The following is a 230,686-nucleotide window of genomic DNA, read 5'->3' as shown; positions in this document are numbered from 1 at the left end:
AAACCCAAATATCACGTCAAGTTGGAGTACTACAGAAGGCCGTTTAACTTTAACGGGTCCAGCTACGTTTGCGGAATTTTCATCTGCTATTGAAAATGTTCTTTTTCAAACTACACAAACATTATTTACACAAGACAGACAAGTTTCTATCAATTTAGGTGATGCTAATTATTTACCGAGTACAGGTCATTATTATTTTTATGTAGCAGATCTTGGTATTACTTGGACAGAAGCTAGAGATGCTGCAGCTAGTTTAAATTATTTTGGATTACAAGGTTACTTGGCTACAATTACTTCTGAAGATGAATCTCAGTTGGCAGGAGAACAAAGCACAGGTACAGGTTGGATAGGAGGTTCTGATCAGCAAAACGAAGGCACTTGGATTTGGGAAACTGGTCCAGAAGCAGGACAAGTATTTTGGCAAGGTGTTGCTAATGGTTCAGCTCAAAATGGAATGTTCGAATTCTGGAATACTAATGAGCCTAACAATTTTAATGAAGAAGATTATGCACATATCACTGATCCATCAATTGGTGTATTGGGCGCATGGAACGATTTAGGTAATACAGGAGATCCAGGTATTAACAACCCTTACCATCCTAAGGGTTATATTGTAGAGTTTGGAGGTATGCCTAATGAAACGGTTATTAATTTATCTACTAGTAGTACTATAATAATGCCTCGAGTTATAAGCAGTGATTTTACGGTTTGTGGCTCTGATTCTGTGATGCTAACCGTTGAAGCCTCTACAGTAGATGTTTCATGGTACGAAACTTCAACATCTATTTCTCCAATACATTCAGGACTAAATTATAACGTTAATATAAATGCAACAACAACCTATTGGCTTTTGCCTGTAGTACAAAGCTGTGCAACTAATATTGTAAGATATCCTTTTACGGTAACAGTAAATCCTAAGCCAGATGTTAATAATGTTACTATTAATCAATGTGAAGATGCTATAATTGATGGTCTTTCCTCTTTCAACCTTAGTGCATATAGTGATGTAATTGTAAATGGTAGTTTAAATAATTTAGAAGTTAACTTTTTTGAAACCATAGATTTATCTATTCCTATAGATGATCAGTTGTATATAAATCAAGTCAATAATCAGATTGTCTATGCACAAGTTTTAAATACAGTTACAAATTGTAGTGAAATAGCTGAAGTACTTTTGGTTGTAAATACAAATACATCTAATAGTGGTACATTAACTGTTTGTGATAACCAAGACGAAACAGGATTAGTTAGTTTTGATTTAACACTAGCTGAAAGTGAAATTTTAAATTCTGAATCTGCAGATGTTATTGTTCTTGGATATTATGAAACACATAACGATGCTTTATTTCAAGAAAACCAATTGAATACCAGTTACACCAATACACAACCGTATAATCAAACTATTTTTGCAAGATTAGCACAAAACGGAAGTTGTTATAGTATTACGGAAGTAAATTTAAAGGTTGACGTTTTGCCAAATCTTTTAGATGACGAAACGGTTTACTATTGCTCAAATACATTTCCTGAAACAATTACGCTTTATGGAGGTGTGGTAAATGATATTTCAAATAACTATTATTACAGTTGGTCTACAGGTGAAACTACGATGACGATTGAAGTCAATGAAGCTGGAAGCTATTCCGTAGAAGTAACAAAACCTTTTGGTTGTACTGCAGAGCGAACTATTATAGTATTGCCATCAGATACGGCGACTTTTGAAACTATTGAAGTCTCAGATTTATCTGAAAACAATGTGGTCTCTGTATTCGTCTCAGGAGATGGAGAATATTTATACGCTTTAAATGATGAGTTTGGTATATATCAAGAATCTATGATTTTTGAAAATGTACCTGCAGGAATTCATTCCGTTTACGTTAAAGATATAAAAGCAGATTGCGGAACGGTATCCATGGCTATTTCTGTCTTAGGCTTTCCAAAATTTTTCACACCTAATGGAGACATGGTTAATGATACGTGGCAGATGAAAGGATTGTCTTCTGAGTTTACTGATTCAATGACTATCGAGGTGTTTAATCGTTACGGTAAATTAGTGGCTATATTAAACTATAATAACCCAAAATGGGATGGTACATATAATGGAGAGGTATTGCCAACAGATGATTACTGGTTTGTTGCTAGACTTTTAGATGGGAGAACATTTAAAGGTCATTTTACGCTTAAACGATAATTTTATAAATTTTTTAAGAAGTTTTATAAGAATTCTAGTTTCTTTGCGTTTAATAACCGCTAACAATCAATCAATCAATCAATCAATCAATCAATCAATCAATCAATCATCATCATGAAGAAACTAATCTTAGTTTTTGCATTTTTATTTGCACTGCAATCATTTTCCCAAGAAAAATCATTCGAAATTACAGGAACACTCAAAGCGTCAGATACAGATATGCCGTTAGAATCGGCAACAATCTATTTGGAGCGTGTCAAAGATAGTGCTGTTGTTACGTATACGATTTCAGATAAAGATGGAAAGTTTAAAATAGAAAGTACAACTTACGATGAGAGTTTAAATTTCTATGTGTCTTATGTTGGCTATGAAACTTATTTTAAGAAAATTAAAATTGATAAAGCACAGATTAATTTAAACACTATCGCTTTAACGCTGAACAATCAATTAGGAGAAGTTTTAGTGAAATCTACAGCACCAATAACCATTAAAAAAGATACTTTAGAGTTTAACGTAAAATCTTTTAAAACTAAGAAAGATGCTAACGTAGAAGATTTACTTAAGCAATTACCAGGAGTAGAAGTAGATGACGAAGGTAATATTACAGTTAATGGTAAAAGTGTAAACAAAATTTTAGTTAACGGAAAACCTTTTTTTGGTGATGATCCTACGATAACAACAAAGAATTTAACAAAGGATATAATTGAGAAAATTCAGATTGTTGACACAAAAACTAAATCTGAAGCTTTTACAGGTGAAGAAGGTGATAAAGAGAATAAAACTATAAATCTTACTATTAAAGAAGAAAACAATAAGGGCATTTTTGGACGTGTATCTGCAGGTGCTGGAACTGACGACCGTTACGAGCTTGCAGGCATGGTAAACTTATTTGATAACGATAGACGTGTAAGTGTACTTGCAGGTGGGAATAATACTAACACACCAGGTTTTAGCTTTGGCGAAATTTCCAAAATGTTTGGTGGTGGAGGCAGTGTATTTTTCGATAGTAATGGTTCTTTTACTATAGATGGTCGTTCTTTTGGAGGAGGAGAAGGGATTACAACATCCCAAAATGCAGGTGTTAACTATGCTGATATTATAGGTGAAAAAACAGATGTGTCTGCAGATTATTTTTTCTCATCTAGTAATTCAGAAAATGAATCCTCAGCTGAACGTGAAACTATTTTGTCGGATTCACGATATTTTACCAATTCAAATTCTATATCAGATAATGATACAGATAATCATTCTTTTAATTTAGAATTCGAAATTGAAACGGATTCTACGTTTCAAATTAACATAGAGCCTACTTTTGGTTATTCTAAATCCCAAACACGATATTCTAGTTACGAAGAAACTTTAGATGAAGATATGCTCTTAACAAATCAATCTAACGTTAACTCAAATGTAGAGCGTTATGTAAAGCGGTTTTCTAATGAAATTTCTATAACTAAGCGATTAGGGAATAGAGGTGCTTTTATCAAGGCTGAATTAGTAACCAGTGTAAACCAACAAGAAAGTGATGATTTTTTAAATTCTAATACAGAGGTTTTTGGTAGTAATCCAGAAATCATAGATAGAAATCAGTTTACTGAAGGAGAAAACAATAGTTACGGAATTTCTACAAAATTATCCTATAGATTACCACTAATAACTAAAAAATTCTTCTTGAATTTAGATTATAAATACGCTAGAGATAAAGATAATAACCGAGAAAGTACTTTTGATTTTAGTAATGGAACACAGGATTTTACGGATTTTAACACCGATTTAAGTACAGATTTTCAATATACAGATTATAGAAATATTCCGTCTGTTGGATTGTCTTATAGAGGCGAAAAATTATCGACAAGTTTCGATTTAGGTTATAATATAAGAACTTTAAAAAATCAAGATTTATTAAGACCAGAATTTAATGTAGAGCGCAATTTTGAAAATATTGAAGCGAATTCTTATATAAGCTATACATTTAGCCCAAAATCTTCTATTTATGCTAATTATTGGTTACAGAATCAGCCGCCAGGATTAAGGCAACTTCAAGCTTACGAAGATGTTTCAAACCCACTTCAAACTATAATTGGTAATCCTAATTTAGAGCCTTCAAATAACCATAGTGTTTATCTCGGATATAATGGGTTTGATTGGCAAAAACGTACAGGCTTTTATGTAGGTGTTAATGCGAGTGTTTCAGATAATCAAGTCGTAGCTAAAACTACAATAGATGAAGAAACGCTGAGGAGAACTACAACTTATGTAAATGTTGATGGTAATTATAATGTTGGTTCTTGGGTAAACTATAATAAAGATTTTAAGGTTGATACCTTAAGAACTATTAAGCTAAAATTGAGGGCAAGTTATAATACGTCAGAACGAATTAATTTTAATAATGATGTGAAATATGCAAGCAAGTCCGATAAGATCACACCAAGACTTGGTATCGATTTTATATGGGATAAAGTATTAGAATTTAAACCCTATTACCAGATAAGTTATACTAATACATCTTATGATATTGAGGCTTTTGAAGATCGAGAATTTACAAGTCATAATGCAGGAGTAAGAACAGCTACTTTTTTACCTAAAAACTTTGAGTGGCGAAATGATATCAATTTTAATTACAATCCAAATGTGGCAGATGGCTTTCAGAAAAGTGCATGGTTTTGGAACTCAACATTAGCTTACAGTATGTTTAAGGATAAAGCCATTATAACATTAAAAGTGTACGATTTGTTAAACCAGAATACCAATGCTAAGCGTATAGCTACTCAAGATTATATTGAAGATAAGCAAAGTACCGTTTTAAGACAGTATTTTATGCTAAGCTTAAGTTATAAGTTTAATAGTTTAGGAAGTAAAGGTGAATCAGATGATGGAGGTGTTATCTTTTTTGATTAGTTCATTTTAAGTTTCAGAGTTTCAGAGTTTCAGAGTTTCAGAGTTTCAGAGTTTCAGAAAGTTAAAAAGTAACTACTGTCTATATTACCAACTTCCTCCAGCTCCACCACCAGAGAAACCGCCTCCGCCGCCGAAACCACCTCCGCCAAAGCTGCCTCCACCACCAAAACTTCCACCTCCAAAACCACCAGATGATCTTCGAGAATAACTTCCACGACCCATATTACTTAAGATAATAGCTTCAAGAAGTCCTCTTTGATTAGATCTATTTCCGCCGCTTCCACCATTTCCGTCTCCTCTAGTTTTAGAAATTACAATAACAAATATGATAAAAATAATGACTAAGAATATAATGACCTGTATTGGTGTACCATTAGAGTTGTTAGTGGTTCTGTTATTTGTATATGCACCACTCAACACATCAATAATTGCGTCTGTGCCTTTGTCTAGACCAGCATAATAATCTCCGTTTCTAAATTCTGGTATAATAATATTACGCGTAAGTTCGCCAACAATACCTGCTGTCAGTCTGTCTTCTACACCATAACCTGGCGAAATCCATATATTACGATCATTTCTAGCTAATAGAATAAATACTCCATTGTCTTCTTCAGCTTGCCCAATTCCCCATTTCTGTCCCCATCTTGGTGTTAGTAAACCAATATTTTCACCTTTCGTTGTTGGTATTATTACAACAATAACCTCTGTTGAAGTACTGTCACTATAATGACGTAGTTTTTCAGAAAGTGCAGTGAATTCTCCTTGTTGTAAAACATGTGTGCTGTCTATAACTGGAGGAATAAATTTTGGTTTTTCAGGTATGTTGTATTGCGCATTAGCAGTAAAGCATAAGCTTAAGAATAATGTGAATACGAGAAGTTTTAAGTTTTGCATTAGCCTTTAGAAATCGTGTTTTCTAATTCATTAGTATCACCATGTAACCAAGGAAAGTGTTTTGCTAATTCATTTCCTGCTTTTTCAATTCCAGTAATTAATCCATTAGCAAAATCCCCTTTTCTGAAATGAGATGAAATAACATCTCGTGTTGTATTCCAAAAGTCCTTATCTACAGCATTATTGATACCAACATCTCCGTAAATCATAAAAGATTTGTTTTCTATAGCAACATAGATAAGAACCCCGTTTTGTTGTTTTGTATTATCCATTTTTAGATAATGAAACACTTCTGTTGTGTGCTCAAAAATGTCTTTTGTACAATTCTTTTCTATATGAACTCGTATTTCACCTGAAGTCTTGTTTTCGGCAAGACGAATAGCTTCAACGATTTTTTCTTCGTCTTTTGCGGTTAGAAAATCTTCTAGTTTAGACATTTGTAATTTTATTAAAAGTCAAATTCTACATCTACTGGTTTTTCAGCTCCTACTTCAGCATCAAAATATGGTTTTTCATCAAAGTTTAAAAAGCCTGCTAAAATGCTGTTTGGAAATGTATTGACGTGTATGTTATAAGGTTTGATCTTTTCATTATAACGTGTTCTTGCGGTTTGAATCGTATTTTCTGTACTAGTTAATTCATCTTGTAATTTTAAGAAATTTTGATTTGTTTTTAAATCAGGATATCTCTCTACAGTAACTAATAGTCTAGATAATGCACTACTTAATCCACCTTGTGCTTGATTGAACTGTTTTAATTGTTCAGGTGTAATATTAGAAGGGTCAATTGTTGTTTTTGTGGCTTCAGATCTTGCTTTAATTACAGCTTCTAAAGTTCCTCTTTCAAAATCTGCAGCACCTTGTACTGTTTTAACTAAGTTTCCGATAAGATCATTTCTACGTTGGTAAGATGTCTGTACATTTCCCCAAGATTCTTTGACGTTTTCGTTTAGTGTTACGGCTGTGTTATTGAAATTTTTGCCCCAAGAGTATAAAGCAAATCCTAAGAGTCCAATTATAATTACAGGAATTAGCCATTTTTTCATAATAGTATAGTTTTAAAGTTGTGTTTTTATTTTAGTTAGTTGTGCTTTTATGCTTTCGAGTTTATTAATAATTTCAAATTTCTCTAAAGCTTGTTTTTTTTCTTCTTTAAGATGTGTTTTTGCTCCTTCTAAAGTAAAACCACGCTCTTTAACCAAATGATAAATGAATTTTAAATTCTTAATATCTTCTGGTGTAAATTTTCGGTTGCCCTTAGCGTTTTTCTTAGGTTTTAAAACGTCGAATTCTTTTTCCCAAAACCGAATCAAGGAGGCATTTACCTTAAAGGCTTTGGCTACTTCGCCAATTCCGTAATAACGTTTTTCTGGTAAGTCTATATGCATCTTAATCGAGTGATTGGTTTTCTAATGATGCTTTTTTAAGCAAAATATCGTATTCTTCGGCAGATAAGTTACCGTAATAAAAATTAATAGGGTTTATGCGTTCTCCATCTTTAAAGACTTCATAATGTAAATGAGGTGCTTCAGAACGGCCTGTACTTCCAACAAAACCAATTAAATCGCCACGTTTTACACGCTGATTTACTTTAACGTTGTACTTGTACATATGTGCATACAATGAAACGTAACCATAACCATGATCTATTCGAATATGATTTCCATAACCTGTAGATCTGTTATCTGCACGTTTAATAACTCCGTCTCCAGAGGCGTAAATTGGTGTGCCACGAGGAGCTGTAAAATCCATACCAAAATGAAATTTCCTAACCTTAGTAAATGGATCAGTTCTGTAACCATAACCAGAAGCCATCCGTGTGAGGTTTACATTATTAATAGGTTGAATAGCTGGTATCGCTTCTAAAAACTTCTCTTTGTCTTCCGCTAGTTTAGCAATTTCATCTAAAGATTTAGATTGTACTACAATGGCTTTTTCTAAGATGTCTAATCGTTTATTACTTTCACTTATTAATTGAGAATTATCAAATCCTTCAAACTTTTTATAACGGTTAATACCGCCAAAACCCGCTCTACGTTGTTCTGTTGGTATGGGATTAGCTTCAAAATAAAGTCTGTAAATGGCATTGTCGCGTTCTTCTACGTTTTCTAAAGCTGCAAAAGCATCGTCTGTACGTTTGTTTATTAATTCAAACTGTAGTTCCATGTTTTGCAATTCTCTAGCCATTTGGCGCTCCTTTGGTGATTCAATATATTGACTAGCAATAAAAAAAGAAAGAAACCCAAAGAGTGCTGCAGCAGTTAAAAACACCGATACATACTTTATAGTTGTCGTTTTTTTACGCTTTATTTTACGGTAAGAAAGCGTTTCGGAATCATAATAATATTTTACTTTAGCCATGTTTGAATTTATGCTATTTTTGCAGAATTACAGACATAATTTCGGTTTGTAATTTATTCGCAAAGCAACCAAAGATAAAAAATTGTTTTGCATTTTTGGTAATTAAATACAAACAAGCTTTAAATTCAGTATATGAAGTCTCAAGACGTACGATCTAAATTTTTAAATTTCTTTGAAGGAAAGCAGCACCTTGTTGTTCCTTCTGCTCCATTGGTCTTAAAAGATGACCCAACGTTAATGTTTGTTAATGCAGGTATGGTGCCTTTCAAAGAATACTTTTTAGGCAATGCAGAACCAAAGAAAAGTAGAATTTCTGACTCACAAAAATGTTTGCGTGTTTCAGGTAAGCATAATGATTTAGAAGAAGTCGGTTATGATACCTATCACCATACCTTGTTTGAAATGTTAGGGAACTGGAGTTTTGGAGATTACTTTAAGGAAGAAGCTATTGCTTGGGCTTGGGAATTGCTTACAGAAGTTTATGCAATAGATAAAGATATCCTTTATGTGACTGTTTTTGAGGGTAGTGATGATGACGATAATCTAGAAATGGATACGGAAGCGTACGATATTTGGAAACAATATATTGCTGAAGATCGCATTCTAAAAGGAAACAAGAAGGATAATTTTTGGGAAATGGGAGATCAAGGGCCTTGTGGACCTTGTAGCGAAATCCATGTCGATATTCGTTCTGCTGAAGAAAAAGCAAAGATTGATGGAAAGACGTTAATCAATATGGATCATCCGCATGTGGTTGAGGTTTGGAATTTGGTTTTTATGGAATACAACCGAAAAGCAAATAGTTCGCTTGAAGCATTACCAAACAAGCATATTGATACAGGAATGGGATTTGAGCGTTTGTGTATGGTTTTGCAAGGTGTACAATCTAATTACGATACCGATGTTTTTACACCGATTATTCGTGAGATTGAAACTATTACAGATAAGACTTATGGTAATAATGACGAGGCAGATATTGCAATCCGTGTTATTTCAGATCACGTTCGTGCTGTTGCATTTTCAATTGCAGATGGTCAATTGCCAAGTAATACAGGAGCAGGATATGTAATTCGTAGAATTTTACGAAGAGCAGTACGCTATGGATTTACGTTCTTAGATAAAAAAGAACCTTTTATATACCGTTTGGTTGATGTGTTGAGTAAGAAAATGGGAGATGCATTCCCTGAATTACGAGCACAAAAAGTGTTAATTGAAAATGTAATTAAAGAAGAAGAAGCTTCTTTTTTAAGAACCTTAGATCAAGGTTTAGTTTTGTTGAATCGTATTGTTGAAGAAACCAAAGGAGATACTGTTTCCGGCGAAAAAGCTTTTGAGTTATATGATACTTACGGTTTTCCTATTGATTTAACCGCTTTAATTTTGTCTGAAAAGAATTTAAAATTAGACGAAAAAGGATTTAAAGAACAATTACAAAAACAGAAAGAAAGATCGCGTTCTGCTAGTGAAACATCTACAGAGGATTGGACAGTTTTAGCAGAAGATGATGTTGAAGAATTTATAGGTTATGATGCCTTAGAAGCTACTGTTAAGATTACGAGATACCGAAAAGTTACGTCTAAAAAGGATGGCGAAATGTATCAATTGGTTTTTAATTTAACACCATTTTATCCAGAAGGAGGAGGTCAAGTTGGAGATAAAGGATCGTTACAAGGTGCACATGGAGATTTAATTTATATTTTAGATACTAAAAAGGAGAATAATGTTATTATCCATTTAAGTAAAAATTTACCAGAGCATCTTAATGAAAGTTTTAAAGCTGTAGTTAATAGTGAACACAGAGCTTTGTCTTCTAGTAATCACTCTGCAACACACTTATTGCATCAAGCATTAAGAACTGTTTTAGGCGAGCATGTAGAACAAAAGGGATCTTTGGTAAAGCCAAAATCATTACGCTTTGATTTTTCGCACTTCGCAAAAGTAACTTCAGAGCAATTACAAGAAATTGAAGATTTTGTAAATGCTAGAATAGAAGGAAAGTTACCCTTAGAAGAACAACGAAATGTTGCAATGGAAAAAGCCATAGAAGAAGGCGCAATGGCTTTATTTGGAGAGAAATATGGAGATACAGTTAGAACGATTCGTTTTGGAAACTCTATGGAACTGTGTGGAGGTATTCATGTAAAGAATACATCTGATATATGGCATTTTAAAATAGTATCTGAAGGTGCTGTTGCTGCAGGTATTAGACGAATTGAAGCAATTACTAATAAAGCGGTTAAAGACTATTATTCTGAGAATAACACAGCTTATCTTGAAATGAAAGCTTTGCTTAATAATGTAAAAACGCCAGTAAAAGCATTAGAGACTCTTCAAAGTGAGAATGCAGAATTAAAGAAGCAGATTGAAGGATTTCTTAAAGATAAAGCTAAGAATATTAAAGGCGAACTTAAAAACGAATTGACGGAAATTAACGGGATTCAGTTTTTAGCTAAAAAAATAGATTTAGATGCATCTGGTGTTAAAGATGTATGCTTTGAGTTAGGAAGTCAGTTTGATAGCTTATTCTTATTGTTTGGTGCAGAAAATGATGGTAAGGCAATTTTGTCGTGTTACATTTCTAAAGAATTAGTAGCGAGTAAAAACTTAAACGCTGGTACTATAGTAAGAGAATTAGGAAAACACATCCAAGGTGGAGGTGGAGGACAACCTTTCTTCGCCACTGCTGGTGGTAAAAATCCTGCTGGAATTGAAGCTGCTTTGGAGGCTGCTAAAGGTTATCTATAATATATATGTTATTCCGCATTTGATGTGGAATCTATTATGAAACTACAAACACAAATACCATTAGTCAAGCAACAGCACAATCAAATAGATTACAACTCTAAATTGTTGTTGCTTGGTTCTTGTTTTTCAGAGAATATTGGAAGTAAGTTTATGTATCATAAATTTCAATCTACAATTAATCCGTTCGGGATTTTATTTCATCCTTTAGCGATAGAACATCTAATTACGCGTTCTATAAATAAAGATTATTATTCTGAAGAAGATTTATACTATCATAACGAACAATGGTTTTGTTTAGATGCACACTCAAAATTAAACAAGACTTCTAAAGTTGAATTACTAAGTGTTTTAAATTCTCAAATTGATGAGACTCACAATAATTTAGTTAATACAAAACATGTTATAATAACTTTAGGAACAAGTTGGGTTTATAGGCATATTGAATCGGATAAGGTTGTTGCTAATTGCCATAAATTACCTCAAAAACAGTTTCTAAAAGAATTACTTTCTGTAGATCAAATTACAGAATCTCTTGAAGCTATTGTCAGCTTAGTAAAAAGTATCAATCCTGAAGTTTCGTTTCTATTTACTGTGTCACCTGTAAGACATATTAAAGACGGCTTTGTAGAAAATACACAAAGTAAATCGCATTTGTTAGCTGCAATTCATCAAGTAGTAGAACCGAGACATCAATTGTATTACTTTCCGTCGTATGAAATTATGATGGATGAATTAAGGGATTATCGTTTCTATAATGTAGATATGCTTCATCCTAGTGAGGTAGCTATCGATTATATTTGGGACAAGTTTAAAATTGTTTGGTTAACGGAAGAAGCTATAAAAACAGCTGAAACTGTAGAAATCATTCAAAAAGGATTACAACACAGACCTTTTAATGCTGCATCAGAAGCGCATCAGAAATTTTTAGAAAATTTAGAATCTAAAATTAAAGTGCTCCAACAACACTATCCTGAAATTTTATTTTAAAGAAATAAGACTTAATATTACTTATTCACCCTTACGCTTTCAGGAACTAAAACCGTATAGTCGCCATTATTTCTAAGTACATCACGTACTATTGAAGACGAAATAAAAGACGTTTTAGCAGCCGTTAACAAAAATACCGTTTCAATTTTAGATAACCTTCGATTGGTATGTGCTATGGCCTTTTCAAATTCAAAATCGGCAGGATTTCGTAAACCTCTCAATATAAATTCGGCATCAATTTTTTCGCAAAAATCAATAGTTAATCCTGTGTAGGTCACTACTTTTACTTTAGGTTCGCCTTTAAAAGCGTCTTCAATAAATGTTTTTCGTTCTTCTAAAGAGAACATGTATTTTTTATCTGCGTTTATACCAATGGCAACCACTACTTCATCAAAGAGTTTAATACCGCGTTTTATAATATCGTAGTGACCGTTAGTTATAGGATCAAAAGATCCTGGGAATATTGCTCTTTTCATGGATGCAGTTTTGCAGTTCCCATAAAGATGGGAAGCTTATTAATTTCAAATATAAGTATTAAATTGTCATGGCATCTTCAATAGCATTGCCAAACAAATCCTTCAAACTTATTCCGGCTTCATCAGCCTGTTTTGGTAAAATGCTGTTTTTAGTTAAGCCAGGTACTGTGTTAACTTCAAGTAGGTAAGGTTCATCATTTTTAAAGATAAATTCACTTCGCGAAAAACCTTTCATCTTTAAAATTTCATAAACCCTTTTGGCTTCAATTCTAACTTTGGTTGCATAATCTTCAGAAATGCGAGCAGGTGTAATTTCTTGCGACTTCCCTAAATATTTAGCTTCGTAATCAAAGAAATCATTTTCAGATACAATTTCGGTTATTGGTAAAACTACGGTTTCACCTTTATAATTAATAACACCAACGGAGACTTCAACACCATCTAAAAATTGTTCAATTATAATTTCGTTATCTTCTTTAAAAGAGTTTTCAATAGCTTCTTTTAATTCTTCTTTTTTATAGACTTTAGATATTCCAAAACTACTTCCTGCTTTATTAGCTTTTACAAAACAAGGTAAGCCTACTTTTGCAACGATGGCATTCTCATCAATTATATCTCCTTGATTAAGCGGATAACTCTCAGCGGTTTTAATACCATAGGGTTTAAGTGTAGAAAGTAAATCGCGTTTATTATAAGTTAATGCAGATTGATACATAGAACAACTCGTTTGCGGCATATCTAACAATTCAAAATAGGCTTGCATGTAACCATCTTCACCAGGAGAACCGTGAATAGCATTAAAAACACAATCAAAATTAATTTTAGTTTCATTTACTAAAACAGAAAAGTCATTTTTATCAATAGGAAATTCTTCGTCCATATCATTAACAAAAACCCATTTGTCTTTAAAAATATGCACACGATAAGCATTGTAAATGTCTTTGTCTAAGGTGTTGTAAACCACGTTACCACTTAAAAGAGAGATTTTGTATTCGCTAGAATAACCTCCCATAATGATTGCTATATTTTTCTTCATTGTATAGTTTGAAAATGTCGTAAAACAAAAGTATCAATTATTTCAATAAACTAAATTACGATATCATACGTATTTTAAATATTCAACGTTATTTTAATGTTAGAATTCCTTAGTTTTGTCAACAATTATTTCGCTCATGAGTTTTGTTAAGTTTCTTACCAGTAAAGTGTTTTTTAAACAATTGGCATTAGCCGTTGTAGCCATTGTGGTGTTGTGTTTTATTGTCCTTAAGTGGTTAAATATGACTACCAATCATGGAGAATTTGTAATTGTACCAGATCTTAAGGGTAAATCTTTAGAGACTGTTGGTATAGAGTTAAAGGATCATGATTTGGCAATGGAGATTCAAGACTCTGCTAATTACAACCCTAAATATCCTAAGTATTCTGTTATAGAGCAAAACCCTATAGCAGGAGCGCAGGTTAAAGAAAACAGAAAAATATATTTAATATTAAACCCTTCAGGTTACCGAAAAGTAGAAGTGCCAAATATTTTAAAACGCACCTTTAGACAAGCCAAGCCACAATTGCAAGCCTTAGAGTTTGAAATTGGTGATATCACCTACAAAGATGCTATTGGTGAGGGTGTTATATCTATGTCTTATAAAGGCAAGACATTAAAACCAGGCACATTATTACCCTTAACATCTAAGATAGACTTAGTATTAGGGAATGGTAAACTATAATTTAAGATAATGCCAAATATTCCTGATATTTCAGAAGAAGAAAACGAACTTTATGAGCACCATGCTTTTAGAGTAGTTAGTGGACAACAACCACTGCGTATCGATAAATATTTAATGAATTTTATTGAAAACGCAACGCGTAATAAAATTCAAGCTGCAGCAAAAGATGGAAGCATTTTTGTGAATGATGTACCTGTAAAATCGAATTACAAAGTAAAACCTAACGATTACATTACAGTTAAGTTTGAGCATCCTCCACACGAAAATCTATTAGTAGCCGAAGATATTCCTATTGATGTGGTTTACGAAGACGATGATTTACTTGTAGTGAATAAACCAGCAGGAATGGTGGTGCATCCAGGACATGGAAATTATTCTGGTACATTAATTAATGCGCTTATTTTTCATATTGAAAATTTACCAAATAACTCTAGTGATAGACCAGGTTTGGTACACCGAATAGATAAAGACACAAGTGGATTGTTAGTGGTTGCTAAAACCGAACAAGCTATGGCACATTTGTCAAGTCAGTTTGCTAAGAAAACGAGTGAACGCGAATATGTTGCCATCGTTTGGGGAAATTTGGAAGACGATGAAGGTACCATTGAAGGGAATATTGGACGTCATCCTAAAAATAGATTACAAAACACGGTTTATATAGACGATTTCGAAGAAAAAGGAAAACCAGCAGTAACACATTATAAAGTTATAGAACGATTAGGTTATGTAACTTTGGTAACTTGTAAGCTTGAAACGGGACGTACACACCAAATCCGTGTACACATGAAGCATATTGGTCACACGCTTTTTAATGATGCACGTTATGGAGGAGAGCGTATCTTAAAAGGAACAACGTTTACTAAGTACAAACAATTTGTAGATAATTGTTTTAAGATTTTACCTAGACAAGCGTTACATGCCAAAACATTAGGTTTTGTGCATCCTACAACAGGAGAATTTATGCAATTTCAATCTGAAGTGCCAGAAGATATGCAGCTATGTATAGAGAAGTGGAGGCATTATGCAAAACACATAGAGCAATAATATCAGAGAAACATTAATATCTGAAAAAGCAGGTATCTTTTAGTTTAAAAATCAATAACCAATATGTAAGCGCTGTTTTATATGTTGGTTTTTTTGATTTCATTTCTTAACGTACTTTCTTATTGCTTTTTAATTACAGCTTACTAAAAGTAAAAAAAAACATGTTATTAGTTATATCAATTGTTTTTAGATATTAAATAGTTATTTCTTATAGTGACATTAATTTTAGTGTTCATTATTATTAGAAACTCTTTTAGATACATTGTATTTTTACAGTAGAAAAAGAAAAATAGTATAACCTTAAACAGATATTCGCTTACAAGTGTATTTGTTATAGAAATAAATTAAGCATAGCATGAAATTAGTATTATCACCAGCAAAATCTTTAGATTACGATACCGAGTTACCAACTTCTAGAATTACAGAAGGTGTTTTTTTAGACGAAGCACAACGTTTAAATAAGCTATTAAAAAAGAAATCGGCAAAGAATTTATCGACGCTCATGCATATATCAGATAATTTAAGTCAGTTAAATTACGAGCGTAACCAAGAGTGGGAATTACCATTTACTGAAGACAATGCAAGGCAAGCCATTTATGCGTTTAGTGGAGATGTGTACAGAGGGTTAGATGCTTATTCTATTGATACTGATAAGCTAGACAAAGTTCAAGATACTGTTCGTATTCTTTCAGGATTATATGGAGTCTTAAAACCATTAGATTTAATACAGCCTTATCGATTAGAAATGGGAACAAAAATGCCAGTTGGTAAAAACAAAAATCTTTACGAGTTTTGGCAAAAGAAAGTGACTAAAGCTTTAAATGATGAAATGGAAGAGGACGAAATTTTCCTCAACTTAGCAAGTCAAGAATATTTTAAAGCTATAGATACTAAGGTCTTAAAAGTGCCTGTAATTAATATCGCTTTTAAAGAATTTAAAAACGACAAGTATAAAATCGTAGCCATTTTCGCCAAATTAGCGAGAGGGTTAATGGCAAGATATATTATTGATACTAATGCAAAAACCTTAGACGATATTAAAGCATTCAATTATGAAAACTATGGGTTTAGTGATGAGTTGTCTTCAGAAACCGAATTGGTTTTTACAAGATAAAATAGATCTATAAATTGCTTAAATTTGAGTTATGTATTACTTACTTATAATTGTCCAAGTGTATTGTTTGTATCATGCTTATAAAAATAGCAAACCTTATTATTGGTATTTCCTTATTTTCTTTGTTCCGGCTATTGGGCCTTTAATTTACATCGTAACTCAGATGTTTAATAAAAATGATGCCGAAAAAATTCAAGAGGAAATAACCTTAGTCCTTAATCCAACGAAACGGATAAAAGATTTAGAAAAGAAGCTTCAATTTATAGATACATATACTAATAGAATAGAATTAGCCGATGCCTATTTCCAGAATAAGGATTTTACTAATGCAATCTTAAATTACAATATTACTTTAGAAGATGCTGTTCAAGATGATTTATACGCACGACAAAATTTGATATTGTGTTATTTTCAGATGAAAGATTATACAGCAGTTATTGAACAAGTAGAATTTATAAAAGCGAAGTCAGAATTTAAGGGATCTAAACAACAATTTTGTTACGGTTTAGCTTTAAGTGAATTGGGTAAAACAGCAGAGGCAGAAGTGCAATTGAAAGCTATAGATAGACCCTATTCCAATTATGCTGAACGTTTAGAATTGGCAAAATTTTATCTAGACAATAACAGAACAGTAGAAGGAAAAGCTTTGTTAGATGAAATTTCTATAGAGTCTCAGCGTTTAACAAAACCTAATAAAAAACTGTATAGAACAACTATTGTCGAGGTTCAGCATCTATTGGCTACGCTTTAATTCTTATTATAAGTCATTTTTAATCCTCACTTCCCCAAGGTGCATCAGGAGTTTCAATAGTTTTAGTTAAATCAAAGTGAACCGCAAACAAACGGTCTGTACCTAAACGACGTAGATTATAAGTCAGGCTTGTTTCATCTATAGTAAACCACCAAATGTTGGTAGAGGCTGCAGGTAATATTTCTGAAGTATGTGCATCTGCAGGAAACATTTGTAAATTAGCTAAACCTTGATTAGAGCTTGTGCCACCATATTGTGTGATTTTATATTCAGTGCCGTCTTCGTGTCTGTGATCGTGTTTCAGGCTGATTATGTTCTCGTCATTCATACTTAAAACCCAAGTACGCGATTTATCATTACCAACAAAGAATGGAATTCTAATAATGTTAGTATCACAAGAGCGTACGTGAATTACTAATTTTTCACCTGTAAATCCATCTCCTTCTTTTCCGCCTTCTATAATTTCGCCTTCATAAGCATTACCACAATGCGCTTCTAATTGCTGCCAAAATTTCTCCGAGCTTGTCTGTTCTTGTGCTAAAATGTGAAATGGTAATATGAGTAAAAAACAGAGTAGTGTTTTCATTTTTGATCATTTTTTTATTCTAGGAACTATTGGATTTATAGTTTATCTGACAGCTAATATACGTAATTATAGCAGTTAGAATATCAGGTTAATAACTTAAGATGATGTTTTTAAAGTTTCGAAATTACGTTATCCTAAGAAGTAGAGTATCTTTTTTATTTAAGTTAAAGACTTACTTAAATTAGTTAACGGTATAGGTTCTATTTATTACTTTAGATAAAAATTAAATCATGAAGAAAACACTCCAAATAGGAAACGGAATTGCTTTTATAGCAACTGTATTTATTAATTATTTGTCTAATACAGGAGCTTTAAATAATACAACTATTGGCGAAGTCTCTAATAGTTACAGATCCTTATTTACACCTGCAGGTTATACGTTTGCTATTTGGGGAATCATTTATTTGTTGCTTTTAAGCTTTGTTGTTTTCCAGAGTAGAAGTTTGTTTATTAAAGTTAAAAATGATGATTTTGTATTAAAAACAGGTTGGTGGTTTATGCTGTCATGTTTATTTAATTCACTTTGGGTGTTTGCCTGGATTTATGAGTATACAGGAGTGTCTTGTCTATTTATCTTTTTACTATTGGGATCATTATTCAAAATTGTGATTAATAACCGTATGGAATTAGATGATAAACCATTTCCTGTTATTGCATTTGTTTGGTGGCCTTTTGTAATCTATTCAGGTTGGGTTACTGTGGCGAGTATTGCAAATGTGTCTACTTATTTAGTGAAAATGGGGTGGGATGGTTTTGGATTGTCTAATATAACTTGGACTATTATCTTAATCCTAGTAGCCGTGGTAATTAATGTAGTAATTACATGGCAACGTAATATGAGAGAATTTGCTCTTGTTGGTGCTTGGGCATTAATAGGTATAGGTAATGCTAATCAGTTAACTAACGAAACAATAATGTATATAGCTTTTCTAAGTGCTGCTGTTTTAATAATTAGTAGTTCTATTCATAGTTTTAAAAATCGAAAAACTAATCCATTAATTAAGTTTAAACAATGGCTGGATACGGAGTATTTATAATATAGTAAGCGTTTTTTTAGAGTCAGGCATAAATTAAATGTAACTTCGCGCCAAATTAAAGGAGTGACCTAAAATAAAAATAGAGTTTGCTTCATAAACTTTATATATGTCATTTAAATCATTAGGCTTATCTGAGCCATTACTAAAAGCAATAAGTAAAAAAGGATACGATACACCATCTCCAATTCAAGCAAAAGCAATTCCACCTGTATTAGAAGGGAAAGATGTTTTAGCATCTGCACAAACAGGGACAGGTAAAACAGCAGGATTTACCTTACCATTATTACATCTTCTTTCTGAGAATACAAATCAAAGACGCAGATCTATAAGAGCTTTAATTTTAACTCCAACACGTGAGTTAGCTGCTCAAGTTTATGCAAATGTTAAAGAATATAGTGAGTTTTTAGATATAAGAAGTACTGTTATTTTTGGAGGTGTAAACCAGAAACCGCAAGTAGCAACTTTAAAACAAGGAGTTGATGTGTTAGTAGCAACACCAGGACGATTAATAGATTTAGAAAATCAAGGTTTGTTATCGTTAAAGCATGTTGAAATATTTGTTTTAGATGAAGCAGACCGTATGTTAGATATGGGATTTTTGCGTGATATAGAACGTGTAATGAAAATTATGCCAAGCAAACGTCAAAATTTGATGTTTTCAGCAACGTTTTCTAAAGATATTAAGAAATTAGCCTATTCTATTCTTAATAATCCTATTCAAGTTGAAGCGACTCCTGAAAATACAGCTGTTGAGGTTATTGAACAAAAAGTATATCGTGTTGCTAAAGGCAAAAAAACAGACTTGATTATTAAACTGATTACGGATGGTAATTGGAAACAAGTTCTAGTTTTTAATAGAACAAAACATGGAGCTAATAAGCTTTGTAAAAAAATGATTAGTTCTGGTATTACAGCCGCAGCTATACATGGTAATAAAAGTCAAGGAGCAAGAACAAAAGCATTAGCCGGATTTAAAAATGGTTCAATTAGAGTTTTAGTGGCTACAGATATTGCAGCTAGAGGTTTAGATATTCCGTTGTTGCCGCATGTTATAAACTTTGAATTACCTAATATTTCTGAGGACTACGTTCATAGAATTGGTAGAACAGGTAGAGCAGGTGCGAGTGGAGAAGCTATTTCTTTAGTAAGTGCAGATGAAACTACATTTCTACGAGATATTGAGAAGTTGATTGATATGAAGATTGAAGTGGAGATTCTTGAAGGTTTCGAACCAGATCCTAATGCTTCAACTGAGCCAATTAAGCCAGGTCAGAATAGAAATCAAGGACGCGGTAGAGGTGCTAATAATAGAAATTCAGGAAAATCTAAAAGCTCTAGTTCAGATCGAAATAAAAGTAAAAGTCGTAATCGAAATAACGATAATAGACGTTAAGTAATGACTTCAGCTTTAAAAGATAAAATCATAGAAGTTTGCGATAAAAAGATTGCTCAGAAAGGTACTAATGTTGGCATTTCATTTTATGCATTTTTTAAAAACAAAAATGATAATCCAGAATTATTGATGGAAGCTGCGACGTGGTGGATTAAAACCCATCAGTTAGATCATTTTGAAAAAGCGGTTAAGATTAAGGAATTGGTGCAAGACTAATTAATTCTGTTGTCATTCCTGCGAAGGCAGGAATCCTCTTAAGTATAAAAATAAAACAGTTTCCTGCTTTCGCAGGAATGACAAATAAAAACGATGTCATCACAACCCAACAACCCACTTCACGGAGTAAAGCTAGAGCAGATTATTACAGAACTGCAAACGCATTATGGTTGGGAATATATGGGTTATCAAATAAACATCCGTTGTTTTACCGATAATCCTTCAGTAAAATCTAGTTTAAAGTTTTTAAGACGAACACCTTGGGCTAGAACCAAGGTAGAGGATCTGTATTTAGACTATTTAAAAAAGAATAATAAATAGCAAATTTTATACTTTTTATTCTATTTGTCTTAAACCTTCATAGACAACAATACCCACACAATTCGCTAAATTTAAACTTCGGATAGCGTCACTATACAACGGAATTTTGAATAATTGCGTTGCATGCTCTTCTAGTAATGGCTTTGGTAAACCTACAGATTCTTTTCCAAAAACTAGGAACATGTTATCTTCAAAGGTAATATCCCAATGCGATTTTGTACCATGACTGGATAAAAACACCATTTTAGCGGCTTTGTTTTTTGAAAAGAAATCTTCTATGTTATCGTAATAAATAACTTCTAGATGTTGCCAGTAATCGAGTCCTGCGCGTTTAAGCCGTTTGTCATCAATTTCAAATCCAAAAGGTTTTACAAGATGTAATGTAGATCCGGTGGCTAATGCCAAACGACCAATGTTACCTGTGTTATTTGGTATTTCGGGTTCTATAAGTACAATGTTAAGCGACATTTTTCTTTGTGATTTTTACAATAATTAGTCTTAGAAGTAAAACAAATGGAAATCCGTGGAGCACAACATCAAACCAATCTTTTATGGTCATGCCGTTTGCTCCTCCTGCTATCCATTTAATTTTACCTAGAATATGTGGTTCAGGAAAAAATGGAGCTAAACCCAATGTTAGGCATAGCAAGATTATTAATCTCCAATCGTTTAATACTTTCATATTATAATATCGATTTTACAAAGTTCTCTGTTGAATTGACACCATTCTTAGTGATATGCTTAATAAAAGCACTCCCAATAATAGCACCTTTTGCATATTGGGTGGCTTGCGTAAATGTTTCATTATCTGAAATACCAAAACCTACAATTTGTGGATTTTTTAATTTCATATCTGCAATTCGCTTAAAATAATTAGTTTGTTCTTCTCCAAAACCAGAACTACTTCCTGTAACACTAGCAGAACTTACCATATAAATAAAGCCGTTAGAAACAGAATCGATATAGCGAATGCGTTCTTCAGACGTTTGTGGAGTAATTAAAAGGACATTGATTAAACCATATTTTTCAAATGTTGATTTATATTCTGAATGATAAACATCAACAGGTAAATCAGGAATAATAAGTCCATCAATACCAACGTCTTGACATTTTTTACAAAATGCTTCAACACCATATTGCAACATAGGATTAAAATAACCCATGATAATTAATGGAATAGAAACCGTTTTTCTAATGTCTTTTAATTGCTCAAATAACAATTCGCTAGTCATTCCATTTTTTAAAGCCTCTGTAGAACTGGCTTGAATAGTTGGCCCATCTGCAAGTGGATCGCTAAAGGGTAACCCTATTTCTAACATATCTACACCACTTTTTTCTAAGCTTTCAATTATAGTAGCAGTATCGTTAGTATTTGGATACCCAGCCGTAAAATATATAGATAATAGTTTGTGGTCTTCGTTTAATTTTTGGTTTATTCTATTCAAAATATATGTTTTTGTTTACCAATTCTGTTGTTTCGGAAAATTCAGAATTTGTTGGTGTAAATGATATTAACTAAGAGAAAATCAGTTGTTTTATTTGAAAAACAAGGACTGATTTACGGTCTGTAAAAATAGAACTTAAAATGCGAATCTCCCAATGTCATTTCAAACTTCTACGACGTTCAAAGGCTATTTTTTAATGAGATAATTATGTATAAAAACCGAAAACTAATATTTAATAACTCCGTTTATAATTATAAACAAATTCCATCGTTATAGATTTAGTAATGAATTATATTTGCTACAACATAAAATCATCAATAAAACACTTATCAAATGATGTTCTTTAAAAGACAATTAATCATCGTTTTTCTTGTAATTTCTTCAATAGGAATGGCGCAAAAATCCGCGATATATACTAACGATTTGCAAGATTATCAAAAGGCATTAACGTTATATAATAATAATCAGTTTAAAGCAGCACAATCTTTATTTGACGATGTAAAGTTAAATACTGAAGATGCAACTGTAGAATCTGATTGCGCTTATTATATAGCCAATTGCGCTGTACGATTAAATCAAAATAATGCCGATAATTTGATCACAGAATTTGTTGAGGACTATCCAACAAGTACTAAGAAAAATACCGCTTTTTTAGATGTTGCAGATTATTATTTTAACAATGGAAAGTATGCCTATGCACGCAAGTGGTACGACAAAGTTGATGAGCGCAATATGGCACAAGCCGAAAAAGAACGTTTTAATTTTAATTATGGATATGCCTTGTATTCGACTAAAGACGAAAAGAAAGCGACTAAGTATTTTAATCGTGTAGTAAATTCTAAAGAATACGGATCGCAAGCGAAGTACTACATTGGTTTTATGGCGTATCAAGGCGATGACTACGATAAAGCAAATGAGTATTTTGATCAAGTTAGTGATAACGAAAAGTACAAAGAGAAGTTATCTTATTATCAGGCCGATTTAAATTTTAAGTTAGGAAAGTTTGAAAAAGCCATAGAATTGGCTGAAGCGCAATTGCCTAAAAGTAATGCCGCTGAAAAATCTGAATTATCTAAAATTATAGGTGAAAGTTATTTTAATCTGGAGCAGTATGCCAAAGCTATTCCGTATTTAAAAGACTATAAAGGCAAAGACAGAAAGTGGAATAATACAGATTATTACCAATTAGGATATGCGTATTACAAACAAAATGATTTTGAAAGTGCGATTTCAGAATTCAATAAAATTATAGGTGGAGATAATCCAGTAGCTCAGAATGCCTATTACCATTTGGGTGAGAGTTATATTAATTTAGAGAAAAAACAAGAAGCATTAAATGCGTTTAGAAATGCATCGCAAATGGATTTTGATTTAAAAATTCAAGAAGATGCGTGGTTAAATTATGCTAAGATTAGTTATGAAATTGGTAACCCATATCAATCCGTTCCACAAGTTTTAACAGGGTACTTGAGCCAGTATCCAAATACAAGTTATAAAGATGAAATTGAAACGTTACTAATCGATTCATACATCACATCTAAAAATTATAAAGAAGCATTAGTGCTTTTAAAAGGTAAAAACAGTTTTGAGCATAAAGCGGCTTATCAAAAAGTAGCCTTTTTTAGAGCTGTAGAATTATACAATGAGAATAAGTATAACGAGGCTTTGTCGCTCTTTAAAGGATCATTAAAAGAACCTAGAGATCCAATTTTTGTTGCTAAAGCCACATTTTGGAAAGCCGAAACGGAATATAATTTAACCAATTATAACGATGCATTAATTGGATTTAAGCAGTTTGATGGTTTTAGTGAATCTTCAAGTTTATCAGAAAATGACCACCTAAATTACAATTTAGCATACACGTATTTTAAGTTGAAAGATTATACGAATGCTTCAAACTATTTTGAGAAATTTATTAAGAATAAGTCGAATGACAAATTGCATCAAAATGATGCGTATTTAAGATTAGCAGATGGTTATTTTGTGTCTAGTAAATATAACGATGCTATTGATGCTTATAAAAAAGCGATTCAGATTAATGAAATCGAATCGGATTATGCAGCGTTTCAAATCGCAATGAGTGAAGGATATTTAAGCAAAGGCTCTTCTAAAATTTCAGCTTTAAAATCTTTTATAAATACGTATCCAAAATCAGCTTTACGAGACGATGCCATGTATGAGTTGGCCAATTCTTATGTAAAATCTAACGATACAGAGAAAGCCATGCAAATGTATGATCGCTTAAATTCTGAATACAAAACAAGTGCCTTTACTTCAAAAGCCTTATTGCGTCAAGGTTTAGTCTATTATAATGGAAATGATAACAATCGTGCATTAACGAAGTTTAAAAAAGTAGCGACTGATTTCCCAGGTTCTGGAGAAGCAGTTCAAGCAGTTTCTACAGTACGTTTAATTTATATCGATTTAGGTCAAGTAGACGAGTATGCAACTTGGGTTAGAACTTTAGATTATGTTGAGATTTCTGATGTAGAATTAGATAACACTACATACTTAGCTGCAGAAAAACCCTATTTAGATAACGATACAGATAAAGCCATTCGTCAGTTTAATAAATATTTGACGCAATTTCCTAAAGGTCTTAGCAGTTTAAAAGCCCATTTCTATTTGGCGCAATTGTATTACAAAAAAGATTTGTATGATAATGCACAACCACATTACAGAGCCGTTGTAGATGACTTAAAATCGGAATATACAGAACAAGCGGTTGTTAAGCTTTGTGAGATTTATTTAAGCAAATCAGATTGGGAAAACGCAGTCCCTGTTTTAAAACGATTGGAAACAGAAGCAGATTACCCTCAGAATGTCATCTACGCACAGTCTAACTTAATGAATGCGTATTACCAAACTGAAGATTACGTTAAAGCAGAGCGTTATGCAGAAAAAGTATTAGAAAACTTAAAATTAGATAACAAGGTTAAGAGTGATGCTAAATTAACGATTGCACGTTCTGCGATTAAAACAGGTAATGAAGCAAAAGCAAAAACAGCTTATGCAGAAGTTGAAAAGATTGCTACAGGAAGTGTTGCTGCAGAAGCCTTATTCTACAATGGTTATTTTAAAAATAAAGAAGGTCAGTACGAAGCTTCGAATACAACTATTCAAAGATTAGCTAAGGATTATGGTAGCTATAAATTGTTTAGTGCAAAAGGATTGGTGGTAATGGCGAAGAATTTTTATGCTTTAGGAGATGCATTTCAAGCGACCTACATATTAGAAAGTGTAATTAGCAACTTCCCAGATTTTACAGAGGTTGTTACTGAAGCACAAGAAGAATTAAACAAAATAAAAGCTGAAGAAGCAAAGACGAATTCTTCAGTTGAAACAGACGACAACTAACAAGTCCCTATGTGGTCACAGAGCTTACTCGAAGTGAAAAATCATCAACCTAATTTAAAGTAATGAAAAAAATAAATAGTCTCATATTTTATATTCCAATAATTGTATTAACAATTCTAGTCATTTCATGTGGAGATGATGACAATAATCAAGGCGAAGAAGATGTGTTTTCGGGTTGCTGTTCTGGATTAACTGCATTTGGAGAAGATGTAGACAATTTAGATCAATCTCAAGGTGACATAATAGCTGATAATATTTTTACGCCAAATGGTGACGGAAACAATGATTATTTTCCAATAGAAAATATAGAATTATATAATAATCATGAAGTTACTATTTATTCTATTGATGATGAGGTTGTGTTTCAAAGTACTGATTATGGTTCAGGTTTTAATAATTTGTTTCCTGTTCAAACTCAAGGTCAGTTTGGAGTAGATGGATTAGCAGATGGAACTTATAAATACAAAATTGTTGTAGAGAATGAGCAAACATTTAAAAAATCAGGTTTCTTTTGTTTATTCACTAATAATCCATCTATTGAACAAAATTTTGCGGAATGTAATCCCTTACAACCAGGGGAATTCGATCAAATATTAACTGGTTTATAGAGTTAGATAGTTTCAATCAAATCAAAATAATACACATGAAAATTAAATATATAATCTTAGTAATTTTCGCTTTAAGTTTAACTTTTAGTAATGCTCAAGAAAAAGATACCATAGCAGACCAAACGGTTAACGTTATAAAACCATATACACCAACAATTTCAGATGCCTTTAAGATTAAAGATAATCCAAAATTGAACGATTCAAATGCCGTTAAGAAAAAGGAAATAAAATACAATATTTTCTCAATCCCTGTGGCATCTACGTTTACACCAGCTAAAGGAAAAGCAGCAACCGTTGATAAAGCCAAAGCGATAAAATTATACGATAATTACGCATCGTTAGGTGTAGGAACTTACACCACTATTTTAGGTGAAGTTTATTTAAACCATGAATTAAGTAGAAACGAAAATGTTGGTGGATATTTCAGTCACCATTCGTCTCAAGGTGGTATTGATGATGTGCTATTGGATGATGATTTTTCAAAAACTAAGTTAAATGCCTATTATAAAAAAAGTGATAGAGATTTTACTTGGCAAGTAGATGGAGGCTTTAATTTATTAACTTATAATTGGTATGGAGTGCCTCAAGATTATTATGCAGAAGATGTCATTAATGATATAGATGCAGGCCAAACGTATAACGACTTTTATGTTGGTGGTAAAATAGATTTTGAAGATGCTATTGTTAAAGATGCAAGTCTTCGTTTTAGACGTTTTGGAGATATTCAAGATTCTGCAGAAAACAGATTAGTCGCTAAGACTAGTTTTGATGTGCCTGTGCAAGATGAAACTATAAATGCAGAATTTTCTATAGATTACATCAGTGGTTCTTTTGATAGGAATTTTAATAATACAAGTGATATTAATTATGGGAATATCACCTTTGGTTTTGCACCATCATACCAAATGTCTCAAGACGATTTAACCTTAGACTTAGGTGTGAAATTAGTCTATCTGAAGGATACTGAATTCAGCGATAGTAAATTTTATATTTATCCTAATATTGAAGCTTCTTACCGTTTAGTAGACGAATTGTTAATTGCTTATGGAGGACTAAAAGGAGGCTTAATTCAGAATTCTTATTATGATTTTGCTAACGAAAATCCATTTGTATCACCATCTTTATTTATCACGCCAACCAATCAGCAATACAAAACATTTTTAGGGATAAAAGGAAAGCTGACTAACACTATTGGTTACAATTTAAAAGCTAATTATTATGCAGAACAAGGTAAAGCAATGTATAAATCAAACACAGCTTCAAATGCACCATTAACAGAATATCAATATGGTAATTCATTTAATGTTGTATATGATGATGTTTCAACAATTTCAATAGCTGGAGAATTAAATGTAGATTTCAATAGAAATTTTACTTTAGGTATAAAAGGAGAATATTTTAGTTACAGTACAGATAATCAAGCTGAGGCTTGGAATATGCCAGATCTTACAGCATCTCTGTTTATAGATTATCAAATTTCTGAACAATGGTTTGCAGGCTCAAGTTTGTTCTTCGTAGGAGAGCGTAAGGATCAGAGAATTTTTGTAGATGAACTTAATTCACTTAATAATGCGGTTTCTACAGTCTCTCTAGAGAGTTATTTTGATATTAATGCACACGTTGGTTATAAAATAAACGATCAGTTATCTGTTTTTGGTAAAGCAAACAACATTGCTAGTCAAAATTATGAACGCTGGATGGATTATCCTGTACAGGGTATTCAAGTTCTTGCAGGAGCAACGTATCAGTTTGATTTTTAAAAAGAATTATAAGGTCATCTTATTGTTATAAATGAAAAGCGTTCCAATTTGGAGCGCTTTTCTTATTTTTACAATGTTCGTCACTTCTAGTAATATCAGTTTTATAAATTCGAATTGACATATTTTTATAGTCAAAACGATAAGAAGGATAGCTAAGATTCACGGATACATAAAAACATAATAGAATCGCCATGAGAAAAAAACTATTCACAATCCTAGCACTAATTACCATTTTTGCTTGTCAAGAAAACAAACAACAAGCTGATTTAATTGTTACAAATGCAAACATATATACGGTTGATGATGCTTTTAGTAAAGCGGAATCATTTGCTGTAAAAGATGGAAAAATAATAGCTGTTGGTACGACCTCTGAAATTGATAATAAATACAAAGCTATAGATACCATTAATGCCGAAGGCAAAACTATTGTTCCCGGATTTATTGATGCTCATTGCCACTTTTTAGGATTAGGTTTTAATCAACAAGCAGTAGATTTAGTTGGGACAAAAAGTTTTGAGGATGTTGTAAAACGTGTTCTAGATTTTCAGAATGAAAGAAATAATAAATTTATTTTAGGAAGAGGTTGGGATCAAAATGATTGGGAAGAAAAAGAATTTCCAAATAAGAAGCTTTTAGATAACTTATATCCAAATACACCAATTGCTTTAACACGTATCGATGGTCATGCTATATTAGCAAATCAAGCCGCTTTAGATTTAGGAAATGTAACCGTAAATAGTAAAATTGAAGGTGGAGAAGTCGTTGTAGAGAATGGTGAACTCACAGGGGTTTTAGTTGATAATGCAGAAATGTTAGTAATGCAACATTGGCCACAACCCACAAGAAACGATGTGACTAATGCTTTATTAGAAGCACAAAAAATATGTTTTGATTTGGGCTTAACTACTGTTGATGATGCCGGATTAAATAAAGAAGCTATTGAACTTATTGATAGTCTTCAGAAATCCGGAGATTTAAAAATGCGTATTTATGCTATGGTGTCCGCGTCTGAGGATAATTTGGATTACTTTTTAGATAAAGGGATTACTAAAACAGATTATCTAAATGTACGCTCATTCAAGTTTTATGCAGATGGTGCCTTAGGATCTCGAGGTGCTATGTTACGAGAATCGTATTCTGATAAACCTGGTCATTTGGGTTTAATGGTTACAGATTTAGAAACTTTAAAAGCATCAGCAGAACGTATTGCCAATTCTGAATTTCAAATGAATACACATGCTATTGGAGATTCTGCAAATCATGCCGTTTTACAAACCTATAATAAAGTCTTATCAGGAAAAGAAGATAGACGTTGGAGAGTAGAGCATGCTCAAATTGTTTCACCTGAAGATTTTGAGCTGTATAAAAATGTAATGCCATCTATACAACCAACACATGCCACAAGCGATATGTATTGGGCAGAAGATAGAGTAGGAGAAGAGCGTATAAAAGGCGCTTATGCATACAAACAACTATTAGAAGCCTACGGAAAAGTCGCTTTAGGAACCGATTTTCCTGTAGAGCGTGTAAGTCCGTTTTTAACCTTTTATGCTGCAGTTGCAAGACAAGATTTAGAAGGATTTCCAGAAGGTGGTTTTCAAATGGAAAATGTTTTAACTAGAGAAGAAACCTTAAAAGGGATGACTATTTGGGCGGCCTATTCTAATTTTGAAGAAGATGAAAAAGGAAGTATTGAAGTTGGAAAGTTGGCAGATTTTATTATCTTAGATCAAGATATTATGACAGTTGCTGCTAAAAAGATTCCTAATATTAAGGTGTTGAAAACTGTTGTAGGTGGAGAGGATCAATAATTTTTAGTAATGATAAAGAAATCTATTTTTATTTTATGTTGTTTTATATGGTGTTCAAATATTGCATTTGCGCAATACGGTTGGACAGAAGCTGTCGTGTATTTAAAAAATGACAAAACGTTAATAGGTTTGGCAACTATTCCTATGATGTCTGATGCTATCAATTTAAAAAAAGAACAACTTAAATTTAGAACTGATAAAAAATCTAAGAAATCTAAATATAAGCCTGAAGAAATTGATAGTATTGTTTTTACAATTACATATAAAGAGCGCGTAAACAAGGAGCGTATTAAAAAAACTAGAGTAGAAACTTTTATTCCTATTTATTTAAATAAGAAACAAACCAAAATGGGTTTTGCAGAATTAATGATAGATGGGCCTTTAAAATTAGTTGGCAGAACAGTAGCAGTGCAATCAGGTGGATCTTGGACGCCTGCAACAGGTGCGCCTAATAGTGTTCCTGTTTACAATCCTGGTTATATGGGAAGTCATAATCAAGTTTTAATTTTAAAAGAAGGCGAAACTCCAAAGATGTTCAATCAGGTGAGTTTAACTAAATCGTTTAGAAAAAGAGCTATGGAATATTTTAGCGACTGTCCTCTGCTTCAAAATAAAATTGATACTAAAGCGTATAAGAAGGAAGATTTACAAGAAATTGTAAAGTTTTATAATTCTAGTTGTCTTTAATAGAGGTTTGCCAAATAATCAAAATGCTCTCCATCCATAACTTTATCACACTTCAAACCAACTGTTAAACACGCTGTTTTCAAGGTTTCAAAATCGAGATATAACCATTTCATAGGGACTTCTTTTTCTCCTTTATAAGACAAGAAATAATCTAATTCACCAGGATAACCTTGGTTAAGATCTAGCCACATGCCACCATCTTCATCTTCATACATATATGATATATCAGAAGAGTCAATTAAAATTTGACCATCAGGATTTAAAAGTGATTTTAAATGCTTCAAATAGGTAGAAACTTCAGATAACTCTTGAAAAATTCCTGTACCATTCATCAATAGCAAAATGGTGTCAAACGTTTCGGTTTCCTCTAAAAGTGGTTTTAATTCCGCATTAAGAATACCACGTTTTTTTGCGACTTCAATCGCACCTTTAGAGTTGTCAATAGCTTTAACTTTTAGGTCTTTATCTTGTAACCATAATGCATGAATTCCTGAACCACAACCAACATCCAAAACATGTCCTTTTGCTAATTTTAAAGCTTTTTGTTCCAATTTAGGCATTTCAGAATATGCTCTAAATAAATAGGGAAGTGGTAAGGCATCTTCATCTGAAATACTAGTTGAAGTAATAAGATCTTCTGTGTAATTTTCGTTTTGGTAGTCTAATAATGCTTTTCCGAAGAGATCTTTATTCATAGTTGGTCGTCAGTTTGCGTGATTTCAATTTTTATCGAAATTGTATCGAGAACTTTAATTAAATTTGTTTTATGCAAGATCAATTAAATAACCTTCCAAAGCTCGCCAAAGATAAGCATAAGGAGAATAAAACCTTTTTTACGAAGCTAAAAAAGAAACCACCAAAGCAGTTAGATTATCTAATGCAAGAATTGCATGAAGAAGAATTTGAACGTACAGATTGTTTAGACTGTGCTAATTGTTGTAAAACAACAGGCCCTTTGTTTACGCCAAAGGATATACAACGTATTGCTAAATTTTTCAAAATGAAAGAGCAGCAGTTTATTGAAACGTATTTGCATTTAGATGACGAGAACGATTATGTGTTGCAATCGGTTCCGTGTACATTTTTAGGAGCAGATAATTATTGTTCTATTTATGATGTTCGCCCAAAAGCTTGCAGTGAATTTCCACATACAGACCGTAAAAAGTTTCAGCAAATCTCTAATTTAACGTTAAAGAATGTTGCTATTTGTCCTGCAGCGTATAATATTGTTGAAGAAATGAAAAAGAGAATTCAGAAGTAAAAGAACAACCTTCGGAATAATTTTTGATACAAATAGGCTTAAAACCATCTTATGAAAAATATTATTATAATTATACTTTTTGTCTTCGGTTCAATTACTGTTTCTAATGCACAAGCATGGATGACAAGTTTAGATGTTGCTCAAGATTTAGCGGCAGTACAGAATAAGATGGTTTTAATGGTCTGGGAAGACACTACAAACTATGAATATCCTGTTTTAGTAAATGACACTAATGGTAGGACTCTTTTAATCGAAAATTTGTTTGAAGACGAAGCTATTAGTCCATTAATTTGGAAACATTTTGTGCCTGTCATTGTAAACGAGGATCAGTATGCCGATTTGTTTTTAAAGATTAAGGGGAAACGAAAACAAAGTTATATAGATAAGTTTAACGATGATTCTATTAAAATTATGGATATCAATGGTAATATTTTAAATAGTTCAACACATTTTGTAAACTATCAAAATATCACTACAATAATTCAAAATTATGGATTAACTACAGAGTTTGTTTCTAATGAATTACAAGGTTATAAAATTAATAAGGATTTTTATTCTACTTATTTTTTAGCTTCTAAATATCTAGATTTTTCTATGTATGTAAAAAAAGACGTAAGAGCAGAAGTTATTAATTTATCTCAGATTTATTTAGAAGAAGCAGAAGAACTTATTTCATTAAATCCAAGTGAAGATCAACTAAAACTATCGCAACGTGCAGTGCTTTTAAAGATTCAGGCCAATTTAATTACCTCAAGTGCTAGAAAAGTATTACGACAATTAAATAGAATGGATGCAGAAAATGTGGAGGAAAATAACTTATCATTTGTAGCTTTCTTATATTACACAGCGTATAGTATTTTAGGTGATGATACTAATGCAGAACAATGGAAGTCTCAAATTTCTTCAGTAAATTTGAAGAAAGCACAATTGCTTATCAACCTTAATTCGTAAAATTATTGGAAAGTATTATCACATATTTCGAAACCATTACTTCGTCTCTTCGAAGTCTTATTTTGGTTGGAAGTTTTACTTTTTTGGTTGTTAAAAGGTGGTTTGCCATTATTTAATTTTAAATATAATAAATGGAAACATGTTATTCCTAATTTGTTTTTTTACACACAGCAAATGTCATTATCTCACTAGACATGCAAAAAAATCATCACCATTATAGATTGCCATATACAGATTCAAACTTTGGAAATATTTTTAGTATTTGGGATCGTATGCTTGGCACCTATTGGTATATGGATCGTGAAAAGTTGATTTATGCTGTTGATGTTTTTCCAGATGAGGTTAAAAACAGTAATATAAAAGAGCTACTTAAACAACCATTTCAAAATTATGATCAACAAACGATTTCTGCAGATAAAGAAAACTAATGCAATTATCGCTTTAATACTACTTTGTATGAGTTGCAGTTCAAATAAACAAATTGATATTCAAGGTCACAGAGGATGCAGAGGTTTGTTGCCAGAGAATTCGTTGCCAGCATTCGAAAAAGCGATTGATATTGGCGTAAATACATTAGAGTTAGATATCGTAATTTCAAAAGACCATAAGGTTGTGGTTTCGCATGAACCTTATATGAATCCTGTAATTTGTTACAATCCAAAAGGTCTAAGCATTCCATATTCATTAGAGCCGCATTATAATTTGTTTAAAATGAATTATGATGAAATTAAACAATTTGATTGTGGCACAAAATTTCACCCAACTTATCCGCAACAAGAAAAACTAAATACTTACAAGCCTTTATTATCTGAAGTTTTTGATATGGCGAAAACGAAGAATTCAGACGTTAAATTTAATATAGAAATCAAATCTGAATCCGATTATTATGGCATTTTTACGCCACAGCCAAAAGCCTATGTAAAATTAGTTTTAGACGAGATTATTAAGAATGATATGCTTACGCGTGTGAACCTTCAATCTTTTGATGTTAAAATCCTTGAAGAAATAAAAAAGCAATCTCCAAAAATGGAAGTCGCTTTACTCATTGACGATAATGAAGCGATTGAAAAGAAACTTAAGTCGTTGTCTTTTAAACCAGAAATTATAAGTCCATATTTTATATTATTAACAGCAGAATCTGTGAATAGTTATCAAGGTAAAGGTTTTCAGGTTATTCCTTGGACTGTAAACGAAGAAGAAGATCTGAAACAAATGATAGCTTGGAATGTCGATGGTATTATTACAGACTACCCAGATGTGCTAATAAAAATTCTTAAGAGTCAGAATAGGATTAATGCGTTAAATACTATAACTAAAGAGTAGTCTAGATAACTTATTTATAAAGTAAATACTTGTTTCTTACTTTTTTATAAGCCTCTAAGTCGTTTTTCCAAGTCGCTTTAATTTCAGCTTCACTCAAACCCGCTTCAATTTGTTTTTGCAATGTTGCAGTTCCTGCATGCGTGGTAAAATTAGCCGTATTAAATACTTTAGTTTTATCAGTGGCATGATTGTATGCATCCATAATATACTTCAACGTAAAATGACGTTCTGCTTGTACTTTAGATAAATCGACGCCATAACAAACTTCATTTTCATGTTTTGGATGTTTAGACCCAAAATTAGGAACAGGAGTATACTTAAAAGTATAATGATTCTTATCTAAAAATGGAGCTCCATAACGCTGAAACTGAAATTCTGTTCCTCTACCAGCATTGATGTTGGTGCCTTCAAACAAGCCTAAACTAGGATATAGCTCAATAGATTGATCGTTTGGTAAATTTGGAGATGGTCTAAGGGCTAAGCTATAAGTTCTATTATGATTATAATGTTCCATTTCAACAATAGTAATATCACAAGCGATTCCATTAGTTAACCACGCTTCACCATTAATCATTTTTGCATACTCGCCAATGGTCATACCATGAACCAAAGGAATAGGATGCATACCTAAAAAACTACTGTGCTTTTTTTCTAAAATAGGACCATCAATATAATTTCCATTTGGATTTGGACGATCTAAAATTAAAAGCTTAATGTTTTGTTCTGCACAAGCTTCCATAATATAATGTAATGTAGAAATGTAAGTGTAAAATCGAACACCAACATCCTGAATATCAAAAATCATGATATCTACATCTTCAAGCTGTGCTTTAGTTGGTTTTTTATGTTTACCATGCAGTGAGTAAATGGCTAAACCCGTTTTAGTGTCTTTACCATCTTTTACCAATTCACCAGCGTCTGCAGTACCTCTAAACCCATGTTCAGGAGAAAATACTTTCTTTATGTCAATATTCAGGCTTAATAATGAATCTACGATATGCGTATAGTTTTCAGCTTTAAAAACTACACTCGTCTGATTAGCAACCACAGCCACACGTTTTCCTTTTAATAAGGGTAAATAGGATGGAGTTCTATTGGCTCCAACAATAATTGGTTTCTCTACTTTGTTCTTTACGTTGTAAACAGTAGAAGTACTGTTGTCTGCTAAGTCCTTAAACTTGGAGCTTCCATCATCTTGCTTCACTCTATTGCCGCATGAAAATGTTACAACACAAATCCCAATTATTATAGAGAATAAAACTGTATTTTTGACAACCTTTAAAAGCATATTTAAGTGTGAATTTCGAGTTATTTATAGCTAAACGTATAATAGGCAATAAAACGTATAAAAGTAGTGTTTCGGCACCAATAATTAAAATTGGTATCGCGGCAATTGCTATTGGCATAATTGTAATGCTAATTGCGATTGCAACTGGTCTAGGGCTGCAACAAAAAATCCGAGATAAAGTCGTTGCATTTAATGGTCATATAGAAATTACTAATTATGACACCAATTCTTCAGATGAATCGCAAGTTCCAATATCTAGAAATCAAAAGTTTTATCCTAATTTCACAGAAGTTGAAGGCATAAAACACATACAAGGAGTAGCTCAAAAGTTTGCAATAATTAGAACTGAAACAGATTTTGAAGGTGTTATAGTTAAAGGAGTCGGAGCTGATTATAACTGGAACTATTTTAAAGAGTTCTTAATAGACGGAAGATTACCGGATTATACGCAAAAGCGAAATGAGGAAATTTTAATCTCTAAATATCTTGCGAATCGGTTAGGTTTTAAAATTGGAGATACATTTCAAACCTTATTTGGAAATCCATTGAATGACAGACCACGTATTCTTAATTATGAAGTTGTAGGTATTTATAATTCTGGTTTTCAGGAATTAGACGAAAAATTCTGTATTGCAGATTTAAGACATATTCAACGTCTTAATAAGTGGGAAGATGACCAAATAGGAAGTTTTGAAGTTTTTATAGATGATTTCTCACAAATTGATGAGAAGACTTTAGAAGTTTATAAGGCCATTCCGTCATTAATGAATGCGACTTCTATTACTAGAAAACATTATGCTATTTTCGAGTGGATTAAGATTTTTGATAACAATACGTATGGCATTATCGCCATTATGATTATTGTCGCAGGTATAAATATGATTACAGCATTGCTAGTTTTAATCCTAGAACGTACAAGCATGATAGGGATTTTAAAAGCACTTGGAAGTTCTAATTGGACCATTAGAAAAGTGTTTCTTTATAACGCGTCTTACTTGGTTGGTTTGGGGTTGCTTTGGGGAAATATAATTGGTTTAGGGTTGCTCTTCGCGCAAAAGTATTTTAAGTTATTTCCATTAAATCCAGATACTTATTATGTAAGCACGGCACCAGTTTATATCAGTTGGGATTATATTGTAATGCTCAATATTGGAACCTTCGTAGCGTGTTTATTAATGCTTCTAATTCCTTCCGTAATTATCTCTAAGATTTCGCCAGTTAAAGCGATTCGGTTTGATTAAAGACCATATTCAGTTTATAATTTAAGATAATATCTCTGTGCTACTTTGAGTAACCGTTTTTGGAATTAGAATTTAACTTTTTAAGGATTTTAATAACACAACATTTAACGTAACTTTGCAATCGCAAAATGAAATTATGGACTACGCAGAAAATATATTAGGTACAATAGGAAATACACCATTAGTGAAAATGAATGCACTAGTGAAAGACTTACCTTGTTTGGTACTCTCTAAATACGAAACTTTTAATCCAGGAAACTCTGTAAAAGACAGAATGGCTCTACAGATGATTGAAGATGCAGAAGCAGATGGTCGTCTTAAACCAGGAGGAACTATTATTGAAGGAACTTCTGGAAATACCGGAATGGGATTAGCATTAGCAGCCATAATAAAAGGTTACAAATGTATTTTTGTAATGGCAGATAAACAGTCTAAAGAGAAAGTAGATATTATGCGTGCAGTAGGCGCAGAGGTTATTGTTTGCCCAACAGCAGTAGAGCCAACAGATCCACGTAGTTACTATTCTGTATCTAAAAGATTAGGTGAAGAAACACCAAATTCTTGGTATGTTAATCAATACGATAATCCTAGTAATGCTAAAGCACATTACCAAAGTACAGGTCCAGAAATCTGGAAACAAACGGATGGTAAAATCACACATTTTGTGGTTGGAGTTGGTACAGGAGGAACTATTTCTGGTGTTGGAAAATACTTAAAAGAACAAAACCCTGATATTAAAATATGGGGAGTAGATACTTATGGTTCTGTATTTAAAAAATATCACGAAACGGGTATTTTCGATGAAGACGAAATCTATCCTTATGTAACAGAAGGTATAGGTGAAGATATTTTACCTAAAAATGTAGATTTCGATATTATTGATGGTTTTACTAAAGTAACCGATAAAGATGCTTGCGTGTACACACAACGTTTGGCAAAAGAAGAAGGGATGTTTTTAGGAAACTCCGCAGGATCTGCTATAAAAGGAGTATTACAATTAAAAGAGCATTTTAAACCAGACGATGTAGTTGTGGTTTTATTTCACGATCATGGTAGTCGTTATGTTGGTAAAATGTTTAATGACGATTGGATGCGAGAAATGGGGTATATAGATTAACAAATAACATTTTATCATTCATAAAAAACAAAAATCCTGATATCACTATCAGGATTTTCTATTTTTCATCATGACCACAGAAACAAAGCAATCTATTTAGGGTTTGGTTTTAATTAACAATCATTAGCCTACCTTTACAAAAAGTAAAACAATTCTATGAATTCTGAAATAAAAGTAAACAAACCAGAACCGATTTCAGTTCCTAAAGAAATAGCAATTTTTAATCGCGAAGCAGATGTTAAATCAACGATTAAAACATTAGAAGCTGGTAATTACGTATTAATCACGGAATTCTATAATAATGGTGCTGTGCTTTTAAAAGAGATACAATATCATCTTAATAAAACGTTCGCTAATAAAACGTTTAAGGAACAACGTGCGTATCGTGCTGCATATCATAAGCTTTCCAATCTTATTGTAATAGAAATTGAAGAACATCAATTAGTAGTAAAAAAATCACCAAATATTGGTTGGTTTAAAAAGTTGTATCCTGATACGTCTGATTTTTTACTCACCTTTCCGCAAGTACAAGGCTTAAATAGTGCTTGGCAATGGTATGAGAACGGAATTACCATACCTGTGTTACGAAACAAGATTCATCCGTTTTATGGAACTTACTTTCCAACACGTTTTGAACATTTAGAATTATTTGATAATTGGTTAAAACGATATTCAGGACCAAAAAAGTCAGCTATCGATGTTGGTTTTGGGAGTGGAGTATTAGCATTGCAAATGATTAAGCATGGGTTTCAAAAAGTCTTTGGGACAGATACCAATCCAAACGCAATTGTTGGTTTAACAGAAGCAATGGGAACCACAAAATTATCTCGTAAAGTCGAATTAGATTTTGGATCACTTTTTGGTAAATGGAGCAAACCATCAGAGCTGATTGTCTTTAATCCACCTTGGTTACCAGAAAAACGAAATATTGAAAATTTAGACGAAGCTATTTACTATAATGACGCCTTGTTTCCTGATTTCTTTAAAGCCGCAAAAGAAATGTTACTGCCAGAAGGAAAGCTAGTACTCATCTTTTCAAATTTGGCGCAAATTACAGGTTTAACTAAATCACATCCTATTGAAGAAGAACTAGCAAAAGGAGGCCGATTTAAATTAGAACGTTGTTTTAATAAAAATGTTAAAAAAGCATCAGACAAAACAAAACGCGACTTAGAGCATCGTAAAAATGAAGAAGTTGAACTTTGGATTTTAACGCATATATAAAAAGGTCTTTTCATTGTAAACGGTGAGAAGCATAAGAATTGTATTTAATATTAAAACAAAAAAAATCCTGATTAATAGTCAGGATTTTTTTTATTAAATGATTTTGCTACAATGAGAAGAAATTTGTTTGATGATGATGCTTTTTAATAATAATAAGCAATTGTGATAAATACCTTTTTTTTGCGATAAGTGTAAGTTTCGTTTTGCTTAAAATGTAAAAGTTTAGTGATTTTTTGAAGATAGTTTACTTTTTTTATTATTAAAATGTAATTATCTCTATTCTTGTGATTTAAAAATATATAGTTTTCGAAATAATGAAAAATTATTATATATTCGTCTAAACGCATATTTCTACGATTATTTGTGTTTGCCCCAACCTAAACTTAACCTATAATGATAGTAGAGCAGTTATCTCTCAAAGATTCAACATGGCATAATAGCATAAACACAATTGAGATTGTACCCAACATAATCTTATTGTTTGTATCTCCGATGTTTAAAGCTAAAACAGAATTAGTTGAGCAATTATTAAAAATGTATCCCAATGTAAATCTCCTTGGTTGTTCTACGGCAGGTGAAATATCAGGAATTACCGTTACTGACGAAACGGTTTCGCTAACTGCAATTAAATTTGAAAAGGTACAGCATCAACTAGAAATAGTTAAAATAGAACATAAAAATCAAAGTTTTAAAGCAGGAGCTAGTTTAGCTCAAAAACTAAAATCCGAAGATTTAAAACATATTCTACTATTTAGTGATGGCCTTAATGTTAATGGAGCAGATTTGGTATCTGGTTTAAGAAGTGTTTTACCGAGTACGAGTATTACAGGCGGATTAGCAGGAGATGGCTATGACTTTAAAGAAACCTTTGTTATTGCTAATAAAGATATAACAGATAAAATTGCTGTAGGTATAGGATTGTATGGCAACGAATTAAAAGTAGGTTATAGTTCTAAAGGTGGTTGGGATAGTTTTGGAATTGAACGTAGAGTTACCAAATCTGATGAAAACGTACTTTATGAATTAGATGGTTTCCCAGCATTAGAATTGTATAAATCTTTTTTAGGTGATAATGCAAAAAAATTACCAAGTTCAGGATTATTATTTCCACTAAATTTAAGGGTAAATGAGAGTGATGCTCCAGTGGTAAGAACTATTTTAGGGGTTAATGAAGCTGAACAAAGTTTAACCTTTGCAGGTAATATTCCTGAAGGTGCTTATGTAAGATTAATGAAAGCTAATGTAGATCGGCTAATAAATGGGGCAGAAGATTCCGCAAAAAAAGCAATTAATGTTACCAAGCAACACACAGAATTAGCAATATTAATAAGCTGCGTTGGACGTCGTTTAGTTTTAAAACAATTAGTAGAAGAAGAGGTAGAAGTTGTTAGAGAAATTATTGGTGAAAAACCAAAAATAACAGGTTTCTATTCTTACGGTGAAATTGCTCCATTCGGTTTGTTTTCACCTTGTGAATTGCATAATCAAACCATGACAATAACAACCTTGTCAGAATGATGAATTCTAATAAACATAGACTTTTAAGAAGACAAATTCGGAAATCCGGATTTGATGACGCAGACTTAGAAAAATTCAAAGATTTTTTTAATGCCGTAAATGAAGCCTACAAGGGCTATGATGATGATGTTAAACATGCTGAAATTATTTTAGAAGAAAGTTCTAATGAACTGTTTAAAGCCAATCAGGCTTTAAAATCTGAGGTGGTTAGAGCAGAATCTGAGTTAAACATTATTGTAGATACAATTGAAGGTGTCATTTTTAAAACCGATATGAGTGGCAATTTTAAATATTTAAATAAAGCTTGTCAAGATTTATTAGGTATATCTGTCGAAGAATCGTTAAATAAAAATTACAGAGATTTATTAAGTGGCATTAATAATGATGAGAATTTAAGACTTCAAAGTTTTTTTGCAGAGTACCATGACGATTTTATAACGTTGTTAAAGTACTTTAAACCAACAGGAGAAAAAGTATGGGTTCAAGTACGTTTAGTGCTTACCTACGATAAAAACGGAATTGCAAATGGTACTATTGGTACTATGGTAGATGTCACGCAACTAAAAGAAACAGAAATTGAATTAAACCAAGCTAATAAAACAAAAGACGAATTTTTATCTACCATGTCTCATGAAATCAGAACACCATTAAATGCAGTTATTGGTATGTCTGATATTTTATTAATGGAAAAATTTTTGCCAGAGCAATTAGAAAATCTTCAAATCTTAAAATATTCTTCTGAGCATTTATTAGCATTAATTAATGATCTGTTAAATCTTAATAAATTTAAATCTAATGAAGTAAAATTGGTTGAAGATGAATTTAATCTTTCAGAACTTATCCAAAATATTCAACTACAATTTAAGCACACAGCAGTTAAGAATAATCTTAATTTTGAAACGATATTAGACAGTTCTATTCCTTCAATTTTAAAAGGTGATAGCTTAAAATTATCTCAAGTATTAAAAAACTTACTGAGTAATGCGTTTAAATTCACGCATATTGGAGGTGTTGTTTTTAAGATTGAATTATTAAGTTCTAACTTAGATAATACAAAAATAAGATTTAGCGTAAAAGATTCTGGTATAGGAGTATCTTACAACAAACAAAAGGATATTTTTAAAAGTTTTGTCCAAGCCAACGATAACACGTCTCAGTTATATGGAGGTTCAGGACTTGGATTGTATATTAGTAAAGAGCTCTTAAATATTCAGTCTACAAGTCTTCAGTTAGATAGTGTAGAAGGGAAAGGATCTCGATTTTGGTTTGATATTTCATTAAAAAATTCTAGTAGCGTAAACACATTAAAACAGAATCAGATATCTAACACAAATTCAATTGCTTTAAAAGTACTTGTGGCAGAGGATAACCAAATCAATGCTTTGGTACTTAAAAAGCTATTTAAAAAATGGGAAATCAACTTTGAAATAGCAAAAAATGGACAAGAGCTTTTAGATATTTATGATCAAAAAGATTTTGATTTAATATTAATGGATTTGCAAATGCCTATATTAAATGGATATGATACCACAAGATTTATCCGAAAAATGAGTGATAAAGGAAAATCTACAATTCCTATTATTGCATTAACGGCTTTTTCTCAATCTGAAGTAAAAGCAAAAACAGAACGTTATAAAATGGATGGTTATTTAAGTAAACCGTTTAATGTTAATGAACTGCATAAGCTTCTTAGTTTTTATAGTGTTATAAAACAAGACGTAGTTTAGCAACTTTTCTCTAAGGATTTAGTATTTTAGAGCATGCAAGAAGATTTTCTTCATTATATCTGGAAACATAAAGCCTTTGATTCTTCTTTGTTAAAAACGACAAAGGACAAAACTATTAGCATCGCCAATTTAGGTATGCACAACCATGATTCGGGTCCAGATTTTTTTAATTCACAATTAAGTATTGGTTCGCAGCTTTGGGCTGGTAATGTTGAGATTCATATAAAATCATCGGATTGGTATGTTCATAATCATGAAACGGATAAAGCTTACGATAATGTAATTCTGCATGTGGTTTGGGAACATGATACTGAAATTTTTAGAAAAGATAATTCCGAAATTCCAACTTTAGAATTAAAGCACTACGTAGATAAAAACTTAATTCACAAGTATCAAAAACTGATGTATTCTAAATCTTGGATTAATTGTGAAACCAACTTTTCTGAAGTAAATGATTTTCTTCTCAATAATTGGTTAGAACGATTATACATTGAACGCTTAGAGCAAAAATCTAAAATAATAGAAGATCTACTAAAAACGTCCAATAACGATTGGGAAGCTGTCTTGTTTAAAATGTTACTAAAGAATTTTGGTCTTAAAGTAAATGGAGATGCTTTTTTAAGCTTAGCAAATTCATTCAGTTTTTCAATTATAAGAAAATTACAAAATGATGTATTAGATGTAGAAGCTTTACTTTTTGGACAATCAGGATTGCTTGCAGGTGATAATGTAGAAGAGCGCTATTTTATAGATTTAAAAGAACGTTATGGGTTTTTAAAACAAAAATTTAAATTAGATAATAAAGGTGTTTTACCTTTACAGTTTTTTAGGTTACGACCACCAAACTTCCCAACGATCCGTTTATCTCAATTTGCTAATTTATATAATCTAGAACAAAACTTATTTTCTAAAGTGATGCGTTTGCAAACCCGAAATCAGTTTCACGAATTTTTTAATAAAGGTGTAACTGAATTTTGGAAGTCGCATTATACATTTCCAAAGACTTCAAAAAAATCAAATAAAATATTAACTAAATCCTTCATTGATTTACTCATTATAAATACGCTTATTCCTTTAAAGTTTAGTTATGCTAAAGCTCAAGGTAAACTAAATGATGATGAAATTTTTCAACTTATTAAAGAAATTAAAATAGAGACTAACAGTATTGTATCTAAATTTTTAGATTTAAAACCTGTAGGTAAAAATGCTTTAAATTCTCAAGCATTATTACAACTAAAACAACAGTATTGCGATAAAAACAAGTGCTTACATTGTGCTGTTGGCAATAGTTTAATCGTGAAAAATTAACTAACTTGCAGTATGAATAGGTCTCACAATCTTCTTTTATATTTTCAAAAACGAGGGTATTACGTTTGTCAACGTATTGCAGATCGTTTGGGTATTAGAGCCAAAATTGTAAGAACTTCTTTTATGTATCTCACCTTTGTAACCGTAGGTTTTGGTTTTGCATTATATTTATTTTTAGCCTTTTGGATGCGCATAAAAGATATAGTGTATACAAAACGCTCTTCGGTTTTCGACTTATAATTACTTTGGTATTAAATGGATAATCCGCTTTTAAGACTCTATAGATCTAAGATTTACACAGCAGTAATGATGTTGGTGTTTCTATTGTGTATTGGTGTTTTAGGTTATAGATTTATCTCAGGATATCTATGGCTAGATGCACTTTACATGACAGTAATAACGGTTACCACTGTTGGTTTTGCAGAGGTTAATCCGTTAGATACACAATCTAAAATTTTTACAATATTTTTAATCTTAGCAAGTGTGGTAATTGTAGGTTATGCAATATCAATAATAACTGAATTTATTTTAAGCAGAAATAATATAGAAGACATAAAACAACGTAAGATGCAGAAGAAAATTGATGCTATGACCAATCATATTATTATTTGTGGTTATGGTCGTAATGGTAAACAGGCAGCAAAAAAGCTAAGTGATTACGGAAAGCCATTTGTCATAGTTGAACGTAATAAAGAGGTTATTGAAAAGTTTCAAGACGATAATATCATCTTTATAGAAGGAAATGCCAACGAAGATGAAATACTCTTTGCTGCAGGAATAGAAAAGGCAAGTACACTAATTTGTGCCTTACCAAATGATGCAGATAATTTATTTATAGTATTATCAGCAAGACAAATTAATTCTCAATTGTCTATAATAAGTAGAGCATCGGAAGAAACCTCATATAATAAATTAAAATTAGCAGGTGCTAACAATGTTATTCTACCAGATAGAATAGGAGGAGACCATATGGCATCTTTGGTAGTGGTTCCAGATTTAGTAGAATTTATAGATAACTTAGGTATTGTAGGAGAGCGAAACATTAATATTGAGGAGATTAAGGTAGAGCAACTTTATAATATGAATGAAGTTAAAACCATAAGAGATTTAGATTTACGTAAAAATACAGGTTGTACCGTTATTGGATTTAAAGATGATAAAGGAGAATACATTGTAAATCCTGAAGCGGATACAGAATTAATTTCTGGCTCAAAAATCATTGTTATCGGTAGGCCAAAGCAAATACAAAAACTGAATTCTCAATATAATATAGAACAGTAAATAAATCCATTTTAACGTCTGAGACTTTAAAAAACCATTTTTTTTTATCATCTTGTCGATCTTAAACCAAAAACTAACTAACAAATTCACTTATGAAGAAATATCTTCTGTCATTTTTTGCCTTACTATTACCATTTTTAAATTTTGCTCAAGATGCCCAAGAGGTTGGGATTGATCAAAAAATTGACAAAGCTTTTGGTAATGCAACAGGATGGTTTGTAGAGGCTGTTTTTTATCAAATTCCATTTACAGATACTATAAGTATTTATTGGGTATTGTTTCCCTTAATATTAGGTGCGCTTTACTTTACATTTTATTTCAATTTCATAAATTTTAGAGGGTTTTTAATCTCTATTAATATTGTAAGAGGTAAGTACGATGATTTAGATCATCATGAATCTTTAGTTGGAGCAGGAGACTCAACACCAGGCGGAGATAATATTGAAACTATTGCTATTGAAAACCATGAAGGAGAAGTATCGCATTTTCAAGCACTAACAGCAGCATTATCTGCAACTGTAGGCTTAGGGAATATTGCAGGTGTTGCTATCGCAGTTTCTATTGGTGGAGCTGGTGCAACATTTTGGATGATTGTTGCAGGTTTCTTAGGAATGGCATCAAAATTTGTAGAATGTACACTAGGTGTAAAATATAGAGATATTGGAGAAGACGGAACCGTTTATGGTGGTCCAATGTATTACTTAACAAAAGGGTTAAAATCTAATGGTCTTGCAGGATTAGGAAAAGTATTAGCTGTGTTATTCGCCATATTTGTTATTGGTGGATCTTTTGGAGGTGGAAACATGTTTCAAGTAAATCAAGCTTTTCAATTAGTTGAAAATATTACAGGTGGAGAACAATCATTCCTACATGGTTATGGTTGGGCATTTGGTTTAGTAATGGCAATCCTAGTGGGTATTGTTATTATTGGAGGTATTAAGAAAATAGCGAAAGTAACAGATAAGATTGTGCCATTTATGGTAGCTATATATGTAGCTGCATCATTATTTGTAATCTTTGCAAAATATGATATGATTGGTAGTGCTTTTGCTGCTATTTGGAATGGAGCATTTAGCCCAGAAGGTATTGCAGGTGGTGCTGTTGGAGTTTTAATTCAAGGATTTAGACGTGCCGCTTTCTCTAATGAAGCAGGTATTGGTTCGGCTTCTATTGCGCATTCTGCAGTAAAAACAAAATATGCAGCAAGTGAAGGTATGGTTGCTCTATTAGAACCATTTATAGATACAGTTGTAGTATGTACAATGACAGCTTTAGTTTTAATTATAACTGGTTTTGTAGATCCGTTAAATCCTCCAGCAAATGATGCACAAGCTATATTATTAACGTCAAGTGCTTTTGAATCTTCTATTTCTTGGTTCCCTTATGTATTAACTGTTGCAGTTGTATTATTTGCATTTAGTTCTATGATATCTTGGTCTTATTACGGATTTCAAGGTTGGACTTATCTGTTTGGTAGATCTAAAAGAACGGAGTATACGTATAAAGTGATTTTTTGTATTTTCGTAATAGTAGGAGCAGCAGCAAGTTTAGATTCTGTTATTGGTTTCTCTGATGCTATGGTATTTGCAATGATGGTACCTAACATGGTTGGATTAATTTTACTAGCACCAAAAGTGAAAGAAGAACTTAACAGGTATATGAAAGCGATTAAAACGAATAAAGCCTAATCTCTTTTATTTAAATTATATAAAATGAATCAAACATGTTATATACCAACTTATTCAAGTAAATGATATAGAGTAAACAGCGTTTGTAGATTTATAAACATTAAATTATAACAATATGAAATCCCATTTCCAGTTTTCTAATAAACAACGGAGTGGGATTTTTTTATTGTTGGCCATTGTGGTTATTATACAATGTCTGTATTTATTCGTTCCTTTTAACGATGAAAGTTCTAATAAGGATATAGCCCTTGCGAATAAAGATCAACTCGATGCGTTTAAAAATGAATTAGATTCTCTTCGTTTAGTAGAAATTGAAAATAGGAAACCTAAAATTTATCCTTTTAACCCAAATTACATTACCGACTATAAAGGCTATACGCTTGGGATGACAAATGAAGAAATAGATAGACTTCATAAATTTAGAACAACCAATAAATGGGTGAATTCTGCAAAAGAGTTTCAGAAGGTCACTGAAGTTTCAGATTCACTTCTGTCTAAAATCTCACCGTATTTTAAGTTTCCAGATTGGGTAACTAATCCAAAACCTAAAAATCAGAGTTATAGTAATTCGTATTCAAATTCCAAAACACCTAAAACCTATGCTCAAAAGATTGATTTAAATACAGCAACAGTAAGTCAATTGAAGAAGGTTTATGGAGTAGGTGAAAAACTTTCAGAACGTATTATCACCTATAGAAATAAATTTAAAGGTGGATTTATATCGGAAGTGCAATTAAGCAGTATATACGGATTGTCACCAGAGGTTATTGAACGTATTAAGAATGATTTTACAGTTAAAACACCAAGAGCTACTAAGAAATTTAATCTTAACACAGCAACTAGAGACGAGTTAGTAACCATTCAATATATAGATTACGAAATTGCTCACAATATTATAGAAGAGCGTACGCTAAGAGAAAGCTTTAAATCTATTGAGGAATTAACAAAAGTTGAAGATTTTCCCATCAAAAAATTAGAGATAATTAAGTTATATTTGCATTTATAACTAATATAACTATATGTCAAATTTGTATTTCACTGAAGAGCACCATTTATTTAGAGAAAGTCTTAGAGATTTCTTACAAAAAGAAGTTGTACCACACATTGATAAGTGGGAAGAGACTGGACATATTGAACGTTTTATATGGAAGAAATTTGGCGATATGGGATATTTTGGTCTCGCTACACCTGAAGCGTATGGCGGACTAGATTTAGATTTATTTTATACAGTAATTTTTCTTGAAGAAATGCAACGCATCAATTCTGGTGGTTTTGCAGCAGCGATGTGGGCACATGCTTATTTAGCCATGACGCATTTAAACAAGGAAGGGAATCATGAGCAAAAAGAAAAATATTTAACACCAAGTGCATTAGGAGATGCTATTGGTTGTTTATGTATAACAGAACCTTTTGGAGGTAGTGATGTCGCAGGAATGCGTTCTACTGCAGTCAAAAAAGGAGACACATATGTAATTAATGGTTCTAAAACCTTTATTACAAATGGTGTTTATAGTGATTACTTAGTAGTTGCAGCTAAAACAAGTCCAGAATTAGGAAACAAAGGAATTAGCATCTTTGTAATGGATAGAGATACTCCTGGTATTTCGGCTACAAAATTAGATAAGTTAGGTTGGAGAGCGTCAGATACTGGAGAAATTGCTTTTGACAATGTGGTAATTCCTGCATCGAACCTAATGGGAGAAGAAGATCAAGGCTTTCCATATATAATGCAACATTTTGCTTTAGAACGTTTAATAATGGGAGTAAATTCTCATGCAAGAGCAGAATATGCTTTAGAATATGCGAAACAATATATGTCTGAAAGAACGGCTTTTGGCAGAACAATAGATAAGTTTCAAGCATTAAGACATACGTATGCAGATTGCGAAACACAAATGGAAATCTGTAAACAGTTTAATTACTATGTCGCTAAGCGATTAGATATGGGAGATTATGTAGTTAAAGAAGCAACCATGTCTAAGTTACAGTCTACTAAAATGGCAGATGATGTTATTTATCAATGTCTTCAGTTTTTAGGAGGATATGGCTATATGGAAGATTACCCTTTAGCACGTATGTCTAGAGATAGTCGTTTAGGTCCAATTGGAGGAGGAACTTCAGAGATACTTAAAGAAATTATTGCTAAAATGGTCATTGATAATAAAGATTACAAGCCAGCAACATAGAAACCAAATAAATAAAGTATTAAGTGTAGGTTTATTTATACAATAATAAGAACTCGTGAATTTTTTCGCGAGTTTTTTGCGTTTTACTGATTTTTAGGGTTAAAAATTAATGATTTATTAACACGCAAACGTTTTCGTAAGTATTTCCGTTTTGCATCCCGTCTTTATTCCTCTAAATTTAGAGATATAACTAATCGCTAATACAAATGAAAAAATTAAAACTTATAGGTAGTGCTTGTTTTCTGCTATTTCTATTTAATTGTAGTCAAGACGAAAATGTTTTTGAAGAAGAATTAAATCAAGAAACACAGCTTAATGTTTCAAGCACCAAGAGAGATGGACTAAAATCTATTGGTTCAGGTGTAATGATGCAAGCTTTTTATTGGGATGTTCCTGCAGGAGGAACATGGTGGAATACAGTAGATACTAAAGTTGCAGATTGGAGTAATGCAGGTATAGATGCTATTTGGTTGCCGCCAATTTCAAAAGCACAAAATGGTCCATTTTCAATGGGTTACGATCCTTTTGATTATTTTGATTTTGGAGAATATGATCAAATGGGAAGTATTGAAACACGTTTTGGTTCTCGAAAGGAATTAACCAATCTGATTGATAATGCACATCAAAATGGACTTAGCGTAATTGCAGATATTGTAATTAACCACAATAGCGGTGGATCTAGTGAAGCTAATACATATACAGGTGGCAATACATGGACAGATTTTAATCCAATGTCTGGCAATTTTTACCGTTCAGCAACAGATTTTCATGCTAATAATGTTCATACTAACGATAGTGGAGCATTTGGGGGTTTTCCAGATTTATGTCACGATCAAACTTATGTTCAGGATTGGTTATGGAAAAACTCCAATAGTGTAGCAAAATATTATAAAGATGTTATAGGTATTGATGGTTGGCGTTTTGATTATGTAAAAGGTTTTGAACCATGGGTTGTAAAAGCTTGGAAAGATGAAGTAGGTGGTTTTTCAGTAGGAGAATTATGGGATAGTAATGTTTCATTGTTAGATTCATGGACAAGTTCTGCAGAAGCTAGTGCTTTTGATTTTGCTTGTTATTACAAAATGAAAGATGCTTTTATGGGCAATGATTTAAGTGCTCTTAATGATAATATGTTATGGAAACAAAATGCATCTAGAGCCGTGACGTTTGTAACTAATCATGATACAGATGAAATTACAAATAATAAAATTTTAGCATATGCTTATATATTAACACATGAAGGTTATCCAACTATTTTTTATAAAGATTATGAAGAATGGCTAAATAAAGATAGCATGAATAATCTTATTTGGATACATAACAACTTAGCGGGAGGTTCTACTAATATATTACACGCAGATAATGATGAGTATGTTGCTAAACGAAATGGTTATAACAATTCAGGACTTGTAGTTTATATTAATAATTCAGATACATGGCAAGAACGTTGGATAGAAACCAACTGGTCTAATACGGTAATTAAAGATTATACAGGAAATTCTAACTGGGAGCCAACAACCCAATCTGGTAAATGGGTAAAAGTACAGGCACCACCAAAAAGTTATTCTGTTTGGTCTGTTAAGTAATTTTTCTCTTTACAAAATTAAAATCCTGCCATTATGCAGGATTTTTTTGTTCAAATTTGAATACTAATAATTATATTTAAAGACAATCAAAGAAACCGAATGAATCTTAAATCCTTTTCAGACTATTTGCTTTTAGAAAAACTATATTCTAAGCATACAGTGGTTGCTTATACTAGAGATATATCAAATTTTCAAGATTTTTTAAATAAACATCATGATTCTGAAAATGTAACTAATGTTGGTTATTCCGAAATAAGACAATGGATAGTAGAATTGGTAGATAGTGATATCTCTAACCGTACAATAAACAGAAAAGTTTCGTCATTAAATACGTACTATAAGTTTTTACTTAAAACAGAAGACATTCAAGTCAATCCTTTAAAACAACATAAAGCTTTAAAAGTAGGGAAGAAAGTACAATTACCTTTCTCTGAACAAGAATTAAGAACCGTACTTGAAAATTCCATAGAGGTAATAGATTTTGAAACAGCCCGAGATCAATTAATAATTGAATTGTTTTATGCTACAGGAATTAGACGTATAGAATTGGTAGATTTGAAATTATTAGATGTAGACAAAAGCAATAATCAGATAAAGGTGTTGGGTAAACGTAAAAAGGAAAGATACATACCTTTAATCGAATCTTTGTCAAAGTCTTTAAATCGCTATTTAGATTATCGAAATAATTTAGCAGTAATTGAAAATCACAACGTGCTCTTTTTAACAAAAAAAGGTCTTAAAATTTACGAAAAACTTGTTTACAGAATAATAAATAGGTATTTTAGTGAAGCATCTACGAAAGCAAAATGCAGCCCTCATGTATTAAGACATTCGTTTGCAACGCACTTATTAAACCAAGGTGCAGATTTAAATGCCGTAAAAGAACTTCTTGGACATACAAGTTTAGCAGCCACACAAGTTTATACTCATAATAGTATAACAGAATTAAAGAAAGTATATGCCAAATCACACCCAAGGAATTTAGGCTAAGTTTACCTAATATAAAGTAACTATTAGATTTCAGCTAATCGTTATACACGTTAAAGCATAATTTAAGAAAAGAGCGAATTCAATATTTAGTTGTAAAAGGAAATGTTGAAAATAAATCGCATAGCACTATAAAAACTAAAAAATATAAATACATGAAAGTAAACACGCAATCCGTAAATTTCACAGCAGATACTACTTTATTAGATTTTATTCAGAAACGAATGGATAAGTTAGATATGTTCTATGATAAAATAATTCAGTCCGATGTGTATTTAAAAGTTGAAAACACAAGTGATAAAGAAAATAAAATTTTTGAAGCGAAAGTAAGCGTACCAGGAGACAGTTTTGTAGTAAAAAAACAATGTAAAACTTTCGAAGAAGGAGCTGATGCCGCTATTGCATCGTTGGGAAGACAAATAAAAAAACGAAAAGAGAAATTAAGATCACATAGTTAGAGTTCATAGTGGGGCTAAGTGTCCTAAAAGATGTTGTATATATGCATAATGCTCTTCTTCAATTATATATGTTACGTCATTATGGCTAAATTGATAGAGAAACAAAGCGTGGAAGCACTCCTTTTTTAGGCAATGAAAAAAAAAGAATAAAATTTTATAAATTTTTTTCAAAAAATGTTTTGATAAGATAAATAAAAGAATACCTTTGCAGTCCGTTAGAAATAGCGGGCTTTTTTATGATCACTTTTTGACCACTAGAAAGTAATAAAAAGCCGATGTAGCTCAGCTGGCTAGAGCAGCTGATTTGTAATCAGCAGGTCGTGGGTTCGAGTCCCTCCATCGGCTCTTTTAGAAGTTGTTTTAGGAATAAAAAAAACTTCTAAATTTTGAAATATTGAATTAAAATTTTGGGGAGATACTCAAGCGGCCAACGAGGGCAGACTGTAAATCTGCTGACTACGTCTTCATAGGTTCGAATCCTATTCTCCCCACAAAATATTTTTAGCGAATTGTCAATAAAAAGTTCTACCTTTGCGGACTTGAATGCTGAAAAAATATTATTCGATAAGTTGAATAATATGATTTGAAATATTGAAACCATTAATTAAAGAGATTTAGTTATAAATGCGAGAGTAGCTCAGTTGGTAGAGCGTCAGCCTTCCAAGCTGAATGTCGCCGGTTCGAACCCGGTCTCTCGCTCTAAAATTTGCGAGTTTACATGCGTGATTTTTACTTCGTAAATCTAACTAATCGGTAATCGTAAATGAAAAGCCGGTGTAGCTCAGGGGTAGAGCGTTTCCTTGGTAAGGAAGAGGTCACGAGTTCAATTCTCGTCATTGGCTCTTTTTTTCTAAGTTACAATTTAGAATAACAATTGAACACAAATATTAAAATTAAGATTTAAAATAAATTAAACATGGCAAAGGCAACTTTTGATCGTTCAAAACCACACTTAAACATTGGTACTATTGGACACGTAGATCACGGTAAAACAACTTTAACTGCTGCTATTACTAAAGTATTAGCTGATGCAGGTTTATCTGAAGCGAAAGATTTCGATCAAATCGATAACGCACCAGAAGAGAAAGAGAGAGGTATAACAATTAATACTTCACACGTAGAATATGCGACTGCAAATCGTCATTACGCTCATGTTGACTGTCCAGGTCACGCGGATTACGTAAAGAACATGGTTACAGGTGCTGCTCAAATGGATGGTGCTATTTTAGTTGTTGCTGCAACAGATGGTCCAATGCCACAAACACGTGAGCACATTCTTTTAGGGCGTCAGGTAGGTATTCCAAGTATGGTTGTATTCATGAATAAAGTGGATATGGTTGATGATGAGGAGTTACTTGAATTAGTTGAAATGGAAATTAGAGATTTGTTATCATTCTACGAGTATGATGGTGATAATGGACCTGTGATTGCTGGTTCTGCTTTAGGTGCCTTAAACGGAGAACAAAAATGGGTTGACACTGTTATGGAATTAATGGCGGCTGTTGATGATTGGATTAAGGAGCCTGTTCGTGATATGGATAAGCCTTTCTTAATGCCTATTGAAGATGTGTTTTCTATTACAGGTCGTGGTACTGTTGCAACTGGTCGTATTGAGACTGGTGTAGCTAACACAGGTGATCCTGTTGATATTATTGGTATGGGTGCTGAGAAATTGACATCTACTATTACGGGTATTGAAATGTTCCGTCAAATATTAGATAGAGGTGAAGCTGGTGATAATGCTGGTATCTTATTAAGAGGTATTGAGAAATCTCAAATCTCTAGAGGTATGGTAATCGTTAAACCTGGTTCTGTAACACCACACTCTAAGTTTAAAGCTGAGGTTTACGTACTTAAAAAAGAAGAAGGTGGACGTCACACTCCATTCCATAACAACTATCGTCCACAGTTCTATGTAAGAACTACAGATGTAACAGGTAATATTATGCTTCCTGACGGGGTTGAAATGGTAATGCCAGGAGATAACTTAACTATTACTGTTGAGTTAATTAACACTATTGCGATGAACGTAGGTTTACGTTTCGCTATCCGTGAAGGTGGTAGAACAGTAGGTGCTGGTCAGGTTACTGAAATTTTAGACTAAACAATATAAGTTAAAATATTTAATTAAGGTGTCTCGTTTCTCGGGACGCCTTGATTATTGTTTACGGGTTTAGCTCAGTTGGTAGAGCACTGGTCTCCAAAACCAGGTGTCGGGAGTTCGAGTCTCTCAACCCGTGCAAAACGTAAAATTGGATTATATTTTAATCCTTAATATAGAAAATAATCAAATGGCAGGTTTAACAACATATATAAAAGAATCGTTTGAAGAGTTGAAAAACAACGTGTCTTGGACACCTTGGCCAGAAGCTCAGAAGTTAACGGTGATTGTAGCAGTTTTTTCAATCATTTTTTCTTTAGCTATTTGGGGAGTTGATACTGTTTTTAGTAAAGCAGTAAAGGCTTATTTTGAAATGATTCACTAACAAATATACAAGAAGAGAATATGTCTGATAAAAAATGGTATGTTGTTAGAGCGGTAAGCGGTCAAGAAAATAAAATCAAATCTTATATTGAAAATGAAATTTCAAGATTAGGATTAAGTGATTTTGTTGATCAGGTTTTAGTACCAACCGAAAAAGTGATTCAAATACGTAACGGAAAGAAAATACAAAAAGAAAAAGTGTATTTCCCGGGTTACATTATGATTCAAGCCAATTTGAGTGGAGAAGTTCCTCACATTATTAAATCTATAACTAATGTTATTGGTTTTCTAGGGGAGACAAAAGGTGGTGATCCTGTACCATTAAGACAATCTGAAATTAATAGAATGTTAGGTAAGGTAGATGAATTATCTGTTGAAGCAGATGCTAATGTAGCAATTCCATTTACTAAAGGTGAAACTGTAAAAGTTATCGATGGTCCATTCAATGGTTTTGATGGTACAATCGAGAAAATTAATGAAGAAAAGCGTAAGCTTGAAGTGATGGTTAAGATTTTCGGAAGAAAAACACCATTAGAATTAAGTTATATGCAAGTAGAGAAAGTTTAATAATTGTTACAATAAAGAGCGTATTACCTAAGCTTCAAAAATAGGTAAGCGTATAAACATTAAGAAATGGCAAAAGAAATAGACAAAGTAGTTAAGCTACAAGTTCGGGGAGGTGCTGCGAATCCATCGCCACCGGTAGGACCCGCTTTAGGTGCCGCTGGAGTTAACATTATGGAGTTCTGTAAGCAGTTTAATGCTAGAACCCAAGATAAAGCCGGTAAAGTTTTACCAGTTGTAATCTCAGTTTACAAAGACAAATCATTTGACTTTGTAATCAAAACTCCTCCAGCAGCAGTACAATTATTAGAAGCGGCCAAAGTAAAGAAAGGATCAGGAGAACCAAACCGACGTAAAGTAGCAAAAGTAACTTGGGATCAAGTTAAAGCAATTGCTGAAGACAAAATGGTAGATTTAAATGCATTCGAAATCGGATCAGCTATGAAAATGGTTGCCGGAACTGCAAGATCGATGGGTATCACTGTTAAAGGAGGAGAAGCTCCAAACTAAAATTTTTTAGAAATGGCAAGATTAACAAAGAAGAAAAAAGAAGCACAAGCAAAGGTAGATAGTAATAAAATTTACTCTTTAGAAGAAGCTTCAGCATTACTAAAAGAAATTACTTATACAAAATTTGATGCTTCTATTGATTTAGCAATTAGATTAGGTGTAGATCCTCGTAAGGCCAATCAAATGGTACGTGGTGTAGTTTCATTACCACACGGTACAGGTAAAGACATGAAGGTTCTTGCTCTTGTTACTCCAGATAAAGAAGAAGAAGCTAAAGCAGCTGGCGCGGATTACGTTGGATTAGATGAGTACTTACAGAAAATTAAAGAAGGTTGGACAGATGTAGACGTTATCGTTACAATGCCTAGCATAATGGGTAAGTTAGGACCATTAGGTAGAGTATTAGGACCTAGAGGTCTTATGCCAAACCCTAAGACAGGAACAGTAACTATGGATGTAGCTAAAGCGGTTGCAGAAGTAAAAGCTGGTAAAATAGATTTTAAAGTAGATAAAACTGGTATTGTACATGCGCCAATTGGTAAAGCATCGTTTAGTACTGATAAAATTATTGGGAATGCTCAAGAATTATTATCTACAATAATGAAGTTGAAACCGACGTCATCAAAAGGTGTTTATGTAAAGAGTATTTACATGTCAAGTACGATGAGTCCAAGTATTTCAATTGATACAAAAATAGGATAGTAGTTAAACTTAGAACATTATGACAAGAGAAGAAAAATCCCAAGTAATTGAAGAGTTGACTAGTCAATTAGCAGATAATTCAAATATCTATTTAACTGATATTTCTGGATTAAATGCAGTAGCAACTTCAAACTTAAGAAGAGCGTGTTTCAAAGCTAACATTAAATTAGCTGTTGTAAAGAATTCACTTTTAGAGAAAGCAATGGAAGCATCGGATAGAGAATTCGGTGATTTACCTACAACTTTAAAAGGAAATACATCAGTAATGTATTCTGAAACTGGTAACGGTCCTGCTAAAGTAATAAAAGAATTTCGTAAAAAATCTGAAAAGCCTTTATTAAAAGGAGCATTTATTGAGGAAACTGTTTACATTGGCGATGATTTATTAGATACTTTAGTTAGTATTAAGTCAAGAGAAGAACTTCTTGGTGATATTATCGGATTATTACAATCACCTGCTAAGAACGTTATTTCTGCACTTAAATCAAGTGGTGGAACTATCGCAGGTATCGTTAAGACCTTATCTGAAAGAGAAGGTTAATAACAGCGCACACACTAGAAAATTATATTATAACACACACACACATTAAAACAATAGAAAAATGGCAGATTTAAAAGATTTCGCAGAACAATTAGTTAACTTAACAGTAAAAGAAGTTAGTGAACTAGCAACTATATTAAAAGATGAGTACGGTATTGAGCCTGCTGCTGCTGCTGCAGTAATGCAAGCTGGACCTGCAGGTGGCGAAGCTGCTGAAGAGCAAACAGAATTTGATGTTATTTTAAAAGCGGCAGGTAGTTCTAAACTAGCTGTAGTAAAATTAGTTAAAGAATTAACTGGTTTAGGTTTAAAAGAAGCAAAAGGATTAGTTGATGATGCACCAAGTGCAATCAAAGAAGCTGTTTCTAAAGATGAAGCTGAAGCTTTAAAAGCTCAATTAGAAGAGGCTGGAGCTGAAGTTGAGCTTAAGTAAGCTTACCTTATCTACAATACATGGTTTAGGTCTAGAGTAATACTCTAAGACCTAAACCCTTTTGTGTATATAAACGTTATATACATTTTTTAGTTTTTATTTAATAAAATCTCGTTCATCAATGTTAGCAAAAAAGGCTGAAAGAATTAATTTCTCTTCTATTGTAAATAGGACAGATTACCCAGACTTTTTGGATATCCAAATTAAATCCTTTCAGGATTTTTTCCAATTAGAAACAAAGTCAGAAGAAAGAGGCACTGAAGGTTTGTACAACACCTTCATGGAGAACTTCCCGATAACAGACACGCGTAATCAATTCGTATTAGAATTTTTAGATTACTTTATTGATCCACCTAGATATTCTATAGAAGAATGTATCGAAAGGGGGTTAACATACAGTGTACCTTTGAAAGCCAGATTGAAATTGTATTGTACGGATCCTGAACATGAGGATTTCGAAACAATCGTTCAAGATGTGTATTTAGGTACTATTCCTTATATGACACCTTCAGGTACATTTTGTATCAATGGAGCAGAACGTGTAGTTGTGTCTCAGTTACACAGATCACCAGGTGTTTTCTTTAGCCAATCTTTTCATGCTAACGGAACAAAGTTGTATTCAGCAAGAGTAATTCCTTTTAAAGGATCTTGGATAGAATTCGCAACGGATATTAATCAGGTAATGTATGCTTACATTGACAGAAAGAAAAAGTTACCTGTTACAACGCTTTTCCGTGCTATCGGATTTGAGCGTGATAAAGACATTTTAGAGATTTTTGATCTTGCAGAAGAAGTAAAGGTTTCAAAATCTGGATTAAAAAAAGTTATTGGTCGTAAACTTGCTGCTCGTGTTCTTAACACATGGCATGAGGATTTCGTTGATGAAGATACTGGTGAAGTTGTATCTATCGAACGTAACGAAATTGTACTTGACCGTGACACTGTTATAGATAAAGACAATATAGAAGAAATTCTTGATGCTGAAGTAAAAACTATTCTTTTACATAAAGAAAGTGCTCAGCAAGGGGATTATGCTATTATTCATAACACATTACAGAAAGATCCAACAAACTCTGAAAAAGAAGCTGTTGAGCACATCTACCGTCAATTACGTAATGCTGAGCCGCCAGATGAGGAGACAGCACGTGGTATTATTGACAAATTATTCTTTTCTGACCAACGTTATTCTCTTGGAGAGGTAGGTCGTTATAGAATGAACAAGAAATTACAGTTAGATATTGGAATGGACAAACAAGTTTTGACCAAATTAGATATCATAACTATTATAAAATATTTAATTGAGCTTATCAATTCTAAAGCTGAAATTGATGATATTGACCACTTATCTAACCGTCGTGTACGTACAGTAGGTGAACAATTATCTTCTCAGTTTGGTGTTGGTTTAGCACGTATGGCACGTACTATTCGTGAACGTATGAACGTTCGTGATAATGAAGTGTTTACTCCTATTGATTTAATTAATGCTAAGACGTTATCGTCTGTAATTAATTCTTTCTTTGGTACAAATCAGTTATCTCAATTTATGGATCAAACGAATCCTCTTGCAGAGATTACGCATAAGCGTCGTCTTTCAGCATTAGGACCAGGTGGTTTATCAAGAGAGCGAGCAGGTTTTGAGGTACGTGATGTTCACTATACACACTACGGACGTCTATGTCCTATTGAAACACCAGAGGGACCAAATATTGGTTTAATTTCTTCTTTATCTTGTTTCGCGAAAGTGAACCCAATGGGATTCATTGAAACGCCTTACCGTAAAGTTGAAAATGGTGTTGTAGATATTAAAAATACACCAATATATCTTAGTGCTGAAGAGGAAGAAGATATGTTAATTGCGCAAGCAACTATCAAAGTTGACGATAACGGAAAAATATTAGAAGACAAGATTATTTCTCGTCAAGAAGGTGATTTCCCAGTTATTGAACCAACAAGTGTAAATTATACAGATGTTGCACCAAACCAAATTGCATCAATTTCTGCGTCGTTAATTCCATTCTTGGAACATGATGATGCCAACCGTGCATTAATGGGATCTAACATGATGCGTCAGGCAGTACCATTATTACGTCCTGAAGCACCAATTGTAGGAACTGGTTTAGAGCGTCAAGTAGCTTCAGATTCTAGAGTATTAATTAATGCCGAAGGAGATGGAACTGTAGAATATGTTGATGCAGAAAAAGTTACTATAAGATACGAACGTACTGAAGACGAAGCTATTGTTAGTTTTGAAAGTGATACTAAAACTTATCCATTAGTAAAGTTTAGAAAAACAAATCAAGGAACGTCTATTAATTTAAAGCCTATCGTTGAGAAAGGTGATAAAGTTGCAAAAGGACAAGTACTTTGTGAAGGTTATGCTACTGAAAATGGTGAACTAGCACTTGGTAGAAATATGAAAGTAGCCTTTATGCCTTGGAAAGGGTATAACTTTGAGGATGCGATTGTAATTTCTGAAAAAGTGGTTAGAGAAGATGTATTTACATCTATTCATATTGATGAATATTCATTAGAAGTAAGAGATACAAAATTAGGAAACGAAGAGTTAACTAATGATATCCCTAATGTTTCTGAAGAAGCAACTAAAGATTTAGATGAAAATGGGATGATTCGCGTTGGTGCTGAAATCAAACCAGGTGATATCTTAATTGGTAAGATTACACCTAAAGGTGAATCTGATCCAACTCCAGAAGAAAAACTTCTTAGAGCGATCTTTGGTGATAAAGCAGGTGATGTAAAAGATGCCTCTTTAAAAGCATCTCCGTCTCTTCATGGTGTTGTTATTAATAAGAAATTATTTGCAAGAGCCGTAAAAGATAAGAGAAAGAGAGCTCAGGATAAAGAAGATATCGAAAAGCTTGAAGATGTTTACGATAACAGATTTGATGATCTTAAAAATGTTCTTGTTGAAAAATTATTTACTATCGTTAACGGTAAAACAGCTCAAGGTATATATAACGATTTAGGAGAAGAAATTATTCCTAAGGGTAAAAAATATACTTTAAAGATGTTAAATGCTGTAGATGATTATACACATTTAACTTCAGGGAAGTGGACAACTGATGACCATACCAATGAACTTGTTGCAGATTTAATCCATAATTATAAAATTAAGGAGAATGATCTTCAAGGTTCATTAAGACGTGAGAAATTTACGGTTTCTGTTGGAGATGAATTACCAGCTGGTATCATTAAATTGGCTAAAGTTTATATTGCTAAAAAGCGTAAGCTTAAAGTAGGTGATAAAATGGCAGGTCGTCACGGTAACAAAGGTATTGTTGCACGTATCGTTCGTCAAGAAGATATGCCTTTCTTAGAAGATGGAACTCCAGTTGATATTGTATTAAATCCACTTGGTGTACCTTCTCGTATGAATATTGGTCAGATCTATGAAACCGTTTTAGGTTGGGCTGGTCAAGATTTAGGTAAGAAATACGCTACTCCAATTTTCGATGGTGCTACTTTAGATCAAATTAATGCATACACTGATGAAGCTGGTATTCCAAGATTTGGACATACTTACCTTTATGATGGTGGAACAGGTGATCGTTTTGATCAACCAGCAACAGTTGGTGTGATTTATATGATTAAACTTGGTCACATGATTGATGATAAGATGCACGCACGTTCTATCGGACCATACTCGTTAATTACACAACAACCATTAGGTGGTAAAGCACAATTTGGTGGACAACGTTTTGGTGAGATGGAAGTATGGGCACTTGAGGCTTATGGAGCATCAAGTACTTTACGTGAGATCTTAACTGTGAAATCAGATGATGTTATTGGTAGAGCTAAAACTTACGAAGCTATCGTGAAGGGTGAGCCAATGCCAGAACCGGGACTTCCAGAATCGTTCAACGTACTTATGCACGAATTGAAAGGTTTAGGTTTAGATATTAGATTAGAGGAATAAAAATAGTAGGCAGTCGTCAGTACATAGTAATCACTATGTACTGAAGACTGAAGACTGAATACTATAAAGAACATGGCAAGAAAACAAGATAAGAATACAGTACAGAAATTTAATAAAATTTCTATTGGTTTAGCATCTCCTGAGTCTGTTTTAGCAGCGTCTCGTGGTGAGGTATTAAAGCCAGAAACTATTAATTATCGAACACATAAACCAGAAAGAGATGGTTTGTTCTGTGAGCGTATTTTTGGTCCTGTAAAGGATTTTGAATGTGCTTGTGGTAAATATAAAAGAATTCGTTACAAAGGTATTGTATGTGACCGTTGTGGTGTAGAAGTAACTGAAAAGAAAGTACGTAGAGATAGAGTAGGACACATTAATCTTGTTGTTCCTGTTGCTCATATCTGGTATTTCCGTTCGTTACCAAATAAAATAGGTTACCTTCTTGGATTACCATCTAAGAAATTAGATATGATAATCTATTACGAGCGTTACGTTGTTATACAACCAGGTATAGCTATGAATGCTGAAGGAGAACCAATTCAAAAAATGGATTTCTTAACTGAAGAAGAGTATTTAACAATATTAGATTCTATTCCTCAAGAAAACCAGTATTTAGATGATACAGATCCTAACAAATTCATCGCTAAGATGGGTGCTGAGTGTCTTATCGATTTATTAGCGCGTATAGATTTAGATCAATTATCTTATGATTTAAGACATAAAGCTAATAACGAAACATCTAAACAACGTAAAACTGAAGCATTAAAACGTTTACAAGTTGTTGAAGCGTTTAGAGATTCAAACTTAGTTAGAGAAAACAGACCAGAATGGATGATCATGAAGGCTGTTCCTGTAATTCCGCCAGAATTAAGACCTTTAGTGCCTTTAGATGGTGGTCGTTTTGCAACGTCAGATTTAAATGATTTATACCGTCGTGTAATTATCCGTAACAACCGTCTTAAAAGATTAGTTGAGATAAAAGCACCAGAAGTTATTTTACGTAACGAAAAACGTATGTTACAAGAATCAGTAGATTCATTGTTTGATAACACACGTAAATCATCTGCAGTTAAAACAGACTCTAACAGACCATTAAAATCGTTATCAGATTCACTTAAGGGTAAGCAAGGACGTTTCCGTCAAAACTTACTTGGTAAGCGTGTAGATTACTCAGCACGTTCTGTAATTGTTGTTGGACCAGAATTGAGATTATTCGAATGTGGTTTACCAAAAGATATGGCTGCAGAGCTTTACAAACCTTTTGTAATTAGAAAACTAATTGAAAGAGGAATTGTAAAAACTGTAAAATCTGCAAAGAAAATTATAGATAGAAAAGAACCTGTAGTTTGGGATATCTTAGAGAATGTTTTAAAAGGACACCCAGTACTTTTAAACCGTGCTCCTACGTTACACAGACTTGGTATTCAGGCTTTCCAACCTAAACTTATTGAAGGTAAAGCAATTCAGTTACACCCATTAGTGTGTACTGCATTTAATGCCGATTTTGATGGAGATCAAATGGCTGTGCATTTACCATTAGGTCCTGAAGCAATTTTGGAATGTCAACTTTTATTGTTGGCTTCACATAACATTCTGAACCCAGCAAATGGTTCTCCTGTTACTGTACCTTCTCAGGATATGGTACTTGGTTTATATTATATGACTAAGTTGCGTAAAACAGATGAAACTTATACTGTTAAAGGTGAAGGTTTAACATTCTATTCTCCAGAAGAAGTAAATATTGCTTATAACGAAAAGAGAGTTGACTTAAATGCAGGAATTAAAGTTAGAACTTTTGACTTTAATGAAGAAGGTGAGTTAACAAAACAAATTATTGAAACTACTGTTGGTCGTGTACTTTTCAACGAAAAAGTTCCAGCAGCAGCAGGTTATATAAATGAAGTATTAACTAAAAAGTCTTTAAGAGAAATCATTCATGGTATTCTTAAAAAGACAAGTGTACCTGAAACGGCAGATTTCCTTGATGAGATTAAAACTCAAGGATATAAATTTGCATTCCAAGGTGGACTATCATTTAGTTTAGGTGATATTATTATTCCAGCAGAGAAGCAAGGAATGATTGATGCTGCTAATAAACAAGTTGATGGTATTATGGGTAACTATAATATGGGACTTATTACTAACAACGAACGTTATAACCAAGTTATTGATATCTGGACATCAACGAATGCAGAATTGACTGAATTGTCAATGAAGCGTATTCGTGAAGATCAGCAAGGATTTAACTCGGTGTTTATGATGCTTGATTCTGGTGCAAGGGGTTCTAAAGAACAAATTCGTCAGTTAACAGGTATGCGTGGATTAATGGCTAAGCCTAAAAAATCTACAGCAGCAGGTGGTGAAATTATTGAAAATCCAATTCTTTCTAACTTTAAGGAAGGACTTTCAATTTTAGAATACTTTATTTCTACTCACGGTGCACGTAAAGGTCTTGCGGATACGGCTCTTAAAACTGCCGATGCAGGTTACTTAACACGTCGTTTAGTAGATGTTTCTCAAGATGTAATTGTTTATGAAGAGGATTGTGGTACACTTAGAGGAATCGAAGTTTCAGCCCTTAAGAAAAACGAAGAAATTGTTGAGAACTTAGAAGCAAGAATCGTTGGTAGAACATCACTTAATGATGTTTATAACCCATTAACTGAAGAGTTATTAGTCGAAGCTGGAGGTCATATTAATGATATTATAGCTAAGAAGATTGGAGATTCTCCTATCGATTCAATAGAAGTACGTTCACCATTATCATGTGAAGCCAAGAAAGGTATCTGTGTTAAATGTTATGGTCGTAACCTTGCTACTGGTAAAATGGTACAAAGAGGTGAAGCTGTTGGTGTTGTAGCGGCTCAATCTATTGGAGAACCAGGAACACAGTTAACATTACGTACATTCCACGTAGGTGGTATTGCAGGTAACATTTCTGAAGAGAATAAATTAACTGTAAAGTTTGATGGTGTTGCTGAGATTGAAGATTTAAAAACAGTTAAATCTAAAGATAAAGAAGGTAATGAGGTAGATGTTGTGATCTCTAGAACTTCTGAATTGAAATTAATTGATTCTAAAACAGGTATTGTTCTAAGTACAAACAACATTCCTTATGGTTCTTTCATCTACGTTAAGAGTGGAAGTAAACTTAAGAAAGGTGCTGTAATTTGTGAATGGGATCCATATAACGGTGTAATTATTTCAGAATTTGCTGGTAAAGTGAAGTATGAAAACATCGAACAAGGGGTTACATACCAAGTTGAAATTGATGAACAAACAGGTTTCCAAGAGAAAGTAATTTCAGAATCTAGAAACAAGAAGTTGATTCCAACATTATTGATTGAAGATTCTAAAGGTGAAACTATCCGTTCTTATAATTTACCAGTTGGAGCTCACATTATGATTGATGATGGAGATAAGATTGATATTGGTAAGATTTTAGTTAAGATACCTCGTAAATCATCTAAAGCTGGTGATATTACTGGTGGTCTTCCTCGTGTAACAGAATTATTTGAAGCACGTAACCCTTCTAATCCTGCTGTTGTAAGTGCGATTGATGGTGTTGTTTCATTTGGTAAAATTAAACGTGGTAACCGTGAAATTATTATCGAATCTAAATTAGGAGATGTAAGGAAATACTTAGTGAAATTGTCTAATCAGATTCTTGTTCAAGAAAATGATTATGTAAAAGCAGGTATGCCTTTATCAGATGGTTCTATTACACCAAATGATATTCTTAATATTAAAGGCCCTTCAGCTGTTCAGCAATACTTAGTAAATGAAGTACAAGAAGTATATCGTTTACAAGGTGTGAAGATTAATGATAAGCACTTCGAAGTTGTTGTTAGACAAATGATGCGTAAAGTTAGAATCATTGATTCTGGTGATACTATTTTCTTAGAAAACCAATTGGTTCATAAATCAGATTTCATTGAAGAAAATGATAAAATTTTCGGAATGAAAGTTGTGGAAGATGCTGGTGATTCTCAGAACATGAAATCAGGTCAGATCGTTTCTGTAAGAGATTTAAGAGATGAAAATTCTAGCTTAAGAAGAGAAGATAAGAATCTTGTAACAGGAAGAGATGCTAGTCCAGCGACTGCAACTCCAATTTTACAAGGTATTACTAGAGCTTCATTACAAACTAAGTCGTTTATATCTGCGGCATCGTTCCAAGAAACTACTAAGGTTCTTAACGAAGCAGCTGTAAATGGTAAAGTAGATTCACTAGAAGGACTTAAAGAAAATGTAATTGTTGGACATAGAATTCCAGCAGGTACAGGTGTTAGAGAATACGAAAACATCATTGTAGGTTCTAGAGAAGAGTTTAACGAAATGATGAAAGCTAAAGAAGAAATGAATTTTAACTAATTCAATTTTTCTTAAGTATATACAATAGAAATAAAAGCCTTCTTGTTATTAAACTTGAAGGCTTTTATATTTTTAAATTTCCTGTAAATCGTTTATTTTACAGGTTTACAACTAGTATTAATTAGACTTCCTTGTAATGATGAAGCATAAATAAATATAACATGGCAGACGAGAAGAATAATCCTAAAAAAGGACAAATCAATATAGAATTAGACGAGAAAATTGCGGAAGGTATTTATTCTAACTTAGCAATTATTAATCACTCTGTATCAGAATTTGTAGTAGATTTTGTGAGTATAATGCCAGGAACTCCAAAAAGTAAAGTAAAGTCTAGAATTATTTTAACACCTCAGCATGCAAAACGTTTATTAAAAGCGTTAGGGGACAATGTAACACGGTTTGAAGCTGCACATGGTGAAATTAAAGATTACGAACAACCACCAATTCCACTTAATTTTGGTCCAACTGGTCAAGCTTAAAAAAGCAAGTTAAAATAAGTGTTTTACTATAGCTTATAATGTGGTGTTCTAAACGTTTATTCGAACAACCACCAATTCCACTTAATTTTGGTCCAACAGGTCAAGCTTAAAAAAGCAAGTTAAAATAAATGTTTTACTATAGCTTATAATGTGGTGTGCTAAACGTTACGTATTAACCTATTCCTGTAAAGTTCAGATCAACAGGTCTAGCTTAGTCGAAATATGGAAACTTATAGTATAACGAAAGTATTAATACTATTGTAGAGTTAAGTGTGTTGCAGTATTTTTAAAAGTATACCAGATAGTAATATCTATGATATGCAATAGCCTTTGAATTATCAATTCAAAGGCTTTTTTATTTTTTTAATGAAGCTTCTTTTTAAGCAACTTCTTTTTTATTCATATGATATTGTAAGGCTCCGGATGGACATTTTTTTATCTGGTCTATAATGGTATTAGTTTGTGCACCTTCTAAGTTAATCCAGGGAATGACTGAACTTCTAAATACATTTGAGAGTTGTTTAGCACAAATACCTGCATTTACACAACTGCGCGGTTTATAGGTTACAGTAATGTCTTGATTACTGAAAACGTTTTCGTTAGTATCCATATTAAGTAGATTAGTTTGGGGTTAATCTTAATTTATTATATAAGCAATTGAGTAAATCTAATAAAAATATCGTTCAAAAACAAAATTCACCGATAAAAAGCGTTATTTTTTAACATTTATTGCTATTATAACTTTGGTTTACTCAAATTCTGAAGTCATATGAAAAACAATATTAGGATACTTTTGCTGTGTCATTTGTAAAGAAAACATAGAGTCAGCTAAAAACACCAATTGGTTTTGCTTATCTCTAGCTAAGAAACGCTGTTTTACTCGAATAAATTCTTTAAACTCGTCACTCTTTTGATTCTTTGTTTCAACCCAACAAGCTTTATGTACGTTCAAGTTTTCGTATGTACATTTTGCTCCATATTCATGTTCTAAACGATACTGAATAACTTCATATTGTAAAGCACCAACAGTACCAATTACTTTCCTACCATTTAAATCTAATGTAAATAACTGTGCAACTCCTTCATCCATTAATTGGTCAATACCCTTATAAAGCTGTTTAGCTTTCATTGGATCTGCATTATTAATATATCTGAAGTGCTCTGGTGAAAAGCTAGGGACTCCTTTATAGTTTAATATTTCACCTTCAGTTAAAGTATCTCCAATTTTAAAACTTCCGGTGTCTTGTAATCCAACAATATCACCTGGATATGAAATATCTACAATCTCTTTCTTTTCAGCAAAAAAGGCATTTGGGCTAGAAAATTTTAACTTTTTATTATTCCTTACGTGAAGATATGGTGTGTTACGTCTAAATTCTCCTGAAACAATTTTTACAAATGCTAATCTATTTCTGTGATTAGGATCCATGTTAGCGTGAATTTTAAAAACAAACCCACTAAATTGTTTCTCGTCTGGTTTTACTAAACGCTCTTCGCTATTCTTTGCTCTTGGCTTTGGTGCTATATCGACGAAACAGTCTAATAATTCTCGCACTCCAAAATTATTTAACGCAGACCCAAAAAACACAGGTTGTTGCTCACCGTTTAAATAATCTTCTTTATTAAATTGAGGATAGATACCTTCTACTAATTCAATTTCTTCTCTTAGTGTGTTTGCTGCTTTTTCGCCTACAAGTTTATCTAACTCTTGTGACGACAAGTCTGAGATCTGAATAGTTTCTTCAATGTCTTTTCTACTATCACCAGAAAATAAATTAATGTTTTTTTCCCAGATATTGTAGATTCCTTTAAAATCGTAACCCATTCCAATAGGGAAACTTAAAGGCACCACTTTTAATCCTAATTTTTGTTCAATTTCATCTAATAAATCAAATGCATCTTTACCCTCGCGATCCATTTTATTGATAAAAACAATCATTGGTATATTTCGCATTCTACAAACTTCAACCAGTTTTTCAGTTTGCTCTTCAACACCTTTTGCAACGTCAATAACTACAATTACACTATCAACAGCTGTTAAAGTTCTAAACGTATCTTCAGCAAAATCCTTATGTCCAGGTGTATCTAAGATATTTATTTTAATACCATTGTATTCAAAGGCTAATACAGAAGTCGCTACAGAGATACCACGTTGGCGTTCAATCTCCATAAAGTCACTTGTCGCTCCTTTCTTTATTTTATTACTTTTTACAGCTCCAGCTTCTTGAATGGCACCACCAAATAAAAGTAGTTTTTCTGTAAGTGTTGTTTTTCCGGCATCTGGATGCGAGATAATTCCAAAGGTTCTTCGTCTGTTTATTTCTTCTAAAAAGCTCATAGGTAGTATTAAAAACGGATTGCAAATATAGTGGTTATAAAAAGATTTTAAACACTTAGAAAATCAAAGTGTTTATTAATTTTTCGTTAAACAAGAATAATATTGGCTGATGTATGTTTTTAGTTGAAATAAAGTTTAGATTACTTACGATTATAAATTGCTATTGCAAATGATTAAATCCTCATTCAATATTTTAAGTGGTTAATTTTTATGAATTCCTTCACTATTATTAAGGTTTAAGATGTTAATTTTGTATTATGACAGAAGAACAAGTCATCTTAGTAGATGAAAATGATAATCAGATTGGTTTAATGCCCAAAATGGAAGCGCATGAGAAAGCACTTTTACATCGTGCATTCTCCGTATTTATATTCAATGATAATAACGAATTGATGCTTCAGCAACGTGCTTCGCATAAATATCATTCGCCAGAATTATGGACTAACACGTGTTGCAGTCATCAACGCGATGGAGAAACCAATATCCAGGCAGGTAAGCGACGATTGCAAGAAGAAATGGGTTTTGTAACTGATTTAGAAGAAAAGACTTCGTTTATCTATAAAGCTCCGTTTGATAATGGATTGACAGAACATGAATTTGATCATGTTATGGTTGGGTATTACAATGATACACCTCATATCAATAAAGATGAAGTGGCATTATGGAAATGGATGTCTCTAGATGCTGTAAAAACAGATATCGCTGAAAATCCACAATTTTACACCGCTTGGTTTATAATTATTTTCGATAAATTTTATGAATTTATAAATATTAATAAATAATGAAAGTTACGGTTCATAGAAAAGCACATTTTAATGCAGCACATAGACTGTATAGAAAAGATTGGAGTTTTGAGAAAAACGAATCTGTTTTCGGGTTGTGTAATAATCCAAATTTTCATGGACATAATTATGAATTAATAGCAAGTGTTACTGGAGACATAGATCCTGAAACAGGTTTTGTAATCGACGTTAAAATACTGAAAGATATTATTAAAACAGAAATTGAAGATGCCTTTGATCATAAGAATCTCAATGTAGAAGTTCCTGAATTTCAAGATTTAAATCCTACAGCAGAAAATATTGCTGTTGTTATATATAATAAAATTAAACCTAAACTCGATTCAAAGTTTCATTTAGAAATCACACTTTATGAAACACCTCGTAATTTTGTTACGTATTCGGGAAATTAATACAAAAATCAAACATGTTATATCCATTAAAATTTGAACCCATTTTGAAAGATAAAATTTGGGGTGGAGAAAAATTAAATCAACATTTTAATAAAGCTTCGGATTCTAAAGATTTAGGTGAGAGTTGGGAGATCAGTACAGTGCCAAATGATGTTTCTGTAATTTCTAATGGGGAATTAAAAGGACAATCACTTCAAGATTTAGTAAATGATTATAAATCGGATCTTTTAGGTGATAAAAACTGGGAACGTTTTGGGAACGAATTTCCTTTACTTATTAAATTTATAGATGCAAAACAAGATTTAAGTATTCAGTTGCATCCCAATGATGAATTGGCAAAAAAACGACACAATTCATTTGGTAAAACAGAAATGTGGTACGTAATGCAAGCAGATAAAGACGCCAATTTAATTGTTGGATTTAATGGAGACGTTGATAAAGAAACCTATCTAAAGCACCTTGAAGATAATACACTAACTAAAATTTTAAATTTTGATACAGTAAAAGAAGGTGATACTTATTTTATTGAAGCAGGAAGAGTTCATGCCATTGGAGCGGGAGTTCTATTGGCAGAAATACAACAAACAAGTGATGTTACATATCGTGTTTACGATTGGGATCGTGTAGATGATAATGGTAACGCACGCGAATTACACAATGACATTGCTATTGATGCTTTTGATTTTGAAATGGAAAATGATTTTAGAATCGATTATCAAAAAGAAAAGAATACGTCTAACAAAATGGTAAGCTGTCCGTTCTTTACAACAAATTTTGTAGAGATAGATTCAGAACTAGACGTTAAAAACACACACGATTCTTTTTTAATCTATATGTGTGTAGATGGTGAGGTTGAAGTTTCTACAGGTGTTTCAAGCGAATATATTTCGAAAGGAGAAACGATATTGATTCCTGCTGAAATTAAAAACTTTACGTTAAAATCAGATTACGGAAAACTTCTAGAAGTGTACGTTTAAAACTTCAGATAAAAATTAATAATGAGAATCAAATAACTAAAAGGATTTAGTACTTTTGCGGTTATTATAAAAAATAATTATCATGTCAAATAAAAGAGATTTAAAAAAAGATATCAACTACGTATTAGGAGATATTATTGAAGCAGTTTACGTTTGGGAATTAGCTCATGCTGAAAAACCAACAAAAGAAAGTGAAGCTGTTATAGATGAAGCTATTGTTACATTTGATGAGTTAATTGCTCGTGTAAATGATAGAGGTGCAGAAAATAAAAAAGCACACTTTAAAGCAATTAATGCTGACCTTGAATCAAAAGGAAGAGATCTTATTGAAAAAATCAATAATTTAAAGTAAATAGATTTGCAGATTTAAAAATCTATTTTAAATTTGCGCCTGCTTACCAAAATTAGTGGTAAGCTTTTTTTGCCGATGTAGCTCAGCTGGCTAGAGCAGCTGATTTGTAATCAGCAGGTCGTGGGTTCGAGTCCCTCCATCGGCTCTTCTTTAAAGCTCTAACTATTTTAAATAGTTAGAGCTTTTTTATTTAGTGGGTATGACTAATTATTAATGAATGTGGTTAACCTAAATTCTATATTTATCTAACAAAAAATCCAATCATATACTGATTGGATTTTTTGTTACTTTATGTTGTAGTAATGTTTAATGCACTTCAAATAGTCTTATAAAAGATTTTACAGGATTGCTATTCTGCAGATTTTCTAGCCGTAATAGCATCGTTCAACTTTTTACCATATAACGAGTTTTTAATTTCGGTACCTAAGCTGTTGTAAATTGAATCTATATAGACTGGATTTATATTATTAGATTGCGTTAAGGCTAAGTAAGGTGCAACTTCACTATCCTTATTATTCATTGCAAATTGAATAGTATAAGCATATTTACGTTTTATAAGTAAATCTGCTAAGTTATTTAATGAATCTAATGCTATACTATCATTGCGCTTTTGAGCCATATAACTCGCTTCGATGATATCTAGATTTTTGTCTTTAAATTTAGTTATAAAGCTTAAATACTCTTCAATAAGCTCTTGTTGTTTAGAGCCTTTTATTTCTGATTCATAATTAAAGCTTTTTAAAGTAGTGCTAATTTCAGTCACTCCTTTATCTGCGAAAAAAGGAATATAATGTTCTTTTCCATCATTTTTAAAGAGTTTTAAATAAAGTAACATTGGTTCTTCGAGGTCTGTATGTAATTCAAATTCAGTTTGACCAGCAATTACTATAGAATCTAAATCTACAATACTAGAATCTCCATCTTTCTGTAGATATACAATTCCTTTTTTCAAGCCTTTAACTTTTCCTTTTAAGGTGAAATTAGCATCGTTTTTCTTACCACAAGAAACGGCAAGTACTATTAAAATAATGAGACTTAAAGCTTTGTTTAATTTTGTCATGTTTGGCTTAATTATTAGGTGCGCAAATATCTTATAATTGTTTTAATCTTGCTAACTAACCGCTGCTAATTCCATTAAAATTGTACATCCAATTGCAGCAATTGTTCCAACAGCATAACCAAAAACAGCCAATAAGACTCCAACAGTTGCTAACGATGGATGAAAAGCAGATGCTACAATAGGAGCAGAGGCTGCACCACCAACATTAGCCTGACTCCCAACAGCTAAAAAGAAATAAGGTGCTTTAATTATTTTAGCAACAAAGATCAGCAGGAATGCATGAATTGTCATCCAAACTACACCAATGGCAATAAGTCCAAGGTTGTCAAAAATCATCATTAAATCCATTTTCATTCCTATGCTAGCAACAAGTATGTAGATAAAAACACTTCCAAATTTACTTGCTCCGGCTCCTTCATAATTTTTGGCTTTTGTATTAGATAACACAATAGCGATAATAGTGGCAACGCTTATCATCCAAAAGAATTTAGATCCTAAAAAAGTAAATATATTCCTAGTGGTTGGTGATTTAATATCTGTTACTATGCCTTCAAATAGTGGAGCTAAATAATTAGCGCTTAAATGCGCGATACTTACTGTGCCAAATGCAATAGCACAAATAACCATAATATCTGTAAGTGATGGGTTTCGTTTTACTTTTTCAGAAAACGTAGACATTTTTTCCTTTAATTCTTCAATAGAAGATGTATCTGCTTTTAACCATTTATTAATTCGGTTTCTTTTTCCGATACCAATGAGTATTATTGCCATCCAAATATTAGCTACGACAATATCAACAAATACCATTCCTCCGTATTTTGCTTGGTTATAACCATAAATTTCTAACATGGCAGTTTGGTTGGCGCCACCACCAATCCAACTTCCGGCAAGAGTTGAAAGTCCTCTCCAAACGGCATCTGGTCCAATGCCTCCAACGGTGTCTGGTGAAACTGTTGAAATTAATAAAATAGCAATTGGTCCTCCAATTACAATTCCTATAGTTCCTGTGAAGAACATCACTAGCGCTTTCCAACCTAAATTAAAAACAGCTTTTAAATCTATACTTAACGTCATGAGAACTAAAGCAGCAGGCAGTAAATACCGACTTGCCACATAATATAAACTAGAACTGTGTTCTGTGAGTACACCATCTTCTGATATGGTTGTCCATTCTGGAGAAATTAAACCTGTAGTGGTTAAAACAGCAGGAACCATGTAAGCCATAAATAAACCAGGAACTATCTTATAGAATTTGGACCAAAAACCTGTTTTAATAGATTCTGTAACAAATACAAAGCCTAAGGCTAACATTAAGAGTCCAAATACAATAGTATCGTCAGTAAAAATTGGAGTGGTATCCATAGATGGTTTTATTTTTGTGTCTGCAAAATACAAAAATTTAAACCTAAAAAAGTGACCGTTTCCGATCACTTTTTTTCTGTTGAATTATCTTTTGGCTTGGGTTGCCGGTTATGTTCTTTTAGATACTGCATTAGCATCCATTCTATCTGGCCGTTAGTACTACGAAATTCATCTGAAGCCCATTTTTCAACGGCTTTCAGCATATCTTCATTCATTCGTAGTGCAAAGGCTTTCTTTTTAGACATTTATTGTTTTCTTAATTAATTTTGTTTTATAGGTCGCTAATACGGCTTTAGCATCGTTTTGTTTTTGTGTACCAATTAAAAGTTTTTTGCCATTTTTTAGTTCTAATTGAATTCCAACATTGCCAGAAACGTTTATAGCTTTTCCTTTAGCTCCATTCCACATTGCTCCACCTTTTAATCCCCAACCACCATATTCGCTAATAGGACTATAGGTTCTAACATAGACTATATTAATTTCATTCCATTTAATAGCTTTAAGCTTCCAATGAAAAGGGAAGAATTGATAATGAATTCCTTCTCCGTCTATTCTAGTGGTTAGTTTAAATACAAATAGTACTCCAAAAGCAAAGATCAAAATTCCTAGGATTGAAAATAATTTATCTAACGAAAAATTTTTAGGGTCTTCAAGGTACGTTTTTAATATAATACCAATAGGCACTAAAATGCTGATTGACATTAGCACAATTAGCCATAATTGATTGAAACGTTGTTCTTCTTTAAAGATTTTCATTATCTATTTTTGTCACGTTCAAAAACTACCGAAGACCAATTCACAGCAATATCCTTAACAACCCAACCTTCACGAGCATATTGATTGAGAAGATCTTCAAAATTTTGAATACGATTTCTGAAGCCTAATTTAGGTGTCACCACTTTATATTCTTTCATAATGTATCATTTTTACGGTCTGTCTTATAAATCACGAAGGCAAATATAAGACCTAATATTGTTCCGATAATTGAACCAAATATTAAACTCGTTGCAATGGTATCTGTTATGGCACCAATTGTGGTGCCTATACTACTTCCAATAGATGCTCCTATCGCTATACTGTAAATCTGTTTTTGATTCATTTTAATGGTTTAAAGTTCCTGTATTTAAAACAGGTGAAGCATCTTTATCACCACAAAGCACAACCATAAGGTTACTTACCATAGCTGCTTTTCGTTCTTCATCTAGATCTATAACATTTTTTTTGCTAAGTTGCTCTATGGCCATTTCTACCATGCTTACAGCACCTTCTACAATTTTATGTCTAGCAGCAACAATTGCTGTAGCTTGTTGGCGTTTTAACATCGCATTTGCAATTTCTTGCGCATAAGCTAAATAACCAATACGTGCTTCTAGGACTTCGATACCAGCAATGGATAAACGCTCGTCTATTTCTTTTTCCAAAGCATTGCTAACTTCATTAACACTAGAACGTAATGTAATATCTTCGTCAACACCTTCGTCTGCAAAATTGTCATAAGGATACATACTTGCTAGTTTTCTAACTGCAGCATCAGTTTGTACACGTACAAAATTTTCGTAATTATCGACATCAAAAGCTGCTTTATAGGTATTATGAACACGCCAAACTAATATAGTACTTATCATAATTGGGTTTCCTAATTTATCATTCACTTTTAGACGTTCACTATCAAAGTTACTCGCTCTTAATGAAATCTTCTTTTTAGTGTAAAAAGGATTCACCCAATAAAAACCATTTTGCTTTATAGTACCAACATATTTTCCAAATAACAATAAAACTCTAGATCCATTTGGTTGTACCATTAAGAATCCGCAGGCTAAGACTATAGCTGCAACAATACCAAATACAGACCAACCAGTTTTTGTTATAGGAATAAGGGCTATGCTTCCAAAGAAGAGTATTATAAATAAAAATAGCATTAAGTAGCCATTTGCTGGAACGATGATTTTTTCTTCTTTCATAATTTAAAATTTAGTTGGTTAACAATCATTAAAATCAATATGATATTAAAATGATATCATAAAGATATACTATATTTTATTAGTATGCAAAAAAATTGTTTTGTTACAGTTTAATGAAATAAATTAAAAAATGAAGTTTGGCACGCCATTTGTAATATACTAAACGTAATGATTAATACGATAGTTACCAAAGCGTAACACACTACAAAATCGTAACATTACGTTGGTTGGTTAGTTAGAAAAAGCATCTCGTGGTTGGGATGCTTTTCATTTTATTTAGTTAGTTTAAAAAAAAGCATCTCCTACTAATAGTTATTAGAAGAGATGCTTTTTTATGCTTAAAAAGAAATTAGAGTGCGTGATTAGAGTTTTATAAAGTCCGTTATGCTTTTAATGAGTACTGGAGAAATTTCTCTAAATGATTCGTTATAAGATTTTGAATTCTCTAAATCACCTCCTTCTATTTCAAAAAGTACGTGATTCATGTTTTCTATAATTACGAGTTTAGCTTCTTCATTAGCCGCTTTTAATAATTCGGCTTCCTTGACAGAAACTTGAAGATCTTTTGTGCCATTAATAATAAGTATAGGCATCTCCAGGTTTTTTAAAATGTCAGTAGGATTGTATGACATCCAATTCATCATAAAAGGTTGAAGATCTGCATTAAATACAGAGCTTAATGCTACAGGAAAATCAGTAGTCGTTTTTCCTTCTTTCAAACTGTTTACAACTCGTTTTGTGTCTTCCGCAAAGATTGGAGCTGTGTTGGTAATTTGTTCTATTAAAACATCTCCAATATTATTACCAGCTCCTGCTAATGAAATAAAACCATCAGCTTTATCAAGAGCAGAAAGCATACCTACTAAGCTACCTTGACTATGACCAATAATATAGATGTTGCTATAATTGTTTTTTTCAATAAAATAATCTAAAACAGCTGAGGCATCTGTTACAAAATCATCAAACATCATGTTTTTATCTACATTATTTTTTAGAATTTGTTTTACAATACGTTTATCATATCTAAATGTAGCAATGCCATTTTCTGTAAGTCCTAACGCTAATTTTTTAAGAGAATTATTTTTTAAAAAATTTTGATTTCCATTTCTGTTAGTAGGACCAGAGCCTGCAATTATTATGGCTAAATCAGGTTTATCATTCTCAATTGGTGTAAGTAGTGTTCCATCAATCCATTTTGTAATAGACAACTCTTCTTCAGAGTAGGTTTTTACCTGACTAAAACCAATAGCATTAACCAAACATAGGGCAATAATTAAATAGTGTTTCATTTTATTTAGATATAGATGTTTAAAGTTACTTCATATTGGTTTAAGTTTTACATAATAGTATAATTTTAAACTTATTTGTAATACTAGTATTAAAAATAAAGTAACGGTATGTAGTGTATTTAATCGATGAAATACATTCTTTTGACGACATATGTTAAAAATATATGTATTTCATCGATTAAATATGTTTTTAAGCGTTGTATTTAAAAATGAATTATATATTTGAAGTGTACTGAAATTTAGGTTTTAGTTCAATGGATTAATTAATTAATATTTGCCTTGTGTTGTGTTGAATTAGAGACCCTGAATCTACCAGCAAAGAAAAAAGCAAATAACGAAAACCGAGATTGAGGGATCTCGGTTTTTTGTGTTTTATAGTTTCGGTTTTACTTTATTTATAACTGATTTAATCACTTACAATAGTTCTAAAAGTAAGATTGATACGTTCACCAATACTTTTTTTTGTTTTTGCTATTTGGTGTAACCAATAGTGCTGCATTTCCCCTTTCATAATTAATAAACTGCCGTGTTCTAAATTCAGTTTATAGCGCTGTTCTTTGATGTGTCTGTGTTTAAAATGAAATGGGCGCGTTTCTCCAAAACTTACAGAGGCAATTATAGGGTTTATTCCTAGTTCTTTTTCGTTATCTGCATGCCAACCATTACTATCGTTACCATTTCTGTAATAATTGGCCAAAACGGTATTGAAATTGTGGTTCGTTATATTTTCTGTTTGTTGTTTTATTGTTTTTAATATTGACGTCAATGGCTTAGGAAGCATTTCAATATTAGAATAGCTATATGGTTTGTCAGAATCACCAAAAAGCGCTGTTAATCTGGGTTGCTTATATGTTTTTCCAAATATAGTGATATCATCATGTTGCCAATCGGTTGTCAGTTTTAAATTTTTAAAATAAGTATCAGAGTCATCCTTAGAGAAACAATTAGGAACGTAAATTAATTCTGCATTAGGAAGTTTAAAATGGTTTTTCTCTTGAGAAAACAGGTTCATAGTTTATTTTTGTTACTAAATTAGTGCATAATATGAATTATAAAACGCTTTTTTATATCGCAAGTCTGTTGCTAATAACTTTTAGCTTTCAGCAAGAGCAGAGTTTACCTGAGGGTTTTGTTTACGCAAAATCTATTATTCCAGATTTAGATGTTGAATTACGCTATTTTTCTGATCATAACTTTGTTGGAGATACTATAGATGGTTATAAGGCTAATCGATTAATTATTACAAAAGGTACAGCGGAAAAACTTAAATTGGTTCAAGACGAATTACAACAACAAAACTTATGTTTAAAAGTGTATGATGGCTATAGACCACAACGTGCTGTGAATCATTTTATTCGTTGGGCACGACAATTAAATGATACTATTAGTAAATCAGAATTTTACCCAGAAGTTAATAAACGAAACTTGTTTAATGCAGGTTATATTGCTTCGCGTTCAGGACATAGTAGAGGAAGCACTTTAGACTTAACTATTATTGATGGAGAGACCAGCGAACCTTTAGACATGGGGAGTCCTTTTGATTTCTTTGGAGAGGAATCTTGGGTAGAACACAACGATCTTACAGAAATACAAAAGAAAAATAGGCAATTACTACAAACCGTAATGTTAAAGCATAATTTTAGAAATTATCCAAAAGAATGGTGGCATTTTACGTTACGTTGGGAGCCTTTTCCTAAAACGTATTTCGATTTTGAGATAGAATAACCTATGTTTTCTTCAGGTAAATGAGTCCAATAATTGGTCCTAAAGCCAGAATCATAAAAGCGTACTCAGGATAGAAATTATTATTTATAATAGCGTTTAATAATTGAATACTTACAATTGTAAGTGAAAAGCCAAGACAATTTACAATTGTTAAAGCTGTACCAATAGACTGTGCTTCGCAATTCTGAGCAACCATTGTAGAAAATAATGGTGAATCTGCAATCACTGCCATTCCCCAAATAATTAAGAAAATTATAAATAGAGGAGTAGAGTTTATCATAAAAAAGACAGGTGATAGCAAGCAACAGATCCCTGAAATAGTTAAGGTTAAAATAGCTGTTTTTTTAATACCTAATCTTTTAGAAATGAAACCACCTAAAATACAAGATACTGTTCCTGAAGCTATAATGATAAACGAAAATAAAGGAATATTCAGTGATACATTATGAAGATTAGAATGCATTATAAGTAATATTGGCACAAAAGTCCAAAAGGCATAGAGTTCCCACATATGTCCAAAATATCCAAAAGCTGCAGATCGGAAACTAGACTTTTTAAAAACATTTAGAATTTTTGAAATGTCAAATTTATCAGCTAGTTTTTGGTAAGGTCCATTTGGAACCAATAGAAAAATAAGAACACCTCCAATTAAAGCTAGAATGGACGTTGTCCAAATAACCATTTCCCATTTAATATTGAAATCAAAAGACTGAATAAGATACGGAAATGCAGTACCTAAGACTAAGGCGGCAATTAAGAAACTAAGAGATTTACCTAAACCTTTTTCAAAATGATCTGCAGCAATTTTCATCCCAACAGGATAAATACCAGCTAAACTAAATCCTGTTAAAAATCTAAATCCAAGTATGGTAAAAAGCGTATTGTTAGAATAAAGCATGCCGAGATTAAAACTAGCGCCAAAAATGGCACAAATAAAAAACACACGAGATGGAGAAAACCGATCACTTAAAGTAAGAATAGCAAAAATAAAAGTGCCAATTATAAATCCAAATTGTACGGAAGAACTGATATAGCCAAGAGACTCTGAATTCAGGTTAAAGAATGATATTAAATCATCAATAATAGAATTTCCTGCAAACCATAACGAAGTACAACAAAATTGCGAAAATATAATTATGGGCAAAACCCATTTATTTGTACCTGTTTTAGTTTTCAAAAGGTAATTAGTTTAAATATATCCAAGCCTAATATGTTAATTAGAATTGAAGAGGTATAGACCAATGAGGTCATTCATCTTTATAAGTTTTATACGTTAGACCGATTCCGTAATTAAATAGATTCTTGTCTAATAAACTAGATTTAAATTGATTGCCGTTATCAAATTTCACCCAATTATTTCCATTAATAAAAACCCGTTTTATAAAGGTGTTTTTACTTTCAATTTCATCTGTAAAAGGTAATAATGGTCTAAAATTGGTTGGTATTTTAACAATATCACCATGTTTAGATTTTATCTCTTTATACTTTTTGTTTGGTAATAATTTTCCGTCTTTGTTGGTATAACCTAAAACTTGCAGCGACACAAAAAAACCATTCTCAGGAATATAAATATCATAGTTATCGACATTCAACATATGAAAATCTCCATCCTTTTCAGTTGCTCTAAAAACAGTCGTTTCGTAAGTTAAAACCTTACCAGGAACGCCGTTATTGTTTGCATAGAATTTTACTTTAAATAACGTTGAGAAGCGTTTTTTCTCACTATTAGATTTATTTCGCTTACTCCAATCTTTTGATTCTAATGCAATAGGGAATAATATCTCAGACAGTTTCTGATCTTTAGAAGTTGTTTTAGGAAAATATACGGCAATTTCAGATTCTATTGTGGGTAGCCAGCATTTGTAATAGTCGTCGTCTAAATACGGTTTTAGTTTTTCTACTTTAAACTTTCTATCCACTTTATTACCAATTATAACAGCATCTAATTGATGTGCTTCAGGTTGCATTAACAATTCTGTAGGTAAATTATGTGTAGCAACATTAAGGTCTTTAAAACCTAAAGCAGAAATATAAAGCGAATCAATATCTAGATATAATTTCTTTGTGAAAATAAATTGACCTTCGTCATCGGCAAAAAGACCGTTACCATTTCCAAAAGAGATGGTTGCGTAACTTACAGGATATGATGTTATACTGTCTTTAATTGTTATTTGAGAAAATGTAATTTGGCTAATGAAAAGAAATAAGGCTAATGTTTTATACATTTTTATGTTATTTAATTTTAATTACACGAATCTGTTTTTAAGTTATAGATAACGTGTAGCAAAGGATTAAAGATGCTGAAATAAATTTAGCATTACAATAAAAGACTATTAAATTCTGAAAAGTTTAAGTAATTCGATGTTTTTTGTAATAATTTGAAACCCCAATATTATTTTGTCGTTTTTATAATAGAAACCGCTAACCAACCCAATGCATAAATTAGAGACTAAACTTATTAAGCTTTGCAAAAAAGGAAATGAAGTTGCACAAATGCAAGTTTATGATAAGTACAGTCAGGCGATGTATACCATTGCTTGTCGTTATCTAAATGATGAAGATGCAAAAGATGCGATGCAAGAAGGCTTTTTAAAAGCGTTTAGACATATTGAATCGTATAAGCCAGAAGCGACTTTCGGAGCATGGTTAAAACGAATTATCATCAACCAATGTTTAGATGTTTTAAAGAAAAATAAGTTAGAGTTTGAAGCCGTAGAAGTATCAGAGTTGCAAATTATAAACGAAGACGATTGGCAATTTGATACAACAATTACGAAGCAAGAGATTTTATTTGCCATTGAGCAGTTAAACGAAAAACATAGAATCGTAGTGAAGCTTTATTTGCTAGAAGGCTACGATCACGAAGAGATTTCAGAGATTTTAGAAATTCCCGTAAAAACATCACGTACACATTTAAGACGCGGAAAATTAAAATTACAAGACCTATTAAAACAAAAGTACAATGAAGCAAGATATTAGAAACCTATTTAATGAGGAAGATAATTTAAAAACGCTTCCGGAAAACCATAGAATAGAGTTTAGAGAAAGACTCAAAAAGCAATCCCAACCAAAACGACGTCCTTATGCATGGTTAAGTGCAGCGGCCATTTTAATTATAGCATTAACTATTGGGTTTAATGTAATGCAAAAGGAAGCAAAACCAGAACTAAATCAAGTGTCACCAATTATAGCGCAAGTAGAAGCTGTAGAGGCAGAGTATCTTAAAGATATTGAAACCGAATGGCAGAGTTTTATAGCTATCGCAGACGATGCCGTTTTGGTAGAACGTTTCAGAAAAAAACTAGAGGAATTAGATGCAGATTACAAAGTTATTTCTTTACAGTTTAAAGACGATGCTAATAACATTTTAGTCATTGAAGCACTCGTTGAAAATCTTCAAACACGACTTCAAATTTTAAAAGATATTCAAAAGCACATCAACATATTAAATCAAAACAACGAACAGAATGAAAGTACGATATAGATTTTTAGCACTGATACTCATCACATCAGTTATGCTAAATGCGCAACAACATAAGATTCATAGCGAGTCTTTTACAACCAATAAAACTACCACAGCTATCTTCAATTTAGAGAATGTTACAGTGGCGTTGGAAGAGTCCATAGATGGGAAAGTTCATGTGGATTATATTATGGAATTTGATGGGTATTCAAAGAAAGAAATTAATTCCTTTTTGGATGAGATAAAAGTAGAGGTCGGTAAATTTGATAATCATATTACACTCAATGCTAGTAGTGAAAATAAAATTTCAATCGAAACTTATGAATTTAAAACAACAGATGCTATTACTATAAACCAATCATTTTTTGAGTCTAAAAAGGATTCTGTCAGTCGTAAATCATTAGATACATTACGTTTAGAAATAGAACAGAATAATCACAGTATACAAGGTAATTCTTTGAAATATATTAACGATCGTTTTAAAAAAGTAGACAAAAATGGTAAGGTGACTAATTTTAAAAAAGGAGGTATAAAAATGATGCGAAGTCGTTTTACAATTAAAATTCCACCGTATTTAAAATTAACAGTCAATGCGAAAGAATCAGGATTATACATAAGACATCATCTAAGAAATGAATTTACAGGAACGCTAATTGGTGGGGCTTTAAAAACTAAAGAAATATCAAATCCATATAATAAAATTAAAATTGAGAATGCAACATTGGAAGCTATAGCGATTGATGGCGGTGATTTTGAATTTATTAATTTAAGAAACAGTAAAATAGGAAGTATTCAAAACACTAAAATTACATCAGAATTCTCAAAGCTTGAAATAGGAGAAATTCAAAAGAATGTAACCATAACGGATTTTAATAGTGAGTATTATTTTTATAATTGGGCTAAAGATTTTAAGCGTTTTAATCTGTATTCAGAATATTCTAAGATACATTTCTTTTATCCCAAATTAGATTACAGTTTTAAAGTGATAGGCAATAACACTAAGAATTTTATTGGCAAGTATACCATAGAAATGCAGCCTACCAAGAAAGGGGAGAAGTTTAATATGATGGAACGAAAATCACAAGGGAAAGGTGAGTTTTCAGGTGAGATTTTCTTCGATATTATCCATGGTATTATTTATTCATACAACGATTCAATCAAAAAAACAAACAATTAATTTATGAAGAGAATTCTAATTATGGCTGCTGCATTAAATTGTTCCAGCGGATTGCTAGCACAACAGAAGGAAACGAATTCTAAAACGGATTCGGGTTTAAAAATGGAAACTGAATATGCATCAGATATAGAAGAAGTAAGTGATATTCTAAGTTTTGAAGGCATTGATTATATGAGGTTAAAATTTTCTGGAGAGCAACTTAAAGGAAAAAGTTACAGGCTCTCTGTTAAGGAAATATGGGATGGTAAAATAGTGTCTGACACAGCCGTTATGGACAGTAGAAGTATTGGTGTTAAGCAATTTGAAACTTTAAGTGATACGGTGTTTAAAATGAAAGTTATTTCTAAACATACCGAAGATAATAAATTAAAAATGACATTTAAGTTCCCAAGATTTAGTGTCAATAAAACCTATGAAGCTATTGACTCTGAAAATTATAGTTTAAGAAATCTAGCCGATGAAAGCAATTTAGAAATCAGCTATAACAAGTCGTTTTATTTGTTAGCTTATATTTTACCTTACGAAAGAGAAGATGGTTCTTTGTCTTGGTGTGACGTAGGAACCTCAGGAAAGGATATTGAAAACTGGGGTGAGAAATTTGGGATTAAACATTACTTACTTTTTGAAATGAAATTTGAGTAGCTTACCCAAACAACACAGCATGTAAATAACGTCCAGGAGTTAATGTAAAAGCGCCAGCGATAATGATTGCACCAAAGTAGAGTAAAATCATTTTTCGTTTATGAGCTTTTACATTGCCTTTTTTAATAGCTATATATGCCGTTGGTACAGTCCAAAATGTTAAAACGCTAAAGAGGTGAATCCAGCCAAAATGATTTAAAAAGCGTTCACCAACTGCAGCAGGCATAAATAATGTCACGGTTGCTGTAAACAGCATTAAAATCATATAAATTCTACCAAGAAATTTATGAGTTTTAGTTCCTTTTTTTACAATTAAAAGATAAGCACCAATAAATACACAAGGTAAAACGGTGTATAAATGAAGAAACATTAAGGTTTTATATGCCATGCTTTAACAACTAATTAATACCAACGTTTCTTCTTCTTCTTAGAAGCCTCACTTTTACGACCTTTTTTATACTTACTACCTTGTCTTTTGTGAACAATAGGTTCCGCTTTAGGATCTAAAGGGTAAGGATGTTCCGTTTCTACCGGAATCTGAACATTAATAGCTTGTTGTATCTTTTTTATGTAATTCTTTTCGTCCGCAGAGCATAATGAGTAAGCATTACCTGTATGACCAGCTCTTCCAGTTCTACCAATTCGATGTACATACGTTTCGGGTATGCCTGGCATATCAAAATTAAGAACGTTGTCTAATTCATTAATATCAATACCACGTGCTGCAACATCTGTAGCAATAAGAATTTTAACGTAACCGTTTTTAAATTTATTTAAAGCCGTTTGTCTTTCACTTTGTGGTTTATCACCGTGAATACTATTTACAGAGAACCCATTTTTCAATAAGGTTTCTTCTAATTTATCCACACCATTTCTAGTACGTCTAAAAATAAGAACGTTGCCTTCAATAGTGTTACGCATTAAATGTAAACACAGTTCAATTTTATTTTGCTTAGGAACATAATATAATACTTGATTCACATTTTTAGCAACCGATTTTGTCGGCGTTACATCAATACGTTCAGGATCTTTAAGCAATGTATTTGCTAATTCTTCAATTTTATAAGGAATCGTTGCAGAGAATAATAAGGTTTGTTTCTCTTTAGGGCAAAGGCGTTCAATTTTTTTTACATCATCAATAAAGCCCATAGCGAGCATTAAATCCGCTTCATCTAAAACAAAGGTTTCAACAAAATCCAGATTAATGTAATCTTGCTTGTGTAAATCGAGTAAACGACCAGGACTGGCAACTAAAATATCCACACCGTTTTTTAGCATATCAATTTGTGGTTCTATAGAAGCACCACCAAAAACCACTAAAGATTTTAAGGTTGTAAACTCAGCATAGGTTTTAAAATTCTTTTGAATTTGTATGGCTAATTCACGTGTTGGACTTATAATTAAGGCTCTAATTTTCTTACCCTTTTTTGGAGCATCTTGCTTATCGTACAATTGCTGAAGAATAGGTAAGGCGAAAGCAGCCGTTTTTCCTGTACCTGTTTGTGCAGATACAATAACATCTTTACCATCTAAAATTAGTGGAATAGAACGTTGTTGTACCAAAGTAGGTTCAACATAACCAGAAGCTGCAACAGCTTTTTGTATGGGTTTTATTAGATGTAAGTCTTTAAATGACATATAATTTTGTTTGTTGCAAAGGTAGTTTTAAAAATTAATCTATTTTTAGATATAATATAATTTCAATATGAACATACAACTTACTAGAAATCTTGCGAAAGAGTTAACTGAAACTCACTATACAAGTGACAAAGCTAAAATTGATAGATTAAGCGAGATAGCTGAAGTCAATATTTTTGTTGGGGCGAATAATTCTGGAAAGAGCCGTTTTTCAAGAGGATTATTAAAAATGCAAGAACATATCCTTTTTTCGAATAAGTTAGAGGAAAGTTTATCTGAAATTATTGATTCTTTAAGTAAAGTTGAAAATAGGCTTAATTCTAACGCGTTTATTTCCTTTCATGTTAATAGATTAAATCAATACGAAATACTTGAGAGAGAGATTCAGTTATTAAAATCAAAGGATAAGAACTTTGATAGTAATATAAAATTTGATAAAAGTTACTTGGTATTAATTATTACAATGTTTAAAGAATTACTTAATAATATTCAATTAGGTAATAGGGAAGATTATATCAATAATTTGAAACACTTATTAGGTATACTCAAAATTACAGAAGGAATTTTGAGTAATTATGGCTATGTAAAAGCTCGTGGTAATTACAATGGGGTAAATGTCAATATACAATTTAATATTAATTTAGCTAAAGATGTAAATCCTTTTATTCAAGAGACTATTGAACATTTGGATTATATTTTGAAAAAATTTATCAAAATCGTTTCACCTAAAAAAATCTTTATACCAACTCAAAGAGGTGCCAAAACTTTAATATCAAGTGGTGCAATGTCTGCTGATAGTAATTTGTATAGGAGTACTATACTTCAAACATATTTCAAAGAAGTTGAAGTTAATGAGTTTGATAATTCCTACAAGAATATTTCAATATTCACAGGATTGGATTTGTATGATCAAGTTAAAAAGGTGAGAAATTCTAAAAGAAAGATTCGCAAATCATTTGAGAAATTCGAGTTATTCCTAAAAAAGTATTTCTTTAATGGGAAGGATATTGATATTGTAGCATTAGATGGGGATAATCACCTTAGCTTTTATATTGATGATGAAGATCTTGAAATACATGATTTAGGTGATGGAATTCAGGCAATAATAGTACTTATGTTTCCCATATTTACAGCAGAGAATAATTCTTGGATTTTTATTGACGAACCTGAATTGAATTTGCATCCAGGAATGCAAAGACTCTTTTTAAAACAAATACTTTCGAATCCTGAGATTAAGAAAAAGAATTTAAGATTTTTCATAACAACACACTCTAATCATTTACTTGATTTGACTTTGAATCATAGTAATATTTCAATCTATTCATTTTCGAAATTAATAGGTAAAACATCAAAGGATCACAAAGTTTTAATTAGAAATGTTAAGCCAGGTGATTCAAGTTTAATGGAAAATCTCGGCGTTAATAACTCATCGGTTTTTTTAGCTAATTGTAGTATTTGGATTGAAGGAATTACAGATAGAAAATATTTATCTGCTTTTTTAATAGCTTATTTAAGAAGTATAGAGAAAGAATACCATTTTAAGGAGGATGTAGATTTTGCTTTTTTTGAATATGCAGGAAGTAACCTAGCTCATTATTATTTTACAGGTGAAGTCAGTGACGAACAAAAGGAGGAAATTAAAGATCAAATAAATGCTTTTTCATTATCAAATAGAATTTATTTGTTAGCCGATAAAGATGGTGCAGATAAACAATCCAAGCATACTTACTTAAAAAAAATAACCAAGGACAATGATAATATTATATACAGCCACACTGGTGCTGTTGAAATTGAAAATATATTATCGTTTTCAATCTTGAAAAAAATAATTGTTGATGTCTTAAATCAAGATGCTGAATTGATAAACAATATTGATGATATTTCGGAAAGTGATTATGCTAATATTGGTCTTGGTGGATTTTTAAATAATAGAATTAATCGTAGAAAGGATATTAATTTACCTAAAATATCAGATAATAAGAAGACACTAAATAGTAGATATAAATTGAAATTTGCTAATTATATTTATGATGGAGTTGTAGATGGTGAAATTACTTGGGATATGATTAGTGAAAATAGATATGCTAAAAAAATAACAATGGAGATATTTGCCTTTATCGATAAATATAAAGACAAATATTCATAAGAAAATTTATTCTAAAAACGTTCTTTTATCCAGTCGTGTTGTTCTTGTTCTGTTAAAAAAGTCCAAGCGATAAATCTACTGATTTTATGACCTTGTCCCATTTCAATAGTTTTTACAACAGTCGCATTCACTTTTTCCAAAACTTTATAAGTTGGTTTAAGTGTCGCTTCCTTAGAAATTAAACTTGTAAACCAAAAACATTGTTTTCCAAAATGCTTACTCTCGTAAATCATATCTTTTACAAAACGTGCTTCACCACCTTTTGTCCATAATTCATTTTGTTGTCCTCCAAAGTTTAAAAGTGCTTTGCTTGGACGTTTGCCATTAAGATTTTTTAGCTTTTTTAAACTTGCCTTTTGAGCATCGTCTAAAGAGGCATGAAACGGAGGGTTACAAATGGTGAAATCTACTTTTTCTTCAGGTTTTAAAACTCCATAGAAAAAGTTGTTAGCGATTTCTTGACGCCTAATTTCTATAGTAGATCTTAATTTATAGTTTTTCTGCTCTATTTCCTTCGCAGATATAATTGCTGCTTCATCAGTATCACTTCCGATAAATGACCAACCATATTCATGCTGACCAATAATTGGGTAAATACAATTTGCACCAACACCAATATCTAAACCTTTTATGTCACTTCCCTTTGGAATAACAGTACCATCTCCTTTTAATAAATCGGCAATATTATGTATGTAATCTGCTCTTCCAGGAATTGGAGGACACAAATAATGCTTAGGAATATCCCAATATTGTAATCCGTAATGATGAATTAGTAATGCCTTATTTAATGCTTTTACAGCATCTGGATTAAAAAAATCGATAGATTCATCTCCATATTTATTAGGTGCAACATAGGCTGCTAATTTTGGTGAACTTTTAATCAGTTTTTTAAAATTATAGCGTTCTCTATGCTGACTTCTAGGATGAAGTTCGGTTTTTACTTTGGGATGTATTTTCTTTTCTTGCAATTGGGTTGTAATTTAGTATTGCAAAGATAAGGTAAAAGAACTTGGTTTTAAGCTCCTGTCTTTTTTCCTATGATGTATAAATAGTCGCCAAAATCATTATCGTAAGATTTTATAGTCTCGTCAATTTTTCCGCTATCAATATCTTTTTTTAATGCCAACAATCCAGTTTTTACGTCTTTAATATTTGCTAAATCATTAAAAGATGAAATACCATGACGTATACTGTCATCAAAGTACAGTTCTGGGTTTTTTTTACCACAATATAAAAACTGATCTTCTAAGTTTGGTTTTACGCTGTAAGTTTCAGTACTTGTCATTTTTATGCCTGAAGTATGCATCGCTTCTTCAATAGCTTCTAATGTTGGCATTTGTTGCATAGAATCTTCCATCATTTTTGGGAAGTAATGATTTAGCCAATACCCTTTTATCTGTTGCGGAGTAGAAGTGAAGATAACAATGTTACCTTCTGGTTTTAGAATATAATGTAATTCTGAAAATGCTCTCGTCAGATTTTTCCAATGGTGAATAGTTAACGTTGCAATTATACCATCAAAACTATGCTGAGGTAAATTTGTTTTTTCAGCAGAACCAACTTTCCATTTTATATTTTGATTTTTAGAGAGTGCTTTTTGAAGTAATTCAATAGAAGGATCAATTCCAACAAATTGAAATCCTTTTCCTTGCAAGGCATTGCTATAATTGCCAGTACCACAACCAACATCTAAATACAATCCGTTTTTATTAGGATTGAGATGTTTTAATAATTGAGAAGTCAAATACGAATCTGCTTTACGTGTTTCGTTATCAATGAGTCCTGTTTTATTGAATTTGGTTGACATGTTTATTCTAATTAGATACTAAAGTAACCAAATTTATTTCAAGAAAAATGCTAAGCGCTTTCTTAAATTTTGTGGTAAAGCCACATTGTTGAGTGTTAAATTAATGTGGTTTTCATTTTTTTCCTTGGCATATAACAATTTAAAAAAATCATAAATTGATACGCTATCTTTTTTAGATTCTATTAATGTGAAGTGATCCCCTGTTTTTACCTCTCCTTCTTCTAAAATTCTAACATAAGTACCAGGGAAACCATGATCAATAAATTGTTTTAAAACGGTATTTGATCCAAATTTATGCGCGAACTTAAAGCAAGGTTCTCTTGGTTGCGTGATTTGCACTAGAGCATTACCAAGCTTATAAATATCACCAATAAAAAGTTGACTTTCGTCTAAGTCTTTAACCGTTATGTTTTCACCAAACATGCCATAAGTCCATTCTAAATTTGGATATAAATTTTTCCAATAGTCGTAATGATTCAAAGAGAATAAATAACAAGCTTTAAATTCTCCACCATGAACTTTTCGATCTGAAACCACATCTCCTTTCACGTCTTCTTTTCCTAAAAATATAGGAGCATCAGTTGGTGTTTTGTAAATACCTGTTGTAATTTCTTTACCATTCCAAGAAAAAGTTGTGGGTTGTGCAATGTTGGTAGAAATAATTTTCATTCATTAAAAGTAAAAAAAATAGTACAATAAAAGTTAGATAATTACTACTGTCATTTTAGAAATAACAATTTGCTATTAATTAGCTTAAAATGTTAAAAGTATGTTAAAGGAATTATTTTGTAAAACCGACCTTAAAATTTTCTCGTAGGTATTTGTGCTTTCCAAAGAGGAAGAATAATTAACCATTTTATCTAATACTAATCAACATGAAAAACAAAATTACTTTTGTTATTGCAACGGCGATGACATTCTTTATTTCAACAAGTGCATTCGCTCAGTTAGTGACTAGTGGTGCAGATGATGGAACAGACGGAACATTGCGGACAGAAATCGCAGACACACCAAATGGTGGAACTATAACTTTTGATGCATCAGTATCAACAATAAATTTAAATAGTGAGCTTTTAATTAATAAAGACTTAATCATAAGTGGAAACTCGTCATCTATGACAACTATAGATGCAAACAGTAATGGTAGAATATTTAATATTACTTCAGGATTGGTAGTTTTAAATGATTTAATGCTAGTTAATGGTCTTGAAGGAGATGGAGGCGCCATCTATATTACTAACGCGGATGTAGCAATTAACAATTCAGCAATAACAGGAAATATTGCAAATGGAGCGTCTGGTTCTGGAGGTGGAATTTTTAATGCTATTGGTGGAGTCTTAACAGTTAATAATTCTGAAATCTCAAACAATATAGCTAATAGAGCAGGTGGTGGCATTGAAGATAATTCTGGTGCAGGATTAGCAATTACATTACTTAATGTTAATTTAATAAATAACAACGCAGGTGTATTACCTGCCACTGCAGCTCCAGGAAATGGAGGTGCATTACATATTACAGGTGCAGGAAGTGCAATTGTTAATGGCGGAACTGTTAATGGAAACGTAGCTGGTAAAGAAGGTGGTGGACTATGGAATGGTAGTGGTGTTTTAGATGTGGTTGATGTAACGATAACAGAAAACTCAGCTTTAGGTGATGTTACTGGTGGAGGAGGTATTTATAACAATGGTAATGGAACTATAAATATTTCAGCAGGAACAATATTATCAAGTAATATCGCCTCAGGTGCAACACCAGGAGGTCGTGGTGGTGCGATTTTTAATAATACGGATGGTATTTTAAATTTGGCTAATGGCTTATCAATTACAGGGAACTATGCCAGTAGAGCAGGTGGTGCAATTGAAGATAGTTCTAACGGAACCTTAATTTTATCAGGTGTAACACTTACAGGAAATGCTGCTGGTGTAGACATTGGATTAGGAAATACAATTACTCCAAACCCAGGAAATGGTGGTGCAGTTCATTTATCAGGTACGACAAATGCAACGGTTTCTAATTTTACAACGGTTTCAAATAATTTTGCAGCTAAAGAAGGCGGTGGATTATGGAATAACTTAGGAACTATGGATGTAAGCTTTACATTTTTGGATGCTAATATCGCTTTAGGTAATGATGCAGATGATGGTGGTGGAGCTATATTTAATAATGGAGGAAGTTTAGTTGTTGGTAATGCAGCAGCAATAACAAATAATATAGCCTCTGGAACTTCAGGTTCTGGTGGTGGAATTTTAAGTACTGATGGAGCGGTTACAATTATAGATGCTGTATTAGCTTTTAATCAATCTAATCGTGCAGGTGGAGCTATTGAAATTATAGACGGTTCTATTGCTTTCTCAGGAAATTACAATGTTAGTGGTAACAATACAGGTGTTTCACCAGCAATGGCTAGTCCAGGAAATGGAGGAGGACTTCATATCAGTGGTTCAGGAACAGCTGTAATTACAGGTGGTACAATGAGTAATAATTTAGCAGCCAGAGAAGGTGGTGCACTTTGGAATAGTACAGCTACAATGACTGTAGATGGTGTATCGATAAATGGAAATATAGCAAGTGGAGCTTCTTCAGATGATGGTGGTGCAGGGATTTTTAATAATGGAGGAACATTAATCGTTCAAAATAATACAATAATAAGTAATAATATCGCAGATGGAGCTTCTGGTTCTGGAGGTGGAATTTTAACAGTTGGTGGAACAGTAACGGTAACAAATTCTGCTGTAACATCTAATCAAGCGAATAGAGCTGGTGGTGGAATTGAACTTGCAGGTGGTGTTTTAAATCTTATGGATACAATTTTAGATATGAATAATGCTGGAGTGTCTCCTGCAGTTGCAGCGCCAGGTTCTGGTGGAGGACTTCATGTTTCAGGTCCAGCAACTACAAATATTTCTGGTGGTACAACAAATAATAATATAGCAGCCAACGAAGGTGGTGGTTTATGGAATGGATCAGGAGTAATGACTATTGTAGATCATATGGTTGATGGAAATATAGCTTCAGGAAACGATGCTATGACTGCAGGTGCTGCTGGTGGTGGTGGAATTTACAATGAAGGTGGTACACTTGATATGTCAGGAATGACTGAAATTACAAATAATATAGCTGATGGAGCACAATCTACTGGTGGCGGAATTTTAAACGCAGCAGGTGCTTTAATGGCGAACGGAATTACAATTGCTTTTAATGAATCGAATAGAGCAGGTGGTGGAATTGAAACTAATGGAAGTGGACCAGTAACGTTAACTGATGTTATTTTAAATACTAATATAACTGGAGTTGTAACTGGTACAGGAGCACCTGGAAATGGTGGTGGACTTCATGTAAGTGGAGATAGTACAATTGATATTTTTGGTGGAACTGTAAATGGAAATAACGCTGCTCGTGAAGGTGGAGGGCTATGGAATGGTTCTGGAATAATGACAACAGATAATGTTCTTATAGATGCTAATGAAGCTTTAGGTGATGCAGCAGATGATGGTGGTGCTGGAATCTTCAATAATGGAGGAACTTTAAATGTGATGAACGGAACTTTAGTTTCAAATAATATAGCTTCAGGTGCTTCTGCTTCTGGTGGTGGATTATTAAGTACAGCTGGTGATGTTACAATTATGGATTCAACGTTTGACAGTAACGCAGCAAATAGAGCAGGTGGTGCTATTGAACTTATTGATGGTAATTTAATATTTTCAAATTCAACAATGTCTAATAACGATGTTAATGGCTTAGCAGGAATTGCAGCACCAGGAAATGGTGGTGGATTTCATGTTACAGGAATGTCTGGAATCGTTACCATTTCTACAAGTACAATTACAGGAAATGCTGCTGCTAACGAAGGTGGTGGATTATGGAACCAAGGAGGGACTATAATGTCAGTTTCTATGTCTACAATAGATAATAATACAGCTTCTGAAGGTGGTGGGATTTATAACAATACAGGATCAATGACGTCTGTAACGACAAGTACAATTTCAGGGAATGCAGCATCGGTTTCTGGTGGTGGATTAACAAATAATGGTGCAAGTTTAGATCTTAATGCCGTAACTGTAGCAATGAATACATCTGTCGGAATTGCAGGTGGAATTGAGGCTGTAAACAATGTGTCTTTAAAAAATACGATTGTAGCTTTAAATACCGCAACTTCAGGAACAGATGTGTCAGGGTTGTTAACTTCAAATGATTTCAATTTAATTGGATCTGATGATCTGGGAGTATTTACAACTCAAACTAATGATATAGAGGGAGTAGATCCTTTATTAGGAACTTTAGAAGACAATGGTGGTGTAACATTAACACATCAATTGTTAAGTGATTCTCCTGCTTTTGATGCTGGAGATGCAACAGATACGTTTGCAGATCAAATTGGTCAGATGGTATTTGGAGGTTCTAGAGATATAGGATCTTTTGAAGCACAATTGTCATTATCTGTAGAAGATTTTAATCTGTCTTCAGTTTTAAATATCTATCCTAATCCTACGAAAGGACAGTTTAGTATAGAAATAGATAATTCAGTGTCTGGCGATATCAATGTTCAAATTGTTGGTCTATCAGGACGCATAATAAAACAAGCTAAATTAGAAAACGGAATTAATTCTATGGATATTAGAGGGATGTCTAATGGAATTTATATTGTTAATGTACTTACAGAACAAGGAAGAACGTCACAGAAGTTAATTTTGGATTAATAGTTAGTAATGCTTAATAATTGAAAAGGCCATCGAAAGATGGTCTTTTTCATTTTATTCCAAGTTAGTTTTTAAATAAACTTAAACATAAAAAAAGCGCGAGTTTTAAAACTCACGCTTTTTTAGCTATTAATTCCTAGGAAAATAAGGGATTATTTATCCTTGTTAGGACTGCAAAAGTAGAATTATATAAATCTTAAAAAATTGATGTATGGTAATAAACATAAATAAATTATAATTCTTTTCTTATTCTGCTAAGACTTTCTGTAGTAATACCTAAGTAAGATGCAATATGATAATTTTTTACACTTCTTTCAATATCGGGATAAGTTTTAATAAAATTAAGATAACGTTCTGTAGCGTTTTGAGCGAGGTTAGCCAATAGTCTTTTTTGAAATGCGGTAAAGGCACGTTCTAACTTTATTCTAAAGAAGCGATCTATTTCAGGTATTTTTTTAAATAAAATATCTTTTTCTTTTTTTGTGATTTTGTAAAGTGTTGCATCTTGAATCACATCAATAGTCATTATAGATTTTTCGGAAGTGAAAAAAGCGGTGTAATCACTAATCCACCAATCGTTAATAGCAAACTGAACGGTGTATTCTTTTCCATTTGAATCGGTATAGAAAGTCCTTATGCAGCCCGAAACAACATAGTATTCAGAATCAGCAAATTCATTGGCATAAAGTAGAATAGTTCCTTTTTTTACCTCTATTTTTTGAAAGACAGATGCTATAATTTTAGTGTCATCTTCTTTGAAGTTAAGGTCTTTGAAGATTGTTTTTATAACTAAATTATTTGATTTCACTAGTAATGAGTTCTTTAGGTCTTTTTCAAGATACTGAAAACGATTAGGAGTTAATAATAAATCCGATAGGCTATATGAATACTAGTTAAACGGCATATTTATATTAGAAAAAACCACTCTGTTTTTGCAAAGTGGTTTCTAATTATTAGTAGTAAATAAACTTATTCAATTTTTTTTGCAAGGGTTTCTTGGCCACTTTGGTATATGGTAAAACTCTCTACGTTTCCAGATGGATCTTTATTAAACTTAATTTTTATGGCAGCAACTTTCGCGAAAAAGTTAGTCTCATCTTCTGCATAAATTTCAAATTGACCTTGTCCTGTAGCTTGCGCAAAAATTTGACTTCCATCAACTGTAAGTGTAACATTAAAATTAGGTGCTAATTGGTATTTACCTGTGTATTGTTGTAAAATAGCATTTGTAAGCGTTACTTCTTTGCGAGCTTCTGGTAAGGGCTTATTAACTTCTTTTCCTATATTTTCTGTATCAGTAATAAAAATAGCTTCACGTTTTCCATCTTTAGATTTAGAAAATTTGTACTCAATACCACTGTCTTCAAACATAAAATGATTTTCGGATAATGGAAAAATTTTAAATGCCGTATTTGTTTCAGATTCTTTCATGCTATTCAGTTTTCCATCTTCTAAATATATATGTCTAATAGCACCATCTTCAAATTCATAAGCACCAACCCATTGTTTTAATTTATCTTCGGAAAGTATAATTACATCATTCATAGTAGGAAGCGGTTTTCCTATAGCTATAGCCGCTAAATGTTGCGTTACAGCTCCAATATCATTACAGCTACAATTACTTAAACCAATAACGTAAACGTCGTCTTCAATTAAATAGATTCCATTGGTAGATGTTCCAAAAATTCCGCCACTATGCGTATAGCCTTTAGATCCTTTAAGATTCATTTCTGCTAAACCATAACCATAAGTAATATGTTCTCCGTTATTAAGCTTAGAACCATTGATAGCTTTATCTAATGATGTCGCTTTTATTAACGTATTATTAGTCAAAGCATTTTGCCATTTTAACATATCGTCAATTGTTGAGGTTAGCGAACCTGCTGCATGTGGTAAGGTCATGCTTAAATAACTAGCATTAACAAAGCCGTTATCTTCTTCCTCATAAGCTTCAACTCTGTTTTTTACTAATTCTCTGTTGTTTCCATAGCTTGAACTTGTCATGCCTAACAATTCAAAGATATTTTTTTCTATAAAATTTTCATACGTGTCTTTAGAAATTACTTCGATAATTTTGCCTAATAATATATAGCCAGAGTTGTTGTACTTAAAAGCATCTCCAGGTTCAAAATCTAGAGGTTCGTTTTTAAAAGTATCAATTAACTCATCTAATGTTTTATCTATACGTGCCAATTCTAGAAAATTTGGATTGTCTGTATAGCTTTTTATTCCGGAAGTGTGATTTAATAATTGATGTACAGTTATTGTTTTACCATGAGTTGGATAATCTGGAATAAACTTAGTAATAGGATCGTCTAAACTTAGCTTGCCTTGTTCTTCTAGCATTAAAATTGAGACTGCTGTAAATTGCTTAGTAATAGACGCGAGCATAAATACATTTTCCGGAACCATATTAACATCCAATTCTAAACTCGATTTCCCAATCGCTTTTCTGTAAATGGCTTTACCATTTTTAGCGACTAAAATTGTAGCGCCTGGTGCATCTGCATTATTGTAATGTTGAGCTACAATGGCATCAAATTGTTGGGTTAGATTTTGAGCTAAAATGGTTGTTGTAAATAGAATGCTCATTAGAAATAGAGCAGAGGAATAAAATGTTTTCATAATGTTTTTTGATTGATTATAATAGTAAGACGATAATTGTTGCTGAAAAGTTACAAAAAAACCACTAAGCTTTTGGTTAAGTGGTTTTTAGTGTTTCATTGTATCCTTATAATAAGGACTAAACATTTAAAGACATAATATTACAAATTGAATAATTAATCATTTTTATAGTACCAAAAAGGAATTTTTACATGGCTAACTTTAATTAGCGAGTCTTTACGATTAATATGCTTGTCAATACTTAGTAAATGCTTACCTTCTTTAAGTGGAGTAATTTTCATTACAGTCTCAAAACCTGTTTGCTTAAATCTATTTTTAGTAAAGGTGTACTCAACATCTTTATATTCTGAAGTGTCAATTGTTATGGTAAAAAAGGACTCAAGCGTTTTTAAATATATGGGTTGCAAATTTTTAATTAAACTATCAAAACTGTTGTTTTTATCTGTGTCTCTAATAAAGTTTATATTGAGACCTCTAGTTTCTTCTTCAATCTCTAAATCTTTATTAAAACTAACGATATTATCTTCTATGTCATCATCAAACTCTATAAAAATAGGTAGATAAGGCGTTGTTATAATTTTTGATGGTATTGATGCAAGATCAACAAACGCTTTGTTTTCTTCAATTAAATTTTCATAATGCGATGGTTTAGTTTGCGAAAAAGAAGAGGCATTCTCATTAAAGAAGTAATTAGAACTCTCAAATTTTACAGCAGAGAATATGGCAACTGAGATATATAAGGGAAACAAAATGAAACTTATTCGCCTACCTAATTTGTTATCCAGAAAATTATAGACCAAGCTTCTGTATAAAAAGGATAAAGTAATAAGACTAATAAATCGATAAAAAGGATAATATATAATAGCAAGCCATTTTTTCTTTTTTAAATAACCTAGTGTTGCAAAATCTATTAATGTAAGTAGAATGGATATTAGAAATATTACAATCAAAACAATACCTAAGATTTTTAAGGCTATTGTTTCTGCGTCGAATGAGGTAGTGATAAATTTAATTAAAAGGGCAAACAACAAAGTGCATATAAAAAATGCTAAAAAATAAAAGATCATCAGAAAGGATGTAGCGAAAATAATACTACAATAGTTTTCTAATTTTTCTATAAACTTATCAAAGGAGCCAATGCGTTTTCTTAAAAATTTATCGAATTTTGAGTAGTAATTTAACGTGTCAAAATCAATGTCTCCAGAAACATAGCGCAAACCAAGGGCACCAATCCATAAGCCTCTAAGAATAACATGAATAATAAGATTTAAAGAAAGAATAGAACAAGAGGCTAGAGTAATCATAATTAAATTAGCCTTTATGGTATTGCCAAGATTTTGAGCTAAACTAAATTGATAACTCAGAGGTTCAAAAACGGAGATTAAACCAAAAATTGAAAAACCAGAAATAACAAGCTCTAGTTGCCAACTTTCTTGTTGTAAATGATCTAACCATTCTTTAAATGATTTTGAAGACTTTGGCTCTTGCATATATATTGAGAGTTTTTAAGCAAATTAATGAATTTAAGTAAATAAAAAACCACTTTGAATTAACAAAGTGGTTTTAAGTTCGTATTAGTCAATTATGGTGAACTATATTATGTTTTAGTAACTTCCATTGAATAGGTTGCTACAATATCATTTTCAATTTTTAAGTGTATATCATAAAAACCTTTGCGTTTAAAACGATATTTAAAAGTGATAATTCCGTTTTCATTTTTAAAATCATATATTTTATAATGGTTTTGATGATCTCCTGAAATCTTCACTAATGAAATTGATTCTTTAGAAATAGGTTTTAATAACTTAAAGCTAAAATTGATTTCTTCATTCTTTTTTATAGTTGTATTCAATTCCTTTGGATAAATTGGAATTATTTGATGCTGAAATGTTTCTCCATAAATTATTGGTTCTGCAATGAATTTTGATACTTTTAAATTCTTATTAAGAAACCATTTTTTTTCAATTGGATAATGATTTTTAGCAAATAATATGGGATCAGTTAAAAAATAACCGTCATTATAATCTTGAACAAAAAGATTGCCATTAATCATGTAACCACTAGACCAAGTGGCATCACATAAATACCATTTGTTATCTAGTTTTACAGCATTCCACGAATGATTTATAGATTTTAGTTCTTCCACATTGGTTTCAAAAGATCTTCCATAGCCATCAATGATTTTACATTCAATATTTGCAATAAAACATAATTCTTTAATTAGATATGCGTAACCTGTACACATGGTTTTTTTATGATTGAGTAGTTTTTTAAAAGCAATTTTTTTGAATTCATTATTCCATTCAATATATCCTAAACTATCATTTTTAAATTTCTCACGGTTTCTACTTACTTTATTATGTTGGTAAGAATCTGCACTTACATTCTTACAAACCCAGGTGTATATTGCTCTAAATTTTTCTACGTCAGTAGGTAGTTTAGACGTTAATTTGTGAGTAAGTAGAGGTAAGTTGTTTAAGTCACGCCCTTCATTTAGTTTTGCGATATTATCTGCTTTACTAAAATCAATAGTTTTAAAATCAGATACTTGAGAAAAGCTAAAGTTTAATATGAAGGCAAAAAAGAAAAAGAATCGTTTTTTCATAACTGATGTACTCGATTAATTTCTTTTAGACTTGTAGATTTGTTTAACTGCAACTTTGCCCATAATTACGCAAGAAGTATATTTCATGTCTATTTTTAAATCAATATTTGAAGCTGATGTTTTATTTTCTATAACTACTTTTTGAGATTCAAACCCTACATAACTAATAATTAATACATCGCCTACTTTTAGTTTTTCAGGAAACTCAAAATTACCATCAAAATCTGTTGCAACTCCAATTTCAGTACCTTGTAATACTACATTAGCGCCTGGTAATGGTGAGTCACTTTCAGACACGTAACCTTTTATGGTAATATTTTTTTTGAATTTTAAAGCTTTAATCTCAGAGGTGTTCTCTTTTGACTCTACTGACTTTTTTGCATCTTGTGCTTGTGCTGTGATACTGGTAAAAAAAGCTAAACAAGCTAGTCCAATACCGCTTACATAGCTCAGTAATTTGTTGTTTTTGACTTCTTGGTTATGCGTTTTTAACTGGTTATCATTAAATCGTCCACAAGTGTTTTCTGTTGTTTTGTTCTTAAAAAAATGGCCAATCTCATTTGCATTCATTTTTGTGAAATCTATGACTTCCTTTTTACAAGAACCACAAAATCCTCCTTGAACGGTTGGAGAAAATTGATCGAAATTTTCTGAACAAGGTGTTTTAATGTCTAAGTTGAATTGATTTTTCATGAGATAAGATTTTAATGTTAGTATAAATCAAACCTATGAACCATTGAAGGAATAAAATATATGGAATTAGTTAATGATGCTTTTTAATGAGTGTAACATCCTTTTTAATGAGTTTATAAAATAAAAAAAACCACTTTGAATTAACAAAGTGGTTATAAGTAATATTTAAAATACTAAAGATTTATTTTGTTGTTAGGGTGGTACTGCTATGAAATTCTGGTATTACATTTTTCATTTTAGCAAAAGCTAAACTAAATTTACCTTCTCTAATATCATCCAAAAGCCATTTACCATTGGTATATTCCATAATCCAAATTTTCTCTTCGTCACCAAATTCATTTTTCCCTTGTACAATACGATTTGTTTCTCTGTCTTTTAAATAATCTTTAATATCTGCAGTAATAACAAAAGCAATTTTAGACCCTTCAAGATCTTTAGTGTCACTTAGCTCTATGTAAAGCGGTTTTACACTTTTAATTTGGTCTAACTTACATACGTTTTTAAGATTTTCTTTTTTCCATTGGTCTAAATGAACGCTCTGTTGGTTCTGCCAATACCAATGATTAACATATTCTGAAACTTCTTTCATGTCTTCTTTATCCCAAGCGATATAAACACGCGTAAATACGTTACGTACATTTTTATCTAGGTTTAACCACGAAAAATCTTTATTCTTTAATCCAATTTGATTGAGCTGCTTTTTGGTTTTCTTGACAGCAAAAAACTCTACGCAATAGGTGTAAGCGATTAAAGGAAAGAGCACAATAAAGAGTGCAAACAAAATTATTTTTCCCCACCAAGTTTTAAATAGTCCTTTAGCAATTGTACCACCAGGACCTGCATAAACAGGATCGATGTAAAACAAAAAGCCAATAATGAGTATCGTTAAAAGTATTTTTTTGTGCAGTGGTTTCATAATCTTAAACTTTATCTGATAAAATTAACAAAAAAAACCACTTTGAATTAACAAAGTGGTTTTGGTCTTGACTCTTGGCTCTAAAAGCGAAGCGGTCTTTTATCTATTTGATCATCTCGTAACTACGTTTAATAAAGTTGGTTAACTCTTCGCCTTTTAATAGACCTTGAGATAAACGCGCTAAATCTAAACTTTGCGTAATTAAACGTTCTTGTTTCTTCTTCGTTTTAGTTTCTAAAATTTCATTAACTAAAGGAGAATTTGTGTTAACAATAAGGTTATACATTTCTGGCATATTACCAAACATCTGCATTCCGCCACCACCAGTCTGTTGCATCTCTTTCATTCTGCGCATAAATTCTGGTTGTGTAATAATGAATGGTGACGCATCACTATCCATAGCTTCTAATTGTACAGCGAACTTTTCAGAAGGAATTACTTCTTTTAAAATAGTATCTAATTCCGTTTGTTGCTCTTCACTTAATTTTGAAATGGCAGTTTCGTCTTTCTTAATTAAGTTATCAATATGGTCTCCATCAACTCTTGCAAAAGAAATATTCTCTTTAGAAGATTCTAATTTTTGAATTAAATGCGGAACAATTGGTGAGTCTAACATTAACACTTCGTAACCTTTCGCTTTTGCAGCTTCAATATAACTGTGCTGTTGGTCTTTGTTAGAAGCGTAAAGAATTACTAATTTACCATCCTTATCTGTTTGTGTTGCTTTTGTTTTGTTGAAAAGCTCATCATACGTATAAAACTTTCCATCTACTGTTGGGTATAAAGCAAAGGCATCTGCTTTTTCGAAGAATTTCTCTTCAGATAGCATTCCGTATTCAATAACAATTTTAATATCGTCCCATTTCGCTTCAAAATCTTCACGATTTGCGTTGAATAAAGATTTCAACTTATCGGCTACTTTACGTGTAATGTAAGATGAAATTTTCTTCACCGCACCATCTGCTTGTAAGTAAGAACGTGATACGTTTAATGGAATGTCTGGAGAATCAATAACACCACGTAACATGGTTAAAAATTCTGGTACAATCCCTTCAACATTATCTGTTACATAAACCTGGTTTTGGTACAGTTGAATTTTATCCTTCTGCATGTTCATATCATTGGTCATCTTAGGGAAATACAAGATTCCTGTTAAGTTGAACGGATAGTCTACATTAAGGTGAATGTTAAATAATGGCTCGTCAAATTGAGCTGGATATAATTCTCTGTAAAAACCTTTATAGTCTTCATCATTTAAATCTGCTGGTTGTTTTGTCCAAGCAGGATTTGGGTTGTTAATAATATTATCAACCGTGATTTTTTTCTGAGGCTCAGTAATTTCTTTTCCTTCAGCATCCGTAGTTGTTGCAGGTGTAAATTCTGGATCGTCAATTTCTTTAGTTCCAAATTTAATTGGAATAGGCATAAACTTGTTATACTTATTAAGTAACTCACTAATTCTGTTTTCTTCTAAAAATTCCGTAGAATCTTCTGCAATATGAAGAATAATTTCTGTTCCTCTAGTTGCTTTGTCAGAAGGTTCTAACGTAAACTCTGGCGATCCATCACAGGTCCAATGTGCAGCATCTGCTCCAGTGTGCGACTTTGTAATAATCTCAACTTTTTCCGCTACCATAAACGCAGAATAAAACCCTAAACCAAAGTGTCCAATAATTCCTGAATCTTTAGCAGAATCTTTGTATTTGTCTAAGAATTCTTCAGCACCAGAAAAAGCAACTTGATTGATGTATTTTTCTACTTCTTCTGCAGACATTCCTAATCCTTGATCAATAATATGAAGTTTTTTACCTTCTTTATCAATTACAACTTCAATAATAGGATTTCCGTATTCAGATTTAGATTCACCAATACTAGTAAGGTGCTTTAATTTTAGTGTGGCATCTGTACCATTACTAATAAGTTCACGTAAAAAGATTTCGTGATCGCTGTATAAGAATTTTTTAATAAGCGGAAAGATATTCTCTACCGATACATTAATACTTCCTTTTGTCATTTTATTTGAATTTTTACCTCTTTGTCACGTTAAGCGCAATCTAAACGTAATTGAAGGCTGTTATTTATTATTTTAATTACAGATAATTACTAGTCAAATAAAATACCAAGAAATTAATTATGACAAGATGGCACAACTCTAAAGTATTATGCGTGCATAACGAATCCGATTTGGAATAAAAGTAAATTGTATCTTATAGGTTAAATTCGCAAGAGATAACTAATATGTTTTCCGATGTCACGGAAACGAAAAATAAATTTTCGATGTACAATTCAAAAATAATAGGCTTAGGAAAATACTTACCAGACAATGTGGTAACCAATGATGATTTATCTAAATTCATGGATACTAATGACGAGTGGATTCAAGAGCGAACAGGGATTAAAGAACGTCGTTGGGTAGAAAAAGATGATGGAGATACTACAGCAACTATGGGAGTGAAAGCTGCTAAAATGGCGATTGAACGTTCTGGATTAGATAAAGATGATATTGATTTTATAATCTTTGCAACACTAAGTCCAGATATGTATTTTCCTGGTCCAGGTGTACAAGTGCAACATGCTTTAGATATAAAAACAGTAGGAGCCTTAGATGTACGTAACCAATGTTCTGGTTTTGTTTATGCCATGTCTGTAGCCGATAATTTTATAAAAACTGGGATGTATAAAAATATCCTTGTTATAGGAAGTGAGTTACATTCTCAAGGTATGGATAAAACGACTCGAGGACGAGGAGTTACTGTAATTTTTGGAGATGGTGCAGGAGCTGCAGTTTTAACTAGAGAAGAAGATAATTCTAAAGGCATTTTATCAACACATTTACATTCGCAAGGAGAACATGCAGAAGAATTAGTATTAGTAGCTCCAGGAATGGGTAAACGTTGGGTAAGTGATATTTTGGCAGATAATGATCCTGATGATGTAAGTTATTTTCCACATATGAATGGACAGTTTGTGTTTAAAAATGCCGTTGTTCGTTTTAGTGAAGTGATCATGGAAGGTTTAATGAAAAACAAATTAGAAGTCGATGATATTGATATGCTAATTCCGCACCAAGCAAATCTGCGTATTGCACAGTTTATACAACGTAAGTTTAAGTTAACCGACGATCAGGTATTTAATAACATTCAGAAATACGGAAATACAACTGCTGCATCTATTCCAATAGCATTATGTGAAGCTTGGGAAGAAGGAAAAATAAAAGAAGGCGATACCGTTGTATTAGCTGCTTTTGGTAGTGGCTTTACTTGGGGAAGTGTGATTATTAAATGGTAGAATTCCTGCGAAGGCAAGAGTATATTAATTCTTATAATAAATGAATTTTAAAAAAAAAAATATAATATAGTTACAATTATTAATTATGAAGAATAATCTTGGACTTGTTGGGTTTATTGCTGTTATATTTCTGACTTTCGGAATCACCTATTTAGATTTTGATAATCTGAATTTTGGAGATAATTATAAAGCGTATGCGATGTTAATTATCGGAATTATACTTTTTATTATAATGTTTTATAAAAGTAAGAAAAAAATAAAGCCTTGAGGAAATGAGTTTGCAAGTTGAGGGATAATTAAGAAATGAATAATGTTTTTCTTTGTGATCGTTGAGCGAAGTAGACGTAAAAAAAAAAAGGATTTGATGAATGATAGCATTCTTTTAAACTTACAGATTATCTTAATTCATAAAATTTAAAAAAGCCCAAACAATTTCTCGTTTGGGCTTTCCAACTATTAATCAACTTTACTAACACTATTATAAATCTCCATTTATAATAATTACTATTAATCTTATTACTATAGACGTAATAACTCTTGTTATATTACAATTGATAATGAGTTTAACTCGCATTTAACAAAAAAACAAAAACCCGAAACTTGCGTTTCGGGTTTTCTCAATTTAATAGTCGATTACTAACACTAACCATTAACATTTTTTTTCAACTATTAAATATGTCTTTAAAACATGCCGCCACCTTCTTTAACGTCATTATCACGTTGTTTACGAGATTTTGCTCTGTATTTTCCACCTCCAAAACGGTATGATAAACGTCCAGATATTTGTTGACTTTCCCAGTTAAATCTCCCTTGTTGTGCATAAGGTCTTTGTCCATCGAACTGTGCATACATGGTATTAAAAATATCATTGTAACTTAAGCTAAAGCTAGCTCTATTATCTTCAAGAAAACTATAACGCATACCTAAGTTAACCATAAGCATATCGTTCATTTCAAATTGAATATTTTTATTTTTTGCTCTGTACATTCCAAAAGCAGAAAAACTTAAACTGTTACTCACTTTAAAATTGTTAAACGCTCTTAAGTTCCAAGCAACGTTATCTACTTCAACAGTATTTAAAACAATGTCTTGGTTTACATCAAACGATTCTGCAAGACTTTTTTGAGTTTGCGAAAACAAATCGAAACTCGCGTTAATACTCCACCATTTTGTTGGTCTGTAATTCGATGATAATTCAATACCAAAAGCGGTTGTATTATCAAAATTCAAATTGGTAAAGATTAAGCGATTAACATCTGTTCTGTCAATTAAAATAGCTTGTTGAATTTCGTCTTCAATAATTCTGTAAAAAACACCAGCTGTTATGCTACCTTTTTCTAGTTGTCTTGTGTAATTAGCTTCAACAGAATTGGTGAATTGTGGTCTTAATTCTTGATTTCCAAATTCGGAAATTAAAGGTGTACTCCAATTAGGTAAAGGATTTACTTGTCCAATTCCTGGTCTATCAATTCTTCTACTATAACTAAACTGGTACGAGTTTTTATCTGAAGCAGAATAGGTAACAAAAGCAGAAGGATACAATTCAAAATAATTGTTTTCAAAAGGAATAACCAACTCTTCTGCTGAAGCTAAATCTTTTTTAAAGGCATCAGAATCTACATTAACCGTTTCTGCTCTTACGCCTACTTGGTAACTCCATTTTTCTAATGTTTTGCCATAAGTAGCATAAGCCGAATAGATATCTCTTGCATAATCAAAGTTGGTCGTTGTTGGAATATAATCTCCAGATTCATTCTGTTCACGTGCATCAGATTCGTAAAAAATATTAGTGTCAAATAAACGTGCTTCCAAACCTAATTCTAATTTGGCAGACTCAGATAATGGATTAACATAATCTAAATTAACGGTTGTACTCTTTCTATCAGTGTCTGTGTCTTCTATGAAATTTGGACGTTGAGAACTTAAAAATAGATTGTTGGTGTCACCAATACCTTCATAAGTATTATAATCAACTTCAAGTTCTATATTGTGACCTTCATCGTTAAAATCGTGCTTATAATTAAAGTTATATTGTTGCGAATCGTTTTCAGTATTGGCTTCAGCATATTGCTCTTCCAAAAGCGCTGAATCGTTTAAATAAGCAATGGCAGAGTTCGAATTGTTTTTGCCATCAAATATATTCTGATTCGTAAAAACTGAAATTGTATTCTTATCATTTAAGTAAAAATCGAGCCCTATTTTAAATAAATGAGATTTATTATTATTTAATATGTCAAAGTTTTGCTCTATGTTTTGTTCGGTTCTATTGATATAACCGTTGTTAACATTTTTTGAAATATTATTACTGTAAGAACCGTATAAATTGAATTTTCCGTTTCGGTAATTGGCATCAATAGAGCTATTAAATTTAGGTTCAATATCATAGGCTAAACCCACATTAATATTTCCATTAAAGCCAATTTGTGTGTTTTTATGAAGAACAATATTTATAAAACCACTCATGCCTTCAGGATTGTATTTTGCAGAAGGATTGGTAATTAACTCAATACTTTTAATTGATGTTGAAGGAATTTGTTTTAATAACTGATCTGCAGGAATGTTAGATAGTTTTCCGTCGACCATAACACGTACATTCTGGTTACCACGTAAACTAATAGCTCCAGATTGCTGATCTACACTAACAGAAGGTAGGTTATTCATAATCTCGCTTGCATTGGCTCCAGCCGTTTGTAAATCCTTACCAATGGTAATTACTTTTCGATCTACTTTTTGCTGAATGGTAGACACATCGGCAACGATAGTTACTTCATCTAAACCTGTAGATTCTTCTTCGAGTTTAATATCTCCAAGATTCACTTTGTAATTACCTTTTCCTAAAGTTACATTCTTATCTATGGTTTTAAAACCGACAAATTGAATAGAAACAATAACAGTACCTTCAGGAATGTTCTCAATACCAAAAGTACCATTGCTATTAGTAATGCCACCAGTAATAATTTTATTGGCAACGTCTTTAATAACAATATTTACATAGGGTAAAGGTTCGTTGAGCTCTGCATCTATAACACGTCCAGAAATAGAACCGCTTTTTATGTCAGAATTAGAGTTGGGTTGTGCACTTAAAATGGTTGATGACACCATAATAAGCATTAAAAGTAAATGCTTCATTTTTGATTGATTATTTTGATTGATTTTATAGTTTGTTATTAAGTAGACGACTATATTTATATTATGTTACTCATATAATTTTACTTAACATTTTTTTAACATTATGAAAAAAACAACATTAGTTATCGGAGCCTCATTAAAAACAGAACGTTATTCTAATAAGGCCATTAAAAAGCTACGTTATTTTAAGCATAGCGTAAAAGCAATTGGTTTAAGAAAAGGTGAGGTTGAAGATGTATCTATCGATACAGAATTAATGCCTTATAAAGCTATAGATACTGTAACACTTTATCTTAATCCGCAACGTCAAGAATCCTATTACGACTATATTATTGGTTTAAATCCAAGGCGTGTTATTTTTAATCCTGGTACAGAAAATCCTGAATTTTATAATCTGTTAAAACAGAATTCTATTGCTTTTGAGGTGGCGTGTACGTTGGTATTATTAAGTACTAATCAATATTAAGACTTCTTTTTTATTAGGAACAAACCTAAAAACATCAAGAGGCCATTAACGATTAATATCTCGAAACCGATTTCATAGCCATTAAATAATTCTTTAGAATACATATTTAAAACATAGGATAAGATTGGAGCTGCAATTGCAATAATCCAAACAAACTTATCTTTAATTTGTGATTTGGTTATTAATCCAAAGGCGAATAATCCAAGTAAAGGTCCATAAGTGTAGCCTGCAGCTTTAAATAGTTCCCAAATTACAGAGACATCTTTAAAGATTAAATCGAATAATAAGATAACCAAAACAAGTACAGCACTAAAGCCAACATGAACACGCTTTCTTAAGCCTTTTCTTTTGGTTTCGGGTTTGTTTTCAATATCTAAAATATCAAAACAAAACGATGTTGTTAAAGAGGTTAAAGCAGAATCTGCACTAGAATAAGCTGCAGCAATTAAACCTAATAAAAAGAATGCTGAGGTTATAATGCCTATTTCTGGAAGCATAGCAATTGTTGCAAAAAGATCATCTTTTGAAGCTGTAATTCCATTGGCAGCAGCATATTGGGTTAACATTAGTCCAAGTACTAAGAACAAGAGGTTTACAAAAATTAACACAATACTAAAGGTTATCATGTTTTTCTGAGCATCTTTTAAATTACGACAGGTTAGGTTTTTCTGCATCATATCCTGGTCTAATCCAGTCATGGTTATGGTGATAAAAATCCCTGACAAGAAACTTTTCCAAAAGTATTGCGAATCATTAACGTCATCAAAGAAGAACACTTTACTAAGGTTGCTTTCTTGAGTGTAAGTAATAACTTCGCCAATGCTATGTAAGTCTAAAGCCGAAGCCAAAAACACGATGGTAACAACCACAGAAACCAACATAAATAAAGTCTGAAGTGTATCTGTAAATATGATTGTTTTTATACCACCTTTAAAAGTATATAACCAAATTAGTGCAATGGTAATGATTACAGTGATAGCAAAAGGAATATCAAAAAGATCAAAGACAAGAAGCTGTAATACTTTAGCCACTAAAAACAAACGAAATGCAGCTCCAACGGTTCTAGAAATTAGGAATGCTACAGAACCTGTTTTGTAACTTACAATGCCAAAACGATCTCTTAAATACGTGTAAATAGAGGTGAGGTTTAGTTTATAATAAAGCGGTAATAATGCATAGGCAATTATCAAATACCCAAAAAAGTAACCAAAAACCACTTGTAAATATCCAAATTGCTTAGCTTCAATAGCACCAGGAACCGAAATAAAAGTGACACCAGATAGTGAAGCGCCAATCATTCCAAAAGCCACCAAATACCATGGAGCAGATTTATTAGCTTTAAAAAAAGCGGCATTAGAATCTTCTTTTCCAGTGAAATAAGAGATTAAAATAAGCAATCCAAAGTAACATACAATTAGTAGAAGTATTGATGTTGGCGACATGATAATTACGTTTTAGTATAATTTATGAAAGTAATGCATTTGAAAAAAAAGAGTGCCTTAAAACAGAATTAATTATTAAAAACTATCTCATAAATGATAATTTGCTCTAGAATAGTCTTTTAAAACGATCACTTTTTTATATACAAAAATCTGTACCTTCGCGCCCATGGAATTTTCATCAAAACTTTTAGAAAACGCAGTTAATGAAATGTCGCAATTACCAGGGATTGGTAAGCGTACAGCTTTGCGTTTGGTATTGCATTTATTGCGTCAGCCTGAAAATCAAACGTTTCAGTTGGCTAATGCATTGTCAAAAGTAAGGTCAGAAATTAATTTTTGTAAATCTTGTCATAATATTAGTGATAAGGTTATTTGTGAAATTTGCGAAAATCCAAACCGAAATAGCGAATTAATTTGTGTCGTTGAAGATATCAGAGATGTCATGGCTGTAGAAAACACGAGTTCTTTTAAAGGCTTATATCATGTTTTAGGAGGGAAAATATCTCCTATGGATGGAATTGGACCTCAAGATTTACAGATTAATTCGTTAGTTGAAAAAGTAAAAATGGGTAAAGTAAAAGAATTAATTTTTGCTATGAGTCCAACGATGGAAGGAGATACAACGAATTTTTATATTTTTAGGCAGCTAGAAGGTTACAACGTAACAACCTCTACCATTGCAAGAGGAGTCGCAGCTGGTAACGAATTAGAATACACTGACGAAATAACCTTAGGTAGAAGTATTATAGATCGTGTGCCTTTTGAAGCATCATTAAAATCTTAGTGCTGTCGTGAAACTCTCTGTAATTATACTCAACTACAATGTTCGAGATTTTTTAGAATTATGTCTAAAAAGTGTCCAAACTGCTATTGCTACCCTTGATGCAGAAATTATTGTGATAGACAATAATTCGCAAGATGATAGTTGTGCTATGGTAAAAGACATGTTTCCTTCTGTAAAACTTATAGAAAATAAAGATAATTCAGGGTTTTCAAAAGGAAATAATATTGGTGTCGGTCAAGCTAAAGGAGAATATTTGTGTATTCTTAATCCAGATACGGTTGTAGCTGAAGACACATTTACTAAACTTTTAAAGTTTACAGAAAGCAAATCCAATCTTGGTATTGTTGGTTGCCAACTTATAGACGGAAAAGGTAAATTTCTTCCAGAAAGTAAACGTAATGTGCCAACACCTAAAGTATCCTTAAAGAAAGTGTTAGGGAATGATAACGATTATTATGCCAACCAACTTCAAATTGAAAGTTCTGGTAAAGTAGATATTTTAGTCGGAGCATTTATGTGGCTAAAAAAAGACGTTTACCAAGCTGTTGGAGGTTTTGATGAAGCTTACTTTATGTATGGAGAAGATATAGATTTATCCTATAAAGTTAAAAAAGCAGGTTACGATAATTATTATTTTGGAGATACAACAGTTATTCATTTTAAAGGGGAAAGTACTTTAAAAGATGCTAAATATGCCAAACGGTTTTATGGAGCTATGCAGATCTTTTATAAAACACATTTTAAACGTAATTTAGTATTTAATGCAATAGTTTGGTTAGGTATTAAAATGGCTTACCTCATTCGTAATACCAAAGATGATGTGGTTGTAAAGCAAAACAAAACCTATTTATATTCAACCGTTCCGGATCAAGATTTATTAAAGCAATTGGTGAAACCTATCATAATTAAAAATTCTATTCAAGAAGAAATTGAAAGTAACAGTGTTGTAGTTTATGATTTTAACATGTTGAAATCGAGTACTGTGATCTCAGATATGAAACAAAAATCGAAGCAAGAAAATATTGTGTTTCGATTTCTTCCAAAAAACAGTAAATTTATCATCGGAAGCGATAGTGCTATTAATAGAGGTGAAGTGTTACACTTTTAATATGATTTTATTGAATAAAATTCAGTAAAACATCTATTTTTTTAGTAATTTTGCACGCGATTAGCAAATAACGACCTACAATTTAAAGATATGGCAAAGTTTGAACTTAAGTTACCTAAAATGGGAGAAAGTGTTGCAGAAGCAACTATAACCTCATGGCTTAAAGATGTTGGCGATACAATAGAAGAGGATGAAGCTGTTCTAGAAATAGCAACAGACAAAGTAGATAGTGAAGTTCCAAGTGAAGTAGAAGGTGTTTTAGTTGAAAAACTATTTAACGTTGACGATGTTGTACAAGTTGGACAAACGATAGCAATCATTGAAACTGAAGGAGGTAATGTTGTAGAAGTTAAAGCTACTGCTGCAGAACCAGAAACTGTTGCAGAGCCTGTTGCTCCTAAAGTTGTAGCAGATGTAGCACAAACTGTTGTTGCTGCAAAAGCATCAGTAGAACCCGTTGTGTCTACTGAAGATCGTTTTTATTCTCCATTAGTAAAAAATATAGCAAAACAAGAAGGTATTTCTCAAGCCGAATTAGATACTATATCTGGTTCAGGTAAGGATAATCGCGTGACTAAAAATGATATTAAAGCCTATTTAGAATCTCGTAGTTCTGCACCAAGTCCTGTTCATAAAACAGAGCCTATTTCAGCAACTAAATCTGAAGATACGATGAAGCTTGATGCTGAGCGTCGTCAAAATTCGATAGAAACATCTAAAAAAGATATAGCTCCAGCTCAAGAAAAACCAAAATCAGAGAAGCCTACTGAAAAGCCAGTTACAATTTCTGGTGGTGATGAGGTTATTGAAATGACCAGAATGGGGAAACTCATTTCAAAATATATGGTAGATTCGGTACAGACGTCTGCACACGTTCAATCGTTTATTGAAGCTGATGTTACTAATATTTGGAATTGGAGAAAGAAAGTTAAGGATGGCTTTATGAAACGTGAAGGTGAGAATCTAACCTTTACACCAATTTTTATGGAGGCTATTACTAAAGCTTTAAAAGACTTCCCAATGATGAATATTTCTGTTCAAGGAGATAAAATCATAAAAAAGAAAGCCATTAATGTTGGTATGGCAGCAGCTTTACCAGATGGTAATTTAATTGTTCCTGTAATTAAAAATGCAGATCAACTTAATTTATATGGCATGGTAAAACGTGTTAATGATTTAGCTAATAGAGCTCGATTAGGAAAATTAAGTCCAGATGATATTCAAGGCGGAACTTATACAGTGACCAACGTTGGTACGTTTGGCAGCATTATGGGAACACCAATTATTAACCAACCACAAGTTGGGATATTAGCATTAGGTGCTATTAGAAAAACACCTGCTGTTATTGAAGGACCAGAAGGAGATTATATAGGTATACGTTTTAAAATGTACTTGTCGCATTCTTACGATCATAGAGTCGTTAATGGAGCACTTGGCGGACAATTTGTGAAAGCCGTTAAAGATTATTTAGAAGATTGGGATTCTGATCGTGAAATATAATTTAAGCTTAAGTAGTTAAGTTTTATGACATACAATTTATAAAAGCACAGTTTAAATACTGTGCTTTTTTTATGAATAAATTTTATTTCATATTAATTCTTCTCGTTTTAATAAATTATCTGGTTAAAATTTTTAGAATAAACCGTTAGTTATGAGATTGATTTCATTGTACTTGTGTGAAGTTTTAGAAATGTCACGTCCCCAAAAAAAGAAATAAATAACATTCATCCATCGCATCGCACGCAATTATCTACACTTATGGTTTTTTATGAAAATTTTAAAATAGAGCAATTAAAAACCAGAATGGCTCTTAATTTTTTTAAATAAACTTATTTTTATATCATCTTAAAATAAGAGAGTATTAAATACTGCAAGGTTTAATGATTAATAAGTTTTACAGTAAGAAAAATCGTTTTAACAAACGTTTTAAATAAAAGCATTTATGACAAATAATATAATTATAGAAAATCAATATAAAAGAACAAGTCTATTTGAAAAAGATAATGTGAATTATCTGGTTCACGTTTTAAAACGTTTTAATACTGTTCCTAAATTAAATAACATTAATATAATTACCTCTACTACTGAGCCAGATGTATTTAAAATTGTACCAAACAAATCCATCATAATAGGAGCTTTATATTTGAAAAATCCGGTATTAGCTCTAGTTTATTTGAGGTATGGTATTGAATGGCAACTTTGGTATAAAGCATTAGGTAATAAAAAAGATGATGTTGCTTTATGTGATATTGCAGCATTTAGAGTCACTCGAATATTTTATAAATTATTACCTAAAGAGGACAAAGAAAAATTAGAATCTGTCAACCATATATTAATTGATTTAATTAAAAAAGGTGAAGATATAAGTGCTGAAGCTTTACTGAAGTTTGAAGAATTACAAGATTTTCATGGTTTAAAAAATACCAACAAAGAATTTAAAGCATCTTGGAAACCAATTGTAGAAAATTTAGCAAAACCAACAGAGTATTTGTTAATGGATGGAGGTGATTTAAGATTAAATATAGATGAAGTTGCACTGTTAAATAAATATGGTTGCAGACCATTTCCTAGGCCAGATGCTTTTACTTTCGCTTCATCAACAGCGACAAGTGTTTCTAATTATGCCTTTGATAAGACAGATAAAGTTAGAAGTATTTTAATTAAAAATAGTTTAAAGAATGGTTTTCAATCTACAACCAATGCCTTTTCTGAATCTTTAAAAAATAACTTAAAAAGTATATTTAATTTAAACGAAGAGAGTGAAATAATTTTTTCTCCATCGGGAACTGATGCATCACTTCAAATTGCAGGTATTACTCAAATTATTACAGATAAAGACATTGCGCATATTTTGGTGGCATCCGATGAAACCGGGAGTGGTGTGGCTGCAGCATTAAAAGGTTGTCATTTTGAAAATACTACAGCACTCAATTACCCAATTAAAAAAGGAGATAGAATTGAAGGTTTTAGAGATGTTGAATTGATTAAAGTACCTTTAAGAGATGAAAAAGGTGAGTTAAAACTGGCATCTCAGTTAGATTCAGAAGTCTTTAATGCCATTTTAAAAACTAGTGAATCTGGTAAACAGATTGTTCTTCATGTTATGGATCATTCAAAATTAGGTTATCAATCACCTAGTAAGGATATGATGGAAAAAATAAATAATCTTAACAATATCTCAATACAAGTTGTTATTGATGCAGCTCAGTTTAGGTTAGATCCTCAAGACATACAAGATAGTTTAAACAGAGGGCATATTGTAAGTATTACTGGGAGTAAATATTTTACTGGTCCTCCATATTGTGGAGCATTAATTTTTCCTAAAACTATTAGTAACCAAATTTTTGATGTAAAAACCACTTTGCCTAAAGGATTAAATAATTATTACAATCATTCAGATTGGCCAACAACATGGTCGTGTTCAAATGAATTATCTGATGGATTTAATTATGGCTCTTACATGCGTTGGAATGCTGCCATAGTTGAAATGGATAGGTATTTTAAAACCCCAATTCTTTACAGAAATATGGGTATTGAAATGTTCTGTAATTTTGTTGAAGACTCTGTAAAAGATGCTTCCTTTTTAGAGCCATTATATGGAGATGAAGCAAAAACAAATTGCTCTAATAGTAAAGGGTTTGGATTGAGAAATATTCGTACCATTTTTCCGTTTTTCATTGTTAATAACGGCAAGGTGTTGTCTATAGATCAGGTTAAAAAACTCTACGTATTATTAAATTCTGATATATCTGAGCATTTTCAAGGTTCTCCATTAGAAATAATTAGACTTGCAGGACAAAAGTGTCATATTGGGCAAGCTGTTAATGTAAAATATAGTAATGATATTCAGAGTGCTATTTTAAGAATTAGTTTGGGTGCTAGGATTATTTCCGAAAGTTGGGTTAATAGAGATATTAGCTTATTTTTTAGAAATATAGAAATGCAAATGAGCCAAATCACAGTAATCATAAAGAAAATTGAATTGATTCTTAATTATCCAGAATTATTGGATTAGTAAATCTTATTAATAATAAAATAATCGATTTTCAAGATTTATCTTAATTTTTTCATTTGATTTAATATCATATCTGATAAAAATAAATGCTTATTTCAATCAATCAATCAATCAATCAATCAATCAATCAATCAAATAGTATGAATTTAATCTAAAATATATTATGTTTATAGGACTAAACCTATTAAGTCATGAATAAATTCGTTTTTAGCCTTTTACTTATTCTTTTAGTTACACTTCAAAGCTGTAATGATGATGATATAAGAACAGAAACAATTGATGAGATTTCTGAAATTGAAAAAGATCTCATTTTCCAAACAGAAAATTTTGGTGAATCAATAAACGCAGATTTTTTAGGAATAATTTCTGATGAGGAAGGTGAACCATTGGCTAACGTGCAAATTACAATAGGGAATTCTAATGCCACTACAGATATTAATGGTGTTTTTTTATTAAATAACGCTTCGGTATTTGAGAAATTCGCGTACATAAAGGCTGAAAAAGAAGGTTATATAGATGGGTCAAGAGTTGTAATTCCAAAAGCTAATGGTATTAGTAAGATAAATATCGTTTTATTAAAAAAAGAGGTAACGGCAAGAGTGAGTAGTGGTATGCCATCAGAAGTCTCTTTGCCTAACGGAGCTCAGGTAGACTTTAGTGGTGATTTTATAACATCTCAAGGAGATTCGTATGATGGAGATGTTGATGTCATATTAAATTATCTAGATCCATCAATAAGGAGTACATTTTTAGAAATGCCAGGTCGATTATTTGCACAAACAGAAACAAATGATGCTAGAATTCTTGAAACATATGGAATGATTTCTGTTAAACTGTTTTCTCCTTCAGGTGAGGTTTTAAATATAGATGAAAATAGTCCATCAACGATATATTTACCTGTGGTGCCTAACCAAACAGGTATTGCGCCAGATACTATTCCACTATGGTATTTTAATGAAGTACAAGGTTATTGGAAGGAAGAAGGAGAAGCTATTAAAACTAATAATAAATATATAGGTACAGTAACTCATTTTTCTTGGTGGAACTGTGATCTTCCATTAGATTTTGTAGAATTATGTTTTTCTATTGATTCTGATAGTAGTGCGGCAAGTACTCTTTATTACGTGTCTATTGAGCGTGTAAGTAATAATCAAGTAATTTATTCAGGGAATATAATTTCTGAGGATTCTGAGTGTGGATTAATACCAAAAAATGAAGAGCTTTTAATATCAATTTATGGTGTTTCTGGATCTTGTAATAATCAATTGATACATTCTGAGACGTTTGGTGGCTATGCCACGGAAGCTAGTTTGAATGTTTCTTTCACTGAGGAGTATACCACAACATCGCTTACAGGTGTAGCAACTAATTGCGATGGTAACCCTCTAACTAATGGATATATTTATATAGACGAGCTAAATATATTTAGTATTACAGATGGAATAATTGATATAGGTATTGTGACTTGTTCAACAACAGAAATGATCACCGTTATGGTATTTGATTATGATACTAATCAATGGGCAGTTGCAGAGGATGTATTATTAGATAGCCAAGAGGTGAATTTAGGAATGTTGAATACTTGTGGTGATACAGGAGGTACATTTAATGGAGATGTAACTTTGTTAAATCAAAATGAGGTAAATAATTTTGGAATATTTGGCTATGCAAATATCAATGGCAGTTTGAAAATTGGTGTATATGATACAGCGTCCAATATTGTTGATTTAACACCATTATCTCATCTAGAAAATATTGATGGTGCCTTGACAATCGAAAATAATCCTAACTTACAAAATCTTGATGGATTTAATAGTTTAATATCGGTTGAAGAACTTCGTATAGATGTTAATTCGTCATTAGCTTCAATTACATCATTAGATAATTTAGTAGAGGTAGGAAATATATATATATCTTCAAATGAATTACTTAATTCATTGAATGGATTAAACGGAATTATAAATGCAAGTAATGTTTTCGTTGATAATAACAATTCATTAATATCATTAGCTGGTTTGGAGTCACTTACATCTGCGTATGATGTTACTATTCGAAATAACGCTATATTAAATTCAATTTATGAACTTAGTAGTTTATCGGTTGCAAATAGAATAGAAATTTATGAACAACCGTTGTTGGCATCACTAGAAGGATTAAATCAAATTACAGATTTAAACAGGTTAAGAATTAGTTATAATGACGCACTTACAGATCTTTCTGGTTTAGATAATTTATCGTCTGTTTATCTATTTTTTATTGGTGGTAATGATGCATTAAGTAGTTTAAATGGCTTAGATAATTTAATTAATGTAACAGGTGTTAATATTGGTAGAGATTTGGATTTTGATGTTATGAATATTGCTCCAAATCAAAATTTAGTAGATTTTTGTGCACTACAAAATTTATTTATTAACGGTACTTACCAAGAAGAAAGTTCAGGACCATTTTCAATATATGGAGTATACATTGAAGATAATTCTTTTGATCCTACAGTACAAGATATTGTTAGTGGTAATTGTAGCCTGTAGTAAGGGGTGTTATAGTCTTTGTTCACTTACTTAATATGAGTAGGTTTATCAAATCTATTTTTTAGGTTTTAGGGACTAATTCAGTCTCCTTTATTTCTATTATTTACCTTTGTGTAAATTATAAGTTTATGCGATCTAACTTATTTGTAATCTTGCTTTTATTCAATTTAGAAAAGATACAAATTCTTTGATGGTCTTTGTTTTGTTGTATTATAAATACAATAGTACTTTTAGTACTTTGATTTATTAATCGTGTTTAGGCTTAGAAACAAGGTTAGAGGCAAGTGTGTTTAAAAATTCGTTCACTTTATAAGGCTTTACAATAGAATCATCAAATTGTGCACCTTTAAAGCGGTCGTCTTGTTCGTCTTGTGTTACAGCTGTTAATGCAATAACAACAGTAGGTTTTTGTAGGTCTCGGATTATTTTAGTCGCATCAATGCCATCCATAATAGGCATATGAACATCCATTAACACCAAATCATAATCAGTTAGCATAATTTTATCTATACCTTCTTGACCATTAGTGGCAACGTCTACGAGTATTTCGTGACTTTCCAATGTCTTTTTTGTCACTAAAAGGTTAATTTTATTATCATCTACAACTAAGACTTTTTTGCCGCGAAGCAAGTCTGTAGAGATTTTATCTTGAACATCCTCATTGGAACGCTCTCGTTTTGAAATTCCAAACGCTATTTCAAAAAAGAAATTTGAGCCTTCATCTACAACACTTTCTAGTTGTATGTTAGATTTCATATCGATAAGTAATTTTTGAACAATTGTAAGTCCTAAACCGGATCCTTGAAAATCTCCTTGGTTTTTAAGTTGTCCAAATTCTTCAAATATTTTTTGTTGATCAGCTAAAGGAATTCCTTGTCCATTATCTATAACTTCAAACTTAAGTTTTGATTCGTTTTCTGTGATTTCGATAATAGACACACAAAGTTCCACTTTACCATGGTGAGTAAACTTTAATGCATTACCTAATAAATTAATGAGAACTTGAGACATTTTAGTTTGGTCTCCTTTTAGCCATTTCGGAATTTTAGGATCAATAGTTATAATAAGTTGGTTATTAGTTTGTCTGGTTAAGTATTCTAAAGACTCTTTTATGTTATGAAGAAAGTCATTAAGGTGAAATGATTTTGATTTAAATTTTATTTTTTCATCAGAATCCATTTTGTTTAAAGTCAATACATCGTTTACAAGGTTTAGTAAATAGTCTGCAGAAAATTTTAAAGATTGTAATTCGGTTTTATGAGATATAAGGTTTTTATCATTATTAAGCACAGTACTTAGGCCTATAATACCATATAGCGGAGTACGAAGTTCATGGCTCATGGTAGATAAAAATCGTGATTTAGCTTCCGCTAATTTTTCGGATTTTAGTTTGGCAGCTAAGTACTCTTCATTCTTTTTCTTTAATTCAATATTTAATTTTCTTCTATTTTTAGTCACCTTTAGTAAGTTGGCCAAGAGAACTAAAAGTAAGAGGGTTACTAAAATGCTTATGACTAAGATATTTTTTTGTGATGCCGCTTTTTCTATTATCACCTCATTTCTGAGTTCTTCATTTTTAAGTTCTTCTTTTATTTTAGCATTTTTAAGCGTATTAGTCAGGTTATCTGCCGACTTTTGAATTTCTACTTTACTCTGTTCAACAGAAAGGCTATCTTTTATTTTGTTAATATCATAGGCCTTTTTATAATCGCCTGTTTGAGCAAGGCATTCAATATAACCATTATATGCTTTTTTTAATATATCTAAACTATTGGTTTCTTTAGATAATAAAATAGCTTGTTGGTAAAAACCTTTAGCTAAATCGTAATCTTTTTTTTCATATGCATATTGAGCTTTGTATGCGTTAAGGCCTGCAAGCCCAGTCTTAAAATGTTCTGGTGCATATAATTCTGCTGCATCGAGATATGGTTTGGCTTGTTCATGTAGATTAAAGTGGTCAAAATAGATTTGAGCTATATTATGATTAAGGAGAAAAAGAGCGAGGTCATTGTTGTCTTCTTCAGCAAGCGGTATAGCTTTCTTAAAAGCACTTATAGCTTGGTCTGGTTCTCCAAAAGCGTAATAAATATTCCCAATATCAATCTGTGCGCCTATTAAAGATCTATTATCGTTTAGTTTTCTTGCTAATTGAATGTTTTTTCTAGCATAATCTAGTGACTTTAGAGAGTCGTTTAAGTTGAGATAAGAATTTGCTAAGAAACTGCGAATTTTACTAATTTCATCATTTAGTTTATTACTTTTTGCAATTTCTAATATGTCGTTTGCTTTAATAATAACAGAACTGTAATCTTCTTTGTAATAATCAGCTCTCATAAGCTCACTTACAGAATCTAAATAAAGTTTTATTTCGTTGTCTTCAGAAGGTATTGGATTATTAGTGGAGCTATTATTTTGTTGTGCATTAAGTGCAAAAAAATGTAGAAAAAAAACTAAATATATGAGGTGTATTCGCATGGAAATCGACAATATGTAAGAATATATGTCAAATTACTAAAAAAAATGTGATGAGAGTTCTTTTTTATAGCTAATATTTTAAGGATAATGAATTTAGTCGTTTTCAATATCGTTTTTAGTAAAACAGGGTGTTGGTTCTACACAGTATTTTAAGCTTTTAATAGGTTTAGGTTTTTGATGTTGTTAGTTTTAGATTGGTCAAACATTAAATTTTAAAAGACTACATGAGCTTTTTTATTCTAATTAAGGCTTTTCTACATATTCTATTTATCTTTGATTTTCAAAATAAAAACAATGCAACTCAATCTAACAAAGCCAATCTGTTTTTTCGATTTAGAAACTACAGGAATTAATGTTTCAAAAGACAGAATCGTAGAAATTTCAATTCTTAAAGTCTATCCAAATGGAAAAGAAGAAACCAAAACTTGGGTGGTAAACCCAGAAATGCCAATTCCGGCAGAAGTTACTGCAATTCATGGAATTTCAGATGCAGATGTTGCAGACAAGCCTACATTCAAAGAATTATCTAAGGAAGTGCATAACATGATAAAAGATTCTGATTTAGGAGGTTTTAATTCTAATCGTTTCGATATTCCATTATTGGCAGAAGAATTATTGCGCGCAGATGTAGATTTTGATATGAAAAATAGTCAATCTATTGATGTACAAACTATTTTTCATAAAATGGAACAACGTACCTTGGTTGCTGCTTATAAATTTTATTGCGATAAAAGTTTAGAGGATGCACACAGTGCAGAAGCAGATACAAAAGCAACTTACGAAGTTTTAAAAGCACAATTAGATCGTTATGAGGATTTGGAAAACGACACTAAGTTTTTAGCTGAATTCAGTTCGCGTAAAAAGTTTGCAGATTTTGCAGGTTTTTTAATTTTTAATAAAGAAGATGAAGAATGTTTTTCATTTGGAAAGCATAAAGGAAAACGAGTCGTAGACGTTTTAGAAAAAGAACCAGGTTATTTTGGATGGTTACTTAATGCAGATTTCCCTTTATATACCAAGAAGGTTCTTACGGCTATTAAGCTTCGTCAATTTAATAACAAGTTGAGTTAATTGTCATTCCTGCGAAGGCAGGGATCCATAATATAAAATAAAGATCAAATTAATAAGATTCCTGCCTTTGCAGGAATGACAGAAATATGAAACTAATCTGCATAGGTCGTAATTATACTGACCACATTAAAGAACTCGAAAACGAAAAACCAACAGATCCTGTGGTGTTTTTAAAACCAGACACAGCAATTTTGTTAAAGAAACAGCCGTTTTTTATACCTGATTTTTCAGATGATGTACACTATGAAGTTGAAGTTTTAGTGAAAATCAACAAAGTTGGGAAGCATATAGATAGAAAATTTGCACATAAATATTATGATGAAGTTGGACTAGGAATAGACTTTACAGCACGAGACCTTCAGGCTCAGTTAAAAGGAAAAGGTCTTCCTTGGGAAAAAGCAAAAGCCTTTGATGGTGCTGCAGTAATAGGTAGATGGTTACCAAAAACTGATTTTGAAAATATTGATAAAATCAATTTTAGTTTAAAGAAAAATGATACGTTAGTTCAAAAAGGAAATACAGAGTTGATGTTATGGAAAATTGATGAACTTATAGAATATGTGTCAAAATATTTCACTTTAAAAATTGGAGACATTATATTTACAGGCACACCAGCAGGAGTTGGTAAAGTTTTTGCAAACGATCAATTAATAGGATATCTTGAAGACCAAGAAATGTTTTCAATAAAAATAAAATAAATGTCAAAACATTATCAATTACATCGCGTACGTGAAATGGCAGAAGGCGACGAGGATTTTATCTCAGCTATTGCAGCTGCTTTCTTAGAAGAAGTACCAGAAGATGCGGCACGATTAAAAAAAGCAGTCCCAGAATTAGATTATAAAGAAGTTTATCAGGCGGCTCACAAAATGAAACCAACTGTAGATTTATTTGAATTGGGTGTTTTAGATACACTAATAGAGGTTCAAGATTGGGGAAAGTTTGAGCAGACTGATAAAAATGTAGACCAACAACTTCAGATAGTTTTAACTGCAGTAGAGAATGCTGTTAATGAGATTAAAACCGATTTTGGTCTGTAATGCAAGCAGAAATTATTACTATAGGAGATGAAATTCTCATTGGTCAAATTGTAGATACAAATTCCGCATTTTTAGGTAAAGAATTTAATAAGTACGGTATTTCTATATATCAGATTACCTCAGTTCAAGATGATAAAGCTCATATTCTTAAAGCTTTAAAGGAAGCTGAAGAGAATGCCGATATTATTATTATTACAGGAGGATTAGGACCAACTAAAGACGATATTACTAAGCACACTATTTGCGAATATTTTAATGATACGTTAATAGAAGATAAAGCGGTATTGGCTAATGTAGAACAGATTTTTTTAAAATATAGTTCGGCTCCGCTTTTAGAAGTCAACAAACAACAAGCCTTAGTACCAACTAAAGCTGAAGTTCTTATGAATCATAATGGTACAGCACCAGGAATGTGGTTAGAGAACAATGGAAAAGTATTTGTATCGCTTCCAGGCGTACCTTTTGAAATGAAAGCATTAATTACGGAACAAGTAATTCCGAAGTTAAGAGCTAAATTCAAGTTTCCATATATAATGCACAAAACGATCTTAACTTACGGACTTGGAGAAAGTGCATTAGCAGAACGAATAGAAGCATGGGAAGACAATTTACCTAATTTTATAAAATTAGCCTATTTACCAAGTTTAGGACGTGTACGTTTACGTCTGTCTGGAAAGGCAACTGAAAAATCAATTCTAGAGAACGAAATCCAAAAGCAAGTTAAATTGCTTTTACCTCAGATTGAAGATGTTTTTGTGGGTTATGAAGAAGATGACTCTATAGAAATGATAATTGGTAAACAATTAACTGCAAAAGGCAAAACATTGGCTGTTGCAGAAAGTTGTACAGGAGGTCGTATTGCAAAATCATTTACTGAAAATGCAGGAGCATCAGCTTATTTTAAAGGAAGTGTGGTTACTTATGCAACAGAATCTAAAGTAAAAATCTTAAACGTATCAGAAAAAGATATTAAAGACCATTCTGTAGTGAGTAAAGAAGTGGCAGAAACAATGGCTAAAAACGTGCGAACACTTTTTAATAGTGATTATGGCATAAGTACTACAGGTAATGCAGGACCAGATAAAGGAGATTCAGATGCAGAAGTAGGAACCGTTTGGATTGCTATTGCAACAAAAGATAATGTGTATTCTGAAGTTTTTAATTTTGGAACTCCTCGTGAAAAAGTTATAGTAAGAGCTACAAATAAAGCTTTTGAATTACTTAAAAAAGAAATTTAACTAGCAATATTTTTTTTCTCTGAGCTGAAGATTCGTTAATACTTATTTTTTAAAAAAATAAAATAATTGCAGAACACTCGCAAGGGTTTATAAATGCTGAGAAAATCTCTTCATTTTTGAGAGAAAATATAAGTTTATTTGGGTTCAGAAAAAAAAGTATAGTTTTATGTTTGTTGAAACGTAAAGTTTTACTAAATTTGCACCCTGTTTAAAATATCCATGTTCGGATTTTAAAATCTTATTATTATAATTCTTAGGAAAATCCTAGAAACGAAATAGAATAATAAGCATTAGCAGAAAATTAATTATAGACCTAAAGAAAGAAAACAATGTCAAGAGTTTGTGAACTTACTGGGAAAAAAGCGATGGTTGGGAACAACGTTTCTCACGCAATGAATAAAACAAAACGTAGATTTGATGCTAATTTAATCAAAAAACGTTTTTACATTCCTGAAGAAGATAAGTGGGTAACATTAAAAGTTTCTACATCAGCATTAAAGACTATCAATAAAATTGGTATCGATGCAATGTTAAAAGAAGCTAGAGCAAAAGGATTTTACAAATAATAGCGTTTACGCTTAAGTCAATTTACAATGGCAAAAAGAGGAAATAGAATACAAGTTATCTTAGAGTGCACAGAGCACAAAACTTCTGGACAACCAGGAACATCAAGATATATCACAACGAAAAACAAGAAGAATACGCCAGACCGTATGGAGATTAAGAAATTTAATCCTATCCTTAAGCGTATGACAGTTCATAAAGAGATAAAATAAGAAAACATGGCAAAGAAATCAGTAGCGTCTTTACAGACAGGATCAAAACGTTTGACAAAAGCTATAAAAATGGTAAAATCTCCTAAAACTGGAGCTTACATGTTTGTAGAATCAGTAATGGCACCAGAATTTGTCAGTGACTTTTTGAATAAGAAATAATCTTTATTATAATATAGATTAACTAAACTGCTTTCATTTGAGAGCAGTTTTTTTATGTTTATATTTGAAATAGCTGATTCTTTTTAAAATCATTGTAAAATAAAATGAAGTTTTTTTATTAATTAAGTAAAGGAACATAGCATTTTTATTTCAGTTGTTTTGAATAGATATTGGTATAGTATGACAACTTAGCAGTAACTTGTTAAAGGCAAGGTTGTTGTATTATGTTTTGTGCGTTACCACGAGTAAATATGTGGTTTGGGTTTTACACGCTGTCTTTAAAGGTATTGACTCTAATTTAATTGAGTCAGTCAATTAAAAAGATGCTAGTTCAAATTTGAAATAGACATACAATGTCAATGTGTAATCCGTAATGCAACAACAAAAAGCTATAAGACAACTAACCGAACAACAAAATGAGTTTTTTTAAAAAAATATTCTCTTCAGAAAAGAAAGAAACACTAGACAAAGGACTAGAGAAATCTAAATCTTCTTTTTTTAATAAGTTAAACAAAGCCGTTGCAGGAAAATCTAAAGTCGATGATGACGTTTTAGATAATCTTGAAGAAATATTAGTAACGAGTGATGTTGGTGTAAATACAACTTTAAAGGTTATCACGCGAATTGAAGAACGAGTTGCTAAGGATAAGTATTTAGGTACTTCTGAGTTAAATAGAATCTTAAGAGAAGAAATTGCGGCCTTACTGTCAGAAACCAAATCTGGTGAAGACACAGAATATACAATTCCGGAATTACCAAAACAAGCTGACGGTTCTAAAACACCTTATGTACTTATGGTGGTTGGTGTTAATGGTGTTGGTAAAACAACGACTATTGGTAAATTAGCTTATCAGTTTAAAAAGAAAGGTTTAAACGTTGTCCTTGGTGCAGCAGATACGTTTAGAGCTGCAGCTATAGATCAGTTACAAGTTTGGGCAGACAGAGTTGATGTGCCAATGATTCGTCAAGAAATGGGATCAGATCCTGCTTCTGTAGCTTTTGATGCTTTACAATCTGGTGTGAATCAAAATGCAGATGTTATTATTATTGATACAGCAGGACGTTTACATAACAAGATTAACTTAATGAATGAGTTAACTAAAGTAAAACGTGTAATGCAAAAAGTAGTTGCTGATGCACCTCATGATGTTTTATTAGTATTAGATGGTTCTACAGGACAAAATGCTTTTGAACAAGCTAAACAATTTACTGCAGCAACTGAAGTAACGTCATTAGCAGTAACAAAGTTAGATGGTACAGCAAAAGGTGGAGTTGTAATAGGAATTAGCGATCAATTTCAAATCCCTGTAAAATATATAGGAGTGGGAGAAGGTATTGAGGATTTACAAGTCTTTAATAAATATGAGTTTGTAGATTCATTCTTCAAATAATAGAACAATCACCTCTTAATTGAATATTCTATCGCTTTAAAGTAAAGTGTCCGGAATAAGTTCTGCCATTTTCTCTTGTCACTACAAACCAATAATCAGATGTTGGCATGTCACTTCCTTTATAAGTGCCATCCCATTGAGAATTATGATTTAAGGTTTGAAGTATCTTTCCGTATCTATCAAATATGTTTATCGTTAGTTCTGGTTCTGAAGAGGAATTTTCTATAAACCAAGTATCATGATTATTATCACCATTTGGTGTAAAATATTTCGGATAATTTAATAGATATGCAACCTCTTCAATAATGCCACAACCATTTTTATCTCTAACATAAACGGTATATTCTCCAGGATCTAAACCTGAAAAAACACTACTATTTTGATAATAAATATTGTCTATTGAATATTCGTAATCACCTAAACTCAGATTTGATAAATGAACAGTAATGGAGTTGTTATGATCTGACCAATCGTTAATGGTAATATTAGATATAACAGCAGTATTGGAAAGTATAACTTCAAAACTCTTAGTAGATGAACAAATATAATTGTCATGATCTTCGGTCACAGTAACCCAATGTAGTCCTAGATTTTGGTCGGTGATAGTAATAGATTGTGATGTGTCTCCAGTGGACCATAAATAACTATCAAAACCATAACCTGCATCAATATTTATAGCATTGTATGTGGCACATATCCCAATGGAATCCTCTAGGTCGATTATTGGTGTTGCTTCTAAATTTAATATAATTTCAGCTATTTGATAGCATTGGTCAGGAGAATCTATTCTTACAAAAATTGTTAGAGTTTCAGGGTAATAATTGTAGTTTTCTGGATTTATTAATTTATCATCTTCACTATTATTCTGGGCTTCATTTAGATTTTCAAAATAACTAAATGTACAATCTTCACAGTTTACCATGTCATATTCATAAAGTGTTAAATCTATATTTTCTTCAGCGTCATTGTCGGTGTCACAAATATAGGTTTCTACATTAGTGATCATTAAACTTGGTGATACTATGCTAACTAATACAGGAAACCGTACATCACTTTCACAACCGTTAACCGTTTCTTGAGCACCATAATAGGTAGTACCATCGATTAATATTGATGTGTCTGTAATGATATTTCCATCAATTAATGAATCATACCAAATGGCAGTTGCACTGACGTTAATATTATTTACAGTGGGTTGTTGCGTTGTACAAAAAGTTTGTTCAGAATCTCCTGTTAAGGGCTCTGGTGTTTCTAGAATAGTGACCGTAAAGTTTTCTGAGGTAATTCTACACGAAATCGAATTTATATTGGTTCCATCTGCAACCGTTATACGATATAAATAAATTCCAGAATTATCAGTGTCGGTAAATGTAAATTCCGTTAACGTTTCTCCATTAATATCAACCCAAGTTTCACCTAAATCATCAGAATATTGCCATTGATATTGAGGATCTACATAACCTGAAGACACATCAGATTGAAAGGTATAGTTAACCAATTCATCTTCACAAAGTGTAATTGCACTGCTAATGTGGTTGTCTATAGAATTTATAATTGTTGGCCCACAAGGTCTAAAGGCAATATCGTCTAGAGCAATATCATTTCCTGGATGTGCACTTGGAGCCGAGTTTAATATGGTTATAATAACCGTTTCATCATTGTTTAGCGTAAAAAAGAAACCATATTGCTGCCAAATACCGGAGGAACTTTGTGAAATATCACCTGTATTATATGATCCTAATATTTCACCTCCTGGGCTACTTATTCTAAACGTAACATCGGGATGATATTGATCTGTACCTGCCGATGGATTCATAATATTCATCAACCATGCAGAAAATTCGTAAGTTGTATTAGAACAAAGTCCTGTAATAGATTTGGTATAAAAAACACCTTCGTTAGCGAGAACAGCACTATTTATGACCATCATATAGCCATTAGAGTTTCCTGTATGGTCAGTTGTTACATGCCAAGCATTAGCTTTTAATCCGCTTGTGGTATTTGATATGGTGTATTCGCCTTCGTCTAATTCTCCAGAATTGCTGTATGAAAATGCGGTGATTTCAGATCCTAAAGCACCTCCTCTAGCAGTACCAGAACCAAAGTCTATTTCAGCAACAGGATCGCCTAAGTTACCTTCACATAATTGGGCATATATTTGAATAGAGTAGCAAAAGAAAATGGTAAGTAATAGCTTATTTTTTATATGCAAAGTGTTATGTTTTTTGAATAATCCTACTTAGTTGTTTACTTTTTAGATGTATTCTTTACATAAAACTTGCGCTATAGAGGAATTTAAAATTGATAAAATATTTTATGTTTTATTGAATCAATCAATAAGCGCATTAATTTTTACCCAAAGTTCATTGTCAAAATTAGAAAGTGCAAAATTATCATCGTCGGCAGATTGTCCCATTCGTATTATTACCAGCTGTTTACTAGGAACGATATAGATTTTTTGATCATTTTTACCCAATGCTGCATACATATCACTTGGAGCATCAGGAATAAGTTCACCTGAAATTTCAAGTTGACTTTGAGGTAAGTGGTACGAAGACTTACCGTTTAACCACCATAAATAGCCATACGCTAAATTAATATCTTGAGAAGTGTTTGTGGCAGCAGACATATAATTTTCACGAAGAATTTGTTCGTCTTCCCACTTACCATTGGCATACGTTAATAAGCCAAATCTAGCCATGCTTCTCGTATTACTAAAATAAACACTTAAACCAGCAAGATCTATCCAACTCCCAGACATTCCTATTTTATCTCTAAGATTGGTATTAAAGTAATTATCCCAACTGGTATCGCTAGATTCTGCTACAATATCTTGTAATTTTACATATACATTGTGATATGCCCAGCGACTGCCTGCATCGTCAACATATTGTAAATTATTAGGTGAAACATCATCACCTAAAGTGTCATCTAAACCAGAAGTCATGGATAATAAATGTTTAGAAGTAATTAGATTTTCTTTATTCAAAGGAGCGCTTGTCCAACCCGTTCCTAAATAATCTGAAACTTTATTATTTATATCAATAAGTCCTTCTTCTTGTGCAATACCTGTAACTGCTGCTGTCAGCGTTTTTCCTGCACTTGCCCAATACCAAGATGAACTACTTGTATGATCATTGAAATAGTCTTCAACGACTATCCTTCCTTTGTGTAATATAATAAATCCTTTAGAGTTCTTTTCTTCTAAAAAGCTGAGTAGTGGAGCGTACTCATCTTCATTCCAGCTTAATTCAGACATTGACTTCGTTTCCCATTCATTAGAATTTATAGGCGGAAAATATATGTCTTCAGTTTCTGGTTCTTGAGGCTCTGTATCGTCGTTAGAAGCGCATGAAAAACTAAGTAAAAAAGATAAGATGAGACATGTAAAATAGCTGTTTTTCATAAGATTATATTTTATATAGGACACTAAAAATAAGCTAAGGTTTAATCGTTTAAATTACAAACCATAATCGAGTAATCAAATATCGTAAATCATTACGTATCTTTGCAAACTGATTTACAAAAACATGCGTACAAAAACTCTTAAGAAAAACAGAATCAACGTCATTACTTTAGGCTGTAGTAAAAATGTTTACGATAGCGAAGTGTTAATGGGACAGTTAAAAGCAAGTGGAAAGGACGTTGTCCATGAACAAGAAGGTAACGTTGTTGTTATTAATACTTGCGGTTTTATCAATAATGCCAAAGAACAAAGTGTGAACACCATTTTGGAATACATGCAGAAAAAAGAAGATGGCGAAGTCGATAAAGTTTTTGTTACAGGTTGTTTAAGTGAGCGTTACAAGCCAGATTTAGAAAAGGAAATTCCTAATGTAGATCAGTATTTTGGAACTACAGAATTACCTGGCTTATTAAAAGCATTAGGCGCCGATTATAAACATGAGTTAATTGGAGAGCGTTTAACAACGACACCAAAAAACTATGCTTATCTTAAAATTGCAGAGGGTTGCGATAGACCTTGTAGTTTTTGTGCCATTCCAATAATGAGAGGAAAACATAAAAGTACTCCTATTGAGAATTTAGTTATTGAAGCTGAAAAATTAGCCGCTAATGGTGTTAAAGAATTAATTCTTATTGCTCAAGATTTAACATATTACGGATTAGATATTTATAAAAAACGAAATCTTGCAGAGTTATTAGAAAACTTAGTTAAAGTTGAAGGTATTGAATGGATTCGTTTACACTATGCATTTCCAACAGGTTTTCCGATGGATGTTTTAGACATTATGAAGCGTGAGCCAAAGATTTGTAACTATTTAGATATTCCGTTACAACATATTTCTGATGATTTATTAAAATCGATGCGTCGTGGTACTACAAAAGATAAGACCACAAAATTGATTAATGAGTTTAGAGCAATTGTTCCTGAAATGACTATTAGAACAACACTAATTGTTGGTTATCCAGGAGAAACTGAAGCACATTTTGAAGAACTTAAGAATTGGGTTTCAGAAATGCGTTTTGAACGTTTAGGTTGTTTTACGTATTCTCACGAAGAAAATACACACGCTTATAATTTGGAAGATGATGTTCCTGAGGAAGTGAAAATGCAACGTGCTAATGACATTATGGAAATTCAATCTCAGATTTCTTGGGAATTGAATCAAGCTAAAATAGGGCAAGTCTTTAAAGTGGTTATCGACAGAAAAGAAGGTAATTATTTTGTTGGTCGTACAGAATTTGATTCTCCAGATGTTGATAATGAAGTGCGTATTGATGCTACAACAACCTATTTAAAAACTGGTGAGTTTGCCACCATTAAAGTTATAGAAGCTGAAGATTTTGATCTTTATGGAGAAGTCTTAGTCTCTTAAATAAAAGTATTTATTGAATGGTTGCTAATGTGTTTACTAGACATATTAGCAACCATTTTTTTGTTAAACGTAAATATTAAGTTTTACTACAGTTTAACCCTGACCATTTTTTACAAGTATTATGGTCTTGGAATATTTATATAAGGTTGATGGTTTTATAAAAAAAAATCGCGGTATAAACTATTACCAATTCAAAAATACCATTCCAATACCACAAGTTAAAATAATCAATCCGCTCAATAATCCCATATATTTTTCTAGCCAGCCAAACTGAAAACGCTGAATACTAAAATAACCTAGCAACACCATAAAGAGCATTGATAGTAACGTAACAGCGAGATAAACTATAATTAGAATGCTAACTTGATGAAAAGATTGCTCAGCAGTAGGATAGAATAAAAGCGGAATTAAAGGTTCGCTAGGTCCAAGAGCAAAAATAAAAAGCATTACCCAAGGTGTTACCTTAAATTTCTCGTCTGGTAAAACAGCATTGCCATCATCTTTATGTTCATAAATTAAAATATCAGCGTCATCATTAACCTCAAAATGTTTGTGTAATTTATTGCGTTTTAGACTATATAATCCCCATAGTGTATAACCAATTCCAAAAATTAATAGCAACCATGCAGCCCAATTACCACGCGTAGATTCAATAAGGTCAAATTGAATTAAAGTGTAACCAATTCCTATACCTATTAAACCAATTAAAATAGAACTTAAAACATGAGCAAAACCACACATTAACGTCCAAAATATTGTTTTTTTTAACGACCATTTTCCAGATTTAGACAAGGCTATAAACGGAAGATAATGATCAGGACCAGTTAAGGTATGAATCATACTGATGCCAATAGCAGACGTTAATAATAGAGAAAAACTATGGTCCATTAATTTTCAATTTCTAGTTTAAGTGCTTTAACAACCGTTTGTGTAATCTGAAATAAATGTTCTCCGCTATTAGCTAATAGTTTTATTATTAAACCATTTGTTGGCGCGAGTGACGTCCCAAATTCAATGTCTTCAAATTGAATTAGAATGTCGTCTGCTTTTTGTTTAATGGTTTTGACATCCAAGTTTTCGTTGATGATAAAAATACTACCACTATGAGAGAAATCTTCTAACTGACCGAGTAATGTTGGCATCTGTAATTTTGGTTGAAAGCAAATATGCTCAATAGCAACTGGGATACTATTTTGATAAATGGTTGTGCTATTTTCAAACGAATTATAATCGAAGGATTCACCATTTAGTTTTCGGCCACAACTAAATAAATCGCACCAAATTAACGTAGATCCTGTAGATAAATAAATGTCGTTTTGAGCTATGAAGTTGGAATCTTTATGCGGTACTGTTGGATGCGGTAAATATTGAAAAAATCCATTTTCGCCAACGTTAATCGTTGTGTTTTGAACAGCAGATGTTTTCATATTATAAATACGCTGATACGATTGTGTATGCAACGATAAAGCACAATTTTCTTTCACATCAATTTGAAACGTATAATGGTCGCCATCTAAAATTCCAGGTGAAGAACTCATAAGCATTAGTTCTAGACACGGTTGAGTTTTATCTTCGCGTACATCCATTACCTTAAATGGGTTGGAGGCAAAGCATTCCTTTAAATAGGTAATACCATTTCTGTTAAATGTATGGATTGCAACGGTCGATTTCATTTTAAAAGATTGGGTTCTTCAACGGTTTCAAATAGTGCGTATTTTTTAATCCAACCAATAACATCATCCAAGCCAGTGCCATCAAACAAATTGGTAAAAATAAAAGGCTTACCAACTCGCATTTTTCGTGAATCGGTTTCCATAACCCCTAAATCTGCTCTAACGTAAGGTGCTAAATCAATTTTGTTAATCACCAATAAATCACTTCTTGTTATTCCAGGACCACCTTTACGTGGAATTTTATCACCTTCTGCAACATCAATAACAAAAATGGTCAAATCTGCTAAATCAGGACTAAATGTAGCCGATAAATTATCACCTCCACTTTCAATAAATATCAATTCAACTTCTGGAAACCTGTTGGCTAATTCATCAACAGCTTCCATATTCATACTAGCGTCTTCACGAATTGCGGTATGCGGACAACCACCTGTTTCTACTCCGATAATTCTATCGGGATCGAGTAAACTATTTTGAGTTAAAAACTGTGCATCTTCTTGTGTGTAAATATCATTGGTAACCACAGCAATACTATAATCCTTGCTTATGGCTCTTGTGATTCTTTCAATTAACGCGGTTTTACCGGAACCAACAGGTCCTGCTACGCCAATTTTTATATAAGTTCTTTCTTTCATTTTTATGACATGTAAAGTCTTGAGTATAAATTTTCGTGTTGCATGGCTCTAATATCAAAACCAATGGAACACAATCCTAATTTTGATTTTTCTGGTTGCATAGAAGCGGCCACTAAGGTTTCCATTAACGGCATTAATTTTAAAATTATTTGCTGTCCAGATTGCTGTCCTAATGGAATTAGCTTCACACAATTTGTGGTGAAAGCAGTAGCAGCATTATAATAAAAACCGGTTAAAGCTTCTTTTTTTTTCAGTTTTAAAGCGTGAGCAATAATAGCGAACACAATACAATAATGGCCGTAGAGTTCTTTACTTTTTATTTTTTGGTGTAAGATTTGAATGTTTTTGTTTTCATCTAACGATTGAAATATTTTAATTAATCTCAATCCTAATTTCTGACTTGCAATTCTAATTTCCGAAGGCAATTTTGTAGCATTACAATGATTATCGAGCGAAATAATAGTGTCCCAATCCTCATTTTCAATAGCTGAAAATACAAAAGATAAATAACTCGCATCATTATAAACGATACTTTGTGAAAGCATATTTTGAATAAAAAGTAGGGCAGAAGTCTCATCTTTTACAATGTCTTTTTGCACATACGTTTCCAGTCCATTGGAGTGAGAAAACCCACCAATGGGTAAAGTTGGATCGCTGAGATGTAATAATTGCAGTAATGCTGAATTCAAGATGTAGGTTGGGTTAATTGCATGATTTTTGTAAATAAACTTTTGTTTTCTCCATGTGGAGCAACGGTTGTTTTTAAAGGTTTTACGAGTTTTCGTTCTTCCTTTTTAATTTTATAATTTGAAGCTTCAAAATAACGTGCTAATGGTTTATCAAAAGCCACCATTAATTCGTCATGATCCATAAATAAGGGTAAATGCCTATTGCCAATTTCAAAACATGCAGCAGCCAATTCAAAATTAGATTTTGGTATAATTACTAAACATTCGCAAGGTGTAATTTCTACACTACCAATATGGGTTTCTGTTTCAAACAAAACATCACCTTCTTGGAAATTAGGATTTTCATTTAAAAATTTAATTTGTATTGAATTTCCATTTTGAGATGTTTTATGAGCAATACGCTTATGCACTTCATACCATTCAAAAGCAATAGGATCTACTATTTTATTTTGGGTTTGAAACGTAGAAATATGACCTAGTTTTTTATAAATTTTCATATGCTATCTAAAATAAAAAGTAGCGTTGTGCTAAAGGTACTTCGGTTGCTGGTTCGCACGTGATAACTTTACCATCTACTTTTACTTCGTAGTTTTCAGGATTAACTTCTATATCTGGTGTTTTATCATTGTGAATTAAATCTTTTTTAGAAATGTCTCTACAGTTAGAAACAGCGACTAGTTTTTTCTTCAATCCGTATTTCTCTTTAATTCCTAATTCCAAAGAAACCTTAGAAACAAAGGTTAGTGATGTATCTGTTAAAGCTTTTCCAAAAGCGCCAAACATAGGTCTGTAAATTACAGGTTGTGGAGTTGGAATAGAGGCATTTGGATCTCCCATTTTTGCAGCAGCAATCATTCCTCCTTTTAAAATAAGCTCTGGTTTTACACCAAACATACTTGGTTTCCACAAAACAATATCTGCTAATTTACCTGCTTCCAAAGACCCAACATGATTTGAAATACCATGAGCAATTGCTGGATTAATGGTGTATTTAGCCACATAACGTTTTACTCTGTAATTGTCATTGTTATTCCCTTTATCTTCTAACAGCTCTCCACGTTGAACTTTCATTTTATGAGCCGTTTGCCAGGTTCTTGAAATAACTTCTGAAACTCTACCCATAGCTTGAGAGTCACTACTCATCATGCTAAAAACACCTTCATCATGAAGAATATCTTCAGCAGCGATAGTTTCTGGTCGGATTCTAGAATCGGCAAATGATACATCTTCAGGAACATTTTTATCTAAATGATGACAAACCATAAGCATGTCTAAATGTTCTTCAATCGTATTTATGGTATAAGGTCGTGTTGGATTGGTACTCGAAGGTAAAATGTTTGGATACATCGCTGCCTTAATAATATCAGGAGCATGTCCACCACCTGCACCTTCCGTATGGTACGTGTGAATGGTTCTTCCATCGATAGCATTTATGGTTTCTTCCAAAAATCCGCTTTCATTTAAAGTATCTGTATGAATAGCGACTTGAACATCATATTTATCTGCCATTGTTAATGACGCATCAATTACAGCAGGAGTAGAACCCCAATCTTCATGAATTTTTAAACCTAAAGCTCCAGCTTCAATTTGTTCTTGTAAAGGTTCTAGTGTTGCACAGTTTCCTTTGCCCATAAATCCTAAATTCATAGGGAAAGCTTCTGCTGATGCTAACATTTTTTCAATATTCCAAGCACCTGGAGTTACTGTTGTGGCATTGGTTCCGTCTGCAGGACCAGTTCCACCACCAATCATTGTAGTAATACCACTATATAGCGCGTGTTCTATTAATTGCGGACAAATAAAATGAATATGTGTGTCAATTCCACCAGCTGTGGCAATTAAACCAGCACCTCCATGAACTTCAGTAGAGGCTCCTATAATCATATTAGGAGTAATGTTATCCATGGTGTCTGGGTTTCCAGCGCGACCAATACCAACAATATTACCATCTTTTATACCAATATCTGCTTTTACAATTCCCCAATGATCAATAATCATGGCTCCTGTAATTACAAAATCTAGAACACCATCGTTACGAGTTGCTCTGGCAGATTGTGCCATACCATCACGAATCGTTTTTCCTCCACCAAATTTAATTTCATCGCCGTAAACGGTAAAATCTTTTTCAATTTCTATAAATAACTCTGTATCTGCTAAACGCACTTTATCACCTACGGTTGGACCATACATGTTTGCGTATTTTATTCTATTGATTTCCAAACCTTAAAATTTAATATTGTTTTGTGAAATTTCTAACGCGCTCAAGAATTAATGCTTTGTCTTTAACGAGATCTAATCCGTTAATTAAATTGCTAAAACCTACAATTTTTTGATTTCCACCAAAAGCCACTAATTCAACGTCTTTTGATTCTCCTGGCTCAAACCTAACTGCTGTTCCTGCTGGAATATTTAAACGCATTCCTAGTGCATGTTCTCTTTCAAACTGTAATTCTCTATTAACTTCCAAAAAATGAAAATGCGAACCTATTTGAACTGGCCGATCACCAGAATTAACCACAGAAACTTTAGCTGTTGCTTTATCGCTATTGCATTGAATAGCAGATTTTGATAATATATATTCTCCTGGTATCATCTTATTGGGGTGTGAACGGTTACTAATTTAGTGCCATCGGGAAAGGTCGCCTCGATTTGAACATCGTGAATCATTTCTGCAATGCCTTCCATAACATCATCTTTGCTTAAAATTGTGGCTCCAAAATGCATGAGTTCTGCCACTGTTTTTCCATCTCTTGCGGCTTCCATTAGTTCTGATGAAATTAATGCAATAGCCTCAGGATAATTTAGTTTCAAGCCTCTATTTTTTCTTTTGGTTGCTAATTCACCAGCGAAATGCAAGAGCAATTTTTCAGTTTCTCTAGGTAGTAAATGCATAAATTTATTTTTTAAAAAGGATCGTTAGTTGTTGATTTTTTGTTGTGGTGTTAGTTTTTAGCGAAAAAGATTGTTCGTCTGATGTTGCGTGGATATAAAAACGTTTCAATATTTTATAATCAACGATAAACGAATCTAGCTTTTTTGAAATTTAAAAACAAGCGTTAAAGCTACACTATTCTTAGTTTTTATCACAAATTGTTAATAAATCGTGATTAGTTTACTGCTTGCCATTAATAAGATGCTATTTATGAAGAGTAGAAATTAAAACGATCAAAGTTGTTGAAAAAGAGGGTTTTGACCTTTATAGTAAGGTTTTAAGTGAATAACTATGTGACGTTACATTAATTTTAGTGTCTTATTAATATCAAATACATTGTTATTATGAGTACTATTAAAAGAAATCAACTTAGAGTATTAATGGTATTCTCTTGTCTTGTTGTAGCTAGTTTAGTATATCAGCTCATATTTTTTATGTAACTGATTTATTGGTCTTAAAATAAATTTTCATTGAGAGTCAATTTACAAAAATAAAAAAGGATGTTAGTTCTATGTACCAATAGAACTAACATCCTTTTTATATATGCTATTTTATTACAGCTTCCTTAATTAAGTAATATAGCATCACCAAAACCTAAAGCCTTTAACTTGCTTAATTGTGTTTTAGCATCTCCAACAATTACATAAATCATTTGATTTGGTGTAATGTATTTTTTAACTAAAGCTTGCACATCTGCAACAGTTAAGTCTTTTACTATAGTTTCACGTTGTTTAGCATAATCATCAGCATATCCCAAATTACTAATATTACTTAGCATACTTAATTTAGCATCCAACGTTTCAAAAGCACGAGCACTACTCTTTAGTGTGTAACCTTTTGTTATTTCTAAATCGTTTTCTGTATAATTAGTGCCATAATTTTCTAAAATTTCTTTTACCAAAGCTGCAGATTCATAAGTAACGTTAGTACGTACACCACTATTAATTGAGAATTCTCCTTTGTTTGCATCTCCATTAAATCCAGAACGAATACCATAAGTATAACCTTTCCCTTCTCTTAATTCTTGTGTTAATTGTGAAGCGAAACTACCTCCTCCTAAACGATAGTTCATCACTGAAGCTGCATAATAATCTTTGTCGGTCGCTTTTAAAGATGGGTAACCAAATTTTATAACAGATTGTTTTGCGTTAGGAACATCATAGAAATATATTTTAGATGTTTCAGGATAAATGGGTTGTGCTAATTCTGGAATTATAACATTTTTAGATTCCCAATTGGTATTAATTGTTTCTAAAGCTTTAATAACTTCATTTTCTGTGATAGAACCTACTACATGTAAGTTGGTCAAGGTAGGTGTTAATTTTTCTGAGTAAAAGTCTTGTAAATCGGCAAGTGTAATAGAATTTACAGATGCTTCTGTGCCATTATTGTTATAAGCTAAAATATTACTTTCACCATATAATTGCTTCGCGAATGCATTAGAGGCTATACTATTAGGATTTGCTTTCTGACGTTGAATACCACTAATGGTACTTTGTTTTAATAAGTTGAATTCTTCTGCGTCCCAACGAGGTTCCAATAACATCTCTGTTACTAATTCCATTGTCGCATCAAAATGTTTGGCTAAAGTAGTCCCAGCAATAGTTACACTATTTTCAGTTGCGTAACTATAAACTTGAGCTCCTAAACTTTCAATAGCGTTTTCTAAAGCTTCGGGTGTTTTGTTTTTAGTACCCTTGCTCATTAATCTAGCCATAAGATTAGAAACTCCAACCTTTTCTATGTTTTCTAATAGTAAACCTCCTTTTATTTCCAGTTCAAATTCTACTAAAGGCACTTCTGTATTTTCGATACCGAAAACTTTAATTCCAGAAGCTAAATCTTGTTTCCAAACTTTAGGAATTATTAAATCAGGACTTTCACCATATTCAGGCTCTATAGACCTATCAAAGTTACTTGGTGTTTTTTCGTAATCTGCAGCAATGCTAGCATCAAAATTTTCTTCAGCTCCTTCAATAATTTCTTCTTCAATAACATTTGCTAATTGCGAATTATCTAAAACTAAACTCGCTTGTCCTTTAGGTACAAAACTAGTTGCAATAAAGTTCTTTCCTTTAATATAGGTGTTATACACACGCATCACATCTTCTGGTGTTACAGCCAAAATGTTTTTGACATCTTGGTTAATAAACCCAGGATCACCTGCAAAAATCTCGTATTGTGCCAATTGAAAACCTTTGCCTAAAACACTAGATAACCCTTTGTAGAAATTTGTTTCTTGACCGGCTTTAATTTTATTAAGATCGTTTTCTGAAATACCATTCAATTCAAAATCCTTAAAACCTTCATTGATTGCAGTAACAACTGTATTTAAATTCGTTTGATCGAAAGCCGTAACACTTAGCATTAATTGACCAGCAATTTCAGATGAGTACTGATACATTCCAACATCACTTGTTAGTTGCTTATCTTCAACTAAAATTTTATATAAAGGGGCTTTTTTACCTTCAGTTAAATATTGAGATAATACACTTAAGGCATAAGAATCTGGATGATATTCATAAACTGCAGGCCAAGCCATTGTAAGTCTTGGTGCACGTGCAAAATTATCTTCGTAAAATAAACGCTTCGTTGCTTTTAAAGTTACAGGTTGTTTTTCCATTTTAGGAATGGATTCTCCTTTCGGAATTTCATCGAAATACTTTTTTACCCATGCTTTTGTTTGTGCAACATCAATATCCCCAGCGATAGTTAACGTTACGTTATTGGGAACATACCAACGCTTGTAAAAGTTTTTTACATCTTGTAAAGTAGCATTTTGTAAATCTTCTAAAGAGCCAATAACCTCCCAACTGTAAGGGTGTCCTTTAGGATAAAGATTACTATTTGTTACAGCCGAATTATGTCCATAAGCACGGTTGTCTACATTCTGACGTTTTTCATTTTTAACCACTTGTTTTTCTTTCGCTAATACAGGATCTGTAACCGTATTAATAAAGTAACCCAATTTATCTGCTTCTGCCCAAATCATTTTTTCTAAGGCATCTTTTGGTACCGTTTGAAAGTAATTGGTGCGATCGCGACTTGTAGAGCCATTGGCTCCAGAACCACCAATACGAGCACTCATTTGGTCTAAACCACCTTTGCCTAGATTTTCGGATTCTAAGAATAATAAATGTTCAAACAAATGTGCAAACCCTGTTCTTCCTGCTTTTTCACGTGCAGAACCTACATGTGCTGTTAATGCTACAGCAGCCACTGGATCTGATTTGTCAACATGAAGAATGACTTGTAAACCATTATCTAAAGTGAATTTTTCGTATTCAACTTTGAATTCTTGTTCTTCTTGTTGTTCTAATTTTGTCGCGTTCTCTTTACAAGACCAAATGGTAAAAAGCACCAATAAACTTAGAAGTGTTGATTTAATATGTTTCATAATTATAAAATTGAAAAGATAATTTTTTCTTTGAAATTGGTTTAAATTAATAGTGTTACCGCTTACAATTCATAGGTATTGTTATTCACCATAAAAATAGAATTTACTAAAATAGTTTTTCATTTTTTCAGGAGATTCTATAAATCATGTTGTCTATCATGAAAATAAATCTGTTGCTTTTTTTTAGAGCTTCAACGAGTACTAACTTCTTAAATTATTTTTTTAAGTGCTTCAATAATGTCATCTGGCTCAGAACGTGTTCTGTAGTCAATATTCACATAATTCCATTTAACTATACCGTCAGTTCCTAAAACAAACGTAGCAGGAATTGGTAAAACACTAGCATTACCATTATTGATTTTTTTTAAATCAAGTTGTCTATCGACGCGCATGTGATCCAATAAAAATTCAGGTACCTCCCAAGCCACACCAAATTGTGATGCCACTTTTGCATCTTGGTCAGACAATACCATAAACTCCATGTTATTTATTTCGTTTTCTGTCATGGATTCATCTGGCACCTCAGGACTAATGGCAACCAATGTCGCTCCTAATTTATGTATGTCGGCTAATTTGGCTTGTAAAGCTCTTAGTTGTAAGTTGCAATAAGGACACCAACTACCACGATAAAATGTTACAATTACAGGTCCTTTTTCTAGTAAGCTAGATAATGAGATTAATTTTCCTTGCGGATTTGGTAATTCAAAATTTACTGCTTTTTCACCTAATTTAAGGGCATCAGCGCCTTGTTGGAAAGCTTTTGCTTTATTAATGATGGCATCAACACCTTCCATAAAGTCAGGTTTTGCTTTTCTTCCAGCGGCAATCTTAGCGTCAGTTTGTTCTTTTAAAGTTTTCATTAGTTGTATTTTTAACTATAATTCATAAGCATTGTTATTCACCATGAAAATTGAATTTACAAAAAACAGTTTTCCATTTTCCCAGAAGCTTCTAAAGAGCGTGTTGTCTACCATGTAAATAAAACTACCACCTCCCATACGTTCTTCTCCAAATACTAAGGTTTGGTCTAAGGCTTTTTTTGTATTCTGTCCTGCAAAACCAGAATAGACCTTGGTATCATTTAAGTAAGCTACGTTATAGCCGCTATCTAATAAACTATAAGATGCACTACCTAATTTTAGTGTAAAATAATTAGTGTCATAACCAAAAGCCATAGGATGAGTATGGTCTACTTTTGTGTTGAAAATTGCTCCAGTAATCAGATTATCGGTGTATTCACGTTCACGATTGGCATAAGAAGTTAGGTTGTCTTTTTGGACTTCATCTTCAGCTTTTTTATAGTTTAAACTGAAACCGTCTTTACCTGCAAAACTTCTAAGCGCTCCATCAATAGCGATTACTTTTCCGCCAGAACGTACCCAATCTTTTAAAGTGGTCATGTTGTCCGCGTCCAAAACTTTTCTGTAATTACCATTAGGAAGAATTAATACATTGTACTTGTCTAAATTAGTTTTACTAAAATCGTCCGTATTAATAGATGTTACTGGATAATGCAATTGTTGCTCAAAGAAATGCCAAATTTCTCCATAGCTTAAAGAATTTGTACCTTCTCCAGAAAGCACTGCAATCTTTTGTTTATTCACTAATTTTATGTCAGGAGACCCAATATCTGGAGTGGTTTGTGAAAATCCGGAGTTGATTTCAGTTAATGATTGTAATTGTGATTGCGCAATAGTATTTAACGTTGAAACAAAATCTTTAATATGCTTATTGTCACCTTTTGTGATAATTAATGAGCCACGCTCAAATTTTTTATCGTTTGATGTGAATGGTTTTTCTGTGAAGCGAACTTTAAAATCATTTTTTAGTAATTCAGCTAAAAACTGAGCATCATCTATAGAATTCCATTTACTAACATAACCATAAGCATCATTTAAAATTTGAAGTGCTTTTCTAGCTGAAATTATGCCACTCTGAACTTTAGACGTGCTTGCAATAGCATCTAGTCCATAGGCATAAGGTAATGACCAAGCTGTAATATCATAGGTTAAAGAATCTGTAAGTTTAGCATTTGGCTCAAATAAAACTTTTACCATTTTACCTTTAGGCTGATCGCTGTGCACTACTAAAGCCGCAGCGTTAATATTCATACTTCCTTGTTTACCTGTCTTATAATTGTAACCCGATACTTTTGAAGTGTTAGGGTTTTCAAAGGTAATTTGATGCTTATTTAAAAGTTTCTTTAGGTTATTTAATTTATCTGGATTTCCTTTTAAGACGTAGCTTTTATATTTTAAACTCGAATTATCAAAGAATTTTGCAAATTCAGAATTTAATTTTTTAGCATTTTTAGAAGCCATTTCAATCGTTGAAATTCCTGTAGTTGTATGGTGCGTTAAGCGTTCTACTAAAGTTAAAACATGACCTTCATCATTAAGAATTCCTAAACCTGCCATACCATGACCACCTTGCTCATACGTCATTCCCATGGCTCCCATAAATGTTGGGTAGGTATCGCCATAACTAGGATATAACAAATCGAAACGTTCCCTTGTAAAGAATAACCAACCTTCTTTATCAAAATATTTGGCGTGATTTTGTCCTATTTGAGTTTGAAAATCGCGTTGCCAGTCCGTAATAATTTCATGAAACGGTTCTGCAGCAGGAGCAAAATAATACGGTTCATTAATACCTTGTTCATGAAAATCTACATGCACATGTGGCATCCATTTGTTATAGGCTTTTAAACGTTGTTGTGTTTCTACTTGTGATGCCCAAACCCAGTCTCTATTTAAATCAAAAAGGTAATGATTTGGTCTTCCGCCTGGCCAAGGTTCGTTATGTTCGCTAGCTTGTCTGTCAATATCATGTGGTTGGTTAGCTGTTTCATTAAACCAATTGACATAACGATCGCGACCATCCGGATTTACAGAAGGATCAATAATTACAACCGTGTTTTTAAGTAAATCTTGATTTTCTGAAAGTAGTTTATATAAGGTAAGCATAGAGGCTTCAGAACTTGATGCTTCATTGCCATGGACATTATAACTTAACCAGACGATAGCAATGTCTGTTGCAGAAGGTTCTCCATCTAGTAAACCTGCGTTTTTTAAATTGTTTTCTCTAATAGTCTCAAGGTTTTTAATGTTTTCTTCACTAGAAACATAAGCTAAATATAATGACCTACGTTCATTTGTTTTTCCGTATTCTTCAAGCTTTATTTGATTAGGAACTGTATTTGCAACAAATTTAAAATAATCGATAACTTGATGGTTACGACTAAATTGTGTGCCAATATCATAGCCTAAAAATTCACTTGGAGATTTAATGTTTTGAGCCATTGTTAAGGTTAAGCTACCTAAAGCGACCAATAGAACTAGAAATAATTTTTGCATTTAATATACTATTTTGATTGAAAGCTAGTAAAGATAGTTAGTGAAATTGAATTAACTAAAAATTAGCAGTTAAAAAATAGAAGAGCAGTATATTTATACCCTAATAAAAGATTCAAAATGCCAACTGACTGTATTCCGTTTAGAGAAACCAGCTATTTCTCAGATTTTATATGTAATTATTTAGACGAAAAGCCTGAGTTAAAACCACTATATAATAGGTTTCCAACATTAGAAAGTTTTAAAGCTCAAATTGATGAGAAATCAAAAAGCTTCAATCATAAAAATAGAGCGATACTTGTAGATGTTCTAAAACAGCAATATAGTAATTTAGACACGTCAGATCTTACATTAAACCATATTGAAAGCCTAAATTCTAACCATACGTTTACAATAACAACAGGGCATCAGTTAAATTTGTTTACAGGGCCTTTATATTTTCTTTACAAGATTATTTCAGTTATAAACTTAGCAAAAGAACTTAAAAATAAATATCCTGATTACAATTTTGTGCCTATTTATTGGATGGCTTCAGAGGATCATGATTTTGAAGAAATTAATTATTTTAATTTTAAAGGGAAAAAGATTCAATGGAATTCTAATCAAACCGGAGCTGTAGGTCATTTTAACACTGAAGGCTTAGATGCTGTTTTTAATGTGATTTCTGCAGAGTTTGGAGCAGGAAAAAATGCAGATCAATTAAAAAAATGGTTTAAAGATGCCTATGTAAACCATGATAATTTAGCAGATGCCACACGGTATCTAGCTAATCAATTATTTGGAGACCATGGTTTGGTTATTTTGGATGCAGATGATAGAGAATTGAAACGATTGTTTATTCCGCAGATGAAAACTGAAATGTTAGCACAAACGGCATTTAAACATGTTTCTGAGACGAATAAAAAACTTGAAGATTTAGATTTAAAAATTCAAGTAAATCCAAGAGAAATAAATCTATTCTATATTAAAGATGGATTGAGAGAACGTATTATTGAAAGTGCAGGAGAATATTCTGTTTTAGATACCAAAATTAAATGGAATGAAAGTGAATTGCTAAAACATCTCGATGAGTTTCCTGAGCGATTTTCTCCTAATGTAATTATGCGACCTTTATATCAAGAAGTTATTTTGCCAAACTTGTGTTATACAGGTGGTGGCGGAGAAATGATTTATTGGTTGCAATTAAAATCTAATTTTGAAGCGCAAAATGTGACGTTTCCTATATTGTTGCTTAGAAATTCGGCTTTGGTTAAATCTGAAAAGCAAGCATCAAAATTGGAAAGTTTAAATATTTCTAATCGCGATTTGTTTTTAAAACGTAATTCTTTCATTAATAAAAAAGTAAGACAAATTTCTAATATAGATATTGATTTTTCTGAACAAATAAAACAGTTAGAACAACAATTTAGTGCTCTACATGAGCTAGCGGAACAAACGGATAAATCGTTTTTAGGCGCGGTAAAATCTCAAGAAGTTAAGCAGATTAAAGGTTTAAAACATCTTGAAAAACGATTGTTATTAGCTCAAAAAAGAAAATTAGCAGATCAAATTAGTCGTTGTACAACATTGCAAGAGCAATTATTTCCTGGCCAAAGTTTGCAAGAACGAAACACTAATTTTGCAGAATTGTACTTAGAATATGGTGATGAATTAATTCCTAAATTGATGAAAGCATTAGAGCCATTAAAAGGTAAGTTTTTAGTGTTAACAATTTGATATAAAATTTACATTGTTGTTGTTTCAAATTTAGTTGTAATTACTATTTTTGCACATGCAACACAACAAAGTCCTAATACTAGATTTCGGATCGCAATACACACAACTTATTGCGCGACGCGTTAGAGAATTAAACATCTACTGCGAAATTCACCCATTTAATAAAATTCCTTCAGATTCAGAGAGCTTTAAAGCTGTTATTCTATCTGGTAGCCCAAATTCCGTTCGAGGAGAAGATGTTCTTCATCCCGAATTAGACGGAATTCGAGGAAAAAAACCAATGCTTGCCGTTTGTTATGGCGCACAGTATTTGGCTCATTTTTCTGGTGGCGAAGTCGCAGAGTCTAATACTAGAGAATACGGAAGAGCAAATTTAGAGTATATAAAAGCGGAGGATATTTTCTTTGAAAACATACACGAAGGGAGCCAAGTTTGGATGAGCCATAGTGATACCATTAAAAAATTACCCACAAATGGTGTGTTATTGGCAAGTACAAGCGACGTTAAAAATGCAGCTTATAAAATAGAAGGAGAGCAAACTTATGCTATTCAATTTCACCCGGAAGTCTATCATACAACAGATGGACATCAATTACTTCAAAACTTTTTGGTTAAAATAGCTGAGGTTGAGCAAGATTGGACACCAAATGCTTTTGTAGAAGAAACGGTTGAAGATTTAAAAGAAAAATTAGGAAACGATAAAGTGGTTTTAGGTTTGTCAGGAGGTGTAGATTCTTCTGTAGCAGCCATGTTATTGCATAAAGCTATAGGTAAAAACCTCTATTGTATTTTTGTGAATAACGGTCTTTTGCGTAAAAATGAGTTTGAAGATGTATTGCATCAATACGAAGGCATGGGATTAAACGTTAAAGGTGTAGATGCTTCGGCACGCTTTTTGGATGCGTTAAAAGGATTAAGTGATCCAGAACTGAAAAGAAAAGCCATTGGCGCTGCATTTATAGATGTTTTTGATGACGAATCTCATCTAATAAAAGATGTGAAATGGTTAGCTCAGGGAACTATTTATCCAGATGTAATAGAAAGTGTTTCTGCAACAGGAGGACCAAGTGCAACAATAAAAAGTCATCATAATGTTGGGGGATTACCAGATTATATGAAGCTTAAAATTGTTGAGCCTTTGAGAGCATTATTTAAAGACGAAGTGAGACGCGTTGGTGCTTCTATGAATATGGATAAAGAATTGTTAGGACGTCACCCATTTCCTGGTCCAGGATTAGCAATTCGTATTTTAGGAGATCTAACTGAAGAAAAGGTACGTATATTACAGGAAGTCGATGCTATTTTTATAAATAACTTAAGGTCTTGGAACCTATACGATAAAGTGTGGCAAGCTGGTGCTATGTTGTTGCCAGTGAATAGTGTAGGAGTTATGGGAGATGAGCGTACTTACGAAAAATGTGTGGCTTTAAGAGCTGTTGAAAGTACTGATGGAATGACGGCAGATTGGGTAAATTTACCATATGAGTTTTTGCAAAAGACTTCAAATGAGATTATAAATAAAGTAAAAGGTGTCAATAGAGTGGTCTATGATATTAGCTCAAAACCACCAGCAACTATTGAGTGGGAATAAAAATAATTTCCGGAAAATAAAGTAAAATAGAATACAATACATGAAGAATTTTTTATCCATTTTATTAATTGTTTTTACAATAGGTATAAGTGCGCAAAATTATATTGAGCACACCGTGAAACCTGGAGAAACGATAGAAAGTATTGCTAAAGAGCATTTAGTAACACCTTTTGATATTTATGCTTTAAATCCTGATGCTAAACGCAAGTTTCAACCTAATACTGTTTTAATTATTCCGAATTCAAAAATTAAGAATGATGCTGTAGTAAAAGATAGTAGAGAACTTATAGATTATAAAAATCATAAGGTAAAACGAAAAGAAACATTGTATGGTTTAGCTCAAAAGTATAGTGTCTCTGAAGATGAAATAAAAAAAGCTAATCGTTTTTTATATTCTGAAAATCTTAAAAAAGGAGATAAAATTAGAATTCCGAGATATCGAACAGTTGTTTCTAAGCAAACGTTGAGTAATACTGTAAAAAAATATACCGTGCTTCCTTCTGAAGGTAAGTGGAGAATTGCTTATAAATTTGGGATTACAGTTGCGGAATTAGAAGCCTTAAATCCTAACATGAATGCTATTATTCAGCCAGGAGATATTTTAAATATGCCAAATATTGAAGATGAAGAAGAAAAGATGGTTGAACCAGCTTATGGTGTTTATGAAGTATTGCCTAAAGAAACATTTTATGGTTTAAAGGGCAAACTTAAATTAACTCAAGAGCAATTAGAATACTTAAATCCAGAGTTAAAAGCAACAGGTTTAAAAGCCGGAATGGTTTTAAAAGTACCTGCAGGTTCTGATAGTACAGGTAGTTTAGAAACTTTTGAAACTGCAAATTTAAAAAGTAGTTTAAGTAATTTTAAGACTAAAAAAATAGCCTTAATGTTACCTTATCGTCTTGATAGAATTGATGTAGATGCTGTTGAAGCAACTAAAGAACAGATTAAAGAAGATAAACGATTATCTGTTGTTTTAGATTTCCATGTTGGTGTTATGATGGCATTAGATTCTGCAAAACAATTAGGGATTTCAACAGACTTAAAAGTTTTTGATACACGTTATCAAATTTCAAAAACAGGTGAGATTTTAGCAGAAAATGATTTTTCAGATTACGATGCTATTATTGGCCCAATGGAAAATAATAGTTTTAGTCGTGTAGCATTAGCTTTAATGGGAGATAAAGTTCCTGTAATTGCGGCTATGAATAAGCCTAATGAAGTTTACAGTAATGTGTTTCAGACCATACCAGAAGCTAAATTATTGAGTAAAGCGATGTTAGATTTTGTAAAAGCAGATAGTTTAAAAACCAAAGTTGTTATTATTTCAGATCGCGCTCATAAAACTTCAAGTGAAGCATTACAGAAAGAGTTCCCAAATTCTAAATTGATTTTTTCTAGAATGAATAGAAAAAATAAATCAAAAGATGGCTATTACATTAACTCGGTAGATTTAGAACGTGTATTTTCAGCAGGTAAAACGTATGTGTTTTTAGAAACTAATAATAATTCTTTTGCCTCAGGAGCTATTAGTATGCTTAATGGGTTAGTAGTGGATAGAACCGAAATTATTTTAGCTACAACAGATAAAAATAGAGCTTTTGAAGGTAAGGATATTGATAACAATAATTTATCTCGTCTTAAATTTCATTACCCTTCTATAAATAGAGATTTTGACGAAACTGAAACAAATTCATTTATTGAGACTTACGAAAAAAACTATGGAGTGTTACCTAGTAAATATGTAGTTCGCGGATTTGATATTACTTTAGACCTTTTAATGCGTTTGGCTTCTGCTGAAAACTTATACGAGGCATCAACAGGTACTATTGAAACTGAATATATAGAAAACAAGTTTAGATATAATAAATCATTGTTTGGAGGTTACGTAAATCAGGCTGTATATATTGTGAAGTATGATAACTTAAGAATTGTAAAAGCTAATTAATTTGTTTGAAGTGTAATTTAGAAATATTTACTGCATTTTATAGGACTTCGAAGGTTTAAGTATAACAGTACACTTGAAAAATCTATTCATATTATTGACTATTCTTTTTGTTGGAAGCAATTCTAATGAAGAAAGTATGTTGTGGAATGAATCTAGAAAACTGACTTGGGCAGACTTTAAGGCATCACCAGATCTAAAATCTAGAGCTTCGGCTATAACGGCCTCTGGGATTACGTTTGAATATTCTTTAAAAACATCGAGAAAAGAGATTGTAGATTTTTCAACGAAGGTCGAAGCGCATTTTTATCCCAATAAATCCTGGTTCTTAGAAAAACAAGTAGACGTTTATATTTTAGCTCATGAGCAGTTACATTTTGATATCACTGAACTTTATGCACGTAAATTTAGAGAGCAACTTAGCTTATTAGTTGTAAATCAGAATTTAAAAGGACAGATGAATAGGTTACATGCATCAATCAATAAGGCTTTAAACGACACACAACAATTGTACGATTTGCAAACCAATCATTCTATAAATGTAACAATGCAAAAAGAATGGGAAGCAAAAATTATAAAGGAGTTAAAAACTTACGAAGCTTATAAGTCTTAGTGATTTTTCTTTCGCTTTTTACTCTCAAATTAGTTATTAAACACCCCTAAATCTTTAAATTAGAAACACTTAAATTTGATTAAATGGAATTAGATGGCACAGTTTTAATTGAATTGGCACACTATAAAATGCCTTATGGCAAGTATAAAGATCGCTACTTATTAGATATCCCTGAACCTTATTATATTTGGTACCAACAAAAAGGATTCCCTCAAGGAAAACTTGGTCTTATGATGGCACAGATGTGTGAAATTAAAATCAATGGTTTAGAAGAACTTATTTATAATATCCGTAGAGATTTTAGTAAATAATAGTCAAAGTAGATTTAGTCACAACGTTTGGTTAGGATTTTAAAAAGAAGTTAAAAATGGGTTCTATTTGTCTCTCTATAATAAGGTAAGTTGTTTGTAAATTCCGTAAGAATATTCCATGTAGAAAACGCTTTATTTTTTAATCGTAAATTAAGGTTGTTGCGAGATTGTAAATTATAATTAGTTTTTGTTTGTAATGGTTTGATAATCAAAAACTAAGTCTGTTTTTTAAGTATTTAAAACTATATGAGGAATAACATATAAACAAACCATGAACAATTCATAGATTACTCGTTTTATTTTGTAATTTTGCCTGCGTTTAAAAACGTATCATGACCACAAACCCTAAGTATATATTTGTAACAGGAGGCGTGTCTTCTTCTCTTGGAAAAGGCATTATAGCTGCATCTTTAGCTAAACTCTTACAATCACAAGGTTACAGAGCAACCATTCAAAAATTAGATCCTTATATCAACATCGATCCAGGAACATTAAATCCATACGAACATGGGGAATGTTACGTTACGGATGATGGTGCGGAAACCGACTTAGATTTGGGGCATTACGAGCGTTTTTTAAATGTACCAACATCTCAAGCCAATAACGTAACTACAGGACGAATTTATCAGAGTGTTATCGATAAGGAACGTCGTGGTGAGTTTTTGGGGAAAACAGTACAAGTTATTCCACATATTACAGACGAAATTAAACGCAGAATTCAAATTTTAGGAAATTCTGGAGATTATGATATCGTAATTACTGAAATAGGAGGAACCGTTGGAGATATTGAATCTTTGCCATACATAGAAGCCGTTAGACAGTTAGAATGGGATTTAGGAGAACACAATACCTGTGTTATTCACTTAACATTAGTTCCTTATTTATCTGCTGCTGGAGAATTAAAAACAAAGCCAACCCAACATAGTGTAAAAACATTGATGGAAAGTGGAGTACAGGCAGATGTTTTAGTATGTAGAACAGAGCATCCGCTTAACGATGGTATAAAAACCAAATTAGCGCGTTTTTGTAATGTTAAAAAGGAAGCGGTTATAGAATCTATTGATGCATCTACAATCTACGACGTGCCTAATTTAATGCTAGAAGAAGGCTTAGATAAAGTTGTTTTGAAGCAGTTAGATCTTAAAAGTGATGTGCCAGATTTAAAACGTTGGAACGAATTTTTAAAGCGACATAAAAATCCTAAAAGTGAAATTACCATTGGTTTAATTGGTAAGTATGTAGAGCTTCAGGATTCTTATAAGTCTATACTAGAATCTTTTATTCATGCAGGAGCAGAAAACGAAGTTAAGGTTAATGTAGAGTCTATTCATTCTGAATATTTATCGGAAAGTAATATAGAATTTAAGTTAGGTCATTTAGACGGTGTTTTAGTAGCGCCTGGTTTTGGTGAGCGTGGTATTGAAGGTAAAATTGATGCTGTGCGTTTTGTAAGAGAACATAATATTCCGTTTTTAGGAATTTGCTTAGGTATGCAAATGGCAGTGATAGAATATGCTAGAAATGTACTCAACCTTAAGGATGCAAATTCTGTAGAAATGGATGAAGCAACACCAGATCCTGTTATTAATTTAATGGCATCTCAAAAAGATGTGATTAATAAAGGCGGAACAATGCGTTTAGGAACTTGGGATTGTAAACTGGAAAAAGACAGTATTGCGTACAAGGTTTATAACACGGAAATGATTACTGAAAGACATAGACATCGTTATGAATTTAATAACGCTTATAAAGCACAATTTGAAAAAGCCGGAATGAAAGCTACAGGTTTCAATCCTGAGACTGGTTTAGTAGAAATTGTAGAAATTCCTGCGAATAATTGGTTTGTTGGTGTGCAGTACCATCCTGAATATAAAAGTACAGTGAAATGTCCACATCCACTATTTGTGGCATTTGTAGCGGCTGCTTTAAAATATAAGAAGAAGAAATAATATAAAAAGATGCCACTTTGGCGTAAAATTAACTTTGGACAGTTTTTTGGGTTGTTCAATACTTAGCATATAAGACCTGTTAGATTTTAAAACCTGACAGGTCTAAAACTGAAAAATAAACATGGAAGAAAAGAAATTCGACGTTAAATCTATTATAGGTTTTATTCTCATATTTGGGATACTTATTTATATAATGTATCAAAATCAACCAAGTCCTGAAGAACTTGAAGCACAGAAAATAGCAGAGCAGGAGCAAGTTGAAGCAGAGAAAAAAGAAAGTAGACAAAAAGAAACATTAGTAACTACTAGTGCGGATTTCACTTCAGGCTCTAAAGCCTTAGATTCTACACAACTCGCAGCAGCTCAAAGTAAGGTTGGTGCGCTTTCTTATGCACTTACATTGCCAGGAGAAGCGACAACTACAGTAGAAACTGATGTTTTTGAACTTAAGTTTAATAGAATTGGCGGACATTTATCTCAAGTGAAATTAAAGAATTTTGTAGATTATGATTCTGTTCCTGTATATCTAGTAAAAGATAATAACAGTGCTTTCAATATAACATTTAGCACATCAGATAGTCGCACGCACAATACCCAAGATTTTCCTTTTCAACCTACGGTGTCTAAAAGTGGAGAGAACACAATAGTTTCTATGAAACTTAAAGTGTCTGAAACAGAATTTTTAGAATACCGTTACGAGTTGAAGCCTAATGATTATATGATTGATTTTTCAATTAAATCTCAAGGTTTAAGTGGTCTTTTCAATACCTCGCAACCTATTGAGCTAGATTGGAAACAAAAAGGGATTAGACATGCAAAAAGTATTAGCTATGAAAATCGTTATACAAGATTAACCTACATGCATGATGATGGTAAGATTGATAAGTTATCTCAAGGTGGAGATGATGATGAAATCGCAGAAGATGTTGAGTGGTTATCGTACAGACAGTTTTTCTTTAGTTCTATTTTAGTGTCTAATGATAGTCCATTTAAGAATGTAGCATTAACATCTACCAATTTAGTAGAAGATGATGAAATTGATACACTTTATACTAAAATTTATGAATCTAAATTGCCATTAGCTTATAGTGGTGGTGAGCTAAATAAGAGTTTAGGTTTATATTACGGACCAACAAAAGCAGAAACTTTAAAAGCATACGATAAAGGTTTAGAAGAAAGTATTCCTTTTGGATGGGGAATTTTTGGATGGATAAACAAAATTGTATTCATTCCTTTATTCGGATTTTTAATACAGTATTTACCACATGGTATTGCTATTATAGTCATGACTATTTTAGTTAAAATAATGATGTCTTTTGTACAGTACAAGCAATTCTTGTCTCAGGCTAAAATGAAAATTTTAAAGCCAGAATTAGATGCTGTTAAGGAAAAGTATAAGGATAATAAGATGAAAGCGCAGCAAGAAACTATGGCTATCCAGAGTAAAGCTGGAGCTAGTCCATTAAGTGGTTGTTTGCCTGGTTTAATGCAGATTCCTGTATTTTATGCTTTGTTTCAGTTTTTCCCAACAGCGTTTGATTTAAGACAAAAAAGTTTCCTTTGGGCAGACGATTTAAGTTCTTATGATTCTGTTTTAGACTTGCCATTTCATATTCCATTATACGGAGATCACGTGGCTTTATTTCCAATTTTAGCGGCAATTGCTATTTTCTTTTATATGAAAATGACAACAGGTCAGCAAATGGCATCGCAACCAACACAAGAAGGTATGCCTGATATGGCCAAAATGATGAAGTACATGATTTACTTCTCACCAATAATGATGTTAGTATTCTTTAATAACTATGCATCTGGATTAAGTTTGTATTACTTCATTTCTAACCTAATTAGTATTGGTATTATGTTAGTAATTAAAAACTATATTATTGACGAAGATAAAGTGTTAGCTAAGATTGAGGTTAGCAAAACGAAGCCTAAGAAACAAAACAAGTTTCAAAAGAAAATGGCGGAAATGATGGAGCAAGCTGAAGCACAAAAGCAAGCTCAACAAAAAGGTAAGAAGAAATAATTACAATAGAGTAAGCGTAATATAAAATAGCCTTAACATTTTTGTTAAGGCTATTTTTATGCCTAATTAAAAGAAAATGAAAATTGAAGTTTGTAATAAAGACGATATAAAAATTATTGTTGACGGATTAAATGGATAACTTGGAAAAGGTGGTTGCATTAGCCTCAGTTTGGACACCATTAGAATTTGCAATTAAAAGTGAAAATGATAATATTGTCGGTGGTATTTTGGCAGGAATTAATTATTGGAATGGATTAGAAATTAAAATCCTTTAGATAGATGAAAAGTATAGGAACCAAGGATTTGGAACTAAACTATTAAATCATCTTGAAAGTAGCGCAAAGCAATTAGGAGCTTCAATGGCAATGGTAGATACTTTCGATTTTCAAGCAGAAGACTTTTATACTAAAAACAACTATAAGGTTATTGGTGAGATTAAAGATTTCCCAAAAGGTCATCGACGGATTTATTTTTCTAAAATATTATCATAAGAAAAGCCCAAACTTTAAAAGTTTGGGCTTTTCTACTAACCTATCAACTATATAAAAATGAGGTAACCAACCTCGATTTTCTTTCTTTAATCAGCATTACCTGGACGTATTACTGTATCTACAACATGTACCACACCATTTACAGCTTGTATATCTACTAAACTTGTTACAATTCCAATCTCGCGATCTAAACCATCTGTTAATGTAAAGGCTGTATTGTCTGCAGTGATTACTCCTGATCCAATAGTAGTAATATCTCCGTTAGGTAAAGCGCTAGACTGAATGTTACCATTTACAATGTGCATTAATAATACAGCATCTGTAGTAGCTGCGTTTAGTTCTCCTTCATCTTCTCCAAAACCTGTTAAATCTAATTCTACTAGCACATTAGCAAAAGCATCATTGGTTGGAGCAAATACAGTATAAGGACCAGCAGTTGCATCAGAAACAGTTGTAATATAAGGCACTGTTGGTGATTCTGTGTCTGCATATTGCAATGCAACAACTAATGTTTCTAAAGCGGGATTTGTTGTCGCAAAAGTAGCAATTGTTGGTAATTCAATAACTTCATCAATGATATGTATAACACCATTTGTAGCAAATATATCCGCTTGCTCTACTCGAGAGGCACCATTAAAATAAACACCTGCTTCAGTTGCTTCTGTGTCATATTCGTAATAGATACTTAAAAATTCGTCATTTGGTCCTGTAGCATTTGTGTTAGTGTAACCACTTCCTGCATTAGTAATAGTTACAGAAGGTATACGTGCACTTATAACATGGTTTAATAATAAATTTCTTAATGTAGCAACAGGTACATCTTCTAAAGCTGTTCCATTTAAGTAATCACTAAAAGCTTGGTTAGTTGGAGCCAGAATTGTCCAATCATCACCGTTTCTTAATACATCTACTAAATCTGCTCTTTGCAAAGCTGCAACTAAACTCGTTAAGTCAGAATCTGCAATGGCAGTATCAACTACATTTAGTAAAGTTACGTTTTGTGTTCCATCGTCATCATCACTACAAGCAGAAAAAGTTAAAACCATAAGAAATACTGCAAGTAATTTGAAGTTTTTTGAAATAATTTTCATTTTTTTGAGTTTTTAAAATTGTTCATCATAACACAAACACTATGTTTGTTTAACAAAAATATATAATGATTAAACAAAAGTTATTTTTAAGCTTAAGTTTTACAATAATTTTAACAACTGTTGCTGCTCAAAAAGTAGTTAATCAGTTTGATAAAGACGGTAAACGTCACGGTTTGTGGACAAAGAACTACCATAATACCAAGGAAAAACGATATGAAGGTGCTTTTGAGCATGGTAAAGAAGTAGATTCATTTAAGTATTACACATTGTCTGGAGGAAAGAGTGTATTAAGTGCTGTAAAAGTTTTTACAGGAAAAGATAGTATTGCAGATGTAAAATTTTTGGCTTCTACTAAAAAAGTCATTAGTGAAGGTAGAATGAATGGCAAACGCTTTATTGGCGAATGGATTTTTTATCATAAAAATTCTGACGTAAAAATGATAGTTGAAACTTATAATAAAGATGGTTTATTGGAAGGGGAACGTTTCGTTTATTTTAAAAATGGTACTCTAGCAGAGAGTGCTAATTATAAAAAAGGATTACTCGATGGAGAGTCAAAATGGTTTTCAGAGAAAAGCATTTTACTAAGGCATACAAATTATAAAGAAGATCATTTAGAGGGAAAAACTATTAATTATGATGCAAATGGGAATACAAATTCTGAAGGAAACTATGTGAAAAGTCAGAAAAAAGGAATTTGGAAGTATTTTAAAGGTGGCGAATTAGTAAAAAAAATAGATCATACAACACAAGAAGTCATATATAAGAAAGAATAGTTTATAACTATACTATCAATAGAATTTCAAAATGGCAATCTTATTAAGATTGCCTTTTTTTATTTGTAATTTTGCCGAAGTTTTTCGGACTAATTTTTAAAGTTCGAATCCGCCACATCAATTGAAATGCCATTTTTTTTGATTTCATATCGAGAAGCAATTGAGGTTAAAATTGTTCTCGATACAATTCTGGTTAAATAATTGAAATCACTCTAATTGGCATTTAGATATAAAGCGATTAAATAATATGAAAAGAGTCATTGTTGGACTTTCAGGAGGAGTAGATTCTAGTGTTGCAGCCTATCTTTTAAAAGAGCAAGGTTATGAGGTTATTGGTTTGTTTATGAAAAACTGGCACGATGATGCTGTTACTATTTCTGATGAATGTCCTTGGTTAGAAGATAGCAACGATGCTATGTTAGTCGCAGATAAGTTAGGTATTCCATTTCAAACGGTAGATTTAAGTGTGCAATACAAAGAGCGCATTGTAGACTATATGTTTAATGAGTATGCAAAAGGACGCACACCAAATCCTGATGTACTTTGCAACCGTGAAATTAAGTTTGATGTCTTTATGGATATCGCCATGGAACTTGGAGCAGATTATGTTGCCACTGGTCATTATTGTAGAAAATCTACGATTGAAAAAGATGGTAAACAAATACATCAATTATTGGCAGGAGCAGATAATAACAAAGATCAATCTTATTTTCTTTGTCAACTATCTCAACAGCAATTATCAAAAGCATTATTTCCTATAGGTGAATTAATTAAACCAGAAGTAAGAGAAATAGCCAAAGCACAAGATTTAATTACAGCAGAAAAGAAAGACTCTCAAGGCTTATGTTTTATAGGTAAAGTAAGATTGCCAGAGTTTTTACAGCAACAATTAAAACCGAAAGAAGGTGTTATTGTTGAGATCAGCGAATCTTTAGATATTTATAACCAATCACTTCCTGAGTTTGATTCTAAAGAAAGTGAACTAGACTATTTATCTAAAAAAAGGACTTATAATTTATCAGACGGAAAAGTAGTTGGTAAACACCAAGGTGCACATTATTTTACCAAAGGTCAACGAAAAGGCTTAGGTGTTGGCGGTACAATAGAACCTTTATTTGTTATTGATACCGATGTAAATGATAATATTATTTACACAGGTCAAGGCAAACAACATCCCGGTTTATATAGAAATGTATTATTTGTATCTAACGCAGAATTACATTGGGTTAGAGAAGATTTAGCGTTAACCGAAGGCGAAACCATGTCAGTAATGGCAAGAATTAGATATAGACAAACCTTAGAAAAAGCAACCTTGCATAAAGTGGCTACAGGTATGTATGTAGAGTTTGAAAACAACCAATCTGCAATTACAGAAGGACAGTTTGTTGCTTGGTATCAAGAAGACGAATTGTTAGGTTCAGGAGTTATTTCTTAATTTGCCTTTGCGTTAATATTTATGATAGCTTTAATTGAAGTTGTCAGTTCTTGTAATTTTTAACTTTTTTCGAATTGAAAATGGTATAGATAACACGTATAGATTTATAATTCCATGAAAAAAAACTTAACACTGCTATTTTTAGTTTTCATAACATATGGATTTGCACAAGAAGACGCATGGATTTACCTCACAGACAAATCTAATGTTGAAACTTCAATAGCAAATCCGCTTAGTATTCTTTCTCAAAAAGCTATAGATCGAAAGCAGAATCATAATATAGCAATTGACCAACGTGATGTTCCAGTTAACGAAAGTTATATTTCAGATTTAAAAACGCAAATAGGTATTACTGTAATGGCCAAATCAAAATGGTTTAATGCTATTCACGTGAGAGGAACAGAAGTAGATATTAGTAATTTAATTGAATTATCTTTTGTTGAAAGTATTGATTTCGCGAATAATAGTTTAAATACCTTATCAAGAAGCGTTTTAAGTTCTAGTAAAACAGAAATTGAAGATGAAACAATAGCGTTTACATACGGAGACACTCAAAACCAAGTAGAAATGATTAATGTAGATCAGCTTCATTTAGCAGATTTTACAGGCGAAGGCATTACTATTGCTGTGTTGGATTCTGGATTCCCAAACGTTAATACCATGCAAGCATTTCAGCGTTTACGAGATAATGGCGATTTGTTAAATGGTTATGATTTTGTAGATAGAACATCAAATGTCTACGATTATACAGGCAGTAATCATGGTACTAAAGTGTTAAGTACAATGGCTGGGTTTATCCAAGATCAATTTGTAGGCACTGCCCCAGATGCGTCATATTATGTGTTTAGAACAGAAGATGCAGGAAGTGAAAATCCGGTAGAAGAAAGTTATTGGGTTGAAGCAGCAGAGCGTGCTGATAGTTTGGGAGTAGATATGATTAATACGTCTCTAGGGTATCAAACTTATGATAATGATAGTTATAGTTATACACCAGCTGATATGGATGGAGAGGTAGCTTATATCTCTAAAGGTGCTTCAATTGCAGTAGAAAAAGGAATTTTAGTTGTAGTGAGCGCAGGGAATTCTGGAGCAACAACTTGGCAAACCGTTGGTGCACCTGGAGATTCTCCAGATGTTTTAAGTATTGGTGGAGTAGATGCAGATGGACTTTATGTTGCGTTTAGCTCGCAAGGAAGTGTAGCGCAAGTTGGTTATCAAAAGCCAGATGTGGTCGCAAGAGGCGGAGCTGCTTTTGTTATAAATGAGTTTAATAGTATGGTTCAGAATAATGGAACCTCATTTAGTTCTCCAATTCTGTGTGGCGGAATCGCGTCGTTATGGCAAGCTATTCCAGATATGGCACCAACAGAAGTTATGAGTTTTGTAAGGCAATCAGCTTCCCAATTCACGGAACCAGACAATTTCCTTGGTTTTGGTATTCCAGATTTAGAACTCGCTAGAAATTTAGCATTAGCTACAGAAGATCAATTTTTCGAGAACTTTAGCTTTTATCCTAATCCAGTAAGAACAGAACTCATTATCATATATCCTTCTGATGTAAATCCTATAGAATTCTTAATTTATAATCAATTAGGTCAGCAAGTTTTACATCAATTAGTACAAGGCAACTCTCAAGTTATTAATGTTTCAGAGTTTATAGCAGGCGTCTACTTTATTAAACTTATTAACGAAGAATCTTCAAAAACAATGAAATTTATAAAGCATTGATTTAAGATTTAATTGATAGAACAGAATTCATTTTAGCTCTTTAAGAGTGCATTAAAAACCTTAAAAGAAATGGCAAATAGAATCACATCACTTTTCAATATCAAATATCCAATTATTCAAGCAGGAATGATTTGGAATAGCGGCTGGGAATTAGCATCAGCAGCAAGTAATTCTGGAATATTAGGTTTAATTGGTGCAGGTTCTATGTATCCAGATGTTTTACGAGAACACATTCAGAGATGTAAAGCAGCAACAGACCAACCGTTTGGTGTAAACGTGCCTATGTTGTATCCAAATGTTCAAGAAATAATGGATATCATTGTAGAAGAAGGTGTTAAAATTGTATTTACGTCTGCAGGAAACCCTAAAACATGGACCAAATGGTTACAAGACAAAGGCATTACAGTTGTGCATGTGGTTAGCAGTGTAAAATTCGCTTTAAAGTCAGAGGAAGCTGGAGTAGATGCTATTGTGGCAGAAGGATTTGAAGCCGGAGGACACAACGGAAGAGATGAAACTACAACCTTAACGTTGATTCCAATGGTAAAAGAACAACTACAAATTCCATTAATTGCAGCAGGAGGTATTGCCACAGGAAAAGCTATGTTAGCTTGTATGATTTTAGGAGCAGATGGAGTACAAGTAGGAAGCCGATTTGTTGCTAGTGAAGAGTCTTCTGCACACCAAGAGTTTAAAAAAGTGGTTGTCAATGCTAAAGAAGGTGATACACAACTAACTTTAAAAGAATTGGCACCTGTAAGATTGGTGAAAAATAAATTCTATAATGAATTACAAGAGCTTTATAAAACAAGTCCAACACCAGAACAACTCAAACAATTATTAGGAAGGGCTAGAGCCAAACGAGGCATGTTTGAAGGAGATTTAGAAGATGGGGAATTAGAGATTGGGCAAGTTGCAGGTTTAATTCATAGTGTAAAACCAGTTGCAGAAATTGTAAATGATATGATTACTGAGTTTGAAGACGCAAAAAAGACCGTTGCTTCATTCTAAGAGGTGATAATTGCTGAAATGGCTATCTTATTTTTTTTATATATATTAAACTAAGTTGCTGTTAATTTGGTAGTTAAAGTTGTGTTCTGCTGTGAATAGTGTTAATATATAACCCGGTTTTATGTAAGATGATAATTTATTATACTGCAACATTTTAAAACTTGCTATTTAATCAATTTAGTTGATTAAATAGCTAAATTTACGCTTGCTTAAATTGAAGTATTTAAATAATGAATTTAACCACAGAAAACATATTATTAGTTGGCTCGCTATTACTTTTTATAAGTATCATAGTGGGTAAGACATCTTATAAATTTGGTGTTCCAACACTAATCCTCTTTTTAGCTATCGGAATGTTAGCAGGCTCGGATGGTATTGGAGGTATTCGTTTTGATGATCCTAAATTAGCACAGTTTATAGGTATTGTTTCTCTTAACTTTATATTGTTTTCAGGAGGTTTAGATACCAATTTTAAAGCCATAAAACCCATACTTAGAGAAGGACTTGTTTTATCTACGGTTGGTGTTTTTCTTACGGCAGTTTCATTGGGTACATTTGTTTGGTTTGTTACAGATTTTACTATTTATGAAAGTTTATTACTTGGTTCTATTGTATCGTCTACAGATGCAGCAGCCGTGTTTTCAATCTTACGATCAAAAAATTTAGCTTTAAAAACCAATTTAAGACCAACTTTAGAGTTAGAAAGTGGTAGTAACGACCCTATGGCTTATGTGTTAACGCTTGCTTGTTTAACCTTGGTCATTAATCAAGATCAGAGTATTTTCTCTATGGTTATGATGTTCTTTCAGCAAATGCTTTTAGGAGGTGTCTTAGGTTTTGCTTTTGGTAATTTGAGTAAGATTATTATTAATAAAATTAAACTAAGTTTTGAAGGACTTTATCCTGTTTTAGTTATTGCATTAATGTTTATTACGTTTTCTGCAACAGACTTTGTTGGTGGTAATGGGTTTCTTGCCATATATATATGTGCTGTTTATTTAGGAAACCAAGATTTAATACATAAATCTACAATTCTAAAAATGTTTGACGGAATAGCGTGGTTAATGCAAATTGTTTTATTCCTTACACTGGGTTTACTTGTTTTTCCTTCTCAAATTATACCTTATATGGGAATAGGACTGCTTATTTCTATATTTCTTATAGTAGTGGCGAGACCAATAAGTGTATTTATAAGCTTAATGTTTTTTAAAATGAAACTTAAGAGACGTTTCTATATTTCTTGGGTTGGTTTGCGAGGTGCAGTTCCTATTGTGTTTGCAACATATCCGCTTCTCGCAGGTATTGATAAAGCAAATATGATTTTTAATATTGTGTTTTTTATATCTGTTACGTCAGTTTTAATTCAAGGAACAACTTTATCTCTTTTTGCAAAATGGTTAAATGTTGCATTGCCTGAAAAAGCAAAACCTATAGCAGAAAATGATAGGTATATTTTAAATTTACCAAAATCGGCAATGGAAGAAGTATTTATCGCTCCAAATAGTTTTGCTGTAGATAAAAGAATCATAGATTTGCATTTTCCAAGATCAGCATTTATTATAATGATTAAACGAGATAATAAATTTGTTAGACCAGGTGGTTCAACTGTTGTTGAAGCTAATGATATACTTGTGGTCTTGTTAGATAATGAAGATAGCTTAAACGAAGTGAATAGTGTACTTGATCAAAATTCTATAACTTAAAATGAGAAATACACCTCAAATATTAAGGGTATTATTACTTATTTCAATCTATTGTTTTGGTATTTGTGTTTCTGCACAAACATTACCAAAATCCAATACGCAAGCTTTTGTACAAAATAATGGAAAAGAGGATTATCTCACAACGTCTTCTGTTAGACATTTCCTTCATACACAACAATCTGAGGTTTCAGTTTCTGTCTTATCAGAATATGCAGAACCAAATTATAAATTACCTTTTCAAGGCTTTGCAGTAATTTCATTTTCAAATGAATTACTATTTAATGCGAAGTTTAAACAATACGATAATCACTTCAATACCCTTTTGATTAGGCAAAGAAAGTCTGATCTTATTTTTCCTTTCCATAATTTTTGGTAATCTATGTTTTTTAGTCACTACGCTCACGTGTAGTCATAATTAACGTATTAATATGTCGTGGCTGTCCACTTCATACAGAAATCATTATATCAAAAATTTAAAAAAACATAACAATGGATTTAGGAATAACTATCATAGGAACTATCTGTGTTGCACTTTGTGCAATACCTTTTATAATAACTAACAGAACTAGAGCTAAAAAGAAAAAGGAATTACTATTAGCGCTTAGAAATGTAGCAGAACAACATCAAGGTAAAGTAACAGAATACGAGATCTGCGGAAATTATGCTATAGGCGTAGATAAGGTGAAAAATACGGTTTCTTTTGTCTCAAGTAAAGACGATGTATTAGAGTCTCAATTTGCAGACCTTACAACAATTAGAAATTGTGAAATTGTAAAAAACACAAGGTTAAATGCTAATAAAAGTGAAGTCATTGACCAACTCAGTTTAAAACTTACTGCAGCAAATACAAATGAGTCTAATATTATTTTAGAGTTTTATAATGCACAAGTTAGTTTTCAGTTCAGTGGGGAAATAGCATCAATAGAAAAATGGAATAAATTAATTAATGGTCTGTTGACCAATATGGTAAAGTAAGAATTTTATTTAAATTGTGCATAAGCTATGGTAAGTGTTATCTGCTATAGCTTATGCACTTTATTGTTAGTCATATTTGGAATATATCTTTATGATTAATGATATAAACTAACTCCAATCTGCTATTTTTGTATAGAACAGTAAATTAATGCATCACATTATGAAAAAAGTAATAGGTTTAATAATAGTTCTTTTTTGTTTTTATTCTTGTAATGAAACGTTAGGTAATGATGAGCATGAAAAAATTGACTGGAGTGAGAGAGAAGCCTCTATTCAACCGATAGATTCTTTAATTTCAGGGAAATCTTATTTATCTGTTTACTCTCAGATTTATAGTTATTCGCAGCATAAAACCTATAACCTTACTGCGATGATAAGTATTAGAAATACAAGTATTAAAGATAGTCTCTATTTATTTAATGTTAATTATTACGATACCCACGGAACATTATTAAAAGCTTATATTGATAAGCCTGTATATTTATCTCCAATGGAAACTATAGATATTGTTATTAATGAAGTTGATGTTGCTGGTGGTACAGGAGGTAATTTTATTTTTGATTGGAAAACTCCAAAAGCCTCTCCTGAGCCTATTTTTGAAGGAGTAATGACATCTACATCTGGTCAGCAAGGCTTATCGTTTCTAACACACGCAACTAGAATCGATTAATTTCACTTTGTTTTAGAGTTCTATTTTAAACTCTTATGCTTTCTATTATTTAGCAAATATTTCATTATTAAAACTAAATGGAAGTAGTACTTTTGCACCATGGTTTTAAGCAATTACACTAAAGAATTTAGATATAATCTCAAACTCGCATCACCTGTGATGTTGGGTATGCTTGGGCATACTTTTGTGAGTTTTATAGATAATATTATGGTTGGGCAATTAGGTGCTACAGAATTAGCGGCTGTGTCCTTAGGTAATAGTTTTATTTTTATTGCAATGTCTATTGGTATTGGTTTTTCTACAGCCATTACACCTTTAGTAGCAGAAGCAGATACTGAGAATAACTTTCAAAAAGGTAAGTCAGTTTTTAAACATGGCCTTTTTCTTTGTACAGTTTTAGGATTAGTTCTATTTGCCATGTTGTTATTTGCAAAGCCATTAATGTATGTTATGGATCAGCCAGAAGCAGTGGTAGATCTTGCCATTCCGTATTTAGATTTGGTGGCATTTTCATTGGTTCCTTTGATTGTTTTTCAGGCATTTAAGCAGTTTAGTGATGGTTTATCGCTAACAAAATATCCTATGTATGCAACTATTGTGGCTAATCTGCTCAACGTTGCTATTAACTATGTATTAATTTTTGGGAAGTTTGGTTGTCCAGAAATGGGAATTGTAGGAGCCGCAGTGGGAACTTTAGTTTCTCGTTTTGTTATGGTAGCTTACTTATGGTGGTTACTCGCAAAACGTGAGAAATCGAAACCTTATGTTACTAATATTAAATTCTTTGAATTAAAAAAATATCCCATTAAAAAAATAAGTCATTTAGGATTACCAAGTGCCATGCAAATGTTTTTCGAAGTTGGTATTTTTACAGCAGCTATTTGGTTAAGTGGTACGTTAGGTGCTAATGCACAAGCAGCAAATCAAATAGCACTTAACTTATCTTCTATGACCTTTATGGTGGCTACAGGATTAAGTGTAGCTGCGATGATTAGAGTTGGTAATCAAAAAGGGCTTAAAGATTTTAAATCACTTAAGCGTATTGCAGAATCTATATTTTTTGTCGGTTTTATTTTTGCCGTTGTTTTTGCTTTGTTTTTTGTGATATTTCATCAATTTCTTCCGGACATGTATGTAGATTTAGATGATCCAGAGAATGCAGTAGATACTGCAGAAGTAGTTAAAATAGCAGCAACACTCTTGCTCGCTGCAGCGGTTTTTCAAATTAGTGATAGTCTTCAGGTTATTGCTCTTGGAGCTCTAAGAGGACTTCAAGATGTAAAAATACCAACTATAATTACATTTATTTCGTATTGGGTTGTTGGTTTTCCTATTAGTTATTTTTTAGGTAAAGAAGACGTTTATGGTAGTCTTGGTATTTGGGTAGGACTCATTGCAGGATTAACTGTAGCTGCAATTTTGCTTTTTATTAGATTTAATATCCTTACCAAAAAACTTATTGCAAAAGCAGTAAATTAATAGATGTGTTTGTTCAGTTTTCGATAGTTTAATATAAGTCGAAGAGCTCATTCAAATTCTATATATTTGTAACTTAAATTAAACAGAACTTAGAGCGTAACGCTTCCAACTTCAAACTTATAAAATGGAACTACCAAAATTTATACTTGGCGACAATACAGATTATCCAAATGCGATTTTCATAATACATACAGAATTCCCTCGTTTTATTATTAATTTAGAGAACGATGAGGTAGAATGGTTTGAAGAATTCGATGAGCATGATGAAAAGGAATTAGAAACAGAAACTGAAAACTATATTCAACAAGCTACAGATTTTTACGATAGAGAAGTGGCTAGATACGACGATTAATGCTAGATCAATTGTTAGAATACGATAAAGAACTTTTTTTATATCTTAATAATTTAGGTTCGGAATCTTGGGATGGTTTATGGCTTGCTATAACGCATGAGTTTACGTTTGCTCCATTATATGCTATTTTACTATTTTTAATCTATAAAAAAATGGGTTGGAAAGCGTTGCTACTTATGGTTTTTGTTATTGCAGCCATGATAACCTTCACAGACCAAATCACCAATCTTTTTAAACATACCATACAACGACCAAGACCATGTAGAGCAGAAGGTGTCATGGATTTAACACGCTTTATAGCGCCACGATGTGGGAAATATGGTTTTTTCTCTGGGCATTCTTCAAACTCAATGGCTGCAGCTATTTTTGCAGGCTTGTTACTAAAACCTTATTATAAAAACTTAATCTACCTATTATTAATTTGGAGTTTAATTGTAGCTTATAGTCGTATTTATGTAGGTGTACATTATCCTTTAGATTTACTTTGTGGTTTAACCTTTGGAGCTTTAGCAGGATTCGGATTTTATAAATTCAATAGCTATTTATTGAAACGATTTATTTCAAACTAAGTTTATAGAGTTTATTTACCAATCTGGATTTATAGGCACTTTTAGAAAAATTCAAATCATAAGTATCTATAAATTCAATATTATAAAATTTAGAAAGTTCAATAATATCTTCAGGTTTAGTTTTTGAAGTTAATAACCTGAATTCTTTTTCCTTTGGGATAATAATACCGTCATCAGTCTTAATATTAAGAATTTTATCTCCATAATTGTAGATGCCTTCAGGTGATATGCCATCTAAAGAATATAGAGCAATGTTATCTCCTGATAGTTCAGAAAGTGGTTTGTATCCTGCTTGACCTTGAATTTTAGCCAATGGCAATGCAAAAAGACCAATACTTAACATAAATGCGATAACAAGATAAAACACCACTTTAATGTTTTTTGCTTTTAAATGTTTGAAGATGAAAAATCCTAAAACGACTAATACAATACTCGAAATTAAAAATCTAGCGAGAACAACCCCTGTTAAAAACGGACCAAAAGAGAAACCAATAATCCAAAAAGCAATTGCAATACAGCCTATTAATCCAAATTGAAAGTATACAGGAATAGTTTCTTTTTTATCTTTTAAATTCTTGAATTCCCGAATTAAATACTCCATGTAAAAGCCAATATTAATAGCTAGAGGAATAAGAACTGGCATTAAATATCGTGATTTTTTCTCAGGAATAACTGATAATAAAATCACAGCAAAAATGGTCCAAAAGAAACTAAATCGGTAAGCTTTTAGGTTTGAAACTCTTGTTTTTAAATAAGGATATAACAAACTGATAAATGCAGGAACTGTCCATAAGCCACTCTGAATAAAGAAGCTCCAGTAGTAATAAAATGGTCTCACATTATAACTACTCCAATTTGAAGTTTCACGTTCTGCTATAGCGGCAAAGGTTTCAGGATCTGCAACACGAACATGAAGATACCACCAAGAACCAATAACAAGACCAAAGATTAGAAGGCTTAATAACTTTAAAAAATGTAAGATTCCACCTTTAAATTTGAAAGCAATACTATAAGCAATTATAAAAGGTAAGAATAGAACATATAGAGACACAGGACCTTTAGATAAGACAGATCCAGCCAAAAATAATACGAATAATAACGATCTTAGAATAGACGTTTTTTCGTTTTGAAACATTAGAAATAACTGATAAATTGCCATTAGCATTAAACCATGTGTGTAGATATCCCATGGAGCTTCTACGATAATGCCAATAACATAAAACGACGTTAATGCAATGAAGCCATTAATTAGGCTATGTGATTTTGTTAAGTCTAATTTCTTAGATAATAAGTAAGTAGAAATACCAATACTAGCCAAAAAGAGTAATGCAGGCCAACGTAAAGCTAAAACAGATTTAATACCAAATACGTAACCAAAAGCAGCAGTAAACCAAGTTGGTAGAGGCGGTTTTTGATAACGTGCTTCGCCGTTCATAGTGGTTAAAATCCAATTATTATCGGTAAGCATTTCTCTAGCTGAAATAAAATTTCGTGCTTCCATAATTGTAACAGGAATAGCGTCAATAGTAAAACCAAGCATCACAATTACAAAAAGTAATAAACTTAGAATAGGATACTTTTCAATAAGCTTAATCATTTGTTTGTCTAATTAAATAAGCGTTTCGAGCATAGATTACTAAGCCAAATAAATGGCCAACAAATAGCACAGGATCTTTTCTAATAATGGCATAAATCAAGATTAAGCCAGCTCCAATTAAGCTTAATACCCAAAATCCCATAGGTAAAGTAGATTCTTTATGACGTTCAGAATGTATCCATTGATATACAAATCGCAACGTAAAAATTATTTGAGCCACAATACCTAAGATCAATAACCAAAACGGAATATCAGCATTAGAAAAAAGTAAATCGACATCTATCTTATTGTTATTGTAATAAAATACAACGATTAAAATTGGAGCAACAAAGAGTAAATATTGAATGATTTTTGGGAATTTTTGCCACTGTCCTTGAAGTTGTAAATTCCGGATATAAATAAAGTAAGTTAAACTCTGACCTAGCATAATGGCAAAATCTAAGCGTAAATAACCATAAATAAATAATAGGAATGACGCGATTAAACTTAGCGTCCAAAATGTTTTTGGTGTAATTACTTTACGTTGCTTTTCTGATGTAATCCATTGAATAATAAGCCTAGAAGAAAATAAAATCTGGGCTAAAAATCCGATGCTGTAAATAATCCAGTCTTTCAAATTATAGGATGTCTTTACTCGTTTTTGCTACGTCGTAATTAATGTACTTCTTCTTCATCCATAAATAGGCAAAACAGTCCATTAATGGTCCCAAAAGTCTATTCCATACTCCAAATTTTGCAGTACCAGCCATTCTAGGAAAATGCTGAACTGTAATTTGTGTTACACGTCCGTTTTGAAGCATAATCATTGCTGGTAAAAAACGGTGTAATCCTCTAAACATTGGGATGCGTTTAGCGTATTCTGTTTTAATGACTTTAAGCGGACAACCGGTATCATCCATGCCATCGTGTGTAAAAGCACGTCTTATGCCATTGGCAATTTTAGAAGACATATTTTTTACAAAAGAATCTTTTCTATTAGAGCGTACTCCTGTAACTAATTCATAAGAACCAATATGGTCTAAAAGGATATTAAAATCTTCAGGAGCTGTTTGTAAGTCAGAATCAATATAGCCAACCAATTCTGTATCTACGTAGTCAAAACCAGCTTTTATAGCAGCACTTAAACCTCGATTTTCCTTAAAAGAAATAAACTGGAAAGCCGTGTTGCGCTTGCAAATGTCTTCAATTAACGTTTGACTCTTATCACTAGAACCATCATTAACAAAAAGAATAGAAGTAGCAACTTTAGCTATTTTAATATAGCTAGAAAGTTCTGTTTCTACACGTTCTAAATTTTCCTCTTCATTATAAACGGGAACTATGATTGTAAATTGATATGTCATGCACTTATTACTTAATCGGTACAAAAATATCGTTTTTTTGTGAGACCTAAAGATTAATGATTTTATTTCGTCGAATCCATTTTTAGGCGTGCGAACACTGATGCCAATACTTAGTTCAGCTTATTTCATTTATTAAAATTGAAAAAATAAAACTAAGGGTTATGAGTTTGCTGGAGTAATGATTTCTATTGGTACTTCAATAAAGATATTATCCCAAGCCATGGTTAATTTTAAGTTTCCTGTTTTATTATCAAAAGCAATAGTGAATTTTTCAACAGTTTCGTCTAATTTTTGAGCAGGAACTTTTAGTTCTATTGCATCGTAATTAGGATCCCACATGGCTTCCATTTTTTCGTTAACTCCCCAATCATATTGTTTTGAGTTAAACATCACTTTCCAAGAATCTTTCATTGGTACTGTCCAAATCGTATATTTTCCTTTTGGCAATTCTAAACCATCGATAATTAATGTTTGGTTAGTTTCAAAAGTTGTAGCTTCATTGGCACCTGTTCTCCATACTTTATCAAATGGTACAAGTGCACCAAAAACGTCACGATCTCGTTTAGAAGGTCTGTTGTATTCTACTTTAATTTTTAAATCGTTGAGTGCAATTTCTGCCGAATCTTTGGGACTTAAACGTGGTGAAAAAATATTTTCTACAAATACAGAATATAAAAGTAAGCCTAAGGCTAATATGGTTAAGATAATAAGAAGGCGTTTTAACATAATTGTTAAGCTTAAAATATTTTAGGTTAAAGAATTAATTGCAAACTTATGCATTCAAGATTTAAAGATAATTCAAATCACTAACTTTATAGATATCAAACGTTGAATTTTAAGTATTTCTTATCATTTGAAAGTTTTTATTCAAATTTTGCAACACTTCCAATTTTGTGTCGTCTTTAAGATGTAACCAATCAAAAAAACAAAATCAAAATCAGCACGTTTCAAATTCATATTGTTGAAAAATGCAAGCAAAACGATAGGCAAGCGCAAATGCAATTGTACAATCAATATTGCAATGGCATGCTTACAGTTGCATTTCGTTTTGTAAAAGACACGATGGAAGCTGAAGATATTGTTCAAGAAGCATTTATAAAAGCGTTTTCAAAATTAGAACAATATAAAGCTGAAGTCAGTTTTGGAGCGTGGTTAAAACGTATTGTAATTAACAAATGTATTGATGTTTTAAAAGCGAAGCGCCAACGCATAGTAGAATTAGAAGAACACCATCTTAATGTTGTAGATAAGGATAACGATGACGATTGGCTAATAGACGATATCATTACTATTACAGATGTGAAAATGGCTATAGATTTGCTTCCCGAAAAGTATAAATATGTGGTCATGCTATATTTAATAGAAGGTTATGATCATCAGGAAATTTCAGAGATTTTAAATATTTCTGAAGTGGCATCACGAACACAGCTATCAAGAGGCAAACAAAAATTGAAAACCGAATTAAAATTAGAGAAGAATGGCACAAGATCTTAGACATTTGTTTGAAGAAGACCCGAAAGATCAAAATACAAAAATGTCTCATGACCATGAGGCACGTTTTCTTCAAAAACTGGAAAAAGAATTTCCTAAAAAACAAAACAGAACACAGCGATTTCGTTTGTTAAATATCGCAGCAAGTGTCATTGTATTATTAGGATTGAGTTATGGAGCATTTCAGTTTTTTCAGTCGCCAGTAAATCAAGTGGAACCTATTAAAGTAGTGGATACTCAGAAGGATTTAAAAACGTTAGGCGATGTTTCGCCAGATCTTAAAAAGGTTGAGGACTATTATTTAGCAAGTATCAATTTAGAATTATCTAAAGTACAGTTAACAATTGAGAATAAAGAATTGTTTGATGGTTACGTGCTTAGACTAAAAGAATTAAATGAAGAATATAATAAATTAACGATAGAATTAAACGATAATGGACCTAATGAAGACACGCTTAATGCCTTAATCGATAATCTAAAATTTAGGCTCAATCTCGTGATGCGTCTTAAAGAAAAGCTTCAAGAATTTAGTGACTATTCATTAGAACAAGAACAGATGTAATCAATCAATCAATCAAAAAACGAACAGATTTTACTCCGCTAGACAGGGTATTTCTAAAAATCAAAAAATCATGAACAAAATTAGAATTTTAGTGTTGTGCCTTATAACCACAATGGGTTATGCACAGAAAAAAATGAGTAAAACATCACAATCTATTAAAGTGAGTAAAGATGTTGTTGTAGAATTAAATACTAGCTATGTAGAAATTGAAATAGACACATGGAATAAAGATGTTGTAGAAGTTGAAGCTTATATAGAAGGCCAAAAATTATCTGAAGACGAATTAAAACAAGCCTTAAACGTCTGGAATCTTAATGTCATAGGTTCTAACGATAAAGTTATTATTTCGTCCGAAGGAGGACGAAGTGTAGGATTTTTAAATATAGGAGATTACACAACGGTATTGCAAAATTTAGAATTTAATTTGGCAGATTTACCCGAAATGCCAACAATGCCAGAATTGCCTATGATGCCTGGTATGCCACAATTGCCAGCAATGCCAATTATGCCAGAATTACCTGAGTTACCAAAAGGTGTAACCACTATTGATTTTGATTATGATAGATACCAAGAAGAAGGTGAAACGTATTTAACCGAATGGAGTAAAAAGTACGAAAAGAAAGGTGGTAAAGAATTTCAAAAACGAATGGAAGAATGGGCTCGGAAATTTGCAGATTCTGGTTACCAAGAAAAAATAGAAAAATGGGGCAAAGAATATGGCAAACGTTTTGATGGCAAATGGGCAAAAGACATGGAGAAATGGGGAGAAGATTTAGGTGAGAAGTTTGGTGAAGATTGGTCTAAAAAGATGGAAGATTGGGGAGAACGGTTTAGCAAAGAGATGGAAAGTAAAGCTAAAGTGATAGAATACCGCGCAGAAGCTATGGAGAAAAGAGTAGAGGCATTAGCAGAACGAAAAGAAGAGCGTAATGACATGTTACTTAAAAAGCGAGAAGAACGAAGACAAGCACTTGAAGAACGAGAAGCTTTATTACAAAATAGAAAAGAGTCTAGGTTATCTACTTACTCAGAGTCTAATGGTAATAATAAAGTCAGAAAAGTGATTAAAATTAAAATCCCTAAAAAGGCAAAACTTAAAATGAATGTAAGACATGGAGAGTTAAAGATTGTCTCAGCATTACATAATGCAAAAGGAGATATATCACACTCATTTTTAGTAGCAGAACACATTAATGGAAGCGAGACTTCCATTAATGTGTCTTATTCTCCTGTGGTTATAAACACTTGGGATGTTGGGACGCTTAATCTTAATTTTGTAGACAAAGCCCAAATAAAAACGGCTAAGAATTTAGTACTCAATTCTAAATCGTCTAATATTAATATTGAAAACTTAACAGACACAGGGATTATTGATGGTAGTTTTGGAGACCTTACGATTTCTAACCTTCCTGAATCTTTTAAAAACCTGAATTTGGTTTTAGAAAATAGCGATGCCCTTATTAATTTACCAAAAAATATAGATTACACGCTTTATTTTAAAGGTAATCGCTCCAAGTATAACAATAAAGTAACTACACAGAAAACGATTCGTAATTATCCTGAAGGACAAAGTTCTAATCGTAATATTATGGTAAATGCTAAGTTTAGTAATGTGATTATTAATTAAGATGGTATTGTAATGTTAGGTTGAGTTCAAACTAAAATTATAACTCTTAATTTGAATTTATTATAAAGCCTTCTCTTTATTTTTTCTCTCCGTTTTCCATAAAATAGATTCGTATTTTTATGGAAATTTTGTTTTATGTCTATTTCCAATGTCGAGGTCTTTTTAAAATCACTTCAAGTGAATTCGTTGTTTGATGCAAGGATAAAATCTCTAGATTTTATTCCTATTGATTTATCAATTCATAACACTAAATTACAGGCTGTAAATGTCTCGTCTTCTCCAAATTTAGAGCAATTCATCTGGAACCATATAAACACTAATAATGCTAAAGTCGCTTTTGGAGGTTACCTAGAAAAACGTGGTATTTACCAACGCAGTGATTATTTTAACCAACAGAATTTAGAAACAGAACGCAATATCCATCTCGGATTAGATTTATGGATTGAAGCCAATACACCAATTTTTGCTCCCTTATCAGGACTAATTCAAAGTTTTAAAAACAACAAGAATTATGGAGATTATGGACCAACGATAATTATAAAACATAATATTCAGGGATTTGAGTTTTACACGCTTTATGGTCATTTAAGTTTAGCGTCTTTAGAAAATTTAAAAGTAGGAGTAGAAGTAAAGCAAGGACAACAAATAGCGACATTAGGAACCGCTGAGGTGAATGGCGATTATCCTCCACATTTACATTTTCAAATCATAAAAGATATGCAAGTTTATTTAGGTGACTATCCTGGTGTCTCTAATAGCATAGATTTAGAATTTTATAAACAAAACTGTCCAGATCCTAATTTACTCTTGAAACTCTACTAAACTTAGTGGTTCTTTTCGGTAGACTTATAAATCCATTCTGCAATAAAACATAAACTAATAATTGCCATAGATACGAGGACTCCTGTGAGGTTAGATTTAAGCTGTTGGTTAATTAAAATCACCAAAGCCAAAACACATAATACAACACCAAGTATCGGAATTATTTTATTGCTTCCAGTGTCTTTTGCGCATTTAATACCAACAAAGTTAACAATGCCAAATATGAGTATAAAACCAACACTCCCTGCTGTAGAGATACTTTCTAAATCTAAAACATTTACTAAAACTAATGTTGCTAAAGCTGTGACGAGTAGACCTATCGGCTGATTCCAGAGTTTAGAGGTAAAATGATGTGGCAGTTCATCATCTTCAGCAATTTCAAAATTCACACGACTGCCTCCATATAAGGAGGCATTTATCGCAGAAAATGTTGAAATTAAAGCTGCAATAGTAATAATAGTAAATCCTATTTTACCAAGCATTGGCTTAGCAGCTTCGGCCAAAACATAATCTTCTGCGGTGGCAATGGTATCAAAAGGTAATGAGCCAACAGTAACAAAAGCAATTACAATATAAAGGATAATTACAAAAATCACGGAGTAATAATAAGCACGCGGAATATTTTTTTCAGGATTTTCAATATCTGGAGCAGCATTGGCAATGAGTTCAAAACCTTCATAAGCTACAAAAATGACCATACCTGCAGCAAATAATTGTACCGGAGATTCCCAATTAGAAAGTGCCAATTGAGACACATTTGGGTTTCCAATAAGTCCGTAAGCACCAATACCAATAAATCCTATAAGAATAATGAGTTTTATAATTACCGCATAAGATTCTATTTTACCAACAATAGCAATGCTATAATAATTAATAGCTGTTGCTAAGATGATAATAGTAGTGGCATAAATATGAAAATCTACCGTTTTGTTCTGTGTAATTTCAAACAAATTAGGAGCGTAAGATCCAAAAGCAGAGGCGTATAAAGAGAGCATAATGATATAACTTACCCAAAGCAAATTATTAATAGCTCCACTAAATATTGAAATTCCAAAACCTTGGTTAATAAATTTCACGGTTCCACCGCGATCAGGATATTTTTGAGACAATTTCACATAACTATAAGATGTAATTAAAGCCAAAATACCAGCAAATAAAAACGCAAGAGGTGTTCCGCCTTGGGCAATGGAAACAGCCAAACCCAATACAGCAAAAATTCCGCCTCCAACCATGCCTCCAATACCTATGGAAATCGCTTCTTTTAAACTTATTTTGTCGGCCATTTTAATGTGTCTCTCAGTTTTTAATGAATTTTGGTCTCAGTCATTAAAAATACAATTTTTGAGTTAATAGTTAAAAACCACTTCATATGAATTTTCGTAAGTATGATTATGAGAATTAGATGTATATATGTTGCTTTTTTTATGTCGATTTCAGGTGTGTTATTTGCTCAAAAAATAGATAATACAGCGTCATTTCGGAATATAGAAAAGGAGAGTTATTTTAGGTTTCATTATGATAATGATTATTTCGCTGCTACAGATGAGAACTATACGCAAGGTTATAGTTTTGAATTGGTTTTGCCAAGTTTAGAAAAGAATCCTGTTAATTACGTTTTTTTTAAACCAAAAGAGTCGACTACAAAATACGGATTGGCTATAGAGCATATTGGTTATACTCCAAACGATTATGTGAGTGAAGCTATACAATATGGTGATCGGCCTTTTTCTTCTGCGATTATGTTAAAGAGTTTTACCATAGCAACCAACTTTAGCCGTAAAACAAGAATATCACAAATACTGAGTCTGGGATTAATTGGATCTGGAGCATTTGGAAAGGAAATGCAAGTTGGTATTCATGAAGTTACAGGAAATAAAATTCCAGGAGGTTGGGATAATCAGATTAAAAATGATGTGGTATTTAATTATAGAATCGATTTTGAAAAACAACTTTTTAATTTGAATAATACTTTTGACTTGCAAGCACAAACAACATTGCAGTTAGGAACCTTATTTACAAATGCTTCTATAGGTTTTAATGGTCGGTTAGGACTTTTTAATTCGGCATTCTCTTCTCTACAAAATAAAAGGAAGTTTCAAATTTACGTTTATGCACAACCTATTTTAAGTGTTATAGGTTATGATGCGACTTTGCAAGGAGGATTGTTTAACGATAAAAGTCCTTATACAATTGCATCGCGAGGAATAGAACGTTTTACAACACAATACAATTATGGTGTCGTTGTAAAAACCAAAACACTTTATTTTGAATATACCAGATCTGCTATCACCAAAGAATTTAAATCAGGTTCTGCTGCAAAATGGGGAGGTATTCGGATTGGGTTTACATTTTAATTAGATATCAGAAACTTTAATCTGTTTTGATGCTAATTGACGTCCTAATAAGAAACCTATAATAACCAATATACCATCAGTAAGCGTAAACCATAATTCTTTTGGTAACATTATAATATTAAAAAAGGTAGCGGCAAGCATTAGTGCACCAACAATATAGGTTGGTATCATGCTTTTTTTAGAAATTTTAGCAGCGACAAACATACCAGTTACAATTCCAAAGAAATGAGCAAGAACAACAAATAGTTTAGATCCTATTGGTATTTGATTCATGTTGGTTTTTAACCATTCCATATCCATAGGATTTGCTCCTTCAGGTAAAGGAAATAGATTTTGTCCAATAAGCGATTCAAAAATATAAACCGTTAGAGATGCTATAACAAAACCTACGATCGTTGCTAATACGTTTTTCATGTGTTTAAGGTACTAAAATAAAAAATAAGTTTGATTAGGTGTTTTTGGTTTGGATGTGTGCTGTGGTCAATTCCGTTAATTTTGATTATTTATAGGAATTGTAAAGAGAACTATTATAGCAAAAATACTTATTCCTCACAAGCAGCCTGAATGTTTTTGTTTTTCCACTGAATCCAATATTCTTGTAAACCTTCTGCTGTAGATTTTAAAGTGCTAATGTCTAATTGATGATTTGGTAACAACACATTTTTCAGTTGAGCTTTACGTTGTGATAGAGCAGGAGTGTGATTCCAACCACCAACATGGTCAAAAGACGTGTAAGCCTCGCACTTTGCTTTAACAGTTATAAAAGGAATAGATAGACTATAAGTTACGTTTCCTGACCCCATACCTTCAGTAGTCATTTTTATTTTTGTAAAATCTACTTTAGCGTAGTTGCCAGATGTATAAAGTGCTTTTAATTGGTCGCCAACTGCTGCAGACATTTGGTTAGAAAATTGGTGTGCGATATCTTCACCTTTTATAAATTCTTTGCCAACATATGTGCCTTGGCATTGTTTTTTAGTGCAAGTTATTTGGTTTTGTTCTGTGGAGTTGATAAGGGTTTCTTCTTTCTGTTTTTTACAGCTCGTGAGACTTACGGTTAATAGTATTGCGGCTATGTATATCAACATAAGATGTATAGATTTTATGAATGACATTGGTTAACACTTTAAGCATTCCGTAATATCGAAATAGAACGTTATAAACTCGGCTTTATCCTCTAAAGGAATAAGCATTTTAAATCTATCTATTTTTTTATCCTTATGACTTAAAAGATTTTGTTCAACTTGTTGCCAGATTATATTTTTATAAATTGCATAATATTTTAAGTAAACATATTCAACTTCGACATAATCGTTCATTTCGGTTCTTTCAATAATTATTGGGTTTTCAATAGAAAGACCATCTCCTCCTTTTATTGGAAAATCAATATTGAATTCTTCCTTAAATTGTTCTTTTAAATTCATGTTTTGTTTCTGTAGGCTTTTTCTTTTAGTGTATATACAGATAAAATTCCTTAGAAATATTTAATTCTATTTCTTTTCATCTGACAATGGCGAAATCATAATATGTGCTCTATGTGTGCCAGGGTTCATAATCCAAGGATGATTTGAGGCTGCAGGAGATTCTGGTAAACCTGTAGATTCAGATGTTGCCCAAGGCATATAGACTACATATCGTAGTTTTGCTTCTTTTACTTTTGATGTTTCGGGATCGTAGTCTGTTTTTGGTCCAGAGTAGATATGTAATGTTGCACCTGAGGTGATTTTTAATTTACCTGCTTTCATTTCTTCTTCTCGGATGTCAAAAATTTCTTGATGTTTCTTTCCTTCTGCTTTTAAGGCTCTTCCTCTTGCCATAAAAGGATCTAGGTCTTTATGGTAGCATGCAGCACTAAATCCGTTTTTATTAGGGTCATCTGCAAGCACAATAAATTCATTATCTCCTTCTTTTAAGGTCACAAATTCACCTGCCATATTATAGCCAATCACTTTACATCCTGCTCTACTTGCTTCAGGAGCTGCCATCAATGCAGTGGTGATTAGTGCTTCATCTGTATCAATAGGTTTTAATGGTGTGTTGCTCTCCGTTGAAGTCGTTTTTACTTCGGTATCCATTTTGGTGGAATCCTCTGATGTTGTTTTTGTTTTATCTGTTGAATTACATGATACTAATAATCCTGTAAAAATAAACGCTGTGATGAGGTGTTTCATGAATTGGTGTTTAATGTTTTTAAAGTTACTAAAATCTGATGAAATTTAGGGATTTGAGAATCTATGATTATTATACGTGATGTTTTTCCTAGTTTCTTGATACATTCCAACAAAAAAAATCAGAATACTGGAAGTGACGTTAGGCATATAACATAAAAAATCCCGATGGTTACATCAGGATTTTTAGAATTTATAAAAGAGGTTTCTGCTTTCGCAAGAGTTTGTATTATTCAACAAGTACCCATTCTCCTTTTGCAATTAAAGGAAGAGCTTGTTTATATTTTACGTCTTTAGCTTCTCCGCTCATTACGTGTTTAATCGTCACTTTATCATTACGTCCAATTTTTGGTTGGTCTCTAACAATAGTTTCAACCACTTGTTGTTGGCGTGATGCACCTTCACCAGCTTGTCTACTTTGAGAAGAACGCTCATCTAAATTTTGAATCTCATCTTTTTGAGTTTCTAATTTTTCTTGCTTACGTTGTTTTGCTTCTTGAATGGTATCTGCTGTTTCTTGTGGAATTTCACCTTTAAATAAGAATGAAATTACATCTTTATTCACTTGGTCAATCATAGCTTTAAACAGCTCAAAAGACTCAAACTTATAAATTAACAACGGGTCTTTTTGTTCATGAACCGCTAACTGAACAGATTGTTTTAATTCGTCCATTTTACGTAAATGTACTTTCCAAGCATCATCTACAATGGCTAATGTAATGTTTTTTTCAAAATCATTAATTAACTGCGTTCCTTTAGTTTCGTAAGCTTTTTCTAAGTCGGTTACAACTTGTAAATTCTTAACACCATCTGAAAAAGGTACTACGATACGCTTAAATTTATCACGTTGTGTATCATAAACATTTTCAATAATAGGAAATGCTAAATCTGCAGCACGTTGCATTTTTTCGCGGTAATGCTTAAAGGCCGCTTTGTAAATGATTCCTGCAATTTCTGTTGGATTCTTTTTTCCGAATTCTGCTTCAGAAATAGGTGATGCCATTGAGAAATAACGAATCAATTCAAACTCAAAGTTCTTAAAGTCGTTTGCGTTTTTATTACTTTCTGCAATACCTTCAGAGGTATCAAAAATCATGTTGGCTAAATCGACTCTTAAACGTTCTCCATGTAATGCGTTACGACGACGTTTGTAAATTACTTCACGTTGTGCATTCATCACATCATCATATTCTAATAAACGTTTACGAACACCAAAGTTATTCTCTTCAACTTTTTTCTGTGCACGTTCAATAGACTTAGAAATCATGCCGTGTTGTATCACTTCACCTTCTTTAAGTCCCATTCTATCCATCATCTTAGCAATACGCTCAGAACCAAATAAACGCATCAAGTTATCTTCTAAAGACACATAGAATTGTGAACTTCCTGGATCTCCTTGACGACCTGCTCTACCACGTAACTGTCTATCTACACGACGAGAATCATGACGCTCTGTACCAACGATGGCTAAACCACCTGCTGCTTTTACTTCTTCACTTAATTTAATATCGGTACCACGACCAGCCATGTTGGTGGCAATAGTTACTTGACCAGCATTACCAGCTTGTGCTACAATATCTGCTTCTTTTTTATGTTGTTTCGCGTTTAAGACGTTATGATCTATTTTACGAACACTTAATAATTTGCCTAAAAGTTCTGAAATCTCAACGTTAGTAGTACCAATTAAAACGGGGCGTCCTGCTTGAGATAAAGCTGTAACTTCATCGATAACAGCATTGTATTTTTCACGTTTCGTTTTGTAAACTAAATCGTCTCTATCATCTCTAGCGATTGGTCTGTTGGTTGGAATCTCAACCACATCTAATTTGTAGATTTCCCAAAGTTCGCCAGCTTCTGTAACCGCTGTACCTGTCATACCAGACAGTTTACGGTACATTCTAAAGTAATTCTGAAGGGTTACTGTTGCAAAAGTTTGCGTAGCAGCTTCAATCTTTACACTTTCCTTAGCCTCAATCGCTTGGTGAAGTCCGTCAGAATAACGACGACCATCCATAATACGACCTGTTTGCTCATCTACAATCATAACTTTGTTGTCCATTACAACATACTGATTGTCTTTTTCGAATAAGGCGTAAGCTTTTAATAATTGGTTAAGTGTATGAATACGTTCTGACTTTACATTAAAGTCTCTAAACAATTCTTCTTTAAGGTCTGCTTCTTCTTCAGATGATAAACCTTTATCTTCAATCTTAGCAATTTCAATTCCCATTTCTGGCATGACGAAGAAATCAGGATCATCTTTACCTGAAAGAAACTCAACACCTTTGTCAGATAATTCAACCTGATTGTTTTTTTCATCAATAACATAATAGAGTTCCTCATCTACCTTAGGCATCTCTCTATTGTTGTCTTGCATATAGTAATTTTCCGTTTTTTGAAGTAATTGTTTTACTCCTTCTTCAGATAAAAACTTAATTAAGGCTTTATTCTTAGGAATACCTCTGTAAGCTCTTAATAATTGAAAACCACCTTCTTTAGTATCACCAGCTGCAATTAACTTTTTTGCTTCGGCTAAAACACCAACTAAATATTTACGTTGTACTTCTTCAATGGCATTAACCTTTGGTTTTAAAGCATCAAATTCGTGCTCGTCTCCTCTTGGTACAGGGCCAGAAATAATTAATGGTGTACGTGCATCATCTACTAATACAGAATCGACCTCATCTACAATTGCATAGTGATGTGGACGTTGTACTAAATCGTCTGGCGAATGTGCCATGTTATCACGTAAGTAATCAAAACCGAACTCGTTATTTGTTCCGTATGTAATATCTGCGTTATAGGCTTTACGACGTGCATCAGAGTTTGGTGTGTGGTAATCGATACAATCGATACTCATACCGTGAAACTGAAAAATTGGTGCCATCCAAGCACTATCTCGTTTTGCTAAGTAATCATTTACTGTTACTAAGTGAACACCTTTACCTGCCAATGCATTTAAATACACAGGAAGCGTTGCTACCAACGTTTTACCTTCACCAGTTTGCATTTCTGCAATTTTACCTTGGTGCATAGCGATACCACCAATCAGTTGCACATCATAATGAATCATGTCCCAAGTAATAGGTTTACCTGCAGCATCCCAAGAATTTGACCAAACAGCTTGATCTCCATCTAGAGTTACATAATCATTATCACCAGAAATTTCACGGTCAAAAGCATTTGCTGTTACCGGAATTTGTGTGTTGTGTACAAAACGTTTTGCCGTTTCTTTAACCACAGCAAACGCTTCAGGTAGAATATCATTTAAGACACCTTCAGTAACTTCGTAGATCTGGTCGTCTATTTTATCGACTTCAAGATACATGTCTTCACGTTCGTCAATATCTTCTGTTACTTGCGCTTTAGCTAAAAGATCTTCTTTTTTAGTTTGAAGCGGTAATCTAGCTTCAGCAATTTTTGCTTTAAACTCAGCCGTTTTTGCTCTAAGCTCGTCATGAGATAATGCTTCAAGAGCTTTCTCAAACGTTTTTATTTTTTCAACAATAGGTTTAATACTTCCAACGTCTTGTTTGGATTTATCTCCAACAAAAACTTTAAGTACTTTATCTAAAAATGTCATATTTGTATGTTTGTAACAGATTGATTTTGGTCAATCTTTTTTTGTTAATTTCAGTTAGTTAGTTTAATTGCTATTTACAATTTTGTGTTATTAATAATTGATTAGCTCACATAAAAACACACCTAAAGTCCCTTCGAAGGGGACCGCTAAAAATGTATCCGAAAATAAAAAAAGTCTCTTAGGTTTAAAAACGCAAGAGACTTTTTTGTGATAATTTTATATGTTAGTATTCATCCTCATTCCAGAGATAATCTTCGTCAGTTGGATAATCTGGCCAAATTTCTTCAATAGAGTCGTAAGAATCTCCTTCGTCTTCAATTGCTTGTAAATTTTCAACAACTTCTAATGGTGCTCCTGTTCTAATTGCGTAGTCAATAAGCTCATCTTTGGTTGCTGGCCAAGGCGCATCACTTAAATAAGATGCTAATTCTAATGTCCAATACATAATTGCGTGTGTAATTTAATTTTTGCAAAAATAATTTTTTAGTTGAACAATCCAAGAAAAAATCAAATTAATTAGCTTGTAATTATATAAATTAATTTATCGGTCTCGCTGAACATTTATATTTAGTTGGTTTGAATCAATCAAATTTCACTTATAAATGTTTAATCATTAATAAAAAGAACGTATAATCTTCAACTTTTATTTCGGGTTAAATTTTTGCGATTTTAATCCTGAGCTTTTAAAGCTAAGTGTTTGTTAATTCGAATGAATTTAACTTATGATTCTTTATTAGGAATCCACTTAATCTCATCAGCTTGCAAATCATGTGACAACTTCCGTGCCAATACAAAAAGGTAGTCAGATAGTCTATTGATATACATTAGAGTTTCGGGTTGGAATGGTTCTAACTCATTAAGGTGCGACGCCAAACGCTCTGCTCTACGGCAAACTGTGCGTGCAATGTGACAGAATGACACGGTTGTGTGACCTCCAGGCAATACAAAGTGCGTCATTGGTGGAAGGCTATCTTCCATAAGATCCATTGCTTTTTCTAATTTCTCAATATCTTCGTTTGAAATCTTTGGAATATTAAGACGTGCTTTTCCGTTTTTTAATTGTGCTTTTTCGGGATCTGTAGCTAAAATGGCGCCGACGGTAAATAACCGATCTTGAATGTCCATCAACGTGTTTTTATATAATTGATCAATTTCTTGATCTCTAATGAGTCCAATATGAGAGTTAAGCTCGTCTATAGTTCCGTAACTTTCTATTCTTATATGATGCTTAGGAACACGTGTACCACCGAAAAGTGCGGTTGTTCCTTTGTCTCCTGTTTTTGTGTATACTTTCATGTTTCAAAGTTAAGAGTTATGAATTGAAAGTTAAACGTTATGAGTTAAAAGTTGATAAACAAAAAGACGTAAAGTACCAAAGTTGAGCTTGATTGTAAAAAAAATATTCGTTATTGTGAGATTGTAAAATATGGGATTATTTTAATTCTTTCAAATAAAAAAACAACGATAATCCACCAAGAAATATACCAGCGGGTTGTAACATTGAAAATAACATAACTAATTCATTAGAATTAATTGAATTGTAAATTGTGAACATTATAAATATTATACCAATTACTGAAATTGCAATTGAAAAGAATCGAATAGCATGAAAAGCAAGGTTGTAAATTGGGTTTTTAGTTCCTATAAATTTCAGTTGATATCTCGGTACATAGCCTATGAACCAATACATCATGTGATATCCTATGTTTATTACAAATAAAAGATTGAAGTCTTGCTTTATTATATATAAAAGAATAGAAAAGATGAGATTAAAAAATCCTATTATATAATACGATTTTTTAATCATTAAACGTATCACTTTCAATAACACCATCGCGTAAACGAATAACACGTTTGGCATGTGCAGCAATATCTTCTTCGTGAGTTACCATAATAACTGTATTTCCTGATTTATGGATTTCATCGAAAAGCGCCATAATTTCGGTTCCTGTTTTAGAATCTAGATTCCCTGTAGGCTCATCTGCTAAGATAATAGAAGGTTTGTTTACTAAAGCACGACCAACAGCCACACGTTGTCTTTGTCCACCAGAAAGTTGATTGGGTTTATGGTCCATTCTATCTGCAAGTCCAACATCAGTTAAAACTTCTGTAGCGCGCATATTACGATCTTTTTTATTGGCACCAGCATAAATCATTGGTAACGCAACATTATCTAATGCCGTTGTTCTTGGTAAAAGATTAAACGTTTGAAAAACAAAACCTATTTCTTTATTTCTAATTTCGGCAAGATCGTCGTCAGACATTTGGCTAACATCATTTCCGTTAAGATTATAAGACCCAGCTGTTGGTGTGTCTAAACAGCCTAGTAAATTCATTAAAGTAGATTTACCAGATCCAGAAGGTCCCATTATGGCAACATATTCGCCACGCTTAATGTCTAAATCGATGCCTTTTAAAACATGAACAATTTCTTGTCCTAATTTAAAATCTCTAATGATATTTCTAATCTCAATGACGTTGCCGCTCATAGTTTAAAAGTGTTTGTGTGCTTATATCTTTTGCAAGATAAATTAAAAAAGCATAATTGAGTTCTATTTAAAAATCAGTTCATTAAATAAGACGCTAAAGTTAAGCCTTTGTTACATTCTAATTTTAAAATGTTCTTTTGCTTGTTCTCTTCTGAAAAATACGAAGCCTAAATTAAAGCCATCTACAGTTACCGTTACGGACTTGTGATTTTTGATGTACTCCCAAGCTTCAGTCATGCCTTTAGACCAATATATATCATCGAATACAAAAATGGTTTCATTGTGAATCTTAGGTAATAAGGCTTCAAAATATTGGATGGTTGCGGTTTTGTTATGATGACCATCGAAAAAAATGAAATCAAATTTGTCGTCTTTTAATAATGAAATCGTATCTGAGAAATGACCAGTTTTAAATTCAATGTTCTTTACTTCTTTGTTTTCTAGTTTTGATTTTGCAAATGCCGACGTATTAGGACAGCCTTCAATCGTTGTGATTTTATTTGATGAATTAGCTAGAGAAAGCGCATAAGTTCCCATACCTAAAGATGTACCTAATTCTAAACTGTTTTTAAATTTGAAGTATTTTGACAGTCTGTATAAAAGTTGTGTATCTTTTTTAGAACTACTAGAGGTTTTAACCATTTTACCAACGCTTCGTTGGTTAGCATCTAAAGTTTTGGAGCCTTCACCTAAATCTGTGATTTGTAAAATGGTATCTGAGCTTAATAACTCTTTTTTATAGTGATTAAGTTTGTTGTAAGCTTCATAAGCAGTCTTGTCATACAGGCATTTGGTTACAAAATTATAGACAAAAGGGGAGTGGACTCCATGTTGGTTAGAGGCCTGAGTTAAGAATTTTATGTAGGCTATTATTGGGTACACTTTATTAGTTTCAAAGTTTTAAAGTTTCGCAATTCAATAGTTGTAAGGACTTACTATACTCACACCATGTATTACGGTTTTTAATTTTCCATCTTCTCAGCCAATTCAAACCAACGCATTTCTTTTTCTTCAATAGTATCTATTATCACTTGTAATTTTTCTGAAAGTTTTGCAATTTGATCTTGTGATAAATCAGGGTTTGTAAATTTTTCTTCCATGGCAACTTTGTCAAGTTCTAGAGATCGTATTTTAGAGGTTAGATTCTTGTATTCCTTTTGTTCGTTGTAATCTAACTTGTTGGCTTCGTTTTGTTTTTCAGCTTTTGTAGTATCTACTTTTTCTACAGGAGCAATTTCTTTCGTTTTACTCGCGTCGTAAGCTCTAAAATCTGAATAATTACCAGGGAAATCATCGACTACACCTTGACCTCTAAAGACAAACATATGATCTACAATTTTGTCCATGAAGTAACGGTCGTGAGAGACTACTAAAAGCACTCCAGGGAAATCCATTAAGAATTCTTCGAGTACATTAAGCGTTACAATATCTAAGTCGTTGGTAGGTTCATCTAAAATTAAAACATTTGGGTTTTGAATTAAAACAGTACACAAATACAATCGCTTTTGCTCGCCTCCACTCAGTTTTTCAACAAAATCCCATTGTTTTTTTCTGCTAAATAAAAACTTTTCTAGTAATTGCTGCGCGCTAATTTGTCGTCCTTTGGCTAATGGAATGTAATCTCCAAATTCTTTAATAACATCAATAACTTTTTGATTAGGCTTTGCTTTAATTCCTCCTTGCGTGTAATACCCTATTTTAACCGTTTCACCAAGAACAACTTTACCACTATCTGGCTGTGCTGTTTGTGTTAAAAGATTTAGGAACGTCGATTTTCCTGTTCCATTTTTTCCAATAATACCAATACGCTCCCCTTTTTTAAAGGTGTACTCAAAGCCGTCTAGAATCGTTTTATCTTTAAATGCTTTAGATACGTTATGAAACTCTATGATTTTACTCCCAAGACGTTCCATGTTGATGTCTAATTCGATTTTATGGTCATTACGACGTTGGTGCGCTTTGGACTTTATTTCAGAAAAATCGTCAATTCTGCTTTTAGATTTCGTAGTACGCGCTTTGGGTTGGCGACGCATCCAATCGAGTTCCTTTTTAAACAATTGTTTAGCTTTGCCAACTTCTGTGGCTTGGTTTTCTATTCTGGCTTCCTTCTTTTCTAAATAATAAGAATAATTACCTTTATACGTATGGAGTTCGCCATGATCTAATTCTATAATTTCATTACAAACACGTTCTAGGAAATATCTATCGTGTGTAACCATGAAAAGGGTTTGCTGTGTTTTTGCAAAATATTCCTCTAACCATTCAATCATTTCTAAATCGAGGTGATTGGTAGGTTCATCTAAAATTAAGATATCTGGTTTACTCAGTAGAGCTTGTGCTAGTGCTAAACGTTTTTTCTGACCTCCAGAGAGCGTTTTTATCTTTAAAGAAAGGTCGTCTAATTTTAGTTGAGACAAGGTTTGTTGGTATTGCGTTTCAAACTCCCAAGCATTATAGCGATCCATGCCTTCAAAAGCTTTTTGGTACGCATCTGCATCTTCGGGATTTTTTAAGGCTTTTTCGTAGGCTTCAATAATTTTCAATACAGGAATGTCTGATGCGAAAATAGTTTCTTCGAGAGTTAGATCTGGATCTAAATTAGGTTCTTGATCTAAAAATGCTAATCGAAGTCCATTTCTTATCACAATTTGACCATCATCTGGAGTATCTTTTCCTGCTAGAATATTTAGGATAGATGTCTTGCCACTTCCATTTTTGGCTACAAAAGCAATCTTCTGATCTTTATGGATACTGAAAGATAAATCTTTGAAGAGTACAAGCTCTCCAAATGATTTTGATATGTTTTCTACGTTGAGATAATTCAAAGTGTTTTTTTTACAAAGAACGGAAATAAACCAAAAAGAATAGTATTAGTTTTGATATTAGTGTTGATACATTATATTTGTCTCAAAAGATCCATTATAAATATGAAGCGTATAAAGCTTTTAATCATTTTGTTGAGTTGTATTGTTGTGTCCTCTTGTATCCCTCATAAAGACACAGTTTATCTGCAAATCAAAGAGAATTCAACATATGATTCTATACCTAATAATCTCAATGAGGTTCAGAAACCATACAGAATTCAAATTAATGATATTCTCAATATTAGAGTAAAGGCATTAGACCAGGAAACGGTATCAATTTTAAATCCTGCAGGTGAAGGTAATTTAAATGCAGGTAGTGCTGAACGTGCTTATTTTGATGGGTTTACTGTCGATTTACATGGTAATGTAAGAATTCCTACACTAGGTTATATCAATGTTTTAGGATTTACAACAGAAGAAATTGAAAAGTTAATTGAAGAGAAATTACTAAAAGAACAATTTAAAGAAACAGCAAACATATTTGTTACAGTGAAACTAGCCGGATTACGTTATACCGCAAATGGTGAGGTAGGAAGTCCTGGTAGTAATGTGTTATTTACAGAACGTGTTAATATTTTTGAAGCTATTGCTAATGTTGGTGAGATACCAATTACGGGTGATAAAAAGGATGTTTTAATTATCAGACAATATCCACAAGGTCAAAAAATTCACCATTTGGATTTAACGGATATTAAGGTCATGAATTCTCCGTATTATTATATTCAGCCTAATGATATTATTTACGTTAAGCCATTGGTGCAGAAATCTATAGGTACAGGTACAACAGCAATTTCTGGTATTGCTACTATAGCCTCAATTCTTTCTTTACTTACTACAGGAATCTTGCTTTTTTCAAGATTATAAAATTATACTATGAGAGATTACGAAGAGTTAGATGATATAGAATCACAGAGTATTAGTTTTGATTTTAGAGGTTATCTTTTTAAAGTTTTAAACCTTTGGAAATTTGTATTAGCCTGTGTTGGTGTTGCTATGCTAATCGCTTATTTTATAAATGTAAGGAAGCAAAATGTTTATAAATTAGATTCGTTAATATCTGTAGACAATGATCAAAACCCATTTTTTACAGCTAATACAAGTATATCCTTTAATTGGGGTGGTGTTTCAGGGAAAGTTGGCAAGATTATGACAGCTATAAAAACACGAACTCATAATGAAAAAGTTGTGGATTCTCTTCAATATTATATGGAGTATTTGGAAGAAGGAAAGTATCGAAAAATAGACATCTATAAAAAAGCTCCTTTTGAATTTATTTTAGATGAGGCTAAGGATCAGGTTCTTGGTTATCCCGTTGGTATTCGTTTTATTAACGCGAATGAGTTTGAGGTGTTTACTGAATTTGAAGGTGCTAGTGCTTCTGCTCAGAAATATGGTGATAAATCCAAATCTAAAATTAAAGTGCCGATTGGATTATTTTCAAAATCTTATAAAACTGAAAGTGTTGTTTCATTACCTTTTCTTAATGGTAAAATTGTAATAAGGCCGGGAAGAAACATTTCTCCAGGGTCAGAGTTTTTTCTTAAATTTAGTAATTTCGATGCTGTCGTTAATTCTTATAAATCTAATGTAATAATTGGGGCATTTTCAGCGTCTTCATCTTCTATTTTAAGGCTGCAATTGGCTGGTAATAATAAAGATAAAATTGTAGATTATCTTAATGCGACTTCTGCAATTTTAAGTAAAACCGAGTTGGAACGGAAAAATTTATATGCGACTAATACGATTAAATTTATAGATAGTAGTTTAGCTGCTGTAAATGTGAGCCTTACAGATTATACTGATGAGATGAATCAGTTCCGGAAGGATAACAAGGTATTTGACGTTAGTAATGAAATTTCTCAAATTTCGGGACAATTACGACAATTCGAGTTATCTAAGCAAGAAGAAGAATCTAAGCTCGATTACCTGAATAACCTTGAGGTTTATTTAAATACTAAAACAGACTATACTAATATTGCTGCACCAACAAGTGTTGGTATAGAGGAAAAAAATATATTAAGTAGTGTTTCTAAGATTGTAAATTTGGCAGCAGAAAGGCAAAATTTGGAATATACGACCAAAGAAGGTTCTGGGCTTTTCAAAGAGTTAGATAGACGTATTGATTCTGAAAAAAATGTATTATTAGAAACCATTGATGCTACTAAGAAAACAATAGGTGTTATTATAGGGACTTTGAATAGAAGTATTTCAGGTTTAGAGTCGGAATTGAGTAGTTTGCCTGAAAATGAACAACAGTTTTTAAAGATCCAAAGAAATTTAGACATCAGTCAAGAAGCCTATGATATTTATTTGTCAAAACGAAGTGAAGCAGCTATTGTTAAAGCGGCTAATATTTCGGATCTTGGTATTGTAGATGAAGCTAAAGATATTGGTGGTGGTTTAATAGGTCCTAATAAGTCTTTGAATTATATGATGGGCTTAATGTTAGGGTCATTTATTCCAATGTTTTTAATCTTCATAGTTTATTTGTTAGATAATACTATTCATGGTTCTGATGAAATAACAAGGATGTCTAAAATCCCCATATTGGGTTTAGTAGGTAAATATCGTTATAAAAATAATTTGGTGGCTTATGAAAAGCCTAAGTCTGCTGTAGCGGAATCGTTCAGAGCTATTAGATCTAGTTTACAGTTTATTTTTAAAAATCACTCTTCAGAAGCTAGAGCTAACACCTTAATGGTGACGTCTTCTGTTAGTGGTGAGGGGAAAACGTTTACGTCCATTAATATTTCTACTGTTTATGCACTTTCAGGAAAAAAAACCATTTTATTAGGGTTAGATTTACGTAAGCCAAAAATATTTGATGATTTTAATATCGCCAACGATAAAGGAGTCGTTAATTATCTTATTGGTGATGGAACTTTGGATGAGATAACAACACATACTCACATTGAAAATCTGGATATAATTCCGTCAGGACCAATTCCTCCAAATCCATCAGAATTATTAATGAGTAATCATTTAAAAGAACTTATCGGTACCTTAAAACAAGAGTATGATATGATTATTTTGGATACTCCACCCTTAGGTTTAGTAACTGATGCATTAGAATTAACACAATATGCAGATGCAACAATTTTTATGGTTCGGTTAGATTATACCAAGAAAGGGATGTTGCAATTAGTTAATGCTAAATATCGTTCAGGTGAGCTAAAAAATGTGAGTTTTGTTCTTAATTTTTATAGGCATAAGAATAATAGTAATTATGGTTATGGCTATGGTTATGGGTACGGTTATGGCTACGGATACGGAGTGTATGGGAATTCTTATCATGAGAAGGACCAAAAATCTATTCTGAAAAAGATTAAGGATTTCTTAAAGCGCATATAACCAGTTATAATTATTTAATTTTGATTACGAAAACACAGCTTAATGTCAAACGTATTTTTGACGTCGTTTTGGTTTTGATATGTGTGCCTTTTATTTTAATACCCATTATCTTACTTGTCATTATAGCTACTATCGATACTGGGAAATGGGGTGTCTTTACACAATATCGTATTGGTCAGTATGGAAATCGCTTCAAAATTTATAAAATAAGGACTTTAGGTAATGGTGAGCATCAACTGGGTAGTTTAGATAGTAACGCGTCGCTAATAGGCAGATTATTAAGACGAAGTAAGCTTAATGAGGTGCCTCAACTCTATAATGTGTTAATTGGGGATATGAGTTTGGTTGGTCCAAGGCCTGATTTGCCAGGTTTCGCCGATCAATTAAAAGGAGAAGATCGCATAATTTTAGAAGTTAAACCAGGGATTACAGGTCCAGCTACTTTGAAATACAGAAATGAAGAACGCATATTAGAACGTCAAAAAAATCCTACTCACTACAATAAAACAATTATTTGGGTAGATAAAGTTAAAATAAATAAAAAGTACGTTCTGAACTATAGTTTTTACTTAGATTTATTACTTATTTTAAAATCAATATTAAACAAATGACACATTCAGAAGATAAAGTTGCAATCATAGGTTTGGGCTATGTTGGTTTGCCACTTGCGGTAGAATTTGCTAAGAAATTCTTTGTTATTGGTTTCGATATAAATAAGCAACGCATTAGTGAATTAAATACAGGTCTAGACAAAACCTTAGAGGTAGATAGTGATTATTTAAAATCTGTTTTAACTACAGATTTAAGCGCTAACAAAGGACTGTATATTACAGATAATGTAGATGTATTAGCGATAGCTAACATATATATTGTCACCGTGCCAACACCTACTGATGAATTAAATAAGCCTGTATTTACACCGCTGATAAAAGCAAGTGAAACTGTAGGGCGAGCAATGTCTAAAAATGATATTGTAATATACGAATCAACAGTTTACCCAGGAGCTACTGAAGATATCTGTGTTCCTATATTGACAGAAATATCTGGCTTAATATATAATGAGGACTTTTTTGCAGGATATTCTCCGGAACGTATTAATCCAGGAGATAAAGAACATACAGTCACAAAAATATTAAAAGTGACCTCTGGCTCTACACGAGAAATCGCTATAAAAGTTGATAATTTATATAAAAAAGTAATCGTTGCGGGTACACATATGGCACCTTCTATAAAAGTAGCTGAAGCCGCCAAAGTCATTGAGAATTCGCAGCGTGATATCAATATTGCTTTTGTAAATGAATTGTCTAAAATATTTAGACTTCTAGATATCGATACCAAAGCGGTGTTAGAGGCAGCAGGAACCAAATGGAATTTCTTAAAATTTTCGCCAGGTTTAGTTGGTGGTCATTGTATTGGTGTGGATCCTTATTATTTAGCTCAGAAAGCGATAGAATCTGGTTATAATCCTGAAATTATTTTAGCAGGTCGTAAGATGAATGATAGTATGGGAAGCTACGTAGCTATGGAAACTGTAAAAATGATGATTAAAAAAGGAGCAACTATAAAAGGGTCTAAGGCACTTGTTCTAGGAATTACCTTTAAAGAAAATTGTCCTGACATTAGAAACTCTAGAGTAATTGATATTATTGAAGAGTTCCAATCGTATCATTTGGATGTAGATGTTTATGATCCATGGGCATCAAAAGAAGAGGTGAAGCATGAATACGGGATAGATTTAATTAGTAATTATGCTAATTTAAGTACTGATTATGATTCTGTTGTTTTGGCTGTTTCTCATAAAGAATTTTTAGAATTAGATATCACTAAATTAAAATCACAAACAGGTGTTGTTTTCGATGTAAAATCTTTACTTCCAAGAGATGCCGTAGACGCAAGATTATAATGTATTCAAACCCACACCACACAGCAGATTTATCTAATTTAAGTTTTTTAATTACTGGAGGCGGAGGCTTTATTGGTTCCAATCTTACAGAGTATTTATTGAGGTATAATGCTAAAAAAGTTAGAGTTCTAGATAATTTTTCTAATGGACATCGTGAGAATTTAGCAGAGTTTATGGATAATCCAGCCTTTGAATTAATTGAAGGTGATATACGAGATATTGAGACTTGTAAAAATGCTATGGATGGTATTGATTATGTTTCTCATCAAGCAGCTTTAGGATCTGTACCACGTTCTATTAATGATCCTGCGACTACAAATGAAGTTAATATTTCTGGGTTTTTAAATATGATGATTGCGTTGAAAGATAGTCCAACAGTAAAACGTATGGTCTATGCTGCGTCTAGCTCAACGTATGGAGATAGTAAAGCCTTGCCAAAAGTAGAAGATACTATAGGAAAACCTTTATCTCCTTATGCCGTTACAAAATACGTCAACGAATTATATGCAGATGTATTTGGAACTACTTACGATACAGATGTAATTGGATTAAGGTATTTTAATGTCTTTGGTCCAAGGCAAAGTCCGGATGGTGCTTATGCAGCAGTAATTCCTTTATTTATGCAAGCGCTTAAGGATAATGAACCTTCTAAGATAAATGGAGACGGAGAGCAAACCAGAGATTTTACTTTTATTGATAATGTAGTTCAAGCTAATGTAAAAGGATTCTTTGCATCATCCATAGATGCTAAAAATGAAGTCTTTAATGTGGCCTGTGGTGAACGCATTACTATAAATTATTTATGGGAATCATTGCGTATGGCTGCTGACTCTGATCTAAAGGCTATTTACGGTCCTAATCGACAAGGTGATGTAAGGGATTCCTTAGCTGATATTTCTAAAGCCCAAGATCTTTTAGGGTATCAGCCTAAATATACGGTTAGGGAGGGTTTAAAGATTACTTGGGATTCGTTTGATTCTTAATATACGCTTTTGCGCGTGTTGAACACCCCTTTCTTCACCTATGTTCCTTCGGGGAATTTTGCCCATGCGACAGCTCGCCCCTTCACTAAAATATTCCGCAGGACTATTTCCATATGTCCGGTCGTCCTCTTTGAAAAAAAGAGGGGAGCTTGGTAAGGTTGTTTTTTAGGGATTATATATAAAAAAAGCTGTCTTTTCAGACAGCTTTTTAGATTTAGAGAATAATGTTTACAATACTTCTATTAACTGAAGAGCATTGAATGCTCCGTTATTTAAAGGGTATTGTATACCATTTACTTCTTGGAAGAATGCTACTTTTAAGAAGTAAAGTTGATTTCCAGCACCTGCAGGAATAGCTGTTGGTGCTAAATTTACAGCACTAGTTACACCATTAATAGCTAAATTAATTGTGGGACTCACTTGTAATTCTTTGTCACCTGAACTGAAATCTAAATTTAGAAATCCAGCAATAAAACTTACATGGGTCGCTCCTCCTGGAATTCCTAAATCATGGTTCGGTATTAAATCTACGATATTCACTTCACCAGAGGCGGTGTCTAAAGTAAAATCGGAACGTAGTACAGAACTCATCTGTGCATTACTATTAAAGTCGAAGCTTTTTAATTGTGCTCTTCCTTCAGGAGTTGTGAGACCGATACCAACTTGTCGTTGACCACGTAAGGACGTGATATCAGAATTTTTAACCTTACTCATTACCTGTGTTAATCGTGGAGTTACCCGATTGTCTTTAGCATCAGTTAATAAGTTTATAATTGCGCGACGTAGTATTTTTCCACTTGTTGCACAATGTCCAAATTCTGAACCATTTTCTCGGGTTCTTGCAAATGCGGGATCGTTTTTAATACGATTTGCACTTACACCACCTTTGGTTCTAACTAAATACCCTTTTTTGCCCTTGTAAAAGGTAAGATCGTCCAGGGTTCCTTCGATCTTGATTAAGCTTCTTAATTTTGCCATACGAAATGGGTTTTAAATTATTAATAAAAATTTATTCAGTATTCATTTTAAAAACTTCGATTATCATTGTCGCCTTATTGAACACTAGGTTTATAATCTGACTACTGATATGACAAATTTAGGTTGAGGGTTTGGGGCTTTTTTTTAAGATTTCCGAAATTGTAATTGTTTTCTTTTTGTTTCCGATTTTGACTTTTATTGCTGATTTTGTAACAGTATATTTTAATCGTATTTCTGTTTTAATACAGTACTTATGCACTATCTATAGACCATCCATAAATGATGCATACATTAACTTTAGTTTGGTTGCTATGTAAGGTAGATTAAGTTATTTTAATCTTTAATTCTGATTTATAGTGTTTAATGAGTAGTGTGTTTTACGTAATTAAATCGATGAAATACAGGTGCAGTCTTGTTTTGTTTAATTTTTCTTACGATAAAATGTGTTATATCGAAAATCATTGCATTTAGCGGGTTGTATTTCAGGGTATTGTGTAAATTGTGAGTAATTATTAACCTGTTGAACCCTAAAATTTACCCTAAATGGAAAAGAAGAAATTATTTTTAACCTCCACTGATATTCAGCATATCACAGGTTTAAGTATGCGTACTGCTCGTAATATAATGCAGTTTACACGTGATGAACGCGACTTAGGATCGCGTCAATTGATTCATATTTATGATTTTTGTGCCGTCTTTAACTTACCTGTGAGTGTTGTCTTTGATTATGTTAATACCAATATATTTAATAAATGTCCTATTAATGAAGAGCTTGTGCGAAGTCAGTATCAAAAAAAGACGTTAGAGGACGGCTATACTAATTATTTACATCATAAGGATTTTGAAGTTTGTATGACTCCGAAAGATTTGAAAAATAATTTGAATGTGGATGATAGCGATAATGCTAATGGTGTGGCTTGATGGTTGCTCATAGTTGGTTGATTTAGATTGGCTCTCGACTCACTTCGACTTCGCTCAGTGAACGACGCTCAGTGACCATCGCTTCGCGCTAATGCTTCAGTTAATGGATAAAAAGATTCTTCGCTTTGATCAGAATGACATTTTTCTATTTAAAAGTCGTTATTAATTCTATAACTTATTTTTTAGTATCTCTATGGAATTACTATATTTACCCAACAAAAAATAAGAGTCACATTGAGTAAGATAGAAGATGATGGTTGGTTGTATACCATTTCCTCAGAGCGTAAATTAATAGATTTTAATTTTAAGGAAATTTGGCGTTATCGCGATTTACTGATGTTATTTGTGAAACGCGACGTGGTTACCGTTTATAAACAAACCATACTTGGGCCACTTTGGTATCTAATTCAGCCCTTGTTTACTGCATTGACCTTTACTCTTATTTTTAATAAAGTTGCGAATATTGAAACCGGAACCGTACCTCCCTTTTTATTTAACCTTGCCGGAGTTTCTATTTGGAATTATTTTAATACCTGCTTAACGGCTACAAGTGATACATTTAAGACAAACGCTGCCATTTTTGGAAAAGTCTATTTTCCACGTATCATCGTTCCTTTATCTATTATTATGTCTAATTTGATGAAATTCGGTATTCAGCTACTGATATTCATTGCATTTTATATTTATTATTATCTTAATGGTGCTGAAATTAACATTACGAGTAGTGTTTTGTTTTTTCCTTTTATAGTGCTGTTAATGGGTTTGTTGGGCTTAGGTCTGGGAATGATTATCTCTAGTATGGTGACTAAGTATCGTGACTTAAAATTTTTAGTTGGTTTTGGTGTACAATTACTAATGTATGTCTCTGCTGTGATGTATCCTTTAACGTTAATGCGAGAGAAATTACCAAAAATTTCTTGGGTCGTAGAATATAATCCCTTAGCTTATATTATAGAAACTGCACGGTATATGTTATTAGGAACTGGCACCTTTAGCTGGTTCGGAATTATATATACCGTTATAGTAACGCTCATTGTGTTATTTTTTGGTATTATTATCTTCAATAGAACGGAGAAGACGTTTATTGATACGGTTTAATTTAATTAAGTGTTAGGAGTTAAGAGTTAAGAGTTAAGAGTTCTGTTAGAAAAAATAACTCTGTATTTTTGGAATTTATAATTATAAAAATATTAAATGAGTGTCATTTTAAAAGCTGAAAATATAAGTAAACAATACCGACTTGGTGTTGTGGGAACTGGTACTATTAGTCACGACTTGAATCGATGGTGGGCTAGTATTAGAAGTAAAGAAGATCCGTATTTAAAAGTAGGTGCCGTTAATGATCGGAGTACCAAAGCGGATAGTGCTTATGTTTGGGCTCTAAAAGAAATTAATTTTGAAGTACAACAAGGAGAAGTCCTTGGTATTATTGGAAAAAATGGTGCAGGTAAAAGCACTTTGTTAAAAATACTAAGCCGAGTTACTATCCCTACGACAGGCGAAATAAAAACTAAAGGCCGCATAGCAAGTTTATTAGAAGTTGGCACTGGATTTCACCCCGAGTTAACTGGACGAGAAAATATTTACCTGAATGGAGCTATTTTAGGCATGACCAAAGCCGAGATAAAGGTAAAAGAACAAGAGATAATTGAGTTTTCTGGCTGTGAACGTTATGTAGATACACCTGTTAAACGTTATTCTTCTGGAATGCGAGTGCGTTTGGCTTTTGCAGTGGCCGCATTTTTAGAGCCTGATATTTTGGTGATTGATGAGGTTTTGGCTGTAGGTGATGCTGAGTTTCAGAAAAAAGCTATTGGGAAGATGCAGGATATCTCTAAAGGAGATGGTAGAACTGTTTTGTTTGTAAGCCATAATATGGCGGCTGTAAAGAGTTTGTGTACGCGTGCTATTGTATTGGAACATGGAACATCCGTTTTTGAAGGAGGAACCGATGACGCTGTTAGTTTTTATTTGAATTTAGGGAATACAAAAGGGGGTGAAACTTTACGCTACTTTAAAGAGGAAGATTTTGAAAAACAATCTTTTTTTATAGAATCTGTGGGATTGAAAGGGGAGCATAGAAATTATAATGATCCTCTTACAAGAGAAGATGATTTGATTATAAATCTAACTTTGATTAATCATTCTTTAAAAGCTTTAGTTGTTGTCTTTCGTTTTAAAGACGATGACGGTAACGTTATATTTGTTACAAATTCTAAAGATGCTCAGTTAAATTTAGAAAAAGAGGGAAAACAATTGTTAGCAATGCAATTGCCTAAATTCTTCTTTAATGAAGGGAAATTTAATGTAGATGTTATGGTTACAAATGGGAAAAAACAATTGTTTTTTGAGCCTGATTGTGTACAGTTTACGATGCTTCAGGAAGCTAAAGAATTAGGACAATGGATGGGGAAAACTAAAGGGCCTTTAAAACCAGTTTTTAAATGGATATTTAATAATGAGGGTTGATTTTTTTATTGTAGGAGGGCAAAAATGTGGGACTACCGCCTTGCATAGTTTTTTGACTAATCATCCACAGATAAGAGGCGGAAGTAAACAAAAGGAATTAGATTTTTTCGCATATGATAAATTATTTAGTAAAGGTATAGGTAACTATCATTCTAAGTTTAAAAAGACTCTAAAAGAAAAAATTTCGTTTAAAGAATTTTTTTTTATAGACTCATCACCTTCCTACTTATTAGATGAAAATCCTCAAATCACCTCAAAAAGAATTTTTGAGTATAACGCGGAAAGTAAAGTTATTATTCTTGTAAGAAATCCTATAGAAAGAAGTTTTAGTGCTTTTCAAATGTATAAAAAAAGATATTTTGAAAATGACAAAGACTGGTGGATAAAATGGATAAAAACAAGAGGTGGAGATACTAAAAACGTTATAAGAAGGACGGAAGTTGAATATAAGAACTTTGATTTATTTGTGAGAAATGAGATTAATGTTTTGGAGAAAGGTTTACAGATAGAGTGTCCGATTTTGAAAAATGGAGAATTTTCTAAAAGTATAGATTTATATAGAAATAAGTTTAAATCAAATTTTTTATTGATTCAGAATGAAGAGATGCATAAAAATACATCTTTAACATTAGATCTTGTTTCAGATTTTTTGAAAATTAAATCATTTGATTGGACAAAGTTTTCTAATAAAAAAGTGTTTCAAGGAAATTATATATTAGATATTGATTCAGAAACGATTGATCTTTTAAAAAAATATTATCAAGACGATATCAATTTTTTATTTAAAAACTTTAATATAGATTATAGATGATAAATGTCACCAAAACATTTTTACCAGCACAAGCCGAATACCAAGCCATTTTAAAAAAAGCATGGGATACGGGTTGGATGACAAATAGAGGGGTTTTGGTAAAAGAATTGGAATCAAAATTACAATTCTATTTAGACACTCCAAATATCATTGCTATGACTAATGGTACTTTGCCTTTACAAATAGCAATAAAGGCATTAGAGCTAAAAGGTGAGATCATAACTACACCTTTTAGCTATGTCGCGACAACTAGTAGTATCGTTTGGGAAGGTTGTACTCCTGTATTTGTAGATATAAATCCAGAGTATTTAACCATTGATGAAACTAAGATTGAAGCGGCTATTACATCTAAAACTACAGCCATTTTGGCGACTCATGTCTTTGGTAATCCATGTCATGTAGAAGCTATTGAAGTCATTGCGAAAAAACATGACTTAAAAGTTATTTATGATGCTGCCCATTGTTTTGGGGTCACTTATAAAGGACATTCTCTTTTTAACTATGGGGATGTCAGCAGCTGTAGTTTTCATGCTACTAAGTTGTTTCATACCGGAGAAGGAGGTGCTCTGTTTTGTAAACCACAGTATTTTGAAGCCATGTATTCTCATCATAATTTTGGACATGATGGGCCAGAGGCTTTTCAAAGTTTAGGGATTAATGCTAAAATGAGTGAGCCACAGGCGGCTATGGGTTTGGCTGTATTGCCCTATATGACAAAAATTATCAAAGAGCGCAAGCAAATAGTTGATGCTTATAATCAAGCCTTTGAGACATCAAGTTTGAAATTGCTAAAAATTAGAGTCCAAACCAATTGGAACTATAGCTACTATCCTGTAATTTTTGAAAATGAGAGTCAGTTGTTGCGTGTAAAACAAGAGTTAGAATCTCATTCTATTTATCCAAGACGTTATTTTTATCCCTCTTTGAATACACTTCCATATGTAAAGCCATGTAGTTTGGCTATTTCGGAATCTATATCTTCTAAAGTTTTATGCTTGCCTTTATTTGCGGGTTTAGCAACTGAGGATTTAAACCAAATTATTAATATTGTAAAAGAACAGTTGCTATGATAATAGTTGGAGCTAAAGGTTTTGCTAAAGAGCTATTGCAAATTGTATCTATAGATATGGGCTTGCTAGATGATGATATTGTATTTTTCGACAATGTAAGTAGTGATTTGCCTTCAAAACTATATAATAGATTTCGGATACTAACATCTTTTAAAGAGGTCGAAATCTATTTGTTAAAATCAGAAGATAAATCTTTTGTTTTGGGGTTGGGAAATCCATTATTAAGGAAAAATTTATTTAAACAATTTACACAATTAGGAGCACAACCAATTTCAATTATTTCGAAAAATGCCGAAATTGGTAATTTTGACGTTAATATAAAAGTTGGGGTAACTATACTGTCAGGTGTAAAAATATCTAATTCTGTGGATATAGGTATAGGGTGCTTAATTTACTATAATTCAATTGTTACACATGACTGTATTATCGGCGACTTTGTAGAAATATCGCCTAATGTAAACATACTTGGTAGAAGTAGTATTGGAGATAATTCATCTTTAGGAGCATCTTCTGTAATTTTACCAGATATTACCATTGGTAGTAATGTAACAGTTGGTGCTGGTACTGTTGTTCTAAACGATGTCCCAAATAATATTACAATAGTAGGTGTGCCAGGTAGAATTATTTCAAAAACTATATAATATGAAGGTTTCTGTCTGCATGATTACTTATGGGCATGAAAAATATATAGAACAAGCTATAGAAGGTGTTTTAATGCAAGAATGTAATTTTGATCTAGAATTGATAATTGCTGACGATTGTTCGCCTGATGGTACCGATAAAATTATAGATGACATAAAAAAAAATCATACAAATGGCTTTTGGATAGAATATACTAAGCACAGTACAAATAAAGGAATGATGCCTAATTTTATATGGGCATTAGAGCAATGCCAAAGTAAATATATTGCTTTGTGTGAGGGCGACGATTATTGGACTGATCCTTTGAAGTTGCAAAAGCAGGTTGATTTTTTGGAGGCGAATACGGACTATAGTATATGTTTTCATAGGGTAAAGATTTTACGAGGAACAGAATTATTTAATGATGTTTCAATTGAAGCTCGGTATAATAGAATAAAAGAAGAACGCGCTACTCTAAATGATTTACTTGAATTCGGTAATTTTATGCATACTCCTTCTGTCATGTTTCGAAATAGAAAGTCTGAGTTCCCAATGGAGTTTAAATATTCCTCTGTTGGAGATTATTTTTTACATATTCTTAATGCACAAAAAGGGTATATTAAGAGATTAGAAGAAGTGATGGCTGTTTATAGAGATGGAGTAGGTGTTTTTTCAACGCTAAATCAGTTAGAGCAACTAAAGAAGATAATTCATTATCAAATTTGTTTAATATCTTATTTGGAAGAAGATGAACAAAAGAAAATAATATTAAATAAGTTGTTTTCTAATATGGAAAAGTTGGAAAAACAATTATTAAAACCTGACTCATTGGCTAAACAATTAAGTTTTAAAAAAATTATAAAACTACTTTTGATAAAACTTAAAAAACATAGACCATGACTAATACATATATCATCATTGTCACCTACAACGGCATGCAATGGCTAGAGAAGTGTTTAAAAAGTTGTGCTAATTATCCTGTAATTATAGTAGATAATGCTTCTACTGATGATACCGTTTCTTTTATTGAAACCAATTATCCTAATGTAGTCTTATTTAAACAAGCTGAAAATTTAGGCTTTGGTCAAGCTAATAATTTAGGAATTCGCTATGCTTTAGATCAAGGAGCAGAGCATGTGTTTTTATTGAATCAGGATGCATATATTGTAGATACTGTGTTAGAAAATTTAATAGCTAATCAAAAAGAGCACCCAGACTATGGAATATTAAGCCCTATTCATATTACTCGTAATATGAAAAAAATGGATAGGCTCTTTAACAATTATATGCGTAAAGAAAAATCAGGAATGTTTTATTCTGATTTTGTATTAGGTAATAAGTTAGCTTCAGTATATGAGGTGCCCTTTGTAAATGCGGCATCTTGGTTGGTGTCTCGGAAATGTATTGAAATAGTTGGCGGTTTTGATCCCTTATTTTTTCATTATGGTGAAGATGATAATTATTGTCAGCGTGTGCAGTATCATGGTTTTAAAGTAGGTGTTTTACCAAAAGAATATGTTATTCATGATCGGGAAGAGCGAAAATCAACTAAACCAAAATTATTTACTTCTGAATATTATCGAAATATTGAAAAGATATATAAAGTAGAGTTTGCTAATATTAACATTGATAATAAATTAGATTCTCAAGTTTATAAACACCGTAAGATGATTTTAAAGTTTCAACTGCAATTTAAATTTGCAAATGCAAATAGTATTAAATACGAGTTGCTTATTTTAAATAGAATTAAACCTTTAATTATTAAAAGTAGGTATGTTAATACTGTCAAGGGGAAACATTATTTATAAATAAAGTTATCAATTATCAATCTTAGGGTTTATAAGAATTTATAGTTTAGATTATTTTAGTTCTTTCTAATTATTTTTCTACAAGATAGGTTTTTACTTAAGTATTTCTATTTGTTTTTTTTCTTTCCTTTTTATTTTGACTTTGTATATTAGCCTTTTATAATATAAAATGTTAGAAAAAGAACCGTTAGTGTCCATTATTATTCCCACGTTTAATCGTGCTCATTTAATTGGGGAAACTTTAGATTCTGTTTTAGCTCAAACTTACCTCAATTGGGAATGTATGGTTGTGGATGACGGAAGTACAGATGGTACAGCGGCTTTACTAGAGCGTTATATATCTCAAGATGCTAGGTTTCAGTATCACAAACGACCAGACACGCATTTGCCAGGGGGTAACGGAGCTCGTAATTATGGGTTTAAAGTAAGTAAGGGAAAGTACATTAATTGGTTTGATAGCGATGATTTAATGGTTCCTGAAAAATTACAGAAAGAAGTTATGGCTTTATGTTCAACGAGGGCAGATTTTTCAGTAAGTAAATCAAAATACTTTAATCATAAAAATAACAGTTTTTTTAATTACGATTTTAGAGTTTCACAAGTGAGCTTTGAGAGTTTTGCCGTAGATTATATTAGATGGATAACCTCTGATTTAGTCGTTAAAAGCGATGTTGTAAAGGATATTTGTTTTAATGAAACATTGCTTACAGGACAAGAATATAATTTTAATTGCAAATTATTGTTAAAAACAACAGACTTAGTTTACGTAGAAGAGTTTTTAACTAAAAAAAGATTTTTGTCTGACTCTAAACAAGGTAAGAGAGACCTTGATCGTTTGCATCATCATCGTAAATTATTTGATACACATTGGTTGAATTATTTAGACTTAAAAGACAAAGCTAAATCCGATAAGTTTAATCGCTTTTCTTTGTTGCAATGTGTTCTTAGTTATTTTGAATTAAAGCAGAATATAAATTTACCTTCTCAATTTATTAAAGAACTTAAAGACGTATTTCCGAAGCGCTATTATTATTTTTACCTCGCCAAAATTTCACAAAAGTTCTTTGGAAGGTATTATAAATTTTATTTGCGACTAAAAAATAATGAAGTGTTTAAGACCTACAGATTCAGTAATATTACATGATAAATCATATCCATAAAATTATTTTTATTCATATATCTAAATGTGCGGGAACCTCTGTGGAAAAAGCTTTTGGTATAGATCATTTAGATAACACCGAGACTAATAATTCTAATTTATTTGGTTGGAATCAAAAGCACGGTTTACATTTACAACATGCTACACCACAACAATTATTGGATTATGGTTTTGTAAGTAAACAGGAATGGGAAACTTATTATAAGTTTGTAATTGTTAGGAATCCTTATGGACGTGCAGTATCAGACTATTTTTATATAATAAAAGATTCGGGCTATATTGATAGTTTTAAGAATTATATTTATAAGAGAGGAAAATTTAAAACTATTTTAAATGATAATAGTTGTATAAGGTATCGAGGTGATCATTTAAATATTCAAAAAGAATATTTTTTTTTAAACGGAGAAGAAGTAACGTATGATTTGGTTATCCGTATGGAAAATATTAAGGATGGATTTGAAAAATTAAAGCAAGATTTAAAACTGACTGATGATTTTTTTGATGTACATTCAAAAAAAGGGATAAAGAAATTTCGACACTATTCTGTGTTTTATAATATTTATAGAAAACAATTAGTGTATAAAAAATTTAAAACAGATTTTCAGTTTTTTAATTATTCTTATTGTAATAAAAAGAACTTATTTGAAACATTAAAAGCTGTATGCCCTTCTGTTTTTTTTGTTCCTTTAAAATATTGGAAGAAATATATTAAGAGCATGTTTAATAAATAAAGAATAATAGTATTTATATTGATATTTCTCTTAAGTGAAAATATTAAAATGAAGTCATAGATAAACAATAGTGAAATTGCAAACCAAACCATTAGTTTCTATAATAATTCCAAATTATAATCATGAGCGCTATCTAAAGCAGCGTATAGAATCTGTATTAGCACAAACCTATACTAATTTTGAAGTTATATTATTAGACGATTGTTCTACAGACGATAGCAAAACTATTTTAAATAGTTATAGAGATCATCCTAAAATAGTACATATTGTATATAACCAGGTGAATTCGGGATCTACATTTAAGCAATGGTTTAAAGGGATTGATCTTGCTAGTGGTGATTTTATTTGGATTGCAGAGAGTGATGACTACGCGTCTCCCTTGCTTTTAGAGACATCAATGACCCGTTTTAATACCGATTATGCGCCAGATGTTGTTTTTGTTGGTACAACCAATATAGATGAATATAATAACGATATAGGTAACACTACTAGAATAGAAAGAACACATAAAACGCTGTTAGAAAAAGACTTTAATATATATGGAAGGACTTTTTTGAGATTTTTTATGCCAGATTATTGTATTATTAGAAATGCAAGTTCTGTGGTGTTTAAAAAAACGGTGCTTTCTCAAAAGGCAAAAGAAGTAATTTCATTTAAAACAATTGGTGATTTTTACTTTTGGGTACATTTATGTGTTAAAAATTATAAATTTACATATATCGCAGAAAAACTAAACTTTATGCGCAAGCATAAAGGTACCGTGCGTAATAATCCAGAAAAAAGCACATTTAAATTAGCAGAGTATAATCGCATACATAATTATGTTCTCCTTAAAAATTGGTTCGATTATTCTGTAGTAAATAAAATTATGACCTATAAAATAAAAAGAATGAAAAGTAAGTTATGAGAGTTTTATTAGTTTCTGGTAATTTCCATTGGTCCGAAGGTGCTATTGCTAAAGGTATGGTGAAGGCTCTACCCGACGATGATGTTTACTTTTTTTCTATCCATGAATTTAAATATAGATATCAAGAGTTTGAACGTTTGTTGCAACACGTAGATATTGTGCATTGGCTTTTTAATGTTGGTCATTTAGGAGGAAATAGAAAGATAGCATATAGACAAATATCTATTCCAAAAATAGCTACAGTACATCATGTCTGTTCTGATGAAACTTACAAAATAGAAGAAGCTTCTTTTGCAGATGTTATTCACGTTGTATCTAAAGAGTGGTTAAATGACCTAAAATATCGCACGAAAACGAATACTATTAGGGCTTCATTAGGAATTATGCTCGAAGATTTTGGAGACATTGAATCAAACTTATATTCAGGAAAAGGAGCATTTAAAATAGGAATGATGGGGTCTTACCCCGGTAAAGATAATAGAAAGCGTGTCGATATTGCTATTCAAGTACTCAAAAGACTTGTCGATAATAAAATAGATGTCGAGTTAATAATTCAAGGTGGTGGTTGGGAGCTTTATTATACGGATTTGAAAAAAGCAAATATTAATTACACCCACCATAAATTAACGGCGGACAGTGAAGCTTTAAAGTTTTTTGAGCTGATACACGTTTATTTATGTACTTCCGATTATGAAGGGGGACCTTTACCTGTTTTAGAATCTTTAGCTAGTGGTATTCCCGTGGTTTCTACAAATATAGGTGTCGCCGCAGATGTATTAAACGAAGGTGGTGGTATTTTGTGTGATAAAGCAGATGTTTTAGCTTTAGCAGAGGCTTTGGTAGTAATGAAAGAAGATAAAAATAAGTATCTAGCTTACGCATCAGAATCGAAAAACATTGCTTCTATATATTCTTGGGAAGCTTTAGGTACTGCATATAAAACACTTTTTAATGAAACAATTTTAAGTTGGGAAGCTATTAATTTAAAGTCTTGGGCATTTCGTACTTCAAAAATTGTGCTTGCAAATGAGCAACGAAAAAAAGAGTTGCTTTATGATAATTTGAGTCAGTCTATGCAGCTTTTAAATAGAGGTGATAAAGTAGAGGGACTTAAATTAGCAATTAGACCATTATTAAGTACGAAAATACATTTTAGGAGAAAAGCCATCTATGTTCGTAGAATTTTAAGGTTGCTTGTAAAAAAATAAGGATAAAAGATAGAAATGAAACCAAAAACGCTTTTAATCACAGGTATTCATAGATCAGGTTCAACTTGGATGGGGAAAATAATGGGGATGTCTAAAGAATTGCAATATATACACGAGCCTTTTAATATTGCAAAAAACAGTAATATGCCTTTACAATATTGGTATCAATATTTTACTTTGGACTCTGATGTAAGTGTCAGAAAGAAATTAAAGAAATATCTTAATAAGTTTCATCAGATAGATTTCATCAGGCTTTTTAAAGCATTAAAAAAAACCAAATATTTAGGGCAAGTAAAAGATGCATTTTTATATGAGTTAAAGTGCTTTCATACTATTCCGCTATATAAAGATCCTATAGCATTGTTATCGTCAGAATGGTTTTATGAAGAATTAGATGCACATGTAATTGTGTCTATACGACATCCTGCTGCTTTTGTAGCAAGTGTTAAAGTGAAAAATTGGATATTTGATTTTAATAATTTATTAAAACAAGATCAATTAATGCAAGATTATCTTCTTGATTACAAGTTAGAAATGGAACTAGCTAATGAAAAAAAAGACCTGCTTGAATCGAGTATTCTAATATGGAATATTCTTTATAGTGTTGTTTTTAAGCTTCAAGAAAAATATAAAGATAATCCCAATTGGATTTTTATTAGACATGAAGATTTATCGAGAAGTCCTGAAGAAAAGTATAATCAAATTTTTAAAAAATTAAATTTGAAATTTACAACGCCAATAAAAAATGCTATTATCAATTCATCTAAACCTCAAGAGAGCTCTTACCTTTCAAGAGATTCTAAAGAAAACATTTTTACGTGGAAAGAGAGATTAGAACCAGAAGAAATAGAAATTATAAAAAGTGGTACTAAAGAGGTTTGGAAACATTTTTATATAAAAGAAGATTGGTAATTTATGAGTTTTTTTAAGCAAAAATTTACTATAGGTTTAATATGTAGATGTAAAGACGAGTTTTTTATAGAAGAATTTGCTATGTATTATTTAAATGAAGGAGTGGACAATATTTTTATAATAGACGATAACTCTAGTGATAAATCTATTTATACTAACCTATTAAATAAACTTAATGTAAAAGTGGTTTTTGAAAAAAATATTATTCAGAATAACTTTGCAAATACTTTATATCAAGAGATTAAAAATGATTTTGATTGGATGATTTATGTGGATGTAGATGAGTTTATTTCGACAAAAAAACATGGAAACAAAACTATTCGAGAATCACTAGAAACAACCTTTAAAAACGTTCATTGTATTAAAGTACCTTGGGTAATGATGAGTAGTAATGGATTAGAAAAATCACCTAAGAGCATATTAAAAGGGAATACATATCGTTGGAATCATGATTTAAAGCATGAAAATGAAATGAGTGAGCACCAAAAATTTCGTTGTCGTTATGATGAAATTGAAGTTAAGTGCATTTTTAAAACGAAATATTTTGATGCTGTTTGGGATCACCATCCCAAATCGCCAACTCGTAAAATAAACCTAAAAATAGTTGATGGTATAAAAAAAGAAAAAAGTAGATTGACTCCTTTTCACTATAGTTTAAGAGAAAAAGATATTCAACAGGCTTACTTGTTATGCTATCACTATCGAATTATATCAGTAGAGAATTGTAAAAATAAATTAAAAAGTAACAAATGGTATATTGATAATGGTTATAATTTAGATGATTTATTATCAACTGACTATCCGGAAGTTTTAGATGAGACTTTAGCAGACAAGTTACTTTTTAATAATTAGTTTTTTATTATTATATATTTGTTTTACCAAATTAACTATGATTATAAAAACCCCAATACTACCCAACAAACAAGAGTTTGCAAAAATAGATGCTCCTCACGAATTATATAAAGAAGCCATTTGTGTTTTTGCTGCTACGGGGTTCTTTTTAGATGGTGATACATATTGGAAAGATACCGTTTGCTTATTGCCAGCTCATGATCATTATTTCAATGATGATAACTTATTAGTAGAAAGTAAACCTAATTTTGAATGGCATTACACACCTAGAAATATTTCATTTGAGCAAGCTTTAAGCGAGTACATAGAGTTATTAACCGCAATAACCAAAGAACAAATAGGAGATCATCCTGTTATTTTGCCTTTATCTGGAGGATTAGACAGTAGAAGTCAGGCTTTAATTTTAAAAGACCTTGATAATCCTGTACATGCTTATAGTTATTCGTTTCCGGGCGGTTACCCAGAGCATAAAATAAGCAAGCAGATTGCTAACGTTTGTAATTTTACATTTGATGCATTCAAAATACCTAAAAGTTATTTATGGAATTGTATTGACGATTTAGCTCAATTAAATGGCTGTTATTCTGAATTTACACATTCTAGGCAGATGGGAGTTTTGGAAGCACTTAAGGAAATGAAAGGTGTTTTTTCATTAGGGCATTGGGGAGATGTGCTTTTTGATTGTGGTGCGCCTGAGGGCATTAAAGAGGAAGACGTCACCAAGTTGCTGCTAAAAAAAATGCTAAAACCTGGAGGTTTGGAGTTCGCAGAAGCACTTTGGAAATCATGGAGTCTAAAAGGAGAATTTAAGCCTTATTTAGTATCTAGAATAGAAAAATCTTTAGCCAAAATAAAAATAGAAAATATTAGCGCTAAAGTTAGAGCTTTTAAAACCTCACAATGGGCACATCGGTGGACAACAACGAATTTATGTGTTTTTGAATCTGTACATCCCATATCTATGCCTTATTATGATAATAGAATGTGTGAGTTTATTTGTACCATACCAGAAGCCTATTTAGCCGATAGACGTTTACAGATTGCTCATATTAAACAAAATGAAAAATTAGCTAATTTAACATGGCATGCGCATAAGCCATTTAATATAAATAATTTCCATTACAACAAAAGTCCCTACAATATACCATATAGGATAGTTAATAAATTGAAACGAGAATTTAATAGTGCTATTGGTAATCCGTATATTCAACGCAACTTTGAATTACAATTTTTAGGAGCTGAAAATGATAATCACTTAAAAAAGTATCTTAATGATTCTTCTTTCCAAGAATTTATTCCAAAAGAAATTGTAGATGACTTTTATAATAAGTTTAAAATGGTTGATACTGTATACTATTCTACGCCTGTAAGTATGTTGTTAACGTTTGCGTTATGGCATAAACAAAATAATATACACTAATGAAGTTATCTGTTATCATCCCTATTTATAATGGTGCACCATTTTTAAATCAGCTAATTAAAACAATCAATGCCTTTACCTTTAGTGATTTTGAATGTGTTTTTATTGATAACAATTCTAAAGATGATTCGTTAAGCATTTTGAGATTGCTGTTGGAAAACGTTACTTTTAATTATACGATTTTAACCGAGGAAAGACAAGGTGCAGGCCATGCTAGAAATACAGGGATTAAGATTGCAAAAGGGGAGTTTTTAGCTTTTTTGGATTGCGATGATATTATTTTACCGGAGAAATTTGAGTATGATTTTGGTGTATTAGAGACCCACGATGTAGATTTTGTATTTTGTCGTTCCAAACGTTTTTATAAGAATCGCGTGATTAAACACCCAATAAAAGATATAAGAGAAGGCATTAATGATATGCCAACTTTGGGACATATTTGGTTGCGAAATTTTTTTTGTCTTCAAGGTCCAGGCTCGTTGGTTGTTAGGAAGCGTGTAGTAGAGCAATTAGGTGGTTTTCATACGTCGTATACGGGCGAAGATGCCTTTTTGTTTATTAGAATGGGACTTGTTTGTAAAGGCTATTTCTATGATAAAACCTATTTTCATTATTTTAGACATAGCTTATCTACTATTTCAAAATCCAATAAAGAAGAGCACGGTGTATTGAAAAGATATTTTGAATTAAGACAAAACTTGTTTGTAGATGATGTCGTTAAAAGGAATGATTTAGCAATGCGCATTTTAAGCCAGCAATTACAAATGGATTTGTTGAAGTTACAACACTATGGAATTGACATAGGAAAGCTTTTAAAAAGTGAAAAATTAAATAATTTGAAGCTTATGTTTTTACTGTTTAATCCCATAAGTCTTTTTATTAATAAGCGTGTTCCGCATATAAGATTTAATCCTTTTTTTCAAGTTTATATAAAATTCATTAAAAAGCCTCTGTCTTAACTTTTGTCTTTATTTTAAATTTATGAATAAGAAAATACGCGTTCTAATTACGACTTCTAATTTTAATACCGCAGGAAGTGGTAAAGTTATATATGATTTAGTAAAAGGTTTAGACCCTGATAAGTTTGAAGCTGAAATAGCGTGCAATAGTAATAAAGGAGCTTTTTTTAAAGTTATAGAATCTCTAGGTGTTCCAATTCATATTTTTGAAACCAAATCTCCATATAGACCTTTTTACAATTTATTATTTAGAGTTTGGAAGGTTTCAAAATTTTATAAGCGGAATCAATATGATATTGTACATTCTTGGCAATGGAGTAGTGATTGGACAGAAGCTTTGGCGGCAAGACTAGTTGGTGTGAAGTGGATTTATACTAAAAAAGCCATGGGTTTTGATAACAAAAATTGGCATATGAAAAGTTATTTAGCTCACTTTATTATTACTATTAATAATGAGATGCGTGCCTATTTTCCTAAAAAAAAGCAACAAGCTCTAATTCCGTTAGGTATTGATACGGATTATTATAACCCTAAGGTGGTAACAGAACCTTTAGAACTTACCACAACATCATTTCATATTATTACTGTGGCTAACTTAGTGCCTGTTAAAGGGGTTCAAATTTTAATCGAAGCTATTAATCAACTTCAAGATTCCTCAGTACGACTTAGTATTTTAGGAGACTTCAATAATGCTTATGGTGATACATTGGTAGCATTAAAAGATCGTTTGGGTCTGCAAGATCAAGTTGAATTTTTGGGAAAATCATTAGATGTTAGGCCTTATTTTAAAACTGCTGATTTATATGTTATTCCGACTTTAAATGAAGGACGGAAGGAAGGAATGCCTATGGCATTAGTTGAAGCGATGAGTATGGGAATTCCTGTTTTAGGATCTGATATAACTGGAATTAATTTTGTATTAAAAGATTTTAAAAGCCTTTTGTTTGAAGCTGGAAGTGTTGATGATTTAGCTTTAAAAATAATAGAAATTAAAGAAATGGAATCCTTAAATCGGTCAAAAATTGGTCAGTGTTTACGTAGTTATTGTCAAGAGCATTTTAGTATGAATAAGTTTATTTCGGAGCATGAAGTATTATATAGGTCTATAGCTGATAATCAATGAATTTTATTGCCTTATGAAGAAATTGTAGAAGTATGATATTAAAAATAATCTAATTTTTTAGCTTATTTATTTTAGGAATCTTTAATTATGCTTTAGTAACGTTCACAATACATTAATAACTGAATCATTTATTAAATAAATAGATTTATTTTCTTAAAGATTTTTATCTTTAAATTTTTAAAAATAGGAGAGATTGAAAGACAAATTAAAAATAGCAATTTACTCCGGAGATATACCCAGCACTACTTTTATAGAGCGACTTATTTTGGGGTTGTCTCGCAAAGATTGTGAGATTTATCTCTTTGGTTTTACTAAGAAAAAAGTATCTTATTCTAAATCTGTTTCTGTTTTTGCATATAACAACACAAAAATTAGTAAAACTTTATTTTTAATAAAATATAGTATGTTGTTGTTCCTTTTTAAAGGGAAAGACAAACGAAAACTAGATGCTATTTTAAAAAAACAATCTAAAAACCTCTTATTAGATAAGGTAAAATGTTATCCTATATTATGGCATAAACCAGACATCTTTCATGTGCAATGGGCAAAAGGACTAGCGGACTGGGTTTGGGTTAAAGCATTTGGTATTAAATTAGTACTAAGCTTGCGAGGCGCTCATATTAATTACTCACCTATTGCAGATGCTACTTTAGCTGCAATGTATAAAGAAAATTTCCCAAGGGTAGATGCTTTTCATGCTGTGTCTATAGCGATTGGTTTAGAAGCAGAAAAATATAATGCATCAAGAGAAAAAATTCAGGTAGTTTATAGTGGTTTGCGACCAGACCAAATGAGTGTGAAATTACCTAAGGAGAATCCTGTTTTCCAAATTATTTCTATAGGTAGACCTCATTGGAAAAAAGGTTATACATATGCTATAGATGCTTTAAAAACACTTAAAAGTCAGGGTTTTAAATTTCATTATACAATTATTGGTGGTGCAAACCACATTGAGTTTTCTTATCAAGTACATGATTTGAAGTTAGAAAATGAAGTCACTTTATTAGATACATTGCCTTATGCCAAAGTCCAAGAATTAATGGTTGATGCAGATTTACTTTTATTACCAAGTATAGAAGAAGGTATTGCCAATGTTGTATTAGAGGCCATGCAGAATAGAACATTAGTACTAACTACAGATTGTGGCGGCATGCAAGAGGTTATTCAAGACGGATACAATGGTTTTATTGTTCCTATTCGTGAATCTGATGCTATTGCAAAAAAAATTATAGACATCATGAAAATTGAAGAAAAGGCAAAGACTAGTCTATTAAATAACGCATTAGATACTATTACATCTCAGCATAGTGAAGAGGAAATGGTAAGTCAAATGTTGGCTTTATATCAAACTCTATAATATGGCCAAAACAAGATCACATATTCAAACGATTGGCATTGTTTTGTCTTCTATACCCGGCTATTCGGAAACTTTTTTTAGGAATAAAATAAAAGGTTTACAGGATCATGGTTTTCGGGTTATTTTATTTGTGGACTATTTAAATACGGATGATGCATCTTTTTCGTGTAAAGTAGTAAGTGCACCTCATTTTGGTGCAAGTATTATATCTGCTATTTGGTTTAGCTTTTTAGCCGTATTAAAATCGTTTTTTGTACATCCCAAAAGGACCTATCATTTATATCAATTAAATAAAAAGGATGGATTGCCTTTTAAAGAAAATATTAGAAGTCTTATTCTCAATCATTTTTTTCTAGGTCACAATGTAGATTGGTTGCATTTTGGTTTTGGTATGCTCGCCGTTAATCGAGAAAATGTAGCAGCAGCTATGGGATCGAAAATGGCTGTTAGTTTTAGAGGTTTTGATCTGTATTTATCTCCTTTGAAGCATCCAAATTGTTATGGTTTTTTGTTTAAAAAAACTATTGATTATCATGTCCTGTCTCAAGAAATGAAACACGATTTAATAGGTTACAATATTGCTTCAAAACACATCCATGTTATTACACCTGCCATTGATACAGAATTCTTTACTTCTCATAAGAAAAGGGCTTTTACTGATACGTTAGAATTAGTTACGGTCGCTAGATTACATTGGAAAAAAGGATTAGAATATACATTTGAAGCTTTAGCTTGTTTAAAGAAACAAGGGGTTAATTTTCATTATACTATTATTGGGGACGGTATTGAGCGAGAGCGCTTAGTATTTGCAGCATACCAACTAGATATTCTAGATGATATAACTTTTGCAGGGAAATTACCTCACGATCAAGTACAAAAAACATTAGAAAAAGCGTCTATTTATTTACAATACAGTATACAAGAAGGGTTTTGTAACGCCGTACTAGAAGCCCAATCTATGGGCTTGTTATGTGTCGTGTCTGATGCTGAAGGGTTGGCAGAGAATGTTTTAGATGGTAAGACTGGTTGGGTAGTTCCTAAACGACAGCCAAAAGTTTTGGCTCAAAAAATAAATGATGTACAACATTTAAGTATTGATGAAAAAGAGAAGATTATTACAACAGCAAAATATCGGGTAAAAAGCATATTTAATCTAGAGCAACAAAATCAAGCGTTTATAAATTTCTATGAAAATAAGAGAAAATGACCCCTTTTATAAAAACCCAATGCTTTTTTCATTCTTTATCTTTATTATTGTAGCTGAAAGATATAGCACAACATACTCTATAAGGTAATTATGACAAATTATGAATTTTTGCGTTGGATAACATTTCCTGTGATGACAACGCATTTGGTGACCGTTAGAAAGGATATTAAACAACTATTAAAACAGCATAAAAAAGGAAATACAATACCTTCCGTTTTAGATGTAGGTGGTCGTAAATCTCCTTATACCATCAATTTACCAATGGCTGTTACTTTGCTAGATGTTCCTCAGGAAGAAGGTACAAGAGAAGCTTTAAATTTAGGATTTACATCAGAAATCCTAAAAACAATTCAAAAAAAACGAAGTAATATAAAAGACGTTGTAATTGAAGATATGACGAAATCTACGTTGCCTGATGCATCTTACGATGCAGTGGTTTGTATAGAAGTTATAGAGCATGTGGAGGCAGATGATGTTTTTATAAAAAATATAGCCAAAGTTGTAGACAAAGGTGGTTGGGCTTATTTTACAACACCAAATGGGGATTTTATAAAAAACGAAGGTCCTGGTAAAAATCCAGATCATGTAAGGCATTATAAAAGGTTAGAGTTACAAACCTTATTAGAAAAATATTTTGATAATGTTGATGTTCACTATGCTGTAAAGACAGGAAAACACAGAGTAAACGGTTTAAAGAGTTATAAAAGTGGTAATCCTTTTAGTGTATTAAAGTCTATAAGTTCTAATATTATTAATCGTGTTCAATCTAAAGGTTTAGAAGAGACATCGCAAGAAACTGCACATTTAGTGGCTATTGGTTATAAATAGATTTTGTATGATAATTTATTATCCATTTAATCATTATAACCCGTCTTATCGATCTGAGTTATTTCCGTTGTTGAAGGCATTTATAAAGGGAGATAGGTTTACCGATGAAGAACGTAAAACTTTATATGGTGTTAGTGATGTTGATTATCTAATTACTGATTTAATGTCAAATGCAGATATTGTGATTTTGCCTATGTCATGGTATTATTACACAAAAACAGATCAATTAGATTTAGCTAATAAAGTTATCATTGAAGCAGGAAAACAGGGTAAAATAGTTTGGTCTATTAATACTGGTGATTTTGGTGTAAAGACTCCTTTTTTTAATAATTTAATTGTTTTTAGGCAAGGTGGTTATGTTTCTAATTACCAAAAGGGTCATTGCGGATACCCTCCATTTGTAGATGATTATTTAATGAAGAATAATTTAAATACAAATTATTTAAATATGACTTATGGTTCGAAACCAGTAGTGGGTTTTTGTGGGCAAGCAAATTCATCAGTTCTAAATACAGTTGAAGAAATCCTAAAGCAGTATTTAAGAAATCTTAGGACTAAGATAGGTTTTAGTTATTTTGAAAAGCAAAAAGTGTTATCCACAAGCTATTTACGTGCTAGTTTATTAAATAAATTAGAGAATAATAAATTGATTGATTGTAATTTCATAAAACGTAAAGCCTATAGAGCAGGTTTAAAAAAAGGGGAGTCTAGAACAAAGACCACTAATACATTTTATAAAAACATGTTAGAATCTCAATATGTTTTATGCGTGCGGGGAGCAGGGAATTTTTCAGTGCGGTTTTATGAAACATTAATGATGGGGAGAATTCCTATCTATGTTGATACAGATGGTTACTTGCCGTTAGAAAAAAAGATAGATTGGAAGAAACATGTTGTTTGGGTTGATTATAATGATAGACATCGCATTGATGAGATTCTATTAGAGTTTCATCAAAATTTAAATGAAGAAGATTTAATGTTATTATTTAAAAAAAACCGTAAAATCTGGAAAGAAAAATTAACGTTGTCTGGCTTTTTTCAATCTGCTGAAACTTTTAAATGTCTGTAATTAAACAAAGCGATTATTCTTTATTTGATTGAAAATATATTGTTAGGTAAAATAATAAATGATGGTATATTTTATTTCATATAATTTAATGAACAATTCAACTGCTGATTACTTTATTGCTTTAAGTAATAAATTGTCTGAGGAAAATAAGGTTGTTGTTATAACGAGCAAGATTCGTAAAACAAATATTAAGTTAAATGAGAATATAACTATTTTAAAATGGCCAACTAAACGACTAACAACTTGGAAAGGCTTTAGATTTCTTTACAAAACAATACGTCAGTATAAACCAGATACGATGATATCAATGTTTAGTTTTGTGAATTTGTTTTTAATAGTGGGGTGGTTATTACGAGTTAACATTCGAGTGGCATGGATAAGAACTTTAAGCTCTCAATATGCACAGAAAAGATATAAAGTATGTAGAAAGTCACTAGTTTATGGATTATCTACAGATATCATAACAAACTCAAATGCTACAAAAAATGATGTTATAACTTTTTTTAGAATACCTGAAAGTAAAATAACAGTGCTTCCCAATTCTGTAAAAGACTATAGCCATTCATTACAGAAAATAATAACAAGTACAGAAAGCCTGCTTTATGTTGGGAGACTTCACCCAAGTAAAGGAGTCGATATTTTATTACATTCGTTTTCTAAACTTTTAGAGCGTTTTCCAAATCTTAACTTAGTTATTATTGGTCAAGGTAATATTTTAAATGATCTCGTTAAGCTTACGGAATCATTAGATATTTCTAAGAATGTATTTTTTTTAGGAGAGAAAGACAAAGAATCGGTTTTAAAAGCTTATAAAATGTCTTATTGTACAGTAATCCCTAGTTATTCTGAAGCTTTTGGTTTTACAGTAATAGAAGCAATGAGTACTAGTACTTGTGTTATAGGAGCAAATAATACTGGTATCAAAGAGATTATTAAGCATGAAGAAACGGGATTATTATTTGAAACCGGGAACTCGGTTGATTTAGCCTTACAGCTAGGTCGTATTTTTGAGGATGAAAAGTTTAGGAATAAATTAGCAAGTAATGGCTATCAGCGGTTTTTAAATTATTTTGAAAACACTTATGCTATTAATCGAGATATTAAATTTTTTAAAGAAAAATCATTGTATGATAAAAAAGTATAGGTTCGCAAAAATCATATGTAGATTCTTGCCGCCAATTCTTTCTCAATCGGTTCGAAATAGAATAATTTCAATTGAGGAAGGTGAACAATTGAGTTTGAATTTTAAGATTAAAAGTTTTACGGGGAGTTATTTTAGCGGAAATACAGTAGATTTTCATGCTTTTAAATTTAGTATTCATGGTTATTTTGATTGGCGTAATGTGTTAATTGCAAATGAAGTATTAACTTATAAGAAAGGGGGGGAGTTGAGGTAGGGGCTAATATAGGAACAGAAACAATATCTTTTTGTGATGTGGCAAAAAAACATGAAGCTAAAGTTTTTGCGTTTGAACCTTTACAGTCAAATTTGGATTCTATCATTCTTAATAAAACTGGTAATAATTTACTTAATTTAGAACTTTTTAATTGTTTGGTATCTAATGAAACAGGAAGAAAATATTTTAATGTGCCTAAAGGTAATAATTCAGGTTCAGGTTTTATCACCCATGCTAGCGATGAAAATAATATTCAGGAATTTGATGCCGTTACTTTAGATAAAAGCCTAAAAGATCAGAAAATTTCAATGATTTGTATAGATGTAGAAGGATATGAATATCAAGTTTTACAAGGAAGTGAAGAAATTATAAAAAGAAATAAGCCAATATTAATTCTAGAAGTGAACAAACGATATTTAGAAAAAAGAGGCCAAATAGAATTCAATCCGTTCTGTAATTATATTACAGCTTTGGGTTATGAATGTTATTCAATTGATAGATTAGGAATATCTAAAGTTGATTTTAATAATCATAAAGCTCAATCAAATAAAAATTGGGTTTGTATAGAAAAAAATGAAACTTCGCTTCCTTTAATTTTAAATAGACGTTTAAAACTATATGCTTTGAATCCTTTTATGAGAATAAATTAATAATCAATCAGTCATTGAAAATCTTAATCCTATACACGCATAATAAGGGCTTACTCTCTTACTTTTTTCAAGAATTATCTAAAAAACTTAAAGAAGAAGGTTATGAGGTTATTAACTTCTGTTTAAAACAAAAAAATAAATCTTTTTTTCAAAACGGAGTCTCGGTTCGTATTGAGAAAAATGAAGGGTATTTTAGTAATTATTATAAAATATATAAACTAATAAAGAAAGAAAAGCCCAACATTGTTATTTCCAATTTTAGCTATATTAATCCTGCAGTTTTAGCTGGCAGACTTTTAGGGATTAAGCATAACATCGCTTGGTTTCATTCTGCTTATGGACACACTAAACCTAGTGTTATTAAAGTTTTAAACAAAACCTTGTATTTAAATATGGCACATTTAGTCTTGGCTAATTCCAAACAATTACAAGAAGAAATGCATACGGTTTACAAAGTGCCAATAGAGCGAACAAATGCTGTACCTTTTTGGACTAATATTAACGATTATAAACCTTGTTCTAAAACCTTAAAACTTTTAGAAAACGAAAAAGTCTTTAAAATAGGTTGTCCAGGACGTTTGGTATCTGATAAAAACCATCAAATCGTTATAGAAGCTGTATGTCAGCTAAAGTCGGAAAGTAAAAAGCCAGTACAATTATATTTAGCAGGAGACGGTGCATATAAGGAATCCTTAAGTTTATTGATAGATCAATTAGATCTTAACGATAGTGTTACATTTTTAGGGAATTTGTCCGTAACGGAAATGATTGCTTTCTACAAAAGTATGGATGTGGTTGTGCTGCCTAGTTATAATGAAGCTTTTGGTTTGGTTTTTATAGAAGCTATAGCTTTGGGAGTGCCAGTCATTGTATCTTCGAAGTTTGGAGCTTTAGACTTTGTAGATAAAGAACAATTTTCATTAAAAAACTTTACATTTGATCCTAATTCTGTAACTGATTTAAAACACAGTTTACATAATTATATAGAGAAAAGAGGAATGACTAGTGATTATTTTAATGATTTATATACTAGCACTTTCAATAAAGACCTTATTTTTAAAAAAATTCTAAAAACGATAAAAAAAGTTTAATGCTATTCACTTTTTTAAAATACATACAGCCTACACATTATTTTCAGTGCTTTACTAAAACTAAGGGGTCTGTTTTTCCTGAAGTTAAGGATCTACCAGAATTTGTCTTGTCAAAATTAAGCAGAGATACCAAATATTCATCTGAACGTGCTGCAGACTATGATTTGTCTTGGCAAGCCATGCAAAATGGCTACGTTGGAGATGCACCTACATATGCTCGTTTTGAAACCATTAGTGTTGAGGATAATTATCATTTTATCCGAAAGTATTTTAATTCAGCTTGGGTTTTTTATGTGTTATTATTAAGAGTTTTTTCATTTCATAACCCATTTAAGGAAATACGCGCTTGGTTAAAAACGAGATCTGTTAATAGAGTTTCTGTTGGTACTAACCCTATTTTTTACAAAGATTGGGATACTTTTAATTCGTCATTACTAAAAGAAAGTCCTAAAGTTAGTGTTGTTATTCCTACATTGAATAGATACACCTATTTACACGATGTTTTAAAGGATTTAGAAACACAAGATTATTCTAATTTTGAAGTTATAGTTGTAGATCAATCCGAACCTTTTAATTCAGAATTTTATAAGAATTATAATTTAGATATTAATCTTATAAGACAAGAAGAGAAAGCACTTTGGTTAGCACGTAATACAGCTGTTAAACACGCAACAGGCGATTTAATTGCTCTTTCTGAAGACGACGTTCGTATTGCTTCTAATTGGATTAGTTCTCATTTAAAGTGTTTAGATTTTTTTGATTCAGAAGTTTCGGCGGGTGTTTTTTATCCAGAAGGGCAACAAATACCTAAAGATAGATCTTATTTTGCGCTAGCATCTCAGTTTGCAACAGGTAACGCCATGCTTTATAAAACTGTTTTTACTAGCGTAGGCTTATTTGATAGACAATTTGAAAAACAACGTATGGGAGATGGTGAGTTTGGTATTCGCGTTTATCTTGATGGTATAAAAAGTGTATCTAACCCAATAGCATCTTGCATTGATGTAAAAGCAGGGACAGGAGGTTTACGCGAAATGGGAAGTTGGGATGCTTTTAGACCCTCTAGTTTTTTTGCTCCAAGACCCATACCTAGTGTTATTTATTATTTTAGACGTTATTATGGGAAAAAAGCGGCAAAATTAGCTTTGTTTCGTATGGTGCCATTATCCATATTTCCCTATCAATTTAAAAAAAATAAACCTTTATTGATATTGGGAGCTTTTCTAACACTGCTTATTCTTCCTATAGTATTTTATCAGGTATTTAAATCTTGGAGTTTAGCGAGTCAGAAAATAAATAAAGGGCCTTTAATAGAAACTTTATAATGCATTTACAGAACAAGCAGTTATTAATTGTTACTTCAGAATTCCCACCCCAACCAGGAGGAATAGGTAATCATGCTTATCAATTAGCCTTGGAATTATCTAAAAACAATTATTCAATTACCGTTATTGCAGATCAACGATCAATAATAGGTGAAGAAGAAATTGTTTTTGACAAAGCATTACCTTTTAAAGTTATACGAATAAAGCGCCACAAGCAACGGTTTAAAATGTATTTAAATAGAATTGCTGTGACCTATAAAAATTTTTCAAAGACATCGCATGTCATTGCAACTGGTAAATTCTCGCTATGGAATGTGGCTTTTATAAGCAGATTTAAAAAAGCAAAAACAATAGCTGTTGTTCACGGAACAGAAGTTAACTTTAAGTCTTTTATTTTGAAAAAATCGATAGATTATTCTTTAAATAAAATGGATAATATAGTTGCTGTTTCTAATTATACAAAAAGTTTAATATCATATTTAAATAAAGACGTTGAGGTGATTCCAAACGGTATACGTGTAAACGAATGGAATTCTGATAAGAAGACTTCAGCAGTCTTAAAAGGTAATCCTGTAATAACAACAGTTGGTCGTGTAAGTTCAAGAAAAGGGCAACTCAATGTTATAAAACATTTACCAGAATTACTAAAATATTATCCTGACCTACATTACCATTGTGTAGGTATTCCAACTGAGGCAGATTATTTTACTCAAGTAGCAATAGATTTAGGTGTAAATTCACATATAACATTTCATGGAGCTTTAGACGATGAACAATTAAAACAGACATTAAGTAGTACTACTATTTTTGTAATGTTGAGTAGTGAAAGTAAAACCGGAGATGTTGAAGGTTTTGGTATTGCAATTCTTGAGGCTAATGCATTAGGTGTACCAGCTATTGGATCTAAAAATTGTGGTATTGAAGATGCAATTAAACCTAATGTTTCGGGTATTTTGGTAGATTCCGGTGATACTCGTCAATTTATAAACGCAATTGATAGCATACTAAAATCAAAAGAAACCTTTTATGAAGCATCAAAAAATTGGGCTTTAGATCATAATTGGACAACTATTATTAAACAATATATAGCTTTGTTAACATGAGTACATTAACTATTATATCTCATACGGAGCATTACAAAAAAACAGATGGTACTATTGTCGGATTAGGATCTACTGTTACTGAGGTCAATAATTTGGTAGAGGTTTTCGATTCAATTATTCATGTGGCTATGTTGCATGATATTCCTGCGCCATCAAGTGCATTAGCTTACACGTCTAACACTATAACTTTTGTTGCTTTGCCAGCTGTTGGCGGAACAAAGACAGTAGATAAACTTGCTATAATATGGAAAACGCCTCAAATATTGAGAACGATTCAAAAAGCTTTAAATAAATCAGATTATTTTCAGTTTAGGGCACCAACAGGAATTGGAGTTTTTGTTGTTCCTTATTTAGTTTTTTTAAGTTCAAAAAAAGGATGGTTTAAATATGCTGGAAATTGGAAACAGGAGAATGCACCGATGGCCTATAGCTTTCAACGTTATTTGCTAAAACAACAGAATAGAAATGTTACTATAAATGGGAGGTGGGAAAATCAGAAAAAACACTGTCTTACATTTGAAAACCCATGTTTAACAGAGCAAGAGATAATACATGGACAATTTATTACTCAAAATAAAAAATTAAACAAAGAAGCGATTAATTTTTGTTTCGTTGGGAGATTAGAAGCGGCTAAAGGATTAGGTTTACTTATAAATGCATTTAAATCACTTTCACCTAAAGAACAAGCGTGTATAGGAGATATTCATCTAGTAGGAGATGGAGAATTAGTTGATTACTATAAAGAGCAAACATTAGATAGTGCTTTGAACTTTATCTTTCATGGCTATTTATCTCGTAAAGATGTTCATCAAATTTATCAGATTTCTCATGCTATTATTTTACCATCTGCATCTGAAGGTTTTCCAAAAGTAATAGCTGAAGCTATGAATTATGGTTGTTTACCTATTGTTTCTGATGTGTCTTCGATTTCTAATTATGTTATTGATAATCAAAACGGATTTTTACTGCCTTCAATTACAAAAGAAGGTTTATTAACTAAAATTGAAAAACTATTAGGACTATCAGAATCAACATATTCTACTATGATAGATTCAGAAAAAACAACTATTTCAAAATTCACATATTCGTATTATAATCAGCGGATTAAAATAGATTTAATGTGAAATTTGAAATTAGCAGTTAATAGTGTAAGATGCTGTTTTTATTTTGGTTAAAAATTGATTTATTATGCCTAGTAAAAAAAAAATAATTACATTTAGCCGATGTTAAAAAATGTGCTATTCTAAATGATCTTAAAAAAACTGTTTTGGGTTTTTAAACGTCACCCAATTTTATATATTACCCGCTTTAAATTACTGTCTAAAAATGTAGAGATTAGTGATGTAAGTGCTTGTACCTATAATAAAACTAACAGAAAGGAAGATATCCCTGCTTATTATAAAGAAATCAATGAATCTATCTTTAAAGATTCTACACCAGAATCTGATTTGAGTTTAATTCAAAAACTGAGTGTTTGGCTACAGAATAATATTAAAGGTGGGCCAGGATTAAGTGAGCCTTCAGAAAAGGCTTTACGAATAATGCTAGATGGAAAGGGAGGAGTGTGTAGTGATATGGCTCAGATTTTTAATAATTTTTGTGTTATTAATTCAATTAAAGTCAGAGAATGGGGAACTACAAGAGCACCTTTTAATACAGAGTATGGTGGACATTCTTTTAATGAGGTATTTAGTAAGGAACTAAATAAATGGGTACTTATTGATGTTTATAATGGTTTTACTTTTTTTAATGAAGAAAAAGTACCATTATCTGTTATTGAATTGTTTCAATTATCTCGAAATAAGAAAATAGTTCACTATAAATCGTTTAATGAGAATAAACCATTAGAAGAAGATAGTGTTTATAGAAATTACTTAAATAAAGATACAGTTCCTTTTTTAATTTGTAATTATAATAATAAAACATACGATGTGTTTTTAAAATATACACGTCCTTATATTCCTGTTTTTATAACACACTTTGTTTTGTTTATTTTTAGAAAAAGTTATCATTACCGCTTTCCATTAGATAATTATAAAATTATTTTTTCTTAACTCTAAAGTTAATCTATAATTATTTACACGACTTCTTTTATTTTAAAACCTGACTGCATAAATTGAAAACCAATATTACTTATATCAGCGCTGTTGGTTTTCATGCCGCTCTAGGTATTTTGATTTATCTTAATGAAAGTATTTCTAAGCTATATTTTTTTGCGGCGGTTGTTTATTTTATCTACCGTATAGTAACTATAACTGATGATAAAAAAACCTATGAAGTCTTAAAGGCTTGCGCCTATTTTGTTGGTGCTGAGGTTTTTTTTAGAACTACTAAAGGTTCTATATCCTATGAAGCTGGTAAATACTTTGTGATACTTTTTGTGTTGATGGGGATATTTTATAAAGGGATTTCAGGGAAGGGCTATCCTTATTTTATTTATCTTATGTTTTTAGTACCTTCTATTTTTGTAGCTTCTACGACTTTGAGTTTTGATGCTAATTTTAGAACTAATATCGCTTTTGTATTAAGTGGTCCTGTTTGTTTGGGTTTGTCTGCATTGTTTTGTTATGATAAACGAGTTAGTAATAGTCAGTTGTCTCAGATACTTCTTTTCATGGTATTGCCTATTATAGCTCATACAGCTTATATTTATTTATATGTTCCCGATTTAAAAGAGGTGCTCTCCAGTACGGCATCTAATCGATCTGCATCAGGTGGTTGGGGAGCAAATCAAGTGTCTGCAGCTTTAGGTTTAGGTATGTTTTTAACTGCTATAAGGCTTTTTACAAAGTCACCTAACCTAGGATTAAAAATTTTAAATGCCATTATTCTTGGCTTAATTTCTTTTAGAGCCGTTACTACCATGAGTCGTGGAGGTGTTATTACAGCTCTAATGGCAATCATTATATTTTTATTTTATTATTATCGACAGTCTCGTGTTAGAAAACGAAATGAATTGATTGCTATGTTTGGGTTATTTTGTTTGAGTTTGATATTCACTTGGGTGATTAGTATTGATCAATCTGGAGGTTTAGTGAGTTTACGCTATTCGAATAAAGATCATTTAGGAAGAGAAAAAGCAAGTCTATCAACAGGACGAGCCGAGTTATTTGAACATGAATTAGACGGTTTTATTAATAATCCTTTTTTTGGAATTGGTTCAAGCCGAGCCAAAGATCAGCGAATAGAACTAGAAGGACAAGGGGTAACCTCACATAGTGAATTTAGTAGGACTTTAGCAGAGCATGGTATGCTTGGAGTGATTATTCTTTTGATTCTAGTGTTTAAGCCTTTAGAAATGCGATCAAGAAACCGAAGTAATTATTATTTTTATGCTTTTTTAGCTTTTTGGTTTTTGACCATAAATCATATGTCTATGCGAATAGCTATGCCTGCATTTGTATACGGCTTAGCCTTATTAAATGTTAAAAATGAAAAGAATCCTGTACGTAGGAAACAACTTAAAGAACAACAAGTCTAATATTTCTGGAATTCAAATACTTGGTGCTCTACTAGAGAAAGAAGGCTATATAATGCATTATACGTCCTCTAAAACCAATAAGATAATTCGGTTGTTAGATATGGTAAGGTCGTGTGTTACATTATCTAATAATATAGACATAGTTTTAATTGACACTTACAGTACTCAGAATTTTTATTTTGCTCTTATTATTAGTCAATTATGTAGTTTATTAAAAATAAAATACATTCCAATTTTACATGGAGGTAATCTCCCATCAAGATTAAAAAACAGTCCAAAATTAAGTGCTCTAATCTTTAAAAAAGCAGTACATAATATTTCTCCTTCAGCGTATTTAAAACAAGAATTCGAATTATTTGGCTATGATAATATTGTTCATATTCCTAATACGATTCAAATAAATGATTATCCTTTTAAGAGTAAAACTTATGCTAGTCCTAAATTGTTATGGGTACGTTCGTTTTCAAAAATCTATAACCCTAAACTAGCGGTTCACGTATTTAATGAAGTAAAAAAGCACTATCCAGAAGCTATGTTATGTATGGTTGGTCCAGATGCTGATGGTACTTTAAAAGACGTTAAACAGTTAGCGGATGATCTAAATTTAGAGATTGAATTTACGGGGAAATTGACAAAAAAAGAGTGGATTTCAGTTTCAGAAAAATATAACATATTTATTAATACAACTAATTTAGATAACACACCAGTGAGCGTAATTGAAGCTATGGCTCTTGGATTACCTGTGGTTTCTACAAACGTCGGTGGTATGCCTTTTTTAATTTCGGATACTATAGATGGTTTATTGGTAGAGCCTCAGGATGCTAGAGCAATGGTTGGTAAAATTTTGGAACTAATATCAGATGTTCAGCTCAGAGAAAAACTGATAGCTAATGCACGTGCAAAAAGCGAAAATTTTGCATGGACGGCAGTAAAACCAAAATGGGATTCCATTTTGTCTTAAATTAATGTTAATAATCATTTGGACTTGTTATATTTACACCCAGTTTTATACATGTAATGACGAATAAAAAAGGTATTCATTTTGAAATTTCTGAACGTAAGATTCTACTTAGAATTTTAGACTTACTTATGGTTTTCGTAGGTGTCTATTGTCTAAGTCTTTATTTCGATTTTGAATATATTGAAGTCAGTATTGCTAATAGCGTAGCTCTAATTTTGCTAGGTGTATATGTCACTGTTTTTGGGACTATTTTTGAGTTGTACGATTTACAAAAAGCGAGTAATCTTGAAGCTACATTTAAAAATGTTGTAATTACAGCTTCTACAGTTGTTCTATTTTATCTGTTAACACCAGTTTTGTCACCATATCTTCCTGTAGAGCGTATGCAGATTGTATATCTTTACGTAACTATAATTATTTTTATACTTTTATGGAGACTCATTTATATTAATTTAATTGAATCTCCTCGCTTTTACAAACGTGTACTTTTAGTTGGTGAAATTTCTAATATTGAAGAATTAATAAAATCATTAAACACTTCAGATCCAAATTATAAAATCGTTGGTTTTGTTAACAGTCACGTATCTTCATCAGATACTATAAAACCTAAGGATCTTCCAGAATTTGAAGCTAAAGATTTTTTAGCAACAATTAAAGACAAAAAAATATCCGAAATTTTAGTCGCAAGTTTAAATACCGAATCAATAACTCCCGAGGTATATCACGATTTAATGTTATTGTTAAAGCGTGGTTTTAAAATAAGAGATTATACTCAGGTTTATGAAGAGTTGCTAAGGAAAGTGCCTATTCAATTTGTTGGTAAAGAGTTCTATAAATATTTTCCTTTTAGTCGTAGTAATGAAAATAAGCTTTATATGTTCTTTCAGCGAGCCTTTGATATGATCTTTGCTGTGATTGGTTTGTTAATAGGTGTCCTTCTATTGCCTTTAATTTTATTAGGAAATGCAATAGGTAATAAAGGTCCTTTGTTTTATACTCAGGAGCGTGTTGGAAAAAACAGTGAACTATTTCAGATTCTTAAGCTTAGAACTATGGTTGTTAATGCTGAAGCTGATGGAGTAAAATGGGCTCAAAAAAATGATACAAGAATTACAGCATTTGGTATGTTTTTAAGACGTTCTCGTCTAGATGAAATTCCACAATTCTTTAATGTAATTAAAGGTGAAATGAGCATTATTGGACCACGTCCAGAACGTCCTTTCTTTGTAGATGAGTTAGCTCGTGTAATTCCATACTATGAAACAAGACATATCATAAATCCGGGTTTAACAGGTTGGGCACAAGTTAGTACACGATACGGTTCTTCTGTAGATGATAGCCTTACTAAACTTCAATACGATTTGTACTACATTAAGCACAGAAGCATATTCTTAGATTTTAGTATTTTTATAAAAACATTAAGCACTATTTTATATTATAGAGGCCAGTAATTAGATACTTTTTTTATCCTGATTGAAGAATTTTAGAATAAAAATATATCTAATAAACAGTGCTATAAGCAATGGAATTAATCCAATAGCAAATACTTGTACTCCAATTATCCAATGCATAGACATTAGACAGAGCATAATAATTATAAATTTCAAATAGCTCTTAAACCAATTTTTTACTTCGGGTTTTACTAATTGCCCTATTATAAGAATATTAAGAGGAAAAGCCCAAAGTAAGTTATAGTTTTGAGCGGTTGTAGAATGATCAGTCGCAAACCATAAAAATAAAACAAGCAGACCAATTAGACCTGTTATTCCAAAAAGGGTGATGTCTAACCATTGTGTTCTAGTATGGTTTTTATAATCTTTGTAAGTTATAAATAAAATGATTATTCCTAATAAGCTCATTATAGCTAGTGGACTAAAAATAAAATTTGAAGCACTATTAGTTTCTTTTTTCTGATATAATGTAGTTGATTTTTTTACTAAACGTTCCGTACCATTTAAAGTCGCATCTTCAAAAAACGAATTGATATAATGTGGTAAAAACATATGTTCAGAAGCAGTCGCTTTTCTATCAATAACAGAACCTAATGCAATGTCAATCCCAAAACTTCCCCATGTATTCAAACCAACATGATCATGGATAAGAGACCTAAAGGTTTTAGGTTGAAAATTTTCAGGTAGCTTAAAATCAATTTCACGATTTATGGAGCTTATGGTAACGTCTCTAATTCGTGTTGCACAGTTATCATAGAAAAAATCGTATAGATAACGCCTGTTTTCAGGCTTATAATTATTTTCTAAATAGTTGAATAGTTTTTGTTTCTCTGTAGGTGTAATATTTAAAACTTGTTGATCTACAGTACGATTATAGCGGACATAATAATTATAGAAATCTGAAAAGTTGTTTTTACTAATAAGATAGTTTAACTTTCCTTGAGCAAATTTTAAATAGAAGTTAGGAGCATCAAAATCGTATTCTCCATAACCGTAAACGATATCGATACCTAACGTGTTATCTTTTATTCTAAATCCGTTATGACCAAAAGCATCATTTAAAGAATTTCCAGGACCAACGGTTAAAACAGATATTTGAGCATTGTTAGAAAGCTTAAATTGCTGAGCGAAGGCAGAAACAATAGTAAATAAGAAAACAAAAAAGGATAGTTTTAATTTCATTAGGATGGTTATCTATCTAAAAATGCTAAAATCTACTTTTAAAGAAAACACATTAGAATATAAGGCGGCACTTTGATCCCCAATATCGGTAAAGGCGTAATCGATTTGAATACCTTTATATTTAAAACCAACTCCAAAATTAGGTTGAAATGAGACTTGTTCAGAATCATCCAATTGTATTTCATTTTGAAAATTACCGACTCCAGCTCTTAAGAATACCAAGTCTGTATAACCAAATTCAAATCCTAACGCAGGATTAATACTTGCAAAAGACGTTGATATAATATCGTTATTCTCTGCAAAACGCATGTTTAAATTTGCAGCAGCTAATAATGAATAATCATAATGGAATATCCATTTTTTAGACAATCCAAATTGCAGTTTTGGGATCGTTATTTCAGTGCTTTCAGGTAATTCTTGGTTTTCACCATCGACAGCTCCACTTATTTGTTCAAACTTTTCTTCGTCAATAGACCAGGCGTTATAGGTCGTTGTAATGTCTCTTGCCATTAAACCAAACTTCCAATTGTTTTTACCTTCAAATTGAATACCAGCATCAAAACCAAAACCCCATGAAGACGCGAAATCTCCAATAATTCGACGAATAATTTTGGCATTAACTCCAAAGTTTAAACCATCTAAGGGTAATTTTTTAGCAAAAGAAAAGGTTAAACCATAATCTGCAGTAGAAAACGTACTTATACGATCGTAATTTATATTGCCTTGGTCGTCTATTAATTGTGTCGTGTCTAAAATATCATCAACACCAAATCGTATAAGCGATATGCCTAAAGCACTATCATTATCAAGAGGCATTGCGTATGCGATGTAGTTATAGTTGGCAATGTTAGCAAAATAGCTGGAGTGCATTAATGACATCTCGTTATCTTCAAGATGTACTAATCCGGCAGGATTCCAATAACCCGAATTAACATCGGCAGTTTGCGATACAACAGCATTACTCATACCTAAAGCAGCAGCATCAACACCAATATTCATAAATTCATTAGAATATTTTCGTGTCGTTTGCGCTGAAGCGATTAGTCCAGTAAGTGTTAAGAGAATTACCAAGTAATTTTTCAACAACAAATTTTTTTTACAAAGATGCATAATATTTTTCTATCTATTTAACTCTAAAACTATGTTCTTATTGTTTTCTTTTACTTCAATTTTAAAAAATATAAGATTAGACGCAAATACTTTTATATTTTTACAAAAATTAATTCTATGAGTTTCAAAAGACACATTCCTAATATTGTTACGCTTCTTAACTTGTTTTCTGGGTGTATAGCTGTGATTTTTGCAGTAAATGGTGACTTTATTGCTGCTGCAATTTTTGTGTTTTTAGGTATATTTTTTGATTTTTTTGATGGGCTTTTGGCTCGTAAATTAAATGTACAAAGCCCATTAGGTATTCAGCTAGATTCTTTAGCAGATTTGGTTACAAGTGGAGTAGTGCCTGGTATAATTATGTTTAAGCTTATAGCAGATGCTACAAATTCTCCAGATCTTGGAGTTAATGCAGAAAGTTGGAATACTGTTTTTCATTGGGAACAACTCAAATTACCAGTTCTGCCTCTAATTGGTTTACTTATTACTTTAGCTTCTGCATATCGCTTAGCGAAGTTTAATATAGATGAAGACCAACAGACTTATTTTAAAGGTTTACCTGTACCAGCAAATACACTTGTAATACTTTCTTTACCACTAATTTTAGAGTATCAGAATAGTGACCTTATGAATTCTATAATTTATAACCAATGGTTTTTAATCGGTTTAACACTTTTAAGCTGTTACCTTTTAAATTCTAACATTAAGTTATTTGCTTTGAAATTTAAAAATTGGGGTTTTAAAGATAATGCGATACGTTATATTTTTCTTATAATTAGTGTGGTGCTTCTTATTGTGCTTCAATTTGCAGCTATACCACTTGTTATAGCGTTTTATGTACTATTATCTTTAGTGTCAAGGTCTAAAATTTAAATTTTTCATTTCATATTTTCATAACAAAATTATAACTAATGGCTTCAGGATTTTTTGCATTACTAGATGATATAGCAGCTATAATGGACGATGTTGCTGCAATGACTAAAATAACGACTAAAAAAACGGCTGGTATTTTAGGAGATGATTTAGCTGTAAATGCAGAAAAAGCCTCAGGATTTGTCTCTTCTAGGGAAATTCCAGTGCTTTGGGCTATTACTAAAGGTTCTATGCTTAATAAGTTAATAATTTTGCCTTTAGCATTTTTAATGAGTGCATTTATTCCTTGGGCAGTTATTGTTGTTTTAGTTTTAGGAGGTTTGTATTTGGCTTATGAAGGAGCTGAAAAAATCTATGAATTTTTCGTGCCACATCCAAAAGAAGAGACTGTAGAGCTTAAAAAAGATTTTACAGAGGAAGAATTATTAGATTTAGAAAAAGCAAAAATTAAATCGGCTGTAGTTACAGATTTTATTCTATCTGTAGAAATTGTAATAATAGCATTAGGATCGGTTGTTGGAGAACCATTATTAACCCAGATTATTGTAGTTTCCGTCGTTGCTTTAATCGCTACAATTGGTGTTTATGGTATTGTTGCCATAATTGTTAGAATGGATGATTTTGGTTTAAAACTAATTGGAAAAAGTAAAAATAAGACTGGTATTTTGTTCAACACTGGAACGCTTTTGGTTAATGCTTTACCAGTTATAATTAAAAGTTTATCTGTTATTGGTACTATAGCTTTGTTATTGGTTGCTGGCGGAATTTTTGTTCATAATATTGAATTTCTACATCATTTCTTAGAACAGATTCCTTCTATTTTAAGAGATTTTATAGTAGGACTTGCAGCTGGTATTTGCTGTTTGCTTATCGTTAATGGTATTAAGAGTCTTCTTCCTAAGAAATCGGTAAAGCATTAAAAATCAGTGCCTATATTTGGTTTCTTTAACTATTATAGTTTATGTTTGTATATAGTTAGTCCTTAGGTGACTACGAGAACTATTATAAATTAAGAACATGAGTTTGTTCTAAAGACCAACTGTAATAATGAATAGGATTAAACTTAAATATTTCATCACTATTTTCTTCGTCCTAATGGTGATTCAGTTTTTAATTGGACTAGCAGATGTTTTATTGTCTCAATCTCACAATGAATTATCATCAATTTCAGGAATACTAATAACTTTATTCAGTTTTCCTATAAGTTTAATAAATAGTAATTTACCTTTTTTCGCTCAAGAAGAACTCTATATGTTGGGTATATATTGGATTATTAATGTAATTATACAAGCCATCGTTGTATATGTAATAATCTTAATAATTAAAAAAATAAGACAGAGTAATTAGATTAAAACTCGAGCTTCTTCTTACGAAGTTCAAAATTTTGACCAAGATAAACCTTACGCACCATTTCGTCACTAGCTAAT

The 230,686-nt window shown here is 32.0% G+C and carries 211 protein-coding genes, 6 tRNA genes and 1 pseudogene (2 of these 218 running past the window's edge); 143 read left to right on the top strand and 75 right to left on the bottom strand.

Translation table 11 applies throughout. The features are described from left to right. Both HM981_RS08375 and HM981_RS08370 read left to right on the top strand, forming a co-directional pair. On the top strand, positions 1-2,188 hold the 3' portion of the coding sequence (locus HM981_RS08375; protein ID WP_179338320.1) for a T9SS type B sorting domain-containing protein. The gene continues 248 nt to the left of window position 1, outside the view; only the last 2,188 of its 2,436 coding nucleotides appear in the window; the start codon falls outside the window, past its left edge; it ends in the stop codon at positions 2,186-2,188. 114 nt (positions 2,189-2,302) lie between these two features. Continuing rightward, positions 2,303-5,083: an outer membrane beta-barrel protein gene (locus HM981_RS08370; RefSeq protein WP_179338319.1), complete on the top strand. Its 2,781-nt coding sequence runs from the start codon at positions 2,303-2,305 to the stop codon at positions 5,081-5,083. A gap of 84 nt (positions 5,084-5,167) precedes the next feature. Here the strand turns inward: HM981_RS08370 and HM981_RS08365 are convergent, their stop codons facing one another. The 5 genes from HM981_RS08365 to HM981_RS08345 are packed head-to-tail and all read right to left on the bottom strand — an operon-like array spanning position 5,168 to position 8,337. Next, positions 5,168-5,977 carry a TPM domain-containing protein gene (locus HM981_RS08365; RefSeq protein WP_179338318.1) on the bottom strand — a complete coding sequence of 270 codons (810 nt, stop codon included), beginning with the start codon at positions 5,975-5,977 and terminating at the stop codon, positions 5,168-5,170. After that, positions 5,977-6,414: a TPM domain-containing protein gene (locus tag HM981_RS08360; RefSeq protein WP_179338317.1), complete on the bottom strand. Its 438-nt coding sequence runs from the start codon at positions 6,412-6,414 to the stop codon at positions 5,977-5,979. Before HM981_RS08360 ends, HM981_RS08365 begins: the two co-directional genes overlap by 1 nt. Positions 6,415-6,425: 11 nt before the next feature. Next, positions 6,426-7,022 (bottom strand): LemA family protein, encoded by a 597-nt coding sequence (locus HM981_RS08355; RefSeq protein WP_179338316.1) that lies wholly within the window; start codon positions 7,020-7,022, stop codon positions 6,426-6,428. Between the two features lie 12 nt (positions 7,023-7,034). Next, complete coding sequence (locus tag HM981_RS08350; RefSeq protein WP_179338315.1) at positions 7,035-7,364, bottom strand: MerR family transcriptional regulator; 330 nt, start codon at positions 7,362-7,364, stop codon at positions 7,035-7,037. A gap of 1 nt (position 7,365) precedes the next feature. Further along, positions 7,366-8,337 (bottom strand): M23 family metallopeptidase, encoded by a 972-nt coding sequence (locus tag HM981_RS08345; RefSeq protein ID WP_179338314.1) that lies wholly within the window; start codon positions 8,335-8,337, stop codon positions 7,366-7,368. Between the two features lie 132 nt (positions 8,338-8,469). Between HM981_RS08345 and alaS the strand changes: the two genes are divergently transcribed. Further along, positions 8,470-11,082 (top strand): alanine--tRNA ligase, encoded by a 2,613-nt coding sequence (alaS, locus tag HM981_RS08340; protein WP_179338313.1) that lies wholly within the window; start codon positions 8,470-8,472, stop codon positions 11,080-11,082. Positions 11,083-11,118: 36 nt separating this feature from the next. Further along, positions 11,119-12,069 (top strand): GSCFA domain-containing protein, encoded by a 951-nt coding sequence (locus HM981_RS08335; RefSeq protein WP_179338312.1) that lies wholly within the window; start codon positions 11,119-11,121, stop codon positions 12,067-12,069. A gap of 17 nt (positions 12,070-12,086) precedes the next feature. On the opposite strand, the gene coaD is transcribed toward HM981_RS08335, so the two are convergent. Both coaD and HM981_RS08325 read right to left on the bottom strand, forming a co-directional pair. Beyond that, entirely contained in the window at positions 12,087-12,545 is a 459-nt protein-coding gene (gene coaD / locus HM981_RS08330; protein ID WP_179338311.1) for a pantetheine-phosphate adenylyltransferase, read from the bottom strand. 58 nt (positions 12,546-12,603) lie between these two features. Further along, positions 12,604-13,581 (bottom strand): D-alanine--D-alanine ligase, encoded by a 978-nt coding sequence (locus HM981_RS08325; protein WP_179338310.1) that lies wholly within the window; start codon positions 13,579-13,581, stop codon positions 12,604-12,606. Positions 13,582-13,717: 136 nt separating this feature from the next. Here HM981_RS08325 and HM981_RS08320 point away from each other — a divergent pair, with 136 nt between their 5' ends. The 4 genes from HM981_RS08320 to HM981_RS08305 all read left to right on the top strand — a co-directional run bounded on the left by HM981_RS08320 (position 13,718) and on the right by HM981_RS08305 (position 17,175). Beyond that, complete coding sequence (locus HM981_RS08320; RefSeq protein WP_179338309.1) at positions 13,718-14,266, top strand: PASTA domain-containing protein; 549 nt, start codon at positions 13,718-13,720, stop codon at positions 14,264-14,266. Positions 14,267-14,275: 9 nt separating this feature from the next. Then, the gene (locus HM981_RS08315) at positions 14,276-15,310 is read left to right on the top strand and encodes an RluA family pseudouridine synthase (RefSeq protein ID WP_179338308.1); all 1,035 of its coding nucleotides are present in this window, start codon (positions 14,276-14,278) and stop codon (positions 15,308-15,310) included. Between the two features lie 355 nt (positions 15,311-15,665). Beyond that, complete coding sequence (yaaA, locus tag HM981_RS08310) at positions 15,666-16,424, top strand: peroxide stress protein YaaA (protein ID WP_179338307.1); 759 nt, start codon at positions 15,666-15,668, stop codon at positions 16,422-16,424. Positions 16,425-16,455: 31 nt separating this feature from the next. Further along, positions 16,456-17,175: a hypothetical protein gene (locus tag HM981_RS08305; RefSeq protein WP_179338306.1), complete on the top strand. Its 720-nt coding sequence runs from the start codon at positions 16,456-16,458 to the stop codon at positions 17,173-17,175. 19 nt (positions 17,176-17,194) lie between these two features. Here the strand turns inward: HM981_RS08305 and HM981_RS08300 are convergent, their stop codons facing one another. Beyond that, positions 17,195-17,761: a hypothetical protein gene (locus HM981_RS08300; RefSeq protein ID WP_179338305.1), complete on the bottom strand. Its 567-nt coding sequence runs from the start codon at positions 17,759-17,761 to the stop codon at positions 17,195-17,197. A gap of 230 nt (positions 17,762-17,991) precedes the next feature. Here HM981_RS08300 and HM981_RS08295 point away from each other — a divergent pair, with 230 nt between their 5' ends. The 4 genes from HM981_RS08295 to HM981_RS08280 all read left to right on the top strand — a co-directional run bounded on the left by HM981_RS08295 (position 17,992) and on the right by HM981_RS08280 (position 20,728). Continuing rightward, positions 17,992-18,798 (top strand): tryptophan-rich sensory protein, encoded by an 807-nt coding sequence (locus HM981_RS08295; protein ID WP_179338304.1) that lies wholly within the window; start codon positions 17,992-17,994, stop codon positions 18,796-18,798. Between the two features lie 106 nt (positions 18,799-18,904). Continuing rightward, complete coding sequence (locus HM981_RS08290) at positions 18,905-20,191, top strand: DEAD/DEAH box helicase (RefSeq protein WP_179338303.1); 1,287 nt, start codon at positions 18,905-18,907, stop codon at positions 20,189-20,191. A gap of 3 nt (positions 20,192-20,194) precedes the next feature. Beyond that, positions 20,195-20,407 carry a DUF6500 family protein gene (locus tag HM981_RS08285; protein ID WP_179338302.1) on the top strand — a complete coding sequence of 71 codons (213 nt, stop codon included), beginning with the start codon at positions 20,195-20,197 and terminating at the stop codon, positions 20,405-20,407. Between the two features lie 93 nt (positions 20,408-20,500). Then, positions 20,501-20,728 (top strand): VF530 family protein, encoded by a 228-nt coding sequence (locus HM981_RS08280; RefSeq protein WP_179338301.1) that lies wholly within the window; start codon positions 20,501-20,503, stop codon positions 20,726-20,728. 15 nt (positions 20,729-20,743) lie between these two features. Here the strand turns inward: HM981_RS08280 and HM981_RS08275 are convergent, their stop codons facing one another. The 3 genes from HM981_RS08275 to trpA are packed head-to-tail and all read right to left on the bottom strand — an operon-like array spanning position 20,744 to position 22,173. Then, complete coding sequence (locus HM981_RS08275; protein WP_179338300.1) at positions 20,744-21,196, bottom strand: tRNA (cytidine(34)-2'-O)-methyltransferase; 453 nt, start codon at positions 21,194-21,196, stop codon at positions 20,744-20,746. Then, positions 21,186-21,410, bottom strand: a complete 225-nt coding sequence (locus HM981_RS08270; RefSeq protein ID WP_179338299.1) for a hypothetical protein — start codon at positions 21,408-21,410, stop codon at positions 21,186-21,188. The genes HM981_RS08275 and HM981_RS08270 overlap by 11 nt, the downstream gene beginning before the upstream one ends. A gap of 1 nt (position 21,411) precedes the next feature. Further along, a complete protein-coding gene (gene trpA, locus HM981_RS08265) occupies positions 21,412-22,173 on the bottom strand; it encodes a tryptophan synthase subunit alpha (RefSeq protein WP_179338298.1) in 762 nt (253 codons plus the stop codon). Between the two features lie 333 nt (positions 22,174-22,506). Here trpA and HM981_RS08260 point away from each other — a divergent pair, with 333 nt between their 5' ends. The 5 genes from HM981_RS08260 to HM981_RS08240 all read left to right on the top strand — a co-directional run bounded on the left by HM981_RS08260 (position 22,507) and on the right by HM981_RS08240 (position 30,396). Further along, on the top strand, positions 22,507-25,530 hold the full coding sequence (locus HM981_RS08260; protein ID WP_179338297.1) for a tetratricopeptide repeat protein: 3,024 nt from the start codon (positions 22,507-22,509) through the stop codon (positions 25,528-25,530). 62 nt (positions 25,531-25,592) lie between these two features. Then, positions 25,593-26,138 (top strand): T9SS type B sorting domain-containing protein, encoded by a 546-nt coding sequence (locus HM981_RS08255; protein WP_179338296.1) that lies wholly within the window; start codon positions 25,593-25,595, stop codon positions 26,136-26,138. A gap of 35 nt (positions 26,139-26,173) precedes the next feature. Beyond that, positions 26,174-27,898: a TonB-dependent receptor gene (locus HM981_RS08250; RefSeq protein ID WP_179338295.1), complete on the top strand. Its 1,725-nt coding sequence runs from the start codon at positions 26,174-26,176 to the stop codon at positions 27,896-27,898. Between the two features lie 191 nt (positions 27,899-28,089). Beyond that, the gene (locus tag HM981_RS08245) at positions 28,090-29,709 is read left to right on the top strand and encodes an amidohydrolase (RefSeq protein WP_179338294.1); all 1,620 of its coding nucleotides are present in this window, start codon (positions 28,090-28,092) and stop codon (positions 29,707-29,709) included. A gap of 9 nt (positions 29,710-29,718) precedes the next feature. Then, entirely contained in the window at positions 29,719-30,396 is a 678-nt protein-coding gene (locus HM981_RS08240; RefSeq protein WP_179338293.1) for a hypothetical protein, read from the top strand. Here HM981_RS08240 and HM981_RS08235 read toward each other — a convergent pair. Further along, on the bottom strand, positions 30,393-31,091 hold the full coding sequence (locus HM981_RS08235; RefSeq protein WP_179338292.1) for a class I SAM-dependent methyltransferase: 699 nt from the start codon (positions 31,089-31,091) through the stop codon (positions 30,393-30,395). The two genes, HM981_RS08240 and HM981_RS08235, sit on opposite strands and share 4 nt — an antisense overlap. Before the next feature lie 71 nt (positions 31,092-31,162). On the opposite strand from HM981_RS08235, the gene HM981_RS08230 reads away from it, so the two are divergent. The 4 genes from HM981_RS08230 to HM981_RS08215 all read left to right on the top strand — a co-directional run bounded on the left by HM981_RS08230 (position 31,163) and on the right by HM981_RS08215 (position 33,931). Then, complete coding sequence (locus HM981_RS08230; protein WP_179338291.1) at positions 31,163-31,657, top strand: YkgJ family cysteine cluster protein; 495 nt, start codon at positions 31,163-31,165, stop codon at positions 31,655-31,657. A gap of 51 nt (positions 31,658-31,708) precedes the next feature. Further along, positions 31,709-32,608, top strand: a complete 900-nt coding sequence (locus tag HM981_RS08225) for a hypothetical protein (protein ID WP_179338290.1) — start codon at positions 31,709-31,711, stop codon at positions 32,606-32,608. Between the two features lie 194 nt (positions 32,609-32,802). Beyond that, positions 32,803-33,036, top strand: a complete 234-nt coding sequence (locus HM981_RS17580; RefSeq protein WP_394351703.1) for a sterol desaturase family protein — start codon at positions 32,803-32,805, stop codon at positions 33,034-33,036. 28 nt (positions 33,037-33,064) lie between these two features. Beyond that, a complete protein-coding gene (locus tag HM981_RS08215; RefSeq protein WP_179338289.1) occupies positions 33,065-33,931 on the top strand; it encodes a glycerophosphodiester phosphodiesterase family protein in 867 nt (288 codons plus the stop codon). 10 nt (positions 33,932-33,941) lie between these two features. Here HM981_RS08215 and HM981_RS08210 read toward each other — a convergent pair whose 3' ends face one another. Further along, a complete protein-coding gene (locus HM981_RS08210; protein WP_179338288.1) occupies positions 33,942-35,219 on the bottom strand; it encodes an exo-beta-N-acetylmuramidase NamZ family protein in 1,278 nt (425 codons plus the stop codon). Between the two features lie 8 nt (positions 35,220-35,227). On the opposite strand from HM981_RS08210, the gene HM981_RS08205 reads away from it, so the two are divergent. The 29 genes from HM981_RS08205 (at position 35,228) to HM981_RS08065 (ending at position 65,562) form a co-directional block, all read left to right on the top strand. Next, positions 35,228-36,460, top strand: coding sequence for an ABC transporter permease (locus HM981_RS08205; RefSeq protein WP_179338287.1), 1,233 nt, complete (start codon positions 35,228-35,230; stop codon positions 36,458-36,460). Between the two features lie 136 nt (positions 36,461-36,596). Beyond that, the gene (locus tag HM981_RS08200; protein ID WP_179338286.1) at positions 36,597-37,577 is read left to right on the top strand and encodes a PLP-dependent cysteine synthase family protein; all 981 of its coding nucleotides are present in this window, start codon (positions 36,597-36,599) and stop codon (positions 37,575-37,577) included. Positions 37,578-37,733: 156 nt separating this feature from the next. Beyond that, on the top strand, positions 37,734-38,801 hold the full coding sequence (locus tag HM981_RS08195) for a methyltransferase (protein ID WP_179338285.1): 1,068 nt from the start codon (positions 37,734-37,736) through the stop codon (positions 38,799-38,801). 393 nt (positions 38,802-39,194) lie between these two features. Next, positions 39,195-40,319 carry an FIST signal transduction protein gene (locus tag HM981_RS08190; protein WP_179338284.1) on the top strand — a complete coding sequence of 375 codons (1,125 nt, stop codon included), beginning with the start codon at positions 39,195-39,197 and terminating at the stop codon, positions 40,317-40,319. Further along, entirely contained in the window at positions 40,316-42,046 is a 1,731-nt protein-coding gene (locus HM981_RS08185; protein ID WP_179338283.1) for a PAS domain-containing hybrid sensor histidine kinase/response regulator, read from the top strand. The genes HM981_RS08190 and HM981_RS08185 overlap by 4 nt, the downstream gene beginning before the upstream one ends. Positions 42,047-42,079: 33 nt before the next feature. After that, the gene (locus tag HM981_RS08180; RefSeq protein WP_179338282.1) at positions 42,080-43,354 is read left to right on the top strand and encodes a DUF2851 family protein; all 1,275 of its coding nucleotides are present in this window, start codon (positions 42,080-42,082) and stop codon (positions 43,352-43,354) included. A gap of 12 nt (positions 43,355-43,366) precedes the next feature. Beyond that, positions 43,367-43,594 carry a PspC domain-containing protein gene (locus tag HM981_RS08175; protein ID WP_179338281.1) on the top strand — a complete coding sequence of 76 codons (228 nt, stop codon included), beginning with the start codon at positions 43,367-43,369 and terminating at the stop codon, positions 43,592-43,594. A 15-nt stretch (positions 43,595-43,609) separates the two neighbouring features. Further along, positions 43,610-44,635 carry a potassium channel family protein gene (locus tag HM981_RS08170; protein WP_179338280.1) on the top strand — a complete coding sequence of 342 codons (1,026 nt, stop codon included), beginning with the start codon at positions 43,610-43,612 and terminating at the stop codon, positions 44,633-44,635. A gap of 92 nt (positions 44,636-44,727) precedes the next feature. Next, on the top strand, positions 44,728-46,323 hold the full coding sequence (locus tag HM981_RS08165; protein ID WP_179338279.1) for an alanine/glycine:cation symporter family protein: 1,596 nt from the start codon (positions 44,728-44,730) through the stop codon (positions 46,321-46,323). Between the two features lie 115 nt (positions 46,324-46,438). After that, entirely contained in the window at positions 46,439-47,329 is an 891-nt protein-coding gene (locus HM981_RS08160; protein ID WP_179338278.1) for a ComEA family DNA-binding protein, read from the top strand. A 13-nt stretch (positions 47,330-47,342) separates the two neighbouring features. Continuing rightward, positions 47,343-48,509 (top strand): acyl-CoA dehydrogenase family protein, encoded by a 1,167-nt coding sequence (locus HM981_RS08155; protein WP_179338277.1) that lies wholly within the window; start codon positions 47,343-47,345, stop codon positions 48,507-48,509. 206 nt (positions 48,510-48,715) lie between these two features. Then, a complete protein-coding gene (locus HM981_RS08150; protein ID WP_179338276.1) occupies positions 48,716-50,095 on the top strand; it encodes an alpha-amylase in 1,380 nt (459 codons plus the stop codon). Between the two features lie 99 nt (positions 50,096-50,194). Next, the gene (locus HM981_RS08145) at positions 50,195-51,085 is read left to right on the top strand and encodes a tyrosine-type recombinase/integrase (RefSeq protein WP_179338275.1); all 891 of its coding nucleotides are present in this window, start codon (positions 50,195-50,197) and stop codon (positions 51,083-51,085) included. Between the two features lie 152 nt (positions 51,086-51,237). After that, on the top strand, positions 51,238-51,540 hold the full coding sequence (hpf, locus tag HM981_RS08140) for a ribosome hibernation-promoting factor, HPF/YfiA family (protein WP_179338274.1): 303 nt from the start codon (positions 51,238-51,240) through the stop codon (positions 51,538-51,540). A 271-nt stretch (positions 51,541-51,811) separates the two neighbouring features. Then, positions 51,812-51,885 (top strand) — tRNA-Thr (locus tag HM981_RS08135). 64 nt (positions 51,886-51,949) lie between these two features. Then, positions 51,950-52,031 (top strand) — tRNA-Tyr (locus tag HM981_RS08130). Between the two features lie 135 nt (positions 52,032-52,166). Continuing rightward, a tRNA-Gly gene (locus HM981_RS08125) sits at positions 52,167-52,239 on the top strand. A gap of 71 nt (positions 52,240-52,310) precedes the next feature. Continuing rightward, positions 52,311-52,382, top strand: a tRNA-Thr gene (locus HM981_RS08120). 74 nt (positions 52,383-52,456) lie between these two features. Next, on the top strand, positions 52,457-53,644 hold the full coding sequence (tuf, locus tag HM981_RS08115; protein WP_179338273.1) for an elongation factor Tu: 1,188 nt from the start codon (positions 52,457-52,459) through the stop codon (positions 53,642-53,644). Positions 53,645-53,707: 63 nt separating this feature from the next. Then, a tRNA-Trp gene (locus tag HM981_RS08110) sits at positions 53,708-53,780 on the top strand. 51 nt (positions 53,781-53,831) lie between these two features. Then, entirely contained in the window at positions 53,832-54,026 is a 195-nt protein-coding gene (gene secE / locus HM981_RS08105) for a preprotein translocase subunit SecE (protein ID WP_179338354.1), read from the top strand. A 20-nt stretch (positions 54,027-54,046) separates the two neighbouring features. Continuing rightward, positions 54,047-54,592, top strand: coding sequence for a transcription termination/antitermination protein NusG (gene nusG, locus HM981_RS08100; protein ID WP_179338272.1), 546 nt, complete (start codon positions 54,047-54,049; stop codon positions 54,590-54,592). A gap of 66 nt (positions 54,593-54,658) precedes the next feature. Next, the gene (gene rplK, locus HM981_RS08095) at positions 54,659-55,099 is read left to right on the top strand and encodes a 50S ribosomal protein L11 (RefSeq protein WP_179338271.1); all 441 of its coding nucleotides are present in this window, start codon (positions 54,659-54,661) and stop codon (positions 55,097-55,099) included. Between the two features lie 12 nt (positions 55,100-55,111). Then, positions 55,112-55,801, top strand: coding sequence for a 50S ribosomal protein L1 (gene rplA / locus HM981_RS08090; RefSeq protein ID WP_179338270.1), 690 nt, complete (start codon positions 55,112-55,114; stop codon positions 55,799-55,801). Positions 55,802-55,820: 19 nt separating this feature from the next. Then, positions 55,821-56,342, top strand: coding sequence for a 50S ribosomal protein L10 (gene rplJ, locus HM981_RS08085; protein WP_179338269.1), 522 nt, complete (start codon positions 55,821-55,823; stop codon positions 56,340-56,342). Between the two features lie 61 nt (positions 56,343-56,403). After that, on the top strand, positions 56,404-56,775 hold the full coding sequence (gene rplL / locus HM981_RS08080; protein ID WP_179338268.1) for a 50S ribosomal protein L7/L12: 372 nt from the start codon (positions 56,404-56,406) through the stop codon (positions 56,773-56,775). Between the two features lie 121 nt (positions 56,776-56,896). Further along, positions 56,897-60,709 carry a DNA-directed RNA polymerase subunit beta gene (rpoB, locus tag HM981_RS08075; protein WP_179338267.1) on the top strand — a complete coding sequence of 1,271 codons (3,813 nt, stop codon included), beginning with the start codon at positions 56,897-56,899 and terminating at the stop codon, positions 60,707-60,709. A 72-nt stretch (positions 60,710-60,781) separates the two neighbouring features. After that, on the top strand, positions 60,782-65,083 hold the full coding sequence (gene rpoC / locus HM981_RS08070; protein ID WP_179338266.1) for a DNA-directed RNA polymerase subunit beta': 4,302 nt from the start codon (positions 60,782-60,784) through the stop codon (positions 65,081-65,083). 161 nt (positions 65,084-65,244) lie between these two features. After that, a complete protein-coding gene (locus HM981_RS08065; RefSeq protein ID WP_179338265.1) occupies positions 65,245-65,562 on the top strand; it encodes a DUF3467 domain-containing protein in 318 nt (105 codons plus the stop codon). A gap of 379 nt (positions 65,563-65,941) precedes the next feature. On the opposite strand, the gene HM981_RS08060 is transcribed toward HM981_RS08065, so the two are convergent. Together HM981_RS08060 and HM981_RS08055 are read right to left on the bottom strand one after the other, a co-directional pair. Continuing rightward, on the bottom strand, positions 65,942-66,172 hold the full coding sequence (locus HM981_RS08060) for a (4Fe-4S)-binding protein (RefSeq protein ID WP_179338264.1): 231 nt from the start codon (positions 66,170-66,172) through the stop codon (positions 65,942-65,944). A gap of 138 nt (positions 66,173-66,310) precedes the next feature. Next, positions 66,311-67,900, bottom strand: coding sequence for a peptide chain release factor 3 (locus tag HM981_RS08055; protein WP_179338263.1), 1,590 nt, complete (start codon positions 67,898-67,900; stop codon positions 66,311-66,313). A gap of 257 nt (positions 67,901-68,157) precedes the next feature. Between HM981_RS08055 and idi the strand changes: the two genes are divergently transcribed. From idi to HM981_RS08030, 5 genes are all read left to right on the top strand, one after another. Further along, a complete protein-coding gene (gene idi, locus HM981_RS08050; RefSeq protein WP_179338262.1) occupies positions 68,158-68,682 on the top strand; it encodes an isopentenyl-diphosphate Delta-isomerase in 525 nt (174 codons plus the stop codon). Then, a complete protein-coding gene (locus HM981_RS08045; RefSeq protein WP_179338261.1) occupies positions 68,682-69,092 on the top strand; it encodes a 6-pyruvoyl trahydropterin synthase family protein in 411 nt (136 codons plus the stop codon). The genes idi and HM981_RS08045 overlap by 1 nt, the downstream gene beginning before the upstream one ends. A 14-nt stretch (positions 69,093-69,106) precedes the next feature. Beyond that, entirely contained in the window at positions 69,107-70,069 is a 963-nt protein-coding gene (locus HM981_RS08040) for a type I phosphomannose isomerase catalytic subunit (RefSeq protein ID WP_179338260.1), read from the top strand. A gap of 82 nt (positions 70,070-70,151) precedes the next feature. Then, positions 70,152-70,421 carry a hypothetical protein gene (locus tag HM981_RS08035; protein ID WP_179338259.1) on the top strand — a complete coding sequence of 90 codons (270 nt, stop codon included), beginning with the start codon at positions 70,152-70,154 and terminating at the stop codon, positions 70,419-70,421. 71 nt (positions 70,422-70,492) lie between these two features. After that, positions 70,493-70,566 (top strand) — tRNA-Thr (locus HM981_RS08030). A gap of 204 nt (positions 70,567-70,770) precedes the next feature. On the opposite strand, the gene HM981_RS08025 is transcribed toward HM981_RS08030, so the two are convergent. The 9 genes from HM981_RS08025 to HM981_RS07985 all read right to left on the bottom strand — a co-directional run bounded on the left by HM981_RS08025 (position 70,771) and on the right by HM981_RS07985 (position 77,105). Then, positions 70,771-71,481 (bottom strand): DUF4369 domain-containing protein, encoded by a 711-nt coding sequence (locus tag HM981_RS08025; RefSeq protein ID WP_179338258.1) that lies wholly within the window; start codon positions 71,479-71,481, stop codon positions 70,771-70,773. Positions 71,482-71,532: 51 nt separating this feature from the next. Further along, positions 71,533-72,843: a DUF819 family protein gene (locus tag HM981_RS08020; RefSeq protein WP_179338257.1), complete on the bottom strand. Its 1,311-nt coding sequence runs from the start codon at positions 72,841-72,843 to the stop codon at positions 71,533-71,535. Between the two features lie 65 nt (positions 72,844-72,908). Continuing rightward, the gene (locus HM981_RS08015; protein WP_020896684.1) at positions 72,909-73,088 is read right to left on the bottom strand and encodes an Arc family DNA-binding protein; all 180 of its coding nucleotides are present in this window, start codon (positions 73,086-73,088) and stop codon (positions 72,909-72,911) included. Continuing rightward, on the bottom strand, positions 73,081-73,599 hold the full coding sequence (locus HM981_RS08010; protein WP_179338256.1) for a hypothetical protein: 519 nt from the start codon (positions 73,597-73,599) through the stop codon (positions 73,081-73,083). The genes HM981_RS08015 and HM981_RS08010 overlap by 8 nt, the downstream gene beginning before the upstream one ends. After that, positions 73,599-73,757 (bottom strand): DUF4177 domain-containing protein, encoded by a 159-nt coding sequence (locus tag HM981_RS08005; RefSeq protein WP_179338255.1) that lies wholly within the window; start codon positions 73,755-73,757, stop codon positions 73,599-73,601. The genes HM981_RS08010 and HM981_RS08005 overlap by 1 nt, the downstream gene beginning before the upstream one ends. Further along, positions 73,754-73,942 (bottom strand): hypothetical protein, encoded by a 189-nt coding sequence (locus HM981_RS08000; RefSeq protein WP_179338254.1) that lies wholly within the window; start codon positions 73,940-73,942, stop codon positions 73,754-73,756. Before HM981_RS08000 ends, HM981_RS08005 begins: the two co-directional genes overlap by 4 nt. 1 nt (position 73,943) lies before the next feature. Then, a complete protein-coding gene (locus HM981_RS07995; RefSeq protein WP_179338253.1) occupies positions 73,944-74,804 on the bottom strand; it encodes an SPFH domain-containing protein in 861 nt (286 codons plus the stop codon). Between the two features lie 362 nt (positions 74,805-75,166). Then, complete coding sequence (locus tag HM981_RS07990; RefSeq protein ID WP_179338252.1) at positions 75,167-76,093, bottom strand: alpha/beta hydrolase; 927 nt, start codon at positions 76,091-76,093, stop codon at positions 75,167-75,169. Positions 76,094-76,499: 406 nt separating this feature from the next. Next, a complete protein-coding gene (locus tag HM981_RS07985) occupies positions 76,500-77,105 on the bottom strand; it encodes an alpha-ketoglutarate-dependent dioxygenase AlkB family protein (RefSeq protein WP_179338251.1) in 606 nt (201 codons plus the stop codon). A gap of 32 nt (positions 77,106-77,137) precedes the next feature. Here HM981_RS07985 and HM981_RS07980 point away from each other — a divergent pair, with 32 nt between their 5' ends. Further along, positions 77,138-77,818, top strand: a complete 681-nt coding sequence (locus HM981_RS07980) for a M15 family metallopeptidase (protein ID WP_179338250.1) — start codon at positions 77,138-77,140, stop codon at positions 77,816-77,818. A 1-nt stretch (position 77,819) separates the two neighbouring features. Here the strand turns inward: HM981_RS07980 and HM981_RS07975 are convergent, their stop codons facing one another. Continuing rightward, positions 77,820-78,995, bottom strand: a complete 1,176-nt coding sequence (locus tag HM981_RS07975; protein WP_179338249.1) for an MFS transporter — start codon at positions 78,993-78,995, stop codon at positions 77,820-77,822. Between the two features lie 70 nt (positions 78,996-79,065). Continuing rightward, positions 79,066-80,043 carry a hypothetical protein gene (locus HM981_RS07970; protein ID WP_179338248.1) on the bottom strand — a complete coding sequence of 326 codons (978 nt, stop codon included), beginning with the start codon at positions 80,041-80,043 and terminating at the stop codon, positions 79,066-79,068. Positions 80,044-80,251: 208 nt separating this feature from the next. On the opposite strand from HM981_RS07970, the gene HM981_RS07965 reads away from it, so the two are divergent. The 4 genes from HM981_RS07965 to HM981_RS07950 are packed head-to-tail and all read left to right on the top strand — an operon-like array spanning position 80,252 to position 83,100. Further along, the gene (locus HM981_RS07965; protein WP_179338247.1) at positions 80,252-80,797 is read left to right on the top strand and encodes an RNA polymerase sigma factor; all 546 of its coding nucleotides are present in this window, start codon (positions 80,252-80,254) and stop codon (positions 80,795-80,797) included. Then, positions 80,781-81,302, top strand: coding sequence for a hypothetical protein (locus HM981_RS07960; RefSeq protein ID WP_179338246.1), 522 nt, complete (start codon positions 80,781-80,783; stop codon positions 81,300-81,302). Before HM981_RS07965 ends, HM981_RS07960 begins: the two co-directional genes overlap by 17 nt. Next, entirely contained in the window at positions 81,286-82,458 is a 1,173-nt protein-coding gene (locus tag HM981_RS07955) for a hypothetical protein (protein WP_179338245.1), read from the top strand. The genes HM981_RS07960 and HM981_RS07955 overlap by 17 nt, the downstream gene beginning before the upstream one ends. Before the next feature lie 3 nt (positions 82,459-82,461). Next, positions 82,462-83,100, top strand: a complete 639-nt coding sequence (locus tag HM981_RS07950) for a hypothetical protein (protein ID WP_179338244.1) — start codon at positions 82,462-82,464, stop codon at positions 83,098-83,100. Between the two features lies 1 nt (position 83,101). Here HM981_RS07950 and HM981_RS07945 read toward each other — a convergent pair whose 3' ends face one another. Together HM981_RS07945 and HM981_RS07940 are read right to left on the bottom strand one after the other, a co-directional pair. After that, complete coding sequence (locus HM981_RS07945) at positions 83,102-83,488, bottom strand: DUF2306 domain-containing protein (RefSeq protein WP_179338243.1); 387 nt, start codon at positions 83,486-83,488, stop codon at positions 83,102-83,104. Between the two features lie 14 nt (positions 83,489-83,502). Then, positions 83,503-84,738 carry a DEAD/DEAH box helicase gene (locus HM981_RS07940; protein ID WP_179338242.1) on the bottom strand — a complete coding sequence of 412 codons (1,236 nt, stop codon included), beginning with the start codon at positions 84,736-84,738 and terminating at the stop codon, positions 83,503-83,505. A gap of 67 nt (positions 84,739-84,805) precedes the next feature. Between HM981_RS07940 and HM981_RS07935 the strand changes: the two genes are divergently transcribed. After that, complete coding sequence (locus tag HM981_RS07935) at positions 84,806-86,884, top strand: AAA family ATPase (protein WP_179338241.1); 2,079 nt, start codon at positions 84,806-84,808, stop codon at positions 86,882-86,884. Between the two features lie 11 nt (positions 86,885-86,895). Here HM981_RS07935 and rlmF read toward each other — a convergent pair whose 3' ends face one another. Genes rlmF through HM981_RS07920 form a run of 3 tightly spaced genes read right to left on the bottom strand, consistent with a single transcriptional unit; the run spans position 86,896 to position 89,360 of the window. After that, positions 86,896-87,852: a 23S rRNA (adenine(1618)-N(6))-methyltransferase RlmF gene (gene rlmF / locus HM981_RS07930; protein WP_179338240.1), complete on the bottom strand. Its 957-nt coding sequence runs from the start codon at positions 87,850-87,852 to the stop codon at positions 86,896-86,898. Between the two features lie 47 nt (positions 87,853-87,899). Beyond that, a complete protein-coding gene (locus HM981_RS07925; protein WP_179338239.1) occupies positions 87,900-88,691 on the bottom strand; it encodes a class I SAM-dependent methyltransferase in 792 nt (263 codons plus the stop codon). A gap of 33 nt (positions 88,692-88,724) precedes the next feature. Beyond that, positions 88,725-89,360, bottom strand: coding sequence for an MOSC domain-containing protein (locus tag HM981_RS07920; protein WP_179338238.1), 636 nt, complete (start codon positions 89,358-89,360; stop codon positions 88,725-88,727). 206 nt (positions 89,361-89,566) lie between these two features. Between HM981_RS07920 and HM981_RS07915 the strand changes: the two genes are divergently transcribed. Further along, on the top strand, positions 89,567-93,388 hold the full coding sequence (locus HM981_RS07915; RefSeq protein ID WP_179338237.1) for a beta strand repeat-containing protein: 3,822 nt from the start codon (positions 89,567-89,569) through the stop codon (positions 93,386-93,388). Between the two features lie 232 nt (positions 93,389-93,620). Here the strand turns inward: HM981_RS07915 and HM981_RS07910 are convergent, their stop codons facing one another. From HM981_RS07910 to htpG, 7 genes are all read right to left on the bottom strand, one after another. Further along, positions 93,621-94,196 (bottom strand): Crp/Fnr family transcriptional regulator, encoded by a 576-nt coding sequence (locus tag HM981_RS07910; protein WP_179338236.1) that lies wholly within the window; start codon positions 94,194-94,196, stop codon positions 93,621-93,623. A 161-nt stretch (positions 94,197-94,357) separates the two neighbouring features. Continuing rightward, complete coding sequence (locus HM981_RS07905) at positions 94,358-96,013, bottom strand: serine hydrolase (RefSeq protein WP_179338235.1); 1,656 nt, start codon at positions 96,011-96,013, stop codon at positions 94,358-94,360. A 155-nt stretch (positions 96,014-96,168) separates the two neighbouring features. Beyond that, the gene (locus HM981_RS07900; RefSeq protein WP_179338233.1) at positions 96,169-97,503 is read right to left on the bottom strand and encodes a hypothetical protein; all 1,335 of its coding nucleotides are present in this window, start codon (positions 97,501-97,503) and stop codon (positions 96,169-96,171) included. Positions 97,504-97,610: 107 nt separating this feature from the next. Continuing rightward, positions 97,611-98,618 carry a transglutaminase domain-containing protein gene (locus HM981_RS07895; protein ID WP_179338231.1) on the bottom strand — a complete coding sequence of 336 codons (1,008 nt, stop codon included), beginning with the start codon at positions 98,616-98,618 and terminating at the stop codon, positions 97,611-97,613. A gap of 15 nt (positions 98,619-98,633) precedes the next feature. After that, positions 98,634-99,311 carry a carboxypeptidase-like regulatory domain-containing protein gene (locus HM981_RS07890; RefSeq protein ID WP_179338229.1) on the bottom strand — a complete coding sequence of 226 codons (678 nt, stop codon included), beginning with the start codon at positions 99,309-99,311 and terminating at the stop codon, positions 98,634-98,636. Positions 99,312-99,492: 181 nt separating this feature from the next. Further along, a complete protein-coding gene (locus HM981_RS07885; RefSeq protein ID WP_179338227.1) occupies positions 99,493-100,227 on the bottom strand; it encodes a Tim44 domain-containing protein in 735 nt (244 codons plus the stop codon). A gap of 103 nt (positions 100,228-100,330) precedes the next feature. Further along, positions 100,331-102,241, bottom strand: a complete 1,911-nt coding sequence (htpG, locus tag HM981_RS07880; protein ID WP_179338225.1) for a molecular chaperone HtpG — start codon at positions 102,239-102,241, stop codon at positions 100,331-100,333. A 263-nt stretch (positions 102,242-102,504) separates the two neighbouring features. On the opposite strand from htpG, the gene HM981_RS07875 reads away from it, so the two are divergent. Together HM981_RS07875 and HM981_RS07870 are read left to right on the top strand one after the other, a co-directional pair. After that, a complete protein-coding gene (locus tag HM981_RS07875; RefSeq protein ID WP_179338223.1) occupies positions 102,505-103,515 on the top strand; it encodes a 3-oxoacyl-ACP synthase III family protein in 1,011 nt (336 codons plus the stop codon). An 85-nt stretch (positions 103,516-103,600) separates the two neighbouring features. Beyond that, positions 103,601-103,783, top strand: a complete 183-nt coding sequence (locus HM981_RS07870; RefSeq protein WP_179338221.1) for a hypothetical protein — start codon at positions 103,601-103,603, stop codon at positions 103,781-103,783. A 413-nt stretch (positions 103,784-104,196) separates the two neighbouring features. Here the strand turns inward: HM981_RS07870 and HM981_RS07865 are convergent, their stop codons facing one another. Continuing rightward, the gene (locus tag HM981_RS07865; RefSeq protein WP_179338219.1) at positions 104,197-106,644 is read right to left on the bottom strand and encodes an outer membrane beta-barrel family protein; all 2,448 of its coding nucleotides are present in this window, start codon (positions 106,642-106,644) and stop codon (positions 104,197-104,199) included. Between the two features lie 103 nt (positions 106,645-106,747). Here HM981_RS07865 and HM981_RS07860 point away from each other — a divergent pair, with 103 nt between their 5' ends. Next, complete coding sequence (locus tag HM981_RS07860; RefSeq protein ID WP_179338217.1) at positions 106,748-107,110, top strand: CoA-binding protein; 363 nt, start codon at positions 106,748-106,750, stop codon at positions 107,108-107,110. Here HM981_RS07860 and HM981_RS07855 read toward each other — a convergent pair. Then, positions 107,107-108,552: a sodium:solute symporter gene (locus HM981_RS07855; RefSeq protein ID WP_179338215.1), complete on the bottom strand. Its 1,446-nt coding sequence runs from the start codon at positions 108,550-108,552 to the stop codon at positions 107,107-107,109. The genes HM981_RS07860 and HM981_RS07855 overlap by 4 nt on opposite strands. Positions 108,553-108,718: 166 nt before the next feature. Here HM981_RS07855 and recR point away from each other — a divergent pair, with 166 nt between their 5' ends. The 5 genes from recR (at position 108,719) to HM981_RS07830 (ending at position 116,987) form a co-directional block, all read left to right on the top strand. Beyond that, positions 108,719-109,336, top strand: coding sequence for a recombination mediator RecR (gene recR / locus HM981_RS07850; protein ID WP_179338213.1), 618 nt, complete (start codon positions 108,719-108,721; stop codon positions 109,334-109,336). A gap of 7 nt (positions 109,337-109,343) precedes the next feature. Continuing rightward, a complete protein-coding gene (locus HM981_RS07845; protein ID WP_179338211.1) occupies positions 109,344-110,444 on the top strand; it encodes a glycosyltransferase family 2 protein in 1,101 nt (366 codons plus the stop codon). 90 nt (positions 110,445-110,534) lie between these two features. Beyond that, complete coding sequence (locus HM981_RS07840) at positions 110,535-111,944, top strand: dihydrolipoamide acetyltransferase family protein (RefSeq protein ID WP_179338209.1); 1,410 nt, start codon at positions 110,535-110,537, stop codon at positions 111,942-111,944. Between the two features lie 442 nt (positions 111,945-112,386). Continuing rightward, positions 112,387-114,459 (top strand): hypothetical protein, encoded by a 2,073-nt coding sequence (locus HM981_RS07835; protein WP_179338207.1) that lies wholly within the window; start codon positions 112,387-112,389, stop codon positions 114,457-114,459. Between the two features lie 191 nt (positions 114,460-114,650). After that, positions 114,651-116,987 (top strand): carboxypeptidase-like regulatory domain-containing protein, encoded by a 2,337-nt coding sequence (locus HM981_RS07830; RefSeq protein ID WP_179338205.1) that lies wholly within the window; start codon positions 114,651-114,653, stop codon positions 116,985-116,987. Positions 116,988-117,233: 246 nt separating this feature from the next. On the opposite strand, the gene HM981_RS07825 is transcribed toward HM981_RS07830, so the two are convergent. Further along, entirely contained in the window at positions 117,234-119,462 is a 2,229-nt protein-coding gene (locus HM981_RS07825; protein ID WP_179338203.1) for a tetratricopeptide repeat-containing hybrid sensor histidine kinase/response regulator, read from the bottom strand. A 294-nt stretch (positions 119,463-119,756) separates the two neighbouring features. Between HM981_RS07825 and HM981_RS07820 the strand changes: the two genes are divergently transcribed. The 8 genes from HM981_RS07820 (at position 119,757) to ftsY (ending at position 125,137) form a co-directional block, all read left to right on the top strand. Next, the gene (locus HM981_RS07820; protein ID WP_179338200.1) at positions 119,757-120,533 is read left to right on the top strand and encodes a 3'-5' exonuclease; all 777 of its coding nucleotides are present in this window, start codon (positions 119,757-119,759) and stop codon (positions 120,531-120,533) included. An 86-nt stretch (positions 120,534-120,619) separates the two neighbouring features. Next, positions 120,620-121,231, top strand: coding sequence for a fumarylacetoacetate hydrolase family protein (locus tag HM981_RS07815; RefSeq protein ID WP_179338198.1), 612 nt, complete (start codon positions 120,620-120,622; stop codon positions 121,229-121,231). After that, positions 121,232-121,573, top strand: a complete 342-nt coding sequence (locus tag HM981_RS07810) for an Hpt domain-containing protein (protein ID WP_179338196.1) — start codon at positions 121,232-121,234, stop codon at positions 121,571-121,573. After that, entirely contained in the window at positions 121,573-122,811 is a 1,239-nt protein-coding gene (locus HM981_RS07805) for a competence/damage-inducible protein A (RefSeq protein ID WP_179338194.1), read from the top strand. Before HM981_RS07810 ends, HM981_RS07805 begins: the two co-directional genes overlap by 1 nt. Positions 122,812-123,140: 329 nt before the next feature. Beyond that, positions 123,141-123,377 carry a 50S ribosomal protein L28 gene (gene rpmB, locus HM981_RS07800; RefSeq protein ID WP_179338192.1) on the top strand — a complete coding sequence of 79 codons (237 nt, stop codon included), beginning with the start codon at positions 123,141-123,143 and terminating at the stop codon, positions 123,375-123,377. Between the two features lie 27 nt (positions 123,378-123,404). Beyond that, positions 123,405-123,587, top strand: coding sequence for a 50S ribosomal protein L33 (rpmG, locus tag HM981_RS07795; RefSeq protein WP_020896723.1), 183 nt, complete (start codon positions 123,405-123,407; stop codon positions 123,585-123,587). 6 nt (positions 123,588-123,593) lie between these two features. Next, the gene (locus HM981_RS07790; RefSeq protein WP_173588131.1) at positions 123,594-123,746 is read left to right on the top strand and encodes a DUF4295 domain-containing protein; all 153 of its coding nucleotides are present in this window, start codon (positions 123,594-123,596) and stop codon (positions 123,744-123,746) included. 416 nt (positions 123,747-124,162) lie between these two features. After that, positions 124,163-125,137: a signal recognition particle-docking protein FtsY gene (gene ftsY / locus HM981_RS07785; protein ID WP_179338190.1), complete on the top strand. Its 975-nt coding sequence runs from the start codon at positions 124,163-124,165 to the stop codon at positions 125,135-125,137. A 28-nt stretch (positions 125,138-125,165) separates the two neighbouring features. On the opposite strand, the gene HM981_RS07780 is transcribed toward ftsY, so the two are convergent. Together HM981_RS07780 and HM981_RS07775 are read right to left on the bottom strand one after the other, a co-directional pair. Continuing rightward, the gene (locus HM981_RS07780) at positions 125,166-127,349 is read right to left on the bottom strand and encodes a T9SS type B sorting domain-containing protein (protein WP_179338188.1); all 2,184 of its coding nucleotides are present in this window, start codon (positions 127,347-127,349) and stop codon (positions 125,166-125,168) included. A 117-nt stretch (positions 127,350-127,466) separates the two neighbouring features. Further along, positions 127,467-128,543, bottom strand: coding sequence for a serine hydrolase domain-containing protein (locus HM981_RS07775; RefSeq protein ID WP_179338186.1), 1,077 nt, complete (start codon positions 128,541-128,543; stop codon positions 127,467-127,469). A gap of 124 nt (positions 128,544-128,667) precedes the next feature. Here HM981_RS07775 and rimO point away from each other — a divergent pair, with 124 nt between their 5' ends. Continuing rightward, the gene (rimO, locus tag HM981_RS07770; RefSeq protein ID WP_179338184.1) at positions 128,668-129,975 is read left to right on the top strand and encodes a 30S ribosomal protein S12 methylthiotransferase RimO; all 1,308 of its coding nucleotides are present in this window, start codon (positions 128,668-128,670) and stop codon (positions 129,973-129,975) included. Between the two features lie 183 nt (positions 129,976-130,158). Here rimO and HM981_RS07765 read toward each other — a convergent pair whose 3' ends face one another. The 11 genes from HM981_RS07765 to HM981_RS07715 form a co-directional block, all read right to left on the bottom strand. Next, entirely contained in the window at positions 130,159-130,863 is a 705-nt protein-coding gene (locus HM981_RS07765) for a hypothetical protein (RefSeq protein WP_179338182.1), read from the bottom strand. Next, positions 130,863-131,648 carry an urease accessory protein UreD gene (locus tag HM981_RS07760; protein WP_179338180.1) on the bottom strand — a complete coding sequence of 262 codons (786 nt, stop codon included), beginning with the start codon at positions 131,646-131,648 and terminating at the stop codon, positions 130,863-130,865. Before HM981_RS07760 ends, HM981_RS07765 begins: the two co-directional genes overlap by 1 nt. Next, a complete protein-coding gene (ureG, locus tag HM981_RS07755) occupies positions 131,645-132,283 on the bottom strand; it encodes an urease accessory protein UreG (protein WP_179338178.1) in 639 nt (212 codons plus the stop codon). Before ureG ends, HM981_RS07760 begins: the two co-directional genes overlap by 4 nt. Before the next feature lie 2 nt (positions 132,284-132,285). Beyond that, positions 132,286-132,972, bottom strand: coding sequence for an urease accessory protein UreF (locus tag HM981_RS07750; protein ID WP_179338176.1), 687 nt, complete (start codon positions 132,970-132,972; stop codon positions 132,286-132,288). Next, the gene (locus tag HM981_RS07745; protein ID WP_179338174.1) at positions 132,969-133,469 is read right to left on the bottom strand and encodes an urease accessory protein UreE; all 501 of its coding nucleotides are present in this window, start codon (positions 133,467-133,469) and stop codon (positions 132,969-132,971) included. Before HM981_RS07745 ends, HM981_RS07750 begins: the two co-directional genes overlap by 4 nt. Positions 133,470-133,476: 7 nt before the next feature. Further along, positions 133,477-135,192 carry an urease subunit alpha gene (gene ureC, locus HM981_RS07740; RefSeq protein ID WP_394351702.1) on the bottom strand — a complete coding sequence of 572 codons (1,716 nt, stop codon included), beginning with the start codon at positions 135,190-135,192 and terminating at the stop codon, positions 133,477-133,479. Between the two features lie 10 nt (positions 135,193-135,202). Next, a complete protein-coding gene (locus HM981_RS07735; RefSeq protein WP_179338172.1) occupies positions 135,203-135,565 on the bottom strand; it encodes an urease subunit beta in 363 nt (120 codons plus the stop codon). Next, a complete protein-coding gene (gene ureA, locus HM981_RS07730; RefSeq protein WP_179338170.1) occupies positions 135,562-135,864 on the bottom strand; it encodes an urease subunit gamma in 303 nt (100 codons plus the stop codon). Before ureA ends, HM981_RS07735 begins: the two co-directional genes overlap by 4 nt. Positions 135,865-136,469: 605 nt before the next feature. Beyond that, positions 136,470-139,301 (bottom strand): M16 family metallopeptidase, encoded by a 2,832-nt coding sequence (locus HM981_RS07725; RefSeq protein WP_179338161.1) that lies wholly within the window; start codon positions 139,299-139,301, stop codon positions 136,470-136,472. A 209-nt stretch (positions 139,302-139,510) separates the two neighbouring features. Then, positions 139,511-140,161 (bottom strand): peroxiredoxin-like family protein, encoded by a 651-nt coding sequence (locus HM981_RS07720; RefSeq protein WP_179338159.1) that lies wholly within the window; start codon positions 140,159-140,161, stop codon positions 139,511-139,513. A 15-nt stretch (positions 140,162-140,176) separates the two neighbouring features. After that, a complete protein-coding gene (locus HM981_RS07715) occupies positions 140,177-142,657 on the bottom strand; it encodes a M14 metallopeptidase family protein (protein ID WP_179338157.1) in 2,481 nt (826 codons plus the stop codon). Between the two features lie 117 nt (positions 142,658-142,774). On the opposite strand from HM981_RS07715, the gene bshC reads away from it, so the two are divergent. The 9 genes from bshC to HM981_RS17415 all read left to right on the top strand — a co-directional run bounded on the left by bshC (position 142,775) and on the right by HM981_RS17415 (position 153,299). Further along, a complete protein-coding gene (gene bshC, locus HM981_RS07710; protein WP_179338155.1) occupies positions 142,775-144,370 on the top strand; it encodes a bacillithiol biosynthesis cysteine-adding enzyme BshC in 1,596 nt (531 codons plus the stop codon). 55 nt (positions 144,371-144,425) lie between these two features. Beyond that, positions 144,426-145,961, top strand: a complete 1,536-nt coding sequence (guaA, locus tag HM981_RS07705; RefSeq protein ID WP_179338153.1) for a glutamine-hydrolyzing GMP synthase — start codon at positions 144,426-144,428, stop codon at positions 145,959-145,961. Positions 145,962-146,001: 40 nt separating this feature from the next. After that, the gene (locus HM981_RS07700; protein WP_179338151.1) at positions 146,002-147,909 is read left to right on the top strand and encodes an amino acid ABC transporter substrate-binding protein; all 1,908 of its coding nucleotides are present in this window, start codon (positions 146,002-146,004) and stop codon (positions 147,907-147,909) included. A gap of 73 nt (positions 147,910-147,982) precedes the next feature. Next, positions 147,983-148,519 carry a DUF922 domain-containing protein gene (locus HM981_RS07695; RefSeq protein WP_179338149.1) on the top strand — a complete coding sequence of 179 codons (537 nt, stop codon included), beginning with the start codon at positions 147,983-147,985 and terminating at the stop codon, positions 148,517-148,519. Between the two features lie 83 nt (positions 148,520-148,602). Further along, positions 148,603-148,830 (top strand): DUF3820 family protein, encoded by a 228-nt coding sequence (locus tag HM981_RS07690; protein WP_179338147.1) that lies wholly within the window; start codon positions 148,603-148,605, stop codon positions 148,828-148,830. 332 nt (positions 148,831-149,162) lie between these two features. Continuing rightward, on the top strand, positions 149,163-150,779 hold the full coding sequence (locus tag HM981_RS07685) for a CTP synthase (protein ID WP_179338145.1): 1,617 nt from the start codon (positions 149,163-149,165) through the stop codon (positions 150,777-150,779). A 121-nt stretch (positions 150,780-150,900) separates the two neighbouring features. Then, positions 150,901-152,808: a membrane protein insertase YidC gene (gene yidC / locus HM981_RS07680; protein WP_179338143.1), complete on the top strand. Its 1,908-nt coding sequence runs from the start codon at positions 150,901-150,903 to the stop codon at positions 152,806-152,808. A 131-nt stretch (positions 152,809-152,939) separates the two neighbouring features. Continuing rightward, positions 152,940-153,083: a hypothetical protein gene (locus HM981_RS17420; RefSeq protein WP_218846338.1), complete on the top strand. Its 144-nt coding sequence runs from the start codon at positions 152,940-152,942 to the stop codon at positions 153,081-153,083. Next, the gene (locus HM981_RS17415; protein ID WP_317167171.1) at positions 153,084-153,299 is read left to right on the top strand and encodes a GNAT family N-acetyltransferase; all 216 of its coding nucleotides are present in this window, start codon (positions 153,084-153,086) and stop codon (positions 153,297-153,299) included. Between the two features lie 86 nt (positions 153,300-153,385). On the opposite strand, the gene HM981_RS07670 is transcribed toward HM981_RS17415, so the two are convergent. Further along, positions 153,386-154,390, bottom strand: a complete 1,005-nt coding sequence (locus HM981_RS07670; RefSeq protein ID WP_179338141.1) for a fasciclin domain-containing protein — start codon at positions 154,388-154,390, stop codon at positions 153,386-153,388. A gap of 65 nt (positions 154,391-154,455) precedes the next feature. Here HM981_RS07670 and HM981_RS07665 point away from each other — a divergent pair, with 65 nt between their 5' ends. The 11 genes from HM981_RS07665 (at position 154,456) to HM981_RS07615 (ending at position 165,088) form a co-directional block, all read left to right on the top strand. Beyond that, entirely contained in the window at positions 154,456-155,166 is a 711-nt protein-coding gene (locus HM981_RS07665; protein WP_179338139.1) for a toxin-antitoxin system YwqK family antitoxin, read from the top strand. A 247-nt stretch (positions 155,167-155,413) separates the two neighbouring features. Then, complete coding sequence (gene mnmA / locus HM981_RS07660; protein WP_179338137.1) at positions 155,414-156,601, top strand: tRNA 2-thiouridine(34) synthase MnmA; 1,188 nt, start codon at positions 155,414-155,416, stop codon at positions 156,599-156,601. Between the two features lie 114 nt (positions 156,602-156,715). Then, a complete protein-coding gene (locus tag HM981_RS07655; RefSeq protein ID WP_179338136.1) occupies positions 156,716-158,329 on the top strand; it encodes a S8 family serine peptidase in 1,614 nt (537 codons plus the stop codon). A 69-nt stretch (positions 158,330-158,398) separates the two neighbouring features. Next, the gene (locus HM981_RS07650) at positions 158,399-159,340 is read left to right on the top strand and encodes an NAD(P)H-dependent flavin oxidoreductase (protein WP_179338134.1); all 942 of its coding nucleotides are present in this window, start codon (positions 158,399-158,401) and stop codon (positions 159,338-159,340) included. A gap of 230 nt (positions 159,341-159,570) precedes the next feature. Beyond that, positions 159,571-161,043: a potassium/proton antiporter gene (locus HM981_RS07645; RefSeq protein WP_179338132.1), complete on the top strand. Its 1,473-nt coding sequence runs from the start codon at positions 159,571-159,573 to the stop codon at positions 161,041-161,043. 1 nt (position 161,044) lies between these two features. Then, on the top strand, positions 161,045-161,419 hold the full coding sequence (locus HM981_RS07640; RefSeq protein WP_179338130.1) for a hypothetical protein: 375 nt from the start codon (positions 161,045-161,047) through the stop codon (positions 161,417-161,419). Positions 161,420-161,532: 113 nt separating this feature from the next. Continuing rightward, positions 161,533-162,018 carry a hypothetical protein gene (locus HM981_RS07635; RefSeq protein WP_179338128.1) on the top strand — a complete coding sequence of 162 codons (486 nt, stop codon included), beginning with the start codon at positions 161,533-161,535 and terminating at the stop codon, positions 162,016-162,018. Positions 162,019-162,178: 160 nt separating this feature from the next. Further along, entirely contained in the window at positions 162,179-162,688 is a 510-nt protein-coding gene (locus tag HM981_RS07630) for a DUF3124 domain-containing protein (RefSeq protein WP_179338126.1), read from the top strand. 99 nt (positions 162,689-162,787) lie between these two features. Continuing rightward, a complete protein-coding gene (locus HM981_RS07625) occupies positions 162,788-164,167 on the top strand; it encodes an MATE family efflux transporter (RefSeq protein ID WP_179338124.1) in 1,380 nt (459 codons plus the stop codon). A gap of 124 nt (positions 164,168-164,291) precedes the next feature. Continuing rightward, positions 164,292-164,519 carry a hypothetical protein gene (locus tag HM981_RS07620; RefSeq protein WP_179338122.1) on the top strand — a complete coding sequence of 76 codons (228 nt, stop codon included), beginning with the start codon at positions 164,292-164,294 and terminating at the stop codon, positions 164,517-164,519. Beyond that, positions 164,519-165,088, top strand: a complete 570-nt coding sequence (locus HM981_RS07615) for a phosphatase PAP2 family protein (RefSeq protein ID WP_179338120.1) — start codon at positions 164,519-164,521, stop codon at positions 165,086-165,088. Before HM981_RS07620 ends, HM981_RS07615 begins: the two co-directional genes overlap by 1 nt. Here the strand turns inward: HM981_RS07615 and HM981_RS07610 are convergent. The 4 genes from HM981_RS07610 to HM981_RS07595 all read right to left on the bottom strand — a co-directional run bounded on the left by HM981_RS07610 (position 165,075) and on the right by HM981_RS07595 (position 168,754). Continuing rightward, positions 165,075-166,685, bottom strand: a complete 1,611-nt coding sequence (locus HM981_RS07610) for an ArnT family glycosyltransferase (protein ID WP_179338118.1) — start codon at positions 166,683-166,685, stop codon at positions 165,075-165,077. The genes HM981_RS07615 and HM981_RS07610 overlap by 14 nt on opposite strands. Next, positions 166,678-167,301, bottom strand: a complete 624-nt coding sequence (locus HM981_RS07605; RefSeq protein ID WP_179338116.1) for a lipid-A-disaccharide synthase N-terminal domain-containing protein — start codon at positions 167,299-167,301, stop codon at positions 166,678-166,680. Before HM981_RS07605 ends, HM981_RS07610 begins: the two co-directional genes overlap by 8 nt. Position 167,302: 1 nt before the next feature. Further along, entirely contained in the window at positions 167,303-168,028 is a 726-nt protein-coding gene (locus HM981_RS07600; protein WP_179338115.1) for a glycosyltransferase, read from the bottom strand. Positions 168,029-168,187: 159 nt separating this feature from the next. After that, entirely contained in the window at positions 168,188-168,754 is a 567-nt protein-coding gene (locus HM981_RS07595; protein ID WP_179338113.1) for a DUF2911 domain-containing protein, read from the bottom strand. A gap of 270 nt (positions 168,755-169,024) precedes the next feature. Here HM981_RS07595 and HM981_RS07590 point away from each other — a divergent pair, with 270 nt between their 5' ends. The 4 genes from HM981_RS07590 to HM981_RS07575 all read left to right on the top strand — a co-directional run bounded on the left by HM981_RS07590 (position 169,025) and on the right by HM981_RS07575 (position 172,530). Then, positions 169,025-169,522 carry an RNA polymerase sigma factor gene (locus tag HM981_RS07590; RefSeq protein ID WP_218846335.1) on the top strand — a complete coding sequence of 166 codons (498 nt, stop codon included), beginning with the start codon at positions 169,025-169,027 and terminating at the stop codon, positions 169,520-169,522. Beyond that, complete coding sequence (locus HM981_RS07585) at positions 169,506-170,081, top strand: hypothetical protein (RefSeq protein WP_179338111.1); 576 nt, start codon at positions 169,506-169,508, stop codon at positions 170,079-170,081. Before HM981_RS07590 ends, HM981_RS07585 begins: the two co-directional genes overlap by 17 nt. Before the next feature lie 70 nt (positions 170,082-170,151). After that, a complete protein-coding gene (locus HM981_RS07580) occupies positions 170,152-171,708 on the top strand; it encodes a hypothetical protein (protein ID WP_179338109.1) in 1,557 nt (518 codons plus the stop codon). Between the two features lie 135 nt (positions 171,709-171,843). Next, positions 171,844-172,530 (top strand): peptidoglycan DD-metalloendopeptidase family protein, encoded by a 687-nt coding sequence (locus HM981_RS07575; RefSeq protein ID WP_179338107.1) that lies wholly within the window; start codon positions 171,844-171,846, stop codon positions 172,528-172,530. Between the two features lie 2 nt (positions 172,531-172,532). Here the strand turns inward: HM981_RS07575 and HM981_RS07570 are convergent, their stop codons facing one another. Continuing rightward, a complete protein-coding gene (locus HM981_RS07570; protein WP_179338105.1) occupies positions 172,533-173,813 on the bottom strand; it encodes an APC family permease in 1,281 nt (426 codons plus the stop codon). 141 nt (positions 173,814-173,954) lie between these two features. Between HM981_RS07570 and HM981_RS07565 the strand changes: the two genes are divergently transcribed. Next, the gene (locus HM981_RS07565; protein ID WP_246286179.1) at positions 173,955-174,884 is read left to right on the top strand and encodes a lipid A deacylase LpxR family protein; all 930 of its coding nucleotides are present in this window, start codon (positions 173,955-173,957) and stop codon (positions 174,882-174,884) included. Here HM981_RS07565 and HM981_RS07560 read toward each other — a convergent pair whose 3' ends face one another. The 11 genes from HM981_RS07560 to HM981_RS07510 form a co-directional block, all read right to left on the bottom strand. After that, on the bottom strand, positions 174,885-175,298 hold the full coding sequence (locus HM981_RS07560) for a hypothetical protein (RefSeq protein ID WP_179338102.1): 414 nt from the start codon (positions 175,296-175,298) through the stop codon (positions 174,885-174,887). 128 nt (positions 175,299-175,426) lie between these two features. Then, positions 175,427-175,999 carry a hypothetical protein gene (locus HM981_RS07555; RefSeq protein ID WP_179338100.1) on the bottom strand — a complete coding sequence of 191 codons (573 nt, stop codon included), beginning with the start codon at positions 175,997-175,999 and terminating at the stop codon, positions 175,427-175,429. 3 nt (positions 176,000-176,002) lie between these two features. After that, positions 176,003-176,308 carry a hypothetical protein gene (locus HM981_RS07550; RefSeq protein WP_179338098.1) on the bottom strand — a complete coding sequence of 102 codons (306 nt, stop codon included), beginning with the start codon at positions 176,306-176,308 and terminating at the stop codon, positions 176,003-176,005. Between the two features lie 66 nt (positions 176,309-176,374). Then, on the bottom strand, positions 176,375-177,055 hold the full coding sequence (locus tag HM981_RS07545) for a hypothetical protein (RefSeq protein ID WP_179338096.1): 681 nt from the start codon (positions 177,053-177,055) through the stop codon (positions 176,375-176,377). A 226-nt stretch (positions 177,056-177,281) separates the two neighbouring features. Then, a complete protein-coding gene (gene secA, locus HM981_RS07540; protein WP_179338094.1) occupies positions 177,282-180,635 on the bottom strand; it encodes a preprotein translocase subunit SecA in 3,354 nt (1,117 codons plus the stop codon). A gap of 223 nt (positions 180,636-180,858) precedes the next feature. Further along, positions 180,859-181,080 carry a DUF2795 domain-containing protein gene (locus tag HM981_RS07535; protein ID WP_008272287.1) on the bottom strand — a complete coding sequence of 74 codons (222 nt, stop codon included), beginning with the start codon at positions 181,078-181,080 and terminating at the stop codon, positions 180,859-180,861. Positions 181,081-181,355: 275 nt separating this feature from the next. Continuing rightward, positions 181,356-181,931, bottom strand: coding sequence for a cob(I)yrinic acid a,c-diamide adenosyltransferase (locus tag HM981_RS07530; protein WP_179338092.1), 576 nt, complete (start codon positions 181,929-181,931; stop codon positions 181,356-181,358). Between the two features lie 136 nt (positions 181,932-182,067). Further along, positions 182,068-182,328: a hypothetical protein gene (locus HM981_RS07525; protein WP_179338090.1), complete on the bottom strand. Its 261-nt coding sequence runs from the start codon at positions 182,326-182,328 to the stop codon at positions 182,068-182,070. A gap of 106 nt (positions 182,329-182,434) precedes the next feature. Further along, positions 182,435-183,124 (bottom strand): ABC transporter ATP-binding protein, encoded by a 690-nt coding sequence (locus HM981_RS07520; RefSeq protein ID WP_179338088.1) that lies wholly within the window; start codon positions 183,122-183,124, stop codon positions 182,435-182,437. Positions 183,125-183,235: 111 nt separating this feature from the next. Beyond that, a complete protein-coding gene (locus tag HM981_RS07515; RefSeq protein ID WP_179338086.1) occupies positions 183,236-184,006 on the bottom strand; it encodes a class I SAM-dependent methyltransferase in 771 nt (256 codons plus the stop codon). Between the two features lie 80 nt (positions 184,007-184,086). Then, positions 184,087-185,949 (bottom strand): ABC-F family ATP-binding cassette domain-containing protein, encoded by a 1,863-nt coding sequence (locus tag HM981_RS07510; RefSeq protein ID WP_179338084.1) that lies wholly within the window; start codon positions 185,947-185,949, stop codon positions 184,087-184,089. A 102-nt stretch (positions 185,950-186,051) separates the two neighbouring features. Here HM981_RS07510 and HM981_RS07505 point away from each other — a divergent pair, with 102 nt between their 5' ends. From HM981_RS07505 to HM981_RS07485, 5 genes are read left to right on the top strand one after another with little or no spacing between them, the layout of a single operon-like run. Further along, positions 186,052-186,852, top strand: a complete 801-nt coding sequence (locus HM981_RS07505) for a polysaccharide biosynthesis/export family protein (protein WP_179338082.1) — start codon at positions 186,052-186,054, stop codon at positions 186,850-186,852. A gap of 9 nt (positions 186,853-186,861) precedes the next feature. Continuing rightward, positions 186,862-189,339: a polysaccharide biosynthesis tyrosine autokinase gene (locus tag HM981_RS07500; RefSeq protein WP_179338080.1), complete on the top strand. Its 2,478-nt coding sequence runs from the start codon at positions 186,862-186,864 to the stop codon at positions 189,337-189,339. 20 nt (positions 189,340-189,359) lie between these two features. Beyond that, positions 189,360-189,950 carry a sugar transferase gene (locus tag HM981_RS07495; RefSeq protein WP_218846332.1) on the top strand — a complete coding sequence of 197 codons (591 nt, stop codon included), beginning with the start codon at positions 189,360-189,362 and terminating at the stop codon, positions 189,948-189,950. Continuing rightward, complete coding sequence (locus HM981_RS07490; protein ID WP_179338078.1) at positions 189,947-191,242, top strand: nucleotide sugar dehydrogenase; 1,296 nt, start codon at positions 189,947-189,949, stop codon at positions 191,240-191,242. The genes HM981_RS07495 and HM981_RS07490 overlap by 4 nt, the downstream gene beginning before the upstream one ends. After that, positions 191,242-192,225: an SDR family oxidoreductase gene (locus HM981_RS07485; RefSeq protein ID WP_179338076.1), complete on the top strand. Its 984-nt coding sequence runs from the start codon at positions 191,242-191,244 to the stop codon at positions 192,223-192,225. The genes HM981_RS07490 and HM981_RS07485 overlap by 1 nt, the downstream gene beginning before the upstream one ends. 228 nt (positions 192,226-192,453) lie before the next feature. On the opposite strand, the gene HM981_RS07480 is transcribed toward HM981_RS07485, so the two are convergent. Then, positions 192,454-193,203 (bottom strand): hypothetical protein, encoded by a 750-nt coding sequence (locus HM981_RS07480; protein ID WP_179338074.1) that lies wholly within the window; start codon positions 193,201-193,203, stop codon positions 192,454-192,456. Positions 193,204-193,746: 543 nt separating this feature from the next. On the opposite strand from HM981_RS07480, the gene HM981_RS07475 reads away from it, so the two are divergent. The 31 genes and pseudogenes from HM981_RS07475 (at position 193,747) to HM981_RS07325 (ending at position 226,094) form a co-directional block, all read left to right on the top strand. Continuing rightward, on the top strand, positions 193,747-194,124 hold the full coding sequence (locus tag HM981_RS07475; protein ID WP_179338072.1) for a hypothetical protein: 378 nt from the start codon (positions 193,747-193,749) through the stop codon (positions 194,122-194,124). Between the two features lie 234 nt (positions 194,125-194,358). After that, positions 194,359-195,222, top strand: coding sequence for an ABC transporter permease (locus tag HM981_RS07470; protein WP_179338070.1), 864 nt, complete (start codon positions 194,359-194,361; stop codon positions 195,220-195,222). A 96-nt stretch (positions 195,223-195,318) separates the two neighbouring features. Continuing rightward, the gene (locus HM981_RS07465) at positions 195,319-196,593 is read left to right on the top strand and encodes an ABC transporter ATP-binding protein (protein WP_179338069.1); all 1,275 of its coding nucleotides are present in this window, start codon (positions 195,319-195,321) and stop codon (positions 196,591-196,593) included. Next, a complete protein-coding gene (locus tag HM981_RS07460; RefSeq protein ID WP_179338067.1) occupies positions 196,583-197,404 on the top strand; it encodes a sulfotransferase domain-containing protein in 822 nt (273 codons plus the stop codon). Before HM981_RS07465 ends, HM981_RS07460 begins: the two co-directional genes overlap by 11 nt. Beyond that, the gene (locus tag HM981_RS07455) at positions 197,401-198,474 is read left to right on the top strand and encodes a DegT/DnrJ/EryC1/StrS family aminotransferase (protein ID WP_179338065.1); all 1,074 of its coding nucleotides are present in this window, start codon (positions 197,401-197,403) and stop codon (positions 198,472-198,474) included. Before HM981_RS07460 ends, HM981_RS07455 begins: the two co-directional genes overlap by 4 nt. Continuing rightward, the gene (locus tag HM981_RS07450; RefSeq protein ID WP_179338063.1) at positions 198,471-199,115 is read left to right on the top strand and encodes an acetyltransferase; all 645 of its coding nucleotides are present in this window, start codon (positions 198,471-198,473) and stop codon (positions 199,113-199,115) included. Before HM981_RS07455 ends, HM981_RS07450 begins: the two co-directional genes overlap by 4 nt. Before the next feature lies 1 nt (position 199,116). Next, on the top strand, positions 199,117-199,995 hold the full coding sequence (locus tag HM981_RS07445) for a glycosyltransferase (RefSeq protein ID WP_179338061.1): 879 nt from the start codon (positions 199,117-199,119) through the stop codon (positions 199,993-199,995). Further along, on the top strand, positions 199,992-200,903 hold the full coding sequence (locus tag HM981_RS07440) for a glycosyltransferase family 2 protein (RefSeq protein WP_179338059.1): 912 nt from the start codon (positions 199,992-199,994) through the stop codon (positions 200,901-200,903). Before HM981_RS07445 ends, HM981_RS07440 begins: the two co-directional genes overlap by 4 nt. Before the next feature lie 169 nt (positions 200,904-201,072). Next, positions 201,073-202,047 (top strand): glycosyltransferase family 2 protein, encoded by a 975-nt coding sequence (locus tag HM981_RS07435; protein ID WP_179338057.1) that lies wholly within the window; start codon positions 201,073-201,075, stop codon positions 202,045-202,047. Further along, entirely contained in the window at positions 202,044-202,793 is a 750-nt protein-coding gene (locus HM981_RS07430) for a sulfotransferase family 2 domain-containing protein (RefSeq protein WP_179338055.1), read from the top strand. Before HM981_RS07435 ends, HM981_RS07430 begins: the two co-directional genes overlap by 4 nt. 76 nt (positions 202,794-202,869) lie before the next feature. Continuing rightward, positions 202,870-203,700 (top strand): glycosyltransferase family 2 protein, encoded by an 831-nt coding sequence (locus tag HM981_RS07425; protein ID WP_179338053.1) that lies wholly within the window; start codon positions 202,870-202,872, stop codon positions 203,698-203,700. Beyond that, entirely contained in the window at positions 203,697-204,908 is a 1,212-nt protein-coding gene (locus HM981_RS07420; protein ID WP_179338051.1) for a glycosyltransferase family 4 protein, read from the top strand. Before HM981_RS07425 ends, HM981_RS07420 begins: the two co-directional genes overlap by 4 nt. A gap of 15 nt (positions 204,909-204,923) precedes the next feature. Next, positions 204,924-205,820, top strand: coding sequence for a sulfotransferase domain-containing protein (locus HM981_RS07415; protein WP_179338049.1), 897 nt, complete (start codon positions 204,924-204,926; stop codon positions 205,818-205,820). Positions 205,821-205,823: 3 nt separating this feature from the next. Continuing rightward, positions 205,824-206,672, top strand: a complete 849-nt coding sequence (locus HM981_RS07410; protein ID WP_179338048.1) for a glycosyltransferase family 2 protein — start codon at positions 205,824-205,826, stop codon at positions 206,670-206,672. A 37-nt stretch (positions 206,673-206,709) separates the two neighbouring features. Then, positions 206,710-208,092 (top strand): asparagine synthase-related protein, encoded by a 1,383-nt coding sequence (locus HM981_RS07405; RefSeq protein ID WP_179338046.1) that lies wholly within the window; start codon positions 206,710-206,712, stop codon positions 208,090-208,092. Beyond that, a complete protein-coding gene (locus HM981_RS07400; protein WP_179338044.1) occupies positions 208,092-209,051 on the top strand; it encodes a glycosyltransferase family 2 protein in 960 nt (319 codons plus the stop codon). Before HM981_RS07405 ends, HM981_RS07400 begins: the two co-directional genes overlap by 1 nt. A gap of 22 nt (positions 209,052-209,073) precedes the next feature. Next, on the top strand, positions 209,074-210,174 hold the full coding sequence (locus HM981_RS07395) for a glycosyltransferase (RefSeq protein ID WP_179338042.1): 1,101 nt from the start codon (positions 209,074-209,076) through the stop codon (positions 210,172-210,174). A gap of 193 nt (positions 210,175-210,367) precedes the next feature. Continuing rightward, entirely contained in the window at positions 210,368-211,531 is a 1,164-nt protein-coding gene (locus HM981_RS07390; protein WP_179338040.1) for a glycosyltransferase family 4 protein, read from the top strand. A 1-nt stretch (position 211,532) separates the two neighbouring features. After that, positions 211,533-212,738 carry a glycosyltransferase family 4 protein gene (locus HM981_RS07385; protein ID WP_179338038.1) on the top strand — a complete coding sequence of 402 codons (1,206 nt, stop codon included), beginning with the start codon at positions 211,533-211,535 and terminating at the stop codon, positions 212,736-212,738. 90 nt (positions 212,739-212,828) lie between these two features. Then, positions 212,829-213,566: a class I SAM-dependent methyltransferase gene (locus HM981_RS07380; protein ID WP_179338036.1), complete on the top strand. Its 738-nt coding sequence runs from the start codon at positions 212,829-212,831 to the stop codon at positions 213,564-213,566. Between the two features lie 7 nt (positions 213,567-213,573). Beyond that, complete coding sequence (locus tag HM981_RS07375; RefSeq protein WP_179338034.1) at positions 213,574-214,635, top strand: exostosin domain-containing protein; 1,062 nt, start codon at positions 213,574-213,576, stop codon at positions 214,633-214,635. 88 nt (positions 214,636-214,723) lie between these two features. Beyond that, a complete protein-coding gene (locus HM981_RS07370) occupies positions 214,724-215,779 on the top strand; it encodes a glycosyltransferase family 4 protein (RefSeq protein ID WP_179338032.1) in 1,056 nt (351 codons plus the stop codon). 258 nt (positions 215,780-216,037) lie between these two features. Continuing rightward, positions 216,038-216,682 (top strand): annotated as a pseudogene (locus HM981_RS07365) (FkbM family methyltransferase); the annotation flags it as partial. A gap of 14 nt (positions 216,683-216,696) precedes the next feature. Further along, positions 216,697-217,773 (top strand): glycosyltransferase family 4 protein, encoded by a 1,077-nt coding sequence (locus HM981_RS07360; protein ID WP_179338030.1) that lies wholly within the window; start codon positions 216,697-216,699, stop codon positions 217,771-217,773. Beyond that, positions 217,773-219,098 carry a glycosyltransferase family 2 protein gene (locus HM981_RS07355; RefSeq protein ID WP_179338028.1) on the top strand — a complete coding sequence of 442 codons (1,326 nt, stop codon included), beginning with the start codon at positions 217,773-217,775 and terminating at the stop codon, positions 219,096-219,098. Before HM981_RS07360 ends, HM981_RS07355 begins: the two co-directional genes overlap by 1 nt. Then, a complete protein-coding gene (locus HM981_RS07350; protein WP_179338026.1) occupies positions 219,098-220,201 on the top strand; it encodes a glycosyltransferase family 4 protein in 1,104 nt (367 codons plus the stop codon). Before HM981_RS07355 ends, HM981_RS07350 begins: the two co-directional genes overlap by 1 nt. Next, positions 220,198-221,325 carry a glycosyltransferase gene (locus HM981_RS07345; protein WP_179338024.1) on the top strand — a complete coding sequence of 376 codons (1,128 nt, stop codon included), beginning with the start codon at positions 220,198-220,200 and terminating at the stop codon, positions 221,323-221,325. Before HM981_RS07350 ends, HM981_RS07345 begins: the two co-directional genes overlap by 4 nt. Before the next feature lie 123 nt (positions 221,326-221,448). Next, positions 221,449-222,255, top strand: coding sequence for a transglutaminase domain-containing protein (locus HM981_RS07340; protein ID WP_179338022.1), 807 nt, complete (start codon positions 221,449-221,451; stop codon positions 222,253-222,255). A 62-nt stretch (positions 222,256-222,317) separates the two neighbouring features. Further along, a complete protein-coding gene (locus HM981_RS07335; RefSeq protein WP_179338020.1) occupies positions 222,318-223,682 on the top strand; it encodes an O-antigen ligase family protein in 1,365 nt (454 codons plus the stop codon). Beyond that, the gene (locus HM981_RS07330) at positions 223,633-224,643 is read left to right on the top strand and encodes a glycosyltransferase family 4 protein (protein WP_179338018.1); all 1,011 of its coding nucleotides are present in this window, start codon (positions 223,633-223,635) and stop codon (positions 224,641-224,643) included. The genes HM981_RS07335 and HM981_RS07330 overlap by 50 nt, the downstream gene beginning before the upstream one ends. 56 nt (positions 224,644-224,699) lie before the next feature. After that, positions 224,700-226,094 carry an exopolysaccharide biosynthesis polyprenyl glycosylphosphotransferase gene (locus HM981_RS07325; RefSeq protein WP_179338016.1) on the top strand — a complete coding sequence of 465 codons (1,395 nt, stop codon included), beginning with the start codon at positions 224,700-224,702 and terminating at the stop codon, positions 226,092-226,094. On the opposite strand, the gene HM981_RS07320 is transcribed toward HM981_RS07325, so the two are convergent. Both HM981_RS07320 and HM981_RS07315 read right to left on the bottom strand, forming a co-directional pair. Then, complete coding sequence (locus HM981_RS07320; RefSeq protein WP_179338006.1) at positions 226,095-227,276, bottom strand: lipoprotein N-acyltransferase Lnb domain-containing protein; 1,182 nt, start codon at positions 227,274-227,276, stop codon at positions 226,095-226,097. 12 nt (positions 227,277-227,288) lie between these two features. Next, positions 227,289-228,359 carry a putative type IX sorting system protein PorV2 gene (locus tag HM981_RS07315; RefSeq protein WP_179338004.1) on the bottom strand — a complete coding sequence of 357 codons (1,071 nt, stop codon included), beginning with the start codon at positions 228,357-228,359 and terminating at the stop codon, positions 227,289-227,291. Positions 228,360-228,503: 144 nt separating this feature from the next. On the opposite strand from HM981_RS07315, the gene HM981_RS07310 reads away from it, so the two are divergent. The 3 genes from HM981_RS07310 to HM981_RS07300 all read left to right on the top strand — a co-directional run bounded on the left by HM981_RS07310 (position 228,504) and on the right by HM981_RS07300 (position 230,606). Further along, positions 228,504-229,259, top strand: a complete 756-nt coding sequence (locus HM981_RS07310) for a CDP-alcohol phosphatidyltransferase family protein (RefSeq protein WP_179338002.1) — start codon at positions 228,504-228,506, stop codon at positions 229,257-229,259. Positions 229,260-229,297: 38 nt separating this feature from the next. Further along, positions 229,298-230,179 carry a DUF808 domain-containing protein gene (locus HM981_RS07305; protein WP_179338000.1) on the top strand — a complete coding sequence of 294 codons (882 nt, stop codon included), beginning with the start codon at positions 229,298-229,300 and terminating at the stop codon, positions 230,177-230,179. 127 nt (positions 230,180-230,306) lie between these two features. Next, entirely contained in the window at positions 230,307-230,606 is a 300-nt protein-coding gene (locus HM981_RS07300; protein WP_179337998.1) for a hypothetical protein, read from the top strand. Between the two features lies 1 nt (position 230,607). On the opposite strand, the gene lptB is transcribed toward HM981_RS07300, so the two are convergent. After that, positions 230,608-230,686, bottom strand: partial view of an LPS export ABC transporter ATP-binding protein gene (lptB, locus tag HM981_RS07295; RefSeq protein WP_179337996.1) — the end only. The gene runs 662 nt beyond the window's last position; the window shows 79 of its 741 coding nt (coding positions 663-741); its start codon lies off the right edge, out of view — the gene reads right to left on this strand; it ends in the stop codon at positions 230,608-230,610.

It is taken from the genome of Winogradskyella ludwigii (assembly GCF_013403985.1).
Taxonomy (GTDB): domain Bacteria; phylum Bacteroidota; class Bacteroidia; order Flavobacteriales; family Flavobacteriaceae; genus Winogradskyella; species Winogradskyella ludwigii.
Note: the sequence above shows the minus strand (reverse complement) of the source record. Positions and strands in the feature narration are given on the sequence as shown.

What these genes read in the sequence shown, in the direction of transcription:
- HM981_RS07700 (WP_179338151.1), top strand. Translation starts at nt 146,002, where the DNA reads ATGAAGAATTTTTTATCCATTTTATTAATTGTTTTTACAATAGGTATA.
- HM981_RS08235 (WP_179338292.1), bottom strand. Translation starts at nt 31,091, where the DNA reads ATGAATAAAGATCTCTTCGGAAAAGCATTATTAGACTACCAAAACGAA.
- HM981_RS07500 (WP_179338080.1), top strand. Translation starts at nt 186,862, where the DNA reads ATGAGAGATTACGAAGAGTTAGATGATATAGAATCACAGAGTATTAGT.
- HM981_RS07395 (WP_179338042.1), top strand. Translation starts at nt 209,074, where the DNA reads ATGAATAAGAAAATACGCGTTCTAATTACGACTTCTAATTTTAATACC.
- HM981_RS07520 (WP_179338088.1), bottom strand. Translation starts at nt 183,124, where the DNA reads ATGAGCGGCAACGTCATTGAGATTAGAAATATCATTAGAGATTTTAAA.
- HM981_RS07530 (WP_179338092.1), bottom strand. Translation starts at nt 181,931, where the DNA reads ATGAAAGTATACACAAAAACAGGAGACAAAGGAACAACCGCACTTTTC.
- HM981_RS07835 (WP_179338207.1), top strand. Translation starts at nt 112,387, where the DNA reads ATGACAAATAATATAATTATAGAAAATCAATATAAAAGAACAAGTCTA.
- HM981_RS07735 (WP_179338172.1), bottom strand. Translation starts at nt 135,565, where the DNA reads ATGATACCAGGAGAATATATATTATCAAAATCTGCTATTCAATGCAAT.
- HM981_RS07865 (WP_179338219.1), bottom strand. Translation starts at nt 106,644, where the DNA reads ATGAAGCATTTACTTTTAATGCTTATTATGGTGTCATCAACCATTTTA.
- tuf (WP_179338273.1), top strand. Translation starts at nt 52,457, where the DNA reads ATGGCAAAGGCAACTTTTGATCGTTCAAAACCACACTTAAACATTGGT.
- HM981_RS08150 (WP_179338276.1), top strand. Translation starts at nt 48,716, where the DNA reads ATGAAAAAATTAAAACTTATAGGTAGTGCTTGTTTTCTGCTATTTCTA.
- HM981_RS08065 (WP_179338265.1), top strand. Translation starts at nt 65,245, where the DNA reads ATGGCAGACGAGAAGAATAATCCTAAAAAAGGACAAATCAATATAGAA.
- HM981_RS08320 (WP_179338309.1), top strand. Translation starts at nt 13,718, where the DNA reads ATGAGTTTTGTTAAGTTTCTTACCAGTAAAGTGTTTTTTAAACAATTG.
- HM981_RS07325 (WP_179338016.1), top strand. Translation starts at nt 224,700, where the DNA reads ATGACGAATAAAAAAGGTATTCATTTTGAAATTTCTGAACGTAAGATT.
- HM981_RS08000 (WP_179338254.1), bottom strand. Translation starts at nt 73,942, where the DNA reads ATGAATCAAAAACAGATTTACAGTATAGCGATAGGAGCATCTATTGGA.
- HM981_RS07330 (WP_179338018.1), top strand. Translation starts at nt 223,633, where the DNA reads ATGAAAAGAATCCTGTACGTAGGAAACAACTTAAAGAACAACAAGTCT.
- HM981_RS08260 (WP_179338297.1), top strand. Translation starts at nt 22,507, where the DNA reads ATGATGTTCTTTAAAAGACAATTAATCATCGTTTTTCTTGTAATTTCT.
- HM981_RS08020 (WP_179338257.1), bottom strand. Translation starts at nt 72,843, where the DNA reads ATGGATACCACTCCAATTTTTACTGACGATACTATTGTATTTGGACTC.
- HM981_RS08200 (WP_179338286.1), top strand. Translation starts at nt 36,597, where the DNA reads ATGGACTACGCAGAAAATATATTAGGTACAATAGGAAATACACCATTA.
- mnmA (WP_179338137.1), top strand. Translation starts at nt 155,414, where the DNA reads ATGAAAAGAGTCATTGTTGGACTTTCAGGAGGAGTAGATTCTAGTGTT.
- HM981_RS07775 (WP_179338186.1), bottom strand. Translation starts at nt 128,543, where the DNA reads ATGAAAAACAGCTATTTTACATGTCTCATCTTATCTTTTTTACTTAGT.
- HM981_RS08370 (WP_179338319.1), top strand. Translation starts at nt 2,303, where the DNA reads ATGAAGAAACTAATCTTAGTTTTTGCATTTTTATTTGCACTGCAATCA.
- HM981_RS07585 (WP_179338111.1), top strand. Translation starts at nt 169,506, where the DNA reads ATGGCACAAGATCTTAGACATTTGTTTGAAGAAGACCCGAAAGATCAA.
- HM981_RS08210 (WP_179338288.1), bottom strand. Translation starts at nt 35,219, where the DNA reads ATGCTTTTAAAGGTTGTCAAAAATACAGTTTTATTCTCTATAATAATT.
- HM981_RS17420 (WP_218846338.1), top strand. Translation starts at nt 152,940, where the DNA reads ATGGATAACTTGGAAAAGGTGGTTGCATTAGCCTCAGTTTGGACACCA.
- HM981_RS07460 (WP_179338067.1), top strand. Translation starts at nt 196,583, where the DNA reads ATGAGGGTTGATTTTTTTATTGTAGGAGGGCAAAAATGTGGGACTACC.
- HM981_RS07745 (WP_179338174.1), bottom strand. Translation starts at nt 133,469, where the DNA reads ATGAAAATTTATAAAAAACTAGGTCATATTTCTACGTTTCAAACCCAA.
- HM981_RS08305 (WP_179338306.1), top strand. Translation starts at nt 16,456, where the DNA reads ATGTATTACTTACTTATAATTGTCCAAGTGTATTGTTTGTATCATGCT.
- HM981_RS07725 (WP_179338161.1), bottom strand. Translation starts at nt 139,301, where the DNA reads ATGAAACATATTAAATCAACACTTCTAAGTTTATTGGTGCTTTTTACC.
- HM981_RS08360 (WP_179338317.1), bottom strand. Translation starts at nt 6,414, where the DNA reads ATGTCTAAACTAGAAGATTTTCTAACCGCAAAAGACGAAGAAAAAATC.
- HM981_RS07350 (WP_179338026.1), top strand. Translation starts at nt 219,098, where the DNA reads ATGCATTTACAGAACAAGCAGTTATTAATTGTTACTTCAGAATTCCCA.
- HM981_RS07955 (WP_179338245.1), top strand. Translation starts at nt 81,286, where the DNA reads ATGAAAGTACGATATAGATTTTTAGCACTGATACTCATCACATCAGTT.
- HM981_RS07590 (WP_218846335.1), top strand. Translation starts at nt 169,025, where the DNA reads ATGCAATTGTACAATCAATATTGCAATGGCATGCTTACAGTTGCATTT.
- HM981_RS07965 (WP_179338247.1), top strand. Translation starts at nt 80,252, where the DNA reads ATGCATAAATTAGAGACTAAACTTATTAAGCTTTGCAAAAAAGGAAAT.
- HM981_RS07980 (WP_179338250.1), top strand. Translation starts at nt 77,138, where the DNA reads ATGAATTATAAAACGCTTTTTTATATCGCAAGTCTGTTGCTAATAACT.
- HM981_RS07820 (WP_179338200.1), top strand. Translation starts at nt 119,757, where the DNA reads ATGCAACTCAATCTAACAAAGCCAATCTGTTTTTTCGATTTAGAAACT.
- HM981_RS08170 (WP_179338280.1), top strand. Translation starts at nt 43,610, where the DNA reads ATGGATAATCCGCTTTTAAGACTCTATAGATCTAAGATTTACACAGCA.
- HM981_RS07430 (WP_179338055.1), top strand. Translation starts at nt 202,044, where the DNA reads ATGATAAATCATATCCATAAAATTATTTTTATTCATATATCTAAATGT.
- HM981_RS08040 (WP_179338260.1), top strand. Translation starts at nt 69,107, where the DNA reads ATGTTATATCCATTAAAATTTGAACCCATTTTGAAAGATAAAATTTGG.
- HM981_RS07860 (WP_179338217.1), top strand. Translation starts at nt 106,748, where the DNA reads ATGAAAAAAACAACATTAGTTATCGGAGCCTCATTAAAAACAGAACGT.
- HM981_RS08300 (WP_179338305.1), bottom strand. Translation starts at nt 17,761, where the DNA reads ATGAAAACACTACTCTGTTTTTTACTCATATTACCATTTCACATTTTA.
- HM981_RS07415 (WP_179338049.1), top strand. Translation starts at nt 204,924, where the DNA reads ATGAAACCAAAAACGCTTTTAATCACAGGTATTCATAGATCAGGTTCA.
- HM981_RS08365 (WP_179338318.1), bottom strand. Translation starts at nt 5,977, where the DNA reads ATGCAAAACTTAAAACTTCTCGTATTCACATTATTCTTAAGCTTATGC.
- rpoC (WP_179338266.1), top strand. Translation starts at nt 60,782, where the DNA reads ATGGCAAGAAAACAAGATAAGAATACAGTACAGAAATTTAATAAAATT.
- HM981_RS08275 (WP_179338300.1), bottom strand. Translation starts at nt 21,196, where the DNA reads ATGTCGCTTAACATTGTACTTATAGAACCCGAAATACCAAATAACACA.
- rplK (WP_179338271.1), top strand. Translation starts at nt 54,659, where the DNA reads ATGGCAAAAGAAATAGACAAAGTAGTTAAGCTACAAGTTCGGGGAGGT.
- HM981_RS08255 (WP_179338296.1), top strand. Translation starts at nt 25,593, where the DNA reads ATGAAAAAAATAAATAGTCTCATATTTTATATTCCAATAATTGTATTA.
- HM981_RS07855 (WP_179338215.1), bottom strand. Translation starts at nt 108,552, where the DNA reads ATGTCGCCAACATCAATACTTCTACTAATTGTATGTTACTTTGGATTG.
- HM981_RS07995 (WP_179338253.1), bottom strand. Translation starts at nt 74,804, where the DNA reads ATGAAAGAAGAAAAAATCATCGTTCCAGCAAATGGCTACTTAATGCTA.
- HM981_RS07650 (WP_179338134.1), top strand. Translation starts at nt 158,399, where the DNA reads ATGGCAAATAGAATCACATCACTTTTCAATATCAAATATCCAATTATT.
- HM981_RS08035 (WP_179338259.1), top strand. Translation starts at nt 70,152, where the DNA reads ATGTCAAATAAAAGAGATTTAAAAAAAGATATCAACTACGTATTAGGA.
- HM981_RS07720 (WP_179338159.1), bottom strand. Translation starts at nt 140,161, where the DNA reads ATGAAAACTTTAAAAGAACAAACTGACGCTAAGATTGCCGCTGGAAGA.
- secE (WP_179338354.1), top strand. Translation starts at nt 53,832, where the DNA reads ATGGCAGGTTTAACAACATATATAAAAGAATCGTTTGAAGAGTTGAAA.
- HM981_RS08160 (WP_179338278.1), top strand. Translation starts at nt 46,439, where the DNA reads ATGAAATCCCATTTCCAGTTTTCTAATAAACAACGGAGTGGGATTTTT.
- HM981_RS07715 (WP_179338157.1), bottom strand. Translation starts at nt 142,657, where the DNA reads ATGCAAAAATTATTTCTAGTTCTATTGGTCGCTTTAGGTAGCTTAACC.
- HM981_RS07610 (WP_179338118.1), bottom strand. Translation starts at nt 166,685, where the DNA reads ATGATTAAGCTTATTGAAAAGTATCCTATTCTAAGTTTATTACTTTTT.
- HM981_RS07355 (WP_179338028.1), top strand. Translation starts at nt 217,773, where the DNA reads ATGCTATTCACTTTTTTAAAATACATACAGCCTACACATTATTTTCAG.
- HM981_RS07640 (WP_179338130.1), top strand. Translation starts at nt 161,045, where the DNA reads ATGAGAAATACACCTCAAATATTAAGGGTATTATTACTTATTTCAATC.
- HM981_RS07410 (WP_179338048.1), top strand. Translation starts at nt 205,824, where the DNA reads ATGAGTTTTTTTAAGCAAAAATTTACTATAGGTTTAATATGTAGATGT.
- HM981_RS08345 (WP_179338314.1), bottom strand. Translation starts at nt 8,337, where the DNA reads ATGGCTAAAGTAAAATATTATTATGATTCCGAAACGCTTTCTTACCGT.
- bshC (WP_179338155.1), top strand. Translation starts at nt 142,775, where the DNA reads ATGCCAACTGACTGTATTCCGTTTAGAGAAACCAGCTATTTCTCAGAT.
- HM981_RS07760 (WP_179338180.1), bottom strand. Translation starts at nt 131,648, where the DNA reads ATGAAATCGACCGTTGCAATCCATACATTTAACAGAAATGGTATTACC.
- HM981_RS07565 (WP_246286179.1), top strand. Translation starts at nt 173,955, where the DNA reads ATGTCGATTTCAGGTGTGTTATTTGCTCAAAAAATAGATAATACAGCG.
- secA (WP_179338094.1), bottom strand. Translation starts at nt 180,635, where the DNA reads ATGACATTTTTAGATAAAGTACTTAAAGTTTTTGTTGGAGATAAATCC.
- HM981_RS07505 (WP_179338082.1), top strand. Translation starts at nt 186,052, where the DNA reads ATGAAGCGTATAAAGCTTTTAATCATTTTGTTGAGTTGTATTGTTGTG.
- HM981_RS08325 (WP_179338310.1), bottom strand. Translation starts at nt 13,581, where the DNA reads ATGAAGAAAAATATAGCAATCATTATGGGAGGTTATTCTAGCGAATAC.
- HM981_RS07305 (WP_179338000.1), top strand. Translation starts at nt 229,298, where the DNA reads ATGGCTTCAGGATTTTTTGCATTACTAGATGATATAGCAGCTATAATG.
- HM981_RS07300 (WP_179337998.1), top strand. Translation starts at nt 230,307, where the DNA reads ATGAATAGGATTAAACTTAAATATTTCATCACTATTTTCTTCGTCCTA.
- HM981_RS07960 (WP_179338246.1), top strand. Translation starts at nt 80,781, where the DNA reads ATGAAGCAAGATATTAGAAACCTATTTAATGAGGAAGATAATTTAAAA.
- HM981_RS07525 (WP_179338090.1), bottom strand. Translation starts at nt 182,328, where the DNA reads ATGATGTATTGGTTCATAGGCTATGTACCGAGATATCAACTGAAATTT.
- HM981_RS08355 (WP_179338316.1), bottom strand. Translation starts at nt 7,022, where the DNA reads ATGAAAAAATGGCTAATTCCTGTAATTATAATTGGACTCTTAGGATTT.
- HM981_RS07455 (WP_179338065.1), top strand. Translation starts at nt 197,401, where the DNA reads ATGATAAATGTCACCAAAACATTTTTACCAGCACAAGCCGAATACCAA.
- HM981_RS07790 (WP_173588131.1), top strand. Translation starts at nt 123,594, where the DNA reads ATGGCAAAGAAATCAGTAGCGTCTTTACAGACAGGATCAAAACGTTTG.
- HM981_RS07830 (WP_179338205.1), top strand. Translation starts at nt 114,651, where the DNA reads ATGAATAAATTCGTTTTTAGCCTTTTACTTATTCTTTTAGTTACACTT.
- HM981_RS07655 (WP_179338136.1), top strand. Translation starts at nt 156,716, where the DNA reads ATGAAAAAAAACTTAACACTGCTATTTTTAGTTTTCATAACATATGGA.
- HM981_RS07900 (WP_179338233.1), bottom strand. Translation starts at nt 97,503, where the DNA reads ATGCAAGAGCCAAAGTCTTCAAAATCATTTAAAGAATGGTTAGATCAT.
- HM981_RS07805 (WP_179338194.1), top strand. Translation starts at nt 121,573, where the DNA reads ATGCAAGCAGAAATTATTACTATAGGAGATGAAATTCTCATTGGTCAA.
- alaS (WP_179338313.1), top strand. Translation starts at nt 8,470, where the DNA reads ATGAAGTCTCAAGACGTACGATCTAAATTTTTAAATTTCTTTGAAGGA.
- HM981_RS07475 (WP_179338072.1), top strand. Translation starts at nt 193,747, where the DNA reads ATGGAAAAGAAGAAATTATTTTTAACCTCCACTGATATTCAGCATATC.
- coaD (WP_179338311.1), bottom strand. Translation starts at nt 12,545, where the DNA reads ATGAAAAGAGCAATATTCCCAGGATCTTTTGATCCTATAACTAACGGT.
- HM981_RS08060 (WP_179338264.1), bottom strand. Translation starts at nt 66,172, where the DNA reads ATGGATACTAACGAAAACGTTTTCAGTAATCAAGACATTACTGTAACC.
- HM981_RS08055 (WP_179338263.1), bottom strand. Translation starts at nt 67,900, where the DNA reads ATGAGCTTTTTAGAAGAAATAAACAGACGAAGAACCTTTGGAATTATC.
- yidC (WP_179338143.1), top strand. Translation starts at nt 150,901, where the DNA reads ATGGAAGAAAAGAAATTCGACGTTAAATCTATTATAGGTTTTATTCTC.
- HM981_RS08285 (WP_179338302.1), top strand. Translation starts at nt 20,195, where the DNA reads ATGACTTCAGCTTTAAAAGATAAAATCATAGAAGTTTGCGATAAAAAG.
- HM981_RS07990 (WP_179338252.1), bottom strand. Translation starts at nt 76,093, where the DNA reads ATGAAACACTATTTAATTATTGCCCTATGTTTGGTTAATGCTATTGGT.
- HM981_RS07550 (WP_179338098.1), bottom strand. Translation starts at nt 176,308, where the DNA reads ATGAATTTAAAAGAACAATTTAAGGAAGAATTCAATATTGATTTTCCA.
- HM981_RS07935 (WP_179338241.1), top strand. Translation starts at nt 84,806, where the DNA reads ATGAACATACAACTTACTAGAAATCTTGCGAAAGAGTTAACTGAAACT.
- HM981_RS08280 (WP_179338301.1), top strand. Translation starts at nt 20,501, where the DNA reads ATGTCATCACAACCCAACAACCCACTTCACGGAGTAAAGCTAGAGCAG.
- HM981_RS07810 (WP_179338196.1), top strand. Translation starts at nt 121,232, where the DNA reads ATGTCAAAACATTATCAATTACATCGCGTACGTGAAATGGCAGAAGGC.
- HM981_RS08190 (WP_179338284.1), top strand. Translation starts at nt 39,195, where the DNA reads ATGATAGTAGAGCAGTTATCTCTCAAAGATTCAACATGGCATAATAGC.
- ftsY (WP_179338190.1), top strand. Translation starts at nt 124,163, where the DNA reads ATGAGTTTTTTTAAAAAAATATTCTCTTCAGAAAAGAAAGAAACACTA.
- HM981_RS07370 (WP_179338032.1), top strand. Translation starts at nt 214,724, where the DNA reads ATGAACAATTCAACTGCTGATTACTTTATTGCTTTAAGTAATAAATTG.
- ureG (WP_179338178.1), bottom strand. Translation starts at nt 132,283, where the DNA reads ATGAAAGAAAGAACTTATATAAAAATTGGCGTAGCAGGACCTGTTGGT.
- HM981_RS07765 (WP_179338182.1), bottom strand. Translation starts at nt 130,863, where the DNA reads ATGGACCATAGTTTTTCTCTATTATTAACGTCTGCTATTGGCATCAGT.
- yaaA (WP_179338307.1), top strand. Translation starts at nt 15,666, where the DNA reads ATGAAATTAGTATTATCACCAGCAAAATCTTTAGATTACGATACCGAG.
- HM981_RS08045 (WP_179338261.1), top strand. Translation starts at nt 68,682, where the DNA reads ATGAAAGTTACGGTTCATAGAAAAGCACATTTTAATGCAGCACATAGA.
- HM981_RS08025 (WP_179338258.1), bottom strand. Translation starts at nt 71,481, where the DNA reads ATGACAAAATTAAACAAAGCTTTAAGTCTCATTATTTTAATAGTACTT.
- HM981_RS07630 (WP_179338126.1), top strand. Translation starts at nt 162,179, where the DNA reads ATGAAAAAAGTAATAGGTTTAATAATAGTTCTTTTTTGTTTTTATTCT.
- HM981_RS07635 (WP_179338128.1), top strand. Translation starts at nt 161,533, where the DNA reads ATGGATTTAGGAATAACTATCATAGGAACTATCTGTGTTGCACTTTGT.
- HM981_RS07545 (WP_179338096.1), bottom strand. Translation starts at nt 177,055, where the DNA reads ATGAAACACCTCATCACAGCGTTTATTTTTACAGGATTATTAGTATCA.
- HM981_RS07490 (WP_179338078.1), top strand. Translation starts at nt 189,947, where the DNA reads ATGACACATTCAGAAGATAAAGTTGCAATCATAGGTTTGGGCTATGTT.
- HM981_RS08155 (WP_179338277.1), top strand. Translation starts at nt 47,343, where the DNA reads ATGTCAAATTTGTATTTCACTGAAGAGCACCATTTATTTAGAGAAAGT.
- rimO (WP_179338184.1), top strand. Translation starts at nt 128,668, where the DNA reads ATGCGTACAAAAACTCTTAAGAAAAACAGAATCAACGTCATTACTTTA.
- HM981_RS07895 (WP_179338231.1), bottom strand. Translation starts at nt 98,618, where the DNA reads ATGAAAAAACGATTCTTTTTCTTTTTTGCCTTCATATTAAACTTTAGC.
- HM981_RS07445 (WP_179338061.1), top strand. Translation starts at nt 199,117, where the DNA reads ATGAAGGTTTCTGTCTGCATGATTACTTATGGGCATGAAAAATATATA.
- HM981_RS08225 (WP_179338290.1), top strand. Translation starts at nt 31,709, where the DNA reads ATGAAAAATATTATTATAATTATACTTTTTGTCTTCGGTTCAATTACT.
- HM981_RS07620 (WP_179338122.1), top strand. Translation starts at nt 164,292, where the DNA reads ATGGAACTACCAAAATTTATACTTGGCGACAATACAGATTATCCAAAT.
- HM981_RS08165 (WP_179338279.1), top strand. Translation starts at nt 44,728, where the DNA reads ATGAAGAAATATCTTCTGTCATTTTTTGCCTTACTATTACCATTTTTA.
- HM981_RS07615 (WP_179338120.1), top strand. Translation starts at nt 164,519, where the DNA reads ATGCTAGATCAATTGTTAGAATACGATAAAGAACTTTTTTTATATCTT.
- HM981_RS08005 (WP_179338255.1), bottom strand. Translation starts at nt 73,757, where the DNA reads ATGAAAGAATATAAAGTGGTGACACCTAAATTAGGCTTCAGAAATCGT.
- HM981_RS07405 (WP_179338046.1), top strand. Translation starts at nt 206,710, where the DNA reads ATGATTATAAAAACCCCAATACTACCCAACAAACAAGAGTTTGCAAAA.
- ureA (WP_179338170.1), bottom strand. Translation starts at nt 135,864, where the DNA reads ATGCATTTACTACCTAGAGAAACTGAAAAATTGCTCTTGCATTTCGCT.
- HM981_RS08145 (WP_179338275.1), top strand. Translation starts at nt 50,195, where the DNA reads ATGAATCTTAAATCCTTTTCAGACTATTTGCTTTTAGAAAAACTATAT.
- HM981_RS07920 (WP_179338238.1), bottom strand. Translation starts at nt 89,360, where the DNA reads ATGAAAATTATTTCTACCAACATTGCACAACCCACAACTTTTTCTTGG.
- HM981_RS07465 (WP_179338069.1), top strand. Translation starts at nt 195,319, where the DNA reads ATGAGTGTCATTTTAAAAGCTGAAAATATAAGTAAACAATACCGACTT.
- HM981_RS07815 (WP_179338198.1), top strand. Translation starts at nt 120,620, where the DNA reads ATGAAACTAATCTGCATAGGTCGTAATTATACTGACCACATTAAAGAA.
- HM981_RS07420 (WP_179338051.1), top strand. Translation starts at nt 203,697, where the DNA reads ATGAGAGTTTTATTAGTTTCTGGTAATTTCCATTGGTCCGAAGGTGCT.
- HM981_RS07400 (WP_179338044.1), top strand. Translation starts at nt 208,092, where the DNA reads ATGAAGTTATCTGTTATCATCCCTATTTATAATGGTGCACCATTTTTA.
- HM981_RS07905 (WP_179338235.1), bottom strand. Translation starts at nt 96,013, where the DNA reads ATGAAAACATTTTATTCCTCTGCTCTATTTCTAATGAGCATTCTATTT.
- rplJ (WP_179338269.1), top strand. Translation starts at nt 55,821, where the DNA reads ATGACAAGAGAAGAAAAATCCCAAGTAATTGAAGAGTTGACTAGTCAA.
- HM981_RS08290 (WP_179338303.1), top strand. Translation starts at nt 18,905, where the DNA reads ATGTCATTTAAATCATTAGGCTTATCTGAGCCATTACTAAAAGCAATA.
- HM981_RS07840 (WP_179338209.1), top strand. Translation starts at nt 110,535, where the DNA reads ATGGCAAAGTTTGAACTTAAGTTACCTAAAATGGGAGAAAGTGTTGCA.
- HM981_RS07645 (WP_179338132.1), top strand. Translation starts at nt 159,571, where the DNA reads ATGAATTTAACCACAGAAAACATATTATTAGTTGGCTCGCTATTACTT.
- HM981_RS08010 (WP_179338256.1), bottom strand. Translation starts at nt 73,599, where the DNA reads ATGAAAATCTTTAAAGAAGAACAACGTTTCAATCAATTATGGCTAATT.
- HM981_RS07665 (WP_179338139.1), top strand. Translation starts at nt 154,456, where the DNA reads ATGATTAAACAAAAGTTATTTTTAAGCTTAAGTTTTACAATAATTTTA.
- HM981_RS07560 (WP_179338102.1), bottom strand. Translation starts at nt 175,298, where the DNA reads ATGAAAAACGTATTAGCAACGATCGTAGGTTTTGTTATAGCATCTCTA.
- HM981_RS07435 (WP_179338057.1), top strand. Translation starts at nt 201,073, where the DNA reads ATGTTAGAAAAAGAACCGTTAGTGTCCATTATTATTCCCACGTTTAAT.
- HM981_RS07345 (WP_179338024.1), top strand. Translation starts at nt 220,198, where the DNA reads ATGAGTACATTAACTATTATATCTCATACGGAGCATTACAAAAAAACA.
- hpf (WP_179338274.1), top strand. Translation starts at nt 51,238, where the DNA reads ATGAAAGTAAACACGCAATCCGTAAATTTCACAGCAGATACTACTTTA.
- HM981_RS07535 (WP_008272287.1), bottom strand. Translation starts at nt 181,080, where the DNA reads ATGTATTGGACATTAGAATTAGCATCTTATTTAAGTGATGCGCCTTGG.
- HM981_RS07825 (WP_179338203.1), bottom strand. Translation starts at nt 119,462, where the DNA reads ATGCGAATACACCTCATATATTTAGTTTTTTTTCTACATTTTTTTGCA.
- HM981_RS08295 (WP_179338304.1), top strand. Translation starts at nt 17,992, where the DNA reads ATGAAGAAAACACTCCAAATAGGAAACGGAATTGCTTTTATAGCAACT.
- rpmB (WP_179338192.1), top strand. Translation starts at nt 123,141, where the DNA reads ATGTCAAGAGTTTGTGAACTTACTGGGAAAAAAGCGATGGTTGGGAAC.
- HM981_RS08270 (WP_179338299.1), bottom strand. Translation starts at nt 21,410, where the DNA reads ATGAAAGTATTAAACGATTGGAGATTAATAATCTTGCTATGCCTAACA.
- HM981_RS07310 (WP_179338002.1), top strand. Translation starts at nt 228,504, where the DNA reads ATGAGTTTCAAAAGACACATTCCTAATATTGTTACGCTTCTTAACTTG.
- HM981_RS08245 (WP_179338294.1), top strand. Translation starts at nt 28,090, where the DNA reads ATGAGAAAAAAACTATTCACAATCCTAGCACTAATTACCATTTTTGCT.
- HM981_RS08185 (WP_179338283.1), top strand. Translation starts at nt 40,316, where the DNA reads ATGATGAATTCTAATAAACATAGACTTTTAAGAAGACAAATTCGGAAA.
- HM981_RS07950 (WP_179338244.1), top strand. Translation starts at nt 82,462, where the DNA reads ATGAAGAGAATTCTAATTATGGCTGCTGCATTAAATTGTTCCAGCGGA.
- HM981_RS07450 (WP_179338063.1), top strand. Translation starts at nt 198,471, where the DNA reads ATGATAATAGTTGGAGCTAAAGGTTTTGCTAAAGAGCTATTGCAAATT.
- HM981_RS07885 (WP_179338227.1), bottom strand. Translation starts at nt 100,227, where the DNA reads ATGAAACCACTGCACAAAAAAATACTTTTAACGATACTCATTATTGGC.
- HM981_RS07945 (WP_179338243.1), bottom strand. Translation starts at nt 83,488, where the DNA reads ATGGCATATAAAACCTTAATGTTTCTTCATTTATACACCGTTTTACCT.
- HM981_RS07870 (WP_179338221.1), top strand. Translation starts at nt 103,601, where the DNA reads ATGAAGAATAATCTTGGACTTGTTGGGTTTATTGCTGTTATATTTCTG.
- HM981_RS07985 (WP_179338251.1), bottom strand. Translation starts at nt 77,105, where the DNA reads ATGAACCTGTTTTCTCAAGAGAAAAACCATTTTAAACTTCCTAATGCA.
- HM981_RS07690 (WP_179338147.1), top strand. Translation starts at nt 148,603, where the DNA reads ATGGAATTAGATGGCACAGTTTTAATTGAATTGGCACACTATAAAATG.
- HM981_RS07890 (WP_179338229.1), bottom strand. Translation starts at nt 99,311, where the DNA reads ATGAAAAATCAATTCAACTTAGACATTAAAACACCTTGTTCAGAAAAT.
- HM981_RS08350 (WP_179338315.1), bottom strand. Translation starts at nt 7,364, where the DNA reads ATGCATATAGACTTACCAGAAAAACGTTATTACGGAATTGGCGAAGTA.
- HM981_RS07555 (WP_179338100.1), bottom strand. Translation starts at nt 175,999, where the DNA reads ATGTCATTCATAAAATCTATACATCTTATGTTGATATACATAGCCGCA.
- HM981_RS07970 (WP_179338248.1), bottom strand. Translation starts at nt 80,043, where the DNA reads ATGTATAAAACATTAGCCTTATTTCTTTTCATTAGCCAAATTACATTT.
- HM981_RS07385 (WP_179338038.1), top strand. Translation starts at nt 211,533, where the DNA reads ATGGCCAAAACAAGATCACATATTCAAACGATTGGCATTGTTTTGTCT.
- HM981_RS07480 (WP_179338074.1), bottom strand. Translation starts at nt 193,203, where the DNA reads ATGGCAAAATTAAGAAGCTTAATCAAGATCGAAGGAACCCTGGACGAT.
- idi (WP_179338262.1), top strand. Translation starts at nt 68,158, where the DNA reads ATGACAGAAGAACAAGTCATCTTAGTAGATGAAAATGATAATCAGATT.
- HM981_RS08240 (WP_179338293.1), top strand. Translation starts at nt 29,719, where the DNA reads ATGATAAAGAAATCTATTTTTATTTTATGTTGTTTTATATGGTGTTCA.
- HM981_RS07925 (WP_179338239.1), bottom strand. Translation starts at nt 88,691, where the DNA reads ATGTCAACCAAATTCAATAAAACAGGACTCATTGATAACGAAACACGT.
- rplL (WP_179338268.1), top strand. Translation starts at nt 56,404, where the DNA reads ATGGCAGATTTAAAAGATTTCGCAGAACAATTAGTTAACTTAACAGTA.
- HM981_RS07685 (WP_179338145.1), top strand. Translation starts at nt 149,163, where the DNA reads ATGACCACAAACCCTAAGTATATATTTGTAACAGGAGGCGTGTCTTCT.
- HM981_RS07940 (WP_179338242.1), bottom strand. Translation starts at nt 84,738, where the DNA reads ATGTCATTTAAAGACTTACATCTAATAAAACCCATACAAAAAGCTGTT.
- HM981_RS07575 (WP_179338107.1), top strand. Translation starts at nt 171,844, where the DNA reads ATGTCTATTTCCAATGTCGAGGTCTTTTTAAAATCACTTCAAGTGAAT.
- HM981_RS07340 (WP_179338022.1), top strand. Translation starts at nt 221,449, where the DNA reads ATGATCTTAAAAAAACTGTTTTGGGTTTTTAAACGTCACCCAATTTTA.
- HM981_RS07570 (WP_179338105.1), bottom strand. Translation starts at nt 173,813, where the DNA reads ATGGCCGACAAAATAAGTTTAAAAGAAGCGATTTCCATAGGTATTGGA.
- HM981_RS08195 (WP_179338285.1), top strand. Translation starts at nt 37,734, where the DNA reads ATGAATTCTGAAATAAAAGTAAACAAACCAGAACCGATTTCAGTTCCT.
- rpoB (WP_179338267.1), top strand. Translation starts at nt 56,897, where the DNA reads ATGTTAGCAAAAAAGGCTGAAAGAATTAATTTCTCTTCTATTGTAAAT.
- HM981_RS07875 (WP_179338223.1), top strand. Translation starts at nt 102,505, where the DNA reads ATGTACAATTCAAAAATAATAGGCTTAGGAAAATACTTACCAGACAAT.
- HM981_RS07625 (WP_179338124.1), top strand. Translation starts at nt 162,788, where the DNA reads ATGGTTTTAAGCAATTACACTAAAGAATTTAGATATAATCTCAAACTC.
- HM981_RS17580 (WP_394351703.1), top strand. Translation starts at nt 32,803, where the DNA reads ATGCAAAAAAATCATCACCATTATAGATTGCCATATACAGATTCAAAC.
- HM981_RS07595 (WP_179338113.1), bottom strand. Translation starts at nt 168,754, where the DNA reads ATGTTAAAACGCCTTCTTATTATCTTAACCATATTAGCCTTAGGCTTA.
- HM981_RS07600 (WP_179338115.1), bottom strand. Translation starts at nt 168,028, where the DNA reads ATGACATATCAATTTACAATCATAGTTCCCGTTTATAATGAAGAGGAA.
- HM981_RS07580 (WP_179338109.1), top strand. Translation starts at nt 170,152, where the DNA reads ATGAACAAAATTAGAATTTTAGTGTTGTGCCTTATAACCACAATGGGT.
- rpmG (WP_020896723.1), top strand. Translation starts at nt 123,405, where the DNA reads ATGGCAAAAAGAGGAAATAGAATACAAGTTATCTTAGAGTGCACAGAG.
- HM981_RS07375 (WP_179338034.1), top strand. Translation starts at nt 213,574, where the DNA reads ATGATAATTTATTATCCATTTAATCATTATAACCCGTCTTATCGATCT.
- HM981_RS07320 (WP_179338006.1), bottom strand. Translation starts at nt 227,276, where the DNA reads ATGAAATTAAAACTATCCTTTTTTGTTTTCTTATTTACTATTGTTTCT.
- HM981_RS08215 (WP_179338289.1), top strand. Translation starts at nt 33,065, where the DNA reads ATGAGTTGCAGTTCAAATAAACAAATTGATATTCAAGGTCACAGAGGA.
- HM981_RS08175 (WP_179338281.1), top strand. Translation starts at nt 43,367, where the DNA reads ATGAATAGGTCTCACAATCTTCTTTTATATTTTCAAAAACGAGGGTAT.
- HM981_RS07485 (WP_179338076.1), top strand. Translation starts at nt 191,242, where the DNA reads ATGTATTCAAACCCACACCACACAGCAGATTTATCTAATTTAAGTTTT.
- HM981_RS07380 (WP_179338036.1), top strand. Translation starts at nt 212,829, where the DNA reads ATGACAAATTATGAATTTTTGCGTTGGATAACATTTCCTGTGATGACA.
- HM981_RS08230 (WP_179338291.1), top strand. Translation starts at nt 31,163, where the DNA reads ATGCAAGATCAATTAAATAACCTTCCAAAGCTCGCCAAAGATAAGCAT.
- guaA (WP_179338153.1), top strand. Translation starts at nt 144,426, where the DNA reads ATGCAACACAACAAAGTCCTAATACTAGATTTCGGATCGCAATACACA.
- HM981_RS08315 (WP_179338308.1), top strand. Translation starts at nt 14,276, where the DNA reads ATGCCAAATATTCCTGATATTTCAGAAGAAGAAAACGAACTTTATGAG.
- HM981_RS08250 (WP_179338295.1), top strand. Translation starts at nt 26,174, where the DNA reads ATGAAAATTAAATATATAATCTTAGTAATTTTCGCTTTAAGTTTAACT.
- rplA (WP_179338270.1), top strand. Translation starts at nt 55,112, where the DNA reads ATGGCAAGATTAACAAAGAAGAAAAAAGAAGCACAAGCAAAGGTAGAT.
- HM981_RS08015 (WP_020896684.1), bottom strand. Translation starts at nt 73,088, where the DNA reads ATGTCTAAAAAGAAAGCCTTTGCACTACGAATGAATGAAGATATGCTG.
- recR (WP_179338213.1), top strand. Translation starts at nt 108,719, where the DNA reads ATGGAATTTTCATCAAAACTTTTAGAAAACGCAGTTAATGAAATGTCG.
- HM981_RS08335 (WP_179338312.1), top strand. Translation starts at nt 11,119, where the DNA reads ATGAAACTACAAACACAAATACCATTAGTCAAGCAACAGCACAATCAA.
- HM981_RS07915 (WP_179338237.1), top strand. Translation starts at nt 89,567, where the DNA reads ATGAAAAACAAAATTACTTTTGTTATTGCAACGGCGATGACATTCTTT.
- htpG (WP_179338225.1), bottom strand. Translation starts at nt 102,241, where the DNA reads ATGACAAAAGGAAGTATTAATGTATCGGTAGAGAATATCTTTCCGCTT.
- HM981_RS07440 (WP_179338059.1), top strand. Translation starts at nt 199,992, where the DNA reads ATGACTAATACATATATCATCATTGTCACCTACAACGGCATGCAATGG.
- HM981_RS08180 (WP_179338282.1), top strand. Translation starts at nt 42,080, where the DNA reads ATGCAAGAAGATTTTCTTCATTATATCTGGAAACATAAAGCCTTTGAT.
- HM981_RS07670 (WP_179338141.1), bottom strand. Translation starts at nt 154,390, where the DNA reads ATGAAAATTATTTCAAAAAACTTCAAATTACTTGCAGTATTTCTTATG.
- nusG (WP_179338272.1), top strand. Translation starts at nt 54,047, where the DNA reads ATGTCTGATAAAAAATGGTATGTTGTTAGAGCGGTAAGCGGTCAAGAA.